At 57.1% G+C, this 228552-nt stretch carries 210 protein-coding genes, 8 pseudogenes and 3 riboswitches (1 of these 221 only partly in view); of the genes and pseudogenes, 99 read left to right on the top strand and 119 right to left on the bottom strand.

Going from position 1 to position 228552, the window contains the following annotated elements:
- Window positions 1-212 precede the first annotated feature (212 nt).
- Both hipB and ABLU95_RS04515 read left to right on the top strand, forming a co-directional pair.
- Window positions 213-479 carry a type II toxin-antitoxin system antitoxin HipB gene (gene hipB / locus ABLU95_RS04510; protein WP_023289667.1) on the top strand — a complete coding sequence of 89 codons (267 nt, stop codon included), beginning with the start codon at window positions 213-215 and terminating at the stop codon, window positions 477-479.
- Window positions 479-1801 (top strand): type II toxin-antitoxin system HipA family toxin, encoded by a 1323-nt coding sequence (locus ABLU95_RS04515; RefSeq protein ID WP_044523012.1) that lies wholly within the window; start codon window positions 479-481, stop codon window positions 1799-1801. Before hipB ends, ABLU95_RS04515 begins: the two co-directional genes overlap by 1 nt.
- Window positions 1802-1817: 16 nt before the next feature.
- On the opposite strand, the gene ABLU95_RS04520 is transcribed toward ABLU95_RS04515, so the two are convergent.
- From ABLU95_RS04520 to ABLU95_RS04535, 4 genes are all read right to left on the bottom strand, one after another.
- Window positions 1818-3110 carry a glycoside hydrolase family 10 protein gene (locus ABLU95_RS04520; protein ID WP_044523014.1) on the bottom strand — a complete coding sequence of 431 codons (1293 nt, stop codon included), beginning with the start codon at window positions 3108-3110 and terminating at the stop codon, window positions 1818-1820.
- A gap of 234 nt (window positions 3111-3344) precedes the next feature.
- Window positions 3345-4127, bottom strand: a complete 783-nt coding sequence (gene map / locus ABLU95_RS04525) for a type I methionyl aminopeptidase (protein WP_218810086.1) — start codon at window positions 4125-4127, stop codon at window positions 3345-3347.
- Entirely contained in the window at window positions 4108-4326 is a 219-nt protein-coding gene (locus ABLU95_RS04530) for a ParD-like family protein (RefSeq protein WP_002904808.1), read from the bottom strand. Before ABLU95_RS04530 ends, map begins: the two co-directional genes overlap by 20 nt.
- Window positions 4327-4617: 291 nt before the next feature.
- A complete protein-coding gene (locus ABLU95_RS04535; RefSeq protein WP_004205912.1) occupies window positions 4618-4866 on the bottom strand; it encodes a hypothetical protein in 249 nt (82 codons plus the stop codon).
- 297 nt (window positions 4867-5163) lie between these two features.
- On the opposite strand from ABLU95_RS04535, the gene ABLU95_RS04540 reads away from it, so the two are divergent.
- Window positions 5164-6819, top strand: coding sequence for an EAL domain-containing protein (locus ABLU95_RS04540; RefSeq protein ID WP_348878906.1), 1656 nt, complete (start codon window positions 5164-5166; stop codon window positions 6817-6819).
- Window positions 6820-6852: 33 nt separating this feature from the next.
- On the opposite strand, the gene ABLU95_RS04545 is transcribed toward ABLU95_RS04540, so the two are convergent.
- From ABLU95_RS04545 to ABLU95_RS04565, 5 genes are all read right to left on the bottom strand, one after another.
- Window positions 6853-7788 (bottom strand): alpha/beta hydrolase-fold protein, encoded by a 936-nt coding sequence (locus ABLU95_RS04545; protein WP_065882406.1) that lies wholly within the window; start codon window positions 7786-7788, stop codon window positions 6853-6855.
- A gap of 187 nt (window positions 7789-7975) precedes the next feature.
- Window positions 7976-8419 (bottom strand): PTS sugar transporter subunit IIA, encoded by a 444-nt coding sequence (locus ABLU95_RS04550; RefSeq protein ID WP_032452832.1) that lies wholly within the window; start codon window positions 8417-8419, stop codon window positions 7976-7978.
- Window positions 8409-9854, bottom strand: coding sequence for a sugar porter family MFS transporter (locus tag ABLU95_RS04555; protein WP_102004482.1), 1446 nt, complete (start codon window positions 9852-9854; stop codon window positions 8409-8411). Before ABLU95_RS04555 ends, ABLU95_RS04550 begins: the two co-directional genes overlap by 11 nt.
- 723 nt (window positions 9855-10577) lie before the next feature.
- Window positions 10578-11906: a 6-phospho-alpha-glucosidase gene (locus ABLU95_RS04560; protein ID WP_065882411.1), complete on the bottom strand. Its 1329-nt coding sequence runs from the start codon at window positions 11904-11906 to the stop codon at window positions 10578-10580.
- 11 nt (window positions 11907-11917) lie between these two features.
- Complete coding sequence (locus tag ABLU95_RS04565) at window positions 11918-13456, bottom strand: PTS transporter subunit EIIC (protein WP_065882413.1); 1539 nt, start codon at window positions 13454-13456, stop codon at window positions 11918-11920.
- A 267-nt stretch (window positions 13457-13723) separates the two neighbouring features.
- On the opposite strand from ABLU95_RS04565, the gene ABLU95_RS04570 reads away from it, so the two are divergent.
- On the top strand, window positions 13724-14422 hold the full coding sequence (locus tag ABLU95_RS04570) for a UTRA domain-containing protein (protein ID WP_004205898.1): 699 nt from the start codon (window positions 13724-13726) through the stop codon (window positions 14420-14422).
- Here ABLU95_RS04570 and ABLU95_RS04575 read toward each other — a convergent pair.
- Window positions 14419-15171, bottom strand: a complete 753-nt coding sequence (locus ABLU95_RS04575; protein WP_289553894.1) for a sulfite exporter TauE/SafE family protein — start codon at window positions 15169-15171, stop codon at window positions 14419-14421. The genes ABLU95_RS04570 and ABLU95_RS04575 overlap by 4 nt on opposite strands.
- Before the next feature lie 111 nt (window positions 15172-15282).
- Here ABLU95_RS04575 and ABLU95_RS04580 point away from each other — a divergent pair, with 111 nt between their 5' ends.
- Window positions 15283-16167, top strand: coding sequence for a LysR substrate-binding domain-containing protein (locus tag ABLU95_RS04580; RefSeq protein ID WP_348878909.1), 885 nt, complete (start codon window positions 15283-15285; stop codon window positions 16165-16167).
- Between the two features lie 130 nt (window positions 16168-16297).
- Window positions 16298-17173, top strand: coding sequence for an NAD(P)-dependent oxidoreductase (locus ABLU95_RS04585; RefSeq protein WP_044523052.1), 876 nt, complete (start codon window positions 16298-16300; stop codon window positions 17171-17173).
- A 52-nt stretch (window positions 17174-17225) separates the two neighbouring features.
- Here the strand turns inward: ABLU95_RS04585 and ABLU95_RS04590 are convergent, their stop codons facing one another.
- From ABLU95_RS04590 to ABLU95_RS04610, 5 genes are all read right to left on the bottom strand, one after another.
- The gene (locus ABLU95_RS04590; protein WP_348879034.1) at window positions 17226-18656 is read right to left on the bottom strand and encodes an alpha/beta hydrolase; all 1431 of its coding nucleotides are present in this window, start codon (window positions 18654-18656) and stop codon (window positions 17226-17228) included.
- A gap of 217 nt (window positions 18657-18873) precedes the next feature.
- Entirely contained in the window at window positions 18874-21948 is a 3075-nt protein-coding gene (locus tag ABLU95_RS04595; RefSeq protein WP_348878911.1) for an efflux RND transporter permease subunit, read from the bottom strand.
- The gene (locus tag ABLU95_RS04600) at window positions 21945-23093 is read right to left on the bottom strand and encodes an efflux RND transporter periplasmic adaptor subunit (RefSeq protein WP_086076281.1); all 1149 of its coding nucleotides are present in this window, start codon (window positions 23091-23093) and stop codon (window positions 21945-21947) included. The genes ABLU95_RS04595 and ABLU95_RS04600 overlap by 4 nt, the downstream gene beginning before the upstream one ends.
- A gap of 78 nt (window positions 23094-23171) precedes the next feature.
- On the bottom strand, window positions 23172-24368 hold the full coding sequence (locus ABLU95_RS04605; RefSeq protein WP_348874509.1) for an ATP-binding protein: 1197 nt from the start codon (window positions 24366-24368) through the stop codon (window positions 23172-23174).
- Window positions 24365-25060 (bottom strand): response regulator, encoded by a 696-nt coding sequence (locus tag ABLU95_RS04610; protein ID WP_064154609.1) that lies wholly within the window; start codon window positions 25058-25060, stop codon window positions 24365-24367. Before ABLU95_RS04610 ends, ABLU95_RS04605 begins: the two co-directional genes overlap by 4 nt.
- Window positions 25061-25184: 124 nt before the next feature.
- On the opposite strand from ABLU95_RS04610, the gene ABLU95_RS04615 reads away from it, so the two are divergent.
- The gene (locus ABLU95_RS04615; RefSeq protein ID WP_065882435.1) at window positions 25185-25970 is read left to right on the top strand and encodes a MipA/OmpV family protein; all 786 of its coding nucleotides are present in this window, start codon (window positions 25185-25187) and stop codon (window positions 25968-25970) included.
- A gap of 467 nt (window positions 25971-26437) precedes the next feature.
- Here the strand turns inward: ABLU95_RS04615 and ABLU95_RS04620 are convergent, their stop codons facing one another.
- Window positions 26438-27355: an AraC family transcriptional regulator gene (locus tag ABLU95_RS04620; RefSeq protein WP_348874508.1), complete on the bottom strand. Its 918-nt coding sequence runs from the start codon at window positions 27353-27355 to the stop codon at window positions 26438-26440.
- A gap of 374 nt (window positions 27356-27729) precedes the next feature.
- On the opposite strand from ABLU95_RS04620, the gene ABLU95_RS04625 reads away from it, so the two are divergent.
- The 3 genes from ABLU95_RS04625 to ABLU95_RS04635 all read left to right on the top strand — a co-directional run bounded on the left by ABLU95_RS04625 (window position 27730) and on the right by ABLU95_RS04635 (window position 31071).
- Window positions 27730-28827, top strand: a complete 1098-nt coding sequence (locus ABLU95_RS04625; protein ID WP_032691186.1) for an alpha/beta hydrolase — start codon at window positions 27730-27732, stop codon at window positions 28825-28827.
- An 80-nt stretch (window positions 28828-28907) separates the two neighbouring features.
- Window positions 28908-29279, top strand: a complete 372-nt coding sequence (locus tag ABLU95_RS04630) for a DUF2255 family protein (RefSeq protein ID WP_348874507.1) — start codon at window positions 28908-28910, stop codon at window positions 29277-29279.
- Between the two features lie 391 nt (window positions 29280-29670).
- Window positions 29671-31071 carry an ISNCY family transposase gene (locus ABLU95_RS04635; protein ID WP_065883942.1) on the top strand — a complete coding sequence of 467 codons (1401 nt, stop codon included), beginning with the start codon at window positions 29671-29673 and terminating at the stop codon, window positions 31069-31071.
- A 116-nt stretch (window positions 31072-31187) separates the two neighbouring features.
- On the opposite strand, the gene ABLU95_RS04640 is transcribed toward ABLU95_RS04635, so the two are convergent.
- The 5 genes from ABLU95_RS04640 to ABLU95_RS04660 all read right to left on the bottom strand — a co-directional run bounded on the left by ABLU95_RS04640 (window position 31188) and on the right by ABLU95_RS04660 (window position 36288).
- Window positions 31188-31565 (bottom strand): aspartate/glutamate racemase family protein, encoded by a 378-nt coding sequence (locus tag ABLU95_RS04640; RefSeq protein ID WP_074442694.1) that lies wholly within the window; start codon window positions 31563-31565, stop codon window positions 31188-31190.
- Between the two features lie 134 nt (window positions 31566-31699).
- Complete coding sequence (locus ABLU95_RS04645; RefSeq protein ID WP_240513450.1) at window positions 31700-33142, bottom strand: glycoside hydrolase family 1 protein; 1443 nt, start codon at window positions 33140-33142, stop codon at window positions 31700-31702.
- A gap of 14 nt (window positions 33143-33156) precedes the next feature.
- The gene (locus ABLU95_RS04650) at window positions 33157-34494 is read right to left on the bottom strand and encodes a PTS transporter subunit EIIC (protein ID WP_065883975.1); all 1338 of its coding nucleotides are present in this window, start codon (window positions 34492-34494) and stop codon (window positions 33157-33159) included.
- 101 nt (window positions 34495-34595) lie between these two features.
- Window positions 34596-35342: a transcriptional regulator, RpiR family protein gene (locus ABLU95_RS04655; RefSeq protein WP_087849382.1), complete on the bottom strand. Its 747-nt coding sequence runs from the start codon at window positions 35340-35342 to the stop codon at window positions 34596-34598.
- Window positions 35323-36288, bottom strand: coding sequence for a C4-dicarboxylate transporter (locus ABLU95_RS04660; RefSeq protein WP_223176242.1), 966 nt, complete (start codon window positions 36286-36288; stop codon window positions 35323-35325). The genes ABLU95_RS04655 and ABLU95_RS04660 overlap by 20 nt, the downstream gene beginning before the upstream one ends.
- 53 nt (window positions 36289-36341) lie before the next feature.
- Between ABLU95_RS04660 and ABLU95_RS04665 the strand changes: the two genes are divergently transcribed.
- Window positions 36342-37844 (top strand): PLP-dependent aminotransferase family protein, encoded by a 1503-nt coding sequence (locus ABLU95_RS04665; RefSeq protein WP_080844606.1) that lies wholly within the window; start codon window positions 36342-36344, stop codon window positions 37842-37844.
- Between the two features lie 143 nt (window positions 37845-37987).
- On the opposite strand, the pseudogene ABLU95_RS04670 reads toward ABLU95_RS04665, so the two are convergent.
- Both ABLU95_RS04670 and ABLU95_RS04675 read right to left on the bottom strand, forming a co-directional pair.
- Window positions 37988-38122 (bottom strand): annotated as a pseudogene (locus ABLU95_RS04670) (IS30 family transposase); the annotation flags it as partial.
- A gap of 204 nt (window positions 38123-38326) precedes the next feature.
- Window positions 38327-38434: pseudogene (locus ABLU95_RS04675) on the bottom strand (hypothetical protein); the annotation flags it as partial.
- Here ABLU95_RS04675 and ABLU95_RS04680 point away from each other — a divergent pair.
- Window positions 38387-38878: pseudogene (locus tag ABLU95_RS04680) on the top strand (ISNCY family transposase); the annotation flags it as partial. The pseudogenes ABLU95_RS04675 and ABLU95_RS04680 overlap by 48 nt on opposite strands.
- Window positions 38879-38939: 61 nt before the next feature.
- Here the strand turns inward: ABLU95_RS04680 and ABLU95_RS04685 are convergent.
- The 4 genes from ABLU95_RS04685 to pgtC form a co-directional block, all read right to left on the bottom strand.
- On the bottom strand, window positions 38940-39278 hold the full coding sequence (locus ABLU95_RS04685; RefSeq protein ID WP_241515999.1) for a hypothetical protein: 339 nt from the start codon (window positions 39276-39278) through the stop codon (window positions 38940-38942).
- Window positions 39279-39497: 219 nt separating this feature from the next.
- Window positions 39498-40748, bottom strand: coding sequence for a sigma-54 dependent transcriptional regulator (locus tag ABLU95_RS04690; protein ID WP_348878917.1), 1251 nt, complete (start codon window positions 40746-40748; stop codon window positions 39498-39500).
- Window positions 40738-42747 carry a two-component system sensor histidine kinase PgtB gene (gene pgtB / locus ABLU95_RS04695; RefSeq protein WP_064154606.1) on the bottom strand — a complete coding sequence of 670 codons (2010 nt, stop codon included), beginning with the start codon at window positions 42745-42747 and terminating at the stop codon, window positions 40738-40740. Before pgtB ends, ABLU95_RS04690 begins: the two co-directional genes overlap by 11 nt.
- Window positions 42744-43964 carry a phosphoglycerate transport regulator PgtC gene (gene pgtC, locus ABLU95_RS04700; RefSeq protein ID WP_348879037.1) on the bottom strand — a complete coding sequence of 407 codons (1221 nt, stop codon included), beginning with the start codon at window positions 43962-43964 and terminating at the stop codon, window positions 42744-42746. Before pgtC ends, pgtB begins: the two co-directional genes overlap by 4 nt.
- Before the next feature lie 406 nt (window positions 43965-44370).
- Between pgtC and pgtP the strand changes: the two genes are divergently transcribed.
- Entirely contained in the window at window positions 44371-45762 is a 1392-nt protein-coding gene (gene pgtP, locus ABLU95_RS04705) for a phosphoglycerate transporter PgtP (RefSeq protein WP_044523233.1), read from the top strand.
- Window positions 45763-45906: 144 nt separating this feature from the next.
- Here the strand turns inward: pgtP and lysM are convergent, their stop codons facing one another.
- The 3 genes from lysM to ABLU95_RS04720 form a co-directional block, all read right to left on the bottom strand.
- Window positions 45907-46356 carry a peptidoglycan-binding protein LysM gene (gene lysM / locus ABLU95_RS04710; protein ID WP_348878919.1) on the bottom strand — a complete coding sequence of 150 codons (450 nt, stop codon included), beginning with the start codon at window positions 46354-46356 and terminating at the stop codon, window positions 45907-45909.
- Between the two features lie 359 nt (window positions 46357-46715).
- The gene (locus ABLU95_RS04715) at window positions 46716-47360 is read right to left on the bottom strand and encodes a TenA family protein (protein ID WP_348878920.1); all 645 of its coding nucleotides are present in this window, start codon (window positions 47358-47360) and stop codon (window positions 46716-46718) included.
- A complete protein-coding gene (locus ABLU95_RS04720; RefSeq protein ID WP_023289705.1) occupies window positions 47360-48205 on the bottom strand; it encodes a BtpA/SgcQ family protein in 846 nt (281 codons plus the stop codon). Before ABLU95_RS04720 ends, ABLU95_RS04715 begins: the two co-directional genes overlap by 1 nt.
- 26 nt (window positions 48206-48231) lie before the next feature.
- Between ABLU95_RS04720 and ABLU95_RS04725 the strand changes: the two genes are divergently transcribed.
- The gene (locus tag ABLU95_RS04725) at window positions 48232-49104 is read left to right on the top strand and encodes a PfkB family carbohydrate kinase (RefSeq protein WP_348878922.1); all 873 of its coding nucleotides are present in this window, start codon (window positions 48232-48234) and stop codon (window positions 49102-49104) included.
- Window position 49105: 1 nt separating this feature from the next.
- Here ABLU95_RS04725 and ABLU95_RS04730 read toward each other — a convergent pair whose 3' ends face one another.
- A complete protein-coding gene (locus tag ABLU95_RS04730) occupies window positions 49106-50059 on the bottom strand; it encodes a substrate-binding domain-containing protein (RefSeq protein ID WP_348878924.1) in 954 nt (317 codons plus the stop codon).
- A gap of 345 nt (window positions 50060-50404) precedes the next feature.
- On the opposite strand from ABLU95_RS04730, the gene ABLU95_RS04735 reads away from it, so the two are divergent.
- From ABLU95_RS04735 to ABLU95_RS04765, 7 genes are all read left to right on the top strand, one after another.
- A complete protein-coding gene (locus tag ABLU95_RS04735) occupies window positions 50405-51427 on the top strand; it encodes a LacI family DNA-binding transcriptional regulator (RefSeq protein WP_032428845.1) in 1023 nt (340 codons plus the stop codon).
- A 380-nt stretch (window positions 51428-51807) separates the two neighbouring features.
- Window positions 51808-52554, top strand: coding sequence for an ATP-binding cassette domain-containing protein (locus tag ABLU95_RS04740; protein ID WP_162923944.1), 747 nt, complete (start codon window positions 51808-51810; stop codon window positions 52552-52554).
- Window positions 52555-52572: 18 nt separating this feature from the next.
- Window positions 52573-53574 carry an ABC transporter permease gene (locus ABLU95_RS04745; protein WP_023289710.1) on the top strand — a complete coding sequence of 334 codons (1002 nt, stop codon included), beginning with the start codon at window positions 52573-52575 and terminating at the stop codon, window positions 53572-53574.
- Between the two features lie 3 nt (window positions 53575-53577).
- Window positions 53578-54657: a phosphotriesterase-related protein gene (locus ABLU95_RS04750; RefSeq protein WP_044523249.1), complete on the top strand. Its 1080-nt coding sequence runs from the start codon at window positions 53578-53580 to the stop codon at window positions 54655-54657.
- Between the two features lie 14 nt (window positions 54658-54671).
- Window positions 54672-55427: a glutamine amidotransferase gene (locus ABLU95_RS04755; RefSeq protein WP_023289712.1), complete on the top strand. Its 756-nt coding sequence runs from the start codon at window positions 54672-54674 to the stop codon at window positions 55425-55427.
- Window positions 55427-56539: a M20 family metallopeptidase gene (locus tag ABLU95_RS04760; protein ID WP_261902440.1), complete on the top strand. Its 1113-nt coding sequence runs from the start codon at window positions 55427-55429 to the stop codon at window positions 56537-56539. Before ABLU95_RS04755 ends, ABLU95_RS04760 begins: the two co-directional genes overlap by 1 nt.
- Window positions 56540-56681: 142 nt before the next feature.
- On the top strand, window positions 56682-57110 hold the full coding sequence (locus ABLU95_RS04765) for a cell envelope integrity TolA C-terminal domain-containing protein (protein WP_087827220.1): 429 nt from the start codon (window positions 56682-56684) through the stop codon (window positions 57108-57110).
- Window positions 57111-57297: 187 nt separating this feature from the next.
- On the opposite strand, the gene ABLU95_RS04770 is transcribed toward ABLU95_RS04765, so the two are convergent.
- Window positions 57298-58203 carry a LysR family transcriptional regulator gene (locus tag ABLU95_RS04770; protein WP_277475450.1) on the bottom strand — a complete coding sequence of 302 codons (906 nt, stop codon included), beginning with the start codon at window positions 58201-58203 and terminating at the stop codon, window positions 57298-57300.
- Between the two features lie 103 nt (window positions 58204-58306).
- Between ABLU95_RS04770 and ABLU95_RS04775 the strand changes: the two genes are divergently transcribed.
- Complete coding sequence (locus ABLU95_RS04775) at window positions 58307-59515, top strand: MFS transporter (RefSeq protein WP_348878928.1); 1209 nt, start codon at window positions 58307-58309, stop codon at window positions 59513-59515.
- Window positions 59516-59616: 101 nt separating this feature from the next.
- Here the strand turns inward: ABLU95_RS04775 and ABLU95_RS04780 are convergent, their stop codons facing one another.
- Window positions 59617-60246 (bottom strand): helix-turn-helix domain-containing protein, encoded by a 630-nt coding sequence (locus ABLU95_RS04780; RefSeq protein WP_032452873.1) that lies wholly within the window; start codon window positions 60244-60246, stop codon window positions 59617-59619.
- A gap of 66 nt (window positions 60247-60312) precedes the next feature.
- Window positions 60313-60972 (bottom strand): winged helix-turn-helix transcriptional regulator, encoded by a 660-nt coding sequence (locus ABLU95_RS04785; protein WP_032452874.1) that lies wholly within the window; start codon window positions 60970-60972, stop codon window positions 60313-60315.
- 438 nt (window positions 60973-61410) lie between these two features.
- Here ABLU95_RS04785 and ABLU95_RS04790 point away from each other — a divergent pair, with 438 nt between their 5' ends.
- The 6 genes from ABLU95_RS04790 to ABLU95_RS04815 all read left to right on the top strand — a co-directional run bounded on the left by ABLU95_RS04790 (window position 61411) and on the right by ABLU95_RS04815 (window position 67559).
- Window positions 61411-61941 (top strand): fimbrial protein, encoded by a 531-nt coding sequence (locus tag ABLU95_RS04790; protein WP_023289719.1) that lies wholly within the window; start codon window positions 61411-61413, stop codon window positions 61939-61941.
- A gap of 57 nt (window positions 61942-61998) precedes the next feature.
- The gene (locus ABLU95_RS04795) at window positions 61999-62676 is read left to right on the top strand and encodes a molecular chaperone (protein ID WP_348878930.1); all 678 of its coding nucleotides are present in this window, start codon (window positions 61999-62001) and stop codon (window positions 62674-62676) included.
- Between the two features lie 28 nt (window positions 62677-62704).
- Complete coding sequence (locus tag ABLU95_RS04800; RefSeq protein ID WP_348878932.1) at window positions 62705-65239, top strand: fimbria/pilus outer membrane usher protein; 2535 nt, start codon at window positions 62705-62707, stop codon at window positions 65237-65239.
- A complete protein-coding gene (locus ABLU95_RS04805; RefSeq protein WP_257394955.1) occupies window positions 65223-66281 on the top strand; it encodes a fimbrial protein in 1059 nt (352 codons plus the stop codon). The genes ABLU95_RS04800 and ABLU95_RS04805 overlap by 17 nt, the downstream gene beginning before the upstream one ends.
- A gap of 10 nt (window positions 66282-66291) precedes the next feature.
- Window positions 66292-66804, top strand: coding sequence for a fimbrial protein (locus ABLU95_RS04810; protein WP_032452877.1), 513 nt, complete (start codon window positions 66292-66294; stop codon window positions 66802-66804).
- Between the two features lie 131 nt (window positions 66805-66935).
- Entirely contained in the window at window positions 66936-67559 is a 624-nt protein-coding gene (locus tag ABLU95_RS04815) for a LuxR C-terminal-related transcriptional regulator (protein WP_348878934.1), read from the top strand.
- A gap of 254 nt (window positions 67560-67813) precedes the next feature.
- Here ABLU95_RS04815 and ABLU95_RS04820 read toward each other — a convergent pair whose 3' ends face one another.
- Together ABLU95_RS04820 and ABLU95_RS04825 are read right to left on the bottom strand one after the other, a co-directional pair.
- Window positions 67814-69004 carry an outer membrane protein transport protein gene (locus ABLU95_RS04820; RefSeq protein ID WP_132135795.1) on the bottom strand — a complete coding sequence of 397 codons (1191 nt, stop codon included), beginning with the start codon at window positions 69002-69004 and terminating at the stop codon, window positions 67814-67816.
- 60 nt (window positions 69005-69064) lie between these two features.
- Window positions 69065-70690: a mechanosensitive ion channel domain-containing protein gene (locus ABLU95_RS04825; RefSeq protein WP_348878936.1), complete on the bottom strand. Its 1626-nt coding sequence runs from the start codon at window positions 70688-70690 to the stop codon at window positions 69065-69067.
- 620 nt (window positions 70691-71310) lie between these two features.
- On the opposite strand from ABLU95_RS04825, the gene ABLU95_RS04830 reads away from it, so the two are divergent.
- The 9 genes from ABLU95_RS04830 (at window position 71311) to ABLU95_RS04870 (ending at window position 81128) form a co-directional block, all read left to right on the top strand.
- Window positions 71311-72900, top strand: a complete 1590-nt coding sequence (locus tag ABLU95_RS04830) for an arylsulfatase (protein ID WP_049014088.1) — start codon at window positions 71311-71313, stop codon at window positions 72898-72900.
- Between the two features lie 96 nt (window positions 72901-72996).
- A complete protein-coding gene (locus ABLU95_RS04835) occupies window positions 72997-74292 on the top strand; it encodes an anaerobic sulfatase maturase (RefSeq protein WP_032452881.1) in 1296 nt (431 codons plus the stop codon).
- Window positions 74289-75293: a MoxR family ATPase gene (locus ABLU95_RS04840; RefSeq protein ID WP_032452882.1), complete on the top strand. Its 1005-nt coding sequence runs from the start codon at window positions 74289-74291 to the stop codon at window positions 75291-75293. The genes ABLU95_RS04835 and ABLU95_RS04840 overlap by 4 nt, the downstream gene beginning before the upstream one ends.
- Complete coding sequence (locus tag ABLU95_RS04845) at window positions 75293-76198, top strand: DUF58 domain-containing protein (protein WP_049014086.1); 906 nt, start codon at window positions 75293-75295, stop codon at window positions 76196-76198. The genes ABLU95_RS04840 and ABLU95_RS04845 overlap by 1 nt, the downstream gene beginning before the upstream one ends.
- A complete protein-coding gene (locus ABLU95_RS04850) occupies window positions 76199-76639 on the top strand; it encodes a DUF4381 domain-containing protein (protein ID WP_348878939.1) in 441 nt (146 codons plus the stop codon).
- Window positions 76632-77609 carry a VWA domain-containing protein gene (locus ABLU95_RS04855; RefSeq protein WP_110237702.1) on the top strand — a complete coding sequence of 326 codons (978 nt, stop codon included), beginning with the start codon at window positions 76632-76634 and terminating at the stop codon, window positions 77607-77609. The genes ABLU95_RS04850 and ABLU95_RS04855 overlap by 8 nt, the downstream gene beginning before the upstream one ends.
- Window positions 77606-79120, top strand: coding sequence for a tetratricopeptide repeat protein (locus ABLU95_RS04860; protein ID WP_243805716.1), 1515 nt, complete (start codon window positions 77606-77608; stop codon window positions 79118-79120). Before ABLU95_RS04855 ends, ABLU95_RS04860 begins: the two co-directional genes overlap by 4 nt.
- Window positions 79117-80130, top strand: coding sequence for a BatD family protein (locus ABLU95_RS04865; RefSeq protein WP_072420173.1), 1014 nt, complete (start codon window positions 79117-79119; stop codon window positions 80128-80130). The genes ABLU95_RS04860 and ABLU95_RS04865 overlap by 4 nt, the downstream gene beginning before the upstream one ends.
- Complete coding sequence (locus ABLU95_RS04870) at window positions 80127-81128, top strand: HAD family hydrolase (protein WP_241515984.1); 1002 nt, start codon at window positions 80127-80129, stop codon at window positions 81126-81128. Before ABLU95_RS04865 ends, ABLU95_RS04870 begins: the two co-directional genes overlap by 4 nt.
- A 60-nt stretch (window positions 81129-81188) precedes the next feature.
- Here ABLU95_RS04870 and ABLU95_RS04875 read toward each other — a convergent pair whose 3' ends face one another.
- The 8 genes from ABLU95_RS04875 to ABLU95_RS04910 form a co-directional block, all read right to left on the bottom strand.
- Window positions 81189-81809, bottom strand: coding sequence for a LysE family translocator (locus ABLU95_RS04875; protein ID WP_023289726.1), 621 nt, complete (start codon window positions 81807-81809; stop codon window positions 81189-81191).
- Between the two features lie 187 nt (window positions 81810-81996).
- Window positions 81997-83103 carry a PTS fructose transporter subunit IIC gene (locus tag ABLU95_RS04880; protein WP_044523279.1) on the bottom strand — a complete coding sequence of 369 codons (1107 nt, stop codon included), beginning with the start codon at window positions 83101-83103 and terminating at the stop codon, window positions 81997-81999.
- A 42-nt stretch (window positions 83104-83145) separates the two neighbouring features.
- Window positions 83146-83457, bottom strand: a complete 312-nt coding sequence (locus ABLU95_RS04885) for a fructose PTS transporter subunit IIB (RefSeq protein WP_004179922.1) — start codon at window positions 83455-83457, stop codon at window positions 83146-83148.
- Between the two features lie 55 nt (window positions 83458-83512).
- Window positions 83513-83983, bottom strand: coding sequence for a PTS sugar transporter subunit IIA (locus ABLU95_RS04890; RefSeq protein ID WP_044523281.1), 471 nt, complete (start codon window positions 83981-83983; stop codon window positions 83513-83515).
- A gap of 125 nt (window positions 83984-84108) precedes the next feature.
- Window positions 84109-84789 carry a D-allulose 6-phosphate 3-epimerase gene (alsE, locus tag ABLU95_RS04895; RefSeq protein ID WP_087848825.1) on the bottom strand — a complete coding sequence of 227 codons (681 nt, stop codon included), beginning with the start codon at window positions 84787-84789 and terminating at the stop codon, window positions 84109-84111.
- 23 nt (window positions 84790-84812) lie between these two features.
- Complete coding sequence (locus tag ABLU95_RS04900) at window positions 84813-86075, bottom strand: PTS ascorbate transporter subunit IIC (protein WP_348878942.1); 1263 nt, start codon at window positions 86073-86075, stop codon at window positions 84813-84815.
- Window positions 86076-86105: 30 nt separating this feature from the next.
- Complete coding sequence (locus ABLU95_RS04905; RefSeq protein ID WP_080901595.1) at window positions 86106-86372, bottom strand: PTS sugar transporter subunit IIB; 267 nt, start codon at window positions 86370-86372, stop codon at window positions 86106-86108.
- An 11-nt stretch (window positions 86373-86383) separates the two neighbouring features.
- Window positions 86384-86821, bottom strand: coding sequence for a PTS sugar transporter subunit IIA (locus ABLU95_RS04910; protein ID WP_060590605.1), 438 nt, complete (start codon window positions 86819-86821; stop codon window positions 86384-86386).
- A 217-nt stretch (window positions 86822-87038) separates the two neighbouring features.
- On the opposite strand from ABLU95_RS04910, the gene ABLU95_RS04915 reads away from it, so the two are divergent.
- The gene (locus ABLU95_RS04915) at window positions 87039-88091 is read left to right on the top strand and encodes a LacI family DNA-binding transcriptional regulator (RefSeq protein ID WP_087848829.1); all 1053 of its coding nucleotides are present in this window, start codon (window positions 87039-87041) and stop codon (window positions 88089-88091) included.
- A gap of 435 nt (window positions 88092-88526) precedes the next feature.
- On the opposite strand, the gene atzF is transcribed toward ABLU95_RS04915, so the two are convergent.
- The 7 genes from atzF to ABLU95_RS04950 all read right to left on the bottom strand — a co-directional run bounded on the left by atzF (window position 88527) and on the right by ABLU95_RS04950 (window position 98142).
- Window positions 88527-90323, bottom strand: coding sequence for an allophanate hydrolase (atzF, locus tag ABLU95_RS04920; RefSeq protein WP_241515982.1), 1797 nt, complete (start codon window positions 90321-90323; stop codon window positions 88527-88529).
- Entirely contained in the window at window positions 90320-93925 is a 3606-nt protein-coding gene (uca, locus tag ABLU95_RS04925; protein ID WP_348878944.1) for an urea carboxylase, read from the bottom strand. The genes atzF and uca overlap by 4 nt, the downstream gene beginning before the upstream one ends.
- Before the next feature lie 166 nt (window positions 93926-94091).
- Window positions 94092-94727: an urea amidolyase associated protein UAAP2 gene (locus ABLU95_RS04930; protein ID WP_023289733.1), complete on the bottom strand. Its 636-nt coding sequence runs from the start codon at window positions 94725-94727 to the stop codon at window positions 94092-94094.
- A gap of 10 nt (window positions 94728-94737) precedes the next feature.
- Window positions 94738-95466: an urea amidolyase associated protein UAAP1 gene (locus tag ABLU95_RS04935; protein WP_032454968.1), complete on the bottom strand. Its 729-nt coding sequence runs from the start codon at window positions 95464-95466 to the stop codon at window positions 94738-94740.
- 4 nt (window positions 95467-95470) lie between these two features.
- Window positions 95471-96247 carry an ABC transporter ATP-binding protein gene (locus ABLU95_RS04940; protein ID WP_044523302.1) on the bottom strand — a complete coding sequence of 259 codons (777 nt, stop codon included), beginning with the start codon at window positions 96245-96247 and terminating at the stop codon, window positions 95471-95473.
- Complete coding sequence (locus ABLU95_RS04945) at window positions 96244-97059, bottom strand: ABC transporter permease (protein WP_023289736.1); 816 nt, start codon at window positions 97057-97059, stop codon at window positions 96244-96246. The genes ABLU95_RS04940 and ABLU95_RS04945 overlap by 4 nt, the downstream gene beginning before the upstream one ends.
- Before the next feature lie 24 nt (window positions 97060-97083).
- Complete coding sequence (locus tag ABLU95_RS04950; protein WP_032452903.1) at window positions 97084-98142, bottom strand: putative urea ABC transporter substrate-binding protein; 1059 nt, start codon at window positions 98140-98142, stop codon at window positions 97084-97086.
- Between the two features lie 56 nt (window positions 98143-98198).
- A riboswitch (guanidine-I (ykkC/yxkD leader) is annotated at window positions 98199-98297 on the bottom strand.
- 539 nt (window positions 98298-98836) lie between these two features.
- Here ABLU95_RS04950 and ABLU95_RS04955 point away from each other — a divergent pair.
- Both ABLU95_RS04955 and ABLU95_RS04960 read left to right on the top strand, forming a co-directional pair.
- The gene (locus ABLU95_RS04955; RefSeq protein ID WP_241515980.1) at window positions 98837-99187 is read left to right on the top strand and encodes a hypothetical protein; all 351 of its coding nucleotides are present in this window, start codon (window positions 98837-98839) and stop codon (window positions 99185-99187) included.
- 45 nt (window positions 99188-99232) lie between these two features.
- Window positions 99233-99457: a hypothetical protein gene (locus tag ABLU95_RS04960; protein WP_326182785.1), complete on the top strand. Its 225-nt coding sequence runs from the start codon at window positions 99233-99235 to the stop codon at window positions 99455-99457.
- Window positions 99458-99685: 228 nt separating this feature from the next.
- On the opposite strand, the gene ABLU95_RS04965 is transcribed toward ABLU95_RS04960, so the two are convergent.
- Complete coding sequence (locus ABLU95_RS04965; protein ID WP_241515978.1) at window positions 99686-100117, bottom strand: DUF4354 family protein; 432 nt, start codon at window positions 100115-100117, stop codon at window positions 99686-99688.
- A 710-nt stretch (window positions 100118-100827) separates the two neighbouring features.
- Between ABLU95_RS04965 and oxlT the strand changes: the two genes are divergently transcribed.
- The gene (oxlT, locus tag ABLU95_RS04970; RefSeq protein WP_050534108.1) at window positions 100828-102084 is read left to right on the top strand and encodes an oxalate/formate MFS antiporter; all 1257 of its coding nucleotides are present in this window, start codon (window positions 100828-100830) and stop codon (window positions 102082-102084) included.
- A gap of 37 nt (window positions 102085-102121) precedes the next feature.
- On the opposite strand, the gene ABLU95_RS04975 is transcribed toward oxlT, so the two are convergent.
- The 3 genes from ABLU95_RS04975 to ABLU95_RS04985 are packed head-to-tail and all read right to left on the bottom strand — an operon-like array spanning window position 102122 to window position 103433.
- The gene (locus ABLU95_RS04975; RefSeq protein ID WP_226327492.1) at window positions 102122-102694 is read right to left on the bottom strand and encodes a GNAT family protein; all 573 of its coding nucleotides are present in this window, start codon (window positions 102692-102694) and stop codon (window positions 102122-102124) included.
- 24 nt (window positions 102695-102718) lie between these two features.
- Window positions 102719-102910: a hypothetical protein gene (locus tag ABLU95_RS04980; RefSeq protein WP_227524074.1), complete on the bottom strand. Its 192-nt coding sequence runs from the start codon at window positions 102908-102910 to the stop codon at window positions 102719-102721.
- Window positions 102822-103433, bottom strand: coding sequence for an HAD-IB family phosphatase (locus ABLU95_RS04985; RefSeq protein ID WP_348878946.1), 612 nt, complete (start codon window positions 103431-103433; stop codon window positions 102822-102824). The genes ABLU95_RS04980 and ABLU95_RS04985 overlap by 89 nt, the downstream gene beginning before the upstream one ends.
- Here ABLU95_RS04985 and ABLU95_RS04990 point away from each other — a divergent pair.
- Complete coding sequence (locus ABLU95_RS04990) at window positions 103411-103989, top strand: TetR/AcrR family transcriptional regulator (RefSeq protein ID WP_023289743.1); 579 nt, start codon at window positions 103411-103413, stop codon at window positions 103987-103989. The two genes, ABLU95_RS04985 and ABLU95_RS04990, sit on opposite strands and share 23 nt — an antisense overlap.
- Here ABLU95_RS04990 and ABLU95_RS04995 read toward each other — a convergent pair.
- Window positions 103965-105063, bottom strand: a pseudogene (locus ABLU95_RS04995) (iron-containing redox enzyme family protein). The gene ABLU95_RS04990 and the pseudogene ABLU95_RS04995 overlap by 25 nt on opposite strands.
- A 202-nt stretch (window positions 105064-105265) precedes the next feature.
- On the opposite strand from ABLU95_RS04995, the gene ABLU95_RS05000 reads away from it, so the two are divergent.
- Window positions 105266-106180: a DMT family transporter gene (locus tag ABLU95_RS05000; RefSeq protein ID WP_241515977.1), complete on the top strand. Its 915-nt coding sequence runs from the start codon at window positions 105266-105268 to the stop codon at window positions 106178-106180.
- A 39-nt stretch (window positions 106181-106219) separates the two neighbouring features.
- On the opposite strand, the gene ABLU95_RS05005 is transcribed toward ABLU95_RS05000, so the two are convergent.
- Window positions 106220-107452: an MFS transporter gene (locus tag ABLU95_RS05005; protein WP_023289746.1), complete on the bottom strand. Its 1233-nt coding sequence runs from the start codon at window positions 107450-107452 to the stop codon at window positions 106220-106222.
- 275 nt (window positions 107453-107727) lie between these two features.
- Between ABLU95_RS05005 and ABLU95_RS05010 the strand changes: the two genes are divergently transcribed.
- Both ABLU95_RS05010 and ABLU95_RS05015 read left to right on the top strand, forming a co-directional pair.
- Window positions 107728-109335: an FAD-NAD(P)-binding protein gene (locus tag ABLU95_RS05010; protein WP_241515976.1), complete on the top strand. Its 1608-nt coding sequence runs from the start codon at window positions 107728-107730 to the stop codon at window positions 109333-109335.
- 107 nt (window positions 109336-109442) lie between these two features.
- A complete protein-coding gene (locus ABLU95_RS05015) occupies window positions 109443-110543 on the top strand; it encodes an NADH:flavin oxidoreductase/NADH oxidase (RefSeq protein ID WP_023289748.1) in 1101 nt (366 codons plus the stop codon).
- 228 nt (window positions 110544-110771) lie between these two features.
- Here the strand turns inward: ABLU95_RS05015 and ABLU95_RS05020 are convergent, their stop codons facing one another.
- From ABLU95_RS05020 to hpxU, 9 genes and pseudogenes are all read right to left on the bottom strand, one after another.
- Window positions 110772-111260 (bottom strand): hypothetical protein, encoded by a 489-nt coding sequence (locus ABLU95_RS05020; protein ID WP_032452914.1) that lies wholly within the window; start codon window positions 111258-111260, stop codon window positions 110772-110774.
- Between the two features lie 88 nt (window positions 111261-111348).
- Window positions 111349-111501 (bottom strand): annotated as a pseudogene (locus tag ABLU95_RS05025) (LysR family transcriptional regulator); the annotation flags it as partial.
- Between the two features lie 63 nt (window positions 111502-111564).
- A complete protein-coding gene (gene hpxK, locus ABLU95_RS05030; protein ID WP_241515974.1) occupies window positions 111565-112824 on the bottom strand; it encodes an allantoate amidohydrolase in 1260 nt (419 codons plus the stop codon).
- Window positions 112821-114062: an alanine--glyoxylate aminotransferase family protein gene (locus ABLU95_RS05035; RefSeq protein ID WP_023289753.1), complete on the bottom strand. Its 1242-nt coding sequence runs from the start codon at window positions 114060-114062 to the stop codon at window positions 112821-112823. The genes hpxK and ABLU95_RS05035 overlap by 4 nt, the downstream gene beginning before the upstream one ends.
- 15 nt (window positions 114063-114077) lie before the next feature.
- The gene (locus tag ABLU95_RS05040) at window positions 114078-114815 is read right to left on the bottom strand and encodes an amino acid ABC transporter ATP-binding protein (RefSeq protein WP_241515973.1); all 738 of its coding nucleotides are present in this window, start codon (window positions 114813-114815) and stop codon (window positions 114078-114080) included.
- Window positions 114796-115452, bottom strand: a complete 657-nt coding sequence (locus tag ABLU95_RS05045; RefSeq protein ID WP_241516012.1) for an amino acid ABC transporter permease — start codon at window positions 115450-115452, stop codon at window positions 114796-114798. The genes ABLU95_RS05040 and ABLU95_RS05045 overlap by 20 nt, the downstream gene beginning before the upstream one ends.
- Window positions 115452-116117, bottom strand: coding sequence for an amino acid ABC transporter permease (locus ABLU95_RS05050; protein ID WP_025712445.1), 666 nt, complete (start codon window positions 116115-116117; stop codon window positions 115452-115454). The genes ABLU95_RS05045 and ABLU95_RS05050 overlap by 1 nt, the downstream gene beginning before the upstream one ends.
- 9 nt (window positions 116118-116126) lie before the next feature.
- Complete coding sequence (locus ABLU95_RS05055; protein WP_241515972.1) at window positions 116127-116912, bottom strand: transporter substrate-binding domain-containing protein; 786 nt, start codon at window positions 116910-116912, stop codon at window positions 116127-116129.
- A 214-nt stretch (window positions 116913-117126) separates the two neighbouring features.
- Window positions 117127-117966, bottom strand: a complete 840-nt coding sequence (hpxU, locus tag ABLU95_RS05060; protein WP_023289756.1) for a MurR/RpiR family transcriptional regulator HpxU — start codon at window positions 117964-117966, stop codon at window positions 117127-117129.
- A gap of 179 nt (window positions 117967-118145) precedes the next feature.
- Between hpxU and hpxW the strand changes: the two genes are divergently transcribed.
- Genes hpxW through hpxZ form a run of 4 tightly spaced genes read left to right on the top strand, consistent with a single transcriptional unit; the run spans window position 118146 to window position 121705 of the window.
- Window positions 118146-119732 carry an oxamate amidohydrolase gene (hpxW, locus tag ABLU95_RS05065; protein ID WP_348878948.1) on the top strand — a complete coding sequence of 529 codons (1587 nt, stop codon included), beginning with the start codon at window positions 118146-118148 and terminating at the stop codon, window positions 119730-119732.
- A 10-nt stretch (window positions 119733-119742) separates the two neighbouring features.
- Window positions 119743-119928 carry an oxalurate catabolism protein HpxX gene (gene hpxX / locus ABLU95_RS05070; protein WP_023289758.1) on the top strand — a complete coding sequence of 62 codons (186 nt, stop codon included), beginning with the start codon at window positions 119743-119745 and terminating at the stop codon, window positions 119926-119928.
- Complete coding sequence (locus tag ABLU95_RS05075; RefSeq protein ID WP_044523349.1) at window positions 119925-121322, top strand: AtzE family amidohydrolase; 1398 nt, start codon at window positions 119925-119927, stop codon at window positions 121320-121322. Before hpxX ends, ABLU95_RS05075 begins: the two co-directional genes overlap by 4 nt.
- Complete coding sequence (gene hpxZ / locus ABLU95_RS05080; RefSeq protein WP_065883687.1) at window positions 121319-121705, top strand: oxalurate catabolism protein HpxZ; 387 nt, start codon at window positions 121319-121321, stop codon at window positions 121703-121705. The genes ABLU95_RS05075 and hpxZ overlap by 4 nt, the downstream gene beginning before the upstream one ends.
- A gap of 172 nt (window positions 121706-121877) precedes the next feature.
- Here hpxZ and asd read toward each other — a convergent pair whose 3' ends face one another.
- Complete coding sequence (gene asd, locus ABLU95_RS05085) at window positions 121878-122996, bottom strand: aspartate-semialdehyde dehydrogenase (RefSeq protein WP_241515971.1); 1119 nt, start codon at window positions 122994-122996, stop codon at window positions 121878-121880.
- A gap of 323 nt (window positions 122997-123319) precedes the next feature.
- Here asd and ABLU95_RS05090 point away from each other — a divergent pair, with 323 nt between their 5' ends.
- From ABLU95_RS05090 to fabF, 3 genes and pseudogenes are all read left to right on the top strand, one after another.
- Window positions 123320-123877, top strand: a complete 558-nt coding sequence (locus ABLU95_RS05090) for a helix-turn-helix domain-containing protein (RefSeq protein WP_049014063.1) — start codon at window positions 123320-123322, stop codon at window positions 123875-123877.
- A gap of 41 nt (window positions 123878-123918) precedes the next feature.
- Window positions 123919-124094, top strand: a pseudogene (locus tag ABLU95_RS05095) (EmrB/QacA family drug resistance transporter); the annotation flags it as partial.
- 19 nt (window positions 124095-124113) lie between these two features.
- Window positions 124114-125388: a beta-ketoacyl-ACP synthase II gene (gene fabF, locus ABLU95_RS05100; RefSeq protein WP_218810966.1), complete on the top strand. Its 1275-nt coding sequence runs from the start codon at window positions 124114-124116 to the stop codon at window positions 125386-125388.
- A 266-nt stretch (window positions 125389-125654) separates the two neighbouring features.
- On the opposite strand, the gene ABLU95_RS05105 is transcribed toward fabF, so the two are convergent.
- Entirely contained in the window at window positions 125655-126146 is a 492-nt protein-coding gene (locus ABLU95_RS05105) for a DMT family transporter (RefSeq protein ID WP_241515970.1), read from the bottom strand.
- 9 nt (window positions 126147-126155) lie between these two features.
- On the bottom strand, window positions 126156-126590 hold the full coding sequence (locus ABLU95_RS05110) for a DMT family transporter (protein WP_065883727.1): 435 nt from the start codon (window positions 126588-126590) through the stop codon (window positions 126156-126158).
- Window positions 126591-126689: 99 nt separating this feature from the next.
- Between ABLU95_RS05110 and ABLU95_RS05115 the strand changes: the two genes are divergently transcribed.
- Window positions 126690-127625, top strand: a complete 936-nt coding sequence (locus tag ABLU95_RS05115) for a LysR family transcriptional regulator (protein WP_241515969.1) — start codon at window positions 126690-126692, stop codon at window positions 127623-127625.
- A 251-nt stretch (window positions 127626-127876) separates the two neighbouring features.
- The gene (locus ABLU95_RS05120) at window positions 127877-128233 is read left to right on the top strand and encodes an ASCH domain-containing protein (RefSeq protein WP_181940618.1); all 357 of its coding nucleotides are present in this window, start codon (window positions 127877-127879) and stop codon (window positions 128231-128233) included.
- A 609-nt stretch (window positions 128234-128842) separates the two neighbouring features.
- Here the strand turns inward: ABLU95_RS05120 and ABLU95_RS05125 are convergent.
- Entirely contained in the window at window positions 128843-129643 is an 801-nt protein-coding gene (locus ABLU95_RS05125; protein WP_218810965.1) for a helix-turn-helix transcriptional regulator, read from the bottom strand.
- A gap of 92 nt (window positions 129644-129735) precedes the next feature.
- Between ABLU95_RS05125 and ABLU95_RS05130 the strand changes: the two genes are divergently transcribed.
- Entirely contained in the window at window positions 129736-130461 is a 726-nt protein-coding gene (locus ABLU95_RS05130) for a type 1 glutamine amidotransferase (protein WP_348878952.1), read from the top strand.
- Window positions 130462-130593: 132 nt separating this feature from the next.
- On the opposite strand, the pseudogene ABLU95_RS05135 reads toward ABLU95_RS05130, so the two are convergent.
- From ABLU95_RS05135 to ABLU95_RS05150, 4 genes and pseudogenes are all read right to left on the bottom strand, one after another.
- Window positions 130594-130864 (bottom strand): annotated as a pseudogene (locus ABLU95_RS05135) (LysE family translocator); the annotation flags it as partial.
- The gene (locus tag ABLU95_RS05140) at window positions 130861-131481 is read right to left on the bottom strand and encodes a histidine phosphatase family protein (RefSeq protein ID WP_086075865.1); all 621 of its coding nucleotides are present in this window, start codon (window positions 131479-131481) and stop codon (window positions 130861-130863) included. The gene ABLU95_RS05140 and the pseudogene ABLU95_RS05135, both read right to left, overlap by 4 nt.
- Before the next feature lie 143 nt (window positions 131482-131624).
- Complete coding sequence (locus ABLU95_RS05145) at window positions 131625-131849, bottom strand: hypothetical protein (protein WP_086075864.1); 225 nt, start codon at window positions 131847-131849, stop codon at window positions 131625-131627.
- Window positions 131850-132053: 204 nt separating this feature from the next.
- A complete protein-coding gene (locus ABLU95_RS05150; RefSeq protein ID WP_086075863.1) occupies window positions 132054-132821 on the bottom strand; it encodes a helix-turn-helix transcriptional regulator in 768 nt (255 codons plus the stop codon).
- A gap of 109 nt (window positions 132822-132930) precedes the next feature.
- Between ABLU95_RS05150 and ABLU95_RS05155 the strand changes: the two genes are divergently transcribed.
- On the top strand, window positions 132931-133722 hold the full coding sequence (locus ABLU95_RS05155; RefSeq protein ID WP_032452938.1) for a sulfite exporter TauE/SafE family protein: 792 nt from the start codon (window positions 132931-132933) through the stop codon (window positions 133720-133722).
- A gap of 87 nt (window positions 133723-133809) precedes the next feature.
- Here ABLU95_RS05155 and puuE read toward each other — a convergent pair whose 3' ends face one another.
- The 3 genes and pseudogenes from puuE to ABLU95_RS05170 form a co-directional block, all read right to left on the bottom strand.
- Entirely contained in the window at window positions 133810-134709 is a 900-nt protein-coding gene (puuE, locus tag ABLU95_RS05160; protein ID WP_223171644.1) for an allantoinase PuuE, read from the bottom strand.
- Window positions 134633-135498, bottom strand: a pseudogene (gene hpxA, locus ABLU95_RS05165) (allantoin racemase). Before hpxA ends, puuE begins: the two are co-directional and overlap by 77 nt.
- The gene (locus tag ABLU95_RS05170) at window positions 135498-136214 is read right to left on the bottom strand and encodes a GntR family transcriptional regulator (protein ID WP_002905523.1); all 717 of its coding nucleotides are present in this window, start codon (window positions 136212-136214) and stop codon (window positions 135498-135500) included. Before ABLU95_RS05170 ends, hpxA begins: the two are co-directional and overlap by 1 nt.
- Before the next feature lie 145 nt (window positions 136215-136359).
- Between ABLU95_RS05170 and ABLU95_RS05175 the strand changes: the two genes are divergently transcribed.
- Together ABLU95_RS05175 and guaD are read left to right on the top strand one after the other, a co-directional pair.
- Window positions 136360-137856 carry an NCS1 family nucleobase:cation symporter-1 gene (locus tag ABLU95_RS05175; RefSeq protein ID WP_087848804.1) on the top strand — a complete coding sequence of 499 codons (1497 nt, stop codon included), beginning with the start codon at window positions 136360-136362 and terminating at the stop codon, window positions 137854-137856.
- Window positions 137857-137957: 101 nt separating this feature from the next.
- Window positions 137958-139268 (top strand): guanine deaminase, encoded by a 1311-nt coding sequence (gene guaD, locus ABLU95_RS05180; RefSeq protein ID WP_087848803.1) that lies wholly within the window; start codon window positions 137958-137960, stop codon window positions 139266-139268.
- A 54-nt stretch (window positions 139269-139322) separates the two neighbouring features.
- Here the strand turns inward: guaD and ABLU95_RS05185 are convergent, their stop codons facing one another.
- Entirely contained in the window at window positions 139323-140264 is a 942-nt protein-coding gene (locus ABLU95_RS05185) for a hypothetical protein (RefSeq protein WP_023289776.1), read from the bottom strand.
- A gap of 89 nt (window positions 140265-140353) precedes the next feature.
- A complete protein-coding gene (locus ABLU95_RS05190; protein ID WP_032452941.1) occupies window positions 140354-141610 on the bottom strand; it encodes a sensor domain-containing diguanylate cyclase in 1257 nt (418 codons plus the stop codon).
- A 396-nt stretch (window positions 141611-142006) separates the two neighbouring features.
- Here ABLU95_RS05190 and ABLU95_RS05195 point away from each other — a divergent pair, with 396 nt between their 5' ends.
- The 3 genes from ABLU95_RS05195 (at window position 142007) to ABLU95_RS05205 (ending at window position 145346) form a co-directional block, all read left to right on the top strand.
- Window positions 142007-143047 carry a LacI family DNA-binding transcriptional regulator gene (locus ABLU95_RS05195; protein WP_262962649.1) on the top strand — a complete coding sequence of 347 codons (1041 nt, stop codon included), beginning with the start codon at window positions 142007-142009 and terminating at the stop codon, window positions 143045-143047.
- A gap of 190 nt (window positions 143048-143237) precedes the next feature.
- Window positions 143238-144161: a TIM barrel protein gene (locus tag ABLU95_RS05200; RefSeq protein ID WP_348878955.1), complete on the top strand. Its 924-nt coding sequence runs from the start codon at window positions 143238-143240 to the stop codon at window positions 144159-144161.
- Between the two features lie 12 nt (window positions 144162-144173).
- Window positions 144174-145346 carry a Gfo/Idh/MocA family oxidoreductase gene (locus ABLU95_RS05205; RefSeq protein WP_348878957.1) on the top strand — a complete coding sequence of 391 codons (1173 nt, stop codon included), beginning with the start codon at window positions 144174-144176 and terminating at the stop codon, window positions 145344-145346.
- 36 nt (window positions 145347-145382) lie between these two features.
- On the opposite strand, the gene ABLU95_RS05210 is transcribed toward ABLU95_RS05205, so the two are convergent.
- From ABLU95_RS05210 to ABLU95_RS05220, 3 genes are all read right to left on the bottom strand, one after another.
- The gene (locus tag ABLU95_RS05210) at window positions 145383-146495 is read right to left on the bottom strand and encodes a DUF4056 domain-containing protein (protein ID WP_101996539.1); all 1113 of its coding nucleotides are present in this window, start codon (window positions 146493-146495) and stop codon (window positions 145383-145385) included.
- Window positions 146496-146560: 65 nt separating this feature from the next.
- Window positions 146561-147505, bottom strand: a complete 945-nt coding sequence (locus ABLU95_RS05215; RefSeq protein ID WP_065883655.1) for a hypothetical protein — start codon at window positions 147503-147505, stop codon at window positions 146561-146563.
- Window positions 147506-147523: 18 nt separating this feature from the next.
- The gene (locus tag ABLU95_RS05220) at window positions 147524-148645 is read right to left on the bottom strand and encodes a BamA/TamA family outer membrane protein (protein WP_117137062.1); all 1122 of its coding nucleotides are present in this window, start codon (window positions 148643-148645) and stop codon (window positions 147524-147526) included.
- 220 nt (window positions 148646-148865) lie between these two features.
- Window positions 148866-148967, top strand: a riboswitch (TPP riboswitch).
- 68 nt (window positions 148968-149035) lie between these two features.
- On the opposite strand from ABLU95_RS05220, the gene tenA reads away from it, so the two are divergent.
- From tenA to ABLU95_RS05255, 7 genes are all read left to right on the top strand, one after another.
- Complete coding sequence (gene tenA, locus ABLU95_RS05225) at window positions 149036-149731, top strand: thiaminase II (protein ID WP_065883654.1); 696 nt, start codon at window positions 149036-149038, stop codon at window positions 149729-149731.
- Entirely contained in the window at window positions 149728-150456 is a 729-nt protein-coding gene (locus ABLU95_RS05230) for an ABC transporter ATP-binding protein (protein WP_348878959.1), read from the top strand. Before tenA ends, ABLU95_RS05230 begins: the two co-directional genes overlap by 4 nt.
- Window positions 150453-151193, top strand: a complete 741-nt coding sequence (locus ABLU95_RS05235; RefSeq protein ID WP_032452953.1) for an ABC transporter permease — start codon at window positions 150453-150455, stop codon at window positions 151191-151193. The genes ABLU95_RS05230 and ABLU95_RS05235 overlap by 4 nt, the downstream gene beginning before the upstream one ends.
- A gap of 24 nt (window positions 151194-151217) precedes the next feature.
- On the top strand, window positions 151218-152153 hold the full coding sequence (locus ABLU95_RS05240; RefSeq protein ID WP_261902412.1) for an ABC transporter substrate-binding protein: 936 nt from the start codon (window positions 151218-151220) through the stop codon (window positions 152151-152153).
- A gap of 306 nt (window positions 152154-152459) precedes the next feature.
- Window positions 152460-153845, top strand: coding sequence for a diaminobutyrate--2-oxoglutarate transaminase (locus ABLU95_RS05245; protein ID WP_072096675.1), 1386 nt, complete (start codon window positions 152460-152462; stop codon window positions 153843-153845).
- 9 nt (window positions 153846-153854) lie between these two features.
- Window positions 153855-155336, top strand: coding sequence for an aspartate aminotransferase family protein (locus tag ABLU95_RS05250; protein ID WP_176377340.1), 1482 nt, complete (start codon window positions 153855-153857; stop codon window positions 155334-155336).
- Window positions 155337-155539: 203 nt separating this feature from the next.
- Window positions 155540-156433: a LysR substrate-binding domain-containing protein gene (locus ABLU95_RS05255; protein WP_241516010.1), complete on the top strand. Its 894-nt coding sequence runs from the start codon at window positions 155540-155542 to the stop codon at window positions 156431-156433.
- A 448-nt stretch (window positions 156434-156881) separates the two neighbouring features.
- Here the strand turns inward: ABLU95_RS05255 and ABLU95_RS05260 are convergent, their stop codons facing one another.
- The 4 genes from ABLU95_RS05260 to ABLU95_RS05275 all read right to left on the bottom strand — a co-directional run bounded on the left by ABLU95_RS05260 (window position 156882) and on the right by ABLU95_RS05275 (window position 161334).
- The gene (locus ABLU95_RS05260; protein WP_117145400.1) at window positions 156882-158072 is read right to left on the bottom strand and encodes a cytochrome c biogenesis protein CcdA; all 1191 of its coding nucleotides are present in this window, start codon (window positions 158070-158072) and stop codon (window positions 156882-156884) included.
- Between the two features lie 102 nt (window positions 158073-158174).
- On the bottom strand, window positions 158175-159518 hold the full coding sequence (locus tag ABLU95_RS05265) for an ATP-binding protein (RefSeq protein WP_050534070.1): 1344 nt from the start codon (window positions 159516-159518) through the stop codon (window positions 158175-158177).
- Entirely contained in the window at window positions 159515-160255 is a 741-nt protein-coding gene (locus ABLU95_RS05270) for a response regulator (RefSeq protein ID WP_017900551.1), read from the bottom strand. Before ABLU95_RS05270 ends, ABLU95_RS05265 begins: the two co-directional genes overlap by 4 nt.
- Before the next feature lie 86 nt (window positions 160256-160341).
- The gene (locus tag ABLU95_RS05275; RefSeq protein WP_023289793.1) at window positions 160342-161334 is read right to left on the bottom strand and encodes an alpha/beta hydrolase; all 993 of its coding nucleotides are present in this window, start codon (window positions 161332-161334) and stop codon (window positions 160342-160344) included.
- Between the two features lie 242 nt (window positions 161335-161576).
- On the opposite strand from ABLU95_RS05275, the gene ABLU95_RS05280 reads away from it, so the two are divergent.
- The 7 genes from ABLU95_RS05280 to pqqF all read left to right on the top strand — a co-directional run bounded on the left by ABLU95_RS05280 (window position 161577) and on the right by pqqF (window position 168229).
- The gene (locus ABLU95_RS05280; RefSeq protein ID WP_348878961.1) at window positions 161577-162554 is read left to right on the top strand and encodes a dipeptidase; all 978 of its coding nucleotides are present in this window, start codon (window positions 161577-161579) and stop codon (window positions 162552-162554) included.
- Window positions 162555-162732: 178 nt separating this feature from the next.
- Window positions 162733-162804: a pyrroloquinoline quinone precursor peptide PqqA gene (pqqA, locus tag ABLU95_RS05285; RefSeq protein WP_002905689.1), complete on the top strand. Its 72-nt coding sequence runs from the start codon at window positions 162733-162735 to the stop codon at window positions 162802-162804.
- 54 nt (window positions 162805-162858) lie between these two features.
- Entirely contained in the window at window positions 162859-163785 is a 927-nt protein-coding gene (gene pqqB / locus ABLU95_RS05290) for a pyrroloquinoline quinone biosynthesis protein PqqB (protein ID WP_348878963.1), read from the top strand.
- Window positions 163779-164534 (top strand): pyrroloquinoline-quinone synthase PqqC, encoded by a 756-nt coding sequence (pqqC, locus tag ABLU95_RS05295; RefSeq protein WP_023289796.1) that lies wholly within the window; start codon window positions 163779-163781, stop codon window positions 164532-164534. The genes pqqB and pqqC overlap by 7 nt, the downstream gene beginning before the upstream one ends.
- A 2-nt stretch (window positions 164535-164536) precedes the next feature.
- Entirely contained in the window at window positions 164537-164815 is a 279-nt protein-coding gene (gene pqqD / locus ABLU95_RS05300) for a pyrroloquinoline quinone biosynthesis peptide chaperone PqqD (RefSeq protein ID WP_348878965.1), read from the top strand.
- Window positions 164802-165944, top strand: a complete 1143-nt coding sequence (gene pqqE / locus ABLU95_RS05305) for a pyrroloquinoline quinone biosynthesis protein PqqE (protein ID WP_087777050.1) — start codon at window positions 164802-164804, stop codon at window positions 165942-165944. The genes pqqD and pqqE overlap by 14 nt, the downstream gene beginning before the upstream one ends.
- On the top strand, window positions 165944-168229 hold the full coding sequence (gene pqqF / locus ABLU95_RS05310; protein WP_348878966.1) for a pyrroloquinoline quinone biosynthesis protein PqqF: 2286 nt from the start codon (window positions 165944-165946) through the stop codon (window positions 168227-168229). The genes pqqE and pqqF overlap by 1 nt, the downstream gene beginning before the upstream one ends.
- Here the strand turns inward: pqqF and ABLU95_RS05315 are convergent.
- The 3 genes from ABLU95_RS05315 to ABLU95_RS05325 form a co-directional block, all read right to left on the bottom strand.
- The gene (locus ABLU95_RS05315) at window positions 168226-168963 is read right to left on the bottom strand and encodes a glutamine amidotransferase (protein ID WP_023289800.1); all 738 of its coding nucleotides are present in this window, start codon (window positions 168961-168963) and stop codon (window positions 168226-168228) included. The two genes, pqqF and ABLU95_RS05315, sit on opposite strands and share 4 nt — an antisense overlap.
- 109 nt (window positions 168964-169072) lie before the next feature.
- Complete coding sequence (gene mrdA / locus ABLU95_RS05320) at window positions 169073-170983, bottom strand: penicillin-binding protein 2 (RefSeq protein WP_032452966.1); 1911 nt, start codon at window positions 170981-170983, stop codon at window positions 169073-169075.
- A gap of 221 nt (window positions 170984-171204) precedes the next feature.
- Window positions 171205-171837 (bottom strand): LysE family translocator, encoded by a 633-nt coding sequence (locus ABLU95_RS05325; RefSeq protein ID WP_023289802.1) that lies wholly within the window; start codon window positions 171835-171837, stop codon window positions 171205-171207.
- A gap of 17 nt (window positions 171838-171854) precedes the next feature.
- Window positions 171855-171934: riboswitch (ZMP/ZTP riboswitch) on the bottom strand.
- 343 nt (window positions 171935-172277) lie between these two features.
- Between ABLU95_RS05325 and katG the strand changes: the two genes are divergently transcribed.
- The gene (gene katG / locus ABLU95_RS05330) at window positions 172278-174455 is read left to right on the top strand and encodes a catalase/peroxidase HPI (protein WP_044523422.1); all 2178 of its coding nucleotides are present in this window, start codon (window positions 172278-172280) and stop codon (window positions 174453-174455) included.
- A 33-nt stretch (window positions 174456-174488) separates the two neighbouring features.
- Here katG and zapE read toward each other — a convergent pair whose 3' ends face one another.
- Both zapE and ABLU95_RS05340 read right to left on the bottom strand, forming a co-directional pair.
- Complete coding sequence (gene zapE, locus ABLU95_RS05335) at window positions 174489-175550, bottom strand: cell division protein ZapE (protein ID WP_348878970.1); 1062 nt, start codon at window positions 175548-175550, stop codon at window positions 174489-174491.
- 96 nt (window positions 175551-175646) lie between these two features.
- The gene (locus ABLU95_RS05340) at window positions 175647-176327 is read right to left on the bottom strand and encodes an MgtC family protein (protein WP_032452970.1); all 681 of its coding nucleotides are present in this window, start codon (window positions 176325-176327) and stop codon (window positions 175647-175649) included.
- A 590-nt stretch (window positions 176328-176917) separates the two neighbouring features.
- Between ABLU95_RS05340 and ABLU95_RS05345 the strand changes: the two genes are divergently transcribed.
- Window positions 176918-178324 carry an MFS transporter gene (locus tag ABLU95_RS05345; protein ID WP_348878972.1) on the top strand — a complete coding sequence of 469 codons (1407 nt, stop codon included), beginning with the start codon at window positions 176918-176920 and terminating at the stop codon, window positions 178322-178324.
- A gap of 36 nt (window positions 178325-178360) precedes the next feature.
- Here the strand turns inward: ABLU95_RS05345 and ABLU95_RS05350 are convergent, their stop codons facing one another.
- The 11 genes from ABLU95_RS05350 to ABLU95_RS05400 all read right to left on the bottom strand — a co-directional run bounded on the left by ABLU95_RS05350 (window position 178361) and on the right by ABLU95_RS05400 (window position 192547).
- The gene (locus ABLU95_RS05350; protein ID WP_180265899.1) at window positions 178361-178678 is read right to left on the bottom strand and encodes a PTS lactose/cellobiose transporter subunit IIA; all 318 of its coding nucleotides are present in this window, start codon (window positions 178676-178678) and stop codon (window positions 178361-178363) included.
- Between the two features lie 9 nt (window positions 178679-178687).
- Complete coding sequence (locus ABLU95_RS05355) at window positions 178688-179011, bottom strand: PTS sugar transporter subunit IIB (protein WP_023289808.1); 324 nt, start codon at window positions 179009-179011, stop codon at window positions 178688-178690.
- 25 nt (window positions 179012-179036) lie between these two features.
- Window positions 179037-180002: an alpha/beta hydrolase gene (locus tag ABLU95_RS05360; protein ID WP_348878973.1), complete on the bottom strand. Its 966-nt coding sequence runs from the start codon at window positions 180000-180002 to the stop codon at window positions 179037-179039.
- 32 nt (window positions 180003-180034) lie between these two features.
- Window positions 180035-181318 (bottom strand): carbohydrate porin, encoded by a 1284-nt coding sequence (locus tag ABLU95_RS05365; RefSeq protein WP_152842721.1) that lies wholly within the window; start codon window positions 181316-181318, stop codon window positions 180035-180037.
- A gap of 186 nt (window positions 181319-181504) precedes the next feature.
- Window positions 181505-182449, bottom strand: coding sequence for a helix-turn-helix domain-containing protein (locus ABLU95_RS05370; RefSeq protein WP_032452973.1), 945 nt, complete (start codon window positions 182447-182449; stop codon window positions 181505-181507).
- Between the two features lie 42 nt (window positions 182450-182491).
- Window positions 182492-185104 (bottom strand): family 78 glycoside hydrolase catalytic domain, encoded by a 2613-nt coding sequence (locus ABLU95_RS05375; protein WP_348879041.1) that lies wholly within the window; start codon window positions 185102-185104, stop codon window positions 182492-182494.
- A 50-nt stretch (window positions 185105-185154) separates the two neighbouring features.
- The gene (locus ABLU95_RS05380) at window positions 185155-186390 is read right to left on the bottom strand and encodes a PTS transporter subunit EIIC (RefSeq protein ID WP_348879042.1); all 1236 of its coding nucleotides are present in this window, start codon (window positions 186388-186390) and stop codon (window positions 185155-185157) included.
- Window positions 186391-186795: 405 nt separating this feature from the next.
- Complete coding sequence (locus tag ABLU95_RS05385) at window positions 186796-187677, bottom strand: LysR family transcriptional regulator (protein WP_049013677.1); 882 nt, start codon at window positions 187675-187677, stop codon at window positions 186796-186798.
- A gap of 146 nt (window positions 187678-187823) precedes the next feature.
- Window positions 187824-190124: an FdhF/YdeP family oxidoreductase gene (locus ABLU95_RS05390; RefSeq protein WP_110237740.1), complete on the bottom strand. Its 2301-nt coding sequence runs from the start codon at window positions 190122-190124 to the stop codon at window positions 187824-187826.
- Window positions 190125-190444: 320 nt separating this feature from the next.
- Window positions 190445-191362, bottom strand: a complete 918-nt coding sequence (locus tag ABLU95_RS05395) for a bestrophin family ion channel (protein WP_032452977.1) — start codon at window positions 191360-191362, stop codon at window positions 190445-190447.
- Window positions 191363-191605: 243 nt separating this feature from the next.
- Entirely contained in the window at window positions 191606-192547 is a 942-nt protein-coding gene (locus ABLU95_RS05400) for a cation diffusion facilitator family transporter (protein WP_348878976.1), read from the bottom strand.
- 221 nt (window positions 192548-192768) lie between these two features.
- On the opposite strand from ABLU95_RS05400, the gene ABLU95_RS05405 reads away from it, so the two are divergent.
- Window positions 192769-193455 (top strand): ABC transporter substrate-binding protein, encoded by a 687-nt coding sequence (locus ABLU95_RS05405; protein ID WP_086075893.1) that lies wholly within the window; start codon window positions 192769-192771, stop codon window positions 193453-193455.
- 1 nt (window position 193456) lies between these two features.
- Here ABLU95_RS05405 and ABLU95_RS05410 read toward each other — a convergent pair whose 3' ends face one another.
- The 4 genes from ABLU95_RS05410 to ABLU95_RS05425 form a co-directional block, all read right to left on the bottom strand.
- Entirely contained in the window at window positions 193457-194326 is an 870-nt protein-coding gene (locus tag ABLU95_RS05410) for an oxygenase MpaB family protein (protein WP_023289819.1), read from the bottom strand.
- A gap of 113 nt (window positions 194327-194439) precedes the next feature.
- Complete coding sequence (locus tag ABLU95_RS05415) at window positions 194440-194871, bottom strand: OsmC family protein (RefSeq protein WP_004202630.1); 432 nt, start codon at window positions 194869-194871, stop codon at window positions 194440-194442.
- A gap of 113 nt (window positions 194872-194984) precedes the next feature.
- Window positions 194985-195131 carry a hypothetical protein gene (locus tag ABLU95_RS05420; RefSeq protein WP_065881663.1) on the bottom strand — a complete coding sequence of 49 codons (147 nt, stop codon included), beginning with the start codon at window positions 195129-195131 and terminating at the stop codon, window positions 194985-194987.
- A gap of 15 nt (window positions 195132-195146) precedes the next feature.
- The gene (locus ABLU95_RS05425) at window positions 195147-195551 is read right to left on the bottom strand and encodes a YdeI family stress tolerance OB fold protein (RefSeq protein WP_004202632.1); all 405 of its coding nucleotides are present in this window, start codon (window positions 195549-195551) and stop codon (window positions 195147-195149) included.
- Window positions 195552-195696: 145 nt separating this feature from the next.
- On the opposite strand from ABLU95_RS05425, the gene ABLU95_RS05430 reads away from it, so the two are divergent.
- From ABLU95_RS05430 to ABLU95_RS05440, 3 genes are all read left to right on the top strand, one after another.
- Window positions 195697-196200 carry a hypothetical protein gene (locus ABLU95_RS05430; protein ID WP_087777026.1) on the top strand — a complete coding sequence of 168 codons (504 nt, stop codon included), beginning with the start codon at window positions 195697-195699 and terminating at the stop codon, window positions 196198-196200.
- A gap of 8 nt (window positions 196201-196208) precedes the next feature.
- A complete protein-coding gene (locus tag ABLU95_RS05435; protein WP_023289822.1) occupies window positions 196209-196655 on the top strand; it encodes a YetF domain-containing protein in 447 nt (148 codons plus the stop codon).
- Between the two features lie 320 nt (window positions 196656-196975).
- Window positions 196976-197971, top strand: coding sequence for an SDR family oxidoreductase (locus ABLU95_RS05440; RefSeq protein ID WP_348878979.1), 996 nt, complete (start codon window positions 196976-196978; stop codon window positions 197969-197971).
- On the opposite strand, the gene ABLU95_RS05445 is transcribed toward ABLU95_RS05440, so the two are convergent.
- The 5 genes from ABLU95_RS05445 to ABLU95_RS05465 all read right to left on the bottom strand — a co-directional run bounded on the left by ABLU95_RS05445 (window position 197968) and on the right by ABLU95_RS05465 (window position 201100).
- Complete coding sequence (locus ABLU95_RS05445; RefSeq protein WP_348875405.1) at window positions 197968-199593, bottom strand: alpha-amylase family protein; 1626 nt, start codon at window positions 199591-199593, stop codon at window positions 197968-197970. The two genes, ABLU95_RS05440 and ABLU95_RS05445, sit on opposite strands and share 4 nt — an antisense overlap.
- A gap of 39 nt (window positions 199594-199632) precedes the next feature.
- A complete protein-coding gene (locus ABLU95_RS05450) occupies window positions 199633-199806 on the bottom strand; it encodes a hypothetical protein (RefSeq protein ID WP_277475700.1) in 174 nt (57 codons plus the stop codon).
- A 16-nt stretch (window positions 199807-199822) separates the two neighbouring features.
- A complete protein-coding gene (locus ABLU95_RS05455) occupies window positions 199823-200329 on the bottom strand; it encodes a ferritin-like domain-containing protein (RefSeq protein WP_087848779.1) in 507 nt (168 codons plus the stop codon).
- A 23-nt stretch (window positions 200330-200352) separates the two neighbouring features.
- Complete coding sequence (locus ABLU95_RS05460; RefSeq protein ID WP_004202641.1) at window positions 200353-200568, bottom strand: hypothetical protein; 216 nt, start codon at window positions 200566-200568, stop codon at window positions 200353-200355.
- 346 nt (window positions 200569-200914) lie between these two features.
- Window positions 200915-201100, bottom strand: a complete 186-nt coding sequence (locus ABLU95_RS05465) for a general stress protein (RefSeq protein ID WP_008804757.1) — start codon at window positions 201098-201100, stop codon at window positions 200915-200917.
- A 654-nt stretch (window positions 201101-201754) separates the two neighbouring features.
- Here ABLU95_RS05465 and ABLU95_RS05470 point away from each other — a divergent pair.
- A complete protein-coding gene (locus ABLU95_RS05470) occupies window positions 201755-202669 on the top strand; it encodes an SDR family oxidoreductase (protein ID WP_348878981.1) in 915 nt (304 codons plus the stop codon).
- A 189-nt stretch (window positions 202670-202858) separates the two neighbouring features.
- Window positions 202859-203104 carry a YmjA family protein gene (locus tag ABLU95_RS05475; RefSeq protein WP_004202643.1) on the top strand — a complete coding sequence of 82 codons (246 nt, stop codon included), beginning with the start codon at window positions 202859-202861 and terminating at the stop codon, window positions 203102-203104.
- Window positions 203105-203171: 67 nt separating this feature from the next.
- Here ABLU95_RS05475 and ABLU95_RS05480 read toward each other — a convergent pair whose 3' ends face one another.
- Complete coding sequence (locus ABLU95_RS05480; RefSeq protein ID WP_049013668.1) at window positions 203172-204065, bottom strand: LysR family transcriptional regulator; 894 nt, start codon at window positions 204063-204065, stop codon at window positions 203172-203174.
- A gap of 114 nt (window positions 204066-204179) precedes the next feature.
- On the opposite strand from ABLU95_RS05480, the gene ABLU95_RS05485 reads away from it, so the two are divergent.
- Window positions 204180-205031, top strand: coding sequence for a Vmh family MBL fold metallo-hydrolase (locus ABLU95_RS05485; RefSeq protein ID WP_064157951.1), 852 nt, complete (start codon window positions 204180-204182; stop codon window positions 205029-205031).
- Window positions 205032-205208: 177 nt separating this feature from the next.
- Complete coding sequence (sra, locus tag ABLU95_RS05490) at window positions 205209-205349, top strand: stationary-phase-induced ribosome-associated protein (protein WP_012541615.1); 141 nt, start codon at window positions 205209-205211, stop codon at window positions 205347-205349.
- On the opposite strand, the gene ABLU95_RS05495 is transcribed toward sra, so the two are convergent.
- Entirely contained in the window at window positions 205346-205453 is a 108-nt protein-coding gene (locus ABLU95_RS05495) for a hypothetical protein (RefSeq protein WP_032425875.1), read from the bottom strand. The genes sra and ABLU95_RS05495 overlap by 4 nt on opposite strands.
- Before the next feature lie 78 nt (window positions 205454-205531).
- On the opposite strand from ABLU95_RS05495, the gene ABLU95_RS05500 reads away from it, so the two are divergent.
- Window positions 205532-207229 (top strand): NAD-dependent malic enzyme, encoded by a 1698-nt coding sequence (locus ABLU95_RS05500; protein ID WP_180265891.1) that lies wholly within the window; start codon window positions 205532-205534, stop codon window positions 207227-207229.
- 522 nt (window positions 207230-207751) lie between these two features.
- A complete protein-coding gene (locus ABLU95_RS05505) occupies window positions 207752-209464 on the top strand; it encodes an ABC-F family ATP-binding cassette domain-containing protein (RefSeq protein ID WP_348878984.1) in 1713 nt (570 codons plus the stop codon).
- 35 nt (window positions 209465-209499) lie between these two features.
- Here the strand turns inward: ABLU95_RS05505 and ABLU95_RS05510 are convergent, their stop codons facing one another.
- Window positions 209500-210453 (bottom strand): helix-turn-helix domain-containing GNAT family N-acetyltransferase, encoded by a 954-nt coding sequence (locus ABLU95_RS05510; protein ID WP_348878986.1) that lies wholly within the window; start codon window positions 210451-210453, stop codon window positions 209500-209502.
- Window positions 210454-210596: 143 nt separating this feature from the next.
- Complete coding sequence (locus tag ABLU95_RS05515) at window positions 210597-211196, bottom strand: inorganic diphosphatase (protein WP_023289834.1); 600 nt, start codon at window positions 211194-211196, stop codon at window positions 210597-210599.
- A gap of 253 nt (window positions 211197-211449) precedes the next feature.
- Between ABLU95_RS05515 and adhP the strand changes: the two genes are divergently transcribed.
- The 7 genes from adhP (at window position 211450) to ABLU95_RS05550 (ending at window position 219754) form a co-directional block, all read left to right on the top strand.
- Entirely contained in the window at window positions 211450-212460 is a 1011-nt protein-coding gene (gene adhP / locus ABLU95_RS05520; protein WP_065881651.1) for an alcohol dehydrogenase AdhP, read from the top strand.
- 171 nt (window positions 212461-212631) lie between these two features.
- On the top strand, window positions 212632-214254 hold the full coding sequence (locus ABLU95_RS05525) for a TIGR04028 family ABC transporter substrate-binding protein (RefSeq protein ID WP_032452998.1): 1623 nt from the start codon (window positions 212632-212634) through the stop codon (window positions 214252-214254).
- 10 nt (window positions 214255-214264) lie between these two features.
- Complete coding sequence (locus ABLU95_RS05530; RefSeq protein WP_023289836.1) at window positions 214265-215209, top strand: ABC transporter permease; 945 nt, start codon at window positions 214265-214267, stop codon at window positions 215207-215209.
- Window positions 215206-216054, top strand: coding sequence for an ABC transporter permease (locus ABLU95_RS05535; RefSeq protein ID WP_348878989.1), 849 nt, complete (start codon window positions 215206-215208; stop codon window positions 216052-216054). Before ABLU95_RS05530 ends, ABLU95_RS05535 begins: the two co-directional genes overlap by 4 nt.
- Complete coding sequence (locus tag ABLU95_RS05540) at window positions 216051-217667, top strand: ABC transporter ATP-binding protein (RefSeq protein WP_348878990.1); 1617 nt, start codon at window positions 216051-216053, stop codon at window positions 217665-217667. The genes ABLU95_RS05535 and ABLU95_RS05540 overlap by 4 nt, the downstream gene beginning before the upstream one ends.
- Window positions 217667-218653 (top strand): putative FMN-dependent luciferase-like monooxygenase, encoded by a 987-nt coding sequence (locus ABLU95_RS05545; protein WP_348878991.1) that lies wholly within the window; start codon window positions 217667-217669, stop codon window positions 218651-218653. The genes ABLU95_RS05540 and ABLU95_RS05545 overlap by 1 nt, the downstream gene beginning before the upstream one ends.
- Before the next feature lie 9 nt (window positions 218654-218662).
- The gene (locus ABLU95_RS05550) at window positions 218663-219754 is read left to right on the top strand and encodes an alkylhydroperoxidase domain protein (RefSeq protein WP_343519041.1); all 1092 of its coding nucleotides are present in this window, start codon (window positions 218663-218665) and stop codon (window positions 219752-219754) included.
- Between the two features lie 6 nt (window positions 219755-219760).
- Here ABLU95_RS05550 and araJ read toward each other — a convergent pair whose 3' ends face one another.
- The gene (gene araJ, locus ABLU95_RS05555) at window positions 219761-220915 is read right to left on the bottom strand and encodes an MFS transporter AraJ (RefSeq protein ID WP_023289841.1); all 1155 of its coding nucleotides are present in this window, start codon (window positions 220913-220915) and stop codon (window positions 219761-219763) included.
- Window positions 220916-221193: 278 nt separating this feature from the next.
- On the opposite strand from araJ, the gene ABLU95_RS05560 reads away from it, so the two are divergent.
- The 4 genes from ABLU95_RS05560 to ABLU95_RS05575 all read left to right on the top strand — a co-directional run bounded on the left by ABLU95_RS05560 (window position 221194) and on the right by ABLU95_RS05575 (window position 223175).
- On the top strand, window positions 221194-221631 hold the full coding sequence (locus ABLU95_RS05560; RefSeq protein WP_348878993.1) for a VOC family protein: 438 nt from the start codon (window positions 221194-221196) through the stop codon (window positions 221629-221631).
- Between the two features lie 86 nt (window positions 221632-221717).
- Entirely contained in the window at window positions 221718-222536 is an 819-nt protein-coding gene (gene ppk2, locus ABLU95_RS05565) for a polyphosphate kinase 2 (protein ID WP_023289843.1), read from the top strand.
- 178 nt (window positions 222537-222714) lie between these two features.
- Window positions 222715-222903 carry a hypothetical protein gene (locus tag ABLU95_RS05570; RefSeq protein WP_050533435.1) on the top strand — a complete coding sequence of 63 codons (189 nt, stop codon included), beginning with the start codon at window positions 222715-222717 and terminating at the stop codon, window positions 222901-222903.
- On the top strand, window positions 222903-223175 hold the full coding sequence (locus ABLU95_RS05575; protein WP_226327374.1) for a CcdB family protein: 273 nt from the start codon (window positions 222903-222905) through the stop codon (window positions 223173-223175). The genes ABLU95_RS05570 and ABLU95_RS05575 overlap by 1 nt, the downstream gene beginning before the upstream one ends.
- A gap of 95 nt (window positions 223176-223270) precedes the next feature.
- Here ABLU95_RS05575 and fdnI read toward each other — a convergent pair whose 3' ends face one another.
- From fdnI to fdnG, 3 genes are read right to left on the bottom strand one after another with little or no spacing between them, the layout of a single operon-like run.
- Entirely contained in the window at window positions 223271-223927 is a 657-nt protein-coding gene (fdnI, locus tag ABLU95_RS05580) for a formate dehydrogenase-N subunit gamma (RefSeq protein ID WP_023289846.1), read from the bottom strand.
- Entirely contained in the window at window positions 223920-224804 is an 885-nt protein-coding gene (gene fdxH, locus ABLU95_RS05585) for a formate dehydrogenase subunit beta (RefSeq protein WP_348878994.1), read from the bottom strand. The genes fdnI and fdxH overlap by 8 nt, the downstream gene beginning before the upstream one ends.
- Window positions 224805-224815: 11 nt before the next feature.
- Complete coding sequence (gene fdnG / locus ABLU95_RS05590; protein WP_348878995.1) at window positions 224816-227863, bottom strand: formate dehydrogenase-N subunit alpha; 3048 nt, start codon at window positions 227861-227863, stop codon at window positions 224816-224818.
- Between the two features lie 225 nt (window positions 227864-228088).
- Between fdnG and yddG the strand changes: the two genes are divergently transcribed.
- A protein-coding gene (gene yddG / locus ABLU95_RS05595) for an aromatic amino acid DMT transporter YddG (protein ID WP_032453011.1) crosses the window boundary here: on the top strand, window positions 228089-228552 show its 5' portion. It continues 415 nt past the right edge of the window; 464 of the gene's 879 nt are visible here — the first part of the coding sequence; it begins with the start codon at window positions 228089-228091; its stop codon lies beyond the right edge, outside the window.

The raw sequence follows: 228552 nt of genomic DNA on the forward strand, positions 1-228552 counted from the left end.
CGGAGCGAGGAGAGACTGCCCGTAGGCCCGGTAAGGCGCAGCCGCCACCGGGCATGTAAAGGTGTCTCCGGCCACCATTGTTCCTGTTTTATCCCCACACAAGGATAATTATACTCCTATCCCCACCAGGGGATAACCTTGACATTATCCCCTGTAGGGTATAAAAGCAGATTTATCCCGATAGGGGGATAAACAATGGTGAGGAACAAGCGATGCATTCCCCTCAGATATACAGTCCCGTTCAGCTGGCCAATTACCTGAAACTGCTGCGCCAGCAAAATCACTGGACTCAGGAGGCGCTGGCCAGCCGGATCGGCATTAAACAGGCGACGCTGTCCAATTTTGAAAATCACCCGGACAAAACCACCTTGACCACCCTGTTCAAGATCCTCCAGTCGCTGGGGGTGGTGATGACCCTGAACGCCAAACCGGCCGAGACGGCGACGGCCCCCGATAACACCACGGATCTGGACTGGTAATGGCGACGCTCACCACCTGGATGAACAATGTGCGCGTGGGAACCTTAACCCGCCAGGCCAACGGGGCGCACAGTTTCCGCTATGATGACGAGTGGCTGCGCAGCCCGCGCGCCAGGCCGCTCTCCCTCTCGCTGCCGCTGCAGTATGGCAATATCACCGCCGACGCGGTGTATCACTATTTTGATAACCTGCTGCCCGACAGCCCACAGGTCCGCGACCGGATCGTCAGGCGCTATCAGGCGCGCTCGAAACAGCCGTTCGATCTGCTGGCCGAGGTCGGCCGGGATAGCGTAGGGGCGGTGACTCTGCTGCCGCCGGGGGAAGAGGCGCATCTTGCAGCGTTGCGCTGGCAGACGCTGGATGAGGCGCAACTGACCGCGTTGCTGACCGCCTACCAGTCGGATATTCCGCTCGGGATGGTGACCGGCCAGGACGATTTTCGTATCTCGGTGGCCGGCGCTCAGGAGAAAACCGCGCTGCTGCGAATGGGCGAGCACTGGTGTATTCCGCAGGGCACCACCCCGACCACCCATATCATTAAACTGCCCATTGGCGAGATAAAACAGCCCAATGCGACGCTGGATCTGCGTGAAAGCGTGGATAACGAATATCTGTGCCTGGCGCTGGCCAGGGCGTTGGGCCTGGCGGTGCCGGAGGCGGAGATTATCACCACCCCGCGGATCCGTGCGCTGGCGGTGACCCGCTTCGACCGGCGCTGGGCGCAGGAGGGGCGCGTGCTGCTGCGGCTGCCGCAAGAGGATCTGTGTCAGGCATTCGGCATCCCGTCGTCGATGAAATACGAGTCTGACGGCGGGCCGGGTATCGCCGCGATCATGACCTTTCTGCTGGGCTCCAGTGAAGCCCTGAAAGATCGCTATGACTTTATGAAGTTCATGGTGTTCCAGTGGCTGACCGGGGCAACGGACGGGCATGCGAAGAATTTCTCGCTCTTTCTACTGCCCGGCGGCAGCTACCGGCTCACGCCGTTCTACGACATTATTTCGGCATTTCCGGTGCTGGGAGGGACGGGACTGCATCTGCGCGACCTGAAGCTGTCGATGGGGCTCAACGCCACCCGAGGGCGGAAAACGGAGATTAACGCCATCTATCCGCGTCATTTTCTGGCGACCGCCAAAGCGGTTAACTTTCCCCGGGATCAGATGCTGGCGATCCTTGACGAGTTTGCCGACCGCGTGCCACAGGCCATCGAAAGCGCCCGCCGGACACTGCCGGCGGACTTTTCCGCCCACGTCTGGCGGGCGATCACGGAGAACATGCTGAAACTGCACGCCCGCCTGCAGCAAGGGCTGCAGGCGCGATAGCGAAGCCGAGTGGCGGTTAGCTCTGCGGCTGCCCCCAGCGGCTGCGCAGGTAGTTAACCGCCTGGCGGGTCTGCGGCTGATTGAGGTTGTTTTCGCGGAACAGGATGGTGCCCTGGATCTGCGGCAGGGACTCATTGAGATCGAGCTGCTTTTTCAGCTCCGGCACGCCGCCATCCACCGTCCAGTCAGGCTCATTTTTGGACGGCTCACCCACCTTATACAGCGCCACGCCAATATACAGCCGGGTATGGGTGGGCTTAACCACCTCGGCCCACCAGTTGGCCAGCACATCATAGCGCGCCGCATCGCGGGCAAATGGCCAGTAGATCTGCGGGGCGATGTAGTCGAGCAGTCCCTGCTGCACCCAGCTGCGGGTATCGGCATAGGATTCATCATAGGCGGCCGCGCCACGGGTATCAGACCCCGCTGGATCGTGGGAGCGGTTGCGCCACACCCCGGCCGGGCTTACGCCAAACTCGACGTTCGGATTGAGTTTTTTAATGGTCGCGGAGACCTGGGCAATAAGCTGTTGAGTGTTATGCCGCCGCCAGTCGCCCTTCGAGGCATAGCCCTGCCCGTAACGGCGGAAGGTCTCGTTGTCGTTAAGCGGGGACGCGGCGGTTTCGGTGTAGAAATAGTCATCGAACTGCACGCCGTCAATCGGGTAGTTCTGCACCACTTCAGCGACGATGCTGGTGATCCAGTCACGCGCTTCGGGAATACCCGGGTCGAGAACAAAGCGATCGCTGGCGGTGCGGATCCAGTTACGGTGCAGGACAAACACGCTGGCCGGTACCTGAGTGAGGGTGTTATTCAGCTCGGCAATAGTCGACGGTTTGGTGTTGACCGAGACGCGGTAAGGGTTAAACCACGCGTGAACCTTCATGCCGCGCTTGTGCGCTTCATCCAGCATAAACTGCAGCGGATCGTAGCCGGGATATTCGCCGATTTTGCCGGTCAGCATATCGGACCACGGCAGAATATCCGACCGCCAGAGCGCCGTACCGTCCGGTTTCACCTGGAAAAAGACGGTGTTGATCCCCAGGCGCTGCAGATTATCGAGTTTGGCGATCAGCGCCAGCTTCTGTTGCGTGATGCGGCTTTCCGGCGTACTGGCAATAATCGACCCGACCGGCGGCCAGTCAAGGCGCGAGACGGTGGTCAGCCAGACGCCGCGTACCGGCTCCCGGTGCGTCTGACCGGCTTTAACGGCCGCGCTCTTCGGCGGCGTGACGAGGGATTTCGGGGCCTTACTGGTGCAGCTGAACAGCATGCCGGCAGCGATGAGCGCCGCGCCTGCCAGCGCCACTTTGCTGGCTAAGGGGAATCGACGAGAATGGCTGATGATGAACTCCCGTGTAATCAGATCGTCGCGTGTAGGCGCTATTCTCTTACGATTCGCCGGTCAGAGCAATTCCTTGTTCGGACTGCGGCCATCAAGAGAGAGGCGTCAGTCGGACTGCCCCGCCAGAAGGTACCTCAGCATTCCCGGCCCCGGGCAGGATTATCCGTTATGGGCGCCTCGGCAAAGCGAACAGGTAACTCAGCGGATCCGCGACTGCTCGTCGTCGCGCAGCGTCAGTATCTCAAAACCGTTGGCGGTCACCGCCACGGTGTGCTCCCACTGCGCGGAGAGTTTTTTATCGCGGGTGACCACCGTCCAGCCATCCTTTTTGGTCTTGATACGACTGTCGCCCTGGTTCACCATCGGTTCAATAGTGAATACCATGCCTTCCTGCAGCACGGCGCCTTCCCCGGGCCTGCCGTAGTGCAGCACCTGCGGCTCTTCATGCATTTCCTGACCGACGCCGTGACCGCAGTATTCTCTGACCACGCTGTAGCCATGGTCCTCGACCCAGCGCTGAATGGCATGGCCGATGTCGCCCAGCGTCGCGCCAGGTTTCACCACCTCAATGCCTTTCCACATCGCTTCATAGGTGGTTTTTACCAGCCGGCGCGCCAGCGGGGAAACGTCGCCTATCAGGTACATCTTACTGGAGTCAGCGATCATGCCCGCTTTCTCGAGGGTAATATCGACGTTAACGATCATCCCGGAGCGCAGATGCTCGGTCGCCTTTGGGATGCCATGGCAGACCACGTCGTTAATCGAGGTGTTCAACACATAGGGAAAGTCGTATTGCCCCTTGCTGGCCGGGCGAGCGTGCAGCTGGTTGACGATAAAATCTTCCACTCGATCGTTGATTTCCATCGTCGTCACGCCGGGAACGATAAAGGTATCCAGCATGGCAAACACCGATGCCAGCAGCTGGCCGGCATGACGCTGGCGCGCGAGCTCATCGGCGGTTTTAATGATTATTGATGGCATTGATCACCTCCAGCAGACGGTCAGAGCCGGATTTCAGCATCAGCAGTTTGATCTGCTGGTGGTTAAGCTCGGGGTAGAGTTCGCTCATCATGCCCAGACGGATCCAGTATTCCGCCTGCGCATTGACGGAGCGGGACATGGCTTTGCTGGCATCACGAATGTCATCGTGCAGCAGATCGGAGATTTTGACGATTCCCATAACAAAAACCCATATATGATTCGTATATGTATCGTATACCATCCAGCGCGGATTGTCCCTGGCATTTTGTGGCCTGGGTGGCGAACACCATGCAAAAAAGCCCGACCGGCGGGCTTATTTTTCAGCATGTGTTCAGGTTAAAAATTCGCGCTGTTTACCATGGCGAAAATTACCCATTAGGTTATCAGTATGCGGAATGAAAATAACATGATGGCGACGCATCAATATATTTTATGCAGGTGTTAATTTTGCGTATGAATATTCTCCCGTCAGGCCGGGAATCCGGGGGATTTACAGCGCGTCAGTGAGTTTATCCACCACCACTTTACCCGCATTATCAAACTGCGTAATGCGGAAGCTGTCGCTCCAGGAGCGGCGGGTGGTGAAGCGGTCAAACAGGGATACCCGACCTTTACGCTGGCCATCTTTACTTAAAATAACCCATTCGGTCACCGAAGAATAATGCTGACTATTGTCATGACGACTCTGTTGTTCAACCAGGCGATCTTCTTTTTCCACTTTTAAATAATCACGCAACATATTTAACCTCCATAGAAAGTATTATTAACATTACTCCTTTTATTTATTCTTTCAATCAAACTTTTTAATCAATAAAAGTAACTATTAGTGGGCGACCTAAGTGTGAAAATCGCCGAGTTTGTCACTCCCGAAGATGGCCAGGTCCACTACGCTTAACAGGCGTGTGCGCCGCGCGGTCGGCGCATGCCCGGGCCGGAAAGGCGACCATAAAACACCTTAACCTTGTATTCATTATGGGCGTGATTCTGTTATATCTAATGCGTTTTGCCACGACCGAGCCACAGAGAGCGCTGTACCATGAGTAACGATCACCTGACGGACATTGCCTATCGCCACTTTATTGAAAGTGTTAAAGATTATGCCATCTATATGTTGAGCGCCGACGGGACGGTCATCAGCTGGAACGAGGGCGCCCGCCGGGCAAAAGGATACCTGAGCGACGAGATCGTCGGTCGCTACTTCGGTCTCTTCTATAGCGAAGCCGAACAGCTCTCCGGGGTGCCGGCAAAAAATTTGCAAATTGCCCTGCGTAGCGGCCAGTTTGAAGGCGAAGGCTGGCGGTATCGTAAAGATGGCTCCCGGTTCTGGGCGCATGTCATGATCGATGCCATCCGCGATGAACACCATAACCTGCTGGGCTTTGCCAAAATTACCCGCGACATCAGCGAACAGAAGGCGATCAATGACCGCATCGCGTGGATGGCGCGCTACGATGCGCTGACCGGTTTACCCAATCGTGTGGAGTTCTTTGAGCGGGTGGAAAAGCTGATCACCGGTAATGACGCCCGCCGCTTTGCCGTTTTCACCATCGATTTAGATAAGTTTAAAGAGATTAACGATCTGCAGGGCCATCTTATTGGCGATCAGCTGCTGCAGCGCGTGGCAGGCGCCGTGCTGAAAACGCTGCAGAAGGAGGAGATGGTCGCCCGCTTCGGCGGCGATGAGTTTGTGGCCGTCAAACCTTTTGCCGATGAAAGCGAAGTGGACGCCTTTGCCACCCGTCTCTGGCACTGCTTCAGCGGTAAGCAGACGTTTGCCGCGACGGAAGTGATCCTCTCCGCCAGCATAGGTATCTCCGTCTACCCGGAGGACGGGACGGATATTAATACGGTACTGAGCAATTCCGATCTGGCCATGTATCGGGCAAAGAGCAGTCTCGACCACAAGATTTGCTGGTACGAACGTGAGATGGACGACAAGACGCGGCAGCGGAATATGATGGCCGCCGACATCCGCCGCGGTATTCAGGCGGGGGAGTTTTCGCTTCACTATCAGGCGATCCGCCACATTAAAGATCGTCGCATCACCGGTTATGAAGCGCTGTTGCGCTGGCAGCATCCGCAGCTGGGGGCTATCCCGCCAGAGGTGTTTATTCCCATCGCTGAAGAGAGTGGCGCTATTGTGCCATTAGGCTACTGGGTACTGGAGCAGGTGTGCAGCGAATCACTGGATAATCGGCTGAATAAAAAAATCTCAGTCAATATCTCACCGGTACAGTTGCGTCACCGCAGCTTTATCGAAAAAGTCCGCGAGATCCTGATGCGAACCGCTTATCCGGTTAGCCTGCTGGAATTTGAAGTGACGGAGACGGCGTTTATCATCAATAAACAGCTGGCGTTCAGCGTGCTGCATCATCTGCAAAAGATGGGCATCAGTATTGCGCTGGATGATTTCGGCACCGGTTACTCCTCTCTGAGCATGCTGCGCGATTTTCATTTCGACGTCATCAAGCTCGACCGTAGCTTTATGCAGGATGTGGAGAGTAATCCTCAGGTTCGCTCGTTCGTGCGGGCGATTATCTCGCTGGGCAACTCAATCAATACCCCGCTTATCGCCGAAGGGGTAGAAACCGAGGGGCAACGGCAGATCCTCGAAGAAGAGGGATGCGACGAAATGCAGGGCTTTCTGTTCGGCGAGCCGGTCGATGTTAAACATCTGCCACGGCAGAATTAACGCACCCGCCGTTGGCTGGTGGGCGCGGGATCGTTACTGATGCGCTAACGTAGGCTGCCCGGAAAGGTGTAGCAGCGCCGCGCGCAGGGAGACCTCGAACATCTGACCGTGCGTCAGGCCAGGGTAGCGCCAGAATTGCACCGTCAGACCGTTGCTGGCCAGCTGCTGCTGGGTCTGACGCAGTACGCCCAGGGAGGCTTCATGCCCGGAGGGCTCGCCAGCGGCTTTTCCGTCGCCTTCCAGCAGATACAGTGACGTCCCGATAAACGCGGTGGCATCAAGGGTCTGGGTGTCCTTCAGGGGAGACGTCTGCGCCTGGCCAAGCGACGGGCTGGCAGAATAGTAAATCCTGAAAAGGGAGTGGTTTCGCCACGCGTCGAGTACAAACAGACCGCCGTAAGAGTGGCCCCAGATAGCGCGCTGGCGGGGATCGATTTCCAGGTTAGCTTCTGTTAGCGGAACCATCGTTTCGCTCAGCAGCTGACGAAACAGATAGTTGCCCCCGGTTTTTCGCGGCGGCAGCGCGGTTTTCCCGGGGCGAGGTTCATGCGTCTTCAGCGGCGGAGTGTAATCCCAGGCCCGGGCGGCGGTATCGAAGGGCAGCGCCGTCTGGTAACCAATAGCGACGATGACCGGCGGGGAACCGGCGGAGAGCTGTTGCAGAAACGCGTCGTTGAGTTTATCCATCACCGCGTTGCCGTCCAGCATATACAGCACCGGGTAACCGGCGGCCGGCGGCGCTTTATCCGGCACCGCGGTCCACACCCGGTAATGGCGTTCGCCATCGGCAGAGTCGTACTGGCGCTGGGTAAAATGATAGAAAGCTGACCCTTTATCCGCAATATTCGGTCCCAGCGGCTGCAGATCCGGCCGGGCGAAACTGCCGCTGCTGTAAAATAGCGCGCCTATCGCCAGCGTCAGCAATCCGTGCGTCTGCCGCGCTGTGATGATCCCTGAATCCTGCTTCACCTCGTCTGTCCTCCTGTTCTCTGTCATCTGGCTTTTTGCCTGGGCTGACACGTTAGCATAGCTTCATTGATAATGGTTCTCATTTCTTTTTATGCGCGCAGTAGCAGGTGGCATGCCGCTGAGGCTGGTGGCGGATTCAGACCAATAAATAGAGGGGCCGGGGGCAGCGCCCCGGCCGGTGGCGCACTTAATGGGGCAGTGCGTTATGCTGGAGGATCTTCAGGAAGTCATTTTTGTCAGAGATTAATGACAGCGCATTCGCGATCAGCTCATCGCTGAATATCGAGGCAATTTCTTTGAGCACGTCAATATGCTCTTTCTCTTTCGCAATCACGCCAATGGCAATAAACATCACGTTGCCGCGATCCCAGATAACGCCATCAGGAAACTGAAAGATCTCAATCCCGGTTTTAAGGATGATATCCGTCGCTGATTTCGGCAGATGCGGCAGGGTGATGCCATTGCCCAAAAAAGTGGAAACCTGATGTTCACGCTCCAGCAGAAAGTGAACGCACTCCTGATTGACATAGCCTTTGGCTTTACACTCCGCGCCAATCATGGCGATGACTTCCGCTTTATTACTGGCCTTGCAGCCGATGTGCAGATTATCCAGCGTGATGTTATCGATCATAGCCAACCTCCCTGGTGAGACGAGTGGATTTTTTATCCTCATGATTCGCTGACAGCTCTGCTTCTAACTGCTCCAGCGATTTATTGGAGGTCTCCGGCAGGGCGAACACCACGAACAGAATCGCCAAATAGTTGATGGCCGCGAAGATGAAGAAGACCGGCCCCAGGCCCAGTTTCGCCTGCAGCAGCGGGAACAGGTAGCTGACTACCGCGTTCATGATCCACATGAAAAATACCGAGATCCCCATCGACAGTCCGCGGAATTTCAGCGGGAACAGTTCGGCTAATACCACCCAGGTGATAAAGCCCATCGAGCCCTGCATCACGCCGACGAACAGCGCGCCCAGCAGCCAGATAGCGGTGGCTTTCAGATCGCCCACCAGGGTGTAGTCGACCGCGGCGATAATCAGATGCAGCGTGGCCATAATGGCGAAGCCGTAGATGATGATCGTCTTACGTTTGAAGCGGTCGACAAGGAACAGCACGCCAACCAGCATACCGCCGACGGAGAAGACACCGTTCAGCACGTTACAGATCAGCGAGGTACGCTCTGAGAAGCCGGCGGTACTCAGGATTTCCGTACCGTAATACATAATGACGTTCACCCCGGTGGTTTGCTGCAGTGCGGCCCAGGTAATGCCCACCAGCAAAATTTTGAGGATCCATGGCGTTTTGAGGATAGTGGTGAAGGTGTTCTGAGTGCTGTACTTATTGCCGGCTTCAATTTTGATCAGGGTGGAGATGTCGTCATACTCTTTCTGTGCGCGTTCCGCCGGGCGGATCTGTTTGAGAATATGCAGCGCTTCTTCGTGGCGGTTTTTGCTGATCAGCCAGCGCGGACTTTCCGGCGCGCGCCACATACCAACAAACAGGCAGATAGCGGGGATCGCCTGCACTAACAGCATATAGCGCCAGACGTCCGGCAGATGGCCCCAGATGATGCCAATGATCGCGTTAATGGCAAACGCCGCCAGCTGGCCGATAACGATGGCGACTTCATTCAGGCCGGTCAACTTGCCGCGCATCTCGGTGGGCGCCACTTCAGAAATAAAGGTCGGAGCGGTAACCGAGGCGCCGCCGACGGCGTACCCCAGCAGGGCGCGGGCAATCAGCAGGGTGGTGATATCGGGAGCCGCGGCGGAAAGCAGGGCGCCGATGAGAAAGATAAAGGAGAGGAAGAGTAAGTATTTGCGCCGGCCGAAGTAGTCGGCAAACTTGCCGCCAAACACGCTGCCCAGCGCGGCGCCGACCAGCAGGACGCTCATCACCAGCCCTTCGGTGGTCGGGGTCAGCGCCATGTACTGCTTCAGTGAGGAAAAGGCACCGTTGATAACGCCAGTGTCGTAACCGAAAAGCAGGCCGCCGAAGGTGGCCACTAAGGTGATCTGATGAAGTCGTTTTCTCTGTTGCTGGTTCAGGTTTGTTATAAATGACATGGTAGTCCCTTTATTTTGTTGAACGACACAAGATAAAAATACATCTCCCCAGTCAGGATTTATCACGCCTGTGTTGTCGTATCTAACTGAATTAAATGATTTTCTTCTTTGTGTAATTGCTCAGCACATGGCAGGGTACGCTAAGCAATGGCGGTCAAAGAGGTTTACGGCTTGGTGGTGATATGGATGTTGTCGATATCCGTTCTCCTTTTCGGGGTTAGCGGTCTTCAGTGCGTCGGCAGGACAGCGCCCTGGTGTGGCATGTTGCTGTCGTTCCGGCGATTTACTGTGATAAGAATATGGCACAAAGAAATGGAACGAGCATGCTACAAGATCACATTATGAAAATTTAATTTCAAATCAGTGTTGCAGGAAGGTAAATACATGAAGCCAATCACAATGGCATGCAGCGCGATATCCCCATGAAAAGGGGGTTAATTTTGCGATTGAGTAATAATGATGTTGTTTTCAGTGGGTTAATGTAACTCAAAGAATACAACGCAGATCACATTTTTACGCCATAATATCGAAGAATAGAATTTATATTTCATTACTCCGATCAGGGAAAAGCGTGGCTGGCGACTCTGGGTCGTCGGTCTGGAGGGGGGAGCGCAGGCCATCGACGCGTCTGTGCGGAGGGAGGTTATGGGGCAGGCATCGCGGGACGGGTGCCGCTGATAACCCTGCGGAGAGAAGGTCTCCCGGCAGGGTTGCGGCAAAAAATCAGTGCAGCGCGGGCCAGTAACCTTCGTTGGCGACGATCAGCTCATCGAGGATCGCTTTCGCCACCGCGGCGCTGGGCACCGTTTTCGACAGGGTGATGGCCTGCCACAGTTTCTGGTAGCTGCCCTCGATCCAGGCGTCAACCACCAGCTTCTCCACCGCCACCTGCTGCTCCATCAACCCTTTCTGGAACGAAGGGATTTTTCCCATCGCCAGCGGTTCCGGGCCGTTGACGCCCACCAGGCAGGGGACTTCCACCATCGCCGTTTCGTCAAAGTTGGCGATCGCCCCGTTGTTCTCCACGATCAACAGCATCCGCTCCTGGGTGTTAAAGGCGATGGCGCAGGCGAGGTCGACGATGAAAGTGGCATGGGCCCCGGCGTGGAAATGCGCGCCTTCCGCTGTGCCGCGACGGGTGATCTCCCGGGCCATATCGAAGACCTCTTTTTCACGCCCGGCCATCACCTCGTTGGCCCGCGTAAAGTCCGGGTCAGAGTGCGCCACCTCGTAGTCAGGGTAGAGGTAGTATTTCAGGTAAGTGTTAGGCAGGGTCAGGGGATCAAGGGCAAACACATCCTTCACCTTTTTAAAGGTCTCGATCCAGCTCGGCGCCTTATGCTGAAAATCCTCTTTTGGGCTACTGTAACCCTGCTCCGCCACGTGACGCTTCAGCGCCGGCATCAGATCGTTACCGGCTTTATCGGTGATGCTGGTCCACCAGCCAAAATGATTCAGGCCGTAGTAGCGGACGTTCAGTGCCTTGCGGGACGGCAGACCGAGGATGTCGGCAAACAGCCCCTCAATGGCCACCGGCATATCGCAGATGTTGATAATGCGCGCGTCGGGACGCAGGCGACGGGTCGCTTCCGCGACGATGGCCGCCGGGTTGGAGTAGTTGAGCATCCACGCCCCCGGGGCGTACTGCTGCATATAATCGACCAGCTCCAGTACGCCGGCAATCGAGCGCATACCGTAGGCGATCCCCCCCGGCCCACAGGTTTCCTGGCCCGGCACGCCATATTTCAGCGGGATCTTTTCATCCTTTTCCCGCATCTCATACAGGCCAACGCGAATATGCGCCATCACAAAATCAACGTCGGTGAAGGCCGCCTGCGGATCGGTGGTATAGCTGAACTTCACCTGCGGGAAGCGTTCAGCCACCAGAATGGCGCAGGCGTCGCCGATGGTCTTCTGACGCTCGTAATGGTTATCGTACAGACGGATCTCCCGCAGGGGAAAGCGCGCCATATTTTCCAGCAGCATCATGACAATCCCTGGCGTATAGGTACTCCCGCCGCCGGCAATCGTGACCACAAAGTTATCTTTCATTTACCACCTCGTTATTCAGTTACACCCAGACTGGCGTTGACCGCCGTTCGAATTTTGTTAACCCCCAGGCCATAGATCACCTGGACATGATTGCCTTTAATCAGCACGCTGTTCCCGCCGCTCTCTTTCAACAGCGTCTGCTGGATGAGCGCGGGGTCGCGCACATCGACCCGCAGACGGGTAAAACAGTTTTCCACCGTACAAACATTCTCTTTACCGCCCAGCCCCGCAATCACCAGCGCGCCTTTGTCAGACTCGCCATGCGCCTGATCCATCTGTGGGGAAGACGCCGCATCGGCAGCGGCTTCGCGCCCCGGGGTAAGCATTCGCAGGCGGGTAATGCAGAAGGTGCCGACCAGGTACATGGTGGCGGTTTCCAGCAGGCCGAGCAGGACAAATACCGGCCAGCGCGTCACGCTGGCGCCGGCGGGCAGGTTATAGACGACAAAATCGATAAGACCGTTAGTGGCGCATACCCGCACGTGAAGCAGCCAGGCCAGCATCTGGAAGAAACCGTCCAGCAGGGAGTAGATAAGCCACAGCAGCGGGGCGGTGAAGATAAAGAGAAACTCAAACGGTTCGGTGATCCCCACCAGCACTGAGGTGACAATTAAGGGGATCAGCGTGACTTTGAGTCGCTGTTTATTCTCCGGTTTCGCCGTGCGGTAGAAGGCGAGCGCCATACCGGCGGTGCCAAAAATCTTCACCATCCCATAGGTTAAAAAGCGGGCGGAATCACTGAGCGCGTCAACGGGATGACGGGCGATTTCGGCGAGGAAAATAGGCTTGGCGCCAATGACGGTCTGGCCATCAATCAGCAGCTGACCGCCGATAGAGGTAAAGACGAACGGCGACCAGATCAGATGATGCAGCCCGGTGGGGATCAGGAACCGGTTGAGAAAGCCGTACAGGAAGACCCCGATGGCGCCAAACGATTTCATAAAGCCGGTCAGCGCCGAGATGCCCAGCTCCACCACCGGCCAGAGATAGACGGTGGCGATAGCAAACAGGCCCACCAGCGGCAGCATCACGATCAGCACCAGCTTGCTGTTGCCGTAGATCGACAGCGCGCCGCGAAATTCGATGCCGACCACGCGATTGTGAACAAAGGCGACAGCGCAGCCAAGGATAATACCGAGGAACACGCCCATATCGATGACCTGAAAACCGAAGATATAGGTTTGTCCGCTGCCATACAGTTGCGCGTTGGTGGCCCCGGTCGCCAGGCGATGGGTCAGGGTCAGCCAGCTGTTGTTCGCCGCCAGGTAGACCAGCCAGGTCATGGCCGCCACGAAAGCGGCTTCGGCTTTGCGGGTTTTCGCCAGACCGCTTGCCAGCCCGAGGCAGAACAGAAACCCGAGATTGTTCATCAGCGCCCAGAGCATGCTGGAGACGAATTTCCCTAACAAATAGATCCCGCTGCTTTCCTCCACCCACAGCCGGTTGGTGGTCATGCTGAACAGGGCGATCAACAGGCCGATAGCCGGCAGATACAGCACCGGCCCGATCATCGCCTTGGAAAAGTCCTGAAGCTTTTTCACGCCAATCATGGTTGTCCTCTCGTCTTCATAGCCTGCTGTCATCACCTGATCAATAGGCTTATCAGACTAGGAGCAGACCACCGGGATCCCGAGCAGGAAAATGGCCATCTGTGACGAAAGTCATATATATTGTTGCAGGAGAGATATATAAATATAGCCATTTTTATAGATGAGTTAACGTCTTATTTTTCGCATAAAAGTTAAATTTTATCTATAAATACAATGCGTTATTTGTGGTTTCTTTCTACGCCCTCCATCTTACCAAGACATCTAAAAGTGATTTATAAAAAGATTGCCACCGAACTGAAGGCCCGTATCAACAGCGACGACTACGCCGTCGGGGATATGCTGCCCAGCGAAAAAGCGCTGGCTGCGGAGCTGCAGGTCTCAGTGATGACGCTGCGCAAAGCGCTGGCGCTACTGGAGGAGGAAAAGCTGATCGCCCGACGGCACGGCAGCGGAACCTGCATTGTGCGTAAGAGTAACTATCATGGCGGCGAGCTGGAGGGGTTTAACTACCAGATGCAGGTGGTGGGGGTCACCAACTACCGTAATAAGGTCATTGAGTTCACGTTGCTTGACGCCCCGCCGGCCATTGCCCAGCAGTTAAAGATCCAGCCGGGAGAGAAAGTCTACTACGTCAGGCGGCTGCGCCTGATTGATGAGGTCCCGATCCTGGTGGAGAACAGCTACATTCCGTACGCCGCTTTTCCGTGGCTCAGCGTGGGTAACCTTGAGCAGTCTAAGTTCAACTATTTCAAAAAAGAGTGCCATATCACCATTATCGAGAGCCACCGCAGCTATACGCCGGTGCTGGCGACCCGCGAGCAGGCGGAGCTGCTGCAGGTGGCGCCTAACAGCCTCCTGCTACGGGTGCAGTCTGTCAGCTACGCCCAGAACCGGGCGATCGTTGATTTCTCAGAGATCTACCAGAACACCAGTAAATACAATGTGAAGCACATTACCCGCCGCTAGGCCGATCCCCCCAGCAGCCCCCGGAGGACAAGTTCCAGCCCCAGCGCCAGCAGGAACAACAGAAAGCCCTGACGAAAGCGCTGCGGGCTGAGACGCGAGCGGATCCGCTGTCCCAGCCACATGCCGAGCAGCGCGGGCGCCAGCGCCAGCGCCGACAGCAGCAGCGACTCTGCGCGCCAGCCAGCGTGCAGAGAGAGGCCGGCCGCCATCGCCAGAGTGGACAGGGTGAACGACAGTCCCAGGGCCTGGACCAGCTCGTCGCGACGAAAGCCCAGCGCCTGCAGCCAGGGCACCGCCGGAATAACAAATACCCCGGTCGCCCCGGTGATCAGTCCGGTCAGTCCGCCCATCAGCGGCGACAGGCGCTTTTCCACGCGGGCGGAAACCTGCACCGCCGGACCACGGAGCGCGTATCCGGCATAAGCTATCAGCACGACGCCCAGCGCCAGCGCCGACCACCGCGGGTTCAGGTGTATGAGCAGTGACGACCCTGCCAGCGTGCCGATAATCATCCCGGTCATCATTAACCAGAGGCGACGCACAATCTGCGCCAGCGCGGGGCCTGCCAGCAGTTGCCAGAGATTGGTTAACAGCGAGGGGAGCACCAGCAGGGCCGCCGCGGCCGGTGGCGGCATCAGCAGGCCAAGCAGGCCCATCGCCACGGTGGGCAGTCCCATGCCGGTCACCCCTTTGACCAGCCCGGCGGCGATAAAGATCAGCAGTAAACAGAGAGTGTGAAGATCAAACATCATGGCTCACTTATCGGCTCAGAGAAGGCCATTGAAACAGCTGGTCGCCGGGTGGACAATGCGGTATGTTGCCCGCAGGCTACGGTAAAACCGAAGGGAAAGGAGGGCGTTATGCGACTGGATCTCGCCGATCTGCGACTGTTTATCGCCATCGTGGATAGCGGCAGCATTACCGGCGGGGCGGCGGCGGCCCATCTGGCGCTGGCCTCCGCCAGCGAAAGGCTGCGCAAAATGGAGGCGGAGGTCGGTGTGCCGCTGCTGCACCGTCATGCCCGGGGGGTGACAACGACCGAGGCCGGGGAGGTACTGGCGCGCCATGCTCGTCCGTTGTTAGAGCAGCAGCGGCGTCTGCGCCAGGCGATGCACGCCTTCGCCCGCGGTCAGCAGGGCACGCTGCGCCTGTTTGCCAATACCTCGGCGATGTCGGCTTTTCTGCCGGGCAAGCTCGCCGCGTGGATGGCCGCGCATCCCGGGATACAGATCGAGACCGAAGAGCGCACCAGCGCGGATATTGTCAGCAGCATTCTGGCTGGCGTGGCGCAGGCCGGGGTGGTGTCCGATGCGGTCGACCCCGGGCCGTTGCGCCTGGAGCCCGTCGCGGAGGATCCCCTGGTGCTGATCGTGCCGCCGGCCCATGCCTTGAGTGACGCCGCCGAGGTGGCTTTCGCAACGATCATCCATGAGCCGCTGGTCGCGCTCTATCAGACCAGCGCGCTGCAGCAGCATATCGAAGAGCAGGCCGCCGGAGTCGGCCAGGCGCTGAACGTCCGCATCAGGATGAGCCATTTTGAAGGGCTTTGCGAGATGGTGGCTCACGGCGCCGGCGCGGCGATCCTGCCGCGCGTTATTGCTGAACGCTACCTGCCGCGCTACCGGTTCGCCGTTATCACATTGCAGGATCGCTGGGCGCTGCGTCGGCTGTGCCTGTGCTATCAGGATGACGAACGCCTGTCGCTAGCGATACGCCGCTTGCTGGAGTGGCTCCGCCAGCCCTGAGCCGCGATAAATGTGGCTATCATATAGTGACAGTGTCACTTTATATGGCGGTTATTGCTACTGACATCCGTGCCAGAGATGCGATAGTAGACGTCCGCCATTTATTAACACGCGAATCAGGACAGACAAGATGAGTACATTACCAAAAGTCGCGGTGCTGGGACTCGGCGCCATGGGACACGCTTTTGCCAGCAATCTGCTGAAGAAGGGCTTTACCGTCGCGGGCTGGAACCGTTCGCCAGCGCGCGGCGAGGATTTACAGGCGCAGGGATTATCCCTGCACGCCACGCCGCAGCAGGCGGTGGCCGATGCCGAGGTGATCATCAGTATGCTCGCCGATGGTCAGGCTACCCTGCAGGTACTGGCGCAAATAGCGCCTGCCTGTCAGCCGCAGGCGATCTATTGCCAGATGGGCACCATCGGCCTGGCGGAGACCCAGGAGGCTATCGCTTTGTTGCGGGAGCGTCAGCCGGCGATGACCTTCGTCGATGCCCCGGTTTCAGGGACCAAAGCCCCGGCGGAGAAGGCGCAGATCCTGGTGCTCGCCAGCGGAGATCGTGAAAAGTGTGGCCCGGCGGAACAGGTATTTGCCGCTATCTCACGTGGGACGCAGTGGTTTGGCGAGGCGGGCAACAGCCAGAAAATGAAGCTGGTCCTCAATGCCTGGCTGATTGCGATGATGCAGGGCATCGCGGAAAGCGCACAGCTGGCGAAGACGCTGGGCTTTACCCCCGACCAGCTGTGGAGCGCCCTGGAGGGCGGCCCGCTGGCGGCGCCGTATGTCAAAGTCAAACTGGACGCCATCGCCAATGAGCAATTCGCGCCGCAGATGCAGCTGGCGCATGCGCTGAAAGATGCCCGGCTGGCCTTGTCCCTGTCCGAGCCGCACACCATGCCGGGACTGGATAACATCGCCGAACTGTGGCAGCAGGCGGCGGATGCGGGATTTGCCGGGCAGGATCTGTCCTCGATATATCAGTGGCTGTCGACGTCGGCGAAAGCATAGTGTAGCGCCCTCAGGAAAAAGTGGCCTCGGCGGCCACTTATCCACAGGGGAGTTATTTTCCGGAGAGCGCCGGGCGAGTGTCGATCCCTTCGTCAATGCGTTTGATCATATAGGGAAAGAACGGATTGGAAGACTGGCGCATCAGCGAGTCCAGACCCACAACCAGCACAGAACGCTCGCCGCGAGCTGCAAACGTGCCAAGGCTGATCCCGTATTGATTCAGCGGATGGGGATAGCGCCCGTACAGCGAATCGCTCAAGGGGAAGGGGAGCGCGACATGAGAAAGAGAGTAGACGTCCGGTAAATAGTGCATTCCCTGCAGCTTTTCCACCGTGGTGTCTATTTTCCCGGCGCGGGTGGTGCGAATTTCCATCTCTGTACTGGCGGAATTGGCGTTAGTGATGATCGTGGTTTGATAAGCCCGCGGCGCCGCGGGCAGCAACCGCGCCAGCGCGGTGTAAGACGTCCGGCGTAATAATGAATTAAACCTGACCGCATGATTTAAATCGAACAGGACAATTTCACTGCCATTATCCGGTAAGCGGTTATACAGCACCGTCACGATCGCCCGCGTACTGACCGTTGAATCCACAACGGACTGAAAGGTCAATACCGGCGGTAAGCTGTTAAGCCTATGATTTCTCGAATCCGTCACTATCTGCTTTTGCAGCGCTTTGGTCAGCAGAAACGACTGACGGGCGGCATTCGTCGGAAAGGAGTTATATTTGAACGGATTAAACTCAGGCATGATGTTTAACCATGCGGCTTTCGAGAAGGCGGGAAGAAACGCGGGCCAGCCCGCGAGGCCGGAAAAGCGCGCGAAGCGGGTAATACCGATCATCGGAGAAATCAGGATCACCCGCTGGGGTTTTGCCAGTCCGGCATTATCCAGCGCGTCCAGCGAATACTTCATTGCCAGCGCGCCGCCGTTGGAAAATCCGACGATATGCAGGGGCGCATCATGACCCGTCAGTCGTTTCGCTTCTCTCACCGCCAGGCGCGTGGCGGCCAGCCAGTCCTGCCAGTCCACGTCGGTCAGCCCGGCGGGTACCGTCCCGTGGCCCGGTAACCTGATACCGATGGCGACATAACCCTGTTGCCGGTAATTTTCGGCGATATGCCGCAGACTGTAGGGTGTATCCGTCAGACCATGCAGCAACACCACAGCGCCTTTCGGTTTGCCATCCGGCATCATAATGTATGACCGATTCCAGTTGGTGGGAAACGAGTCCGGATAAATGGGGCTGTGACTGTAGTAACGATTCAGTTCGGTTTGCTGTTCAGCGTCCAGCTTATCGGTAACCTGGCGTTTTACCTCACTAAAGAGCGCATTCTCTTTGTTGAGGTAATCGTTCCAGTCAGCATTGTCGATTTCATCCGCGCCCATTTCATGCGGAACCCAGGTATGCCAGAGCTGCAGTTCGGGCCCGCGCTGTATGTCATAAACGCGTAGTCCCAGAGCGCCAACAATCAACAGCAGCATGGACAACACGATACGTTTTAACCAGGTTACCCATTTCAACGCGTGGCTTCCTTTCTTAATGACCTGTTTTCTGAGTATAAATAATCATAGTCAGGGAAGGTTTACTTTTTATTAGGTTTCCTGTTACCCAAGCGTTGCAGCAGCAGGTGAGCAAGTTCTTTATCTTGCAGCGAATAACCTGGCAGAACCCTGAGACGAGGATACGACGGCACGCCACTCATTTTTCATGAATCTCGCCGGAGGAAGTCATTCTCAGCTGTAGCAACAGGCTAAACGATGCAGGTAAAACGGTCAGTGTAACCAGCGTGGCAACCAGTAGTCCCCCGATAATCGCATAGGCCATCGGTCCCCAGAATACCTGATGAGAAATGGGGATCATTCCCAGAATGGCTGCACAGGCAGTCAGGCAGATGGGGCGCGCACGATGCTCTGCGGCCGCAATAATGGCGGCATCGCTTGCCATCCCCTGAGTAAGATTGCTGTCCACCTCGCTAATCAGTATGACGGCGTTACGAATGATCATGCCAGCGAGCGCAATCACGCCAAGCAGAGCGACAAATCCCATTGGTGTTCCGCCAGGTAACATAGCCAGCACGATACCCGGTAAACCAAACGGGGCCATCAGTATAGCCAACACAATACGGGAATAGTTGCGCAACTGGAGCATCAACAGCAAGAGCATGATGACCAGTGTCACCGGTAGAACCGCATAGACCGAACTATTACCTTTTTCAGATTCAGCAACCGCGCCCCCTTCTTCAATGCTGTAGCCTTCAGGCAGTTCCGCGCGCAACCTGTCTACCGCTGGTCGCAACGCTGCGGATACTGCTTCGGCGCGAAGTCCCGGGGCGAGGTCAGTTTGCACGGTGATGAAAGGCAAACGCTGTCGACGCCAGATAACCGGATCATCCACGCCCCAGACTGGCGTGGCAAAGGCGCTGAGGGGGATTTGTTTACCGTCATTCCCCTGAATAGTCAGCGAAAAGAAGGTGGCGAGGTTAAGACGCTCATTGTCCCTGGCCCGGAGCACCACATCGACAAGACGGTCATTATCGCGAACCGACGTGACTATACTGCCGGACCAGACGGTATTGAGCATCCGGGCCAGACTTTCTGACGACACGCCCGCAGCCCGGGCGGCGGTCTGATTGACCTTGAGGGTAATGACTCTCTCCGGTTCGCCTGCCGTCTGATTAACCTCGCGGGAGGAGGGTGACCGGCCAATGACTTCGCTCAGGCGGTTCGCGATCGACCTGACCTTCAGATAATCTGGCCCACTCACCCGGTATTTGACTGGCCAGCCGACGGGGGGCCCAAGTTCCAGGGGCGATACGCGAGTGATGATGTCGCTAAAGCGCGTAGCCAGTATCCTGTTTAACTGTCGATGAAGACGATCCCGCGCTTTAAGATCTTTAGCCACCACCACCATCTGGGCGATATTTTCATTTGCCAGAAGCACATCCATAGGCAGGTAAAAACGGATCGCTCCCGACCCAACGTATGTCGAAAATCGCTCAACGTTGCGGTTGCCTGCCAGGGCCTTCTCCAGCTGTTCAGCCCTATTTTGCGTTTCCGACTGCGAGGCATTGGCCGGTAGCGTCAGGCTGACCAGCAATTCAGGCCTGTCGGAGGTGGGGAAAAACTCCCCCTGCATAAAGGTTGTTCCGTAAACGGACAGACCAAGCGCAATGAGAGCAATACACACGGTGGCGAAGCGGTAACGTAACGCCTTGCGCAGTAGCCACTGGTATCCGCGGGCCATCCGTCCAGGACCTTTCGACTTCTGTCTGATGTTGTCAGATAACAGCCACGTCCCGGTTAACGGTGAAAACAGGATCGCGACAACCCATGAGCACAGCAGGGCGATGAGCACCACGGCAAACAGGGAAAAGCAATATTGACCGGCGCTGGACGCAGCAAATCCCACGGGAATAAACCCGGCAATCATCACAAGGGTGCCCGTCAGCATCGGAAATGCGGTCGTTTTAAAAGCCCGGGTAGCCGCCTGCCGGCGGGAATCCCCGGCTTCCAGACCAGAGACCATGGTTTCCACGGTGATCATGGCGTCATCGACGAGCAGACCCAGCGCGATAATCAATGCGCCGAGAGAAATACGTTGCAGACCTATTCCTGCCAGCATCATTCCCGTAAAGGTCATGGCCAGAACCAGTGGGATGGCCGCAGCCACGACCAGCCCAGCTCGTAAACCCAGCGAGACAAACGAAACGGCCAGGACGATCGCCACGGCTTCGATAAGCACCCGGATAAACCCGCTTACGGCATCGCTGACCACCGCTGATTGATCGGCAACCTTGACCATCTCAATACCGTGCGGCAGCGTGACGCTGATGGCATGCATTTTGGCATTCAGCGCGGCGCCGAAACGCAGCATATTACCCGTCGGCGCCATCGAGATAGCCAGCCCGATGGCGGGTTTGCCGTTGACCCGGTAAACCGGCTGGGGAGGCTCGGCGTTTTCCCGGCTAACGGTGGCAATATCCGTCAGAGGAAGGTAACGATCGTTAATACGCAGCGTGACGGCACGTAAGCTCGCTTCAGAAGTCAGTTCCCCGCTGACCTTTATCGCCATATTTTCCTGTCCGGTGCGGATCATACCTGCCGGGACAATCGCATTTTGTGCTCTGAGGGCATCCGCTACCTGCTGGATGTTCAACCCCATACCTGCCAGACGCGCCGGGGAAAAAGAGAGAACTATCTGTTCCTGCTGCTCACCCAGCAGGCTGGTTTTTCCGATATCCGGTAACGACATGAGTTCCCGGCGAATGGTCTCAACACGGCCCCGGACCTCCCGCAGGGTATAGCCCTCAGGTATAAATCCATAAATCGTACCGAACGTGTCATCAAATTCGTCGTCGACGGCGGGGCCCTGAACGCCTTCTGGCAACGATGGGGCAATGTCCTGCATTTTCTTACGTACCTGATACCAGATATCCGGCACCTTTTCCGGCGGGGTATCGTCACGGAGATTGACATAAATAACGGATCTTCCGGCTCGGGTTTCACTTTCGAGATAATCAAGCCAGGGGGTTTCCTGCAGCTTTTTTTCCAGCGTATCGGTCAGCAGTCGGGTGGTATCCGTCACGGATGCCCCGGGCCATTGCGCAGAAACAACGGCCGTTTTAATCGTAAACGCCGGATCTTCGTTACGTGGCAGCTTCTCATAACAGAACGCGCCCATAGCCATGATCAGCAGCATGAAGAAACTGACCATCTGTTGATTATTTAGCGCCCAGGCGGACAGGTTAAATTTCTCATTCAATACGGGTTTCATGATTCGCGCTCCCCGGCAATCACCGGCTCGCCGGAGCGTAATTTACTCACGCCGGCGGTAATCACCCGGTCGCCTGGTTCAAGGCCGCCGGAGATAATAACCGCGGTGGCGGTATAGTATACTGGCACCACCACGCGAAGCTGTGCCTGCGACTGCGGATTAATCACATAAACCGCCGGTTTGTCGCCGACGCGGCTCAGCGCTGAAGCGGGAAGGGCGTATCCATGCGGGCCGGTTGCGGGTAACGTGACGGTAACGCTGGCGCCCAGCGCCATCGCCAGCGGTGGGTTTTGTAGGGTAGCCCTGACGCGCCACGTGCGGGTCTGAGGATTGGCCTGCGGGCTAATATCTCTTACCGCGGCGGACGCTTGCACCGACGGGTCGCTGAGGAGAGAAACTCGCAAGCCAGCATGCTCCTGTGGCGGGATCGCCTCGGGTTTAGCGATATCAAACACCACATCGCGGGCTTCACCGGTCGCCAGCGTCAACACCGACTGACCACCACTGACCACCTGACCCGCAGAGGCGCTGACTTCGGTGATCACGCCGCTTTGCGGCGCCATCAGACGCGTCCAGCCAAGGCTTTCGCGGGCATTACGCAACGCGGACTCGCTGTTTTTTAAACGCGCGCGGGCGACAAGCCAATCTGCGCGGGCGGTATCGAGCTGCGTGCGGGCAATCGCGCCAGTAGGCATGAGCTTTTGCATTCGGTTGACGTTAAGTGCAGCAACCTGAGCAGCGGCTTTGGCTCCTTCATAGTCAGCCTGTGCGCCATCGAGCTGATTCTGATTGGTTGTATTTTCAAGCGTGGCCAGCAGTTGCCCTGCATTGACCCGATCGCCAATATCGACGCTACGCGTCACTATCCGGCCGCTGGTACGAAAGCTCAGAATCGTTTCATCGTGCGCATGGATCTCTCCGGTTCTTTCCAGGGCGGGAAGGGTTTGCGCTGAGCCAACAACAACGTAGCGCACCGTTCGCACAGGATCAGTCGTATTACCCTGGTTGTCCCCGCATCCGGGCAGCAGAAAAATCACCACCGAAAGAAGGGTCAGGGGAAGAAAGTGCAGCCAGGAAAGGGTGCGCGCCACGTCGTACAAATGGTGCAGACTGTGGCGGAGGGAGAGTAAAAATTCATCTGACATAACGCCGCTCCATAAAGGTTATGGCGTTATTAAATGCGCGCTTAGTCGAGAAAGATTCGACGTTTTGTCAAGGTATTATCAAGAGCGGCTATTTTCCATCTCAGACGACGTCCAGGGTAACAAAATGCTGACTGCGAGTCCGCCGGTTTCAGGTAACGACGCGCTGATACTGCCTCCATGAGCCTGACAGATCGCGCTAGCGATGGATAAGCCGAGACCGCTGCCGCCGGAGTGGCGGGCACGCGACTGCTCCTCCCGGCTAAAACGGTTGAACATTTCCGGCAGGAACCGGGGGGATACCCCCGGGCCGTCATCGCGAAATTCGAGGTAATATTGCCCGCTGGCGTAGTGCAGCGTGACATCAAGATGGCCGCCATCACGCCCGTAACGGAGGGCATTTTCCATAAGGATAGTAAACACCTGGCCCATACGGAACGTATCGCCTTTGAAGGGACACGCCTGAGAATGATGAAGCCTGATGGTAAAACGATGTGCATCAGCCTGGGGCATGATCCATGTCGCCCGTTCCTTAAGCAGCTCATCCAGACGAAAGGGTTCGTTTTCCAGAACCAGATTCCCGGCATCAGACAGTGAGAGCAGATGAAGTTCATCGGTCAGGCGATTCAGGTGCTGAAGCTGTTTCATTACCATTGCCAGTTGTTCCGGGCTGGCATCAAACACGCCATCCAGCATGCCCTGCAAACGTCCGATAGCGGCAGTCAGTGGGGAGCGAAGCTCATGCGCCATGGCCACATGAGAGGTACGTAACTCTTTTTCATAGCGGGCCAGTTTCCCCGTCATGGTATTAAAGTCACTGGCAAAGCTGACCATTTCAGCCGGCGCATTCCTGATGAGCTCTGCCTGGCGGCCAAATTGCCCTTCGGCGACGTCCTTTGCCGCATCACGCAACCGGCTGAACTGCAGCGCCAGTGGCCTGGCATATCTCAACCCCATCACCACAATAAAAGGGATCATGACCAGGACCAGTAACGCCACGGTGACCCAGTCTGCCGAGGCGATGGAGGGTGTTGAATAACTCAACCCCCACCAGGTATCGACGATTTGATGGAAGCGCGCCGGGTCCGCCTGCGGGTTCTGGCTGAGCGCAAGAAACTCTTGTCGGACCGATGCCGGCATTCTGCTCATGATCCAGTAATTCTGCACCGCATAACGTAGCCACATACAGGTCGCTATGACAATTACGCTTCCGATGGCCAGCGCTAATATACGTGCGCAAATCCAGCGCCACAGGGAGGAATAGCGGGTTTTTGTCATGGTTGTCTGAACCTGTAGCCTACGCCGCGAACGTTAACCAGCACGCCGGAAATACCCGCCGCTTCGAGTTTTTTACGCAGGTTATAAATATGGGTATCCACCACACGCTCCAGGGCTTCACTTTCCGGCAAACAGTGCTCCAGTAAATGCTGGCGGGAAAAAGGTCGTGAAGGAGAGCGCATAAGCGTGGTCAGTAGTGAAAATTCGGTTGGGGTCAGATCCAACGTCCGCGGTGTGGTGTCCCCGTCGATAATGCTCGCCACGATGGCCGTAACATCCACTTCAAGTGATTGCCAGCGAAGGATCTCTTCCTTTGTTTCCGTTTTATTGCTGCGACGCAATACCGCCTGCACCCGGGCCACAACTTCTCCCGGATGGTAAGGCTTAACAACATAATCATCAGCGCCATAGCGCAGAGCGCCAATACGATCGGGAGTATCTCCCATGGCGGTGACCATGATCACCGGAACATCATTTTTACGACGCAGGCCAGCCAGGACTTCGGTGCCGTTAAGCCCCGGAAGCATCACATCCAGCAGGATCAGATCGGGTTTCCACCGGTGCGCCATATCCAGCCCGGAAAGTCCATCTCCGGTAATGACGACATCGTAATTTTCACGGCGTAAGTAGGCTTCGAGCACGCCAGCCGCATCGGCGTCATCTTCAATAATCAGCACTCTTCTGGACAACATCCGTTCACCTTGACCGATTCTTAACACTATCCCGACGATTCATTGATTTTGCCAAATCATACTGCGCCAACATTTTGTGGCAGCTCCTGCCTCAGGAGAAACCAGCATCCGTGAGGAGAACAGTATGATAGCGATAAAAAAAGCCCTGTATATGACCGTACCGCTTTTGACGGCCATCACATCCTGTGTACAGGCAAATGATGACGCCTCTTCCGGCTCTTTCACTATCGGGCTGGGAGGACGCTACGCTCCGCGATACTCAGGTTCAGACAAGCAGGTATGGCAGGTGGTTCCGGTGCTTCAGGGTCGTAACGGCGCTTTCTTTATTGATACGCAGAAAGGGGTAGGGTATGACCTGCAGAACGCCAGCGGCTGGTACGTCGAACATACGCTGGGATACGATCTGGGAAGGAGGGATAAAAACGCCAGCTGGCGGGCAGGGGCAAATAATCTGAAAGGGATGGGAGACATTGACGTCTCACTGAATACGGCCCTTGCCGTTGGCTGGCAGGCGCTTTCGTGGCTCAGTGTTGAAGGAAAAGCGACGCTGCCTTTAACGGACAGCCAGGGGGTAAGCTACCAGGCATCCTTGACGTTGCTCCCTGTACAAACTGACCAGGACACGGTCGCTTTTCAGACGGCGGCCCTGTTTGGCGACAACCGTTACCTGAATACCTGGTATGGGGTGGATCCGCAGCAGAGCCAGCGCTCAGGTTATAGCCGCTATTCAGCACCGGGGGGATTTTATGGCATAGACAACAGTCTGACCTGGAGTCACCAGTTTGATGCCCACTGGGGCACGCTCCTGAGCGCTGACTATACCTGGCTTGGGGAGCATGCCAATCAAAGCCCGATCGTGTTACGACGTAACGAGGCGGCACTGACAGCAGCAGTGACATGGACATTTTAGGGCGGAGAAAGTGCGGCGTGCGGTTTGCCGGGAACGGTTAAAATTGAGTGAGTCGGCATTATCTGGCAGATAGGCAACCAGAAGCGAAACATGTTGTTAACCGCGCCGGAAGACCTGGTGCGGTCCTCGTGTCGCCGACGTACGTTCGGTTATTGATCCCAACGACGATCGAGAGCGACGCAAACGTGCCGGAGGAGTTTTATGAACAACGCCATAGCTGTTCCGTCGGGAAGTTTTTGGACACGTCGTTCGTCGGCATGAGAATACCGAATCCACCAATAACAACACCAATCCGCTTTGTAAGGTTATCATCTTTATTACTCCAGCCGTCATCAACTGTCACCCGCCCTTGCTGAAGTTGTCTCGATATTACGCTACCGTAATGCCTCTTAGCTTTATTTCGAAGCGGCCACTCCGGGCGGAAGTAATATAATTCACTACCGATTTCACTTGTGGCTGTGGAGAATTTATTGAAGCTTACCAGCTGACTTTCTCAGCACAGTAATATCCCTCTTGGGTGATTCCCCGAACATCCGCGTATATTCCCGGCTGAAATGGGATAAGCTTTCGTAACCGACAGCATAGGCTGCTGTGGTGACATCATAATGTTCATTCAGCATCAGTCGCCTGGCTTCATTGAGGCGTAGCCATTTCTGATACCGGAGCGGGCTCATTCCCGCAAGCTGCCTGAAGTGTTGGTGAAAAGAGGGCGTGCTCATTTGCACCCGACTTGCCAGTTCCTCTACGCGTAAGGATGACGCAATATTGGTTTTTAACCAGTCGATAGCTTTACCGATACGGTAGCCATGGCCGTCTACTGCTGCAATCTGTCTGAGATGATCGGACTGATCGCTCATCAAAAGCCGGTAATGTATCTCTCTTTGAATCAGCGGCCCGAGGACAGGAATGGCTTCAGGCTCGTCAAGCAAAGTAAGCAGACGGCAGAAAGGTTCCAGCAAAACATCAGTAACCGTTCCTATACCGACACCCGTTCCCGCGTCTCGTTTTTTGACCGGCGGCAGGCTTCCCTGGGCAATTAATTCCATCAGCACGCGCTGGTCAAGTTTATAGGCCATGCCGACGCAGGGCCGGGATGTCGAAGCCTGTAAAACCTCCGAGCTGGCTGGCAGGTCAAGGGAGGTGATCAGGAATTTATCCGCATTGTATTCGTAAGGATCACCACCAACCCACATGATCTTCGCGCCATCGGCCACCAGAACGATACTGGGAGGGACCAGGCAGCTCACTGGAGGAGCGGGTTCGTTTCGGCGGAACAATTCGAGTCCTTCTACCGCTGTTGGGAAATCACCGGTGCCCGGAGTGCGCTGAGCAATTTCACGGGAAAGCACGCCGAGTAGTTTTTCAACCGTCTTGTCAGAAATCATTCTGTAATACCTCACGTTTATTGCGGCTTTTGACGTTAACAACTTAGCAGCGATGAAAATTGAAATATACGCTTTAAATTCAGTTTCAGAGGATCAGGCAAATAATGCAGAGTATTTTAATAACAACTTTCATGTAAGGCACTCAAAATAACAACACTGAAATGAAGCTGTGACCTGTCAGTCAGCTTTCACAGCGAGCCAATTTAAACCGTTCAGGTTAAAGCCATTTTTAACTGCCAGACAGGTTATCCGGAGGAGACATACGTGAAAGAGTTTACTTTCTACAACCGCACCCGAATCGAATTCGGTTCCGGAAAAGAGAGTTGCATCTGAAATACTCATGCATGCTGTCTGAAACTATCCCTCAACATCCAATGAAAGGTTTTAATATCATGACGCTAAAATCTTCAACGCGCTTTTTTAATGGCGCACTCCTCGCCGGAGCGATGGCTCTGATTTCAACAGAAGCTGCGGTCGCCCAGCCGGCACCAGGCACAGCAGATTCTTCAGTCCGTCTGGTTCAGACGTGGGATAAAACTTTCCCAAGGAGCGAAAAAGTGGATCATCAAAAAGTCACTTTTAAAAATCGTTACGGTATTACGCTGGCCGCAGATGTGTATCTTCCTAAAGATCGCGGGAACAAGAAGCTTGCTGCGCTTGTCATTTCCGGCCCGTTTGGCGCGGTAAAGGAACAGGCCTCAGGTCTCTATGCTCAGACTTTGGCAGAGCGCGGATTCGTGACGCTGGCATTTGATCCATCTTATACCGGTGAAAGCAGTGGTGAACCCCGCAATATTGCTTCCCCTGATATCAATACCGAAGACTTTATGGCCGCAGTCGATTTTATTGGGCTGCAACCTTATGTGGATCGTGAACGTATCGGTGTCATCGGTATTTGCGGCATGGGGGGGATTGCCCTGAACGCTGTTGCCGTAGATAAACGCGTAAAAGCGGTCGTTGCCAGCACCATGTACGATATGAGCCGCGTAATGTCGAAAGGCTACAATGACAGCGTAACGCCGGAGCAACGCGAGCAGGCGCTGGAGAAGATGAGTCTTCAGCGCTGGGAAGATGCGGCAAACGGCAAGCCTGCATACCAGCCAGCCTATAATAAACTGAAGGGCGGGGAAGCACAGTTCCTCGTGGACTATGCGGACTATTACATGACTAAACGCGGTTATCATCCACGAGCCGTCAACTCTGGCAATTCATGGTCGGTGACAACGCCGATGGCCTTCATGAATTTCCCGCTCATGACCTATATCAAGGAAATTTCTCCGCGTCCGATCCTGTTCATCCATGGCGAAAAAGCGCATTCGCTTTACTTCTCTAAAACGGCTTATGAAGCGGCAAATCAACCAAAAGAGCTTCTGATTGTTAAAGATGCCACACATGTCGATTTATATGATCGTATGGATAAGATCCCGTTCGATAACATCACTGCATTTTTTAACAAAAATCTTAATAAGTAAGCCATAGCACCGTCCGGTGCTTTCAGATGCAGTGTCTGTGCGACAAACGACAGACACTGCTCTTGAAAGAGGAGAAGTTTATGTTCTGGAACCCTGAATTATTAACAAGAATAGATGCGGCCGACGACCTGAAAATCGCTCCGTATCATCCCGATATGAATACGACCGGTACGCCGACGTGGATTTGGGAAGTGAAGGTGGAGAACAGACTTTTCGTCCGAGCCTATAGTGGTACCAGTTCAAAATGGTATCAGGCTGCATTGTCCCAGCAGGCGGGTAAGATACTGGCTATTGGACAAGAGTTCGATGTACTGTTCGCAAAACCATCAGACCCTGAGCTTGAAAGTAAAATTGATCAGGCTTACCAGAAAAAGTACTCCAGTAGCAGCTATGTTTCAGCAATGACAGGGACACGCGCCAGAGCGGCCACGATTGAGATTTTACCTTCGTAATTTCATGTCAAAGTGATACTGGGTGTTCTGTGAAACAAAATCTGCCTGTGTAGCTTTAATTTCCCTGAAACTGGAGGCAAGTAGGAAACATACATAACCGCCAGTTTCTGGTCCGTTGAAAGTTCATCTTCAGGAAGCATTGTCCATTAAGGTAGGAGTTTAAATATTGATGATAGGGCGAACATGTACTATGAACATAACGCAAGAAAAGGGATGTCAGTCATAAATAAGTACCGTGTTGATTTGTTAAGAGGCCGCTGTCAAATATGAAGTTATTGGGCATTACATGCATTTAACATAATATACATTATGCGCACTTTGATTATAGTGGCTGAGTTGTAAGGTCTGCTCCTGGATAAGTGACACGTGGATTCACCATGGAGGGATTCTGATAACGTCTCATGCAGCGGACGTTTTCACTTTGGATGAAGTTAACCGACTCAAAATCATTCAGGACGTTGTCGACCGGCGACTGACCACGCAGATGGCCGCGCAGCGCCTGGGAATTTCCGATCGCCAGTGCCGACGCCTTCTGTCGCGTTACCGTGAATCAGGCCCGCTTGGTATGGCTAACCGCCGTCGCGGAAAACCCAGCAATAACCAGTTGCCTGATGGTCTTGCCCGGTACGCACTCAGTATTATCCGCGAGCGCTATACCGACTTCGGGCCGACGCTGGCGTGCGAGAAACTCGCAGAGCTGCACGATGTTCACCTGTCCAAAGAGACCGTCCGTTCACTCATGGTCAAAGCCGGTCTCTGGATCCCACGCAAACAACGTGCGCCGAAAATTCAGCAACCACGCTATCGCCGGGCCTGCTGCGGCGAACTGATCCAGATTGATGGCTGCGACCATCACTGGTTCGAGAACCGTGCGCCCGCCTGTACCGCACTGGTCTACGTCGACGATGCGACGAGTCGCCTGATGCAGCTTCGTTTCGTGAAATCGGAATCGACCTTCACGTATTTTGAGGCCACCCGGGGCTATCTGGAAAAGCATGGTAAACCACTGGCATTGTACAGTGACAAAGCCAGCGTCTTCAGAATCAACAATAAAAATGCCACCGGCGGCGATGGTTACACCCAGTTTGGCCGTGCGATGCACGAACTGAGCATCCAGACTATCTGCGCCAATACCAGCTCCGCCAAAGGCCGTGTGGAACGTGCCCATCTGACGCTTCAGGATCGCCTCGTAAAGGAGCTCAGGCTCAGGGGCATCTCTTCAATGGATTCAGCTAATGATTATGCCGATGAATTTATGGCCGATTACAACCGACGTTTTGCTAAAGCGCCCCGGCATGACTTTGATGTGCATCGACCACTTGAAACTGACGATGACCTGGCAGCATTTTTCACATGGAGGGAGCCGCGCCGTGTGTCAAAATCCCTGACAGTGCAATATGACAAAGTGCTCTATCTGATTGAAGATAATGAGTTAAGCCGCAGGGCTATCGGAAAATATATTGAGGTCTGGCATTACCCGGATGGTCGTAAAGAGCTCCGCCTTAATGGCGCTGTTCTTCCCTACTCCACCTATGATCGCCTTCAGGAAATAGACCAGGGCGCTATCGTGGACAACAAGCGCCTCGGGCGGACACTTGAGTTTATTAAGCTGGTTCAGGGCAAACGCGACGATAACCGTTCGCAAGCTCTCCCTGCCGGAGATGGCCCTTCCCGGCGGCGCAGAAAACCGACAGAGAAGAAATCCCAGCGTTCCCTGAATGGTGACGATATGCTGGAAGCATTGAAGACATTACAGTCCCGTTCTGAGGAAATTTTCGGTACAAGGAAATGACATGGATCTGATGGCAGACATAAGCCCGCCCCTTATAGAACTTTCCAATGCCTTCAGAATCAAACGCCATATGAATACTTATTCCGTAATAGTTGTTGGAAGAAATAATCACATAATTAAGTAGAAAGACTACTTACTTCTGCATGGATTCCAAGCAGCCTGTAAAGTGACTCCTTCATCCGGATTGTATTACCAGTGGTGTAAAAGCGGTATTTCTCCTGGCCGCGCTCTTCAGGCCAGTTGCAGCTATTCAACATTGAGGCCGCATGGCTGATAACCGCAGGGGCGGGATCATGTATTGTCACTTCTGCTGGAACAATCTGTTCAATGAGATAGCGGAGGAAGGGATAATGTGTACATCCGAGAACGATTTGGTCCACTCCGGCATCAATCAGAGGCTGAACAACGCGGTTAACCATTTTACGCACTTCAAATAGGGCATGAGGATGCCCCTCTACAGCATCAACCCAGCCTTCAGGTGTTACAGCGTACACGTCAACCCGGATAATTATACTCCTTTAAAATGCTGAAGATAACATCAGCGTCTATGCATCTGCATGCCCTGATAATCGTTATAAATGAAGGGCTGCGTCAGAGAATGTGAAGTCCTCAGTGCAGCCCTGGTACATTATTCCTCGACTGATTTACCGTTGGTCGCAATGAGTTTCTGATACCAGTAGTAGCTTTTCTTGCAGAAACGCCTGCCGTCACCACGCCCCAGATCGTCAAGATTGACGTAAACCAGGCCATAACGTTTTGACATCTGGTTTGACGAGCAGCTGATGATGTCGATCGGAGACCACATATAGTAGCCCAGCACTTCCACGCCATCGGCAATGGCTTCACCGACAGAGCGGATATGATCCCTGAAGAAGGCGATACGGTAATCATCCTCTACGGTTTCGTTAACCAGCTCGTCAAAGCAGCCAATACCGTTCTCGGTGATCATGATAGGCTTTTGCCAGCGATCCCAGAAGAAATTCAGCACATAGCGAAGCCCTACCGGGTCAATTGCCCAGCCCCAGGGGGTCTGCGATAAAAGCGGGTTACGCTTGTTATTCCCCCTGAACTGGTGCGCAATCTCAGCATTGCTTACATAGGTGGTGTAATAAGAAAACGTCATGAAATCTGCCGTATTCTTCAGGAGAGCTTTATCCTCATCCGTGATGCTGAGAACGATGTTTTTCTCTTTGAAGAACCGTTTGATATAGCCGGGATATTCACCACGCAGAAGCACATCCGCGAAGTAGATTTCATACTGGTTTTTCTGCCATGTGGCAAAGTTGTCTTCCGGACTTGTCGTTTCAGGGTAGGCAAAATCGGTATACAGCATCATGCCGATCTTAATATCTCCGCCCAGGGAGGCAGCATATTTTTTTACCATGGCCGAAGCCAACAGTTCGTGGTGAACGCCCTGATATTTATCCTGTTCCAGATAGGTGCCTTCGTCCTCGAAAATGCCCAGATGATTGAAGGACTCGTAGCGAATGAGGTTAATCTGGTTAAAAGGGATCCAGTACTTAACGCGATCGTGATAGCGATCGAGGCAAGTGCGGGCAAAGTTAAAATAAAAATCGATTAACTGACGGTTCTTCCAGCCATTATAATTCAGCGCGAGGTTCAGGGGCATCTCATAATGGGCGAGCGTAATCATCGGCTCCATGCCATTTTTGATGATTTCGTCTATCAGCTCATCGTAAAATTTCAGGCCCGCTTCGTTAGGTGCCGTGTTATCCCCGTCAGGAAAAATACGCGCCCAGCTGATTGAGGTACGGAAGGTCTTCAGACCGGCGGCCTTGAGCAGCGCCAGATCTTCACGGAAGGTGTGGTAAAAATCGATACCCGTTCTTTTAGGAAACACGCCGTCTTTATCATCCTGTGCCTGAACAGCATAGTCCCGGGTGAGCTCGATATTATACATCTTGCGCATGTCTTCATTGAAAACATATTCATTGATATCGGCAACGCTGATACCTTTACCATCAAGATTCCAGGCCCCCTCAGCCTGGTTGGCCGCGATAGCGCCGCCCCAGAGGAAGTTCTCAGGAAAATTCAGTGTTTCGTTACTCATGTTCTCTCCCATTTTTAAGACCGGCTCTTGTAACCAAAAATAACCGGTAAAACTGCGCCAGTAATTAAAGTGGCGAATAGACCCACGCTGTAAATCAGCATGTTACTTGCGGTCGGGATGGAAAGCAGACTCGCAAAAACAAGGTTATTAATCGTGATGTTATAGCCACCCACAATTCCTCCGCCTACCGCACCGGCAATAATGATGTAATAAATCGTGCGGCGGTTAGGGATGATGAGGCCGTATAAGATAGGCTCAGTCACACCGCTGATTAATGAAGGGAAGAAGGCACTGCTGGCAAGCTGACGCGTACCTGCATCACGCGTTCTGATAAGGATCCCGAGTGCCACGCCCATCTGAGCGATGGCTGACATACCGCCAATGGCATAGATAGGGTCACCGCCATGGGCAATGTTTGAAAAGACTACCGGAATAATGGCCCAGTGCAGCCCAAACAGGACGATAAAGGAATAGGCTGCCCCGATGATCATCCCGGCCACAAGACTGTTCACGCCAATGATGTAAACGATGGCTGATGCCAGATAATCACCGAGGTACTTGCCGAAGGGGCCAAGTAAAAACATGGTGAGCGGAACCACAATCACGACGCATAACAACGGCACCATAAACAGCTGTACTGAATCCCACAACCTGGCCTTCAGGAAGCGCTCCAGCGCGGCAGCAACCGGTACGGCAAAGAATACCGGAAAGATGCTGTAGCCGTATTCCATAACCACAAGCGGCAGGCCGATGATATTCAGCGTCTGCCCTGCCAGACTGGTAAATTCGGGATACAGTAATGACGCGCCGATGATCGCGCCTGTTAGCTCACTGGATTTAAGCTTCCTGGCGATGGTAAAACCAAGTAGCACTGGCATGAAATAAAACGGCACATTAGCGATAAATGACAGCAGGGTTAGCGTACTGTTTCCCGTCAGAGAAGGCAGGCTCAGCAACAATGTGGTGAAAGCACGTAGCAGACCTGCGGCGGCGAGAATACCGATCAAAGGCAGGAAGCTGCCTGAAATGAATGCGAAGATACGGCTGATGAAAGATTCCCGGTTTGCTGCCGTCCCGGAAGAGGACAGCGCGCTGTTCTGACCACCGGTTTCAAGCACGCCATGCAGGGCACTGTATACTGCCCCTACCTTGTTGCCGATAATGAGCTGGCACTGTCCGCTGGCCTGCACGACTGAGAGGACCAGCGGGTTCGCTTTAAGGGCATCCTTGTTAATCTTGTCATAATCGAAGAGATTAAAACGTAAGCGCGTAGCGCAGTGGTAATAATCCTTAATATTTTCACGGCCACCTAAATTGTCAATGATAGACAATATCTGCTGTTGTTCAGACATTTGCGGGACTCTCTTGATGTAGGGTATAACCTGAAAATATCCGTGAACAGGCTGTAAATCAAAAACTATCATTTTCCTGTTTTGGAAAATAACTTTGTGAGCTAAATCACGTTCTGTACGATATTAAAAACAATACTTTCAAGGTATTTATGAGAAAAATAGTTTGCGTATAACATTTGAGGGTAATTATTAAGTTCGATGGAATGGGCTGGTTTATTATTCAGGATTGCTGGCACGCTTCCTGAAATAAGGCATAATTGCGACTTTTCAGACACGTTATTTATATACTGGCATGAGTTTATCCATTGTCCTGTCAGGGTAAGAATAAAAACGCAGTCAACCTGTCGCAGAATGGTTTTGATCAGTTCGTTGTTTGAACGCTCGACCAGATAAACCTTCCGGTTGCTGCTGCTGATGCTTTCCCTCATGACATTTGCAATATTGAAAAGAAATGAGTTAGACAGAATAATGACGGAACGACTGTTATTAATGACCTCTGCCATTTTTCTGCACTCTTCATAAGGTATATATTTATATATTTCCTCGATGACCTCTTTTTCAGTCATTCCTTTTATACCCTGATGCGTCAACCGATAGGGAGCTATGTCATTTTTTAATTCCTGGAACGAGCCGTATCCCAGTTCCCTGACGAATTTGGTGATGCTCGAAGGCGTCGTATTACAGTACGACGCCAGCTCTTCGATTTTCACATACGGAAATTCTTCGATTTTAGCAATTACCGCCATCGCAATGGCGGTAAAGACGTTTCGCTTACCGGCATAAAAAAGATATTCAGATACTCTCACATAAAGAGGACTGTAAAATACGCTATCCGGAGTGTTTTGCATGCCTGCCCCAACAGAGAGTTAACAGTGATTGCCTGACGGTCATAACAATAATGGAGCATACTACAAAGGTCGCGAATGTCAGTGCCGCCAGTGCAAGCGTGTGGTTCAGTGTGGTCATGGATGCCGCGTCAACCCTTATAAGGGCAGATGCCAGTGCCGTTGACGGGAAGGTAAATCCCCACCAGATCCGCCCAAACGTATCCGGGATCATTCTTCGCCACAGGCTGATGAGCACAATGGCAAAGAAAAGTGCGGTCCAGGCCATGAATTCAATTACGTCATTCATACCGCCATAAATACAGTACAGTCCGACGGCGATGACCGCAGGCGCTGAAACCATAATAGCCAGGCCGGGCATGGCCTTCTGCGGGGTAACAGGACGAACAAACACGATACGCCAGAGGATAAGCGGCATAAAAAGCGCCCAGCAGAGCAGAGCTGAAAACAGCAGCATCTTACTGAGGCCCGGAAACCCCAGATCCACGCCCGCGAAAGCCGGAGAGGCGTTGCCCACCATAGGTATAAGCCATACCGGGCTGATTTCATGCGTATCGAGCTGATCGATAAGCCAGCGGCGGAATGTACACGTGAGGAAAAAAATCTGGGCGGCGACGGCCGCTATCCAGAGCACCTTCGCCAGCAGGATACTGTAAGGTAGCAGTCCCATTGCGAGCAGAAAACCTGAAATTGTGGCAGCACAAAAAAAGTTCTTACTGGCACGTGAATGCCATTCTGCAAGGATAATCTGACGGCAAAAAACCAGCCGCAGAAGTTGGATACCGGTCAGTACTAAAAATACCGCTAATCCTGTCGCAAGGAATACTTCACCAGGCAACGCGGACACGTCGTAGGTTTTTGCTGCGGCCCGCCATACCAGGCCCAGGCCGGTTATCCCCATCACCGAGGAATAGAGATCGAAGCTGACAGTTTGAAATTTTTCGGACACCGTATATCTCACTTTTAATTTCCGGGCAAAATTACTGCGCCCAGGACAGATGCATGCTAAATTTCCGCTATATTGGTCCTGTGCCATTACTGTTTAAAGGTCCAATTCAGGTAAATAATTGGACCACAGGGGTTTGTGTGATTGAAATTCACCTCAGCCGCAGCGCGACGGCTCTTCCGCTTTACCAACAGATTGAGCAGCAAATCAGCTGGCAGATCATCAAGGGTCAACTGAATTATGGCGAGTACCTGCCCCCCTCCCGGGAGCTGGCCCGGCAGCTGAGAGTATCCCGGGGAAGCGTTGTCCGGGCTTATGAAGCGCTTTGCATGAAAGAGTACTGTCACAGCCATACGGGAAGAGGAACGATGGTGATTTACCGGGAAAAGCCGGATGCGTCACCGCCTGGTCCGGTTGCGGCTGCCCCCTCCCCGATCGCCTACGCGAGCGATAAATTTCTTCCCGGGGGCTTATCCCTGCTTCCCAGCCATGCCAGCACGGCTCATCTTCCGGTCGGTGAGTTCCGGCAGGCTTTCAACCGCGTGCTGCGTTATCCTGACAGGCTTAATCAGTTTGGCGAGAGCGCCGGGAATCTGGAGCTACGTCAACTAATCTGTGACCAAATCCTTCCTTCCCGGGGGATCTCAGCCAGTCCCCAGGAAGTGCTGATTGTCCCCGGTTCACAGTATGGAAGTCTGCTTCTGGCCATGACGGTACGCCAGGAGAGAACATGTTTTCATTTTGGCGAGCCGGGCTACCTGGAGTTTGCCCGTAATTTTTCGCGTTTCGGCTACAATCTACAGTCACACAGGATGGATCCTGAGGGAATCGATCTATCCGACTTTCGGCCAACGGCGAAGGATATTCTTTATCTGATGCCGGAACATCATTTTCCGCAATGCATCACGTTGTCGGATAGCAGACGAAGCGAAATAATTCATTTGGCAAGTCAGAAGAAGATACTTTTGCTGGAAGATGATTATGACAGTGAATTTTACTTCGACAAAGTTCCCCGCCCTGCCCTCCGTTCAACCGCAGCCTCAGAACAGGTCGTATATATGGGTACCTTTTCCAAAGTACTTTTCAATAACGTTCGGCTCGGATATCTGGTTGCAGACAGCCATCTAATACAACAGATGGCTGCTCTACACTGGAGTCTGTCACGCGGTACAAGCGGGCTTGTGCAACAATGGGTAGCTGAATTGCTGAAAAGTGGAACATATGCGAGACATTTGCGAAGAATGCGAACGGTATACCGGCATAAACGAGATGACATGGTGGCTCTGGTACGGAAATACCTGCCGGACGCACAATTCAGCGTCCCGCCAGGTGGCCTGCAACTTTACGTCAAATTCAGCGAGCCTGAAAAAGCCATCTGGGTTTATGACTGGCTTTCCGGAAACAATATTCAGGTTGCTGATACAGGAAACTACACGTTAGATACTGACGCGACGTCTGATTTTATCGTATTAGGGTTCGCGAATACTGATGTGAATGAATGCGAGACGGTTCTTGAAAGGCTGAGTCACGCACTGTATTCAGGCCTCGACAGGATCTGATTTCGCGGTATGACTATTTTACGTTTCATCAACGATCCTATGATCTTCCTTGTTACCAGAGTGACACCGGTAACATTCACTATATCATTGTGGCCACTGTCTGTAGTGGTTTAGTTAATTTGGTCACCTGAGTTGAGGTGTTATCCAAAAGTCTGGCGGAAAGTGGGCAAGATAGAAGAATGATATCTGTCGAACATTCTGGCGATATCATGTAGGTCATCAACTTGCTTATATCTGTCCCAAATAATCGTTTTCGTAATGCGCGTTTTTCGTTTCATGGCAACGTCCCCCTTGATTAAGGATAGCGTGCATCGACCCGTTAAACTCACAGCACTAAGCGGACATTTTGACTTTGCCCTGCCCCGGACATCTGAACTTAGCTTTGACATAGATTATGGTGGCTGAGTTGTAAAGCCTGCTCCTGGATAAGTGACACGTGGATTCACCATGGAGGGATTCTGATGACGGCTCATGCAGCGGACGTTTTCACTTTGGACGAAGTTAACCGACTCAAAATTATTCAGGACGTTGTCGACCGGCGTCTGACCACTCAGATGGCCACACAGCGCCTGAGTATATCTGATCGCCAGTACCGACGCCTTCTGTTGCACTGCCGTGAATCAGGCTCGCCAGATATCGCTAACCGCCATTGTTGAAATCTCAGCAATAACCAGCTGCCAGATGACCTTGCACAGTACGCGCTCAATATTATCCGCGAGCGCTATACCGACTTTGGGTCGACGCTGGCGTGTGAGAAACTCGCAGAACTGCATGATGTTCATCTGTCCAAAGAGACTGTCCGTTCACTCATGGTTAAAGCCGGTCTCTGGATCCCCCGCAAACAACGTGCGCCGAAAATTCAGCAGTCACGTTATCTTCGGGCCTGCTGCGGCGAACTGATCCAGATTGATGGTTGCGACCACCACTGGTTCGAGAACCGTGCGCCCGCGTGTACCGCGCTGGTCTATGTCGACGATGCGACGAGCCGCCTGATGCAGTTTCGTTTCGTTAAATCGGAATCGACCTTCACCTATTCATGCCACTTTAAAATGATGGCGTGGAGATCGCTCTGTGGTCCTTACGCCTGATGTCACCTTATATTGATTGAAGCGTCGCAAGCGCCGAAAGCAGGATACCGATAACGACCGGATAAAAAGCGCAGGAAATCAGGAATTCAGCTACCTTATGACCTTCACTTTGTATATGAATAGTTCTTCCTATACTTATCAGAGAGGCAAAAAAACCGATCGTCGCCACAACGGCGATGAAAGTCAGAATGCAATACAGCGTTAACCCGCCAGCCTCTCTTTTCTCAAGGCAACCAAACATCGCCAGCGCCTGCAACAGGCTTAATGCGATCGCCCCGGAGCAGCTTTCACAGACCCTTCCATAGATACCAAACACTTCCCAGGCACGTTCGCTAATGCGCTTCACTCAGAATTCCTTCTATAAAATAAAAAAAATAACAGGCGCTTAAGTTTTTACCTCTTCACCTTTGCAAATCTATATAAAAAATCCATTTAAAAAATGGTGTCCTCTTTTTTCAGGTATTCATAAGGGTTCACCCTTCCCTGCCCCTTTAGCGTAAAAACATCGTTATTTTCCGGCGCAGGAACCATTCAGGATATTATTAACCATCGTCTGGCGCCATGCCTAAACCCCTTTGTAGTGCTCTTTACTCAGGCCATACTTCTTCATTCTGAGATAGAGTTTTTTACGCGGTATCAGCAGATACTCCGCCACCTCATTGATACGTCCCTGGTGGATATTCAGCGCTTCAGTGATAATCTGCCGCTCGACCTCCTCAACCCGCCGATCCAGCGGCGTCGGTTCGCCGACGAGCATCAGCGGATTCACCGTTTCCGCGAGCGGTAATACCCCCACCGCAAACAGCTCGGCGGCGTTCGCCAGTTCGCGAACGTTATTTGGCCACACCCGCCGCATCATCCCCTTCAACAGACCGGCATCCACCTCAGGGACGGGATGATTCAGCCGTTGACAGGTTTTTTGCAAATAGTGATGAAACAGCGGCTCGATATCATCAGGTCGCTTTGACAGAGGCTGGCAGCCAATTTGCGTCATCGCGAAGCAGTAATAGAGTTCCGCCACTATCTGGCTGCTGGCGGCCAGCTCCACCAGCGAAGCATTACCGATACCAATCAGGCGAAAAGGCCGTTTCTCATGACTCTGCAGCTGTACCAGATGATGCTGTTGCCCGTGAGACAGATGCTCCAGGTGGCTTAGGACCAGCGTCCCGCCCTGGGCTTGCGCGATCAGTTCATTCAGCGTGTGGGCGTTAGCCGTATTGAGTTCGCAGGAGATAAACGGACCTTCGGCGTGACGCCCTAACTGGTGCAGGTAACGCGCGCCGGTCATCCGGCCGGTTCCCGGCTCGCCGTAAAGCCATACCGCAATATCCGTCTCTGCCAGCTGCTGAAGGCGCTGGCGATACCGATCCGTCCATTGGCTGCGGCCAATAAGCTCAACCTGTAATTTTTGCTGACAATACTGGCGACGGGCGATCACCGATTGCCTCTGACGCAGCGCGGCATCCACCAGCGTGAGCAGCTTGCCCGGATCGATCGGCTTTTGCAGGAAATCCCAGGCCCCTTTTTTCACCGCCTCCACCGCCATCGGCACATCGCCGTGACCGGTGATAAGCAGAATCGGCAGCAGATCGTCATCCTGATGAAACAATGTCATTAAATCGATTCCGGAGCAGCCGGGCATGCAGACATCGCTTAAAACAATGCCGGGCCAGTCCTTCGGCACCCGCTCCCGCGCATCAAAAGGATTATTACAGGCACTGACCTGATACCCCGCTTGCTCAAGCAGCTGCGTATAGGCATCCAGCACATCGGCATCATCATCAATCAGCAGAATCGAACAGTGATTACTCAACATCTTTTACATCCGTCAAATTGAATTCCAGCACCACGCAGGCACTGCGCGTAAACGTCGACGCCAGGCGCAACGCCCCTTCCATTTGCGTCATCAGCGAAACACTTATCGAAAGCCCTATTCCCAGCCCCACGGCTTTGCTGGTAGTGAACGGTTTTAACAGCGAAGGGAGTAAGGCCGCAGGCCAGCCGGGGCCGTTATCGGCAATCAACACGCACAGCCTTTCGCCCTGGATGTGCCAGCTCACGGTGATTTGCGCTGCGTGCGGGCAAGCATCAAGGGCATTTGACAGCACGTTCACCAGCACCTGATGAACACGCACTTCGTCTCCCAGGATCCAGACGGCGTCATCCGGTATCAGCAGCGTCCCCTGCTGAGGTTTATGGCGCATCGCCAGCAGTTCCCATGCCACGGTAAAGGTCTGGCGCAAATCGACCGGGTGCAGCGGCGTTTCCAGTTCTGCGCGGCGGGTAAACTGGCGCAGGGAGCGGATAATCGCGTCAATGCGGTTGATCAACCCTTCCGCTTTGCTTAACGTCGTCCGCGCCTGCTCCGTCTGTCCCTGCTCGATCGCCCTTCCTGCGGTAAAAAGATACATCGACAGCGCATTCAACGGCTGATTAATCTCATGCGCCAGGGTAGTCATTGTCTGCCCCACCACCGCCAGTTTAGCGGTCTGGATCAGCTCGTCCTGAGTGGCACGCAGATCGGCCTCAATCGCTTTCCTCTCGCCTATCTCCTGTTCAAGCTGCTGTTTTTGCGCATTAAGCTGACCGAGGGTATGGCGAAGCAAACCGGCAATACGTCCCAGCTCGTCGCGCCCGTAAACCGGAATGGTCGCCTCGGTCTGGCCCAGACCAATCTGCACCACCGCCTGATTCAGCGCGGTAAAGCGTTTCACCAGCCGCGAGCGAATAAAATAATGATTCAACCCCCACGCCAGCAGCAGCGCCAGCAGCGTCGCCACCAGGATTAGCCCGCCGCTGACCCGGACAATCTGCCCCATACGCTGATTAAACATCTGCATCTGCTGGTGACTGCTGCCAAGCTGGGCTTCCAGCAGCGTTCTGAAGCGTCCCAGCGTCGCTTCTCTGGCCCGGCTGGCTTCCACGAGCGCTTTTTGCGCGGTAACGTAGTCCCGCATAGTGTCCGGCATCTTATTTTTCACCATGCCAATTTCCAGCAGCTCATCGATCGTTTGTCGCAGGGTAATGGTGCTCGGCCAGTCATCCAGCGCACGAATATTTTCATCCGACGTTTTCTTCAGGTTTTCAAGATAGCGGATATGCGTCTCCACCAGCATACCGTCATCATTACCGGATTTCAGTTCATTGAGCCTGTCGCGCAGGTCGTCAACGATCTGATTTTCAATACGAGCCAGGGTATAGACCTGCTGTTGTTCATTCTGTACTTCCCGGGAGCGTTTCAGGTACTGTGCCGCATCCCCCTGTCGGGCTTCAATCTGATCGAGCAGCGTTCCCTGTTGCCAGGTAAAATCCTGCACCAGCGAATTCAGCTCAGTGGTGAAATCATCGTGCAGCCAGTCGATCCGCGCCGAAAGCTCTCCCACCTTTTCACGAACCAGAAACATGTTGTAGAGCACGCGATCCAGTTCCGCCAGCAGCGCGCGGCTGTCCTGCAATATCACCGCCAGCTGCTGCCGTTCTGCCGGCGACAACCCCTGGCTCAGCCGCTCTATTTTATCCAGATGCTGGATAATCTGGTTGCGCAGCTGCAGCCGTACCGTGGTATTCGGCGCCAGCAGAAATTCATTGAGCTGATCGACCACCAGGTTGAGATTACCTTCAATCAGAAAAGCCGAATGGATGCGCGGAAAATACTCATCCAGCGAATAGCGGATCTGCGAACTTTGCTCATGCCATGAATAGAGGCTGACGCTGCTGACAATCAGCGTCAGCAGCGCCCCCATCAGAAAAGCCCCGCGTAGGCTGCTACTGATACTGATTTGCCGCAGACGTTGCAGCATGGACCTGCCCATCATTTCAGTTCTTCCAGTTTATTAATCGCCTGCCGCTGATTGTTGAGAAACCAGAGCTGCCACGCCATCATCTGCTGTTCCGCGAAGCTCTTATTGTCGAACTGAGCCAGCCAGGCTTCATCCTCGCTGCTCGCCGGATCGACCGGCACACGGGTCAGCAACGCGCGAATCTCGGGCAGCGGACGCTTGAGACGGGCCTCCGCGCTATGCAGTGCTCGCCAGGCATCTTTTAGCTGGGCAAGACGAAAGCTGATCGCCGTATCGAACATCCGTTGCACCAGACGCTGGCGTTTGAGGATCAGCCGATAGTTCAATGGCGGTTGATTCATCAGCACCGCCTGCTGCGCCGCCCGCGGATTGCCCGCCGCCAGCGGCGTTACCGGGTATTTCCCGGTATTGGCATCGGCGAGGATCGCCTGGCCCTCCGGGCTTAACAGATAGCGAATAAACCGCCGCGCCTCGCTGGCGTGCTGACTGTTTTTAAGCACCGCGACATAGGTCGGCGAAACCGCCGACTGCGGGAAATAGGTAAAAGCCAGGTGCGGATCGTTCAGCAGCAGATTGGCGTAGTTATCAATCACCGGACCGGCCACGCCCAGGCCGCTTTTAATCTTATCCGCCACCCCAAAGCTGCGGGATGAAATGGTCACGAGGTTTCCCGCACTCGTCAACAGCGTTTCCCATCCTTTAATCCAGCCCTTTTGTTGCAGCAGCGACTCCACCATCAGATGGTTGGTATCCGAACGCGACGGACTGCTCATCAGCAGCGCCCCCTGATAGCGGGGATCAGTCAGGTCATCCCAGTCCGCTGGCGCAGGCAGATGCCGTGTCATCAGCGCCGGGCGATTAATCAGCAAACCGAACCCGGAAATCGCTACGGCCACGGAGGTGGAGCGAATGGATTCCGGCACCAGTTGTTGGCTGACTGCCGGCGCACCGCTGAACAGTGCCAGCTTTTTATGCTCCTGAAGATGCTGCAGCAGCATCGGCGACGAGGTCAGGATCAGATCGACATTTTCGGCATTTGCCGTGTCTAGCAGCTGTTCCAGCGAGGCGCTGGTGCGGTTGAGCGTCCTGATCGTCACTGACCCCGGCTCTTTCTGCCAGCGATCGATAATCCACTCGGTGGCGCTGGGAGAAAATGTCGTCGCCATCACCAGCTCATTGCTTTGCGCCGCACAGGGTCTCAGCCAGGCGGTCAGCAGCATCAGCGCGAGCATTTTGCTCACTATCCAGCCCCGACGAAGAGACATGTTTGTGATCCCGTTCATAAATATTGAAATACCGAAAAAATTACGTTGAGACAAAACTTACCCGTTTATGACAGCTGGCGAATTAATCACCGCGAGCGGAAAAATAGCCAAACGGGCGCCCGGGAATATCGCTAAAGATTACCAGATAATGATTGGGTAATTTGTTAGAGTCCGCACAAGCCGGACATAAAATCAGCGCAACATTAATTCCGCAGGCTCTCGCTCATTCAATATGAGTCAAAAGCAACCTATCAATTCATTATTTTGAGTCAGTTTTGACTCATTTCGACGATTTGTATTTTACGGCCGCTTATTTCACCCTTCAGGCCGAATGCTCCTGATGTTCACATCAATATAAAATACAGGTGACGACATGTTATCATTATTAAAAAAAGGGCCGTCGGCGAATACAGTTCCTGCTGAGAAAATTCAGGCAACGTATGGTCGATACCGTATGCAGGCGCTGCTAAGCGTATTTCTGGGATATCTGGCGTACTATATCGTGCGCAATAACTTCACCTTATCCACGCCCTATCTGAAAGAGCAGTTAGATCTTAGCGCCACGCAGATCGGTTTGCTCAGCAGCTGTATGCTCATCGCGTACGGGATCAGTAAAGGCGTGATGAGCAGCCTCGCGGATAAAGCCAGCCCGAAAGTGTTTATGGCCTGCGGTCTCGTACTGTGCGCCATCGTCAACGTCGGGTTAGGATTCAGCACCGCATTCTGGGTTTTTGCTGCGCTGGTTGTCCTGAACGGCCTGTTTCAGGGGATGGGGGTCGGCCCCTCTTTTATTACCATCGCTAACTGGTTCCCGCGTCGGGAGCGTGGCCGCGTAGGGGCTTTCTGGAATATTTCCCATAACGTCGGCGGCGGGATTGTCGCCCCGATCGTCGGCGCCGCATTTGCGATTCTCGGTACCGAGCACTGGCAGAGCGCCAGCTACATTGTGCCGGCCTGCGTGGCGGTGGTATTCGCCATCAGCGTACTGGTGCTGGGTAAAGGTTCGCCGCGCGAGGAAGGCCTGCCTTCGCTGGAAGAGATGATGCCGGAAGAAAAAGTGGTGCTGAAGACCAAACACGCCCAGAAAGCGCCGGAGAACATGAGCGCATTCCAGATCTTCTGCACCTACGTCCTGCGTAACAAAAACGCCTGGTATGTCTCCCTTGTGGATGTGTTTGTCTATATGGTGCGTTTCGGCATGATCAGCTGGCTGCCAATCTACCTGCTGACGGTGAAACATTTTTCTAAAGAGCAGATGAGCGTCGCCTTCCTGTTTTTTGAATGGGCGGCGATTCCGTCAACCCTGCTGGCCGGCTGGCTTTCCGATAAGCTGTTCAAAGGCCGCCGGATGCCGTTAGCCATGATCTGCATGGCGCTGATCTTCATCTGTCTGATCGGCTACTGGAAAAGCGAATCACTGCTGATGGTCACGGTATTTGCGGCGATTGTGGGCTGCCTGATTTACGTCCCGCAGTTTCTGGCCTCGGTCCAGACCATGGAGATCGTCCCCAGCTTTGCCGTTGGCTCCGCCGTGGGCCTGCGCGGATTTATGAGCTATATCTTTGGCGCCTCGTTAGGCACCAGCCTGTTCGGCGTGATGGTCGATAAAATGGGCTGGCACGGCGGGTTCTATCTGCTGATGGGCGGGATCGTCTGCTGCATCCTGTTCTGCTATCTTTCTCATCGCGGCGCGCTGGAGCTTGAGCAACAGCGTAAAAACAGCGAGCAGGAAGAGGCCCGGCTGGCGCTGGCTGACGCGCAGTAAGCGCCTGAACCCGGGGAAACAAGAGCCAGCTTGCTGGCTCTTTTGCCGTTGAGAGAGGAATTGATGTCCGCAGCTGCTCCCGACGACGGTATAAAGCAAGTATCCCTGCCATCACTGATGTTACTACTGAGTGGAATGAACGGCCTACTTCGCCGGGATAATCAGCACTTGACCCGGATAGATTTTATCGGGATGCGTCAGCATCGGTTTATTGGCTTCAAAAATACGTTGATAATCATTGGCAGAGCCATACATCGCTTTGGAGATAGCGCTCAGGGTGTCACCGGATTTGACCGTGTAAAAACGACTTTCCGCCCCGCTTTGCGTCACCTTAACGCCGTCACTGACCTGACCTACGCCAGTGACATTCCCGACCGCTACCAGAATTTTTTCCTTATCCTCCTGCGAAGCGACATCGCCAGTGACCTTGGCGGTGCCATCGTCCGCAACATCAATATTGACCTTTTCGGCGCCAGGCAGATTAAGACCATCGATATGTTTTTTCAGTTTATCGGCCCGCTCTTCTTTACTGTCTCCGGAGACGGCGTCCCATATTTTCTCGCCCGCTTCTTTCACAAAACTTAATAATCCCATCTTTCCATACCTCCTCGACTGTTACATGATCACATCATCATCGGACCTGTTGACCCAATGTCAGGGGGGCTGGTTTGCTACCCGCCCTCGCGTCAACTGCCTGAAGCAGCACAAGCCACCATCAAAGTATAATCAATAAGCGTCAAAGTGCAGGATATTTGCCCCGCTACGGCAGGAAAGTCTGTATTCCGGCAAGGCGACACGAAATGGAAGCGGACATAGCCCCCCCAGCCATGCAGAGAAATGATGGCCCCTCGTCGTACAATGGCTGGAGAGGCAATGCCCGGATAAGACGTGGACTACCTGAGCAAGATTTCAGAAGACGCCGCTTCCGGCGCCTCCTGTGATTCACCTCGCGGCTATTCCTCGTATGCAGCGTGATGGAAATCAATTTCCCACTGCAGTACTTCACCGTAAAGCGCCGACAGCGCCTGCTTTTCCTTTTCACTCAGCGCCATGGCGCAACGGTCGAGTTCGTTCTTTAGCCAGAGCGCCTGCTGGTAGAATTCGTCCTCCGCGTGCATTTCCACCCAGCGTCGTAAATCAGCATCGCTCTGTCGATGTTCGCTCGCCCGTCTGCACCAGCGATAGTACATCCACTCCGCACCGAACATCAGGGTCACGATCTGCTCATAACTGCCCTCGCGGGCGGTCCGCAGCATACCGTCGCGAAAACGCCGTACCCCGGGCAAATCATCCGGGTACTCAGCGGGATCGATCTGCCGCGCTGACAACACCTGCTCAAACCACGCGATCTGCGTATCAGCCAGGGCATTCAGCACGCCAATCAGCCAGCGCTGCTGATGAATACCCGGCGCTTTGCTGACCCCGAGGGCAACAATCGCGATGGCCGTCGCGACAAAATTGCCCTCAAACACCAGATAGCGGTTGAAGACGGCTGTCGGCAGTCGATCCTGTTCAATATCAGTGACAAACGGGTGCTGCTGCATCGCCAGCCACGCTGGTTGATGTTCGCGCAGCAGGCGTTCGCTAAACGCTTCCATTAGGCTTCCTCCAGCGCGGCCTGAGCGACCGACATAAAATGCTTCACCCGGGCCAGCTCAACATCGTTCCACCAGACGCCATCGACCTTCATCGTACTGGCCACAATGACCCCCTGGGTCCGCCCGAGGATCTGCCTCACGTTAGCCGGCGTTACCCCTGAGCCCACCAGGAGCGGTAGCGCCGTCGCCGCGCGGATCTCGTCAATTTCCGCCATCGTGGCGCTATCGCCGGTGCGTTGGCCGGTGGCGATCACCGCGTCGGCCTCGAAGAAATCGACATCGCGCGTCAGCTCCTGAATCGAACGATCGGCGACGATGGCATGGCTACCGTGCTTGACATGGCTATCGGCAAAAACGCGAATATGCTCAGCGCGCAGCATACTGCGGTAGCGCAGCGCCTTTGCCGCCGCCCCTTCGATAAATCCTTCGTTGGCGATATAGGCGTTGGCCCACTGGTTGACGCGGACGAAATCGGCGCCGCCCGCCAGCGCGATGGCCATCGCCGGGATCGCCGCGTTAGCCAGGACGTTAATACCCAGCGGGACCGCAAACCGCTCACGAACTTTCTCGGTAATGACCGCCATCAGCGCGGAGGTTTCATGGCCGATGTCCTCAGGTTTGGAAAACGGAATATCGCCGTGGTTTTCAATAATCAGACCATGAACACCGCCTGAAATATAATTTTCAGCATCGCGAAGTGCACGCTCAACAATATCGGAGACTGATTTTCCTCGATATTTAGGCGCGCCAGGAAAAGGATCGCAATGAATAACGCCAATAACGGCTTTGTTTCGTGAAAAAATAGCTTGTATTGCATTGGTTTTTTCTGCTGAGATAGCAACCATCTTATCCATCCTGTTAAGGGAACACTATGCGTGTTTACGTTACCGGTAATATTGCCGTCGATGAAACCTGGTCCATTCCGGATATACCGAAAAAAGGCACTTCCATTCACGGCGTTAAAGTTTCGCAGGATATCGGCGGTAAAGGCGCGAATCAGGCGATTATATTATCCCGCTGTGGAATAGAGACGCGTTTAATTGCCGCCACGGGAAATGACAGCAACGGCGCCTGGATCCGCCAGCAGATAAAAAATGAACCACTGACCTTACTTCCCGACCAACCTTTCAATCAACATAGCGACACCTCGATTATTTTAAATAGCGCTGATGGCGACAATGCCATCATTACCACGACGGCGGCTGCCGACGCCTTCAGCCTTGAGGATATTATTCCGCATATGGCGGATGCCGCCGCCGGCGATATTCTGCTGCAGCAGGGCAATTTCTCCCTCGATAAAACGCGGGCGCTGTTCCGGTACGCCAAAACTCTCGGCATGACCACGGTGTTCAACCCCTCGCCCGTCAATCCTGACTTTTGCCATCTGTGGCCGCTCATCGACATCGCGGTAGTCAATGAATCCGAGGCCGAGCTGCTTCAGCCCTATGGGGTGAAAACCTTAGTGATAACCCAGGGCGCCGCTGGCGCCTGGCTGGTTCAGGCGGAACAGCGCCAGTTTTTTCCCGCCGTGCCCGCCGAAGCGATTGATACGACCGGCGCAGGCGATACGTTCCTCGCCGTCATGCTGGCCTCCGCCCTGCTGCGCGGCGTCGCGCCGGATGACCTGGCGCTGGCGCACGCCAGCCGCGCTGCCGCCATAACCGTTAGCCGCCGGGGAACGCTCAGCGCGTTTCCCGGCAGCCATGAGCTCGCCGCCCTGTTAACCCAGGACGGCGCGCGTTGACCTACTTAAACAGCGGACGGTAAGCATCGACGTTCGCTTTGGTCACCACCGTCGCCGGAACCAGAATGGTTTTCGGCACGGTTTTTCCCGACGTGATGCTGTTCAGCGCATTCAGGGCCTCGGCGCCCATCTTTTCCGGATCCTGCTGCAGGACGGCGGTCACGTAGCCGCCGTCAATACCGGAAATCGCCTTCGCCGTCAGATCCCAGCCAAACACTTTAATGTCCTTCTGGCGCCCCTGGTTTTCTACGGCGGCGATAGCGCCGAGCAGCGCGGGTTCGCCGGTGGCATAGATTGCTGTCAGATCCGGGTTGCCGGTGATCAGGTTTTCCGCCGCGGTCATCGCTTTATCCTGCACGTTCTGCCCGTCGACCACGTTAGCGATGGTAATGTTCGGATTGCTTTTCAGCGTCTCTTCGAACCCTTTCTGCCGCTGGTTCTGGATGGCCGAATTCAGCGCGCCGACAATCCCCACCCTCGCCTTGCCATCCATCTCTTTCTGCACGTAGTCCACAAAATATTTACCAATAATTCTGCCGCCTTCAATATTGTCCACGCCGACCTGGGCCGCCTGTGGTCCGGCCGGCAATACGGCATCAATCGCAATCACCGGAATGTTAGCGGCGGCGGCTTCTTTTACCGCTGGCATAATTCCGTTAATGTCGATAGCGGCGACCAGAATGCCTTTAACGCCTTGCTGAATATAGTTTTCTATCGCGTCGTTTTGCGCCACGGGATTATCGTTAGAATTGAAAATAACTAAATCCTTGCCGCTGGCCTTAGCCGCATCCTGCGCGCCTTTATTCATCAAATTAAAGAACAGCGCCTGCTGATTGATTTGCACCAGCGCATAAGTCGGACCGGCAGCGCTGGCGGCAGAAATAAAACTCATCGATGCCAGCATGGTCGTGGCGACAGCAAGTAAACGCAGTTTTCCGGTGTGAAATAACATCATCAGTATCCTCGTCGGGAATAGTTGATAGCCAGCAGAGTTCCGCGCCGCATGCGAACGCAGAAGGATTGTTTTTTTGGCGGGCAAATATCGTCTATATGGCCAGAACAATCATCGATCGTTCGGCGGATACCTGCTTAATGTCATCCCGGCAACCGGTCCGTGTCGGTGCGCGACTGGAATGACTTAAACGGGTTTGGGAATGACTTCCCGGATGATGCGGTAAACTGCCTATACAATTCTCTGCTGATTAAAATTTGTCAAGCATTTATTTTCGCTTATTACGCACAGAGAAATTGCTGTATCCACCGCGCTTAACTATGTTACAGATAGCCGATTCTGGCAGAGATGGCGCAGGAAATGAGTATAAAACGCGTATTGTTATCTGATGTGGCAAAGCTGGCGGGGCTGTCGAAAGCGACCCTGTCGCGCTATATGAACAACAGTATTGTGCTGCCGCAGGACACCATCGACCGTATCGAAACCGCCATTCGCGAACTGGACTATCGCGGCAATAGCCTGGCGCGCCGTCTGAGCAAAGGCGGCAGCGAGACGCTTGGCCTGGTGCTCCCCGACATTACCAACCCCTTCTTTGCCGAGCTGGCCGACGCTGCCGAAGAGGCCGCTTCTGCCAGCGGCTACAGCCTGGTGTTGTGTATCACCCGCAACAACCCGGAAAAAGAGTGCCAGTTCATCCGCTGGCTGGATACCTGCCAGGTAGACGGCCTGCTGTTCACCACCAACCGCCCCGATAACGGCCTGCTGCGCAAGGAGATCCAGCGTCACGAACGCATTGTCCTGCTGGATGAAGATATTCCCGGGAGTCAGGTTCCAAAAGTGTTTGCCGATAACGTTCAGGGCGGGCGCATCGCCACCGAAAAACTGATCGCCGCTGGGCATCGTCATATCGCTTTCGTCGGCGGCCCGGACAAACTGATGAGCGTCCGTGAGCGCTATCAGGGTTTTTGCACCGCGATGGAGCAAGCCGGCCTGAGCTGGCCGCCCGAATGGGTGATGTACGGCGACTATCAGCGCGAGTTTGGCCAGCAGGCGCTGCGGCACCTCTTCAGCCAACCGGTTCGCCCTACCGCCGTCTTCGCGGCCAGCGACTATCTGGTGCTCGGTCTGCTTGACGGTCTACGCGCCAGCGGGCTCCAGGCGCCGGAGGCGCTTTCGCTAGTCGGCTTCGATGACGCCAATTACGCCGATTTTACCCAGCCGCGGATCTCCACTATCCGCCAGCCCGCCCGGGAACTGGGGCGCACCGCGGTGCACATCATGATGCGCCTGCTAAACGACGATCCGGATATCCCAGCGGAAACCCGCCTGCCGGTTGAATGGATTGGTCGCGACTCGATCAAGATCTGTTAAGCATGTCCCATAATGACGCAAAAGCGCCCGTTTTTGGCGCAAAAAACGATCAATTAACAATTTATTCACTATAATCAGTAAACCGGTTTACCGGATTGCAATCAATAAAACCTATTGAATACATAAGGTTAAGTCACAGGGCTGCTGTGTTGTTCCTGCCCTGGCACGGATGCTGCAATGTTCTTACTGGCGAACAAATATCTTACATAGCGTTTGTCCTGACTGTACTGGCGAGGGCTCTGATCCGCAGGTAAACCGGTTTACTAGATTGTAAACCGTGACGGATAGAGTCTCTCCCGCAGGATGGCGAACATTTTCCCGGCAATAGCGATGGGAGTTATCAGATGCAGCAGCCACAAACTACCCCGCCAAGGGTGGAGATGATCAATATCACTAAGACCTACGGGTCGATACGTTCATTGCGCGGCGTTAACCTCGAGTTGGCCCCGGGCGAAGTGCTGGGTTTAGTGGGCGATAACGGCGCGGGGAAATCCACCCTCACCAAAGTGCTCTCTGGCGCGGTGATCCCCTCCAGCGGCACGATTCGTATCGACGGTGAACAGCAGCAGTTTACCAATCCGGCCGATTCGCGCCGCTGCCATATCGAGATGGTCTATCAGGATCTGTCGCTCTGCGACACGGTCGACGTCGCGGGCAATCTGTTTATGGGCCGTGAGCCGATGAAATCGGTCCTCGGTATTCCCTTTCTCGACGAGGCCAAAATGCACGCCGATGCCAGAGAGATGCTTAAAGGGCTGGGGATCTCTATTCCGGATACCCGCCTGCTGGTGCGAAATCTCTCCGGCGGCCAGCGCCAGGCTATTGCCATCGCCCGCGCGGCGGCCTTTGACCCGAAAGTGCTGATTATGGATGAACCCACCGCCGCGCTGGCCGTCGCGGAGGTCGAAGCGGTTCTGGAACTCATTCGCCGCGTTTCCTCTCGCGGGGTGAGCGTGATTCTGATTACCCACCGCCTGCAGGACCTGTTCCTGGTGTGTGACCGGATCATGGTGATGTATGAAGGTACCAATGTCGCTGACAGACGGGTGGCCGACACCAGCCTGAACGATATCGTTAACCTGATTGTGGGCGAAAAATTCACCGCCCGCTCTGCGGCTGCACATTGAGGTAACAGGATGAGTATCATGAACTTAAGCAGCTCCCGCATGATCCAGCATTCGCTGCCGCGCCGCCTGCTGCATAACCACTCGGGCGTAGTCAGCATCGCGCTCTTTTTCGTCTTCTGCTGCGTGGTGTTTTCGCTGATCACCAGCAACTTTCTCACCGGCACCAACTGGCTGAATATCATCCGTCAGAGCGCCCCGCTGCTGATCGTCGCGACGGCGATGACCCTGGTGATTACCACCGGCGGTATCGATCTGTCGGTGGGCTCTACCCTGGCGCTGGTCGGCGCACTCTCCGCTATCGCCCTGAATAGCTGGGGGCTGCCGTGGCCGGTGGTACTGCTCGGCGGCCTGTTGCTCGGCGGCGTCGTTGGCGCCATCAACGGCTTCTTTATTGCCTATGAAGGGATTCCGGCGTTTATCGTCACCCTCGCCACTCTGGCTGTGGTTCGCGGCATCGCGCTGCTGATCACTCAGGGTTATTCGATTCCGGTTCCGGCTGACAGCCTGTTTACCTTTATCGGACGCGCGTGGGTAGTCGGTATCCCCATGCCCGCGCTGCTCGGCATTCTGATTCTGCTGATCGGGCATATCGTTCTTAATCACATGCGTTTTGGTCGCTACGTGACCGCTATCGGCGCCAACGCTGAAGGCGCGCGACGCAGCGGGATTAACACCAAAGCCGTCACGATGAAGGTCTATATCCTCAGCGGCATGGCCGCCGCGCTGGCGGGAATGATCATTACCGCTCGCCTCGGCAGCGGCTCCTCCAACCAGGGCGAAGGCTTTGAACTGCAGGTTATTGCCGCCGTGGTGCTCGGCAGTACCAGCCTGTTTGGCGGCTTCGGTACCATTATCGGCACGCTGCTGGGCGCGCTGTCGATTGCGGTCATTCAGAACGGGCTGATCCTGTCGCATATTTCGCCGTTTTACACCCAGATAGCTACCGGCACCATTATCCTGCTGGCTATCTGGCTGAACACCCGCATTCTCAACCCCACGCGCTCCGCGGCAAAAGGATAGCTGATGAACGGATCAATTTTTCGTCATCCCTCACCGCTGCCGGTTGGCGTCAGCAGCGGTTACGTGATGACAGTGCTTGGCCCGCTGCCGATTAACGAAATGGGCGTCACCCTGATGCATGAGCATATTCTGCTGGATGCCTCCGGCAAATGGGTGCCGCCCTGCTGCTGTAGCGATCGCCATCTTGCCGAAATGCCGGTGAAAATGGAAAACCTTGGCGAACTGTCGCTGAATCCGTTGATGAGCCGCGATAACTGTCAGCTGTTTGATGTCGACGTTGCGATTGAGGAACTCACTAAATATCGCGCCCTTGGCGGCGAAACCGTGGTCGACCCGACCAATATCGGTATTGGCCGCGATCCGAAAGCGCTGGCGCGCATCGCGCGTCTGACCGGTCTGAACATTATTATGGGCACCGGGCTCTATCTGGAGCCTTCGCACCCCGAGTGGGTAAGGACCAGCAGCGTTGAACAGCTGACCGAACGGCTGATTTACGATCTTGGCGGCGCGGAGGAGAAACCGGAGGTACTCGCCGGGCTTATCGGCGAAATCGGTATCTCCAGCCGTTTTACGCCGGATGAGGAGAAATCCCTGCGCGCTGCGGGTCGGGCCAGCGCCGCGACCGGCGTGCCGATCGAGGTCCATCTGCCGGGCTGGGAGCGGCTGGGTCATCGGGTGCTGGATATTCTCGAGCAGGAAGGCGCCGATTTACGCCATACCGTGCTGTGCCATATGAACCCCAGCTTTGCCGATAAACGCTACCAGCGCGAACTGGCCCAGCGCGGAGCATTTCTCGAATACGACATGATTGGCATGAGCTATTACTACGCCGACGAGTCAGCGCAGTCGCCCTCCGACGAGGAAAACGCCCGCGCGATCCGCGAGTTAATTGACGACGGCTATATCCAGCACATTCTGTTGTCGCAGGATGTCTTCCTGAAAACCATGCTCACCCGCTACGGCGGCCACGGTTACGGCTACATACTCAAGCATTTTGTTCCGCGTCTGCGGCGCCACGGCGTCAGCGGCGAACAGCTTGAAACCTTAATGATTGGAAACCCCCAGCGGGTCTTTGGCGGATAAAAGGAAACGTCATCATGCAGAAAAAAATCTTACTGGTCGGTGAGTCCTGGACCAGCACCTCAACGCACGTTAAAGGCTTCGACCAGTTTGCCACCGCCACCTGGCACACCGGCGCAACGGATTTTCTGGCCGCGCTCGCCGACAGTCCCTATGCCATTACCTATATGCCCGCCCACGCGGCGGCGACAGACTTTCCGCTGACGCTGGAAGCGCTGGAACACTGGGATGCGATCATCCTTTCGGATATCGGCGCCAATACGCTGCTGCTGCATCCGGACACCTGGCTGAAGAGCCGCCGCACCGCCAACCGTCTAACGCTCCTGCATGATTACGTGGCCGGCGGGGGGGCGCTGATGATGATCGGCGGCTATTACAGCTTCCAGGGGATCAACGGCGGCGCGCGCTACCGTAATACCGCGGTGGAGAAAGTGCTGCCGGTTCGCTGCCTGGCCTGGGACGATCGCATTGAAACCCCGGAAGGCTGCTTTGCTGAAGTGGCGGGATCTCACCCCCTGTTTAACGATATTCCGGGCGAATGGCCGTGGCTGCTGGGCTATAACGAGGTTGAAATGCATCCGGAAGGTAAACTGCTGGCGACCGTGGCCGGTACCGATCATCCTCTGCTGGCCATTCGCGAATATCAGCGGGGGCGCTCGCTGGTGTGGACCAGCGACATGTCGGCACACTGGCTGCCGGAAGAGTTTGCCAAATGGCCCGGCTATCGCCAGCTGTGGATTAACTGCCTCGACTGGCTGACGGAACGCCGCTGATGACCGCTACCCTTGAGCTCGCCCGGCAGCTGCTGGGCTTTAACACCATCAACCCGCCGGGCAGCGAAGCCGACTGCATGCGGTTCTTCGCCGACTGGCTTGCCGATAGCGGTTTTGAGGTGTCGCTGTCGTCATTCGGCGAGGGACGCTGCAATCTTATCGCCAGGCTGCCCGGGTCGAAGAGCGGTAAGCCGCTGGCTTTTACCGGACATCTGGATACCGTCCCGCTGGGAAATGCCCGCTGGCAGTACGATCCTTTCGGTGCGCAGATGGAAGACGGGCGTCTTTATGGACGCGGGTCGAGCGATATGAAAGCGGCGATAGCGGCATTTGCCGTCGCCTGCGTTCATCAGCAGCAAACGATTCGCGCCGGGCGCGGCGCACTATTGCTGATCACCGGCGGAGAAGAGACCGGCTGCGACGGCGCGCGGGCGCTGATCGCCTCCGAGACGTTGCCAGAGGTGGGCGCGCTGATCGTCGGTGAGCCCACCGCCAACTACCCGGTTATCGGCCATAAAGGCGCCCTCTGGCTACGCTGCGAAACGCGGGGAAAAACCGCCCACGGCGCGATGCCGGAGCTGGGGATCAATGCTATCTATCTTGCGGCGGATGCGCTGGGTAAGATCCAGCATTTTTCGCCGGGCGCGCCGCATCCCCTGATGAAGCAACCCACCCTCAACGTCGGACGCATAGAGGGCGGACTCAATATTAATTCCGTACCGGACCGCACTCGTTTTGATGTCGATATCCGCAGCGCGCCCAATTTACAGCACGCCGCTATCCGGGAGCGCTTGACGACGCTGCTGGGCGAAAGCGTTACGGTCACCACGCTGGTCGACCTGCCTGCGGTCCTGAGCCGGGAGGATCATGCATGGATTAAGCAGGTTTACCAACGCTGTCAGCCGCTGCACGCTGAGCCGATTACGCCGCGCGTGGTGCCCTACTTTACCGACGCCTCGCTGCTGCTGCCTGCCCTGGGCGACCCGCCCTGTATTATTCTCGGCCCCGGGGAGCCGTCGATGGCTCATCAAACCGACGAGTACTGCCTGCTCAGCCGGCTGGCGGAGGCAGAACGGCTATACGGTGACCTGATCCGCGACTGGATGACCTAACCGTCCGCGACGAAAGCCCAAAATGTGTGACAGCGTCACTTAAAGCGAGCATGATGCATTCAGCGTTTGAATAATCTCGCGGAATAACAGAGGATAACCGCCTCGTACACGAAATGTTTCACCACCAGCAAGGAGGCTTACCATGTCCGTGAAAATCAACGCCGTGCTCGTTTGCACCCTCTCTTTCCTCCTTTCCGCCTGTTCGGGTCATGCTTCTGCGCCGGACAGCGCCGAAGACGCTCAAATATCGGCAGAAGTGGATAAGATACTTCGCGATTATCAAACGGGTGCCGATACGTCACCGCAGGCCAATGCCTCACGCTATCTGGCGCGGATCCAGGCGGCTATCTTCGCTAACATAGACCAGCCGGACTCCTGGCAAGGGCAAAAATGCTCGGTGCGCTTTACCCTGCAACGTGACGGGACGGTGCAGGATCCGACGGTCGAGAACGGCGATCGGCCATTTTGCGCGCAGGTGATGTCCGCGCTTAAAGTTGCCAAAATTCCGCCAGCGCCAGATGAAAAAACCTATCAAACATTCAGCCATGTCGTTCTGGACTTGAAGGCCTGAGCTTGCCCGTAGAAAGCGCCCCGGCCATCGCCAGGGCAATGGCTAAAAAGATAAGCTGACAGCCTGCTTAACAGACGCTTTTTGGCGATCGGCGAGGAATGATTCAATGGTGCTTGAGTCGAGGTGATGAGCGGCAAGAGCGCCGGCTGAACGGGACAGCGCATCCAGGTGCGCTGATGATGGCCTCTTATTCATGACTCAATCTCTGATGCATGAAATCAATAAGCGCTCTTGTCTTTGCCGGCAAATAACGCCGATCGGAATACAGGGCGAACAATTGCAAGGGGGCCGCCGATTGTTCAAATTCAATTTCGATTAACCGGCCATCGTCAATATAGGGCTGGCAGGCTTGTTTCGACAGGATGGCATAACCGACGCCTGAAATGGCCGCTCGCCCTGCCATCTCCCCGCTGTTGACCCGATAACGACCGTTCACTTTAATCGTCTCGAATCCGCCCTTTTTATTCACAAACTGCCAGGGAGCGCCTTTAAGCGCATTTACCGTTGTAATACAGGGCAATTCTTCAAATTGCTGTATACGAGAAGGCGTGCCATAACGCTGGATAATGGAGGGGGCCGCAACGATGGTGCAAGGGATGGTCACCAGATGACGGGCTATGTAGTCACTGTCATCCATCTGACCACGACTCACAATGACAGCGAGATCCAGATCATCGCGCAGGGATTCATAACCAGACAAATTGGTGACGCAACTTATCTCCAGGTCCGGATGCTGACAGGCGAAATCGGCAACAATAGCGCCCAGCAGTGCAGGACCGATTTCATTGGGAATACAGATACGTAGTGGCCCCTTGAATTGCATTTGCCGCAACGTTAATTCGGTTTCAGTTTGCTCAAGCGCTTCCAGTAATGGCTTCGCCCGGGTATAGAGTAGATGCCCCGCCTGAGTGAGTTTCATATGTCGGGTACTGCGTTCAATAAGCTGTAGATTCAGTTTATCTTCTAGCTGAGCAATGCAACGGCTCACATTTGATGCCGGCATTTCAAGGGCTTTCGAAGCCCCCACAAAACTGTCTCTTTCAACTACAGCGATGAAGACTTTCAGCGCATTAAAATCAAGAACTGGCCGCATCAACTATCCCACATATGATAATAATGAGTGCCATTTTTACCATCTAATCGATAAGTTTGATAGCAGTTAAGCTAGGTTATCTTTCATCATCAGGTCGCTTGCTATGCCACGGGTCACCACAACATTTAATCAAAAGGCGCTGATACGGATAGCGCTGGTCATCGCTTTTGTGCAGTTTACTAATGCGCTGGAATATATGATGTTCAGTCCTGTTTTTACATTTATGGCCGCGGATTTCGCTGTTCCCGTCTCCTTCTCAGGCTATGTATCCGGTATGTACACCTCTGGAGCCGTCCTGTCGGGAATTATCGCCTTTTACTGGGTTGACCGTTGCAATAAGAAGCGTTTTCTTATCGCTAATATGGTGCTGCTAGCCATAGCGACACTGTTGACAACATTCATGACCCGTTTTCCTCTTCTTCTTACCTTGCGATTCTTCGCAGGGCTGGTAGGAGGGACGACAATGGGTGTGGGGATCGGTATTTTGATAAACCACACGCCGGCTGACTTGCGCGGAAAAATGTTGGCGACGGTGATTGCGTCATTTTCGCTGGTAAGCGTTGTGGGGATGCCCGCTATATTATTTTTGTGTACTCATTACGGTTGGCATGTCGCGTTGTGGTTAATCAGCACGCTCTGTTTGTTGGCATTGCCATTGATCGTCACTGTCATCCCTCAGGACCCCGTCACTTTCGACACGTCTTACGCGCTGCCCCTCGATGTTGATACTTTACTGTTTGCTTCCGGTAATGCGCTGGTACAGTTTAGTCCAATGCTGATCATTCCTGTTCTGGCGCCATTAATGACGCAGCTGTTGGGGGCTTCTGAAGGCCTGCTGCCCTGGCTGTTCTTCGGCGGGGGACTGGCGGGGTATCTGTCTACAAGAATGACAGGGGCATTAACCTCTCGTTTCTCTGCATTGAGTTTGGCGACCGGGTCAACCCTCGTTTTTATTCTGAGCTTGCTGATACCCTTCCTGGGCTATCCGCATCCGGCGCTGTTTATGACGTTATTTCTCGGGGCAGCTTACAGTCGTCTGGTTTCATCTTCGGCGGTTACGATTCAGTTTCCTGATAACAACCAACGAGCGGGATTCTCTTCATTACAGACGTCCACGATGTATCTGATGACGACTGCCGCATTTTTCCTGTCCGCTTTTCTGTTACCTGACCATCGCATGGCGCTCCAGAATATGGACACGTTGCTGGCGCTATGTGCAATTTCCGCATCAGGATCCCCAATTATTATCATCATTTTGCAAAAGAAACTGGCTAAGCGGACGATCCCGCCCGATCGGTGCCCCACTGGGTAGAACATGGCGCGCCCTGCCCTGGGCATTAAAATTATCATTGACCCTGGTGTGGTCGCTAAATGGAGATGAGGGGCGTTTTTTTTGTCTGACGGTGTCTGAATTTAGTACCTGGCGGGAAGCTTATGGATTTTAATGAGTCTTCCCTCTTCCATTTCGATAAAACCACCCGTTTTTAAATCTGCAAGAATGCGCATGACGCCGCTGCGAGAAAGATGGGTTTTCTCACGGATGTAGAGTTCCGCTGTGACTGCGGCGCGATAACTCTCATCTTCTTCGATTAAATTGAGCAACTGCTGGCGGATCATCTCGTACGCCGTCGGTGCGCCCTGCGGCATCACATTGTTGTAAAGTCGGCCATACACAAACATCAGTTGCTTTGAGAGCAGCCCCCATAACGACTTTTCTTTAATAATGTCATGAACACGAGCGGTGGAGATCTCGCCAATCACGCAGGAGTTGATAGTTTTAATGTAATCATCGAAGTAAATATCCGTCAGATTGGCAAGACCAAACACGGCGGGACTGCGCGCAGTGGACAGCATCATATTATCGTTTCGGCGATAAACCGCTACGGTTCCCTCAAGGATGAGGTAACACATCCCCTGGCCATTCACCTTGAAATCCAGTTGCTCCCCCCTTTCAGTTTTACGTGGCGTGCAATACGGCTGTAAATGCGTCATCAACTCTTGCGCGTAGGGTGAACCTCTGTGAGGTTTTGCTGAAGAGGACATAACCGATAACCTTTAGATTGACCTGTCTGATTATAGCCTGGCTTCCTGTTGCGGGTATCCTCATCGTCAGTATTTTCGAGGCAAATGGTTGATATCAAGAAGTATACCCCGTTCCATGGTGATGTAGTTCCCGGTTCGCAGCTCTGCCAGAATTCGCATAATCCCGCTCCGTGAAAGATAGGTTCGGCTCTTAATATAGGCTGCAGCCGTAATTTGTTGCCGTATCGCATCCGGCTCTTGCATCAGTTCAACAAGCTGAAAGCGGATGATGTCATAAGCCGACATCTGCGAGATTTGTGCGCAATGCTCATACACCCGGGAGGCCGTATAAATCAGGAGTTTCGAAAAATGCTCCCATAGATCCAGTTGCGCCACGATGTGATTAAAACAATCCAGTGACACCCGGGCGATCTCTGACGTCTCCAGCGCTCTCACATAGAGATGCTCTGAGGAAAACTGACTACTGACGCCCAGAATAAAGGGTGATGATTCAGAATTTAAAACAATGCCATCGCCGCGACGGTGCAGCGCGACGCTACCTTGCAATAGTAAAAAACATTGCCGGATATCATCTTTATAATAATGCACGACCTCACCTCTGCCGATCACTACTCTTTCTGCCGCTGGCAACACATGATTTATCAGAGTCTCGATGTGCCGAAATGGTTTTAATTCCAGGGCAATTGATTTGTCCTGGTTTTCCGGGGTGGTTAAGCGCGTGTTCATATGCTGCCTCAATTCCTCTACGGTGATCGCTTTATTGATCGACCCGACGAATTATCTTAAAAATGAAGAAACCGCGAAATATTGGTTTAGGGTCCAAAAGTAGACCGTGCTAAAGATGTACTCTAAGTAATTGATTTTGTGCCTCATCACCTTTGAGTCTAAAAATAGACCGGACCTTAATAAACACAATAAAAAAGGAATGTTACTTATTCGTTAAGTGAGAGTCTACTTATAGACCCACAAATCATTTGAGTTTAAGAAAGTGATTAGATAAATTTTAGCCAGCCAGCAGAACAGTTCATGATCTTACCGTAATTAATTATGGCTGCCATGCTGCACAGTAATAAATAAGGCGCTGGTACAAAAAGAGTGTAACGCTCATCGGCACCCTATTGCCTGAATATAAGTGGCAAACCAAGTTAATAAGGAAACAACGTAATGAAAAAAAGTCTTGTTTTAGTTGCCTTGACCGCAACTGCAGCGCTGTCTATGTCTCACGCTTTTGCTGCCGCTGGCACCGTGAATTTCGTCGGCAATATTCTTGATACTGCCTGTGAAGTCGATGTGGCATCGCAAAACCAGCAGGTCAATCTCGGTAACTTTTATAAAACTGAATTTCCTAACAGTGGCGCAAAAGCGGCTGCAAAGGATTTTAATATCGTGCTTAAAAACTGCCCAACCACAGTGACTTCGACAAAAGTACGCTTTGATGGCACCCCCGATCTGACCAACCCTAACCTGCTGGCTATTGATACCTCAACCTCCAGTGCGGCGTCAGGGGTGGCGATTAACCTGATGACCGCCGATAAAGTCGACCTGCCTTTACACGGTGAGAACAGCTATAACTACACCCTTAGCAGCACCCAGGACAATACGCTGAAATTCTACGCGCAATATATCTCCACCACGGCATCAGTAACGCCGGGTACGGCCAACTCTGTTGCTAACTTCTCCATTGTATATAACTGATTTTCTGTCCAGAAAAGCTGATGGGGTCGATACGGCCCCATGTTCCAGAGGTCTAAAATGAATGTTCTTCGCAGTATCTTGCTTACCACCACGATATTGAGTTTTGGTTTATCCGTTGCTCAGGCCGGTGTCGTTATTGGTGGTACGCGGGTCATTTTTGATGGTAATAAAAAAGAAGCCTCAATTGGCATAAATAATCCTGATAAAACCCCCTACCTGATCCAGTCCTGGATCGAAACTCCGGGTGGCGGTGCCGAAAAGGCGCCTTTCATCATTACGCCGCCGTTATATCGACTGAATAATGGCCAACAAAACGTCGAGCGCATTGTTGCCACCGGATCATTACCTCAGGATAAAGAGAGCTTGTTTTGGCTTAATATAAAAGCCATACCCTCTGCAGCTAAAGTTGACAATACGTTGCAAATTGCCATTAAAACCAGAATCAAGCTCATCTACCGTCCGGCGGCGATGAAAGGCGCATCCCCTGAAGAGCAGGTCGATAAATTACGCTGGCAACGCGTCGGTAATAAGATACAGGTAAACAATCCGACTCGGCATGTCATGAATTTTAACGAAATTTCACTATCAGGTAAAAAATTACCCGATGTCAGTTATGTATTACCCGGTAGCACAGCGACGTTTGATTTACCCTCCGGCGTAACGGGCGGGCCAGTGACATTCAAAATTATCAATGATTATGGCAGTCCCGGGGCAGAACACAAAGCCAGTCTGTAGACCGGCGAAAAGACACTGAGTGGGATTTATGATGATGGCAATGGATTATATAAAAGCACGTTCTCCACGGTTGGCATTATTGATAACCATCGCGCTCTTCGGTAATACGCAAAATAGCTATAGTCGCGATTTTTTTAATCCAGAACTGGTTGAACTGGATAATCCGGGGACAGTAAAAGTCGATCTTTCTGGTTTTGAATCGGGCGCGCAAGCTCCCGGGGATTATCATGTTGATATCGTCCTGGACGATCGGTTAGTTGATACCCGCGATATCAGGTTTGTGTTGCTGAAAGAGCCTGGCGGTGATGACAAATTAGTCCCCTGTTTATCCATTGAGCAATTAGAAAGCTGGGGAGTAAAGACTGGACTTTTTCCCGCGTTAAAAGGCGAAACATCCTGTGCGAACCTGTCCGCGATCCCTCAGGCCAGTACGGATTTCCAGTTTGCCATGCAGCGTCTGGTATTGAGCATTCCGCAAGCGGCACTATCAGCGCATGCGCGCGGAGCGGTGTCGCCGGATCGCTGGGATCAAGGGATTAACGCCGCCCTGCTCAACTACAGTCTGAGTGGGGCCAATAACTGGGCAAAAAATAGCAACAGCAGCACCAGCGATAATCAGTATGCCAACCTGCGTCCTGGCGTGAATATTGGCCCCTGGCGGTTAAGAAATTACACCACCTGGTCGCGCGATTCACAGGGTCACGATGCCTGGAAGACGGTTTATACCTATGCTCAGCGTACGATAATCCCGTTACAGTCGCAGCTCACGCTGGGTGATAGCTCTGCCCCGGCAGATGTCTTCGACAGCATGCCTTTTCGGGGAGGACAACTTGCCTCCGATGATGACATGCTGCCCGACTCCCTCAAGGGCTATGCCCCAGTGGTGCGTGGTATCGCCCGGACCAATGCCCAGGTGATAATTCGCCAGAATGGCTATCAGATATACCAGAGCTTTGTGGCGCCGGGGGTTTTTGAAATCACGGATATGTATCCTACCGGCGGCGCCGGCGATCTTGATGTCACTATTAAAGAGGCTGATGGCAGTGAGCAGCACTTTAGCGTGCCATTTGCCTCCCTTCCCGTATTACAGCGTGAAGGCCGAATAAAATATGCGTTAACGGGCGGCCAATATCGTTCTTACAACGGCAGCGTGGACAAAACGCCCTTTGCTCAGATGAGCGTTATTCTCGGCTTGCCCTATGGCTTTACGTTTTACGGCGGATTACAGGAGTCGAGTAAGTACCAGTCCCTCGCCGCGGGCGTCGGTAAAAACATGGGTGACTTTGGCGCAATCTCCAGCGATATCACCCAGGGCTGGTCCACGCCGCAAAATATGCCGAAATCCAGGGGGCAATCATGGCGGGCTCGATACAGTAAAAATTTTGCCGCAACGGGCACCAACTTCGCGATTGCCGGCTACCGCTATTCGACCAGCGGCTACTATGGCATGCAAGAGGTCCTGGATTCTTACGGTGACAGTCAGGCGCTTCAGGACCGACGCCGCAACCGTGCTGAGCTGACGTTGAGCCAGGGGTTGGGAGACCATCTGGGATCGTTGATGCTGAACGCCGCGCGTGAAGATTACTGGAATTCGGGTAAGGCGATGGAATCATGGAGCGTTGGGTATAACAACTACTGGCACAGTATCAGTTATGGCCTGACCTGGACGCTGAGTAAGAATGGGAGCGCGGGATCATACAGCTCACCCCAGAGCGACGATAAAAACCAGATGCTGGCGCTGAATATCAGCATTCCCCTGGAAAAACTGTTGCCGCAGACATGGGCAAACTATGGCATGAATACCAGCAAGAATAACGGTACGACACACAGCGCTGGGTTAAATGGCGTTGCTTTGCCGAATAATGCGCTCAACTGGAATATTCAACAGGGTTTCGGCACTCACGACGTGGCCTACACCGGCAATATGAATGGTGATTATCGCGGCACCTATGGCGAAATCACAGCCGGGTACAGCTATGACAAAAATACCGATCGTCTGAATTATGGGATTCAGGGAGGTGTGGTTGCGCATGCCAATGGCGTGACGTTTTCTCAGCCCCTGGGTGAAACCAACGTGCTGATTGCCGCCCACGGGGCTGCCGGCGTAGGCATCCAGAATATGACCGGAGCGACAACCGATTATCGCGGATATACGGTTGCCTCTAACTTAATGCCTTATCGCAAAAATGATGTGTCATTAATCACTGAAACATTACCGGCTAACGTTGAGTTAGAGCAAACGGTCAAAACCGTGGTTCCTACGCGTGGCGCGATTGTCAGGGCGAACTATCGGGCAAGCGTAGGCGTTCGCATGTTGATGACCTTGAGCCAGCGAAACGGCCAGTTAGTGCCGTTTGGCGCAATGGCCAGCGTTGAAGGAACAGATCATAACAGTTTTATCGTGGGTGATAGCGGACAGGTCTATTTGACGGGTCTCGATCCCGAGGTAAACCTGACCGTGAAATGGGGAAATCAATCCGCAAACACCTGCAGGGTTCATTACTCGATAAACATGACGAAGCTGAATAACGATGTGATTATCGATAATGCTGTTTGCCGATAACGTTGAAATGAATTTTTATATCAGGTGCATAGGTATGCGACTTTTCCGATCTGCATTATTAATGCTGGCTGTGTTGTTTCCATTGAGTGGCTTCTGTTGTGATTATACTTACATCGGCTCTCCCTATACCGTGGATTATGGCAATATTATCGTTCAGCGCGATGTTCCCGTTGGCCAGGCGATAAGCAATGAGATATATGGCTCTTTAGCACATGCTTATACCTGCGTCACAACCGGCAATGAAGGGTCTAGCTCAGGAATGAAAAGCGCTATTTTACCCTATGTCGCGACGTACGGCGCGCGGCGCGTTTATCAAACCAATGTGCCTGGGGTGGGTATTTCTTTTGGCTTTTACATGAACTCCAAAGCAGGCGCGTCGACATTTAGCGGCACCGATTATATTGACCGCGGTAACGCTTCAATGTCCAGTTGGTCTTCAAACCCAGGCGAGCTGGTTATTCATGATTATCAGCCGGTTATACAATTCTGGAAGATTGGTGATATAACATCTGGCTCAGTAACGGGGCAACTGGCATCGTTTGTCGCCTTTACGATGCAATATCTCGGCGGAGAACAAGCTCCTGAGATCCCCGTCAATGCGGGGGCCGGATCTATTACCCAGGTGGCATGCGCGGTGACAACGTCGAATATGGTATTTGAACTGGGGGACGTTTTGGTCAGCGAGTTTGGTACTGCGGTGGGATCAACTCCCGCTAATGCGCAGAAAACGCAGAATCTCATTCTGGACTGTGATGCCGGTGCCAATATTAACGTCATGCTCTCCGGGGCACAAAATCCAGACGTCAGCGATAATACCGTGCTGGCGTTAACCGGCCAGGGAAGCGCAGGCGTCGCACAGGGGGTTGGCGTGCAGCTGGTTTATAACAATACCCCTCTCATTCTTGGCAATAATCTTGTTCTGAAGAGAACCAATGGCGGCCAGGAGATGTTTCCGTTAACCGCACGCTACTATCAGACCAATACAACGGTAACCACCGGCATCGCCAATGCGTCCGCAACGCTGAGTCTTACCTATCAATAAGGGCTGTTAAATGAAAATCAATAAACTCGTGTTGCTGATGGCATGCGCAATAGTATTGCCTGCGTTGTCGGCAGACAATGTCGATATCAAAGTCACAGGTCGGATTATCGCAGCACCCTGCGTCTTTAACGGGGGGAGTGAAAATATGAATGTTGATCTTGGTAATATCCAGGCAACAAACATGTTCACCCCCGGGTCATCTTCCGATCCGGTTACCTTTAATCTCCTGTTTACCCGCTGTCCGCCGGGTACGCTAAGCGTGACAACCCGTTTTAGCGGAACGCCTGACCCGGAAGCGGGCATGAATTATTACCAAAACAGTGGCACGGCAACCCGTGTAGCCATTGCGATGTCTGATGCTACTACAGGTTTGTTGATGGGCAGCGGATCCAGCATCACGCAAAATATTGCCGCAGACAGAACGGCGACGATTCCGATGAGCGCCATGGTGACCTCAGTGGCGGGAAGGCCGACGCCAGGTTCCATTCATGCCGTTGTCGTTTTGACAATGCAATATAACTGACGGGTTGCTGGCTATAGCGGGTCATAGGCGCGTGAGTCGTCATCCCCTTCAGGAAGCTAACAGGGTAAAAAAGCTGCGTCTATTATTCCCCCAATGCAGCTGCGCTTAATAATTATGTTTCGGTATAGTAAATGGTTAACATTGTAATAAAAGAGTGGGATACCCTCTTTAGGCGTGGACTGACCTTTTTTTTTAATGATTTCTTTTCTCAGCACAACACTAAAGTTAATTTCAGTTTTAACTTTACCTCAGAAAGCGTGAAGGTAGCAGACGTTATTGTGCTGGCATTATGCCCAGGAGAATGTTTTATTTGCCGCCCTGAACTGCGGAGTCGAAAAAAAAGCATTGTGATTGGTATTGTTGATGATGACATGCGTGTCTCAGCGCTACCCTCTTGCTTTCAGGATATTATCTTTCTCTCTCGCCGACATTCCGTGACGCAGTTACGTACAGCAATGCATACCGCCTGGCACCGGCTGCAGCAGACAAATTATCGGCACTCAACCGGGTCATGTTGTGATTGCCAGCTTACCAAACTGTCGCCACAGCAAATCCGCATCATGAGCTATTTAAATGAGGGGATGTCAGTCATGCAAATTGCCGAAGAACTGATGGTGAGTGAGAAAACGGTCTATACGCATAAATATATGGTGATGAGGAAATTTAACTTACATAGCGATTATGAGTTAATGCTCCTGCTCAATAAACTGACAATAAATAGCGACTGGCCCAAGAGCTTTATAAATGTAAATTAATGATAGCTGGCAAGTCACAGAAACAGACCGCCGGGCGTCTTCCCAGCGCCACTTACCATCGCCCCCGGGTCTCAAAAAAAGACCCGAGGGATCGTGGATAACGAGCGCTCAGGATATACAGGCGAATTAATCAAACTGATTCAGGATAAACGCCACACCCACCGTACAAAGGCGGTGATGCCCCTTTACGAGGGCACAAAAAATCATTTGTACATCCCTCCCCGCGCTCACTGAACGGCAAAGACATCAGCCCATTAGAATTGATAACTATAGTTTACATTAGCAAACCATAAATATGGGTGGTTGTAGCTACCGCTATAGATAGCAGGCGACTGAACGTGAGACGATTGCATATGCAAGTAGGAGACGGCGACGCCAATATTGCTCTGCGGTGTAATCTGGTACTGGGCGCCTGTGGCAAAACGCCATTCATCACCCGTCGGTAAGGTCAGCGCTACGTTACTCTGCGAATCGTATACCGTGCTGTCAAAGGCAACACCAGCGTTGAGACGCCATTGTTCGGTAGGACGGTACTGCACGCCTAATGCCGTATGCCAGGAATCCTTCAGACGGCTATTTTTATCCAGTTCCTGCCCCACCACGGCAATTTGTGGGGCGCCAAACTGGCTCCAGTCCTGCCAACCGAGATCGCCCATCACCGACCATCGTTTATTGATATCATGCACCAGGCTCAGCATAATTTGCTGAGGCGCGCGTACCTGCGCTGAGACAGGAAGCTCGTACTCAACGTTGGCTAAATTCGGCAAGCGCGCCTTACCATCAATATCAAAATCGTATTCTGTCTTACTCGTCCATGCTATACCAAGCCGGGTCTGTTCCGTCAGCTGCATCAGCAAGCCAAGACGATACCCTAACGCCCAGTCGTGATCCTTCTGCGTTTCATCAGTATTATCGACGTTACGTGTTAATGACAGGAAGCCATAGTTGATGTTTACAGAGCCGCCCACAGACACTCTATCGCTTAATTTGTAAGCGATTGAAGGGCTGAGTGTCATCGCCACCATGGTGCTTTTCTTGATTAATCTGTCCCCGGCCCACTGACCAAAGTCAATCCCCAGGCCGTAGTTGCCGTAAATGCCGAGGCCAGCATAGAGATCATCATTGATTTTTTGCGCATAGAATGCGCTGGCATTAGGGAAGAAGCGCATAATATCCCCAGGGCTCTTACGTCCGGCGTCATCGTTAAGTGAATAAGATACATCACCGTCCATCGCCTGAACTCCCCCGGTAAACATATGGTCAGGCAAACGAGTCATCCCGGCCGGGTTGGTGACAATCGTTGATGCATCCTGAGCGCGAGCAGCCTGCCCTGCGCCTGCCAGTGCCGTATCTTCTGTGCCAATTTCGTAGAAGTAGAGTGCGCTCGCCTGCGTGGTCTGCGAAATAAGGAGCCCAAAACATACCAGTATCAATTTTTTTTTCATGCGCTATCTGCCAATTTATATTACAAAATGTCCCTCTCTATCAGGAAGGACGGAAATAAGTTACGCACTCACATTTTTACTGCCATCAGGAGGAACCGCCGGGGCTGAATACCAGTTTTCTTTGGCAACAGTGACTGAACCCTCGGGTTGCATAACATAATTCGGGGACATAATCTGTACGTTGAATTCGTTAAATACATCCTGAATATGGCTATAAAGTTCATTGCGAGCTGCGGCTAATGATTGCCCTGCTTTCAGTTGTACCTGTAATTCATAGGCGATATACCAGTCCATTAAACTGAGCTGGCGTACCAGCGGTGGTTGAGCCTGATCGACTGAGCTTGCCCGTTTGGCGGCGAGCTCTAGCATGGCATGAACCTGTCGCCAGGGTGTGTCATAACCAATCGTCACGCTGATGGTCAGGTTGATGCCACCACCGTGAGCATGTGCGCTCAAATTGGTGATTTTTCCACTCACAACCACCGCATTAGGCACCGTGACCACGTAATTTTCTCGGGTAATGATCTTGGTGGCCAACATACCAATTTCACTCACCAGCCCTTCGTTATCGGCCACGCGTATCACATCGCCTTTGCGCAGCGCGCGGGAATAAATCAGTACAAGACCACTCATGGCGTGGTTCATCACCCCGGCGGAACCTAACGTCAACATCAGACCAAAGAAGACGCTGATCCCTTTAAACGCGAGCGAGTTAGCGCCAGGCAAAAAGGGGTACGCTGCTGACAGCGCAAACAGCCATACCACCACAGCGATCAGTTTACGAGTCGCCCCGACCGTTTCCGGATGAATGCCAGGAAGTTGCAAACGTCCTGCTGCCACCTGATTGAGAACCACTTTAAGCAGTTTCAAAATCACAGCGGTTAGCATAAAAATAATCAGCACGATCATCAGGCCCGGCAAGGCAGATACCACAGCAAGCGCTATGCCCTGAAAAGCGCGCACAGACCAATCGCCCAGTGAGGCTCCCCATACGCGTGTCCATGGGAACAGGCTTAATACCCAGCTCAGCCAGACATACAGTGCTATGACGCCCAGCAAGATCATGAATGTGGCATAAAGTCGCGCTTCGATAGCACCGATAAAGCGTCGCCAGCTTTGGGGGATCCAGCTACGATTCTCAATGATACGTCGCCGAAATAGATGTTTTACCCTGCGCCATGAGCGGTATGCACCGTACCAAAGCGCGACTAGCCCAAGCAGACCTCCAACGGCTTTTATGGCGGAAAGCACCAGCCAGCTGCGGTTATACTGGTCGCGCAGAGCGGTTCTCTGCGCCTCCATGCGCGCCATAACCCGCTGCGCGGCCTGATCGAGCGTGAGGTCATCCCCTTCGTCAAGATCACCTTCGGTAAGCAGCATAACTGGCTTACCGTTCATCACGATGAGTTTTCCAGGCTGGTTATAACGGGTAACAGACACCAGTTTGAGAGGTTGGCGAACATCCTCCTCAGTGAAATTCCGCAGCGTATTTCTAATTCGCAATACCCGCTCTTCCGGCGTGGTAAGTCCAAATTTAGCCTGCAGCATGACTATCGGCTGATGAAAGATATATACCGTACGCGCACGCTCTTGCGGCGTCGCCTCCTGTCGTGGCTCTGCGGCATGCGAAATGAAACTTGTTATCGTGAACAAGCTCGCCAGCCAAATGAACAGAATTTGCTTCATTTCCACCCTCAACCCACGAAACATTGTTGTTATTGTTCTGAAAAGTTTTGAACTATTTCTCTTTTACAATTGAGCATAGACTAGCCGTTCGCTTCTGCAATACGCACCAGAAGATATTGTTCGCCTATCTTATATCTCTCCCCCCGCCGACTAACGGATACAACCGACTATTTCGAAGTTGAAGGTGAGTTCACATCAATATTGCCCAAACGATAACATTTTTCACCAGTAATGCATAATTCGTAGTCTATAAAATAATACGATTGATTAATCGATTCAGCATGAATACACTAAACTTTTGCATGAGAATAAGTTAAAGGGATATTCGGATTTTCCTTCCATTTATTTGGCACAACGATGAAACTGATGCTTCGTAACTGACGCGGGATGCCGCAGCGACGCTAATTTATTAATAAACAACATTTACTTTTATATAGTCGCGCTTTTGAATTAATCTGGTATTCCGATGTGTGACAGAGAATTCACTATAACCGCTAGTAATATTTCATTGACGATACTTGATTTTTTCGTCAAACCTATTAATTTTATTACTAAAATTAATGTAAGCGTTTTTACCCGTCTATACTCAACTTGCCATCATAAAGACTGGAGTGTCCCTAATGCAAAAAAGTGTCCCTTTTAGAAGGACCGTGATTGCCAGCATGCTGACGTTAGCGGCTGGCGTGGTTTCCACAGTCCATGCAGCACCCGCAACGACCGCCGCAGAAAATGCCCCGAAACAAGATCCCGCTAAACCAAATATTGTGGTAATTTTTGGCGATGATATCGGCTACTGGAACCTGAGTACCTACAACCAGGGCATGATGGGATATAAAACCCCAAATATCGACAGTATTGCTGCCGAAGGCGCTAAGTTCACCTCTTATTACGCTGAGCAAAGCTCTACCGCAGGACGCTCATCGTTTATTACCGGCCAGATGCCTTTCCGCACCGGGATGAGTAAAGTCGGAATGCCGGGCGCACCTCAGGGTCTGCAAAAAGAAGATCCAACCATTGCGAACATCCTTAAGCAACTGGGCTACGCTACCGGTCAGTTTGGTAAAAACCACCTGGGCGATCGCGATGAATTCCTGCCGACCGCTCACGGCTTTGATGAATTCCTGGGTAACCTTTACCACCTGAATGCCGAAGAAGAGCCAGAAAACTCAGACTATCCGAAAGATCCTGCCTTCCGTAAGGAATTTGGTCCGCGCGGCGTAATTAAGAGTACCGCAGACGGCAAAATTGAAGATACGGGTCCATTAACGGTGAAGCGTATGGGCACCGTGGATGAAGAGACCCTGGCTGCGAATAATGACTTCATGGAGCGCCAGGTTAAGGCCAACAAACCGTTCTTTACCTGGTTCAATACCACCAGGATGCACAATAAAACCCACCTGAAAGATGCCAGCATTGGTGCAACGGGCCTTGGGACCTATGCCGATGGCATGGTGGAACACGATAAAATGATTGGCGAAGTGCTGAAGAAAATTAAAGATCTCGGCATTGAAGACAATACGATCGTCATTTATACCACTGACAACGGCCCCATGACCGCGACCTGGCCAGATGCCGGTATCACACCGTTCCGTGGCGAGAAGAATACGGGCTGGGAAGGCGGTTTCCGCGTCCCTGCGATGATCAAATGGCCAGGTCATATTAAACCAGGCACGCTAATTAATGATATTTTTGCCAGCTACGACTGGTTCCCTACCCTCATTGCCGCAGCGGGTAACCCTAATATCAAACAAGAGCTTTTAAAAGGTTATAAAACGCCATCTATTACTTATAAAGTTCATCTCGACGGCTATAACCAGCTCGACTTCCTGCAGGGCAAAGGCGAGGATCAGCGTAAAGAATTCTTCTACTGGAGCGATGACGGCGATCTGCTGGCTATGCGCTATGGACGCTGGAAAGCGCATTTCATGATTCAGGAGCATACCGGTCTTGATTTGTGGCGTTATCCGTTCACCAAACTGCGTGCGCCAATGATCTTTGATCTCGAAGTTGACCCGCTGGAGAAAGGCAGCGACGGTATGGGATACAACTCCTGGTTCTACGATCGTATGTTCCTGATGGGCGGCGCGCAGAAGTACGCCAAAGAAATGTTGGCCACCTTTAAGGAGTTCCCGCCACGTCAGAAGCCAGGTTCATTCACGATCTCTGATGCTTCGGCAATGCTGGAACAAGGCTCAAATATCAATAAATGATGAAAGCCTGCGGACAGACTGCCCCGGCAGTCTGTTCGTGCTTTGAAGAGCAGTCAATCTGCGCTTTGTTTGTTTTTCTGTTCAGGGGTCTGCTATATGAAGTACAGCACCACACTACCCGTTAAGGCGCTTCCGTCGGCGGAAAAATATGACGGCAAAGGGCCAGAATACAAGCGCCGCTTTCATGTCATGGCTAAACCAACCGGCTCAACCTGCAACCTCGATTGTTCCTACTGTTTTTACCTGCACAAAGAAGAGCTTCTGCATCAGGACAGGCATACCGGAATGAGTGACGAGGTGCTGGAGAATTTCATTCGCCAGTATATTGACGGCCAGGACGGTGACCAGGTGGTATTTTCCTGGCAAGGCGGCGAACCCACGCTGATGGGGTTAGCGTTTTTCCAGAAGGTTGTGAAATTTCAGAAGCAGTACCAGAAGCCCGGACAGCGTGTCGAGAATGATTTACAAACCAATGGCGTGTTGTTAAACGATAAATGGGCTGAATTTCTAAAAGAACATCAATTTCTGGTGGGACTCTCGATTGATGGCCCACGAGAACTGCATGACCGCTATCGCGTGACCCGTAGCGGCAAACCGACATTTGACAAAGTGATGGCGGGCGTTGAGGCCCTGAAGCGTCACGGCGTCCCATTTAACGCGCTGGTAACGGTAAACCGGACCAACGCCCGCTTTCCGCTGGAAGTGTACCGCTTCGTCACCCGCGAACTGGGTGCGACCTATGTACAGTTTAATCCCTGCGTCGAACCTGTTGATTTCAAACAAACCGCGCCGCAATTCTGGCAGGATGACGCCATCCCGCTCACCGGTAGCCGCCGCGCGCGTCCCGGCGACCTCGACTCCATTGTTACCGACTGGTCGGTTGACCCGGAAGACTGGGGCACGTTTCTGATTGCCGTTTTTGAAGAGTGGGTGAATAACGACCTGGGCCGCGTGCAGGTCAATCTGTTTGAAACGGCGGTCGCCCAGACAATGGGAATGCCGGCGCAAATTTGCACCCACTCAGAATTCTGCGGAAAAGGGCTGGCGATTGAGAAAAACGGCGATATTTATTCCTGTGATCACTATGTCTACCCGGAATATCAGATCGGCAACATTGAGCATGCTCAGCTTTCGCATCTGGCTTTCTCCGAACGGCAGAAAGCGTTTGGCATGGGCAAGCGCGACACGCTGCCCAACTACTGTAAAGCCTGCCCTTATCTGAAGCTGTGCTGGGGCGAATGCCCGAAAAACCGCCTGGTGCGCGCACCGGACGGCGAGTTGGGACTGAATTATCTTTGCCCGGGCATTAAGGCCTTTTTCAACTATGCCGAGCCGATCCTGGTGGGCATCGCCACTTTAATTAAACGTGATTTTGCAGGGCTACGCCGATGATAAATCGAGAGAAGTTATTGCAGCTTGAGCAACGCATGAACGAACAGGTTCTCGGTCAGGAAGAACTGGTGCGCATGTTGATCGTCGCCCTGTTGTGCGACGGACACGTGTTGCTTGAAGGTTTACCGGGCCTGGCGAAAACGCGCGCGGTACGCGAACTTGCCCGCCACGTTGAGGGGGATTACCGTCGTATTCAGTTCACGCCTGATCTTCTGCCCTCAGATATTACCGGCAGCGAAATTTATCAGCAAAACGCCACCCGTGAAGAGGATCAGTTCCGCTTCCGTCCCGGCCCGGTGTTCGGCAATATCATCCTCGCCGATGAAATCAACCGCGCCTCGGCCCGCGTGCAGTCCGCGCTGCTCGAAGCCATGGAAGAACGTCACGTCACCGTGGCGGGCAAAAGCTGGCCTTTACCCGGTGTTTTTATGGTTCTGGCCACGCAAAACCCAGTGGATCAGGAAGGTACCTGGCCTCTGCCGGAAGCCCAGCTGGACCGTTTTTTGATGAAGGTACTGGTGCACTATCCGTCAAAAGACAATGAACAGAAAGTGATGCAACTGGTGCGCGCCGAGCAGCAGAAAAAGTATCAACAACTGACGAGTGCCGCATCAGCACAGCCAGAACAGACCGATACGCTCATGCTGAGTCAGCAGGAAATCGCTGAATGCTGGCAGGCGATTTCCGCTATTCACGTCTCCCCGACCGTCGAAAATTATATCGTCAACCTGGTAGACTTAAGTCGTCATCCACAGTCGGTGAGCGATACGCTGGCCGGTTATCTGACGTTTGGCATCAGTCCTCGCGGCACGCTGGCCCTGGAGCGCTGCGGGCGAGCGCAGGCCTGGCTGGAAGGCCGGGACGCGGTGCTGCCCGAAGACATTAAAAAGATCGCCCCAGCGGTATTACGTCATCGTCTGATGCTCAGCTACCAGGCCAGCGCGGATAACTGCACGCCGGACGATGCCGTGCGGATGCTGCTTGATGCCGTGGTGGCATAATGAGTAGCGCCGTTCGCATTGACCGGGAAACGCTGCTGAAGCTCGCCGCAGAGGCGCGAGCCATCGCCAATCCGCCAGGGCAGATCCCGCCTGGCGCGCTTGGGGGTGAACGTACATCACGCCAGCAGGGCCGCGGGCTGAACTTTGACAGCCTGCGTCGTTATCAGCCCGGCGACGACGTCCGGCTGATTGACTGGCAGGCTACTGCCCGCATGCGTACGCCGTGGATCCGACTTTATAACGAAGAAAAAGAGCGCCCCGTCTTTCTGCTGGTTGATCAACGACGGGATATGTTTTTTTCCACGCGCGTTCAGACAAAATCCGTCGCGGCAGCGAAAACTGCCGGATTGCTGGCGTGGCGCAGCTGGCACGACGGCGATCGTTTAGGCGGTATTGTCTTTGGCGATCGGGACTTTTCTCTACGTAAATGCCGCGCGCCAAACGGTACGCTTCCCGCATTTCTCGACGATATTGTGCAGTACAACCACGCCGTGGCGGATAATTATCCGCGGGAAACGCCTGACCCACTTTCGCTGGCCACCATTCTGCGCCACTCTCTGCCGTTAATTCCAACCGGCTGCTGGGTCGCGTTAATCAGCGACTTTCACGATCTGGATAACGAGTGCGATGCGCTGCTGGCAGCCCTGCGCCGTCGAGGGGAAGTGAGTGCATTCGTGATCCTCGACGATCTGCATTTGCGCCTGCCTGCACACGGGCGGCTGGCCGCCCGGTATGAAGGGCAAGAGGCGGCCTTTTCGCTCTCGCCTGCGCTACAGGACGGCATCAAACAAAGCATCACGGCGCGACTCTCAGCCCAGGCGTCTCGTCTCACGCGACTTGGCGTGCAGGTGAAGCAGATTGTCGTCGCCGGGGATCTAGTCAGACAGCTTCAAAAAGAGGTATAGATGCTGGAGAAAGGATTTACGGTACCCGAACTGGCGGAGCCGGTTCTTCCCGATTCACCGTCATGGTTTCCCCTACCGCCGGGATGGTTTTTACTGGGCGGTATCCTGCTCGCCCTGTTGCTCATTTATCTCATCATCCGCATCGCCAGATGGCGGCGAAACCTGTGGCGTCGCCAGGCGCTGGCGGCTCTCGCTCAACCGCAAACGGTAGACAGCTGGCTGCTGCTGATGAAACGTATTTTGCTGGTGCATCAGCCGCGGGAGCAAGTGAGCGGCGCGCTGGATCCTGCCCAATGGTTGCAAAACGTCCCGCTGGATGACGCGTTACGCCAGCACCTGTGCGAACGCTACTGTCAGCCAGAGAACCAGCTCAGTGACGGCGATACCGAACGGCTGCGTATGCAGCTTCGCTCCTGGCTTGAAGGATTACCCCATGTCTGACTTCTTCTCACGTCTGGCGTTCGCCTGGCCGTGGGCCTGGCTGCTACTGATCCTGCCGCTGGCAAGTCGCTTTGTGATGGCCAAAGAGCGCTCGTTGAAAGAGTATGTCCGGGTTCCTTTTTTGCCTGGGCTGATTAATGAACTCCAGCTTAACAACCAACCCGCACATGGCGGGAAGCTATCCACCTGGCTGTTCTGGCTGGTATGGTCGCTGTTGGTCTGCGCCCTCGCCCGCCCGGAATTACTTGCCCCGCCGCAGCATACTGAAAAACCGATGCGCGATATTATGCTGATTCTTGATGTTTCCGGCTCTATGGAGAAAAACGACGTCACGGGCGGTATCACCCGTCTGCAGGCGGTACAAAGCTCCGTTAAAAAATTCGTAGCGGCTCGTAAATCCGATCGTATCGGGCTGGTGATTTTTGCCAACAGCGCCTGGCCCTTCGCGCCCGTCAGTGAGGATAAACAGGCGCTGGAAACCCGTATCAATCAGCTTGCGCCTGGCATGGCGGGACAACAGACGGCGATTGGCGACGCGCTGGGCGTCACGGTGAAACTGCTGGATTCCAGCGGCGATACTGACGCCAGTAAATTAGCCATCCTTTTGACCGATGGTAACGACACCGCGTCACAACTGACCCCTCGCCTCGCCGCTCAGCTGGCGGCCCGTCATCACGTACAGGTTCACACCATCGCCTTTGGCGACGTGAACAGCGACGGCGATGACAAAGTGGATGTCGCTCTTTTACAGGATATAGCTCGCACCACCGGCGGGCGCGCCTGGACGGCAGAGAATAGCGGGGCTTCGCTGGATGCGGTCTGGCAAGAAATTGACGCGATTACGCCAGTGCAGGTAAAAAGCATCGGCTGGTCGTGGCGTATACCGCTTTTTGCCTGGCCGCTTGCCGCCGCACTGCTTCTGTTGCTGACCTTTAATCTGTATCGCGCGTTCAGGGAGAGAGCGGCATGAGTGATTTTCACTTTTTATACCCCTGGCGTTTGCTGCTGCTGATCCCGGCCATCGCGCTGTGGTGGTTACCCTCCGCCGGGCATAGCGCCTGGTCGCGCATCATGGACAAGCCGCTGGCGAAAGCGCTGATCGTCGGGCGGCAGCGCAAGCTCACCCGCGTACTGCCATGGCTGGCGATGCTTGGCCTCATCGCGCTGGCTGGCCCAAGCTGGCAGCGTCAGCTTCCCGCCGCGCTGACGACGGAAAGTAACGTGATGGTGATTTTGCAACAGGATACCGCCATGTTTGCCAGCGATCTGCCTCCCAGCCGCCATCAGAGGATGCAGACCAAAATCCTGTCCCTCATGGAGCGCATGCCGGGTACCCGATTTGGCCTGGTGGTGTATAACTCCGGTGCCTGGCTAACCACCCCGCTCACTGTCGATACGGCGTTTTATTCGCTATTCCTGCATGCGCAAACCCCCGCGTTATTACCGTCTGGCGAGGGTTCCGGACTTCAGCATGCCATCTCACTGGCCATGCATAATATGCCCACCTCCCCGCGCAGCATTATTCTGGTGGCGGATACCCTAAGTGCGGATGACGCCAGATGGCTAGGCACACAAAAGACACCGCTGCAGATCTGGGTGCCGGGAACCGCTCAGGGGGGCGCGCTGCCTGAAAAATATGCCGCCAGTGAAACCGATACGCGACTGAATGTTAAACGCTTCGAGCAGGTGCGAGACGAGGGGATCCCCGTCACGCTGGTGACCACCGATGATGACGATATGCCCGTGATACAGAGCCATATTCAACAAAGTGTCACCGCGCAGAACAATGCCCGGAGTGATTTACACTGGCGTAACGATGGCTGGATGCTGGCGATACCTATGCTCGTCATGCTGTTTATCTGGCGACGCCAGCTCTTTTGCTGGATTTTAATCGCGCCGCTGCTGCTCTGGCAGCCATCCGGCCATGCCGCCTGGCTGGATGCCTGGATAAGCCCCGATGTGCAGGGTCAGCGTGCCTTTGCCGAGGGGGATTATGCCCGCGCGGCCCAGCATTATAGCGACCCGCTCCGGCAAGGTATTGCATGGTATCGGGCGGGCAATTACCCCGCCGCTACCGCCGCGTTCCGCCAGGCGCAACAAACCCCGGAAACCCTGCTATGGACAGGCAATAGTTATGCTCAGCAAAAACAGTGGCAGCAGGCGCTAAACAGCTATGACCGGGCGTTAAGTCTGCGCCCGGACTGGAAGCTGGCCCAGGGGAACCGCGCCAAAATCGCCGCGATCATCATGCAACTGCGGCAAAAAGAACGCGAGAAAAAGTCGGCGCAAGGTGAAGAAGCCGATTACAAACCTGATGAAATTAAGCATGATTTGAAACCCGACGATGGCGTTGAACAAAAGGACATTCAGCCCATTGCTGGAGGGAATCCGCAGGTGAATCAGTGGTACGAAAATCTGACCGTTTCGCCTTCGGGGCTGCTGGAAAGTCTCTACCGGACTCAGTCAGGAGAAGGCCAATGAAACTTATCTGGTTAATTCTGGTGGCGGCGCTTCCCTGTCAGGCAGCCATGACGGTCACGCGCGAGCTGGTCGCTCCCGAACACGTTGTCCCAGGCCAACCGGTGCGCGTGGCGGTGACGTTCTGGACGGATTCATGGTTTAATCCGCCGCCGCAGTGGCCCGGTTTCCCGGTTGAAAATGGCGATATCTCGAGCAAAGCCGAACCCAATCAGCTGCTGACCCGTCACGCCGAGGGAACCAGCTGGAGCGGCGTGCGCATGGAACGCCAGCTCACTGCCTGGGATGCAGGTAAGCTGCGTTTACCGGCTTTTGAAATGACGTTAACCGCCTCCGGACAGGCGCCCGTGACGGTCAAACTACCGGCGCTGGAAACGCAGGTTAACTGGCCGCAAGGAATTGAACAGCCAGACCGTTTCCTGCCCGCTTCAGGTCTCTCGCTCAGCCAGAAGGTCAATATTTACCGTAGTGGTAAAGATAAAACGCTGCGTGCCGGCGACGTTATTGAACGCGTCGTCACCGTCCGAGCCACGGAGGTGATGCCCGCCCAAATCCCACCGCTGCTCTATGCTATCAGCGGCACCCATACCCAGCGTCTGCCGCCTGAAAATCGTCTGCTGACTTCGGGTCGGGGGGATCTTGAAGGCGCGGAACGCGTGGAAACGCTCCGCTATTTGCCTGTTGTTGCGGGGGAAGTCACGCTGCCGCCGATCAAATTGCGGTGGTGGGATACAACCCATCAGCAGTGGCAAACCGCTGAACTCCCCGGCAGCACCTACCGGATTGCCGCTTCGCGCTCGGCCGGTGCGGAATCTTCGTTAAAGGGCGATCGTGGCACGTTGACCCGGCAGAATGCGTTAATGCTCGCAGGCGGCCTCGCGTTACTCATGCTGATGTTTATTTTCCGCCGCACTTTACTGCGTAGCGCGCGTTACTTATCTCACCGTTGGCGCCGATTCTGGCAGCCACTTTCGCTACCGGGACAGACCCCGGATAACAGGAGTTCACGATGAAGCGTACGTTAATCGCTCTGACTTTATTCGCCCTCTGCGGCAACGCAGTGGCAGATCCACTCTCAGCATGGAACGATACGGCAGCCAAGCGCGCCATTGAAGAATGGGTGCAAGGTGCCACCAACCCAGACCGCTCAACGTTTATTCCGGCCGAAAAACGCTACGTCGTATTTGATAATGATGGCACCCTGTGGCCAGAAGCGCCGCTGACGTTTCAGATCCGGTTCGTGCTGGATGAGATCAAACGTCTGGCCCCGCAACACCAGGAGTGGTCTAGCGACGCGTTGGTGCAGGCCGTGCTGAAAGACGATATCAAAACTGTCGCCGCTTCCGGCGAAAAAGGGCTTATTCATCTTTTATCGCTGACGCACAGCGGCATGACGACTGATGACTTTAATCAGCGCGTTGCTAACTGGGTTTCATCGCATAAGGACCCGCGTTTTGGCTGCCAGTACGATCGGATGGGATATCAGCCGATGCGTCAGCTTCTGGAATATCTGCGGGCTAACGGTTTCAAAACCTGGATTGTCTCCGGCGGCGGTATCGATTTTATGCGCGTACTGTCGCAAAAGATGTACGGTATTCCACCTGAACAAGTGATCGGGTCGTTTTCGCTTGGCGAATTCGCGTTATCTGATGAAGGGACAAAAATTACCAAGACAATGTCGGGGGCCTTCAATGACGATGCAGCCAATAAACCCGTGGCGATCCACCTTTTCATGGGCCAGCGCCCTGTCGCGGCATTTGGCAATAGCGATGGCGATCTCGCCATGCTGCAGTACACCGCCGCCAATCCTGACGTCAAATCCTTTGGCCTTCTGGTGCATCATACGGATCCCGTGCGTGAATATGCCTATGATAGTCATCCTCCAGCCAGCGGAAAGCTGGTTGATGGATTAACGCAGGCAAAAGCGCATGGCTGGACCGTCGTTGATATGAAGCAAGACTGGAAAACGGTGTTTGATCCGGCACAGTGTGTGACCCAGCCGGGATCGTAGAGCCTGTACCTCAAGATAGCTGAGCAAAGCGCAAAAACAGGGGCAAAGGCCCCTGTTTTATTACCGGCGGCTCATCGCCAGCTTCGCCGCAAAAAGCAGAAACAGGCAGCCGGTCGTTCGATCCATCCATTTCACTACCGCCGTTTTTTTCAGGATACCGGCGGCATAGCGAGTGGCGGTGATCAGGGTTAACGACCACAGCGTACCAATCAATACATGGATAGTAACCAGGAGAAAGGTCCATGTGATGGGGGAATGCCCCGCCGGGATAAACTGAGGTAAAAACGAAACGTAGAAGACGCCCATTTTGGGATTAAGCACATTTCCCAACATCCCACGCAGAAACCAGTTACTCGTGGCGGTTGCCGCTGCCGGATTGCTGTTAAATTGCTGGCGCGGACGCAGAAGCAGCTGGATGCCCAGCCAACAAAGGTAGCCCGCGCCGCACCATTTCAATAAGGTATAAGCCAGCTCAGAAACCGCCAGCAGCGCGCCCAAACCAAAGGCCACCAGCGCCCCCCAGATAAAGCACCCGAGATCGATACCTAACGCGGCATGCAAGGCTTTGCGCCCGCCTTCAGCAGTCGCCGTGCGCAGTATAAGCGCGGTATCCAAACCTGGCGTCAGGGTAAGCAGAGTGGCAGCGAGGGTGTAAGCCAGAAGTGAATCAGTGACGAGCATTTCCTGTCTCCGAAAGAGACAAGGCTACTGAAGCGTTCACATTTTTGCAACAAGAATGTTCACCCTGCTCCACCTTCACCTGGGCTTCTGCCAGACGCAAAACACAGCCCATAACCAGGAAACAGTCGGCTATGGGCGGGTGTGCAGAAATAGCACAATGCGATTGATAAAATAATATAGAGGTAAGTTAACTCACTTTGATATCATCGAGGTCTATATCCTCTTCTTCGTGATCGTTATTAACAATGACATCGCGCGGTATATCTTTTTTGATGACAGCGTAGACTGTAGCGGTGACCACGATATTCACCAGCAGCGCCATAATGCCGGCCATGGGATGTGACATGGTGGGGATCATCAATACCCCACCAAAAGGCACCGTGGCGTCCGCACCATATACCATGGTCACTGCCCCACCGCACGCGCCGCCGATGGCCGCGGCGGCGATACCGCGGACGATATCGTTCATGACGATCGGGATAGAGCCTTCAACGATATTAACAATCCCCATCGGAACCGCCGATTTTAAGGTTTCCACTTCTTCACTGTTATAGATGTTCTTACGCAGAAGCTTGGCAATGAAAAAAGCCAGGCCGAAACCAATAGGCGTTGCGGTATTAACTAACTGAAGTGCGGTTATCGGCTCATTTATTCCCTGCGCCTGCAGCGTCAGAACGAAGGCAAAGCATGTTTTATTGAGCGGGCCGCCAAAATCAACGATACACAGCGCGCCTATCACTGCGCCCAACACTAAATTCGATGACGTACCCATACTTCTCAGGAAAGACGTAAGCGCTTCCGTAAAGATACCGATAGGCGTACCGATGATATAGACCATAATCAGGCAGCTGATAATGGAAGCAAAAAAGGGCACGATCAACGTCGGCATCAACCCGCGGGCCCAGTCCGGGACCTTCACCTTTTTAATGATCGCCAGCGCGATATAGCCGGCAATGTAGCCCCCGATCATCCCGCCGATAAAGCCAGCGCTGATGGTGTTTGCCGCCAGCCCGACGACAAATCCCGGTGCGATGCCCGGCTTGCCAGCAATCGAGCCGGAAATCCCCACCGCAATGACCACCGGCAACAGCCCAAGCGCCTTAGCGCCCAGAGTGGCCATCGCCTGCCATAAATCAAATTGCCCCGGAGTTAACGTGTCCTGCACTGTTCCACCAAGCCCCATGCCGATAGCAATAATAAACCCTGCGCCACAGACAATGGGGATCAGAAACGAGATAGCGGTCAGCAGATGTCCTTTAGGATTTGCTGCTTGCCATATTTGTTTTAGAGACATAAGTTACGCCCTTAAGTATAGAGTCAGCAGGCCGAAATAAAATTATGAATTGACTATTTCGCTGAGTTTTTCAATCAGCTTATTAGGAGATTTCACTGCCGTTTCTGTGGCGACTTTGACCACTTTCTTACCCGCAAATCGCTCTTCTCCCGTCACTTTAACATCAGCGGCAAGCAGCACAATATCTGCCATGGCAATCTCATCAGCGGTTAACTGATTCTCAATGCCTATGGTCCCTTGTGTCTCTATTTTAACGTTATGACCGGCTTTTTTGGCGGCTGTTTCAATTTTCTTTTGAGCAATATAGGTGTGTGCAATTCCCACCGTACAGGCGGTAACTCCGACGATATTCATCTCGATTCTCCGTGATTTATTTAATAAGGTACAAAAGGATGTTAACAACTATGTATTAAGCATCGGCGCTTTCAGTTTCAGAATTGAAAAGCGCAATGATTTTATGTGGATCAGATTCAACCAGTAACTTAGCAATAATGTCTTCGTCTGCCAGCGATCCGGATACTTGCGCTAACAGGCGAATATGAGTGGCATTTTGATCCACCAGGCAGACCGCAAATAAAATAATACAGCGGACATCGCTACCATCCATTGTCTCCCAGGGGATTTCATGTTGAGTACGACCGATAGCTAATGCGGTTCGGGCCACACCGGAAGATTTACCATGCGGGATCGCAATATGATTTTCAAAACCGGTTGAGCCTTGCTCTTCACGTAACCAAACATCGCGAATAAAGTCCTCCTTATTGGTCACCGCACCATCCTGTACCAGTAACTCGGTGAGTTCTTCTATCACCTCTTCTTTCGTTCTGGCAGTCATTTTTAGCTTGATGTTCTTTACATTAAGTACTGTTGCAATATCCATAATTCACCCGCATTCATATAGAGTGGTCGTTGAATAACAGAACAGGCATCGCTGGCGTGATGCAGTTTTTTAATATTTACTTGAATATACACTGTGGTTCGAAATAAATAATACGCAATAATGAATCAGGCAGCGACGGTTTCACGCTGGAAAATATCGATCATTCTGTCCCATGCCAGGCTGACATCTTCATGAAGAGAAAACAGACCAGATGTACCAACGATAAATACATCCACCCCAGATTCAGCAATCAAACCAAAGGTTTTTTCATTGCAAGAACCATCAATTTCCGTCAGATAATGATAGCCATTATTTTTGCGCATACTGATGAGCTTTCTTATTTTGTTCAGCGACTCAGGTATAAACTTTTGCCCGGCATAGCCAGGGTCAACTGACATGACCGTCACTTTATCCAGCAGGTGCGCATATTCAGCAATGCTTTCAGCCGGCGTCGCCGGGTTCAGCACCACCCCGCATTTTTTTCCCGCATCCTTGATCTGATTCAGCAGGCGGAAAATTTTGTTATTCGCAGTCTCGGGATGGAAGCTAATGATATCGGCTCCTGCGGCGAGACACATTGGGATAATATCTTCCGGGTGGTTCACCATCAGATGGACATCGATGGGAACGGTAGTGATTTTTTTCAGATTCTCAATAAAAAAGGGAGACAGAGTGATATTGCGGACGTAATTGCCATCCATTATATCGACGTGATAAAAATCCGCTTTGTTATTCATTGCTGTGATCTGTTCTTTGAACTGTGTCAAATCCATACACATCAGTGAGGGTGAAAATTTAGCGCCCATAAACCAGCTCCGATAATAAATAGTTAGTTAAACATTGCGATGATATGACCTAAAACGATGCCGACAACGCCAAAGTCTGCATCGCCAAAGGTTGTAGAACCGAGGCCCATATCTCCCATCATTGGCAAAAGGATTGCCGGCAGGAACGAAATGAGCAGGCCATGGGCAAATGCCCCCACCACTGCCCCACGACGTCCGCCGGTGATGTTGCCGTAAACGCCAGCCGTTGCCCCGCAAAAGAAATGAGGCACTAGTCCCGGTACGATGACGCTCAAACCGAACAGCGGGCAGAGGAACATGCTGAGCAGGCCTGCAACAAAGCTTGCGAGAAACCCGACGATAACGGCATTGGGAGCAAAGGGAAACACCGTCGGGCAGTCCAGCGCCGGTTTCGCATCTTTCACTAGTTTGTCTGCAATACCTTTAAACGCTGGCACAATCTCGGCAATCACCATCCGCACACCGGCGAGGATGATATAAACCCCCGCAGCAAAAGTGAGGGACTGAATAATGGCGAAGATAATAAAATTCTGACCGGCACTCAGGGTCTCCTCGACAAAGGTTTTGCCTGCGACGACCACCAGCACCAGGAACAGAATCATCATGGTGAGAGAGATGGCCACCGACGAGTCACGAAGGAAATTGAGTGACTTAGGCACTTTAATTTCTTCAATCGAGGGGCTACCTTTCCCTACGACTTTTCCCACCAGCGCGGAGAGCAGATAACCAATAGAGCCAAAATGGCCGAGAGCCAGAACGTCGGTATTGGTAATTTTTCGGGTAAACGGCTGCAAGATCGCCGGAGAGATCACCATCATCGCGCCGAGAATCACCGCCCCGATGGCCACCACCCAACCACCCGACAAGCCACCTACTGACAAGATCACCGCCAGCATCGCGGCCATATAGAGCGTATGGTGGCCCGTTAAAAAGATGTACTTTAATGGCGTCAAACGCGCCAGGGCGATATTGATCAACATGCCCAGCACCATGATCGTGGCGGTTTCCGTGCCATAATTCTTCTGCGCCAGCGCGGCCATCGCGTCGGTGTTAGGCACCACCCCCTGAATATGAAATGAATGTTCAAATAGTTGGCTAAAAATGGTTAATGTATAGGCAATGATACCGGCGCCAGCCGTTAAAATAACAAAACCCATGATGGTTTTCAGGGTGCCTGAGATAACGTCTGAAATTCCTTTTTTTTGCAACAGCAGACCGATTAGAGAAAACAATCCAACCAGAATCGCCGGTGTCCCTAACACATCGTAAATAAGGAAATGAAGCATATTAAACTCCACGGTTCAGAAAGCCGTTGCTTAAATGTGTTCTGCTAAAATCTCTTTGATTTTATTGTTATCGAGTAAATTACTTAATCCAACAACCTTCGCGGAATGACCAGTTAAATGTTCGGCAATATCGTTGGCGCTCAGAATAAGGTCCGCAGTTTCGCTTTTCGCTGACGTCAGGTCGGTATGTGCGACTTCAACCTCTTTATTCATTTCAGCAAGGATTTTTTTGACATTCATTTCAACGATAAAGCTGCTGCCTAAACCATTGCCACAGACGATGAGTACTTTTTTCATTCTCTTTTCCTTCAGTCAATAACGGCCTGAATTGCCTTAATATCATCGGCTTTTAACAATCGTTCTAGCTTTTGCCGATCGCTAAAGAGTTCTGCCAGTTCACCGATCATCGTGATATGTTCATTCCCGGAACAAGCGCATAGCATAATAACCACGTATACCGGGTCGTTCTCAGTCGAGCCAAATGATATGCCCTCTTTAATATGAAGGAGTGATAATCCATTCCTCAATGCACCTTGCTCGGGGCGGGCATGAGGCATCGCTAATCCTGGGGCTAATAGATAATAAGGCCCAAATTCTTCATGGCTTTTAAAAATCGCCTCAATATAGTGCTCTGCCATATACCCCTGCGCCAGCAAAGGTTCTGCTGAGAGTCGAACGGCATTTTTCCAGTTATCTATTGCGTTAATGACATTAATTTTATCCGGGGTTAACCAGTCTCTAATCATATGCACTCCCGAGGGATTCCATGTGCTGAACTATAAACAGCTAAATAAAATGCAACTGTGATACATCTCTCAAAGTTAGCGCTAACAAGCAAAAATGTTAAAAATCGAGTTACCGCTAACATTTGTTATAATGTGCTTTCCCCTTCGCTGTGGTAAGTTATAATGCGTATCAACGATTTACTTTTGTTACTTATTATTTTTCAAACGGTTGGTGATCCTGGTGAAGAGTCTAGACGCAGACAATAGCCCGAAAGAAAAACGTCGTAAGGGAACTGGGAAGATAACCCTGACCGAAGTGGCTGAGTTTGTCGGCGTGAGCGCCATGACTGTCTCCCGTGCGCTGAGAATGCCTGAAAAAGTCAACCCTGACCTTCGCGATCGTATTGATGCGGCAGTCAGTCAACTCGGCTATGTCCCCAATCTCCAGGCGCGTAATCTGGCGTCGGTCCATTCCGATCTCATTTTGGCCGTCGTCCCCACCTTCTCTTCGCCAGGTTTTTTGCCGGTGTCGGAGGCATTACAAAAAATCCTGACTGAACGCGGCTATACCATGATGTTTATGGAATCTGGTCATGACGGTCAAAACGAACAAAGAACGTTTGAAAAAATGCTCGCCTATAACCCGGCAGCGATTATTCAATTCAATATCGACACCATTGAGAGCTGCACCCAGCTGCTGGCCAATGTTGATGTGCCTATCCTGGAGATTGGCGCGTTAAATACCCAGCCTGTTGGCATGTGCATCGGCGTGGATTACGGTAAGGCAGTGAAACAGATCGTAACCCACCTCGCGGATGCCTCATTAAAAAACATCGCGTTGTTGTGTACCCCAGCCAACAATACGATGTTTCGCCAGCTTCTGAGCGGCTGGAATACGGCAATGTTGGCCCTGAACCGTTCGCCACATCGGGTGGTGACCACGCATTTGCCTTCAACCATCGCCACAGGCGTGAATATTTTCAAGGATATGATGATTACCTGGGGCGATCTGGATGCGCTAATTTGCACTTCGGATGAAATGGCGTGCGGATGCATGATGGCCTGCCACAGCGCCGGGATCAAAGTGCCCAATACCGTAGCCATTGCGAGTTTAGGCGGCGGGGTTTTATCGACAGTCTGTTCCCCTGCCCTGACAACCGTTGAATTTCCCTGGCATGACATTGGGGTGAAGGCGGGAAAAGCGCTTCTCGAGCTGCTAAACGATAAGCCTTGTGAAAAGTTCATAGAAATTCCGTCAGTACTCAAAGTCCGGGCCAGTACCGCGGTATAACCGCCATCCATGGCTTAATCTGGCGGCCCCCCTGCTTATCGCTTCAATTCGTCCTGCCACAGCGGGGATGACGCCAGCTGATGGCATAGCGTGTCGATAAATACCCGGGTCTTGGCGGGAACCAGCGTGCCGGGCGGCATCAGGGCATAAACGCTGACCTTCGCCGCACTGTACCGCCTGGCTAACCATCCACCCCGGCAGCAGTGCGATCCCGGTTGCCCGAATAACCGCCGTCAGCAGCGCTTCACTGATATTGGTGGATTGCCGAACTGTTCTGGCAGCAATTCCGCGAGCCATCAGCGCAATGGACAGCGGAAGCGTTTTATCCCGCCCCCCTCCATCAGTAACCTTCCCCGGCCGTCGCTCGGCGTCCGGGAGGCATCGCCGGATGGTGCAGAAGTGCCCTCTGCGGCGCTACTTCAGAGGGTGTTCCGTTTACCTGGCCAGCCACTGACGCCAGCCGCCCCAGGCGGTGATCTCGGTGGCCGCGCCCAGCCCACCGGCTTCACAGATAAAGCCTGTCACCCAGCGGCCGTCCGCCAGCTCAATCTGTCCCAGCCCCAGCGGCGCGGGGATGGCGGCCAGCAGCGACCCCACCTCAGCGCTGGGGATCGCCCAGACTTCCACCGCTATCGCGGCCCCCTCTGGTTCGTCACGCACCATCGCCGGGCGCTTGCCATCCGGGAGGACATACAACCGATAGCGCGGCGCGCTGTGGGTCGCCTGCAGCAGCCGGCCGCCCCGCGCCAGCAATTGACCGTTCAGCGGCTGGCCGGTCAGGTGGGCGCCGCATACCGCCAGGGCCATCCGATCATGGCCCGCGGGGTGCGCAGGCGGCGGGCTCTCCAGCCGCGCGCCGCCTGCCAGCGGCAGCCGCTCCGCGCGCTGGAAGGCGTCGGCCAGGCTCAGCAAATACTGATCGGTAAAGGCCCGGCCGAACAGCGTGACGCCGGAGGGCAGTCCGTCGGGCATAAACCCGCACGGCACGCTCACCGCCGCATAGTCCAGCAGGTTCATAAAGTTGGTGTAGTAGCCCAGGTCGGCGTTGCGGGCGATGGGCTCCGCCGCCAGCTCGTCCAGCGTTACCGGCCGCGGAAAGGTTGGCGTGAGCACGCAGTCCAGCGTCTCGAGGATGGCATCGCACTGCGCTTTATACTCCTGCAGCTGATACATCGCCTTAAAGGTCGCCGTCGCGTCGATATCAGGCGCTTTCGCCAGCACGTCGCGAATGACCGGCAGCACGGCGTCCGGCTGCTGCTCAATCAACGGGCCAGCCACCGCATAGCGTTCAGCGACCCACGGCCCGTCATACAGCAGGCGGGCGGCGGCGAGAAAAGGCGCAAAATCGATTGCCACGGCTTCCCCACCGAGCGCCGTCAGCCGCTGCACGGCCTGGGCGAACAGCGCTTCGCTGGCGCGGCAGCCGAGGAAGTTAAGCTCCTGCGGGACGCCAAAGCGAAACCCGGCGGACGGCCTGCCGAAGGCCTGACGACTGTTCCACTGGGGATTGCGGCGGCTGTAGCTATCCTGCGGATCGGCCCGGGCAACCAGCGCCAGCAGCTGGCTGGCCTCGTCGGCGGTGGCGCTGAAAAAGGTCACGCAGTCCAGCGTGCGGCAGGCCGGTACCACCCCGGCGGTGGAGATCACCCCTTTCGTCGCTTTCAGGCCCACCAGGTTATTCAGCCCGGCCGGGACGCGACCGCTGCCGGCGGTGTCGGTCCCCAGCGCGAAGCTGGCAACGCCCAGGGCTACCGCCAGCGCCGACCCGGCGCTGGAGCCGCCGGAGGGATAAGCGGGATGGTACGCGTTGCGGCAGCGACCATACGGCGAACGGGTCCCGTTCAGGCCGGTGGCAAACTGATCGAGATTGGTTTTGCCCACCGGCACCGCCCCCAGGGCAATCAGCTGTGCGACAATGGTCGCGCTTTGCGTCGGCCGGTAAGCAAACGCCGGACAGGCGGCAGTGGTGATTATCCCCGCGAGATCGATATTATCTTTGATGGCGAACGGCACCCCGTACAGCGGGAGCGTGTCTGGCGAATGGCCTTCCAGCGCCGCCAGAAACGGCGCCTGCTCCGCTTCGCTCAGGAGATGGATAAACAGATTAAACTCGGGCTCCAGCGCTTGCGCCCGCTGGCGGATCCCCGCCAGCAGCGCGCGCGGGGTGGTGTGGCCGTTACGATAGTTCGCCGCCAGAGTCGCCAGGCGTAAATCAAACGTCTGCTGCATCATGCCTTCTCCTCAATAATCACTGCCACCCGCTGCCCGGCACGCACCGCGCTGCCTGGCTGCACATTGACCTGCTGAACCCTGCCATCGCACGGCGCCAGCAGCGGGATCTCCATTTTCATCGACTCAAGCACCACCAGCACATCGCCGGCGCGTACCTGGCTGCCGGCCGCGGTCTGTACCTGCCACAGATTACCGGATACCGGGCTTTCCACCCCCTGCTCCCCCGGCTGCAGCGGCGCATCGCCCGCCTCTTCTGTCGCGCTCTCCTGGCTGTCGAAATGGGCCTGGCCGCTGGCGATCCAGCGCTCGCGCTCGTCGTTAAACGCCCGCTGCTGATGATCGCGAAATGCGCTAATGCTCTGCGCCTCGCGAGAGAGAAACTGCTGGTACTCCGCCAGCCGCAGCGTGCTGTGCTCGATGCGCAGCGGGTAGCGTCCGAGCGGGAAATCGCGGCGAATAGCCAGCAGTTCTTCCGCCGAGACCGGATAGAAACGCAGTTGGTCGAAAAAGCGCAGCAGCCAGGGCTTGCCGGCAAAATCGGCCACCTCGTGATAGCGATTCCACATCTGCAGGGTGCGGCCGACAAACTGATAGCCGCCCGGACCTTCCATGCCGTAAACGCACAGATACGCTCCGCCGATGCCCACCGAGTTTTCCGCCGTCCAGGTTCGCGCCGGGTTGTATTTGGTGGTGACCAGCCGATGGCGCGGATCAAGGGGCGTGGCCACCGGCGCGCCGAGATAGACATCGCCGAGCCCCATCACCAGATAGCTGGCGTCAAACACCGTTTGCCACACCGCCTGCTCATCCGGGAGATCGTTTATCCGGCGAATAAACTCGAGGTTGCTTGGGCACCAGGGGGCGTCCGGGCGGACGGTGGTCATATATTTGTCGATCGCCTTGCGGCAGGCCGGATCGTCCCAGGAGAGCGGGAGATGCACCACCCGTGTTGGAACCTGCAGATCGTCGCTCATGCAGACCGTGGCCCACTCCCCGCGGACCCATGCCAGCAGCGTATCCAGCGCCAGCGTTTCCGGCTGGAAATGGAGCTGCAGAGAGCGGATCCCCGGCGTGATATCGATGATCCCGTCCCGGGATTGCCCCTCAAGGGCCTGCATCAGGGCATGGATGCGAAAGCGCAGCACCAGATCCAGCTCCGCCTCACCGGCCTCCAGCAGCAGGTGGGTATCGCCGGAGAGGCGCGCCACCAGGCGTTTGTCAGCGTCGCCGCAGGTCATCACCACCGGCGAGGTGAGCGGCACAGGCTGCCAGGCAACGTCCTGCGCCTGCAGGGTCGCCAGCTCTGCGCGACGGCCTGCCGCCAGCCGCCGGGCGGTGGGGACGTCAATCGCCACAAAGCGCACCTTATCCCCCGCCTTAAGCTGGCCCAGCTGCCAGAGATCGGCTTCGATCACCGTGACCGGGCAGACGAAGCCCCCGAGGCTTGGGCCGTCCGGCCCGAGGATCACCGGCATATCGCCGGTAAAATCCACCGCCCCCACCGCGTAGGGGTTGTCGTGAATATTCGACGGATGGAGCCCGGCTTCGCCGCCGCTGTCGCGGGCCCAGACCGGCTTGGGCCCGATCAGGCGCACGCCGGTGCGGCTGGAATTAAAATGCACTTCCCAGTCGGTGGCAAAAAAGGTCGCCATATACGCCGGGGCAAAGAACTCCGGCGCGCCGTGGGGGCCATAAATCACCCGCAGCGTTCGCACTTCCGCAAGCTCAGGGCGCAACTCTGCGGGAAGCGCCGCGCCTTCCATGGTCTCAGCCGGAGGCGCAAGATGCAGCACGTCGCCGGCGCGCAGCGCCCGTCCGCCGTGGCCGCCAAACTGACCGAGGGTAAAGGTGCTTTTACTGCCCAGGTAGTCCGGCACCTGAATGCCGCCGCGCAGGCAGAGATAGCTTCTGACGCCTGGCCCGCTTATCGCCCCCAGCCTGAGGGTCGCCCCCGCCGGAACAGAGAAGACGCCGTCCATCTCCTGGTCGATGCCGTCGAGCGTTACGGGCAGCGGCGCGCCGCAGACCACCGCCTGCACCGCGGTGTTAAATTTCAGCGTGGGTCCGCTAAGGGTGATCTCCAGCGCGGCGTCGCCCTCGGCATTGCCCAGCAGACGATTGCCCAGGCGCAGCGCCCGGTCATCCATCGGGCCTGAGGGCGGTACGCCCACCGCCCAGAACCCCAGACGTCCCGGGTAGTCCTGGACGCTGGTCTGGGTGCCGGCGCTGAGTACCTCCACGGTATCGGCCCGGTAGCGCAGTTGCTCCAGACAGCGGGTCCAGGGTTCCCCGGCGGTGAACGGCGCAAAGCGAAGGATCTGCTGCAGGTACTGGCGGTTTGTTTCGACGCCGTACAGGCGGGTCTCCGCCAGGGCCTGCGCCAGGCCGTCGATCGCCTCATCGCGGCAGGGGCGCCAGACGATAGCTTTCGCCAGCAGCGGGTCAAAAAACGGCGGCACTTCACAGCCGGCCTCGACCCAGCGGTCGATGCGCAGGGTAGCGCCGTCCGCCGGCGGAAACCAGACGTCGGTTAACAGTCCGGGCGAAGGCTGAAACTGACGGCCAGGATCTTCGGCGTAAATTCGCGCCTGAATGGCATGCCCCCGGGGCTGTAGCCCGGCGGACAGCTCGCTCAGCGGCGGTAAATCCCCTGCCGCCAGGGCGATCATCCAGCGCACCAGGTCCACGCCCCACACCTGCTCCGTGACGCCGTGCTCTACCTGCAGCCGGGTATTGACCTCGAGGAAATAGAAGCGCTGCGCCGCGCTGTCGTAGACAAACTCCACCGTCCCGGCGCTGCGGTAGTTCACCGCTTTTCCGAGGGCAATGGCCGCGCTACACAGCGCCTGCGCCATCCCGTCCGGCAGATTTGGCGCCGGCGTCTCTTCAATCACTTTCTGGTTACGCCGCTGCAGCGAGCAGTCGCGCACGCCGAGGGCGATAACCGCCCCCTTCCCGTCGCCGAAGATCTGCACCTCGAGATGCCGGGCGCGTTCGATATATTTTTCGAGAAACACCCCGGCGTCGCTGAAGTTGTTTTGCCCCAGCCGCTGCACCGTGGCAAACGCCTCGCTCAGTTCGCGGGCGTCGCGGCAGACGCGCATGCCAATCCCCCCGCCGCCCGCCGTGCTCTTGAGCATCACCGGGTAGCCCACCGCCTCTGCCGCCCGGCAGGCTTCTTCGCTGTCGGCCAGCAGGTCGCTGCCTTCCAGCAGCGGAACGCCCTCCGCTTTGGCCAGCGCGCGGGCGGTATGCTTCAGGCCGAAGGTTCGCAGCTGTTGCGGGGTCGGGCCAACAAACGCCAGTCCCGCCGCCTCACAGGCCTCGGCGAAGGCGGCGTTTTCCGACAGAAAGCCGTAGCCGGGGTGGATGGCGCGGGCGCCGCTCTGCCGCGCGGCGGCAATGATCTTCTCTACGACTAAATAGGTTTGCGCTGCCGGCCCCTCGCCAAGGCTCAGCGCCTCATCCGCTTCGCGGACGTGCAGACTGCTCAGGTCGGCTTCGGCGTAAACGGCGACGCCCTTCACCTGCATGGCGCGCAGGGTGCGCAGAATGCGGCAGGCAATCGCCCCGCGGTTGGCAATCAGTAAGGTATCAAACATAAGCGGAACTCACAGCGAAGCGGGTCGTCCCGCAACAATTCATCTTCCCCTGAGGTCGTCCCCGGGAGAACCGGCGCTTAAAGGTGGCGCGTCGGCGTGTAGTTCAGGCGGTCGGCGCGAACGGCGAACAGCCGAAAGGCCAGCAAACGCCAGCGCTGCCAGCGGGTCAGTTCCATACCAGCACCTCGGCGGGGGTCGGGTTCCAGCCATTGCAGGGATTGTTGAGCTGCGGGCAGTTGGAGATCAACACCATGGCGTTACACTCCGCGCGCAGTTCCACGTATTTTCCCGCCGCCGAGATGCCATCCGCGAAGGTCAGACCGCCCTCCGGCGTCACCGGCACGTTCATAAAGAAGTTAATGTTGGCGCCGATATCGCGCTTATGCAGACGGCCATCATGCAGACAGGCGCAGAGGAAATTATCCCGGCAGCTGTGCATGTAGCGCTTGTCGAGGGCGTAGCGGACGGTGTTACTCTCCTGGGCGCAGGCGCCGCCGAGGGTATCGTGCCGCCCGCAGGTATCGGCCACGATGGTCATCAGCGGACGACCAAGGTTGGAATAGAGCACGCTGCCGGCGGTGAGGTAGGCGTTACCCTGGCGGCGCAGCGTGCGCTGCGCATCGTAGCGCTCGCGCGGGTTGTCGGCGTTGTAAAACAGGGTATCAATCGCCTGGTTGCCTTCGAGATCGAGCAGACGCAGGGTTTGCCCTTGTTTAACCTCGAACAGCCACGGCTCCCCGGCGGGGATCACATGGCGATAGACGGCCTCTTCCGGACGTCGGTGACTGGTGATAAGGGTCATAAACGCCTCCTTACAGGGCAAAAAGTTGGGTATTGCGGAACGCGCGCAGGTTCTCATCGCGGGTCAGGAGCGCCTGAGTGGCCGCGTCTTCATCGTCGGCCTGATACCAGCTCAGCTGCACCGGACGGGGGGCATACTCTGTGGCCGGATCCTGAGGATGCGGTAGCGCGGTGAGGACCAGCAGGACGTCCATCGGGGCATACAGTTCCACATAGTCCCCGGCGCGGCTGTTGCCGGAGACAAAGTGAAAGCGCCCCTCGTCATCGACGGTCACTTTGCTGAAGAAGTTGACTACCATCAGCAGATCTTCCAGACCGAGATCCCATTTCCCCATCTCCACCAGCAGGTTATCGACGCCGTTGCGGTAGAAGCCATTGCGTAATTCCTGATAGCGTCCGGCGCCATATTTGTCGTGCGTCTCCCCGGCGTTGAGGACCCCGCCGAACGGATCGTGCCAGCCGCAGCTGTCGGCGACGATCCCGGCCAGCACCCGGCCCATATCGGAGTAGAAACAGTGCCCGGCGGTCAGGCGCGCGGTATGCTGTCCTTTGAGGGTATCCGGCAGGTTGAGCCGCTCACTTTTCTCATGAGGATTGAGCATCATCATGCTGACGTTTGCCCCGCCGTCGAGATCGGTCAGGCGCAGGATCTGCCCTTTGCGCAAAATCAGCGAGGTGTGCGCCCCGCCGGGAAGCCGCTCTTCGCGCAGGCTGGGGGTGGAGTGAAACAGTTCAGTCATCAATTTATCTCCTTAATGCGTAAACGTTGGTGTCGCTACCGGCGGCCAGTTGCGCCATCCGCGCTTCATTGAGCGGAATGTCGTAGGTAATACGCGCTCCCCAGGCGTTGGGCGCCTGCGGGTCGATGCGCACTTTGTCGAACACCAGCAGCCTCGTGCCCAGGTTGAAGCCTTCGGCCAGGTCGTGGGTGACCATAAACACCGTCATGCGCGTTTCGCTCCACAGCTGGAGCAGCAGCGCATGCATATCCTTGCGAATGCCGGGATCCAGCGCGCCGAAGGGCTCGTCCAGCAGCAGCACCCGCGGCTGCATTACGAACGCCTGGGCAATGGCCAGCCGCTGCTGCATCCCGCCCGAGAGCTGCGCCGGGTATTTATCCAGGGCGTGTCCCAGGCCCACTTTCTCCAGCATTCGCTGGGCCTGTTGCCGGGCTTCGCGCTTTCTGCCGCCAAACAGGCGCCCCAGCAGCGGGGACGCCGGCAGCTCCAGGCCGATGGCGACGTTATCCAGCACGTTGAGGTGCGGGAAAACCGAATAGCGCTGGAAAACCACGCCGCGACTGCGGTCCGGCTCCGCCGCCAGCGGCTGGCCGTCGAGCAGGATGGCGCCGCGGGTCGGTTGCTCCTGACCGAGCAGCAGACGCAGAAAGGTCGATTTACCGCAGCCGGACGCGCCGACCATTGAGCAAAACTCGCCCTCTTTCACCTGCAGATTAATGCGCTCCAGCACCACGTGGTCGCCGTACTCCTGCCAGATGTTTTTGATGTCGATAAAACTCATCCCCGGCCTCCTTCCGCCCACGGGAAACAGGCTTTGTGCAGCTGACGCAGCGCCAGATCCATCAGCCATGCCAGCAGCGTGATCCAGATGACATACGGAATAATCACATCCATCGCCATATAGCGCCGCACCAGGAAGATGCGATACCCCAGCCCGGCGGTGGCGGAGATGGCCTCGGCGGAGATCAGGAACAGCCATGCCGAGCCCAGCAGCAGGCGCAGAGAAGCTATCAGCCGCGACAGCAGCTGAGGAAGCACCACCCGCAGCACCACCGTCCAGCTATTAGCCCCCAAGGTCTGCGCCTTTATAAACAGCTCCGCCGGGATCTCCCGCGCCCGCTGCTCCAGGTCGCGCGCCAGCATCGGCGTAATGCCGATGACGATCAGCATCACTTTCGACAGCTCATCCAGGCCAAAGACGATAAACAGCACCGGCAGGATCGCCAGCGGCGGGATCATTGACACCACCGTCATCAGCGGCGACAGCGCCGCGCGGTACATCGGGAAGACGCCGGCGGCGATACCGATGCCGAGGCCGATCAGCGACGAGACGGCCAGGCCCGTCAGCAGACGGCTCAGGCTGATCAGCGTGTCGGCCCACAGCAGATACTCGCCGCTGCGTTTGTCCGGGGTGAACGCCATCCGGTCAATGGCCGCCGCCATCTGCGACAGGCCTGGCAGCAACTTGTCCTGCGGATTGGCTTCCAGCCGCACCGCCGATCCCATAAACCAGGCGGCGATCAGCAGCACAAACGGCAGCAGCATCAGCGTCAGGCGCATCCCCTTTTGGGGATATCGGTTAATGTGGCGCATGGCGTGGTCTCCCGGCGGCAATCATTACAGCTGGCCCGCGGCGGCCAGCTTCAGGTAGCTGTCGTCAAAGCGCAGTTTGCGGTTGGCGGCATCGCCGAGCGTGACATTGCCCGGGAAGGTCATGCCGATAAAGTCCGCGCTCTGCGCCCCCTCGCCCAGCAGACCTTTATCGAAGGAGAACTGCGCCACACGCTGCATGGTTTTCGCCAGATCCGGCGAGGCGATAAACGCCAGGGTGTCGGCAGGCGTCCAGAAAAGATGAGTGGTTTTGAGCTGCGCCTGGTAGCCGGCGAGATCGGTACCGGAGTCGGCGGCCATAGCGCTCAGCGCCTGGGTATCGCCGGCCTTCATTTTGGCCATCATTTCAAACCACGCGCCGGTCAGCGCTTTGCCCAGCGCCGGGTTATCTTTCAGGGTCTGGGTATTGACCACCATCATGTCGATAAGCTCGCCCGGCACCTGCGAGGAGCTAAACACTTCGCTGGTTTGCGGGGTCTTTTTGATAACCGACAGCTGTGGATTCCAGGCCACCGCCGCCCGCACGCCGCTGGTGCCAAAGGCCGAGACGATATCGGCATCGGAGGTATTCACCACCTTGACGTCTTTTTCCTGCAGCCCGGCTTTTTCCAGGCCGCGCACCAGCAGATAGTGGGAGACCGACAGCTCCGGGAGATACACCGACATCCCTTTCAGGTCGCTGAGCTTTTTATCCGCCCCTTTCAGAACCACCCCGTCGTTACCATCGGAGTAGCTGCCGGTGATCAGCGCCGTGCTGTCGACACCGCCGGCCGCCGGAATGGTCAGGGCGTCCATATTCGTCATCGTGCAGCCGTCAAACTGCCCGGCGGTGTACTGATTGATGGATTCGATGTAATCGTTGAGCTGAACAATATTGATTTTGATGCCGTACTTGCTGGCCCATTTATCGATGATCTTTTCATTGCTGATGGCGCCCCAGGGCATCCAGCCGGCGTAGATGGTCCAGCAGACGTTGAACTCTTTCTTGACGGCGGCAAAGGACGGGACGCTGGTCAATAGCGTCAGTGACAGGACAAGTGAGCGGAGGAGCGGCGATGTTTTCATGGTGGACCTCTGGTTAGCACGAGAAACGGAGCAGCGCGACACCCAACGGTGCTGCTGTCTCCCGGGCTTTTATCCCGCCGTGTAACCTCGCCGAGGTCGCCAGCTCTCGGACCAGACGTTCACCGCGGTGAACCGGAACCCTAGCCAGCTATTGTGTGATCTAAATTGTCTGTTGCGCTGCTTTCTGCTGATGGTATTGCAAGGGCCATGCCAGGAGCCAGACAGCAGTATTTTCAGTGATTTACCGCCAACTGGCGCATCGCCTCCCAAAAATGGGGAGTAAAAGTGGGGCATTGCATGGCTTTGGTGCAAAGGGAAAGCCCACCGCGTTCTGGCCAACAACCGGCCGGGGGTCATGGGGGATGAATCCTGTAGCTGATTATCATGGCGCGGGGTAAATGTTTGCCATTACGCCGCTTCGACATGGGGGATGTCGCAGGCGCTTCTTCCCTGTCCCGTCGCCAGGGGGGCTCATATTTTTACCGCCTGTTTTACCCGCCTGACGGTAAAGCATTTAAATGTTGAATACATACTAATGCTAAATCGCAGGCTTGTGCGTTTTAACGCACGATGATAATATTGCGCCACGTTAAGTAGAGGGGTGGAATAAATTCACCATTCGTTAACTCAGAATGCCTGGCCTGTTAAATACAAGTTAAAATCACGCCAATGTTATTTAACACAGAGAGGTTCCATGAAAATATTGCTGATGTTGCCCCCCCTTTTTCTGTTAAGTGGTTGTGTGGATCTGGGTGATGTGGGCATACACCCGGAAGAAGGAACCTATTACGTTAATCAGGGAAAAAATCAGGTGATCGATTGCCTTCATAATGCCGCGTCTAAAGCGAATTTATCGCTGGAATATGATGAGACCCTTCCTGAAAACATCGATAAATACAACCTGAGGAATACTGAAAACACGACTGTCGCGTGGGTGGATATCAGTAACTTCAACGGCAGGCAGACTTCGGTAGAATTTTATTATGCGCCGCATGCCCCGGATATACATCGGTCGGTCACTACCATTGCTGAACGGTGTTCATAATGCCCGGATAACCAGAGACAGAGTTAAGCTGACAAGAAACGAATGATGAAAACCTCTCTCCTTTTGCTAATAGCAGTGCTGGTGATTTCTGGCGAGTTACACGCTGATACTGTTTTTTATCAGGATAGCCATTTTGTCAGGCACTCTCTTTTTACAGGCACCGTAAGCAAAGCGAAGCACCATAATAAATTAGCGATGAGTTTTGGCATTTGCCAACTGAGAAAAATCATCAGGAGCGTCACGGATAGCGACGCAAAAAAAGACGCGTAAAGATTGTCCAATAACTGGCCAGTGTATTCCCCTCCTGGCGGACGCGCCTCCCCCGTAAAATGAAATACGAGTGACCTACTTCAGATGAGCGTGGTGCTTGACACGGTTGATGTCTGCCGCGCACGCCCCCTCATCATCCAGATGTTATGTTCATCTCGTAACACCTTACGGACGCTTGGTGTTACGCTAACGTCATATAAGGCAGATCATCCACGCTCGGGATGGGAGTTATTTTGTTAAGCAGTCTTTACCGAAAGCGAGACGGACAAAAGGTATATTCAGTATTTCAGGATCGGCGCTGCTGAAGAACACGTTACCTGTTCGGCTTTCAATGGGTTTGTATTTTTTCAGCATCTCCATTTCAATACCCGTGCTCATAAATGACTTGCCATTTTTATCATACAAAAAGAAGCACATTTTGTTATCTTTGCCAGGTTCAATGCTTTTATCAGAGAAGTTATCAAGCGTAACTTTATAGGTCACCAGATACTTCGCCTCGCCGGTCACGCTATCCCATTCACTTCCGGTGGCCTCCTTTAGGGCAAAAATCTTGACCCCTGAAAAATAAGGATCAGGATTCTTTTTATCAATAGCCTGCACCGTTCCTGAGGCAGCGATGGCTACAGCCAGCGCAACACCTTTGGTAATATAATTATGCATTTTTCACCTCATTCAATTTACTATTAAGTGAACGCTACCATAGAACATGACATTGGTATTATCAATGATATTCTCTGTCATCACTATTTGATGAAAACCCAGTCTGTCATTATATTTAAACTTATAAATCAGTGCGTTGAAAAAATAACTATTAAAATAATTCCAATGTGAATTTAATAAATTGTTAACTGTAACTTATTTTTCACTTATTTCTGCGTCATGTTTAAGCAGGGTTTATCTTCAACTTCATCAGCATGCGATTTAAAGCCGTTCGCACCGACCAGGTTAGCGCCTCCTGTATCTATAGCGTGAATATAATCAGCGATCAGAAACAGGATAAACAGGTGGGTGCCTGTCCCCCGCCTGAATGCCATGCCTCTTTTTCCATTAGACCTACCATCGGCCTTGAGCCAGTCAATAAGTGAAGCGCACAGCGATGACCCATTTGCACCGACTCAGTGCCGCCTGTTCACCATACTGAATCTCATCCCCTCCCACACTTACATGTTAACTGTTTGTATATAAAGCACTATTTTAACTGGCACGTTTAATGCTCTGCGGTTGTATACAGCGATGTTGACAAGATCTCAGGCCAGGAGGCGACAACCCATAGCCACCTGCGGTCGCGACGCCAACGCCTTCTTCTCTCCGTGAAGCCTCCAGGGCGGATGCGTTTCACGGAAACCTGTTAACTGAAAACGGAGAACAACATGACGACACTCAGCGAACCGTTGGTTACCCCGAAATATGGCAAATGGCGCCAGCTGGTGCTGGGCCTGATCTGTATGGCCGCCATCTCCAGTCCGCAATATGTCTGGACGCTGCTGACGAAACCCCTGGCCGCAAAGCTGGGCGTCGGTCTGCCCGAGCTGCAGGTCACCTTCTCGCTGCTGATCATCCTCCAGACCTTCTTTTCGCCCTTTCAGGGGCGGTTAGTGGAGAAATTTGGCCCACGGCGGCTAATTGCTATCGGCACGGTGATGGCGGGGATGAGCTGGGTGCTTTCCGCACAGGTGAATGGCCTGGCGACGCTGTGGCTGGTTTATGGCTGCATGGGCGGCCTTGGAACCGGGATCGTCTACATCGGCGTTGTCGGCCTGATGGTCAAATGGTTTCCGCGGCAGCGGGGGTTCGCCGCCGGCGCGGTGGCGGCGGGCTACGGGATGGGGGCCATCATAACCACCTTCCCCATCTCCCTGTCGCTGACCACCAACGGCCTTGAACACACGATGACGACCTTCGGGGTCCTCTTCGCGCTCGTCGGCTTCCTCGCCAGTCAGGGACTGAAGCTGCCGCCGCCTGCTGTCTCTTTGCCCGTCAGCCAGACGGTGGCGCAGAGCAGCAGATCGTTTACCTCCCGGGAAATGCTGCGCCAACCGCTGTTCTGGCTGATGTTTGCCATGATGGCGATGATGTCGACTTCCGGGCTGATGGTCACTTCGCAGATGGCGGTGTTCGCCGAGGACTTCGGCATTAGCCAGGCGGTGGTGTTTGGCATGGCGGCCCTGCCGCTGGCGTTAACGATAGACCGCTTCACCAACGGTTTAACCCGGCCGCTGTTTGGTTTTATTTCCGACCGCTTCGGCCGCGAGCAAACCATGTTTATCGCCTTTGCGCTGGAGGGGGTGGCGATGACGCTCTGGCTGGCGTGCCGGGAAGATCCGCTGCTGTTTGTCCTGCTTTCCGGGGTGGTGTTCTTTGGCTGGGGGGAAATCTTCTCCCTCTTCCCGTCGACGCTCACCGATACCTTCGGCAGCGAACATGCCGCCAGCAACTATGGCTGGCTGTATATTTCGCAGGGCATCGGGTCAATCTTCGGCGGCCCGCTGGCGGCGCTGCTCTATCAGTACACCCACGGCTGGCATGTGGTTTTCAGCTGCGCCATTGGCCTGGATTTTGTCACCGCCGCCCTCGCGCTGTGGGTGCTAAAACCGTGGCGCGCGCGCTTTATCCGCCAGCATAGCTAACGACAAGCCTGGCAGAAGTGACGGCCAGTCCGTCACTTCACTGATATTCGCTGCGCAGCAGCGCGTACAGATACTCATCACCCCACTGGCCTTTAAAAAAGATATTCTGCCGGTAATGCGCCTCGCGACGAAAGCCCAGCCCTTCCAGGAGTTTGATCGCGGCGGTATTGCGGGTGTCTACCACCGCAATCAGCCGGTGATGGGCCAACGGTTCAAAGAGTAAGGCTATCACCGCCTGTATGGCTTCCCGGGCATACCCCTGATGCTGATACGCCGGGGAAAAGGTCATCCCCAGCTCGGCCTGTCTGCCCTGATCGAAAAAGTGGATCCCCACATCTCCCGCCAGCGCACCGTTGGCCTGGATCTCTACGGCAAGCTGGAACCAACTTTCATCCTCAGCAAAGGCCAGGGAACGCTGTTGTTCATAGAAGGCAGTCGCCTCTGCCATACCGTAATGGCTCCAGCTCTGAAAGCGGGCCACTTCCGGCAGGTTGCGATAGCGGCTGAAAGACGGCAGATCTTCCTTTCTGAACCGGCGCAGCAGCAGCCGGGGCGTGGTCAGGGGTAGCAACATCTCTTCTTCCTGGTGAGTGGGGCAATAGCGCGCCATCTTAACCTGCGCAGCCTGACGCCGCTAGCCGCATGGTGGTGCCTCCTCCCAGCGATAGATTTGAGTGGTGGCCAGCGCCAGCATGGCGAAATCTTCCGGCGTATCGCCGTAAGCGAAGATCGCTTCGTCATCGGTCAGGGCGTAGTTCGCCAGGATACGCGCCTTTTTGGCCAGGCCGCTGCAGTCTCCACCCTGATACTGGACGAAGGTAGACATCCAGCGAGGCTGAGACCACCACCACGGTGTCCCCTCGCGCCTGATGCCAGGCTATACGCTGCATTGCGTTCTCCCGCAGCGTGCGGGGAATAAACGCCAGGCTATGATCGTTCCCACGCTGCAGGATCTCAGGTTGCGATTTCCCGGCAAAAGCATAATGAAACACTTTTTGCCGGATGGCAGAGGCTGAAAGCCAGCCCATTTTCCAGGCGAGAATATAGGGCAACAGCCGCAGTTTGCCCCGACGAATGGCTTTCGCATCGAGGGACTGATAAATGAAAGGGGTAAACGTTTCTTCGTGGGTTATCGTGCCATCGAAGTCAAAAAAGGCAATGTTCTTCTTCATCCTTGTCACCTTATACACCAATACCGGCGCCGCGCGAGGCGCAGCTGATTTACTTTTTGCCCGCCTGGCGGCAAGATCCGGCATAATGCACCGCTGTCGCAGGACGACCGGGTCACCGGCAGTCGTGACAGCGAACCATTCGACAGGAAAACGCATGAAGCCAAAACAAGCGGACATTCTCCGCCACGCCAGCGCGCTGTTTAATCGCGAAGGATATCAGTCGCCCAGCATCGAGCGGATTGCTGAGCATGCCGGCATCTCCAAAATGACCTTCTACCGCTACTATGCTGATAAAGAGGCGCTCATTCTGGCTATCCTCCGGCAGAAAGAGAGCGAGTTTATGCAAGATCTGACGCAGATCACCGCGGATAAAGCCACCGCGCGGGAGAAGTTGTTCGCCGTGTTCGACTACTATCAGTGCTGGTTGACCTGCGAAACGTTCCACGGCTGCATGTTTACCCGCGCGCTGTTTGAATATGGCGCGTCATCGCCGGCGATCCGGGAGCAGTGCTCCCGGTTCAAATCGCGCCTGTGGCAGTTCTTCCGCGATATTCTGACTCGGGTATTAAAACCGGAGCCTGCCGAACGGGTCGCCATGATGATGGTGATGCTCATCGATGGCGCCATCGCCGCCCAGCAGGCCGAGTCCGCCGAATGCCGGGAGATCCCGCCGGGGACGACCGCCTGGAGCGCGGCCAAAGCGCTGATCTACTCAGAAGGCGGTACGCTGTGAGCTCATGCTGCCGTCCAGCGACTGCAGCGCCGCCAGCAGACCATCATAGTAATCGTTGCAGGTTTGCAGGCGCAGCGCGGCGCCAAAGTAGACCTCCTCCATCGCCGCCGGATGTTTTTTGCCAATCGGCACAATCACATTGTTCAGCCAACCGTCCGCATGGCCGATATCGACCGTGATATGTTCGGCATAGTAATGCACGTCGCGATCGCTAAGCCCAATCCGCCGACAGCCCGCCACCAGTTTTTCATACTGTGGCGGGTCGAGCAGTTCGGTCATCGCCATCACCCCCAGCGATTTGTAGTAATGCTGACGATTTACGCCGCCGAGCATAAAGGCGTTATACCCGGCCAGCCCCTGCCACTCGTACAAATGGGCAAAATGATTGTCCGGTAAGGCGATATTCCGCCGCTTCAGTAAATCCTTATACAGATTGACGTGGGTGATCTCAGTGCTGCCCTGGCCTATCTCATCCCACAGATTTTGCGCAATCTCGGCGCGGGTTTCCGGCAACGAGCCCACCAGCCCCATCGCCACCAGATCGAAGAAAAGCAGATTCAGCGCGCTGTCGCTTTTGAAGAAATAGTCGATTTGCGCCGCGGAGGCCTCGCTGGCAAGGAAATCGAACAGCGGATGATGAGACGCCGGGTGCTGCTGGCATAAGGCGCGCAGTTCGTCGACGATATTGCCGGCATTGAGCACCGGCCTCTGGCGGTGGAAACGTTTGCTTTCCGCCCGCAGCCACTCAGACTCAATGTAATTTCGGATCCCGGAGAGCAGCGGATGAAACTGATTGGCAGCCGCCGGCGAGAGCGGGTCGGCAAGCCAGGACTGATAAAGGATGAACAGCGCATGGTGCGCGCGCTTTTTGGCCTGCGGATCGTCAGCGGAGAAGGCGCGGATGCAGGTATTCTCCGTCAGATGCCAGGCTCTGTCAGCGACCAGCGGATTGGCCGTCAGCTTCAGCGACAGCGCGTTGCTGTGCAGAAGCTGGTCAATTAACTCATCCAGCGCCAGCCTGGCCATCACCGCGGTTTGGTCACTACCAATGACCCCATTGTCGGTATTACGCATGAATTTATCCCTGTGAAATGCATGGCGACTATACGGTATAGTACCCCTCACAAAGCGGCAACGTAAATTTCAACCACATTATTAATTCGCTGTTTATTAACGATTTTAAATAAACAGAACAAAAGCCACTAAAATAGTGTTGATATTATAAAAATAATAACGTTACCATTCAGTACAGTGACAAACGACACAAGGAATCACGATGCCCTATCTGTTACTGACGCTGGCCGCCCTGTTCTGGGGTGGGAATTACGTTGTGGGTCACGTGCTGGTTCAGGGCGTGGATCCGATCCTGATGACCGAAGCGCGGTGGGCGTTAACGGCGCTGCTGCTGGGCCTGCTCTACCGCCGGCAGATTGCCGGCAGTCGTCACCTGCTGCGGGAAAACGCCCCGGCAGTGCTGGTGCTCACCCTCTGCGGTCAGGTCAGTTTCCCGCTCACGCTCTATATCGGTCTGCAAACCACCTCCGCCCTCAACGCCGCCATCTATATGTCCGCCACGCCGAGCATGGTGCTGCTGATTAACCGGCTGATTTTTCGCGACCCGGTATCGGCCCGCAACTGGCTGGGGGTGGTCTTCAGCACCCTCGGCGTGATGATCCTCTTACTCCAGGGCAACCCGCTGCATGCCGCCTCGCTGCATACCTTTTCCGTCGGCGATCTGTGGGCGATGGGGTCGGCGCTGAGCTGGGCGCTCTATTGTTCGCTGTTACGTCTCAAGGACCGCCGGATCCCGGCGAATGGCTTTGTCGCCGTCAGCTCGCTGCTCGGCGCCCTGCTCCTGCTGCCGATCGTCGCCTTCTGGCTGATGCGCCACCCGGCGCAGGACTGGGATGCCTGGCGCGAGCCGTTTTTCCTCAGCGGGCTGGCTTATCTGGTGATTTTTCCGTCATGGCTGGCCTATCTGTTCTGGAATAAAGGGATCGCCACCATCGGCGCCACGCGGGGGGAGATTTACACCCACATCATCCCCCTCTCGGGTGGCGTGTTAAGCATCCTCTTCCTGCATACCCAGCCCCATGCCTGGCACCTGTTCAGCGCGCTGTTCATTATGCTGGGGATTGGCATCTGCTCGCTGGAAAAACGCCAGGCGGCGACGGTTCGCCTGCGCGGTTAGCGTGTCTGCCGGGCGCCTGATTACGCCCGGCGTCAGCCCTTAACGGCTGGTGGAGAGCGGCTGGTGACGCGCCGCTCCGGCAGGTTGCGCCACCCGGCCCTCGCGGCCAAAGAAGGTCAGAATGGTAATGACGATCGCCACCGTCCCGGCCACCAGGGCCATCGCCAGGCCGTAGTTATGCCCGTGGTGCTGCGCAATGGAGGCCTGCAGGGTGGCATTCACCGAGGCCAGCAGATTCCCCAACTGATAGACGAAACCGGGCAGCACCGCCCGGGTGTTGGCCGGAACCAGTTCGTTGAGCCAGGTCGGGATCACCCCCCAGGCGCCCTGCACCATAAACTGCATCAGAAACGCCCCGGCCCCCAGCGCCAGCGAGCCGCTGGCGAAAGCCCACAGCGGGATCACCGGCAGCGCCAGCAGAGCGGCGATCATAATCGCTTTGCGCCGGCCAATCTTCTCCGACAGCGAGCCGAAGAACACCCCGCCGATGATTGAGGCGATGTTGTAGCACACCGCGATAATGCTGACCGTTTCCGGCGCAAACCCGTGCTGGACTTTCAAAAATACCGGGTAGAGATCCTGCGTCCCGTGGGAGAAGAAGTTAAAGGCCGCCATCAGCACCACCAGGTACAGGCACAGCTTCCAGTGGCTACGCAGCACCGGCAGCAGAGCCGTGCTCGCTTTACTCTGCCGGGCCGCCAGCCAGACCGGGGACTCCTCGACGCAGAAATAGATAAACGGCAACAGCAGCACCGGGGCGGCGCCAATGACAAACATCCCGCGCCAGCCGAGCTGTGCAAACAGCAGCCCGTAGGCCACGGCCGCCAGCAGATAGCCGAAAGGATACCCCGCCTGGAAGAGACCGGACATCAGGCCGCGCGAGCGGTCAGGGATCGTCTCCATCGCCAGCGACGAAGCCACGCCCCAGATCCCGCCCATCGCCACGCCGTACAGCACCCGCAGCAGAAAAAACAGCATCAACGACGGCGCCGCGGCGGAGAGCAGCTCAAAGGCGGAGAAGAAAACGATATTGAGCATCAGGATCGGTTTGCGGCCAAACTTTTCCGCCGCCCTGCCGAAGATCAATGCGCCGACGGGCCGCACGGCCAGGGTCAGCAGAATCGCCAGGGTGACCTCTTCGAGGTCGACGTGAAAGGAGTGGGCGATATCGCTCAGTAAAAAAACCAACAGGAAAAAGTCGAAAGCATCGAGCGTCCAGCTTAAAAAACTGGCGATCGCCGCATTGCGCTGTCGTGAAGTCCAGCCGTGCATTTTGTCATCCCTATCCCGACGGCGTTGCCGGGAACTTGCGCGGCGTCCGGCAGAGCAGGCTGGTGTCACCGCTTGTGTAAATAGTTTGTATAGAAAGTTGCTCTTTTGTTAATTACACCCCTTTTCCGGCCGTCGGCAAGTTTATTAGCACGCTAATTTGTTTCAAATTGCGTGCGACGGCCCACCGGTTCGCTAATTTTCGACCAGAATTAAGGGCAGGCTGGCTTCAGTGCACTGCCCCGATGCCGTATCCACCCACAGGAAGGGAGAGAATCATGAAGAGAATCGCCATCGTCGGCGCCGGGCCGACGGGGATTTACACCTTGTATGAACTGGTGAAGCGCGGTGAGCCGCTATCGATCGCGCTGTTTGAAAAAGAGGCGCAGGCCGGAGTCGGTATGCCCTACAGCGACGATAATACCGCGGCGCAGATGCTGGCCAATATCGCCAGCATTGAGATCCCCCCTATCGACCTGACCTATCTGCAATGGCTGCAGCAGCAGAGCGATGGCTGGCTGGCGGCGCGCGGTCTTGAACGGCACGCGCTGCATGAGCGCCAGTTTCTGCCGCGGGTCATCCTCGGCGAGTACTACCGCGACCGCTTTCTGTATCTTGTCCAACGGGCCAGAGACGCGGGCTTCGTGGTGAACGTTTGCGAGTCCTGTGAGGTCACGGATATTGCGGTGCAGCCCGTCGGGATCGCCATCCACACCGACAGCGCGGCGCAGCCGGTTATCGTCGATCTGGTGGTGATAGCCACCGGCCATTTGTGGCCTGAAGAAGAACGCGCCAGCCGGCAATACTTCCCCAGCCCGTGGACCGGCCTGATGGAGGCCCGCATCGCCCCCTGTCGGGTCGGGATCCTCGGGACCTCCTTAAGCGCGATTGATGCCGCCGTGGCGGTTGTGGCCCGCCACGGCGTTTTCCATACTGAACACGACAAAACGACCCATTTTTCCCTGCACCCCGGCAGCGAAGCGCTGGAGATCACGCTGATGTCACGCAACGGCGTGCTGCCGGAGGCCGATTTCTACTGCCCAATCCCGTGGGAGCCGCTGGAGATCGCCACCCCTGCCGCCCTTGAGGCGGCCGTCGCTCAGGGCAGCGACGGCCTGCTGGAGCGGGTGTTTCAGCTGATCGTCCAGGAGCTGGAATATGCCGCCCCGGCCTGGTGCCAGGCGATGGGGCTGCGCCAGCTGACGCCTGACAGCATCGCCGACGCCTGGTTTGCCGACCGTCTCACCCATGACCCCTTCCAGTGGGCGCAGCACAATCTACATGAGGTGGAGCGTAATAAGCGCGAGCTCCACACGGTGCCCTGGCGCTATGCCATTCTCCGCCTGCACGAGGCGATTGAAACCGTGGTGCCGCAGCTCAACGACGAGGACAGCCGTCGCTTCCGCCAGGGGCTCGCCCGCGTGTTTATTGATAACTACGCCGCGATCCCGCCGGAGTCCATTCGCCGCCTGCTGGCCCTGCACCGGGCGGGCATTCTGCGAATTGTGGCGCTGGGTGAGGATTACGATCTGCAGCGCGAGTCTGACCGGACGCTGATTGTTCATCATCAGCAGCGCTGTGAATTCGATGTCTTTATCGATGCCCGCGGACAGAAAGCGCTCAAAACCCGGGATCTGCCCTTTCCTTCACTGCGCCAGCAGCTGCTGGCCTGCGGCGACGCTATTCCGGACGTCGGCGATGACTACACGCTGCAGGCGCCCGAGACGCTGCGCGGCCGGGTCGCCTTCGGCGCCCTTCCCTGGCTGATGCACGATCGCCCCTTTGTCCAGGGGCTGACGGCCAGCGCCGAGATTGGCAGCGCAATGGCCCGCGCGGTGTCACAGCAGGCAACCGGCCGGCGGCGCCGTCTCTGGTTTATCGACTAGCGGGACGTTTAAACGCAATATCCGAATAAAGGGGGGCTGGCAGGCGTGCTATAAACAGTAGCTGTTCGCCCCCGAGCAAGACCACGTCTAACATTTACGAGGTACTCATGAGTCATCTTTTTAGCGCGACGCGTATTGGTCAGTTGACGCTGGATAACCGTATCGTTATCGCCCCCATGTGTCAGTACTCTGCCGACGAGGGGAAGGCGACGTCCTGGCACCGGATCCATCTCGGACAGCTGGCGTTCTCCGGCGCCGGCCTGTTAATTCTGGAAGCCACGGCGGTAGAGCCGGCGGGACGTATCTCGCCGGGGGATCTGGGGCTGTGGGATGATGAAACCGAAAACGCCCTGCGCGCCGTGGTGGAGGATATCCGGGCCTGGTCACCGATCCCTCTGGGGATCCAGCTGGGGCATGCCGGGCGCAAGGCCTCCTGCGCGGCCCCCTGGCAGGGTGGCCATCAGCTGGCGCTCAACCAGGGCGGCTGGCAGACCGTCGCCCCCTCCGCGGTGGCGTTTCACGACGGCGATCGCGCCCCGGCCGAGCTGAGCCATGCCGATCTGGCGCGCATCAAAGCGGCCTTTGTCGCCAGCGCATTGCGCGCCCAACGCCTGGGCTTTGAGCTGATTGAGCTGCACGCTGCCCACGGCTATCTGCTGCACCAGTTTCTCTCGCCGCTCAGCAATCAGCGCCGGGACGAGTATGGCGGTTCGCTGGAAAACCGCATGCGCTATCCGCTGGAAGTGTTTAAGGCAATCCGCGAGGCGGTGGGCAACGCCATGGCGGTGGGCGTCAGGTTGTCGGCTACCGACTGGGTCGAAGGCGGCTGGGACGGCGAGCAATCCATTCAGTTCAGTCAGCAGCTGGAAGCGCTGGGCAGCGACTATATCCATGTCTCCAGCGGCGGATTGTCGCCGCAGCAGGCAATCACCGTCGGGCCGGGGTATCAGTTGCCTTTCGCCCGCGACATTCGCGAGCAGGTAGCCATCCCGGTGATTGGCGTGGGACTGATCACCGACCCGCAGCAGGCGGAAGCGGCGCTGGAGAATGGCGATGCCGACCTGATCGCCCTCGCCCGCGCGGTGCTCTACGATCCGCACTGGCCATGGCACGCCGCGGCCAGCCTTGGCGCCCAGGTTCGCGTCCCTTCGCAGTACCTGCGCTCGGAGCCGCACGGCCTGAAAGGCACCCTGCTTCCAAACCGCTGAACCCGGAACGGGCATCAAAAAGGGGTATCGGAAGATACCCCTGAGCAGGATGTTAATGCCGTTCTATGTGCCGGGCGGCGGCAACGCCTTGCCCGGCCTACAATACCCGATCATTGCGCAGCCAACTCGCACCCTTGCAGGCCCGCGCAAGCGCAGCGCCATCGGGCGCGATATCAGGCTCCACGCTCTGTTTTTACGGACGGCGGCTGGCCAGGCAAACACCGCGAGTTACTGCTGGGCGGCCGGTGGCGTAGCGTTCTGTTTATCCTTCGCGATACTGTCCTGAATGGCTTTGGTTTTGCTCGCCGCTTCCGCCGAAAGCTGATTGGCATCGCCGATGGCGTTGTCTTTGATCTGACCCGCCTCTTTGACGATGCGGTCACTTTCCTGCTTTGCGTTCTGCTTCACCGCATCGGCCTGGGCTTTCGCCTGCTCGGCGATGGCATCCGCTTTCTTGTCCGCCTCCGCCTTGATGGCGCTGGCCTGATCCTTCAGGCGATCGGCCTCGGCGTCGGCCTGGCTTTTCAGCGTATCAATTTGCTTATCCGCATCCTGCTTAATCGCCTGGGCTTTGTCCGCCGCGGCATCCTTCATCTGCTCCGCATTATCTTTGGCCTTATCCAGTTTGTTATCTACTTTCGACGCATCGTCGCAGCCAAACAGGGTCAGGCACAGTGCGGAAGCGAGCAGTGTTTTATTCCAGAGTTTCATCAGCATTCCCTTACAGGTTGAGTCATTATCCAGCCTTGTGATTTATTGCTTTAATAGCATTCACATTTTATATATAAACGCTCAGCCAGCAGAGTCAAGCCGGCGGCGTCCGCGCCAGGGTCGCCACCAGCCCCTGCAGCCAGTCGGCAAAGACCCGCACCTTGTGTGAAAGATGCCGGTGCGGATAGAGCAGCGACAGCGGCCGACGCGGCGCCGGGAAGTCCGGCAGAATTTCCACCAGTTGGCCGGGAATGGCGGCCCGCCGGGGTCTGGAATCGCCAGGGCATAATCTGAATGGCAACCGGCGCGATCAGGCGTCGGCCACCTGCTCTACCGCCCGGGAGAACGCGTCGATGGCCAGCCCGACGTCGGCGGTGGTGACCGATTCCGCCGGGTGATGGCTGACGCCCCCCAGGCAGCGCACAAACAGCATGGCCGATGGCCAGCGCTCGGCGATGGCGATGGCGTCATGCCCTGCGCCGCTCGGCAGCGTCAGCGACCGCCCCTGCACTGCCACCACCGCCTCGCTCAGCACCGCCTGCAGCTGGCTGTCGCAGGCGGTGGCGGCGATGCGATAATACTCCTCGGCGCTGAAGCTCAGCTGGCGGCGCCCGGCAATGGCCTGCGCCTCCGCCAGCAGCTCCTCCAGCAGCGCCGCCAGCGGCGCATCCTGCGGGCCGCGAATATCCAGCGTCAGCTGCACCTCGCCCGGTATCACGTTCACCGCGCCCGGCGCACAGCGCAGGGTGCCGACCGTCGCCACCAGATTGCCGCCGCGCTGCCGGGTCAGGCTTTCCACCTGCACCATCCATTCCGCCGCCGCGGCGAGCGCGTCCTTACGATGGAGCATCGGCACCGTGCCGGCATGGCCGGCTTCGCCGGTAAAGCGGCAGTTCAGGCGGCGGGCGCCGTTAATCGCCTCCACTACGCCGAGCGCCAGACCTGCCTGCTCCAGGCACGGCCCCTGCTCGATATGCAGTTCCAGATAGGCGGCGATATCCTGCGGGCGGCGGGCGGCATGGGCGATCCGCGCCGGATCGAGCCCGGCATTCACCAGCGCCTGGGCGACGCTCACCCCGTCGGCATCGCGCTGCGACAGCCAGCTTTCAGGCCAGGTGCCGGTGACGCCGCGGCTGCCAAGCAGGGTGATACCGAAGCGGGTGCCCTCTTCATCGCCAAAACCGACGATCTCGATAGACTTTGCCAGCCGTCGCCCCTGCTGGTGCAGACGCTGCACCACCTCAATCGCCGTCAGCACGCCGAGCATGCCGTCGTAGCGCCCGGCGTTGCGCACGGTGTCAAGATGAGAGCCCAGCAGCACCGCCGGCGCCCCCTCCTGCACGCCTTCATAGCGACCGCAGATGTTGCCGACGCTGTCCTGCCACACCATCATACCGGCGGCCTGCATCCACTGACCCACCAGCTGGTTGGCCTGCAGATGCTCCGGCGACAGATAGACCCGGGTCAGGGCGTCGGCGGTTTCGCTGAGGGCGGCCAGCTGGTCGGCGCGTGCCATTACCCGGCTGGCGGCCGCCTCTCTCTCCGCCTGCTGGCGGACAGTATCACTCATAGGTTGCCCTCGGTGCGGTAGTGATCCCAGGCCGCCTGCATCGCCGCGCCCTGGGTGGTGGTGAACTTGAGGTAGTTCAGCACCGCCTCCAGCGCACTGAGGGTCTGCATCACGCAGTCTTTACGCGCGTTATAGCCCATGGTGCCAATGCGCCAGACTTTACCGTGCAGCGGGCCGAACGAGGTGCCAATCTCAATGCCGAAATCTTCCAGCATCAGCTTACGCACCTGGTCGCCGTTGACCCCGTTGGGGATCACCACCCCCAGCACGTTATTCATTTTGTGCCGCAGGTCGCCAAAGGTCTCAAGACCCATCGCCTGGATCCCTTTCAGCAGCGCATCGCCGTGCAGCTTGTGGCGGGCGATGCCGTTGTCGAGTCCCTCCTGAAGGATCAGGCGCGCGCACTCCCGGGCGGCGAACAGCGCCGAGGTCGCTTCGGTGTGGTGGTTAAGGCGCTCCGGCCCCCAGTAATCCATCACCATCCCGAGATCGAAATAGTTGGAGTAGATCATCTCGTCGACGCCATCGTGGTGGGCGTCGGTGCGGATCCCCTGCTCAATGCAGCGGCGGCGGCGGATCGCCTCTTCCATCCGCGGGCTGAGGGTAATGGGCGAGGTGCCGGAGGGGCCGCCCAGGCACTTCTGCATCCCGGCGGACACCGCGTCCAGCTGCCAGGCGTCGGTTTCCAGCGGGTTGCCGCCGAGCGACGCGGTGGCGTCAGTATAGAACAGCACGTCGTGGCGACGACAAATCTCCCCCAGCTCCGCCAGCGGCTGCAGCATGGTGGTCGAGGTATCGCCCTGCACAGTAAGCAGCAGGCGCGGGCGCACGCGCTTGATCGCGTCCTCAACCTGGTCCGGGGTAAAGACTTCCCCCCACGGCACCTCGATGGTGTGTACCTCTGCCCGGCAACGGCGCGCAATCTCGCACAGCAGGTGGCCAAACCGGCCGAACACTGGCACCAGCACCTTGTCGCCCGGACGGATCGCCGACACCAGGATCGCTTCGATACCGGCGCGGGAGGTGCCGTCCACCAGCATCGTCCAGCGGTTTTCGGTGCGAAATACGCCGCGGTACAGCGCCATCACTTCATTCATATAGTGGGTCATCGCCGGATCGTACTGACCCACCAGCTGGCTCGCCATGGCCCGCAGCACGCGCGGGTCGGCGTTGATCGGCCCCGGGCCCATCAGCAGGCGCTGCGGCGGGTTAATTTGCGAAAACTGAGTGATATCCATCTGCCATTCCTTACGTTAGTTAAGACCGCGCACCGAGGAGATAAACTGTTTCAGTTCGGTTGTCTGCGGACTGGCGAACAGCGTTTTGCTGTCGCCCTGCTCCCAGACGCGCCCCTGATGCATAAACACCACGCGGTCGCCCACTTCGCGGGCAAAATTCATTTCATGGGTGACGAGGATCAGCGTCATGCCTTCCGCCGCCAGCTGCTCCAGCACCTTAAGCACTTCGCCCACCAGTTCCGGGTCGAGCGCCGAGGTAATTTCGTCACAAAGTAAAACCTTTGGCGACATGGCCAGCGCCCGGGCGATGGCCACGCGCTGCTGCTGGCCGCCGGAGAGATTGGCCGGGTAGTAATCCAGACGGTCGCCGAGCCCGACCTTCTCCAGCATCCGCTGCGCCAGCTCGCGGCATTCGGCCTGGGACTTCTTCAGCACCCGCCGCGGAGCCAGCATGACGTTCTCCAGCGCCGTCATGTGCGGAAAGAGATTGAAGTTCTGGAACACCATGCCGATGGAACGGCTGATCTCCCGGGCCTGGGAATCGCGGTCGGTGATGGTCATGCCCCCGAGCTTGATGCTCCCCTCCTGGTACCCCTCCAGGCCATTGATGCAGCGCAGCAGAGTGCTTTTGCCCGAGCCGCTGCGGCCGATGATCGAGATCACTTCCCCCATGTCGATATCCAGATCGACGCCCTTCAGCACATGGTTGTTGCCGTAGTACTTCTGCATCTGATTAATGGTGATGAGAGGCATTGAATTTGTTCTCCAGATAACGGCTGTAGCGGGACAGCGGATAGCACAGAATGAAATAGCCCAGCGCCACCAGGGCAAACACTTTAAACGGCTGGTAAGTGACGTTGGTCAGCATGGTTCCCGCCTTGGTCAGCTCCACAAAGCCAATAATCGAGGCCAGCGCCGTACCTTTGATCACCTGTACGGCGAACCCCACCGTCGGCGCGATGGCGATGCGCAGCGCCTGCGGCGCCACCACCCGGTACAGGGTCTGGCCGAAGCTCAGCCCGAGACAGCGCGAGGCTTCCCACTGGCCTTTCGGCAGCGCGCGAATGCTGCCGAACCAGATATCCAGCAGAAAGGCGCTGGTGTAGAGCGTCAGGGCCACCGACGCCGCGGTCCATGCCGAGACGTCGATGCCGAACAGCGCCACGCCGAAAAATGCCAGAAACAGCTGCATCAGCAGCGGCGTCCCCTGAAACAGTTCGACGTAGCCGCGGATCAGTCGTTTTACCTGCAGTCCGCCGGTCAGGCGCAGCAGCAGCAACGGTAAGGTCACCAGCGCCCCGCCGGTGAACGCGACCAGAGACAGCAGCACCGTCCAGCGACCGGCCAGCAGCAGGTTGCGGATAATGTCCCAGTCGGTAAAGGTGGTCATCATGCCTGCACTCCCAGCCATTTACGTCCCGCCGCCATCAGCAGCTGACGCATCGCTATCGATAACGCTAAGTAGATCCCGGTGGTCACCAGATAGACCTCAAAGCTCAAAAATGTCCGCGACTGGATCAGGTTGGCGGCGAAGGTCAGCTCCTCATAGGAGACCTGCGACACCACCGACGAGCCGAGCATCACGATGATGCACTGGCTGACCAGCGCCGGATAAATCCGCTGCAGCGCCGGGGGCAGCACGACGCGAACGAAGGTTTGCGTCCGGCTGAGTCCGAGCACGCGTCCGGCCTCCCACTGGCCTTTCGGCGTCACCTGAATGCCGGCGCGCACGATCTCGGTGCTGTAGGCCCCAAGGTTCACCACCATCGCCAGCAGCGCCGCTTCGCCGGCGGTCATCTTCAGTCCCAGGTTCGGTAAACCAAAGACGATAAAAAAGAGCTGCACCACGAACGGCGTGTTACGAATGATTTCCACATATCCGCCCCACACCCGGCTGAGGACGCCCGGGCGGCCGCTGCGGATCGCCGCCCCGAGGATGCCGATCGCCAGTCCGCCGATCGTCGCCAGCACCGTCAGCTGCACCGTCACCCACAGGCCGGCCAGCAGCTCCGGCCAGTGCGGCCAGAGCTCAGAAAAATGAAGTTGCTCCGTCATCCACAGACCTTACGCGCCGAGGCTGGCAGGCAGCGGCGCTTTCAGCCACTTCTCAGACAGACCGTTGAGGGTGCCATCCTTAATGCCCTGCTCGATGAGGGTATCCACTTTCGCCTTCAGCGCCGGTTCGTTCTTTTTCAGCCCGATAAAGCACGGCGAGTCCTTCAGCATAAAGCTCGGCACCGGCGCTTTGTTGGCGTTCTGCCGGGCGATGGCCGCCACCACCAGGTTCCCGGTGGCGACATACTGCACCTGACCTGACAGGTAGGCCGACAGGGTGGTGTTATTGTCCTCGTAGCGCTTAATCTGCGCCGCCTGCGGCGCCACGCTGGTCAGCACCATGTCTTCCACCGCCCCGCGGGTCACGCCGACGCTTTTACCGCTCAGCGCGGCCGCGTCCTTCAGCTCCGCCCCTTTCGGGCCAAACACCCCGAGGAAGAACGGCGCGTAGGCGCGGCTGAAGTCGATCACTTTCTCACGCTCAGCGTTTTTGCCGAGGCTGGAGATCACCAGGTCCACCTTATCCGTCTGCAGATACGGCACGCGGTTGGCGCTGGTTACCGGGACCAGCTGCAGCTTGAGCTTCATCGACTTCGCCAGATAGCGCGCCATGTCGATGTCATACCCCTGCGGCTGCAGGTCGGTCCCCACCGAGCCGAATGGCGGAAAATCCTGGGGTACGGCAATGCGGATGACGCCGCGTTTTTCAATATCCTGGAGCTGGTCAGCCTGAGCGGCGGAAACAGACGAAAGGAGACAAGCGGCCCCGGCCAGTGCGATCAACAGTTTCTTCATGATGTTTACCCGTTACGTTAGCATGAAACAAAAGATTCTTTGAATCTGTTTTTGCAACTAATGTGCCAGATACGGTCGATGCGCGGGTTGGCGAGGAATTTAGGCAAAAAGTGAGAACGGACAGGGAGTAAGGAGCAGAAGAGTAAAAATCGACGGCGCCAGAACGCGGAACCAAATGCACCATATTGATGCACAGCACCACGCTGGCGCCCCATCAGCGTTGTTCCAGCTCGTCCAGTTGCTGATAAAGCGTAGCGATATCGTGGATCCGCGGACGACCGCTGTCGAGCGTTTCATGCAGAAAGGCATTGGCCAGCAGATTGATCAAACTGTTGACCGAGGCATAGCTGTCGTAAGCCGAGACGCTGTCCAGCGGCGCGCAGAGCTGCCAGCGGGAGAGCGGGAACAGGCTGTGGGCCTGCGGCTCGCACATTAACAGAACCGGCACCCCGTCGCGCTGCAGCTGCTGCAGCAGCGGGCGTACGATCCGCGGCCGCCGGCGAAACGCCATCATCACCACCAGGTCATCGGCGGTCAGGTCGACCAGCTCTTCGCTGAGGCTCTGCCCCGGCTGGGGCAGCACCAGCACCTGACCGCGAGCCTGCAGCAGCTGCTGGCGCAGGTGCAGCGCCGCCGGATAGGCATTGCGCATGCCAATCACCACAATGCGGCGCGCGGCCACCATCGCCGTCAGCGCCTCGGCGAACTGGTGAGCGTCAAGGGCATTGACCCATTGGGTGAGGTTCGCCATCTCCTGCTTATAATGACGCGCCAGCAGCGTGTTACCCTGCACCGCGTCGCGCTGGTCGGTCAGCGGCATTCCGCTCTGGCGCAGGGTGCGCAGTTCATCGCGCATGTCCTTATATTTGTCATAGCCCAGGCGCTTGAACAGCCGGCTGACGGTGGCTTTCGACACGCCGCTCAGCTGCGCCAGCTCGGCGCTGTTGTAGCTTATCAGGTCATCAAAGTGGTCAAAGATGAAATCCGCCACCCGCTGCTCCTGCGGCGACAGCGAGGCATATTGCCCTTTCAGTCGTTCATCGAGTTGTTGCATAGCGCCCCTGTAACTTTCGTTTCATCATCCATCCCTCATCATACTGTATCTGCTATGCCTTACACATAGCGTGCCAGCGGGAAAATTCCGGTCATTGTTTTTATCAATGAAACGAAACGTTCAGAGATGGAACAGCTTTTGCAGTGTTCTGCGGGTGATTCGTTCAGAAAGGATAATTTATGCACAGTAGCAACGTTTCGACCCACGGCATGGCGGTCGCTCCCCACCACCTCGCCAGCCAGAGCGCGCTGGCCATCCTGCGCGAGGGCGGCAGCGCCATTGAAGCGATGGTGGCTGCCGCCGCGGCCATCGCCGTCGTCTATCCCCACATGAACGGCCTGGGCGGGGATGGTTTCTGGCTGATCGTGCCTCCCGAGGGGGATCCCATCGCCATTGACGCCAGCGGGGCGGCCGGCTCGCTGGCCACCCTCGAGGCCTATGCCGGTCAGCGGCATATCCCCCACCGGGGGCCGCAGGCTGCGCTGACCGTCGCCGGCACCGTCAGCGGCTGGGACGAGGCGCTGCGAATTTCACGGGACTTAACCGGCCGCGCGCTGCCGGTGGCGCGCCTGCTGGCCGATGCTATCGGTTATGCCGAAGACGGCATTCCGGTCACCGCCTCGCAGGCCCATGCCACCGCCAGCAAACTGGAAGAGCTGCGCCACCAGCCGGGCTTCAGCGAAACCTGGCTGGCGGCGGGCGAGCCACCCCGGGCCGGCAGCCGCTTTCGTCAGCCCGCCCTCGCCGGAACCCTGCACATGCTGGCCAGCGACGGTCTCGACAGTTTCTATCGCGGCCCGCTGGCCGAACGTCTCGCCCAGGGGATGGCCGCGCTGGGGATGCCCGTCACCCTCGGCGACCTGCAGGCCCACCGCGCCCGGCGCCCGGCGCCGCTGACGCTCCAGCACCGACAGGGCACGCTGTGGAACCTCGCCCCGCCGACGCAGGGGCTGGTGTCGCTGGCGATCCTCGGCATCACTGACCGTCTGAACATGGCCGACGCCGACGAGGCGCAAACGGTGCATCGCATCGTCGAAGCCACCAAGCGGGCGTTTGCCCTGCGCGATGCGCATATCACCGATCCGCGCCACCTGGATGTCGACGTTCAGCAACTGCTGACTCCGGAGGCGCTGCAGCCGCTGGCCGACAGCATCGACGACGCCAGCGCTTCGCCCTGGGGCGGCGGCAAAGGCCCGGGCGATACCGTCTGGATGGGCGTCGTGGATAACAGCGGCCTGGCGGTGTCATTCATTCAGAGCATCTATCACGAGTTTGGCAGCGGCGTGGTGATCCCGGACACCGGGATCGTCTGGCAAAACCGCGGGGCGGCCTTCAGCCTCGATCCGCAGCATCTTCTGGCGCTGGCGCCAGGCAAACAGCCGTTCCATACCCTCAACCCCGCCGCGGCGCGCCTGAACGATGGCCGGGTGATGGTCTATGGCTCGATGGGCGGCGACGGTCAGCCGCAGACCCAGGCGGCGCTGTTTACCCGCTATATCCTGCAGGGGGCGCCGCTGCAGGAGAGCATCTCCCGGCCGCGCTGGCTGCTGGGCCGCACCTGGGGCCAGTCCTCGGATTCACTGAAGCTGGAGGGACGCTTTGCCCCCGCCTGCATCGCTCGCCTGCGCGAGCTGGGGCACGAGGTGGAAGTGCTGGCCGATTTCAGCGAGGCGATGGGCCACGCCGGGGCCATTGTCCGCCATCCCAACGGCTTGCTTGAAGGGGCTACCGATCCACGCAGCAACGGCGCCGCCGCCGGATACTAAGGAGCAGACCATGACCACACAGCCAGACTGGAGCGAGTATCTGACGCAAATGACCCACCTGTTGCGCCTGGAGCTGGATGCGCCGCGCCGTGAGGAGCTGGAGCGCCAGTTTGCCCGCATCGCCGCCATGGCGCAGCCGCTGATGGACTATCCCCTCGGGCCGCGCGACGACATTGCGGGGGTGTATAAAGCATGACACTTCACCATTTCACCATCGCCGAGATCCAGCGTGCGCTGCACGAGGGCGAACTGAGCGCCCGGGAGATCGCCCGCCAGACGCTGGACGATATCGCCCGCGTAAATCCGCAGATCAACGCCTGGACCGAGGTCACCGCCCAGCGCATGCTGGCGGAGGCCGACAGCATCGACGCCCTGCGCCGGGAAAAACGCCCCCTGCCGCCGCTGGCGGGCATTCCCTACGCGGTGAAAAATCTGTTTGATGTCGCCGGGCACACCACCCTCGCTGGCGCGGAACTGCTGAGCGACCGGCCGCCGGCAGCCAGCGACAGCTGGGCGGTGCGCCAGCTGCATAGCGCCGGCGCCCTGCTCAGCGGGATGCTCAATATGGACGCCTACGCCTACGGCTTCACCACCGAAAACAGCCACTATGGCGCGACGCATAACCCGCACGATCTGTCGCGGATCGCCGGCGGATCTTCCGGCGGTTCGGCCGCGGCGGTGGCGGCCGGGCTGGTCCATTTCAGCCTCGGCAGCGATACCAACGGCTCGATCCGCGTCCCCGCGTCGCTGTGCGGGATCTTTGGCCTGAAACCCACTTTCGGCCGCCTCTCCCGCTCCGGCAGCCATCCGTTTGTCGCCAGTCTGGATCATATTGGTCCCTTTGCCCGCCGGGTGGCCGACCTCGCCGCGGTGTATGACGCCCTGCAGGGGCGCGACCCGGCCGATGACTTTCAGGCCGATAAAGCCAGCGAGCGCACCGGCAACCTGCTGGAGCGCGGGCTGGAGGGTCTGCGCTGCGCGCGGCTGGGGGGCTATTTCACCACCTGGTGCGATGACGACGCCCGGGCGGCCGTGGATCGGGTCGCCCACGCGCTGGGCGCCGACAGCGAGCTGCAGTTCGCGGATGCCGCCCTGGCCCGCTCGGCGGCCTTTATCATCAGCGCCAGCGAAGGCGGCAATCAGTATCTGCCGGATCTTCGCCACTCGCCCGAGCGCTTTGAGCCTCACTCCCGCGAGCGGCTGCTGGCCGGGGCGATGATCCCCTCCGCATGGTATCTGCAGGCCCAGCGCTTCCGCCGCCATGCCCGTCAGGCGATGAAATCCCTGTTCAGTCAGGCCGATGTGCTGATCGCCCCGGCCACCCCATGCAGCGCCACGCCGATTGGCGCCGAGGAGATGGTGATTAACGGCCAGCCGCTGCCGGTGCGCGCCAGCATGGGAATGCTGACGCAGCCGATCTCCTTCCTCGGGCTGCCGGTGGCGACCGTGCCCCTGCGTACCGCCAGCGGCAAGCCGATTGGCCTGCAGCTGATTGCCGCGCCGTTTAACGAACAAGCCTGTCTTCGCGCCGCGCGGGCGCTGGAAGCGATGGGCATTACCGATGCCCGAGTCGCGGAGAGTGCAGCATGATCAATCTGGATAATATAGACCGCCCGGCGATCCTCGCCGAGGTGACGGCGGCGTTTTATCAGTATGAAGAGGCGCTGGTCAGCAATAATATCGAGGCGCTGGATGCGCTGTTCTGGCACGACCCGCGCACCGTGCGGCTGGGGGCCGGTGAGAATCTGTATGGCATCGAGGCGATCCGCGCCTTTCGCGCCGCCCGCCCCGCCGCCGGTCTGGCCCGCGATCTGCGCCATACCACCATCACCACCTTTGGCGCGGACATGGCGGTGTGCAGCACCGAGTTCACCCGCGAAGGCAGCGTCCGCCCTGGACGCCAGCAGCAGACGTGGGTGCGCTTTCCCTATGGCTGGCGGATTGTCGCCGCCCAGGTCAGTCTGATGGACTGAGGGGAACAATACCGATTATGGCCTGGTGGATACCGTCTCCACTGGCCATTCCCGGACCGGTAAAAATGGAGTTATTGACGATGGTCAGGATGTTTGAGGGCTGCTGAATCAGCAGATAGTCCTGCGCTGAAAAGGTCATTTCTGCCGCAGGCCTGTCAGGCAGCAACAGTCATTACACTTTGCCAAGCAGGATATTTAACATACGGCGCAAGGGTTCCGCCGCGCCCCATAACAGCTGATCGCCCACCGTCAACACTGAGTAGATCGGGTCATTATTTAGCGACATTTTCTTGTAGCGGCCAATACCCACCTGCAGCGAACCGCTAATAGCAGCCGGGGTCAGTTTACTGACACTCTCTGGCTTATTATTGGGGATATAGTTTACCCACGGATGGGAATGGGTCACTAACTCTGCGAATTCCGTTTCACTGACCTCACGTTTAAGTTTAAGGGTAATGGCAGCGCTGTGGCAGCGGATCACGCCGACCCGAATACATAAACCATTAACCGGGATGGTGCCGGGCGGAAGGCCGAGTATTTTATTGGTTTCCGCCTCCCCCTTCCATTCTTCGCGGCTATTTCCATCGCCTAAATCGCTGTCGATCCATGGAATAATGCTGCCCATCAGCGGGACGCCAAAATTCTCCACCGGCATGCCGGCGCTATTAATCAGCTCACTCACTTTATTGACTAAAGGCAGCACGGAACCTGATGCCGCCAGTTCATCAGCGGACAAATGCTGGCTGATATACGCGCTTTGCGCGATCAATTCCCGCACCTGCTTAGCGCCCGCCCCGGAGGCAGACTGATAGGTCATGACGCTCATCCATTCGATCAGATCAGCCTTGATCAGCCCGGCCAGCCCCATCAGGCTCAGCGTAATGGAGCAGTTGCCGCCGACAAACAGTTTCACTCCCGCTTTCACCGCACGATCGATATTATCGCGATTGACCGGGTCGAGAATAATGCAGGCGTTTTCATCCATTCGCAGCGCCGAAGCGGCGTCGATCCAGTACCCTTGCCAGCCAGAGTGAATTAACGCCGGATAGATGGCTTTGGTATAATCCCCACCCTGACTGGTTATAATAATATCCATTTCGGCGAGGGCGCTAAGGGAATTTGCATCTTTCAGTCTGTCGCTTTTACCATTAATAACCGGGCCCGCGGCACCCGCACTGGAGGTACTAAAAAAATGCGCTGAAATATCGTCGAAATCATTCTCTTCGATCATTCGCTGCAACAATACTGAGCCAACCATGCCCCGCCAGCCAACAATACCCACCTGCTTCATTTATTTAACCTTAAAAAGTTATGAGAATATTAATTTGCCTTCGCCATACCTTATATCGTATCCCCCAATAAAGGTCATTACCCACCACATCGATTTCTATGATTATTAAAATGTTTCATCTGCCATCAGCGGTTTTTATCTCTTATTACGGTAAAGCAGAAATAAGCAGGCGGCGGAGACTGTCCCGCTTTCAGCATTCAAAGGAAGAAATGACGTAGCGGAACGCCAGCGGCTGCTCCCCTGACAGTTATCAACTGTAACTTGCATTTTGATAGTGACTATGTCAATTTGCTGGCAATAGCCACCTGCTCCCTGGACCGCCCATGAAAAATGAACCGCTTTGCCACGCTCCCTGCCCCATCGCCCGTAGCCTGGGCCGCATCGGCGACAGCTGGAGCATCATGATCCTGCGCGACGCCTTTGCGGGCTTTACCCGCTTCGACGAATTTCAGAAAAGCAGCAACGTCGCGCCCAATATTCTGTCGCGCCGCCTGAAGGCGCTGGTCGACGACGGGCTGCTGGAGAAGGTCTGCTATAGCAGCACGCCGCCGCGCTACGAATACCACCTCACCCCGCGCGGCCGCGATTTTCGCATGGTGCTGCTGGCGCTGGCGGAATGGGGTAATCGCCACTTCGCTCCCGAAGGCCGTCAGATGCAGCTGGTGGAAACCGCCACCCAGCGACGGGTGGAGCCAGTCATGGTGGATAAAGCGACCGGGGAAGAGATTATTCCGGGTAAATACGCCATGGTGCCGGGCCCCGCCGCCTCGCCGCTGATGCAATATCGTCATGAATATCTGCTGCGCAAACGCGAAGGCGATAACGGGCAAAAATTCCAGCCTGAACCCTACAGAGATGCCGGCAATGAATCCGGCCAGTAAGAAAAGCGTCGTCGTTCTGGCGGCCATCTGAATAACGCCAGGATTTTGTTCAGCGCAGCGCGGCAAACTTCGCCACGCGGGGATCTCGCCGGATGCCGCGCTGGCGCTGCGGGAGGCGCGAACCCAGGCATTTTCCGATGCGTTCTACCTCATCATGATGGGTTTTTTGTCTGCCGCGCAGCTGTTTCCCTTGATGAAAAAGCCGCCGGCACACTGATACTACAGGAGAGTTAACTATGGGCGTTTCCGTTAAACGCATTGTCGTCACCGGAATGGGGATTGTCAGCCCGCTGGGCTGCGGCGTACAGCACGTCTGGCAGTCGCTGCTGGCAGGAAAATCAGGGATTACCCGGCTCAGCGAGCAGCTGGTCGCGGATATTCCCTGCAAAGTGGCCGGCCAGGTGCCGTCCATTGACAGCGATCCGCTGCACGGCTTCGACCCGCTGGCGACCATCCCGGCGAAAGAGCGTAAAAAGATGGATCGTTTTATCGAGTTTGCGCTGGTCGCCGCGCGTGAAGCGCTGACTCAGGCCGGTTGGTCGCCGGCATCTGCGGCCGAACAGGAACGCACCGCCACGGTGATCGCCACCGGGATCGGCGGGTTCAGCGAGATCGCCAATGCGGTACATACCACCGATGAGCGCGGGCCGCGTCGCCTCTCCCCGTTCACCATTCCCTCTTTTCTGGCCAACCTGGCCGCCGGGCATGTGTCTATCGCCCACGGTTTCCGGGGCCCCATCGGCGCGCCGGTCACCGCCTGCGCGGCGGGCGCCCAGGCCATTGGCGATGCGGCGCGGATGATCCGCAGCGGCGAGGCGGATATCGCCCTCTGCGGCGGCGCGGAAGCGGCAATACATCGCGTTAGCCTTGCCGGGTTCGCCGCGGCAAGGGCGCTCTCCAGCGCCTCCAGCGACCAGCCGGAAGCCGCTTCCCGCCCCTTTGACCGCGACCGCGATGGATTTGTGATGGGGGAAGGCGCCGGGCTTATCGTGATCGAGTCGCTGGAGCACGCGCTGGCGCGTGGCGCCACGCCGCTGGCCGAGCTGGTGGGCTACGGCACCAGCGCAGATGCTTATCACCTGACCGCCGGCCCGGAAGATGGTAACGGCGCGCGTCGGGCCATGGAAACCGCCCTTCGCCAGGCCGGAGTGACCGCTGAAGAGGTTGACCATATTAACGCCCACGCCACCTCGACCCAGGTCGGCGATAAAGGCGAGCTGGCGGCGATTAAAACGCTGTTTGGCGCCCATCCTGTCGCCATTACCTCGACGAAATCCGCTACCGGCCATCTGTTAGGCGCGGCAGGCGGGATAGAGGCCATCTTCACCATTCAGGCGCTGCGTGATCAGGTGGTGCCGCCGACGCTGAACCTGCATCACCCCGATGAAGAGGCGGCAGGTCTTAACCTGGTGGCGCTGGAGACCCGCCCGCAGAAGATGCGCTATGCGCTGTCGAACGGTTTTGGCTTTGGCGGGGTTAACGCCAGCCTGCTGCTGAAACGCTGGGAATAATCGTCAACTCCCCCGCCGGCGCGGGCTGGCGGGGGAGCTCCACCCGGACACCCTACGCTGTCGCTGGTATCAGTTGTCCACCCTGCTCCTGTGTTCTCTGCTGAAGCTGAAAAATTCGCTACCACCGCTGAAGTCGGGTGAGCGGCCCCTTTCTCTTAACTTAAGGTCAAAAAATGTGAGCCACTGACGCGTTGCTGCGAAAACGGGTGCGTTGGTGTTATGGCGTCCTGTAGACCAAAACCAATGTTAATGACGAAGACCTGAGCTTATGTGTTAGCGTTTTCCTGCTGCCTGGGGGGTGTCGCCGTTGCGGCTTTTGACCTGCTGCTGGCGTAAATAAAGAACAGCGCAATACCCAGGCAGATAATGGCGCCGATTCGGCTCAGCGAGAATGGAATCGCCGCATTGCCCAGCCAACCGAAGTTATCGATCAGCATGCTCATGGTTAACTGGCCAAAAATGACGGCGACCGTAGCCACTGCTGCGCCAATACGCTGGACGGCCAGTACCATAATGACGATATACGGTACGCCAAACATTGCGCCCAGCAGTTGCCATTTAGGCACATCCATCAGCGTCAGGGTGTGTTTGGGTTCGAAGAAGAAGATCAGCAATCCCGTCACCAGCGCGCCGACAGAAAATGTCAGGAACGCGCTTTTGAATACGCCGACCTTGCTGCCCAGCTGGCTATTGATAGCCGCCTGGATACTCAGCATGGCGCCACCGGCGACGGCGAGAAGAATCATGATAGTTGTCATAACGTTCCTTTACCCCTGGGCAACCATAACCAGCGCTGCAATGATAAAAATCAGCGCAATGATACGTTTACTGTCAATTTTCCTGTGCGACGTACCGAGCAGGCCGAAGTGATCAATCATCAGGCTCTTGAACACCTGGCCTGCCAGAATGCCGATCATCGTCATGGCGATGCCGATTGCCGGCGTTACCACGGTGAGGATGATGACGTAGATCGGCCCAAGCACGCCGCCAAGCAGCTGCCACGCAGGTTGCGCAAAGAATGACGGGCTGTTGCGCGGGCTGAAAAAAAGCATCAGCAGAAAGGTCAGCGCCGCACCGACGCCGAATATGCTAAAGGTAGCCCAGAGGTCACCGACCTCCCCACCCAGTGGCCCGAGCAATCCTGCCTCTATGGACAGTCCCATGCCTCCGGCAATGACGATAAAAATCAATATGAGTTGCATAGCAATCATTCTCCCGTAGTTCAGGCGGAGAAGATTACGACTTAACATGGATGAGAAAAATGCCATAATGAGATAAACACCTGTGCAGGATATGCATTAATGAATGAGCTCGGGAACATCAGTATTCGCGCCCTGCTGATTTTTATTGACGTTTATGAGACGCAGAATTTCTCTGTGGTAGCTCGGCGGGAAGGGATATCTGCCTCTCAGGTTTCGCGCATCATCCATCAGATGGAGGATGTGCTCGGGCAGCAGCTTTTTTACCGCAATACCCGGGCGATAATTCCGACGGAAAGCGGCCATCTTTTTATCCGCTATGCGCGAGCCATGACTGGCAGCATGGAGGAGGCGCGGCGGGAACTCAACGAGAGAACCCTTGAGCCTTCCGGAATGGTGCGCATAAACGCACCGGTGTTCTTTGGACAGCGCCATGTCGCCCCCGCTTTACCCGGCCTGACGGCGCGATATCCGAAGCTCAGCATTGAGCTTACCCTGACTGATGATTACATCGATCCGCACCGCGAGCCGGCTGACGTAATTTTCCGCATTGGCGTGCTGACGGATTCCGCATTTCATGCGCGCGTGTTTGGCCAGCAGTTCTATCATCTTGCCGCGTCACCGGATTACATCCGCCGGCACGGCATGTTGGGATCACCCGAAGAGCTGGCGCGGCATAAATGCCTGGTCTATCGCGGTTCGTCAGGACCAAACCAATGGCTGCTGCGCAGGCACGGAGAAGAATGGGTGCACTACCCCGTCTCGCCCCTGATGTCATCGAATAATGCTGAAACTCTGCTGATTGCCGCGCTCGGGGGAATGGGGATTGTGCTGTTTCCTGACTGGCTGATTGGAGACCGGCTGAAGCGCGGCGAGCTTGTCGAACTGCTGCCGGAGCTGGATACGTCCATAAAAACGGAGCCACAGCATATCGCGGCAATCTATCCGAATGCCCGCCACCCTCCTCTGAACGTTCGGGCGATTATCGATTACTACCTGGACGCGTTCGGTTCACCGCTTTACTGGCAGGCTGAATAAGACAGGCGATGTTATTGCTCGTCCTGAAGTTAATTTCCGTTTCTGGCACAGAGCCAACGAGTTAAATGCCCTTGAGGTCCGTTTTGAGCGAAGACCGGACGACGCTATCTAACGAAGGGTATCGCTGATAATGTTGGGACCGCTCAGGTTAAAAAAGGTATAACTTTCTTTTCATTGACGATAACGAAGGAATTTTCATGGTTGAGGTTGAGGAAATAAAAAGGAAATATCCAGGCGCAGGAGCCTGGCAAATGGGTGACAGTCCGGAACTGGCAAGCGAGCTTGCGGAGCTGATTAAAAAAGGGATCAAAACGGCTTCTTGCGGATCTTTTGTCTCTTATCAGCAGGAAGAGTCTGCTCCGAGGATTGGGGATTATAACATTATTCTTGATGGCCAGAATGTTCCAGTTTGCGTGATCAGACTGGTTTCGATGCAGCTGGTGCGTTTTTGTGATGTGACTGAAACGTTCGCCCGCAAAGAGGGTGAAGGCGATTTAAGCCTTGAATACTGGCAGCAAGAGCATCAGCGTTTTTTCATTCGTGAAGGTCATTTTTCTGAGGATATGGAGTTGATCGCAGAAGAGTTTGAAGTGGTTGAGGTGCTGTGAGACAAGGTTAACGGGCTGACGTTTTATCAACAATATTCGATGCTGGCGCGAAGCGGAAAAGCTATCGAGCAAAAGGTCTGCAGTGAGCGAAATGCGAAGTTGGCAATCGCTCTCATTGCTGTGACAGTCGCATCCGTGGCAGGAAAGTAGGCATTGTCACTCAATCTATCCTGGGTACAGGTTCACCAATATAAGTGTGCGTGCAGCAACGGCAAGTCACCTTAACGTCATTTCTCGTAATTGAAGGGTTTACCTGTTGCAGAATTCAACATACAGACCCGGGTAAAAACTGCTTTCGCCTATGCAGACGAAGTCAATACGCATAGCGCGATCTCGTGCATCCTTTCTTTTGTGGGTCAGTAGCCCTTTTCGGACCTGAATTCAATAACGTGTGGCTGTATAAAAAACGGCCATGCTTAAAGGCTGTCTCATTCTGCTCATATAATGGCAGCCTAGTTGAACCGCCCTCCCACAACCATCACTAAATACTGGGATAAATATCATTCTCTTCCCCAGGGATTTTACGGTGATTCTGTTCCTCGCAGATGGCTCCCCGTGCAACATATCCGAACGGCTGCGATGAGCAAAAAACGGATATGGTTTCCCGGTTTAAGGCACAAAATCGCGCGGCGTTGATTCAAGAATGGAACGAAAAGCAGCGGTAAATGCCGCCGGGCATGAGAAACCAAGCTGGTAAGCGACCTGTTTGATTGGAACGCCGTTCGCGAGAAGATCCAACGAAGCGTAAATTCTGGCTCTCTGCTTCCATGTTCGAAAACTAAAGCCTGTATCCTTCATAAACAATCGGGAAAAGGTCCGTTCCGACATGGCCGACATAAAAGCCAGCTCGCTCAGCGATGCTTCCCAGCGCTGATTGACCAGTAGCGATCTGGCCGCGCTAAATAATCGCTCATCATTCGGCATGGGTAGCGCCATCGTTAAAGGTGGCGCCTCGCTGAGAATTTCCAGAAGCAACAACGCTATATTCCGTTGAATCGGTCTGGCGTAGTCCTCACTGAACAGGCCTGCGATAAGTTCTTTGACTAACGGCGTAGCCGTGATCACATGCACCTGTTGACTCTTCGTAAAGCTCATACATTCTGCGATAAGGCTACTGCTGAAATAGATCGCCCTGAGATCGGTTTGTGAAAGCAGATGGTAACTATGGATATGCAGAGGCGGTAGCCATAATGCCCGCTGAGGAGGGATCACCCAACGGTCACTCTCTGTTTGCACCAGCATAACCCCTCTGGTGGCGAAGAGTAGCTGCCCCTCAACATGATGATGGGGAGGATCTACCTCACCACGTTGATAGCTTATCGCAGTACTGGACCAGCCTGTGGCTTCATCATGTCTTGGCGCTTTATCTATACTACCTGGCATTTCAGATTTAGCCCCTGCATTTATCATATCGAAACTGGAACCACCCGGAATAGCGCCTTAGGCAATGGGTGCGTGACTTATCATTCTGATCGTCAAAGATATTACAGGAGCTTAACCTCATGCGTGTACACTTTATCGTACATGAAAGTTTTGAAGCCCCGGGCGTATATGAAACCTGGGCAATAAACCAGGGTCATGATGTAACTTACTCACGCGTCTATGCAGGCGATCGGCTACCTGCTGACGCCGAAGGCATCGATTTTCTTATCGTGATGGGCGGTCCGCAAGATCCGGACACCACGCTTGAAACGTGCCCGCACTTTAATGCTAAAGCGGAACAGGCGCTGATTGCTTGCGCGGTTAAAACCGGTAAGGCGGTGATCGGTATCTGCCTGGGTTCACAGCTGATTGGTGAAGCGCTGGGCGCGCCGTTCTCTCATAGCCCGGAAAAAGAGATTGGTAAATTCCCGATCACATTGACCGAAGACGGCAGGAAGGATGAGATGTTCTCTCACTTTGGGAAAACACTGGCAGTGGGTCACTGGCATAACGACATGCCAGGTTTGACGCCGGAGGCTAAAATTATTGCTTACAGCGAAGGCTGTCCGCGGCAGATCGTTGCCTATTCAGACCGCGTCTTTGGTTTCCAGTGCCACATGGAGCTCACATTGGACGTTGTAGAACTGCTCATCGCCCATTCTGAGAAAGACCTGAGCCGTGCAGAAGACTACCGTTTCGTTGACACGCCTGAAGCGCTCCGGGCCCACGATTACAGGGAAATGAATCAAGCGCTTTTTGGCTTTCTGGATAAGCTGGAAGCACGTTACAACGCCGCTGAAGCATAATGTCATGCCCGGTGAGCTTGCCATCGGGTTGAGATTGACATGTCCGCTCCTTGCACAGAGCGGACGAACCAACTGAGGTTACGTTTCAGTCTGAACGAGAAGCGGACAGCGGGTTTACCGGTTGTGTATACCTTAACGGGCGGATGTCGATACTATGCCGGCCCCGCTAAACATCATGCGGATGACAACGCCTGTACACCGCTCCTGCCATTGGATAACGCCCGGGTGTTCAGGACCGTTTCCAAACGTCCCTGATGCCATCGCGACTAACCATTCCAGCCCGCTTTTGAATACTCCCCAGAACAGGCAATTGCAACCAGACAGGACCCGCGACGGGAACGACAAACTGAGGAAGAACAGCAAACATGAATAGCAGGAATTTGGGGTAAGTCAGACTGTTCAATCCAGGTGACGTAAATGTGTCGCGATCCCCCATCTAAGGGCGGAACACCTTCCATTAACCAGCTCGAAAACGGAGTAACTCGCGTTGGGTTGCGCATACCTGTGAAAATCATCCACAGATCCGCTTGTTAGCATCGCAAGCACGCCCTGAATGACCTGCCCGTGAGACACAAGACATATTGTTCGATGATGATGTTTTTTTTCCAGATTGGATAAAAAATGCATAATTCGCTGCGAAGCATGTGAGAGAGACTCCCCCCCTGGCGGACAATACTCTGCATCAAGGTTGAATAACGCTTCTGCGGCGTCTGGATTATTCTGCAGGAGCTCTACGCTTGTCATGCCCTCAAACTGACCAAAAGCCTGTTCTTTCAGAGCTGGTTCAGCTATCAGTGAACAATAAAAACTCTCCGCCAGGCGCTGTCCCATTTGCCAGGCCCGGCCAAGCGGAGAAGCGTAAACACATTCTGCCCGGTAATCACTCGCTGCAAACGCCGCCAGTAAGGCTGATGTTTGACGCTCCCCCCGAAGCGTCAATGCGCTATCATTGTGTCCCTGAATACTCCCTTTTACATTCCATTCTGTTTCTGCGTGTCGAACCAGTATCACTTGCATCATTGAAAGGTCACGTATGCTGTTGATTGAAATGTTACAAACTAAAAACACCCCGTTTATATGCAGGCAAGTTCTTAGCTCTCGATGAAAAACAGGAACACGTGTCGCTGACAAGGGTTATGTTCAGTCGCCCCTGCCGGCGGCCTCTATCTCAGTAAAACCTGAATCAGCTGTACGAAGATATACACACCCGCTACCACTTGTATGATCCGAAAACCCCATCTGAAATAACGCCATTGATAACGTTCTCTGGCATCAGCCGCTTCAATGGCAGGATCAAAACGTTTTCTTTTCCTGGTTCTGAATGTATCGAATCCCCACAGGATGAGAAGAAAGATGATGATGACTTTTTCAACGATAAGATGGTTCACAAAGAGAGACTCCGGTCTTCTCACGGTTACAGGCAGAATAGAGAAACCGGCTGGAGGCAGCCACCACTAAATGTAGGGGTACCTGAAGACGCAAGCCAGGCATTCCAGGATTGTCTATCTTATGACTGCGTTAACGCATAGCAACGCCATATAAAGTGACATTCATTTCCGCCCCATGCTGCCGGAGTCCCCTTCCCCGAAGCATCAGGCTGGGTGATAAACCGATGGCGGCTGCCCGGTCACGCGGCGGAACATGGTGGCGAAAGAGGACGCATTGTCGTATCCAAGAGATAATGCCACTTCGTTCACCGGTTTCCCTGCTATCAACCATGCCATGGCGCTCACCACACAGGCTCGCTGTCGCCAGGCGGAAAATGACAGGCCCAGCTGCTTCAGGAAATGGCGACGAAAGGTACTAGGACTCATAAACAGCGCTCTGGCCCAGCGCGCCGCAGGATCATGGATAGAGGGGTTAAGCAAGAAAGCCTGACAAAGCGCCAGCAGCGCCGGATGCTGCGGCAACGGAATGTCAAATTCGCGGACCGGCATGGCGGCCAGTTCCAGCAACATCAACTGTATCAGCATGCGATCGCGTGGGCTGTCGTACAACGGTGGTAAATCCACAGCCTCAAGCAGTAGCTGGCGCAACAGCGGCGAGACGCTGATCACTTCGCAACGACGGTGTTTAATGAAAGCGGTCACATAATCTGGCTCAATATATAAGCTACGCGTGGTCACCCCCACAAATCTGACGGCGTGCACAGTTTCAGGAGGGATCCAGACAGCATGTTGCGGAGGAACCACCCATTCTCCGTCCTGAGTGGTGACATACATCAGTCCGGTCGCGCCATACAGTAGCTGTGCGCGACGATGCTGGTGCGGTGGCAGGATAAACCCTTGCGCATAGTCATTACCTAACGCCACCACTTCGCGATCGAGCCGATCGACTTCGTCAATTTTTACGTTGCGCACACCTGCCTCCCTTTGACCGATTTACAAAGGTAATTGAGCGCTACGCAAATGGGAAGCCGTACGCGACCGGTATAAGCTGCTCGCTCATTTTCAGGTCGGGGATACTCTCTTGAATGAGATCGTTATTATTGCGCTGGCTGGCTTTACGACCGGCATTACCACAGTCCTGTTCGGCTTCGGGGGCGGCTTTGTGGTGGTGCCATTTGTCTATCAACTGATGCTTCGGCAGCCGGAACTCACGGGAAACGCCATGCATGTCGCGGTGGCTACCTCAACGGCGGTGATGATATTTAACGCCGGCTGGGTCAGCTATCGAAACTGGCGGGCTGGCAAGCTTGCCGCGCAGACGTTGTTCCCGTTGTTATGGTTTATTGCTATTGGGGCGGTGGTCGGCTCATGTCTGGCAGGGATATTGAGCGAGAAGATCGTTCGCGCGCTGTTTATTCTCTATATGCTGGCAACCATCAGCGATTGTTTGTTGCGCAAAGGTTTTTTCACGGGCAGCGCTCGGCGTCGCCTGTCCCTGCCAGTGGTCACTGGCGGCGGTATGGTTATCGGCATGATTGCCGCATTGCTGGGCGTGGGTGGCAGCGTCATGACGGTGCCCCTGCTACGGCGACACGGGTATGCGATGCAGGAGTGCGTTAGCGCATCCAACCCGCTTTCTTTGCCCGTGGCGCTATGCGGGGCTGTGACCTATGCCGTCATTGGCTGGCACAGCATTCCGCTGAACGGATTTCTTGGGTTTATCAGCCTGAAAATTTTGGTCCTGCTCGTCCTGACCGGCTGGGCCGGGATAATGTTTAGCCGCCGGGCTATCCCTGCAGTACCAGATGTATGGTATGCACGCATCTATGTGCTGCTGTTGTGCCTGGTACTCCTCGCCATGCTTATTCAATAATCAAAATACATCCTGGTGAACCGGTTCAACAGACGCGTTCGGGCGATGCCCTCTCCCTGGGGAGAGGGCCTGGTGAGTGGCAGCAAGCTACCCGCGATACGGATGGACCTCGCGCCAGTGGTCGGCGATCTGCTGCCGGGTGCAGACCCATACCTTGTCGTGCTGCTGGATATAGTCAAGGAAACGCTGCAGCGCGCGGAAACGGCCCGGACGCCCCAGCAGCCGGCAGTGCATCCCCACGGACATCATCTTCGGCGCGGTTTCCCCCTCGGCGTACAGCACGTCAAAGCTGTCTTTCAGGTAGGTATAAAACTGCTCCGCGGTGTTGAACCCCTGGGCGGTGGCAAAGCGCATGTCGTTGGCGTCGAGGGTGTAAGGCACGATCAGGTGCGGTCGGCGGCTGCCGTCGCTGCAGGCCACTTCGCTCCAGAAAGGTAAATCATCGCCGTAATAATCGCTGTCATAGTCAAAGCCGCCGTGCTCCACCACCAGCTGGCGGGTGTTGGGGCTGTCGCGGCCGGTATACCAGCCGGTGGGCGGCTTGCCGAACAGATCGGTCAGCACCTGCACCGCTTTGTGCAGATGCTCGCGCTCCTCGGCGATATCCATGTGCTGATAGTGGATCCAGCGCCAGCCGTGGCTGACCACATCGTAATCCGCGGCCTTGATTGCCGCCACAATCTCCGGATGCCGCGCCAGCGCCATCGCCACGCCGAAGACCGTCAGCGGCAGCCCGCGCTGGCTAAACTCGCGATGGATGCGCCAGAACCCGGCCCGACTGCCGTATTCATAGAGCGAGTCCATCGACATATGGCGCGCCGGGTAGCTGGCGGCGCCGATAATATCGGACAGGAACTGTTCCGAACCCGCATCGCCATGCAGGACGTGGTTCTCAGCGCCTTCCTCATAGTTAAGGACGAACTGCACCGCGATCCGCGCCCCGCCCGGCCAGCGCGCGTGCGGCGGCTGCCCTGCATAACCTCGCAGATCGCGAGGATAGTGTTCCTGGTTCTCAACCATCACCTGCCCCTTTTAAAATGGATTTAACGACTGAAACTGTCCGCTTAACGCTTTTTTCTCCGGGAACGCTAAGTCCCCGTGCTTGCTGGTCGCCAGGCCCAGCGCGACCAGCGACTCGACCATCTTCACCGCCGCGCTGACGCCGTCGATCACCGGCACCCGCAGCTCGCGGGTCAGCTCCTGCGCCAGCGTCGCCATCCCGCCGCAGCCAAGGACAATCGCCCCGCTGCCATCCTCGTTCAGCGCGCGGATGCAGCGCTCACGCACTTTCTCCTGCGCCAGGCCGCTGCCGTCTTCCAGCGCCAGCACCGGTAAATCAATGGCGTGCAGCGCCGCGCAGTGTTGATGAAATCCGTACTGGTGCAGCAAATGGCGGGCGATGATCAGCGTGCGCGGCAGCGTGGTCACAATGGAGAACCGGGTGGCGACCATCGTCGCCATGTGCATCGCCGCTTCCGCAATGCCGATCACCGGCCCCTGAGCCAGCTCGCGCGCCGCCAGCAGCCCCGGGTCGCCGAAGCAGGCGATCACATGCCCATCCACTCCCTGCTCGCGTCCGGCCCTGATCTGCTCCAGCACGCCGACCGCCGCGATGGCTTCGTCAAAGTGGCCCTCTATTGACGGCACGCCGGCGCGGGGACAGACCGCAAGGATCTCGGTGCCCGGCGCGGCGACCGCACGCGCGGCGGCGCCTATCGTTTCGGTCATCGCCAGGCTGGTGTTGGGGTTGATCACTTGTATACAAACGGAAGACATCACGACTCCTTGTGGCCGGCGAACAGCCGGGAAAAATCGGGCAGACTGACGCCATCGCGCTCGAAGCACAGGCTGGCGACAATATGATCAAAATGGTGCATCAGCGCCTCGCTAAGCGGCTGCAGGGCTTTATCCCGCAGCAAACCGACCAGCTGCTGGTGATCGTCACAGCGGCAGCCCTGGCGCCAGGGTGCGCCCCAGGCGGCAATCACTAACGAGGAGCGCTGGCTGAGGCGGGTCACCATCTCGGTGAGTACCGGGTTGCCGGAGATAGCCTGCAGCTGAATATGAAAGTCAGCGGAGTGGCGGATCGCCGCCGGGCCGTCGTGCGCCTCATGGGCCTGCTGTTCACGCTGGATAATGTTCTCCAGCGCCGCCAGATGCGGCGGCTGACAGCGCGCGATCACATCGGGCAGATTAGCGACCTCAAGCAGCGCCCGGGTACGAAAGATCGCCTGGGACTCTTCCACGCTCGGGCTAGTGACGTGTGCACCACGTTTGGGCGTTAACGTGACCAGTTGCACAGCGGCGAGTCGTTGCAGCACCTTTCTGATGCCGGTGCGGCTCACGGCGAATACTTCCGCCAGCGCCTCTTCCGGCAGTTTGCTGCCCGGCGGCAGCTGATGTTCGACGATAGCCGTCATCAGCGCCTGGTAAATGCTTTCGTCCTTATCCTGCAGCGCTGGCGCGGCCTGGAGACGATGTTCATTATTCATTAACCCACTCCGGTTTCACTTATCGATAGCAGATCGTATACATAAAATTTATTTTTTGTATACAATATTCATCATTCTGGCCTGGATCCTGCAATAGCCTCAGCAATCCATATCAAAAGGGTTTTCATTCAGAGGAGCAGGTTTCATGCCACATTCATCCCACACGCAGCAGACGAAGACTCACGAGGCGGCCGCCGGCTACAGTCCGCGGCTATGTAATGACGATCTGGCGCCCACCCGCGACCAGAACTGGAGCTGGTACAATATCTTTTCATTCTGGATGTCGGACGTGCACAGCATGGGCGGCTACGTGGTGGCGGCAAGCTTCTTTACGCTTGGGCTGGCCAGCTGGCAGGTTCTGCTCTGCCTGCTGGTGGGCATCTGTATTGTGCAGCTGTGCGCTAACCTGGTGGCGAAGCCCAGCCAGATGGCCGGGGTGCCTTACGCGGTGATCTGTCGCCAGGCGTTCGGTGTCTTCGGCGCCAATATCCCGGCGGTGATCCGCGGGCTGATCGCCTTCGCCTGGTACGGTATTCAGACCTATCTGGCGGCAAACGCCCTGATGCTGGTCCTGCTCAAGTTCTGGCCCTCCCTTGCCTCGCTGACCGGCAGCAGTTTCCTCGGGCTGTCGACGCTCGGCTGGCTGTGCTTCGCCACCATGTGGCTGCTGCAGGCGATGGTTTTCTGGCACGGCATGAACGCCATCAAGCGTTTTATCGACATCGCCGGTCCGGCGGTCTATGTGGTGATGCTGGCCCTGGCGGGCTGGATTGTATACAAGACCGGTCTCGACGGGATCTCCTTTACCCTCGCCAGCAAATCCCTGAGCGCCGGAGAGCAGACCTGGCAGATGATCACCGCCACGGCCCTGGTCGTCTCCTACTTCTCCGGGCCGCTGCTTAACTTCGGCGACTTTTCCCGCTACGGCAAAAGCATGGGCGAGATCCGCCGCGGCAACCGCTGGGGTCTGCCGTTTAACTTCCTGCTGTTCTCGGTGGTCACCGTGGTGATTGTCTCCGGCACCCAGTCGCTGTTCGGCAAAATGATCACCGACCCGATTGAAACCGTCAGCCGTGTGGGCAACGATCTGGCGGTGGCCATCGGCCTGCTGACCATGATCACCGCCACCATCGGCATCAATATCGTGGCTAACTTTGTCTCGCCGGCCTTCGATTTTTCCAACTGCGCGCCGCAGAAAATCAGCTTCCGCGCCGGCGGGATGATCGCCGCGGTGGGGTCGATACTTCTGACGCCGTGGAACCTGTTTAACTCACCGGAACTGATCCACTATACCCTCGACGTGCTGGGCGCCTTTATTGGCCCGCTGTTTGGCATCCTGATCGCCGACTTCTATTTGATCAAACGCGGCCGGGTGTCGGTAGACGACCTGTTTGACGATACGCCGAAGGGTAAATACTGGTACCGCAACGGCTTTAACCCGAAAGCCATTGCCGCCCTGCTGCCGTCGGTGGGCCTGGGGCTGATTATCAGCTTTATTCCGGCCCTGCACGAAGTGGCGAACTTCAGCTGGTTTATCGGCGTCTTCCTCGGCGCGACCACCTACCGCTGGCTGGCTCGCGACGAGCGTGAAGTAGAGGCGAAAGCCACCTTCCGCTCCGGCGCGGTGGCGCAAAAAGAGTAACCTTCCCCTTCTGCCGCGGCGACTGGCCGCGGCAGGCTGCAAACTGGCACCAATCTTGCTGTTTATCACTATTCCCTGAGCGTTAAGAGAAGGCAGGTTCGATGATGGATTACCAGACCGCGGTGCGCGGTGCATTTTTTGATATCGCCGGCGTGGCGGAGACGCCGGATGAGGTAGCCGCCCAGGCCCGCTATCTCAATGATGGCCTGTTGTTCTTGCAGGACGGGAAAATTGTTACGCTGCTGCCATGGCAGGAGGGTGAAGCCTTTCTGCATCCGCTGAAGGGCTATGTTGACCTGCGGGGTAAGCTGCTGTTGCCGGGGTTCGTCGATGCCCATGTCCACTATCCGCAGACTGAGATGATCGGCGCCTTTGGCGAACAGCTGCTGGAGTGGCTTACCACTTACACCTTCCCGGTGGAGAGCCAGTTTGCCGACGCGGAGTATGCCCAGGAGATAGCGCATTTTTTTGTCAATCAGCTGATTAGCCATGGCACCACCACCGCGCTGGTGTTTTGTACCCTGCATCCGGCCTCGGTGGAGGCGTTGTTCAGCGAAGCGCTGCGCCTCAATATGCGCCTGATCGCCGGTAAAGTGATGATGGATCGCCATGTGCCCGACTATCTGTGCGAAACCGCCGGGGAAAGCTACGAGCAGACCCGGGCGCTGATCCGCCGCTGGCATCAGCGCGGCAGGCTGGGGTATGCCATTACCCCGCGCTTTGCCCCCACCTCGACGCCGGCATTGCTGGAGGCGGTGCAGCGTCTGCGGGCCGAGTTTCCCGATACCTGGCTGCAGACGCATCTCAGTGAAAACCGGGAGGAGATCGCCTGGGTTAAACAGCTGTGGCCGGAGCATGCACGCTATCTGGATGTCTATCATCATTACCAGCTCACCGGCGAACGCAGCGTATTTGCTCACGGGATCCATCTTGATGATGCCGAGTGGCAGTGCCTGCATGACACCGGGTCCGCCGTTGCCTTCTGTCCGACCTCGAATCTGTTCCTCGGCAGCGGGCTGTTCCGCCTGCCCGCCTGCTGGCAGCACCGGGTGCGGATGGGCATCGGCAGCGACGTCGGGGCCGGGACCACCTTCAGCATGCTGCGAACGCTGGGTGAGGCCTACAAGGTAGGACAACTACAGAGCTATCGCCTGCGCGCCAGCGAGGCTTTCTATCACGCCACTCTCGGCGGGGCGCGCGCCCTGCGGCTGGAAGAGAAGATTGGCAATTTTCAGCCGGGCAAAGAGGCCGACTTTGTGGTCATTGACCCGGCGGTCACTCCGCTGCAGCGTCTGCGGATGGGCCGCTGCCATGATATTTATGAGCAGCTGTTCGTACTGATGACCCTGGGCGATGAGCGCAATATCAGCGAGACGTGGGTGAACGGCGAGCGGGTGTGGTGTCAGGATTGATCCTCGCCCTGGCCCTCTTCAAAAGGGAGAAGGCGCTGGCTGGGTTAGCGGCATTCAAAAACTCATCGCCAGGCCGAGGCCATAGCCCGTGGTGTTATTGCCGAACATATAGCGCGCCACCAGCCGGGTGCGGGTGATAAAGACCGGGTATTTACTGCTGTCCAGTTCGAGACCAACCCCCAGGGAGGTCAAACCGGTAAAACCCAGCGCCCCTCGCTGGTCGCCGATAAATTCAGTATGCGCGCCCTCCAGCACGTAGCGCAACGGGTTGCCCAGCAGCGTCCAGTCAGCGATCGGCGCGCGGCGGCGCAGATACAGGCCGAGGTTCTCCGCGCTGGCTTCGCCCTGCACCACCTCGGCGCTGCTGCCGAAACTTTGCAGACGCATATAGGAGTAACGCAGTTCGGCATCAATATCCTGGGTGGCGGAGAAGCGTTCATAATCCAGCATCAGCGCCCCGCCCAGCCCCCAGGCGTTGAAGCGTCCGCCATCAAGAAACTGCAGATCGGCGTTGGTTTTTCGCTCTATGACCCAGCGGCCAAGGCGTACATCGCTGGCCAGGGTGCCGAGCATCACATTGACGATCGGCCGCAGCACCAGGTTACCTCCGAGACTGTCCCGGTGCAGCGAAAAATCCCAGCCGACGCCGCCGGTGGTGGTCAGACTGTTCCATTTGGTCGGCACATTCCGCGTCTGTTGGCCATTGCTGACGACGAATCGCGGGTCGTAACGGCTGTAGCCCATTGTGCCTTCGAGGTAAAGAGGAAACGACTCGCTCAGGGTGGCCCCGCCGCCAAACTGGGTGATGGTCAGGTTGTGTTTATCGTTGCTCCCGGAACCGATGTTGAGATCGCTGGCGGTCACGTCGGGAACCACGGTATAACTCATCAAGGTCAATACCGCATCGGCACGTTGTTTAATCGCGTGCCCGTCCGCCGCCAGCGTCGTCGGCGCAGAAAGAGAGACTACCGACAGCAGAACGAGAAGACGCACCATACGTTGTTTGCCACCTCAAACACAGGCTAATCTTATTACCACCCGTTACAGCAGGCTGGCTCATCCTCAGTATAGTCGGCGAGCGCGAATCAGGCTGCGCCACCGCTATTGCGCAACAGTTCCGCACTGTCAAAAGGCATGCGCGTTACCCGGTTGCGCCCGTCATTTTTCGCCGCGTACAGCGCTTTATCGACGCGGTAAAACAGCTGATCAATCGCTTCGCCATCATGATGCTCGGCGACGCCAATGCTGACGGTGACCGACAGCGTCTGATATTCGCTGACCGCCTGGCGGATCGCCTCCGCCACCATCAGCGCGCGGGCGATCGGCGAATGGGGCAAAAAGAGCAGAAACTCCTCGCCTCCCCAGCGATATATCTTATCTTCACGGTCCACCGAGGTTTCCAGAATGCGGGAGATCACCAGCAGAACTTCATCGCCTTTTTGATGACCGTGAATATCATTAATACTCTTGAAATGATCGATATCGATTAACAACAGACAAAAACCATGGGCGATAAACGACGGCGCGTCGACGAGCCGGTAAAATTCGCGACGATTTAACAGTCCGGTTAAGGGATCGTGGGCGGCGGAAAATTCCAGCTCTTTTTTCAGATGCACTTCTTCAGTGATATCGTGAATGATGCATAACATCAGCCGGATATTATACAGCACCACCGGCCCGGCATAGGTTTGAACATGGCGCAGCGAACCGTCAGCCAGAATATGAGTAAAATTAAGCGGCTTATGCCCGCCGGGCATATTGGCAATATTATTCATAATGGGGATCACATCCCGGCCCAGGGTATTAATTTGCCAGGTATGTTTGGTGCGCATTTCCTCATCGGAATAATGATAAAAGCGCAGCGCGGCAATATTGGCATCGACAATCCGGCCCTCTTTCTGAGGATCGATCAACAGCATCGGTGCGGTATTGGTCATAAAAAAGCGGGCAAAAAAGCCATTGTTCCGCCGCTGGTAGCGGCGGGAGCCGGTATGAATCGACTGATTTTGCGCGAGCAGCTTCACCGCTTCGAATAACAGTAAGGTGCCGCTGTCCTCGGTCTCCACCAGGGTGGTTTTACAATATACCGACTGCAACCCTTTGGCGGTCTGCAGCGTCCAGACTTCAAATATCTCAGTCATGGCGTCGAGATAGCGCAAATAATGCTGCAGCTGCGTTTCCGGGCAGGTGGAATAGATACCGTTGCGCATCTCATTCAGCGACATATCGCCGCTCAGCGTCCGGGAAGCCTGATTGGCATAGACCACACACTCTGTAAAAGGATGGACTACCCAGATCGGGGTGCTTAATACATCAAAAACAGCCAGTTCTTTTAATAACATACAGGCCCCAAACCGACCCACTCCCGGCGCGGAACGGCACATCATTCAGTGCAGCCCTGACGCTGGCATAAAGTGATAGCAAAAATAATCGAGTAACCGTCATTACGCGCGTGCGCGGCAAGTATAGTCGGTTCCTGGCCCAGCGACGCCCACCCGGAGCGACTTTGCGCACGGTTTAACCGACAGAGGAGACACTGCCTTTATTATTAATTTTATTTCAATAGCATAGCAGCAATGCCAGAACGGGTAGTCGCTTTTGATCACAGACTGTGTATACCCGTCACACTTTACGCTGCAGGGGCGCAGGCTTGAGCCGTGGCACGCAGATGGCCGTTGTTCTGCTCAGCGTTACCATGATAGTTTCTATCATAACGCTCATTTTCAATGGTCATCACAGTGAAAAAATCCGCCAGCAAAATCACGCTTACCGACATTGCGCGCGAAGCCAACGTCGGCGTGGCCACCGTCGACCGGGTACTCAACAAACGCGCGGCGGTGAAAGAATCTACCGCGTACCGCGTGCTGGAGGCCGCCCGGCGGCTGGGGTTTACCCTCGAACAGCCGCACTATCGCCTGGCCGCCGGCAAAGCGCCGGTTACCGTCAGGATGGGCTTTATTCTGCTGCAGGAGACCCACTCCTTCTACCTGCCGCTGGCGAGGGCGCTCGCAAGAGAGGCCGCGCCGTGGCTGCCGGCGGGCGAGACGCCGGCGATCCTGCATTTTGCCATTGATGCGGTGGAAGCGATGGCCCAGGCCATTCACCGGCTCAGCGATGAGGTGGAGGTGCTCGGCCTGGTGGCGCTGGATCACCCGCTGATTCGCCATGCGGTGGGCCGGGCCGCCGCCCGCGGCGTTCGCGTATTCACCCTGCTTTCGGATCTGTCGGTTCCCCAGCGCAGCGGCTATATCGGCCTTGATAACCAAAAAGCCGGGCGCACCGCCGCCTGGTTTATCGACCGTTTATGCCGTGGCGAAGGCGAAATAGCCATTATCATTGGCGATAATCGTTTTACCTGTCAGGAAAACTGTGAGATCAGCTTCCGCTCCTGTCTGCGCGAGCAGGGTAAAGGGCAGCAGATCCTTGAGCCGGTTCGCAGCCATGAACGGGCGGATGTCGCCAGAAGCGTAACGGAACAGCTGCTCAGCCAGTACCCGGCCCTGCAGGCGATCTATGCTCCCTGCGGCGGCATTGAAGGGATTGTCGGGGCGCTGCGCGACAGCGGCCGCCAGCAGGCCGTCACCCTGGTCTGCCATGGCCCGCTAAGCGACAGTGAACTGGCGCTGATCGATGGCACCATCGATGTCATTCTCAACCACCGGCTGGATGACTTTGCCGCCGCCACCCTGCGCGCCATGACGGAAGCCGTTTCGCGGCCGCCCAGCGAAGTGATTTCGCACCCTCAGCCTTTCGATATCATCACCAAAGAAAATATGTAAACGCCCGCCCCGTCGCCGACGGGGCGGCCTCACGCCTGGACCACGCCTGGACTCATTTTGATAAATAACTATCAAAAACAACCTCAATACAAATCATGACGGCCATCATAAAATTATCATTCCAACATTGTTGGCTATGAAATTTTCATTCAATACTCAGCGGCATCCCCTGTGATAAAAGGAAGCCGACATGACCTATCCTATCGCCAACGCCCCCTGCAGCTGGGGCGTGGATGACCCGAAAAACCCTGACCTTCCCGCCTGGGCTACCGTGCTGAAGGAGGCGGCGCAGGCCGGCTATCGCAGCATCGAGCTCGGCCCGTGGGGCTACCTGCCCACCGACCCGACCAGCCTGCGCGCGGCGCTGGAACAGCATCAGCTGTCGCTGGTCGCCGGGACGATCTTTGACGATCTGGTGAGCGAAGACCATTATCCCACTCTGGAGGCGCTGACCCATCAAATCTGCCGCAATCTGTCGCAGGCTCCGACCGCCGCCCCCATCCCGGGGCACCCTTTCCAGCCGCCCTATCTGGTGATTATCGACTTCGGCAACCCCGAGCGGGCGCGCTTTGCCGGACGCAGCGCGCTGGCTCCGCGCCTCAATGACGCAGACTGGCAGCGGATGATGGCGCACATTACCGCCCTCAGCACCCTCGCCTGGCGGGAGTACGGCGTGCGGGCGGTTATCCATCCCCACGCCGGGGGCTGCATCGAATTTGCCGATGAAATCGAGCGGCTGGCCAACGCTATCCCGCACGACGTGGCAGGGTTGTGTCTGGATACCGGGCATCTCTACTACGCCGGAATGGATCCGCTCACCTGGCTGGATCGCTATTACGCGCGGCTCGACTACCTGCACTTCAAAGATGTGGATCCGCAGGTTTACCAGCGCGCCGTCGCCGAAGGCATCGACTTTTTCACCGCCTGCGCCGAAGGGGTGATGTGCCCGCTCGGCAGCGGCGCCATTGACTACCCGGCCATTAACGATTTTCTTGCCCGCCGCGGCTATCAGGGCTGGATAACCATTGAACAAGAGCGTGATCCGCGCCATGCCGCAGGCAGCCTGCAGGCGGTCACGGAGAGCCTGCGCTATCTGCGCGGCGTCGGATTCTGACAGGAGAACCCTATGATTAACGGTTTAAGACCGCTCGACCGCACCCTGCGCTGGGGCATGGTCGGCGGCGGCGGCAGCAGCCAAATCGGCTATATTCACCGCTCTGCCGCCCTGCGCGATAACACCTTTGCGCTGCTGGCCGGCGCCTTTGATATTGATGCCGATCGCGGGCGCCAGTTCGGTCAACAGCTGGGGGTCGATCCCGCACGCTGTTACGCCGATTACCAGAGTCTGTTACGCGGCGAGGCTGCCCGCCCGGACGGTATTCAGGCCGTGTCGATTGCCACGCCGAATAACACCCACTATGCCATCTGTCGGGCGGCGCTGGAGGCCGGGCTGCACGTGGTGTGTGAAAAGCCGCTGTGCTTCAGCAGCGAAGAGGCGGACGAACTGGTGGCCCTCAGCCAGCGGCAGCGTAAGATCATCGGCGTGACCTACGGCTATGCCGGCCATCAGATGATCCTGCAGGCCCGGCAGATGATCGCCGACGGACTGCTGGGCGACATTCGTATCGTCAATATGCAGTTTGCTCATGGCTTCCACGCCCTGCCGGTGGAGCAGGAAAACGCCAGTACCCGCTGGCGGGTCGATCCCCGCTTCGTCGGCCCCAGCTATGTGCTGGGGGATCTTGCCACTCACCCGCTGTTTCTGGTCGAAACCATGGCCCCGCAGTTGAAGATCGCCCGGCTGATGTGCGCCAGACAAAGCTTCGTCAAAAGCCGCGCCCCGCTGGAAGATAACGCGCATGTGCTGATGGAGTATGACAACGGCGCCGTCGGCTCGCTGTGGAGCTCCGCCGTTAACTGCGGCTCCATGCACGGGCAAAAGGTGCGCATCGTGGGGGAAAAAGCCAGTCTTGAATGGTGGGATGAACAGCCCAACCAGCTGCGCTACGAGGTGCAGGGCGAACCGGCGCGCGTTCTGGAGCGCGGCATGGGCTATCTTGATCCGCTGGCGCGCCAGGACGATCGCATCGGCGGTGGCCACCCGGAGGGGCTGTTCGACGCCTGGTCGAATCTCTATCGCCGCTTCGCCATCGCCATGGACGCCGCTGACCGGCGTGACGAGGCGCTGTTGGCGGACTTCTGGTATCCGGACGCCCGCGCCGGGGCGTTCGGCGTCCGCTGGGTGGAAAACTGCGTACGCTCTGCCGACAACGGCGCCTGTTGGGTCAACTTCCGCTAATTCGCCGGCTCAGGGCCTCGCCCTGAGCCTTTCTCGCTACTTCTCAATGCGCGCCAGCTGGGTTTTATCGGCCTCGCGGGCGCGATCGGCCAGCCCCTGAAACGCGGCAGCGCCATAGTATTGCTCAGGAACCGGCAGCGCCTGCATATCGTGCCCCGGATAGATCTGCAGCTCGCCGAGGTCGCGCAAGCGGAATCCCCCCACCTGCGCCGGCATGGTCAGGCGATATGGCGGCATGGTTTCGAAAGGGACCGGCGTCGGCAGCCGGTTTTCCTGTAGATCGTAATTACGCTTCAGCACCAGAAACTTATCCGGCACCCGGCGGCGACTGTTCCACCAGTCGCCATCGATCCGCTGGAACATCGCTTCCGTCTCCCCTCGCGTGGCCACCATCAGCCGGGTCAGCGCCTTTTTCAGCGCCGCCTCCATGGCCCGGTTATACGCTTCCACCGACCCGCCGTGGCCGCTAAGGATGACATTAATCGCCAGCCTGGCACCCAGTAAGTTGGAGTAGAGATCCTCCGGCGAAAACGCGGAGATCTCCTCTGAAAACCCGGGCACTGACTGGAAGCCATACCACTGGGCGATCTCATGCCACTGGGCGATTTCGAAGGCCAGATGCCCGGCGAGCCAGGCCGCCAGTTGATAGCGCTGCCTGACCCCCGCCGGCGGCGTAAAGGCATTGAGCTGAACGCGGCGCACCCCCAGCTCTTCGCTGTAGAATATGCGCCCCGCCTGGCCCAGCGTCGGCGAAATGCGATTGAACAGATAAAAGGTGTAATCCGCCGTGTCGCGCACATGGGCAATATCGATAAACCCGCCGCGACGGGTATAGATAAGCCCGTTCTGCTCCTCGCTCAGCCCCAGCAGATTTTTCACCGCGCCGAGCGCGCTGTCGTTGTAATGGTGCTTGCCCAGGGTATCCAGGGTCAGCACGTTACCAATCTGATACACCGGGATCGGAATGCCCACCGCCCGCACGTGCAGGTCGTAGCCAAAGGCGCAGCATGGCCGCAGCGATTCCGGCGGCGACAGCTCGCCCAGGGTGGGCGCAGGATGGATCGCCGTCACGGCGGGCAACACCGGGTCCTGCGCCAGCGCCGGCAGCGCCAGCGCCAGCGCGAATAACAGCCATAAGGCTTTACGCATCAACAGCCTCTCCACAGCAACAAAAGAGCGCGCATCTTACCGGCAGACGGCGCCTGCAGTTTTAGTTAAAAACGGTATTCACCGGAGACAAAGAAGCTGTTGCGGTCGTTAAAACCGAATTCAGTCAGCACGTTAAAGTTTTTGGTGACCTCATACTGGGCGCCAATCAGCATATTCCACGGCGAGGTCAGCTTCTGCTTAACGTCGAATTTGCCCTCGCCGTCTTTATTGACCGCGGCAATAAGGGGCTGCAGCTCTGGCGGCATGTGCAGGTCGGCGAGATCGCCCTTAAACTCCTGCTGCACGTCCTGATACATGCTCCCGACCCACAGGCTGAGATGGGACGGCCCGTCGATCCCCTGAAAACTGAACCGATAGCCGACGCGCGGCGAGACGGTGACCGCCGAAATGCTGCCGTCGAGGATATCGAAGTCAGTGCGGGTGTAGTTAGTATCCACTAACCCAAACCAGTTGCCGTAGCCGCCGGCGAGCGTAAAGCCGGCCCCCCAGGTGGTGCCTTTAAAATCAAGCTTAAAATCAATATCCTGCAACTTCCCGCTCTGATAAAGCTGGTGAACCGCGCCGGCGATGGCCCGATCCAGGCCGCGAAACTGCGATGGGTCTGAATCCACTGAAACCTGGGAGACGGACGACCCGCGGGTATGCCCCACCAGTCCGTATACGTTAAGGAACGGAAAGACCCACATATCCAGGCGCAGGTTTTCGGTTTTGCTCTTCTCGCGGGTGTGTCCGGCATCGATGGCGAACATATCGCTGGGAATGGGATGATTGCCGAGCTTAAGCCCGGAAAAGGTAATACTGTCGACCATGATATCCTGGCGGATATTCATATAGCTCAGGTTGACGCCGTAGGGTAACGGAATGGAATATCCTCTGGCGCGAGCCTCATCGCCCCAGATCGGAAAATAGCTGTCGTTCTCGTCCGGCTCCGCAGCCGACGTGCCCCAGGCCGCTAACAGCAGCGTTAACACCGCGCCGGATGTTCTCATTTTTGTTCTCATGTGTAGTTATAAACCCGAACCGACATTGAAATAGACCGCCTGCTCATGCTCGCTGAACGCCACGTCAATCCCGGTACGCAAACCGTACTGTCGCGCGATCAGGTAACGAAAACCGGCCCCCCATGCCACCTCTGACTGTTCCCATAGCGTTTCCGCCGCGTCCGCCGCGCTCCCGGCGCCAACGAATCCCTGCAGGATCCAGCGCGGAGTGACGGCCCAGGCCAGCTGGGTTTGCGCCGTGGCCACATAGTCGCCCTGATAGCGGTAGCGCGAAATCCCGCGCAGCGCGATGTAAGGACGCGCCATCGGCATCAGGTGCTTATCATGGTGGGTTAAGGACTGATAATTGCCCGCGACCGCCAGGGTCAGCGTCTGGCTGAGCGGAATAAACACCTTCCCGTCCAGCGTAAACGTGTTGTAGTGATAATCGCCCCCGAGCAGCGAACGGAAAAACCGATATTCTCCCTTCAGCGCTAACCCATTCTGAGGATAGAAAATATTATCGGTAGTGTCATATTCCGCCACCACCCCCAGCGCCGAAGAGGTGCTGTTTTGCCCGAGCACCTGCTGCCAGACCCGGTTGACCCGCGGATTATCGAAAGCGACATCCGCCCGGGCATACACCTGGGAGGCCCCGAGGAACACCGGCGTATCGCCCACGCGAAACAGCAACTTTTGCAGCGCGGCGACCCCTTTGGTCTGCGTCTGCACCGGTTTAGCATGGCTGAAGCCGCCGGTATCGCCGGAATAGATATCCAGATTGACGTTAGCGTAGCCGGCTCCCGCCAGGTAACGAATGCGATCATGCCGCCAGGTGTGACGATGGCCGCCGCCAATAAACCAGGTGCCATTCTGCGTGGCGGCCCCGCCGAAAGCGGTGAGCGGCGGAGGAATAAACTGCCCGCCCTCCCGGCTGCCTTTACCGTGTAAAAACAGGCCAAACAGTCCGCCGCCATAGCCAATCGCCGGCTCGGTTATCGCCAGCGGCACCGGCAGAAAACCGTAACGGTTTTCCGCCAGATACTGACTCATGTCGAGCATGCTATCTTCCGCATCGAAGAGATCGGCGGCATCGCCAGGCGGGCACAACAGGAACAGAAGCGCCAGCGCGGACAGCGGGAATTTCATGCTCACTCCAGGGCGTTGGGGCGCGCACGACACACGTGGCGAACAGGATTATTACAACGGAATAATGAAAATATAACGTAACCGGAGAACCCTCACCAACGCGCAGCGGCCTGTTTTTCGGGTATTTTTGTACAAAAAAGAGCTGGCCGTCACAGAAAAACACCTTCGCGCCGCCGGACGGCGCGATGATTGTATTCATAAGGTGAATGTCGTATAACATAGCGCTACCGAGGGGTGTCCCGTGAGGGCTGAGATGGCGCAAGCCGAACCCTTTGAACCTGATCTGGGTCATGCCAGCGAAGGGACGGGTCGGCAATTTTGCCAGCATTACCGCCATTGCCTGTTCACACCCCTGCACGCCCGGATCTCCCCTGCATAAATGGAGGTCCTGTGATTGTTCCCGCGTTTAGCCAAGGTCTTTATGGCCGTTTACGCCAGCTGGCCGCCGCTGACTGGCAGCACTATGTGGCGCACCCTTTCGTCCAGCAGCTTGCCGAAGGCACCCTGGCGAAAAGCGCGTTCCGTCGCTATCTGACCCAGGATTATCTGTTTCTGATCCATTTCGCCCGCAGCTACGCGCTGCTGGTGAGTAAACTGCGCACGCTGCCGGAGATGCGCGCCGCGGCCGCCTCCATGAACGCCATCCTTAACGAAGTGCCGCTGCACGTCGGCTACTGCGCCCAGTGGGGCATTAGCGAACCGGAGATGGCCGCCCAGCCCGAAGCGCCAGAAACCATCAATTACACCCGCTACGTGCTGGATATCGGTCATTCAGGCGACGCGCTGGATCTGCTGGTCGCCCTGATGCCCTGCGTGGCGGGTTACGCCGAAATCGGTCTGGGCCTGCTGCATCACCCCTCCACCCGACTGGAGGATAATCCTTACGCCTCGTGGATCCGTAACTATGGCGATGAAGGCTATCTGCAGGGCGTCAGCGCCGCGCTGGCGCTGCTGGAGACCGTGTGGCAACAGCGCGGAAGCGAGGCCCGCCTCGCCGGGCTGAGCGACATCTTCACCACCGCCACCCGCCTGGAGGCGCAGTTCTGGCAGATGGGGCTCAACGCCGCGGCGGAGTCCCGGGCGTGACGGCGCCAGGTATCGAGGTCCGTAAGCTGAGCCTCCATTTCGGCGACCGCCGCCTGTTCGATAACCTGTCGCTGACGGTCCCCGGCGGCCAGTGGGTGTCGCTGCTCGGCGCCAGCGGGGCCGGTAAAACCAGCCTGCTGCGGGTCATGGCCGGCCTGGCCCCCGCCACCCGCGGGGAAGTGGTCGCCAGCGACGGAAAGCCGATACCCGGCCGCCTGGTGTGGATGGGGCAGAAAGACCTGCTTTACCCCTGGCTGAGCGTTCGGGAGAACGTCGCCCTCGGCGCGCGGCTGCGCGGTGAGAAAGTGGATCACGCCCGGGTCGCCACCCTGCTTGAACAGGTGGGGCTCGCCTCCAGCGCCGACGCCCGGCCGGCGACGCTCTCCGGCGGGATGCGTCAGCGCGCCGCGCTGGCCCGCACCCTGTATGAGGACCGGCCCATCGTGCTGATGGATGAGCCCTTCTCAGCGCTGGACACCCTCACCCGCACGCGTATTCAGACCCTCGCGGCCACTCTGCTGGCGGGGCGCACGGTGGTGCTGATCACCCACGATCCGCTGGAAGCCTGCCGGCTGAGCCACCGTCTGCTGGTCCTCTCGGCCGCCGACGGGGAGATCGACGACAGCCATCACCTCACCGGCGCGCCTCCGCGCGCGCCGGATGCGCCCGAGCTGTTGAACGCCCAGGCGACGCTGCTGCAGCAGCTGATGAGGGCCCACTCATGACTGGACGTCTCTGGCGCGGCGGCATGGTGTTCTGCGGACTGATGCTTCTCTGGGGGCTGGCCAGCCGCAGCGGCATTCCGCACTTTCTTTTACCCTCCCCGGCGGCGGTCGCCGAGGCGCTGTGGGTCAATCGCGCCTATCTCGGCTGGCACACGCTGATTACCCTCAGCGAGATCCTCAGCGGCCTGGCGCTGGGGGTGGCGCTCGGCGTCACGCTGGCGCTGGGCATGATCCTCTCCCCGCGCCTGCAGCGCTGGCTGATGCCGCTGGTGCTCACCAGTCAGGCGATCCCGGTCTTTGCCCTCGCCCCGCTGCTGGTGCTGTGGCTGGGGTTTGGCATGAGCGCCAAAGTGGCGATGGCGGTGCTGGTGATTTTCTTTCCCGTCACGTCCGCCTTCTTTGACGGCTTGCGACGGGTCAACCACGAGTATCTCGATCTGGCGCGCAGCATGAACGCCTCCTTCGGCGCTCAGCTGCGGCATGTCCGCCTGATGGCCGCCCTGCCGGCGCTGGGCTCGGGCCTGCGCATGGCGGCGGCGGTGGCCCCCATCGGCGCCATTATCGGCGAATGGGTCGGCTCCGCCGAGGGGCTGGGCTACGTCATGCTCAATGCCAACGCGCGGCTGCAAACCGATATCTGCTTCGCCGCGCTGTTTATTTTAGTACTGCTGACCCTCTTCCTGTGGCTGGCGGTAGACACCCTGCTGCACCGGCTGATCGACTGGTCGCCGGAATAATCATGAAGTAATAAAGGAAAACAGATGAAAACGTCGCTTTTCGCCGGAGCAACCCTGACGGCGCTGCTCAGCGGTCACGCGCTGGCCAATGAACCGCTCACCCTGGTGCTGGACTGGTATATTAACCCCGACCATGCGCCGATTATGGTGGCCGAGCAGATCGGCGCCTTTAAGGCCCAGGGTCTGGACGTCAAGATTGTCCCCCCGTCGGATCCGGCGCTGCCGCCCCGCATGGTGGCCGCCCGTCAGGCGGACCTGGCCATCACCTACCAGCCGCAGGTGCACTTCTTCGCTGACGAAGGGTTACCGCTGGTGCGCGTGGGCACCCTGATCGGCTCGCCGCTGAACACGGTGATCGCCCTGGATAAGCAGATCAAAACCCCGGCGGATCTGCAAGGCAAGAAGGTGGGTTACTCGGTCAGCGGCATTGAGCAGGCCACCCTGTCGACCATGGCGCAGCATGCGGGGATCGATCCAGCCAGTATCAAGCTGGTCAACGTCAATTTTCAGCTGACCAGCGCTCTGCTGGCGGGCCAGGTGGACGCGGTCATCGGCGGTTATCGTAATATAGAAGCGCAGGAGCTGAAGCTGCAGGGCAACGCCCCGGTGGTGATGAACGTTGAGGATTATGGCGTACCGGCCTATGACGAGCTGGTGATTGTCGCCCACCGCGACGCGATTCATGAGGCGAAAATCCGTAAATTCCTCACCGCCCTGCAGGCCGGGGTCAGCTACCTGCGCGCGCATCCGCAGGAGAGCTGGGAGGCGTTCGCCGCCGCGCATCCGGAGCTGAAGACCGAGCTTAACCATCAGGCGTGGCTGCAAACCGTGCCGCTGTTCGCCGCCGATCCGGCGGCGCTGGATAAAGCGCGCTACGACACTTACGAACAGTTTTTATATAACAATAAGTTGGTGAAAAAAGTTACACCTTTAACAAATTATGCGGTTGAGCTGCATTGACTCTTGCTATCGCTGACGGAAGGCTTTCCGTCAGCGCTTTAACGCAGCGGCAATAAAAATATAGAGACTTTCTCACTAATAATTACACTTTAAAGGGTTATCGTTACTCTGGGTTGTTTTATTATAATTCAGCAGGTTACGTTAATTTTCACCCCGGTAAGAATAACGTCAAAATAACGCAATCAATAAAACGTTGAATGCGGATTTAAAAAGCCATATATTGTGCGCGCTTTATGAATGCCAATTCAATTCCTTACACCAATTATTCAACCAGCGTTCAACCGCAATGCTGGTTGTGGGAGTGATATGATGACGGATAAAGTCCGTATTGATACTTTACGTGCCGATTTATTAGACGCAAACAACGAAACCTTTTTGGCCCGTCAGGCCGAATTCGAATCGAATGTCAGGAGTTACCCGCGTAAGTTACCGCTGGCTATCACTAAAGCTGAAGGCGTGTGGCTGACTGATGCGGATAACAAACAGTACCTGGACTGCCTCGCCGGCGCCGGTACTCTCGCTCTGGGCCACAACCACCCTGATGTATTGCAGAGCATCCAAAGTGTCATTACCAGCGGCTTGCCGTTACATACTCTCGATCTGACTACCCCGTTAAAAGATCGTTTCTCCGAATACCTGCTCTCTTGCCTGCCGGGCGAAGGGAAAGAGTATTGCCTGCAGTTCACCGGTCCTTCCGGCGCTGACGCCGTGGAAGCGGCGCTGAAGCTGGCGAAAAAATACACCGGTCGTACGTCGGTGATCAGCTTCTCCGGCGGCTATCACGGGATGACACACGGCGCGCTGTCGGTCACCGGCAACCTGTCGCCGAAAGCGGCGGTCAACGGCATGATGCCGGAAGTGCAGTTTATGCCTTACCCGCACCTGTACCGCTGCCCGCTGGGCATCGGCGGCGAAGCCGGCGTCAAAGCGCTGACCTACTACTTCGAAAACCTGATCAACGACGTGGAGAGCGGCGTCCGTAAACCGGCGGCCGTGATCCTCGAAGCCGTTCAGGGCGAAGGCGGCGTGAACCCGGCGCCGGTCGAGTGGCTGCAGCGCATCCGCAAAGTGACCGAAGAGCACGGCATTCTGCTGATCGTTGATGAAGTGCAGGCCGGCTTTGCCCGTACCGGTAAATTCTTCGCCTTCGAACACGCCGGTATTCAGCCGGACATCATCGTGATGTCGAAAGCGGTTGGCGGCGGTCTGCCGCTGGCGGTGCTGGGCATTAAAAAGCAGTTCGACGCCTGGGAACCGGGTCACCACACCGGCACCTTCCGCGGCAACCAGCTGGCGATGGCTACCGGCCTGACCACCCTGCGCCACCTGCGCGACAACAACATTGCCGACAAAGTCGCCGCCCAGGGCGAGTGGCTGAAAGGCAAACTGGCGGAGCTGCAGAAGCGCTACCCGGTCATTGGCCACGTTCGCGGTCTCGGTCTGATGATCGGTATCGAAATCGTCAAGCCGAACGACGCGCAGGATCACATGGGCTGCTACCCGGCTGACGGCGAACTCTCTGCCCTGCTGCAGAAGAAATGCTTCGAAGCGGGCCTGATTCTGGAGCGCGGTGGCCGTCACGGTTGCGTGCTGCGCCTGCTGCCGTCCCTGCTGATCAGCGACGCGGAACTGAATGTGTTCCTCGACAAATTTGAACAGGCCCTGCTGGCCGCCGGTGTGAAACCGGTCTGAGTGGAGTCAGTGACCACCATGTCCACATTGAATCCGATTCTTGCTGGTTCGGCGCAGAGCGTTGAGGCCTATCAGCAGGTTATCGAGCAGACCAGTCAGGCCGTTGTGCAGTGGCTGAAGCAACCTGAGATGTATCAGGGGAAAAGCGTTGACGAACTGCGTGAGCGTATCTCCCTTGAATTTAACGAACAGGGGTTGGGTAACCAGGCGGCGATTGATCGTGCGATCGAGTACTTCCTGAAAGACAGCCTGTCGGTGCATCACCCACAGTGCGTGGCGCACCTGCACTGCCCGAGCCTGGTGATTAGCCAGGCGGCGGAAGTGCTGATCAACGCCACCAACCAGAGCATGGACTCCTGGGATCAGAGCCCGTCGGCGACCATCATTGAGATGAAGCTGATCGAGTGGCTGCGCGCCCGGGTCGGCTATCCGGCAGGCGACGCCGGCGTCTTCACCAGCGGCGGCACCCAGAGCAACCTGATGGGCCTGATGTTGGCGCGCGACGCCTTCTTCGCCCGTCAGGGACACTCCATCCAGCAGGATGGACTGCCGGGGGATATCCGCCAGTACAAAGTGCTGTGCTCGGAAAACGCCCACTTCTCGGTGCAGAAGAACATGGCGCTGATGGGTCTCGGCTACCGCTCGGTTACGCTGGTGAAAACCGACGAATTCGCGCGGATGGACGTGGCCGACCTGCAGGCGAAGATTGCGCAGGCGCAGGCTAACGGTGAACAGATCATGGCGATCGTCGCCACCGCCGGGACCACCGACGCGGGGGCTATCGACCCGCTGCGCGACATCGCTGGTATCGCTGCGGAGCATCAGATCTGGCTGCACGTTGACGCGGCCTGGGGCGGCGCGCTGCTGCTGTCTGAGCAGTATCGCGACTATCTTGACGGTCTGGAGCTGGTGGATTCCGTTACCCTGGACTTCCACAAGCAGTTCTTCCAGACCATCAGCTGCGGTGCCTTCCTGCTGAAGGATGCCCGCCATTACGAGCTGATGCGTTATCAGGCGGCCTATCTGAACTCCGAGTTCGATGAAGAACACGGCGTGCCGAACCTGGTCTCCAAATCGCTGCAGACCACCCGCCGCTTCGATGCCCTGAAGCTGTGGATGGGCCTCGAAGCGCTGGGGCAGAAACAGTATGCGGCGATCATCGATCACGGCGTCACCATGGCGAAAAACGTCGCGGAGTACGTGAAGTCGCAGCCGACGCTGGAGTTGGTGATGCAGCCGCAGCTGGCGAGCGTGCTGTTCCGTTCCCGTCCGGCGCAGATGGCGCAGAGCGACGCGGCGGCTATCGCCCTGCTCAACCAGCGCGTCGGCGACGCCCTGCTGGCTTCCGGCCGCGCCAACGTTGGCGTGACCGAGCACAACGGCGTTACCTGCCTGAAGCTGACCCTGCTGAACCCGGTGGTGACGCTGGATGATGTGAAGGTCCTGCTGAGCCTGGTGGAGCGCACCGCTCAGGAGCTGCTGGCGCAATAATCTGCCTGAGCGAGGCGGCGCCTGTCGCCCCGCTCAGCGGCCAGCCCTGCCTGCACTAAGCCGATAAGTTCCCTTATCGGCTTTTTTTATGCCTGCCTGCGCGACTTCTACGCTTCTCGCCGCAGGGTCCGTTGACGCCTGCCCGCCGCGATGCCACAGTAAGGTCCCGATAATGGCAATCGCCAGAATCCAACGTCCCGGTAATAAGGATGATAATGGAGAAACGCTTACCCGGCCTCGATCTCGACGCCCTGCGCAGCTTTGTGACCGGCATGGAGTGCGGCAGCTTCGCCCTGGCGGCGCAGCGTCTGGCGCGCTCCACCTCCGCCGTCAGCGCCCAGCTCAAAAAGCTGGAGAGTCAGTGCGGCGCCGCGCTGGTGGTTAAACAGGGGCGGCACCTGGCACTGACCGCGGAGGGCGAAAAGCTAATGAGCTACGCCAGACGGCTGCTGGCGCTCAATGATGAAACCCTGCGCGCGCTGCAGGGCGAACGGCTCACTGGCGAAATTCACCTTGGCATGCAGGAAGATTTTGGCGAATCGCTGATGCCGGGGATCCTTGGGCAGTTTACCCGCCACCATCCGCAGGTGCGGATCGTCGCCAGGGTGGATCGCAATGGCCCGCTGCGCCAGGCGCTGGCGGAGCAGACGCTGGATCTGGCGCTGCTGTGGCAAACCGAAGATCAGGGCCCCGGGCTGGGCCGCTGCCCGCTGGCGTGGATTGCGCATCCTGACTTTGACGTTCGCGCGCGGCTGGCGTCCGGCGAGCCGCTGCCGCTGGTGATGTTCGACAGCCCGTGCCTGATGCGTTCCCGCGCTATTGCCTGTCTCGATGCCGCAGGGATCCCCTGGCAGGTGGTGTTCGTCAGCCACAGCCTGAGCGGCATCTGGGCGGCGGTGCAGGCCGGCCTGGGGCTGACGGTACGCAGCCGCATCGGCATGCCAGGCAATCTGCGCCCCGCCGGCGGATCACTGCCATCCCCCGGCAACCTAGCCGTCAGTCTGCAACAAACCTCGCGTCAGGAACCCCATTCCGCCGCGGTCACGCTGCTCGGCGAACTGATGTCCGAGGCCCTGCAGGAGTGGGTTGTTCGGTGACAGTGTCACGCCAGTTTCCCTCACCCTAACCCTCTCCCGGAGGGAGAGGGAACCGTTCAGCAGCGTCTGTTAACCCGGCAAACATTTTGTCTCCACCCGCTACGTAACCCGCCTTACCGGGCCTGCACCCGGCACCGTAACCCCCCAGGCCGGGCAAGCGCAGCGCCGCCCGGCAATGGGCATCCAGCACCCTTCCCGTTTCAACGCCCGGTGGCGGCTGCGCCTTACCGGGCCTACACCCGGCTCCGTTACCCCCCAGGCCGGGCAAGCGTAGCGCCGCCCGGCAACAGGCATCCAGCACCCTTCCCGCTTCGATGCCCGGTGGCGGCTGCGCCTTACCGGGCCTACATTCTCCCTGCGCGCTCCTGTAGGCCGGGCAAGCGCAGCGCCGCCCGGCATCAGGTATAAAGGCTGTAGGGATCCGTCCGCCAGACGCCTACGCCACGGGTCAGGCTTTGCTCTCCTGCAGCAGCTGCTGGATCACCTGCTCCTGGCGGGCATAATCCCCTTCGCCGAAGGCGGTATAGCGCAGTTGCCCACGTGCGTCGAAAATGTAATGCGCCGGCCAGTACTGATTGCCGAAGGCATTCCAGATGGCGTACTCATTATCCGCCACCACCGGGTAGGTTATCCGCCAGTCCTTTACCGCCTGGCGCAGCAGCGGCAGCGAACGCTCCCAGGGATATTCCGGAGTATGAACGCCAATCACCACCAGCCCGGCCGCGCGGTATTTGTTCGCCCAGTCGCGCACGTAAGGCAGGGTATGCTGACAGTTGATGCACTCCCGGGTCCAGAAGTCCACCAGCACCACTTTGCCCTTCAGACGCTCCGGGGTTAACGCCGGGCTATTGAGCCATGCGCTGCCCCCCGCCAGCGAAGGCATCGCGCTGCTGGGCTCGGGCGTCGCGATCGGTTGCAGAACCGTTTTCTGCGTTGGCTGTGGCAGACGGGCGGCCAGCCGCTGCTCCAGCGCCTGACTCCAACCTCCCGCGCTTTGCAAATAGCGGTCGCCGCCGCTGGCGATCAGCGCCACCGAGGCCAGCATCGCCACCCCCGCCAGCCGGCGCAGCCGTTCGCCGAACGCCAGCCCGCGACGCAGACGGGCAATCAACGCCGCGCCGCACCACCCGAGCAGGAATAACATCAGCGCCCCGCCGCCGCCGTAGGCTAACAGCAACCCGCCGGTGGTCGCCTGGCCCGGATGCACAAAACCCAGGCTCAGTATCGCCCCCAGTACCGGCCCGGCGCACGGCGCCCACAGCAGACCCACCGCCAGCCCGGCCAGTAGCGAACCGATCCAGCCGCGCTGGCGTGAGCTGGCGTCGTTAAGCTGATTCCCCAGCGCCACCAGGGGTGACGTCAGCCGCTGCGCGACGCGCGGCGAAAGCAGGCTCAGCCCGACAAGAGCGAAGAACGCCAGCGCCAGGCCGCGCCCAGCCAGCGTCAGATTCACGACCCAACCGCTGGCGACCGTCACCAGCCACGACACAGCGCCAAACATCAGCGCCATGCCCGCCAGCATGATCGCCAGTTGCCCCCGGCGGCCCCGGACGCTGGCGAACAGCAGCGGGATCACCGGCAGCGTACAGGGGCTTAGCAGGGTTAACATCCCGCCCAAAAATGCAATGAATATCGACATCGCCTTCTCCTCATTATGCCATCGCTGCCGAAGGTGGCAGCCACAACATTACAGCAAGGGGATGTAGGGCGGATGTGTCGGGAAAGCGGGAGAATTGTCGGTTTAGTTTTCTATCTGCGCCGGAGATACAGCAGGATACAATCCCTGCGCGGCGAGACGCACGCTGGCATCCAGACCGCCCTGCGGGCGATTGGCCAGGCGCAGCGTGCCGTTCATCTGGCTGACCAGCTGCGCGGCGATCGCCAGCCCCAGGCCGGTGCCGCCGGTATCGCGATTGCGCGAGTCCTCCAGGCGATAAAACGGCTGCAGCACCGCCTGCAGCGACGCCTCAGGGATCCCCGGCCCCTCATCCAGCACATGAATGATGATATCCCCGGCGGCGTCGCGGTTGAGGGCGACCGTTACCGTGGCGCCGAATTTCAGCCCGTTATCGATAAGGTTGGTCATCACCCGGCGCAGGGCCTGCGGTGGGATCCACACCACTCCGGCGCGCGCCTCGGGGCAAAACCGCACCGGCCGGCCGACATCGGCATAATCGCAGGCGATGCTGTCGAGAAAGGCGTCAAGGTTCAGCCGCTGGCGCGCCTCCTCCAGCGGCTGCGAGGTGCGAGCGAAGGCGATACCTTCGCGCACCAGGCGGGTCATATTGTCGAGATCCTGCAGCAGTTTGTCGCGCAGTTCAGGCTGGTCGGCCATCTCCACCCGCAGCTTCATCCGGGTGATCGGGGTTTGCAGATCGTGGGAGATGGCGGCGAGGATCCGCGCCCGCTCCTGCAGATGATCGTGGATGCGGGTCTGCATCGCGTTAAACGCGCGGGCGGCACGGCGCACCTCCTCCGGCCCCTGCTCGGCCATGGTTCCCGCCGTGTCGCTGGCCGGCTCAAGCGCATTCACCGCATGGGTAAAGCGAGTGATGGGCTGCAGTACCTGGCGAACCGCGTACCAGGCGCAGGCCAGCAGGAGGACAAACTGAGCGATCAGCACCACCGGCAACCAGCGGGCGATGGGCGGTAGTTTCGGCCACAGGTCGAGGGTTAAGGGGGCGCCATCGTGGAGGGTAATATGGGCCTGGATATGCTGCCGCGGACCGGGGATCGCCACAATACTCACCGGATACTGCGCGCTCAACGCCTCCTGCAGGGAGCGCGCCGCGTCCCGGGCGCGCCAGCTGTCCGGGTAGTCGCCGCGCTCGCCGGCGTCCAGCTGATAGCGGTAGTTGCCGCGCGCCAGCTTCGGCAGCCACTGCGGGCGTTCAGCGGGCGGCAGACGGTCGAGGATCGCCACGCTGGTGGCGACATCCGACGCCAGATTGCCCAGCATCACGCTGCGGGCGCTGCTCATACGCTCATAAAACAGCAGCGACAGGGTTAAGGTATTCGCCAGCAGCAGCGCCAGAAACAGCAGCGCCATCAGCCTCGACTGCAGCGAGGCGGGCCAGAACCTCATTCATGCCTCTCGCGGATGGAGACCGGGACCGACAGCACATAGCCTTCGCTGCGCACCGTCTTAATGTAGGCCGGCTCGCGGGCATCCTCCCGCAGGCGCTGACGCAGCCGGCTCACCAGCAGGTCGATTGACCGCTCAAACAGTTCGGCGTCGCGTCCCTGGGTCAGATTCAGCAGCTGATCGCGGTTCAGCACCCGCTGGGGATGGTCGAGAAACACCCGCAACAGTCGATACTCCGCCCCGCTGAGGGCGACAATCGCCCCGCTGTCGTCCAGCAGATGGCGGGCGGCGGTATCGAGCAGCCAGTCGCCAAACGCGATCAGCCTGCCCGCCTCGGTGATCTGCAGGTTGGGCGGCAGCGCCCGGGTGCGGCGTAAAATGGCTTTGATGCGCGCCAGCAGTTCGCGGGCCACAAAGGGCTTCACCAGATAGTCGTCAGCCCCCATCTCAAGGCCGAGGATCCGGTCGCTGTCGTCGGTGCGGGCGGTGAGCATCAGCACCGGGATATCCTGTTGCGGGTTTGCGCGCAGCTGGCGACAGAGCGTTAAGCCATCCTCCCCCGGCATCATGATATCCAGCACAATCAGGTCGATTTGATGGTTTTTGAGCACCGACCACATGGCTTTGCCGTTCGCCGCGCCGCTGGCGCGGTATCCCGATTTTTCCAGATAGTCGACAATCAGTTCCCGGATGTCGCGGTCGTCATCGACGACCAGGATGTGGTCAATACGCTCCAAAGGCTGCTCCTGCGGCAAAATAGACTCTTCACAAGCATAAGCCGTGTTGCCGGAAGCGCAACGTCGCGCCGCCGGCAAGGCGCGGGTTACAAACGATCAGCGTCCACCACCGCCTGCACAAACGCCGTCGGGTCCTCCTGCGGCGGGTTATGGCCCACCGGCCCCTGCAGATCCCGGTGCTCATATTTACCGGTAAATTTGGCCCGGTAGCTGGCGGGAGCCGGATGCGGCGCGCCGTTATTCGCCCCTTCCAGAGTGATGGTGGGCACCGTAATCGGCGGCAGCGCCGCCAGCCGTTGTTCATAGCTGGCATACTTCGCTTCTCCCTTCTCCAGCCCCAGGCGCCAGCGGTAGTTGCTGATGGTGATCGCCACGTGGTCCGGGTTATCCAGCGCCCGGGCGGTTTTGGCAAAGGTTGCGTCGCTGAATGGCCACTGCGGCGACGCCTGATGCCAGATAAATTTCGCAAAGTCATGGGTGTTCTGCCGGTAACCGGCTTCCCCGCGCGGAGTGGCAAAATAGAACTGATACCACCACGACAGCTCCGCCTGCGGCGGCAGCGGTTTTTCGCCAATCTGCTGACTGCTGATCAGATACCCGCTCACCGAGACCAGGGATTTCACCCGCTGCGGCCACAGCGCGGCGACGATATCCGCCGTGCGCGCCCCCCAGTCAAAGCCGGCCAGATCCGCCTGCCTGATGTTCAGGGCATCCATCAGATGGACAATATCGGCCGCCATCGCCGACGGCTGACCGTTACGCGGCGTGCTGGCGGAGAGGAAACGGGTGGTACCGTAGCCGCGCAGATACGGCACAATCACCCGGTAGCCCTTCTGCGCTAAAGCCGGCGCCACCTGGGCATAGCTCTGAATATCGTAGGGCCAGCCGTGCAGCAGAATCACCGGCTGGCCGTCGCGCGGGCCGATATCCACGTAGCCAATATTCAGATCGCCGGCGTGGATCTGGTGGATCTTGTCGAACGCCCCCGCGTCTTCAGCGGCGCAAACGGCAGCGGACCACAGGGTGGATAACCCCAGCGCCGCGGCGCTGGTATACCGGATCAGGGATAATCTGTTCATCGCTATGTCACCTTTCATCGTCATCAAGAGAGTACGTAACCAGTTAAGCGGAAATTTGTATCCGCCGTGTTCCCGACCGGGGCCGTTTTTATCTCTTCATGTCAGCGATCCGCCGCGGGATACAGTGTGATACATAATCAATGTTGGCAATTGTTGCTGGCTTGTGAATTTCTGCTTGCCCCCGGGCATAAATCCGCTACCGTGACAGCCATTTTTACCACCTGATAACCCAGGAGCCCGCTGTGGCGATTTTTGATGGTCACAATGACCTGCTACTGAATCTCTGGCTGCACCATCGCGAGGATCCGGTGAACGCTTTCTTTGCCGGGATAGAGAGCGGCCACCTCGATTATCCGCGTATTCGCCAGGGCGGTCTGGCCGGCGGCCTGTTCGCCCTCTTTGTACCGCCGCAGGAGTATATCGCCCGCGTGGCGCCCCAGTACGCCAGTCAGGCGTGGGACCCATTAACGATCCTCTGGCAGCAGCTGGCTATCCTCAAGGCGATTTGCGCCCATGACGCCAGCCGCGCGCGGCTGTGCCTGAGCGCGGCGGATATCGAACGCTGCCGTCAGGATAATGCGCTGGCGATGGTGGCGCACATCGAAGGCGCCGGCGGGTTTGACGCCCAGGGCGACGATCTGCAGGCCTTTTATCGCGCCGGGGTGCGCAGCATGGGTCCGTTCTGGAACATCGCCAATCGCTTCGGCTGCGGGGTCACCGGCGCCTTTCCCGGCAGTCCGGACAGCGGGCCGGGTCTTACCGGCGAGGGCATTGCGCTCATCGCCCAGGCCAATGCCCTGAAGATGCAGATCGATGTTTCGCACATGAATGAACAGGCCTTTTGGGATACCGCCCGTCACTCCACCGCCCCGCTGGTGGCCACCCACTCCAATGCCCACGCCCTGTGCCCGCAGCCGCGCAACCTGACCGATCGGCAACTGCGGGCGATCCGCGACAGCGGCGGCGTAGTGGGCGTTAATTTCGGCAACGCCTTCCTGCGCGCCGACGGACGGCGCGATAGCGACACGCCCTTCGCCACCATCATCCGGCATATCGACTATCTTATTAACATAATGGGTGAGGATCATGTGGCCCTTGGCTCGGATTTTGACGGCGTCACCCTGCCGGACGCGCTGGGGGATGTGGCCGGCTTACCGCGGCTTATCAATGCCTTGCGTGACAGCGGCTATGATCAATTGGTGCTGGATAAGCTGCTGTAGCGTAACTGGCTGCGGGTATTAAAAAATGTTTGGCAACAATAGGTTATATTGTAAACATAAAGTTAATTCCTTACAGATTCCGGGTTGATCTCTCTCCCGGTGAAGCGCAATATGCGGCGGCCGTCACAGATCCTGCATTATCCGTGAGGCCTGTCGTCATTTTTAAGAGGAACAAAACATGTGGAAGAAACCTGCTTTTATCGATTTACGTCTCGGTCTGGAAGTGACGCTGTACATTTCTAACCGCTAATCGCCCCGCCCGCCGTTCGCGCGGGCCTCTTTTTTCATTACCCGGTCCGTCTTCATGTTCATTAAAGTCCTCGGTTCCGCCGCCGGCGGCGGTTTCCCGCAATGGAACTGCAACTGCGCCAACTGTCAGGGTCTGCGCGACGGCACGATCCAGGCCAGCGCCCGCACCCAGTCGTCGATCATCGTCAGCGATAACGGTCAAGAGTGGGTGCTGTGCAACGCCTCGCCGGATATCAGCCAGCAGATTGCCCACACGCCCGAGTTAAATAAAGCCGGCGTGCTGCGCGGAACGCATATCGCCGGCATTATTCTCACCGACAGCCAGATCGACCACACTACCGGGTTACTCAGCCTGCGCGAAGGCTGCCCGCATCAGGTGTGGTGCACCCCGGAGGTCCATGAGGATCTCTCCACCGGCTTCCCGGTGTTTACCATGCTGCGCCACTGGAACGGCGGCCTGGTGCATCACCCCATCGCGCCGCAGCAGCCTTTTACCGTTGACGCCTGTCCTGATTTGCGGTTTACCGCGGTGCCTATCGCCAGCAACGCGCCGCCCTATTCGCCGTATCGCGACCGGCCGCTGCCGGGCCATAACGTGGCGCTGTTTATCGAAAACCGCCGCAACGGGCAGACGCTGTTCTACGCTCCGGGGCTCGGTGAGCCGGATGAGTCCATTCTGCCCTGGCTGCAAAAAGCGGACTGTCTGCTGATCGATGGCACCGTCTGGCAGGATGACGAACTGCAGGCCGCCGGCGTCGGGCGCAATACCGGCCGCGATATGGGCCACCTGGCGCTCGGCGATGAGCACGGGATGATGGCCCTGCTGGCCTCCCTGCCGGCAAAACGCAAAATTCTTATTCATATCAATAACACCAACCCGATCCTTAACGAGCACTCTCCCCAGCGTCAGGCGCTGACGCAGCAGGGGATTGAAGTGAGCTGGGACGGGATGGGTATCACCCTTCAGGATATCGCATGCTGATCACCGACACGCTGTCGCCGCAGGCCTTTGAAGCGGCCCTGCGGGCCAAAGGCGCCTTCTACCATATTCACCACCCTTACCACATCGCCATGCATAACGGCGACGCGACCCGCGAGCAAATTCAGGGCTGGGTGGCGAACCGGTTTTATTACCAGACCACTATCCCGCTGAAAGACGCGGCGATCATGGCCAACTGCCCGGACGCGCAGACCCGGCGCAAATGGGTGCAGCGGATTCTCGACCACGATGGCAGCCACGGCGAGGACGGCGGGATTGAAGCCTGGCTGCGGCTGGGGGAAGCGGTCGGTCTGAGTCGCGACGATCTGCTCAGCGAGCGCCACGTGCTGCCCGGCGTGCGCTTCGCGGTGGATGCCTATCTTAACTTCGCCCGTCGCGCCTGCTGGCAGGAGGCGGCCTGCAGCTCCCTGACCGAGCTGTTCGCCCCGCAGATCCATCAGTCGCGCCTCGACAGCTGGCCGCAGCACTATCCGTGGATCAAAGAGGAAGGCTATTTTTACTTCCGCAGCCGTCTGAGCCAGGCTAACCGCGACGTGGAGCATGGCCTGGCGCTGGCGAAGGCCTACTGCGACAGCGCTGAAAAACAGAACCGGATGCTGGAGATCCTGCAGTTTAAGCTCGACATTTTATGGTCGATGCTCGACGCCATGACCATGGCCTATGCCCTGCAGCGCCCGCCCTATCATACGGTCACCGACAAGGCGGCCTGGCACACGACCCGACTGGTGTAACCATGCAAAAAACCTCCATCGTCGCCTTTCGTCGCGGCTACCGCCTGCAGTGGGAAGCCGCCCAGGAGAGCCATGTGATCCTCTATCCGGAGGGAATGGCCAAACTCAATGAGACCGCCGCGGCGATCCTCGAGCTGGTGGACGGCCGGCGCGACGTCGCGGCGATTATCGCCATGCTCAACGACCGCTTCCCGGAAGCCGGGGGCGTTGATAACGACGTCATCGAGTTCCTGGAGATAGCCTGTCAACAGAAGTGGATCACCTGCCGTGAGCCAGCATAAACCCGCCGTCAATCCGCCGCTGTGGCTGCTGGCGGAGCTAACCTATCGCTGCCCGCTGCAGTGCCCCTACTGTTCGAATCCGCTGGACTTCGCCCAACAGGAAAAAGAGCTGACCACCGAACAATGGATCGAGGTCTTTCGCCAGGCGCGGGCGATGGGCAGCGTACAGCTGGGCTTTTCCGGCGGCGAACCGCTGACCCGTAAGGATCTGCCGGAGCTGATCCGCGCCGCGCGCGACCTCGGGTTTTATACCAACCTGATCACCTCCGGGATAGGGCTGACGGAGAGCAAACTCGACGCCTTCAGCGAGGCCGGGCTGGACCATATCCAGATTAGCTTCCAGGCCAGCGATGAAGTGCTCAACGCCGCGCTGGCCGGTAACAAAAAAGCCTTCCAGCAGAAGCTGGCGATGGCCAGAGCGGTGAAAGCGCGCGACTATCCGATGGTGCTCAACTTCGTTCTGCACCGGCACAACATCGATCAGCTGGATAAAATTATCGCGCTGTGCATTGAGCTGGAAGCGGATGACGTTGAGCTAGCCACCTGCCAGTTCTACGGTTGGGCGTTCCTCAATCGCGAGGGGCTACTGCCGACCCGGGAGCAGATCGCCCGCGCCGAGCAGGTGGTCGCCGACTACCGGCAGAAAATGGCCGCCAGCGGCAACCTCACCAACCTGCTGTTTGTCACCCCGGACTATTACGAAGAGCGGCCGAAAGGCTGCATGGGCGGCTGGGGATCGATTTTCCTCAGCGTCACCCCGGAAGGCACCGCCCTGCCTTGCCACAGCGCGCGCCAGCTGCCGGTGGCGTTTCCGTCGGTGCTGGAGCAGAGTCTGGAGTCGATCTGGTATGACTCGTTCGGCTTCAATCGCTACCGCGGGTATGACTGGATGCCGGAGCCGTGCCGCTCCTGTGATGAAAAAGAGAAAGACTTCGGCGGCTGCCGCTGCCAGGCCTTTATGCTGACCGGCAGCGCCGATAACGCCGACCCGGTGTGCAGCAAATCTCCGCATCATCACAAAATCCTCGACGCCCGGCGCGAAGCGGCCTGCAGCGAGATAAAAGTCAGCCAGCTGCAGTTCCGCAACCGGGCCAGCTCGCAGCTGATCTACAAAACCCGGGACCTGTAATGACGCTGGCGACCCGCACCGTCACGCTGCCGGGCGGCCTGCAGGCCACCCTGGTCCATCAGCCGCAGGCCGAACGCGCGGCGGCCCTGGCGCGGGTCGCCGCCGGCAGCCACCACGAACCGTCGCGCTTCCCCGGGCTGGCGCACCTGCTGGAACACCTGTTGTTTTACGGCGGTGAGCGCTACCGGGATGATGACCGGCTGATGGGCTGGGTGCAGCGCCAGGGCGGAAACGTGAATGCCACCACCCTGGCCCGCCATAGCGCGTTTTTTTTCGAGGTCGCCGCCGATGCTCTGGCTGACGGTGTCGCACGTCTACAGGAGATGCTGCAGGCGCCGCGGCTGCTCAGGGAAGATATTCAGCGCGAAGTGGCGGTGATTGACGCCGAGTACCGCCTTATCCAGCAGCATGAGCCGTCGCGCCGGGAAGCCGCCGTTCGTCACGCCGCCAGCGCGCCCGCGGCGTTTCGCCGCTTTCAGGTAGGCAGCGCCGACGCGCTGGAGGGCGATCGCCCTGCACTGCAGTCGGCCTTACGCGATTTTCACCACACCCATTACGTCGCCCGGCGGATGCAGCTCTGGCTGCAGGGGCCGCAGTCGCTGGAGGCGCTCGGCGAACTGGCGGTCCGTTTCGCCGCCGGGTTTGCCGCAGGCGAGGCTCCGCCGCCGGCGGCGCCGCTGTGCCTGGACGAGACCACTGAACTGCAGCTGGCGGTCGACGCCCGGCCCGCCCTGTGGCGCTGTCCGCTGATCGCCTTAAGTGACAACGTCACCTTACTGCGCGAGTTTTTGCTCGATGAAGCCCCCGGCAGCCTGATGGCCGGGCTGCGCCAGCGTGGTCAGGCGCAAGAGGTAGCGCTGAGCTGGCTGTATCAGGATCGGCACCTCGGCTGGCTGGCGCTGGTCTTCGCCAGCGACCAGCCGGAACAGGTCGACCGGCAGATAACCCACTGGCTGCAGGCGCTACAGCGGACGACGCCAGACCAGCAGCAACACTACTATCAGCTGTCCCGGCGCCGTTTTCAGGCGCTGTCGCCCCTCGATCAGCTGCGCCAGCGGGCATTCGGCTTTGCCCCCGGCGCGCCGCCCGCCGGGTTCGCCGATTTTTGCGCCGCCCTGCAGGCCGCCCCTACGGTCAGCCTGGCCTGCCAGACCCTTTCCCCAGGGGAGCCTGTTGCCACCCAGGGCTTTAGCCTGCCGCTCAGCCGCTGGCGCCGCCGCCCGGTCACTGCCCCGGCGCTGAAATTCGCTTTTTATCCGCAAGCCGCTGGCGGCCTCGTGGCCGAAAGCCCGGAGCAAGCCGCGCCGCTGCTCCACCTCCCGTTACCGGGAGAGCCGCCGAGGCTCCTGCTCCGACCGCCCTTCTCCTGCTCGCCAAATCAGGCCGAGGGGCTGGCGCGCGGGGAACAGCTGCGCCCGCTGCTCGCCGCGCTGCGCCACGCCGGGGGCCACGGCGAGTGGCATCGCTTCGACGGCAGCTGGCAGCTGCTCCTGCAGTTGCCAGCTGCCGGCCGGCGGCCGGAGGCTATTCTGCAGGCCATCGTGCGGCAGCTCGCGCTCCCGGCCGACCCGCTGGCCCCGCCGCCGGAGAGTATTGCTATCCATCATCTCATGGCCCAGCTCCCCGAACGGTTGGCCACATCAGAGCATCAGGCTGGTTGGCTGGCGGCCCTGGCCGGCGGCAGCGCGGAGGATGCGCGGTGGGTCGCGCGCCAGCTGAGCCTGCTTACCGTCCCGGTCAACCCGCCGGGCAGCCTCCCCGGCCCCTGCCGGCGCGGCGTCGAACGGCTGGCTTTCCCCGGGGGCGATACGGCGCTGCTGGTCTTTATTCCGCTGCCGGATGGCGCCTCGCTGGCGGCTCTGCGGGTGCTGGCGCAGCGCTGCGAACCGCTCTTCTTCCAGCGCCTGCGGGTAGAGCAGCAGATTGGCTATGTGGTGAGCTGCCGCTATCAGCGCGTCGCCGATCGCGACGGGCTGCTGATGGCGCTCCAGTCCCCGGATCGCCGCGCCGTGGAACTGCTGCGCTGTTGCAAAACCTTTCTGCGCCAGCTGCCGCCGCTGGATGAGGCGGCCTTCAGGCCGCTACAGCAGCGCCTGGCCGCACAGGTCCGCGCCCGGACGCCGCCCGAGGCGCAGGCGCTGGTCGCCCTGCGTCAGAAGTATGCTTTACCGGAGCTGACGGCGCAGGCGGCTGACGCGCTGCGCGTCGAAGCGGTCGTCGACCTGGCCCACGAGATGTCCCGCCGGCGTCGCCGCTGGCGGGTGCTATTCACTGCAGGGGATTAATGGCCGGGTGCATCAGGGGGCAGAAAGGCGCTGACGAAGCGCGTGAGGATTGCCGCGGCCTGCGGGCTCTCCTGCACCTCATCGTATAACCGCTGCGGGTCGATGCCCTCTGCCTGCAGCACCGCCTCCCGGTAGCGGATCAGCGCGCGGGCAATCGGCGCGGTGAATTCCGGGTGAAACTGCGTGGAGACCGCATGCGGCCCGTAGCGCACGATCTGGTGGGGGTCGTGTGCGGACGCGGCCAGCACCGTGGCCCCCTCCGGCAGGCGGGTAATGGTTTGCATATGGCTCAGATGCGCGGGAAAGGCGGCCGGCAGGTCCCGGAGCAGCGGGTCGTCGACACCCCACGGCGATAGCGAAACGGTTTGGCTGCCGCTTTCCCGTCCGGCTGGATGATACGCCACCTCGCCACCCAGGGCATGAGCCATCAGCTGATGGCCATAGCAAACGCCGAACAGCGGCATGCCGATAGCCACCGCCTGACGGATCCAGTCGGCGGTCCGTTCGCTCCACGCCAGGCGGTCGGAAACCATCGCCCAGGAGCCGGTCAGCACCGCCACCGTCTGGCGATCCGGCGCCGGCAGCGGCTCGTCCTCAAACACCCGTACCGCGGTGAGCTGCGCCTGCCATGGCGCCAGCAGCGTGCGGAACCAGCGCGGCAGATCGCCATGCTCCTCGCGGATGGCTGCCGGGGGCGTCCCGGTCTGAACCAGCAATAATCGCTTACGTGTCACCCTTCCTCCTCACTCGTCATGTTCCTTAAAAATACTATGCCGCCGGGAAGATAAGGGGACAAATAACCAATTTCTATGAACGATGCGCCTGCGGAATAAGTCCTGCCGCTTACTGGGCGTCCGCGCTCTCCCGCTGCGGCACGTCGGCGGCCGCCGCCGGCGCCTGCTGCGGGACAAAAATATGGTCCAGGATGGCGCGCGCCGTCGGTCCGGCCACCACCCCGTCCCCGCCGCCGTTCTCCAGGATCAGCGCCATCGCCACCTTCGGATGCTGATAAGGGGCAAACAGGGTATAGAAAATGTGGTCGCGCAGACGCACCGGGATCATTTTGGCGTTATAGGTCTGGTTTTGCTTCAGACTGAACACCTGCGAGGTCCCGGACTTTGCCGCAATCTGATACGGCGCGGTGTGGAACAGTTTGTAGCCGGTGCCGTTGGGCAGATTCGCCATCCCATACATGCCGTTGCGCACAATGCCCCAGTACGGGGATTTCGGATCGCCGACCTGCGGCAGGTTCGCCGGCTGCTGATAACGTTCCACATGATTGCCCTGCTTCATCGAATAGAGCAGATGCGGATCCTGCACCTTGCCGTTGTTCAGCAGCGTGGTGAGCGCTTTCACCATCTGGATGGGGGTGGCGATCCAGTATCCCTGGCCGATGCCGACGGAGATGGTATCCCCCTGATACCAGGGCTTTTTATGCACCCGCTGCTTCCACGCCCGGCTCGGCAGCACCCCGGCATACTCCTCATTGAGATCGATGCCGGTAGACTGGCCGTAGCCGAACTTGCTCAGCCACTCATGGATCCGGTCGATACCCATCTCGAAGGCAACCTGGTAGAAAAAGGTGTCTGCGGACTCTTCAATGGCTTTGGTGACGTTGAGCATGCCGTGGCCGGTTTTCAGCCAGTCGCGATAGCGGCGTTGCGTGCCCGGCAGCGTCCACGTCGGCGCCCCGAAGAAGGTGGTATTCGGCGTGATCACGCCCGCGGAGAGCGCCGAGAGCGCCATATAGGGCTTCACCGTCGAGGCCGGGGGATACAGCCCCTGGGTGACACGGTTGATTAACGGTCGGTCGGGGTTATCCAGCAGCGATTTATAGGCCTGATAGCCGATGCCTTTGACGAACGGGTTAGGATCGTAGCTGGGGCTGGAGACCATCGCCAGTACCCCGCCATCACGAGGATCGACCACCACCACCGCCGCGCGCTGCCCCTTCAGCACCGACTCAATATACTGCTGCAGGTGCAGGTCAAGGGTCAGGTAGAGATTTTTCCCGGCCACCGGCGGTACCTCTTTCAGCAGACGTACCACCCGGCCGTGGTTATCCACCTCCACCTCCTGGTAGCCGGTGGTGCCGTGGAGCGCTTTTTCGTAATAGCCTTCGATCCCCTGCTTGCCGATATTGTGGTCGGCAGCATAGTTCTCCTCTTCACCGTCTTTCGCCAGCCGCTGCAGGTCGCTGTCGTTGATTTTCGACACATAGCCCACCACGTGCGCCAGCTCTGCGCCGTAGGGGTATTCACGCTGCTGGTAGCTCTCCACCGTCACCCCGGGGAAACGGAATTCGTTGACCGCGAAGCGGGCCACCTCCACGTCGCTGAGGTCGGACTTGAGGGTAACCGCTTTATAGCGGCTGCTGTGGTGCATATCGTCGCGGAAACTGGCGATGTCATCCGGCGTCAGGTCGACAATCGGCGTCAGGCTTTGCAGCAGCGCGGCCATATCGGGAATTTTGCTCGGGATCACCTGCAGGCGATACAGGGTAATATTCTGCACCAGCGGAATGCCGTTGCGATCGAATATCAGCCCGCGGCTGGGGGCGATGGGCAGCATTTTGATATCGTTTTGGTTGGAGCGGGTCTGGTAGAAATCGTGCTGCTCCACCTGCAGATGGTAGAGGTTGAAAATCAGCACGCCAAAGCAGACCACCACCAGCAGAAAGGCGATTGCGGCCCGGCGGATAAACAGCATCTCTTCCGCGGAGTGGTCGCGAATTTCATCTCTCAAAAGGGGCATTAGCGGTACATCACCTGGATCACGGGAAAAACCAACGGCGTAACGGCCGGGAAGCATAGCCTTATCGCGGCGTTAGCCCTACTGAAAGGTTGCTAATGATCTGGCAGAAATGTATCAGCATGTTAGAGCGTGGAGAGCCTTGCGCAGTGAGAGAAAGGCATCAGGGCGCGAGGTTGGCCAGCGACAGGTCTCGCTGGCTCCCCTTTCCCCGGTAAACCCGGTTATTTTCTGGCCTCAAAAGCGATCTTAACCGCCATCCCGGCCAGTACCGTCGCCATCAGCCAGCGTTGAAATTGTTGCCAGCCCGGCCGCCGACCAAGAAAAAGCGCCACCTGCCCGGCCAGCAAGATAATCAGGCCATTCACCGCCACGCTGATTAATACCTGGGTACAGCCTAATATTAACGACTGGCTGAGCACGCTGCCGAGTCCGGGGGTGATAAATTGCGGCAGCAGGGACAAATACAGGATGGCAACTTTGGGGTTCGCCAGGCTGGTGATAAATCCCATCAGAAACAGCTTACGCCCACTGTCGGCGGGTAAGTCGCGCACCGCGAATATCGGCCGCCCTCCCGGTTTAATCGCCTGCCACGCCAGATAGAGCAAATAAGCGACCCCGCACAAACGCAATGCATCGTAAGCATAAGGGACCGCGAAAACCAACGCGGTAATGCCGAAAGCGGCACACAACATATAGAAGAAAAAACCCACGGCCACCCCGGCAAGGGAGATAAAGCCAGCGCGTTTTCCCTGGCAAATCGAACGCGAAGTGAGATACATCATATTGGGGCCAGGGGTTAACACTAACCCCAGCGCCACCGCGGCAAAGGCCATTAAAGAAGCTAATTCAGGCATAACTTATCTCCAGATAGCGGTAATGCCCAGGCGCGCGGCGACGTTGACCATGCTCCCCAACAGTATTCTGTCTTTAGCGCCAGTCACATGGTGTCTAAGTATTAGCTTATTCTGCGTCTGCCAACAACCCCTGCGCCGGGCATTCGTTACGCTCGCGCAGCGGAAAACCCTCATCCTTTTCTCATAGTAAAATTGTCATATCTCAAACAATTAGCATTCCTTCTGCCCGTTTGATACAGATCGTTTCCTTTGCCGTCTCGTTACGACTATGGTTAATGATGAGGTTTATTTTTTACCCCTGGATCCGCCAGGGCATATAAGAGGGTGTTTCGCCCTTCGTTGAACGGAATTAGCTATTAAATCCGTAGACTCATTCAAATATCGCTTATTGGTAGCAGTGTATATCGTAACGGCATTCACAAAAGCAAACGGAGCCTGATATGAGCACGTCTAACGACCCATCCAACAACGCATCCGCCGGAAAGTGCCCTTTCCACGCCGAGACGCCCAAGCAGAGCGCCGGCAGCGGCACCGGCAACCGCGACTGGTGGCCTAACCAGCTGCGTGTCGATCTGTTGAACCAGCACTCCAGTCGTTCCAACCCGTTGGGTGAGGATTTTAACTACAGGGAAGAGTTTAAAAAGCTCGATTACTCCGCGCTGAAGGCTGACCTCAGAGCGCTGCTGACCGATTCGCAAGAGTGGTGGCCGGCAGACTGGGGCAGCTATATCGGTCTGTTTATTCGTATGGCCTGGCACGGCGCCGGCACCTACCGCACCGTTGACGGTCGCGGCGGCGCGGGTCGTGGACAGCAGCGCTTTGCGCCGCTGAACTCCTGGCCTGATAACGTCAGCCTCGATAAAGCCCGCCGTCTGCTGTGGCCGGTGAAACAGAAATATGGCCAGAAAATCTCCTGGGCCGACCTTTACATGCTGGCGGGTAACGTGGCGCTGGAAAACGCCGGCTTCCGCACCTTTGGCTTTGGCGCCGGTCGTGAAGATGTCTGGGAACCGGATCTGGACGTCGACTGGGGCGATGAGAAAGAGTGGCTGGCCCACCGTCACCCGGAAAGCCTGGCGAAACAGGCCATCGGCGCCACCGAAATGGGGCTGATCTACGTTAACCCGGAAGGCCCTAACGCCAGCGGCGAGCCGCTGTCCGCCGCGGCGGCCATTCGCGCCACCTTCGGCAATATGGCGATGGACGATGAAGAGATTGTCGCGCTGATCGCCGGCGGCCACACCCTGGGTAAAACCCACGGCGCAGCCGAGACCAGCCACGTCGGCGCCGAGCCGGAAGCCGCCCCGCTGGAAGCTCAGGGTCTGGGCTGGCACTCCAGCTACGGCAGCGGCGCAGGCGCGGATGCCATCACCTCCGGTCTTGAAGTGGTCTGGACGCAGACGCCCACCCAGTGGAGCAACTACTTTTTCGAGAACCTGTTCAAATACGAATGGGTGCAGACCCGCAGCCCGGCGGGCGCTATCCAGTTCGAAGCCAAAGACGCGCCGGAAATTATCCCGGATCCGTTTAACCCGGGTAAAAAGCGCAAACCGACCATGCTGGTCACCGACCTGACCCTGCGCTTCGACCCGGAGTTTGAGAAGATCTCCCGTCGCTTCCTCAACGATCCGCAGGCCTTTAACGAGGCGTTCGCCCGGGCGTGGTTCAAGCTGACCCACCGCGATATGGGGCCGAAATCCCGTTACCTCGGACCGGAAGTACCAAAAGAAGATCTCATTTGGCAGGATCCGCTGCCGGCGGCGACCCATCAGCCGAGCGCGGACGACATCGCCAGCCTGAAAACCGCCATCGCTGGCGCCGGCCTGTCGGTGAGTGAGCTGGTGTCGGTCGCCTGGGCCTCCGCCTCCACCTTCCGCGGCGGTGATAAGCGCGGCGGCGCCAACGGCGCGCGTCTGGCGCTGGCCCCGCAGAAAGACTGGCCGGTCAATGCTATCGCCAGTCGGGTGCTGCCGACCCTGCAGGCGATCCAGCGCGCCTCCGGCAAAGCGTCGCTGGCCGATATCATCGTGCTGGCTGGCGTGGTCGGCGTGGAGCAGGCTGCGGCGGCGGCCGGCGTCAGCGTCAACGTGCCGTTTACTCCAGGCCGCGTCGACGCCCTGCCTGAGCAGACCGACGTCGAGTCGTTTGACCTGCTGCAGCCGCTGGCGGATGGCTTCCGCAACTACCGTCGCATCGAGGGCGGTGTGTCGACGGAAACGCTGCTGATCGATAAAGCGCAGCAGCTGACCTTAACCGCTCCGGAGATGACGGTTCTGGTGGGTGGACTGCGCGTGCTGGGCGCCAACTACGACGGCAGCAAACACGGGGTGTTTACCGACCGCGTCGGCGTGCTCAGCAATGACTTCTTCGTCAACCTGCTGGATATGGCCACCGTCTGGAAAGCGGCCGATGATCGGGCGGAGCTGTTTACCGGCAGCGACCGTAAAACCGGCGAAGCGAAGTACAGCGCCACCCGCGTGGATCTGGTGTTTGGCTCCAACTCGGTCCTGCGCGCGCTGGCGGAAGTCTACGCCTGCGCCGACGGGCAGCAGAAGCTGGTGCATGACTTTGTCGCCGCCTGGACCAAGGTCATGAACCTCGACCGTTTCGACCTGTGATTCCCTCGCCCCGGCACCCGCCGGGGCGTTTTTTTATACCGCCCGCGGCAGCTGTTGCAGGCGGCTCCGCGTTCGCTGAATATCCTCCAGTTCCACCCCGGCCACCAGCGTCTCCAGGTCGCAGCGGGTCACCAGCAGCAGGCGGATCTGCTTTTCATACAGCACATCAATCACGTTGATAAAGCGCTGCTGGGCCGCCGGCCCTACCGTGGCCAGCGGCGGCACCTCGTCCAGCAACCAGACGGCATAACGTTCGCTGAGCGACAGATAGTCCATCACCGCCGTGGCGGCCTGGCAGAGCTGGGCAAAAGAGAAATGGAGCAAGTCGGGTGACGCCGCGGCCGCCTGCAGCGTGCGATAGCCTACCGCCAGCGGAACCGGTTCGGCAGGCAGCGAGGGCAGATCGTACAGCTGACGCTGTTGTTCGCTCGGGTTAACCCATAGCCGCCCGCTGCAGAAGGCGTTATCCTGGCTCAGGTGCCGTTCGCGATAATCCTCCTCGCCGTTAAGCGCGACGACCGCCAGATGGGCGCGGATCAGCGCGATCGACGGTAAAAAGCGATCGTGATACAGCGGATTAGGCAGCAGCATCTCCGGCGGGTAGTTAGAGGTTGCCAGCAGCACGATGCCCCGTTGAAAAAGGTGTTCCAGCAGCGCCTTCATCAGCATGGCGTCGCCGGGGTCGTGAAGATGAAATTCGTCAAAGCACAGCAGGCGGCAGCCGGAGGTCATCTGCATCATCACCGCCTGCAGGCCGGGCGCGCCGGGGGCATTCAGCCGCTGATGCAGTTCGCGGAAGAAGTGATGAAAATGGACCCGACGCCTGGCGGCGAGCGGCAGGCTGGCAAAAAAGTGGTCGAGAATAAAGCTTTTCCCTCGCCCGGTGCGTCCCCAAACGTACAGTCCCTGCGGCGTGCCGGGCGCGGACAACAGCTGCTGGCCCAGGGCGTCGAGGCGGGCGATGAGCGACAGCTGATCGTCGTCCAGCGTCAGACGGGCACGCGCCGCCTGCTCGGCCATCACGCGGGTAAAGCGAAAATCAGCCGTCGTCATAGTCTGGCCAGATCCCGACGGCACACATCCATTATTTAACATTCTTATAACCTCCAGCAGGAGGCCATTCTAGCCGCTTTCCCGCGGGTTGGCGAATCGCGCGGCGAGCGGCCATGTCTGCTGCCCCGCCGCCTGTCTCTACGCTTCTCCGACGCGCCAGTGTACCGAGGTGACGTTCTGCTGGCCGGCCACCTGCGCCATAATCTGCGCCAGCGTTTTGTGATGCTGCTTATGGCTAATCAGCTCCGCGCAAATCTCCAGCTGATCCGCCGTATCTGCCGCCGCCGACTGCAGCCCCTGCAGGGTGAACCTCTGCTGCTGAGCAATATTCAGCAGCAGCTGACGCACGGCCTTTTCATGCTCGCGTAAACAGGTGACGCGCAAGATATAGCGTTTCTCTTCGTCTCCGGCGCCCGGCAAGGCATGAATGCGCTGCGCCGCTTCGCGGAGCAGGATATTAGCGCACAAAATAATCAGCGTCGCCGCCGTCGCGTTCCAGAACTGTCCCAGGCCGCAGAGGACACCGATACCGGCCGAGCACCACAGGGTGGCGGCGGTATTGAGGCCGCGAACGTTCATGCCATCGCGCATGATCACTCCTGCCCCAAGGAAGCCGATACCGGAGACGATCTGCGCCGCAATGCGCCCGGGGCTGTCCGGCGACGCCGACATCGCGCTAAGAATAAACACCGCCGCGCCGGTGGCCACCAGCGCATTGGTCCGCAAGCCGGCCATACGTTGCCGCCACTGTCTTTCCGCGCCGATCAGCGCTCCCAGCAGCATCGCCGCGAGTAAATGTGTCATATAAGGAAATACCATCGCGCCTTCCTCCAGATAACAGAAAGCCAAAAATTATTGATGTCGCGCTCAGCCGCGCCGGGCAATTAGCGGGCGGGTGATGGTGGAGGAAATAAGCTGGTGGGAAACAGAAACATAACGGTGCCTCTCGCGTACGGTCGCGAATCACTACATTAAGGGAGGCAATCCGGTAATCAAAGATTGCTGCCCGCCGGTTCGGCAAGCAGCGAAAACAGTCGCGTTAGCTTGCCGGAGAAAAACAATAAGGATGACTGTCCAACGCATGACTCCTGTATGAAAGTGGGCACATTATAGCCCGGCGTAATAGCGGGTAAAGCGGGAAAACGCCGCCGGTGAGGATTCGTTTACTCTGTCTGGCCCGGACCCTGGGCAGCGCGATAACGCCAGGCGGGGAGCATTGCCGTCCACGGTGATTTACTTCAATTCTTCCCCTGACGTGCGGCGAAAAGCAGCATGAATCTCAACTTTCCGCCTGTACGGCGCGATCTTGCGCTAAAGATTGCCGTTAACGCTGAAGATTAAAAATTTAAAACTATTAACAATCACTTAACATTAGCAGGCAAACCATTCTTCCTGAGGAACACAACACCATGTCTACCACCCAGGTTCTCGGCGAAACGCCCTATGCTTCGCCAGGACAACCGCACGCCAGCTTAACCGGACGCATTGACGCGCTGCCCGCCTCCTTCGGGTTATGGTCGTTTATCACCCTGCTCTCCCTCGGCGGCTTCTTCGAGCTCTATGACTTGTTCCAGACCGGGTACATTAGTGCGGGCCTGCTGGCGGAGGGTATTTTCCACACCGGCGCGGCGGGGATCTTTGGCATCGCCGATCAGGCGGCCTTTGCCTCCGCCACCTTTATGGGGCTGTTTATCGGCGCGAGCCTGCTGGCGCCGCTGGCGGACAAGCTGGGACGCCGGCTGACCTTTATGGTGGCGCTCGCCTGGTACGGCTTTTTCTCGCTGCTGATGGCGACCCAGAGCAGCGCGGAAGGGGTGATCTTCTTCCGCTTTATGGTGGGAATCGGCCTCGGCATTGAGCTGGTGACCATTGACACTTACCTCAGCGAATGGGTCCCTACCCACCTGCGCAATAAAGCCTTCGCCTTTGCCTTCTTTATCCAGTTTCTGTCGGTTCCGGCGGTGGCGCTGATGTCCTGGATATTGGTGCCAACCACCCTCTTCGGCCTCAGCGGCTGGCGCTGGGTGATCATCTTCGGCGCGCTGTTCTCGCTGGCGATCTGGTTTATCCGCAAAAAACTGCCGGAGTCAGCCCGCTGGCTGGAAACCAAAGGGCGGCATGATGAGGCGCATGCGGTGATGTGCGCGATGGAAGCCCGCTGCGGCCTGACGCCGTCGCCGAAGCATGCGCAGGCGGCGGAGAGCGTCGTCAAACGCGGCACCTTCCGCGAAATCTGGGCGCCGCAGTATCGGCAGCGCACCCTGATGCTGATGGTGATGAATTTCTTCCAGGCGATCGGTTTCTTCGGCTTTGGCAACTGGTTGCCGGCATTGCTCTCCGGCCAGGGCGCCAACATTACCCACAGTCTGCTGTACGCCTTCTTTATCACCCTCGCCTATCCGCTGGGCTGCCTGTTCTGCACCCGCTTCGTGCATCGCTTTGAGAACAAGTGGCAGATCGTTCTCTCCGCGCTGATGACCGTCATCTTCGGCACCCTGTTTGCCCTGCAGAACAGTCCGGTTCTGCTGGTGATCTGCGGGTTTATGATCACCTGGTCCAACGCCTGGCTGACCATCAGCTACCACGCCTACCAGGCCGAGGTCTTCCCGACCCATATTCGCGCCCGCGCCGTCGGCTTCTGCTACTCGTTCAGCCGGCTCTCGACCGCGGTGACCAGCATCCTGATCGGCATTATTCTGCAATATGCCGGCACGCCGGGGGTGATTAGCTTTATCGTCGTCAGTATGCTGATGGTAATGCTGTCAGTGGGGATCTTCGGCCCGAGAACCCGGGGCATTCGACTGGAGAATATCTGATGGCTGTCGCCGCCGCACCTCCGGCGGCGACATATCTTACCTGCCGCGATGCTGCAGCTGACGCTGAACCTCAATCAGTTCCGCGATCAACTCCCGTGCAAGCATGGCGGTCATAATATGATCCTGAGCATGTACAAGAATAAGATTAACCGGCACCTTGCCGCAGCCCTCATCCATACCGATAAGCATGGTTTGTACATCATGCGCGCGTTTTGCGGCATCAGCAGCGCCCTCCATCAGGTTATCAACGTCATGCCATGCCCCTTTTCTGGCGGCCTGCAGCGCCTGCATTGCCAGACTGCGGGATTCACCGGCGTTGATGATGAGTTCCATGACGGTTGCTTCCATATCCATACGGTTTCCCTACTTGTTGAGTGAACGTTCATCAAGCAGCGCCAGCGCCGCATCAAGAATTTTATCGCCACGCATCATGCCGTAATCCATGCTATCGATAATGGCGACTTTCTTGCCCACCGCAGTGGCTTTTTTATTAAATTCTTCGAATTTATATTTAATTTGCGGTCCTAAAAGACAGCAATCGTAATTTGGCAACGTGCGGTCAAAATCATCCATTGAAACAGCAATAATATCGACGGCAATCCCTTTCGCCGCGGCCGCTTGCTTCATTTTATTCATTACCATGCTGGTTGACATGCCGGCAGCGCAGCATAAAAATATTTTTTTCATCTTATTGACCTGATCCTATAACGTATTATTGATGCTTACCTTTGAGATTTTTATCTAAAAAATTAATGATAATTTTCGATACTTCAGGCTGATACCACATTAAACCTGCGTGGTCCGCCCCTTGCACCACGTAATGAGTTGACGGTATTTTTTTAGCCACCAGCGCATCGTGTAAAAGCGTTGACTGGCTGGGTGAGACCACATTGTCGGCATCGCCGTTCATTAGCAGAAAAGGCGGCGTTTTTTCCGAAATCCAGGTAATGGGATTAGCCCGTTTGGCCTTTTCGGGATAGGCGGAGATAGCGCCACCACCTTGCCAGGGAATACCATTAACCAGCATCGCCTCAGGAATGGCCGGTGACTGATGCGCTTTTTGAATATCCGCGGAGAAGTCAGCGCCGACTTTCGTCAGATCAGACAGGCCATAGAGATCAACTACCGCCTGCACATCGCTACTTTGATTTGAATACTCTCCCTGATCAAATTCCTTATGGCCACTGGTGGTGCCCACCATGGCGGCTAAATACCCTCCCGCCGACTCGCCCATCACAGCGATATGGTTGGGATCGATGCCTAATTTTTCGGCATTGGCGCGTAGAAATCTGACCGCCGTTTTCGCATCTTCAACCATTCCCGGGAAAGTCACATTGGGTACGACTCGATAGGTAATGCTGGCGACGACGTAACCGGCCCGGGCAATATCCACCCGCTGACCGATAAATTTTGATTTGGGCGCATCGAGAAAGCCGCCGCCGGTAATAAATACTACGGCAGGTAATGGTTTATCAGCATAAGGCTTGAGTAAATCCATCGATAACTGGAGCGGTCGCCCCATGATATTTTGCGTAAATGAATAGGCAATATCAGGCACCATCTCAACGGCCAGAGCGCTGGGTTTAATAATAATCGTTTTGCTGTCTGCTAATGGTGTTTGCGCAAAAGCAGGCGGAATAATAAGCATCATCAGCATAGCAGCGACGTGTTTGTTCATAGGGTAATATCCTGTAGTGATGTAGTAATGTTTTAGAACCAGACTTCCATTCGATACCCGACTCGCCACTCCGAGTCTTTCGGCAATAACGTGACCTCTTTATCCCCGCCTGCGTAGGTGACCGTCAAACTGAGAATTGGCGCAACATACGGTAGGACATCTAGCTGTAGTGCCGGTCCGGCGGCAATTTTGTAGCCGACACCGCTGGCGCCTTCGACGCCATTTTTATTGATTGTGTTATTCACCATGACTTCATACAACATGGAAAGATTTTGGTGATGAATATTTTGCTTAACATTTACGCCGGTAAAGATCCCAGTTTCATTTGCGGAACCATAGATCATGTCCCCACCTGAATAGCCTGTATCAGGTATAAAGGTGGTTCGGTCAGTCGTTTTTTCACGCTTAGTATATTCATAGATGAAAGCCGGCGAGACGGCAAAATCATCAAACAACGTCAAGTTTCCGTCGGTGGAAAAGCGCATTGAAGAATCGCCCTCTTCGCTAAGGACGGTAATACGACTGGTGTTCAAATAAGGAGCGATCACCCCTTTGCCGTACTGTAATTTGACGGTAGATTGTCCCTTTGCCACCCCCCAAAAAGACGGCATGCTGTATTTCGCGGAAAAACTGATTGCTTGCTGCTTGCCGGTACCCAATGGGTCATCAATTTCTTTAACATAGGTCATACCCAGTTCTGTCTGATCGAAACGATAAGCCATATCAACGATGCGCCGCGAGCCCTCTATCGCCTGCGGCGCGGTATCGCTGGACCAGTCGATCTGGTCGGTACCAACGTTTAAATCAAAATTTTTACTGTTATAACCGAGGCCGGAATCAATATGTACTTCTTTGGTATTGTAGGCGAAGATATTAATACGTTGATCGAGGTAACGACGCCCAGCCCATATGTTTGCGCCCTCGGGGAGAAAGGAGAGTCCGCCAAAGCGCCCATAATTCTGTGCCGTTTCTACCGTTTTATCGCCATAACCCACCATTTCATAGGTATAATCAGCCCATTGTTCGGGGGAAACCAGACCCTGCCATTTTTTGGTTATCGCCATGGATGTCCAGTAATCGTGCCAGAAACTGTTTCCTAAATCGCCCATTTTGCCGCGGGGATCCTGATTAGGGCCTGTGGGGTCGGTATGCAACGACATATTTTTTGGCCGATTTAATTCGCTCTGAAAATCTCCCGCGACCATGCCATATCCATTTAATTTAAAGCTGCCGTCGTCGCTGAGATTTGCCGCATGGCAAAAGGTAGCAGGAAGTAAACATGAGATAACGCCTGGAATAATAATTCTGGGGTTCATTCTTCTGACTCCATCAGGTAAGAGATATAAATAAATCAAATTATTATTTTTATTGCTTAACTGATTTTATTTAAAGAATGCCACCTGCGTTATAACCCTGCTTGCCTTTTTATATATCGGTTGTTGCCGATTTTACTTATTACAAAAACATGCAATAGCATGGACAGTGTGAGCCAATTTTACCATTCAGGAGTTCAGGTCACGATACTCCTTAATACTCATATTATATCTCTCTTTAAATACTTTATAACAATGTGAAGCATTTTCATAACCCGTCATATTGATAACGTCAATAATGGAGTGATTAGTATGCTTAAGAAGGTGGATTAAAACATCTATGCGTTTCTCAACCAACAAATCGCTAAAGTTCTTACCGGTGAAGTCTTTTATCAGTTTACTCACCTTATAATTAGGTTGATTTAGACGACAGGAAATCTCCTTCAAGCTGGCTGTTTTGTAATCTGTATCAATGTATCTCAACACGGCCATGGCAAGAGATTCATTGTAACTCCCATTGATATGATAATCGCTGGCTTGTACATTCGACAGTAACTCCGTCATCAACAGTCCCACCAGGAAATTGACGCGAATCTCTTTTAAGGAGTTATTGCTATAGATTTCGCTGATGATCACATGCATAATGCTTTGAATTGCGTCAATTTCTCCCACTTTAAAGTGAATATGTTCTCCATGTTTTTTCCTGCCATTAATTGCTGAAAGAATAAAACGGGAGATGATGTTATTTTCATCAAAAAGGGACATCAACCGCCCGAAAAACTCAGTCTTAATAATAAAATTGATGATAATATCATTCTGCCCTGCGGCTTCAATTTCGTGCCTGGCAAACTGGTTGATAAGCAGGATCTCACCCTTACCCAGGGTGAGATTTTCGTCATTAATCTTCTGATGCATTTTACCCTGATATATATAAATAAGCTCAATAAATCCATGAGAATGCAACGGAATTTTCGTAAATCGGGTCTGCTTTTCAATATGAATGTAATTATCTTTGAAAAACCTTCGCTCCATATGGCTTTTGAATTTATGACACAGTTGATAGTTAGCGCGAAGCAGTTCGAGTTCTCTATCGGTATAAGCTAGTAGCTTTTCATGAATATCATGGTGTAACATAAAAGTACCTAACTGGAGCGAACGTTTGGGTATGCACTATCATTACAATAGTACTTTTATTTCACCTGCATCTGTAATGTCATAAAACTGATGATAGGTATCACAATCTATCGGCGCAGGTAATTGTTTATTAAGTTGATACGCCTTTGGTAATTTAAGGGTGCATTTTTTGAGGTTAAATGGCACTTTGACGACTAATTCAATTCCTTTCTTATAGCGCCGCCAGCGACATTCAATACGCCCTCTGATGGTTTGATGCCAGCAATCCACAAAGTTAATCGTCTCAGTAAAAGATGGACTGATTAAAATAACATCCGCCCCAACCGCCTCCTCAGCGACGGTAATACCACCTAAAGCTTGAAAAAACCAGCTGGTATAGGAACTGAACATCGCGTGATTATTTGAACCATTCAGGTTATCACCAAAAAATTCCTTCAATGTGCTGTCATCATGTTTAAGCATTTTTTTGAATCCGGCTTCGACCCTTAACCATTCAAGGATTAATTCATTATGACCATAGCGGTGAAATATTTCATAGGCGAAACTTTGGCCAAAAATCCCGCAAGTGATAACATTTTGCTCTTTTTTGATGAGATCGATCAGTGCGTTCAATGATTCCTCGACATCATCACACAAATCGAAGTAGATTGCAAAAACATAGCTGGTCTGGCTACGATCGGCAAAACTGCCATCCGCATTCTTATAGAGTGATACAATTTTCTCTCTGAGTTTATTGGCCTTACTAATATATTTTAACCATTTTTCTTTTAACCCAAGATCTTCACATATTTTTGCGATAATTAACAAATGATAATAATAGAAACAAGCACTGGTGAAATGGAGAGCCGGCGAGCCATTTTTGTAATGACGCATATCATGATCGCGGCTTCCCCAGTCACCCAGGCAGCAGGTCACCAGGTCCTCGAAGTTGTGCATTTCCAGTGAAAGGATTTGCTTTTCAAGAAATGGCAGGCTTTCGGCCAGCAGGTTGACATTGCCATAATGTCGATAATGAATAGCAATCAAATAGGGTAATACCAGTTGCCAGCCCAGAGGACCCGCCTCCCCGCCGACTCCATTGGTTTTAATTCCCATAAATGGCGCGGTTTCCGTCACCCCACCACAGGGGCGAATATCATTGATAAAATCAAAAATAGTTTTCTTATAAATAGCGGCAGAGTCAAACTGATACACTTGCGACCGGGCAAGCGCGACGAGATCGCCGCCATAGGCGAAACGTTCACGTGCACAATCCCCGAATACCGAATGAATGTTGTTCAGTTTAGTTCTTTTGGCAACCTCAAAAAGCTTATTAATGTAAGGATCAGAACAATAAAAGCCACCGTTTTCTCTCAGTACAGTATGTACTGAAAGAGCCTGAACATTATTTAATTGTTCGATATTAATACCGCTTATCTGCACATAGCGAAACGAATGACAGGTAAAGGTATTGACAAAATGGTTCTTCCCACTGCGGCATACAAAGGCGTCTTTCTGCTCCGCTCTCGCCGGTGCTCCCATTCCGCCGTCAATGATCACGCCTTCAGCAACCTCTTTGCCAACAAATCCCGCAAGGGTTGAGTCAGTATTCAGTTGGTAGTTTTCATCAACGAGTTCGCTATAGAGCAGTTCGACACGCTGGTTCTCAGACGCGGTAATGGATAAATCGATAAACCCGGTCACGATGGCACCGAAATCAATAATGAATCTCTCTTCGTCTACAACGTGGATATGCTCTGCACCCAGGGATAATGTATGGTTAATTTTTGGAATAAAACTCGAGACCAGACGGCCTTCAGGTCCATTGCTCCGCTCCACATTTTTCCAGTCAGGCATCAGCAAATCAGTCGTGTTGTCTCCACGAAACAAATTCATATCCAGGCGCTCACCCAAATAGATATTGTTAAAGGTATAAGCCCCTTCGCAGTATTGCCAGTCGGCATCGCTACCGAGAGTTATTTCGCGATCTGCAAATTTCATATGGACATCGGCAATGACCTGTGGTTCGCCGATGGTTAATGTCTCTCTAAGATTATATTTACCAAACAATTTAAGCGGCGCAGGATTAAACCAACCATCGGCTAGCTCAACAACCACTTCATTTTTCGGCTTATTGATAAACGGTTTTATACTGTACGTATCGTAATAAATAACTTTAGCGTAATTAGTCCAGTCAGTATTCAGTTCACCGCGGGTTACCTCTTTACCATTGATATACAATTTATAGAAACCAAGTCCGACAATGCTGATATGGGCATCGAGCAGTTCTTCTTCAAGATAAATTGTTTTTCTCATCACCACATTACGTTTACCGCGATAGTAATTATCATCATCGGTGAAGTGATGCCCCCCACTTACCCAACGACCGGAAAATTGACCAAGGTTACTGGTTGTAAAACTATTTTTAAAGAGATTGCTCTCACCATTTTCACCATGAGTAAGAACTTCTATCGTATAAGAAGTAAAGCATTGTAACGATATTGCATCGAGAGTGATAATTGTATCATTACCCTCTCTTGTGATAAGAGATATCTGTTCAACACTCTTATAAACTTTTATCAAAAATGACTTTTGAGGATAATCAGTAGACCAGCACACCATAATCGGCAGATGATCGACAATAATATTTTTCGTTTGGTAATTGATACTTAACATCTTTCCCACCATGGCTAAATTGGCGTTGCTGGCGCATTTTTCTGGGACATTCAAATGATTTTCGTCTGATTTTCTTCCCGGCAAGCGATAAGGTCGGCAGTCTTGAAGAAAAAATACCATCCTGCAAACCGCACAAAAAGTCCTATAAACTGGAAAGCGGCTATTTTCCAACTCCCCTGCATAAAACCAGAAATAATAATCGGCATACCGGCTGGCGTACTGACACCGGCGACGCGCGGCAATATGCCAATGACCGTCAAATACCAGGCAATGCCTAGCATGATGCCATTGATAAAAATATAAGGGATCGCCAGAGTAATATTCATTACCAGCGGCACGCCATAAGCCATCGGTTCACCAATTGTGAAGATGGCCGGTGGCAAGGCGATTTTCCCGAGCGTTTTATAGCGTGCGCTCTTTGCAAAAAAAGCGAGCATAATAGCCAGCGGTAATAAATCTCCAGCAACGCCATAGGTCATAAAGAACGCGAAGCCAGTAATGTTGGGTAATTCTACGCCTGCAGCATATGCAGCAAGCTGCTGGGCATCCATGGCGAACCAGATCGGCGCGACGATACCGAGCGTAATCGCATGACCATGTAGACCAAAAAACCATAGCAATTGTGCGACAACAGCAACAAAGATAACTGACCAAATACCGGATCCGAGGGATGTTAGAGGAACCTGGATTAATTTATAAATAATTTCATGAATGCTACCATAACCAACGCTGGTAATGACTGCGGAAATAATTGTAAATAGCGTCAGGATGGTGATACCAGGGACCAATGAAGAGAACGATTTGGATATAAATTCTGGCACGTTTTCAGGCATTTTGATAATTAACCCTTTGCGGGTTATCACCACAAATATTCGTGTTGAAATTATCGCTACCAGAATGGCGGTAAAAAGACCCATGGGCCCTAACCATTGACCAGGAATTGAAAAGGATTGTCCTAACGGCCCTGTCTCCCCGACATCATAAGGCGTTAGAATAAAGAAAGAGATCATGGAAATCAGGCCTGACATAAAGCCATCAACATCGAAATGCTTCGCTAGCGTATAGGCGACGGAGAAAGCGACAATGACGGCTAAAAAATTATTCGTAAAAGTGATCGGGATGTCGAAGAAGCGAGTTAAATTGTGGTGTAACAAAAAATCCTGATACGGTGCGAAGGGAAAAACTTTAATCAAAGTCGCCACAGAACTCATAATCGTGACAGGCAATATGAGCATCATACCGCTCATAATGGACTTAAGATAAATATTTTGACCAATGCTTTGCATCATCTGCAAAGCCTTTTCTTGTAGAATATGGGTGTGAGATGACATGTAAACAGTCCGTAATGTTATTAGTTTTCAGACATACTGATTTAACAATTCATATGCCGGCATGACATTAATGCATCATAATCTAACCAGGGAGTCAGCCTAATCTATCATTATGGGGTAATACATATCGGTTGTTGTTAACTTAAATGACGGCTGTTGCCGTAGTTAATATTTGTGATGTATATCGCAGGAAGGAGAAAGGATGGTCATTAAAGCTTGTGTCATTTGAACACTGGTGTGAAGCGCCGCACTATCACTTCTACCCATGCCCATGCCCTTGCTCTGCCGGAGCTCTGCTGGCCCCCTCGGGGGACTATGTAGACATGGTTGCTGACTAGCCGCCCGGCCAGTCGCGCCACCTCAGCCAAAAATCCCCTGCGCCTCGGCGAAGCATTTTTCCGCCAGCGTCGAGACCGGCTCCTGCTGGCGCATAATCAGCGCCAACTGCGAATCGACCTGGCTTTCGGCGATGGGCAGGATGTCAAGATTGTCGCTGAGGGCCTCCAGGCCGTTGTTGAGCGGCATGATGGCGCAGCAGATCCCCGCCTGCACCGCCTGGATAATCTGAAACGTCGAATCGCTTTCAAAGACAGACTTCGGCGTTAGCCCTTTGGCCTTAAAGCTGATTTCAATGGATTCCCGGTAGTACATTCCCTTGGTCAGAAAGCCAAGGGGCAGCGTCGCCAGCCTATCCCACCCCGGCGTCCCGTCGCTGAAGTCGAAATGGCGTTTATCGTGCAACAGTCCCATCCGGGTTTGCGGCAGCCGGGCGATCTTAAACAGACGTTCATCCAGATGCTGCAGGTAACAGATCCCCAGGTCCAGCTGGTTGCGGCTGACGCCATCGATAATCTGCTCCGAGGTCATTGACAGCAGGCTGAACTGCAGCGCCGGGTATTTCTCCGCGAGAGGTTTAATCAGCTGCATCGGATTGAGGCTCGCCAGCGGCACCATGCCAACCCGTAGCTGACCGACCATCTGTCCGCGACAAATGGCCGCCTCCGCCGCCAGACCGTCATGGGCGGCAAGCACCGCCCGCGCCCAGGCCAGGATCCGCTCCCCCTCCGGGGTAAAACCCTCGAAGCGCTGGCCGCGCTGGATAAGGGTCAGGTTCAGCTCCTCTTCCAGATTACGAATGCGCATGGAGAGGGTCGGCTGGGTAATATGGCAGGCTGCCGCCGCCTGGCCAAAATGGCGCGTCTGATCGAGCGCGATCAAATATTTGAGTTGCTTAATATCCATTCTTTTTCCCGTTTGAACCCCGCCGTTCACCCCCGGGGCCGCGCACAGGTTACCAGAATGTTAGTTTCATAACCGATAAATTCAAGCGAGGAGACGAGGGGGCGACGGGCGCAGGACGGCGCGACGCCGCCCAACGCCCTCCTTCTTTAACGCACGCCGGACAGCGGGCGGATCTCTTTCGAGCGCAGCGTCAGGCGGACGGGGACCGACTTATAGGAGGGCGTTCCGCTCTCTTCATCCAGATAGTTCAGCGGCACCAGCACGTTGGCTTCCGGATAATAGGCGCCGACGGTGCCGGGCGCGATGCCGTAGGCCACCACCGTGATATCTCTGAGCGTCAGCGAGCTGCCCGGCAGCGCAGTGTGGATATCGACCCGATCGCCATGCTCCAGACCCTGGGCGGCCATATCCTGCTCGTTCATAAACAGCACGTCGCGGCGGCCGAAGACGCCGCGGTAGCGGTCATCCATGGCGTAGATGGTGGTGTTGTACTGGTCGTGGCTGCGCAGGGTCACTAAGCGCATCACCTCCTCGCCCTCCACCACCACGTTCTCATGCACGCCTTTGAAAACCGAGAACATGGCTTTGCCGGTGGCGGTAGGCCAGATGCGCTCGGTCGGCGGCAGCGGCATGCGAAAGCCCCCGGGGTGGCGAATGCGCTGGTTATAATTATCGAACCCCGGAATGGTCTGTTCGATCAGCTCCCGAATACGGTCGTAATCTTCCACCAGATACAGCCAGTCCACTTTGCTGGCCGGCAGAGTGGCCATCGCGAGACCGGCGACAATCGCCGGCTCCGAGCGCAGCGTCGGCGAGGCGGGCTTTAGCTTGCCTGACGAGGCATGCACCATCGACATCGAATCCTCGACGGTGATCGACTGTCGGCCGCTGGCCTGCAGGTCAAGCTCGGTGCGGCCAAGGCACGGCAGAATAAAGGTCTCTTTCGCCGTCAGCAGGTGCGAGCGGTTGAGCTTGGTGCCGACGTGCACGCTGAGCTCAAGGCCGCGCATCGCCGGGAAGGCGCGTTCGTGATCCGGCATCGCCACGGCGAAGTTGCCCCCCAGGCAGATCAGGGCTTTGGCGTCGCCGGCGATCATGGCCTCCAGCGCCTTCACCGCATCGTGACCATGATGCCGCGGCGGCGTGATCCCCATCACCCGCTGCAGGCTGTCGAGGAAGGCCGCGGAAGGTTTTTCGCTGATCCCAACGGTGCGGTTTCCCTGCACGTTAGAGTGGCCGCGCAGCGGACAGATGCCCGCCCCCGGCTTGCCGATATTGCCGCGCATCAGCAGCAGGTCGGCAATCAGCCGGACGTTGGAAGTGCCTTTATTATGCTGAGTGATCCCCATGCCGTAGGTGACGATGGTGGCCCTGGATTTGGCGTAGGCCACGGCGACCTGGGTCAGCGACTCGCGCGTCAGGCCGGACTCCTGCTCAATGTCCTGCCAGCGGGTGGCGTGCAGATCCTCGGCGAAGGCGGCGAACCCCTGGGTATGTTGCGCAATAAACGCGTGGTCGAGTACCTGGCCCTGCTCCTCCTCCAGCTGCAGCAGCGCTTTGGCGATCCCTTTCAGCGCCGCCGCGTCGCCGCCGGCCCGCACCTGGTAGTAGGTCGAGGCGATCGGCGTCGAGCGATACGTCGCCATCTCCATCACGTTTTGCGGGTCGGCAAAACGCTCCAGCGCCCGCTCACGCAGCGGATTAAAAACGATAATCGGCACGCCGCGGCGGGAAAGCTCATGCAGGGTGCCCATCATCCGCGGGTGGTTGGTGCCCGGATTATGGCCGATAGAGATCACCAGCTCGGTCTGGTCAAAATCGTCGAGGGAAACGGTGCCTTTGCCAATGCCGATCGACTGCGGCAGGCCCACGCTGGTGGATTCATGGCACATGTTAGAGCAGTCGGGAAAGTTATTGGTGCCATACTCGCGGGCAAACAGCTGAAACAGCCATGCCGCTTCATTGGAGGCCCGTCCGGAGGTGTAGAATTCAACTTCATCCGGCTGCAGGCCGCGAAGGATCTCGCCGATACGGGCGAAAGCCTCTTCCCACGCCACCGGGCGCAGCGTGTCGCTGGCGCGGTCGTAAACCAAAGGATGGGTTAAGCGGCCATAGCCCTCCAGTTCAAAATCGCTTTTCGCCAGCAGGGAGGTCACGGTGTTAGCCGCGAGGAACGCTGGCGTCACCCGTTTGGTGGTCGCCTCCCAGGTCACAGCTTTGGCGCCGTTTTCGCAAAACTGAAAAGTGGATTTATGCTCTTTATCCGGCCAGGCGCAGCCCGGGCAATCGAAGCCGTCAGGCTGGTTGGTTCGCAGCAGCGTGGCGGGCGCTTCAAAGGCATCCATCTGGGTACGCACGGCGATGGCCGTCGCCTTCAACGCGCCCCACCCGCCTGCCGGACCGTCATAAGGGTGAACACCGGGAACCGCGCGTCTTTTATTGGTCATCTTTTTACTCCTGCTGCTCTGTTCTGGCCGCCGCCAGCGGAAAAAAAGCGTGCGACGACCCCGGCGACGAGGCGTGGTGTGCGCGGCGTCACCTGATAAGAATGCTGTTTCTCAAGGATAGTACGATGGGAAAGCGTAGGTACTGCGTTTGTTAACCGAATAATAACATACACCACAAATCTGTATAATTGATGTTATCTATCGGGTGTTAAATTTAACTTATTTGCAAATTTTGCTTTTATCGCTCCCTCCGCGCGGCGGGTCGCATGGGCGCGGGAAAGTGATGACCGGGCAGCGGAAACTGCCCGGTGCGCAGGGGCTCAGGTCAGGTTGAAGTACCGGTCCGGACGCAGCGTCTCCGGCAGCGGATGTTGACCGGTCATGTCGAGCAGATTGCGCTCAATGGTATTGCACATCGCGTTCAGCGGCAGGTCGTTGGCGGCGGTGCCGAAGGGATCCTCCAGCTCTTCCGCCAGTGAATCCCACGACAAAAAGGTGTAGGAGATAAAGACCGAGACAAACGGCGTCATGTAGTGCAGATCCCCGACCAGGGCGAACGGCAGCAGCGTGCAGAACAGATACACGGTGCGCTGTAGGATCAGGGTATAGGCGAACGGCACCGGGGTGGTGGCCAGCCTTTCGCAGCCGCCCAGCACGTGCGCCAGCTCATCGAGTTTGTTGTCCATCAGCCCATAGGTGATGTCGCTAAGCTTGCCCGCCTCGCGAAGCTGGCCGATTTCGTTGCCGACCAGCAGCAGGATCCGGTTGGTAGGCATTGAGCTGGCGAGGATCTCCGCCACCTGGTCCGCCGGCAGCAACCGCCGCAGGTCAGCCGTCGGATCGGTTTTGCGCAGCTGGTGCTTCAGGCTCCAGCTAAAAGCCACCAGGTAGCTGACAATGCGGCGATGGGCATCGTGTTCGGCCGGCAGGATATTGCGCAACTGGCGCACCAGCGTACGTTCGGCGATAAGCACCGTCCCCCACAGATTGCGCGCCTCGACGAAGCGGCTGTAGCTGGCGCTGTTGCGAAAGCCGAGGAAAATCGCTATCGCGATCCCCAGCAGGCTGAACGGCGCCACCGTTAAGTGGATCCCCCACTGCGCGTACCATTGATAGCTGATAATGGCGATGATGGACATCAGCACATTAAGCAGCAGACGAAAGATGATTTTTGACAGCACGGAGCCGTGCCAGTCAAATAGGCGAAGAAACCAGTGTTGTTCTGGCCGAATGATCATTGTCTGACTTCCTGAATTACCGCTCTGGTTATTATCTCTTAATAAAAAATAGAGAGTATCGATGAACCGATTGGTTTATTTTATCGTTAACTGCAACGGGCAGATCTGCGCCATTATTTAGCGATGGTCATGGCCGGCTCAGTATGAGCCTTATTTATCGTTCGGGCAATCAATGTGCGAGCGGGTGGCGCGAGGAATAATGGCTCAGAGGTTAAATAACCGCTGAGCCAGTCTGTTTTCCGCTTATGACGTCAGGCAGTTTGCCTCCCCCGGCGAACCGGCAACCGCCGCGCTGGGATCGAGATGCACCATCACATTGAGCACCGGATGGTGCGCTATGACCCGCGCCCGCGCCTGCCGGGCAATCTGATGCCCTTCGGCTACCGACAGCTCTCCGGCCACCTCGAGATGGACATCCACCAGCACCAGATCCCCCGCCTTACGGGTTTTCAAATCGTGCAGACCCGCCACGCCCGGCGTGGCCCGCAGCGTGCCGGCGATCGCCCGCTGCGTCTCTTCATCGACGGCGCGGTCCATTAAATCGTGCAGCGCGGTGGCGGCGAAACGATAGCCCATCCGCGTAATCACCAGCCCCACCGCCAGCGCGGCGAGCGGATCGAACCAGGCAAACCCGGCCAGATTACCGATGATCCCCAGCGCCACCACCAGGGATGACGCGGCGTCCGAGCGGGCATGCCAGGCGTTGGCGATGAGCAGCGAGGAGTTCAGCCGCCTGGCGGCCGCCAGCATATAGCGAAACAACCCCTCTTTGACCACCAGCGCCGACAGCGCCATCCACAGCGCCACGCTGTGCACCGGCGCAATCGTCTGCGGTTGCGCGAGATGACCCGCCGCAGACCACAGCATACCGACCCCGACCAGCGCCAGGATCGCGCCGAGGACCAGAGAGGCGCCGTTCTCATAGCGCCAGTGGCCATAATGGTGATCGTGGTCAGAGGGCCGGCGACTCTTTTTATTCGCCACCAGCACAACGCCATCGGCGAGCAGATCGGAAAAAGAGTGCATTCCATCGGCAATTAACCCCTGGGAACCCGAGAATATTCCTACCGCAATCTGCAACGCGGAGAGAAAAATATTGACCACCACGCTAACCAGGGTACTCTTTCGCGCCTGCTCCGAACGCTGATGATATTTATTATCATTTTCAAAATTATGTTGTGTCATTATTTCTCTCCCTCAGTGAGCGGGAAGAATAAACTGACAAGCTGAGTTTATGCTTAACAATATAAAAGCCATTGCCTTGCGGTTTAACGAATTCGCTGCGGTCGTTAATGAATAGATTCTGAAAGTGTGGCCGGAGAGGTACAACCGCGCGCGGATGGACTATCTTATCACTGGCGCCGACAGGTCGGGCCGCCTTCTCTTAGCCACCACAGGAGTCAGCGATGTCAGATATCACACCCTCCCGACTGCGTTTTGCCATTAATCTGGGCAATGCGGTACTGGCCCATCCTGGCGAAAGGGGCGTGCCGACAGGCATTACCCCCGAGCTCAGCCATCGACTGGCGAAGCGCTGGGGCGTCGCCGCCGAGTTCGTCACCTATCCTGCCGCCGGTAAAGTGGTGGCCGACGCCGGCGGCGAACGCTGGGATATTGCCTTTCTGGCCATCGATCCGGCACGGGAGGCGACCCTGCGCTTTACCTCTCCCTATATCACCATCCAGGGAACCGCGCTGGTGAGAGCCGGTTCGCCCTGCCAGAGCGTGGCCGATATGGATCGCCCGGCAACCACGATTAACGTCGGGCAAAACGCCGCCTACGATCTGTGGCTAACCCGCCATCTGCAGCACGCCAGCCTGAATCGTCTCCCCTCCTCGCAGGAGGCCATCGACGCCTTCCTCGCCGGTGAAGGGGATATGGTCGCCGGCATCCGTCAGCCGCTGGAGGCGACAGCGCGCCGCCATCCGGAGGTGCGGGTCCTGGCGGATAATTTTACCGAGATCCAGCAGGCCATCTGCGTCGCCCGGGAAGACGTGGCCCGCTTTAGCGCGGTGAACGACGCGTTGAACGAATGGCGAGCGGACGGTAGCCTGGAGGCGCTGATTGCCCGGCACCTGAGCGAGGCGGGCTGAATCACGCCTCCGCCATCCGGCGCATGGCGCAATGCCAGGCGCCGTTGCGTACCGAGGCGCGCAGCACGCGGGCGATAGCCTGCACCATCAGACGCGTCGTGCGCCGCTGCAGCGGCGTCAGCGACAGTCCCAGCATCTCCTGCGCCCATGGCGGCAGAAGATCGATCCCGGCCCGCATCATCACCTGGCCAACCGGCTGACTCAGGCGACCCGGCAGACGGGTGGTGAGCAGCACCTCAGCCACCTCCCGGGTACGTTCGTCACAGCGCAGCTGCGGGCGCATCGCCTCAAGATAGTCCGCGACCTCATTCGGCGTCCGGGGAATATCCTCGGCCCCCAGCCGGCGAGCGATCTCCGCCGACTCGCGAAAATAGTCCTCCTGGCGCTGGACGCTGACCACCGTGCGCTTATAGCGCAGGTGGGAGGCCATAAAGCGGCTGCACTCGGCGACATGCACCCAGGTCAACAGCGCCGGGTCGCTTGCCTGATACGGCGTGCCGTCCTTGTCCACCCCGGCGATCCGCTGATGGATCCCCTGCACTTTGGCGATCAGCCGCTCCGCGTCGGGGGTGGCGGCGAAGGTGGTGGCGGAGATAAACTGACTGGTGCGGCGCAGGCGGCCAAAGATATCCTCGCGAAAACGGGAGTGGTCCCAGACGCCGGCCAGCGCCAGGGGATGCAGCATCTGCAGCAGCAGCGCGCTAATGCCGCCGCACAACATAGAGGTAAAATCGCCATGCACCTGCCAGATGGCTGATTGCGGACCAAACAGCCCCGGCTCCCCTTTGGGCTGTTCAAAGTCAATCTCTTTTAGCGCCATGCCGGTCAGGCCGAGCACCTGCGCCTCGATCATCCCGCGAATGCCGATCATGATGGAGTCCTTTACGTTTGCGAAAGGACCCAAGATACCACTATTGCGCAGCGGAGGCAGTGGCGGGGAGAGAGAGCGCGGGAACGGTGCCCGCAGAGTGCGGGCACGACAGCTTACGGATTCAGCTGGTAGTCGAGGGTGATATTGGCTTTCAGCACCTGCGATACCGGGCAGCCGGCCTTCGCTTTCTGGATGATCTCATCGAACGCCGCCGGCGCGACGCCCGGCAGGACAATCTGGCTTTGCAGCGCGATGTCGGTTATCGCAAACCCGCCGTCGGTTTTATTGAGGGTGACCACCGCGGTGGTGTCGATGGACGTCGCGGTATAGCCCTCTTCGCTGAGCATCAGCGACAGAGCCATCGAGAAGCAGGCGGCATGCGCGGCGCCGATCAGCTCCTCGGGGTTGGTGCCTTTCACCCCTTCAAAACGGGTGTTAAAGCCGTAGGGCTGCTGGCTCAGCGCCCCGCTCTCCGTCGACACGGTGCCTTTGCCATGCTTGAGATCGCCTTCCCAGTGCGCCAGCCCTTTCTTATGAATCGCCATATTACTCCTCCTGTGATGATGTCGAACAAAAAGTATAGTGCCTGATGCCGAACCTGCGTCTATTCTGCGGCCCGCCACCCCGGCGTTCCCGAAAGTTCCCGTTGCGGGTGACGCTAACGGCCATCGTGAGGATGGTAAGGATCGGTTTTGTCATCCTCGCTATCGTCCCGTTTACGCGGCACTTCGCCCTGTTCGCCCGGCGCCTCGCGCGCAGGGTGCTTCCCGCGCTCCTCGCCATGCGTGTGAGATGTTGTGCTCATACCGGCAAGCCCCCCTTATTTAGGCGACTGTTTGAGCAGGCGATCGATACGCACTACCGGCGGCGTCATTTTGCGATCAAGGCTACCGTTAATACTGACCAGATCGTCAGGCTCTACATGCTGTTCATTAAACGCGGCAACCGGAATAATGGCGGTGATGGTGCCGCTTTTATCGCGAAACTGATAACGGTCATCTCCCTGCCGGGTCAGCAGATTGCCGCGCAGCGAAACCGTGGCGCCGTCGTGCATGGTTTTCGCCTGCTCAACGGTCATGATCCGCCCCTCCTCGACGCCGCGATAGCCGTCATCCAGTTTGTGCGGCGGCGGCGGCGCGGCATCCTGGCTAAAACCGCCCTTATCGTCCGCCTGCGCGACAGCGGCGGCAAACAAACAGGCCATGGCCAAGGCTAATTTTTTCATCATGCCTCCTTGTTTTTGCTGATGAACAGAATAAAGCCTGGCTGAGGCTGGCCATTTTTACAAAGTCAATTGTTCTGATATCGTCTAATATAAGAATGTCCTTATCGTTGCGCTGTTGCCGAAACGAAACGCGGGGAAAATAATAATGATTGAGAATCAAAAGCCTTGTCCCATCGTCGACGAAAATGAACGAGCCCTCCGCTTTGAATATCGCTTCAGGCGCTATGGGATAATTGCACTCAGCCTCATTATCCTTACCGCGTTAAGCGGCCTGTGGTCCTCTGGTTATTTCAGTGAGGCGCACCGGGAAAGCGCCGGAGGTGAATTAATCGTCGATTACCAGCGTTATGCCAGACTGATGAGTGAAACCGAACTGAATATTCAGATCAAACCCACCCAGGAAAATGACACGACGATCAGCTTCGCCGCCACGTTATTAACTCGCTACCAGCTTGGCGATATCCGCCCGCAGCCGGATAAAATGTACAGTGCCGACGGGAAATTATATCTGGTGTATCAGCGGACGACCAGCCGCTTGCCGCTCTCAGTGTGGTTAGCGATTACCCCCAAAACCATAGGCACGCTCTCCCTGCAGGCGGCCGTCAACGATCGCCCTGCCGTCAGCTGGCAGCAGTTTGTCTATCCGTAGGAGTCGCGATGGAAATGGTCCTTAGAGCCGCAGCAATCTATCTGATATTGCTGATTATTTTCAAGATTGCCGGCAGACGAACCCTGATGCAGTTAACGAATTTTGACCTGATATTGCTGCTGATTATCAGCGAAGCTACCCAGCAGGCGATGCTCAGCACAGACTATTCCGTCACCGGTTCGATGCTGACTATCGTCACCCTGGTGAGTATTGATATTTTATTTGGTTATATTAAGAAAAAATTTGCCCAGGCGGAAAATTTCCTTGATGGCACGCCGGTTATCGTGGTGGAAAATGGTGCTGTCATCGATGAGAAAATCAAGCTCGTCAATATTTCTGTCGATGATATCCTGCTGGCGGCCAGGCAGCACCATGGGATTTATGAACTGAAAGCGATCAAATTCGCTATTCTCGAACGTAACGGCCAGATATCCATTATTCCGCAACAGGAATAACACCGGAATAGCTATTTATCGCGCTCCGGTTGTTTATCCCCCGATTCCGGGGCGCGGGTGGCGTCATCCTCTTCTTTTTCAACGCTACGCGTGTTTGATGTCAACATTTTTCCTCCTCGCGGGTTGTCAGGGACCTTACAGATTATAGAACCTCAACGCCTGCTTATGCAGAAACAGGCCAGAGTCATCACGATATGTCGCCTGATTCACACTGCGCTTATTCCAGGATATTTCCCACCTCACTGTTATTATTTGTGCTTAATAATTATTCGTTCCGTGCAGCTTAAATTTACGATAGCGAAAAAATGAATGAGGTCATTATGTCCGTGATGGTTATTACTGGCGGAACCGCCGGGGCAGGAAAAGCCACCGCGCTGCGTTTCGCCCGCGCAGGATATCACGTGGCGCTGATCGCCCGCGATGAAACGGGTCTGCAGGAGACGCAGCAGGCCTGCGAACGGTTTGGCGTCAAAACGCTGACGATTAGCGCCGATGTTGCCGATGCCGGGGCTGTGCAGCGCGCCGCCGCCGAGGTGGAAGCCACCCTCGGTGCCATAGACGTCTGGATCAACAACGCCATGACCACCGTACTGGCGCCCTTTCGTCAGATGAGCGACGACGAATTTCGCCGGGTGACGGAGGTGACCTATCTCGGCTATGTCAACGGCACCCGCGCGGCGCTGGAGGTGATGACGCCCCGGGATCGGGGGGTGATTATTCAGGCTGGATCGGCGCTGGCCTGGCGCTCGATCCCCCTGCAGTCGGCCTATTGCGGAGCCAAAGCGGCCATTCGCGGCTTCACCGATGCCGTGCGCACCGAGCTGATGCATGAGAAAAACCACATCCAGTTGACCATGGTCCAGCTGCCGGGGATGAACACCGCTCAGTTTGGCTGGGCGCGCAACAAAATGGATCAGGCCATGCAGCCGGTACCGCCGGTCTATCAGCCGGAGGTCGCCGCCGAGGCTATCTACAGCGTGATCCAGCGGCCGGTGAACGAGCTGTGGGTGGGGAAAAGCACCATCCAGTCGATCCTCGGCCAGGTCTTCTTCCCTCGTCTGCTCGATCGGCTGATGGTGAAGAAAGCGTGGGAGGGACAGTTTACCGGCCAGCCGAAGCCGGCAGAGCACCAGGACGACCTGTTCACGCCGGTGCGCGGCAATCATCCCGGACACGGCCCTTTTAACGAGGGCGCGCGGCGTAAAGCAGTGACCATCAGCGCCGATCTCCCGGGAAAAGTGGCTGCTGGCGTCGGCGTGGCGGTGGCGACGATGGCCCTGCGCGCGTTGTTCCGCCGACCGGGGAGACGGCGCTAAGCCAGGCTGCGGCTGAACCAGCGGTAGCCATACCCTGAGAGCGCCAGCCGCGCCTCTTCCCCGCCGCGCAGCCCGTCCTGGTAGAACTTATCTTCCAGAATCGGGCTCCAGTAGCCCTCGGCCAGCGGCGGGAGCTGCACCTCTACCGCCTGCTGGCCGCAATTCGCCAGCATCAGCACCTCCCGCGATTCGCTGCGATAGCACAAGGCCAGCACAGCGGCAGGCTTCACCGTAAGGAGGGTAAAAGGGATGGATCCCGGTTCAGTATATTCCGTGCGCGCCAGCACCATATTGCGCACCCGATGCAGTAGCGAGCGGGGGTGGCGCAGCGCCGCTTCGACATTGATCCGCTGGTAGCGAAACCGTCCGCTGGCCACCGGTTTTACCGGCAAATCATCCCGCGCCGCCCGGGAGAAGCCGCCGTTGGGCGCCGCCGACCACTGCATCGGCGTTCGGACCGCGTAGCGCTCCGGTAAGCGCAGATCGTCGCCCATACCAATCTCGTCGCCATAGCGCATCACCGGCACGCCAGGCAGCGCCAGCAGGATAGCATGGGCCAGCGCGATGCGTCGGGTATCGCCACCCAGCATCGGCGCCAGCCGCCGGCGCACGCCGCGCTGGTAAACCGACATCGATTTATCCGGGGCAAAGGTGCGGATAACCTGGCGCTTGTTGCGTTCGCCAATCCCCTCCAGGTCCAGTTCATCATGGTTACGCAGCCAGTTGACGAAGCAGCATCCGTCCGGCGGGGCTACCATCGCCTGCAGCGCCTTCACCACCGGGGTGGCGCGCTGCTGCGCCAGGCTGACATAGAGGTATTTATTAAGCCAGAAATTGAGCACCATCTGCAGCCGATCGCCGCGGCCGAAATAATGGCGATACGCTTCCACCTCCACGTCCACTTCACCCAACAGTATCGCGTCGGGGTTGAGGCGCTGCACGACCTGGCGAAGATGCGTCAGCAGCGGGTAGCCCCGCGCCTCTTCGCCCTTCCCGGCCTGCTTCACCAGATGTGACGCCGCATCGAGGCGAAATCCTGACACCCCGGCCTGCAGCCAGAAGGTGATGATGTTTTCAATTTCGGCGATCACCGGCGGATGAGCGAGATTCAGGTCGGGCTCATGCCGATAAAACATGTGACGATAGTATTGTCCGGCCTGGTCGTCCCAGCTCCAGACGCTCTCCTCGACGCCGGGAAACATGGGCGGATCGTCGTTCTCCGGCGGCCGATCGGCCCAAAGATAGTATGGTCGCCACGGCGAGCGGGGATCGCGTCGCGCCGCCTGAAACCACGGGTGCCGGGCAGAGGTATGCTGGATAACCAGCTCAACGATCACCCGCAGTCCCAGCTCCCGGGCGCGGGCAATCAGCTCAATCACGTCGGCGATGGTCCCGAAGCGGGGATCGGGCTGCAGATGGTCGCTGATATCATAGCCATCATCCTGCAGGGGGGTGAGATAGAAAGGGGTCAGCCAGAGCACCGTCGCCCCCAGACTACGAATGTAGTGCAGCTTTTGGCGGATACCGGCAAGATCGCCAAACCCATCGCCGTTGGCATCGTAAAACAGAGAACTGTCCACCTGATAGATGACCGCTCTGTGAAACCACTCTTCCTGTTGCATCACTATCACCTTGCGTTCTGCCCGCCACTGTCAGCTTCCTCAGCGCGCCCTCCTGTTCCTGACGTCTGCTTTGCCGACAGGCGATACGGGATCATGCTCTGCAGGAGGGGCCCTGTTGGCCACCGCGTCCACCAGCGCCTGCTGCCTGGCGGTTAATTTCAGCGGAACCGCTTTCTCGGTGGCGAGCAGCGCGATGGTGTGGCGCTTAACCATAATTGACTCCGGCGGCTTATTGTCCGGCCTCAACGCCGGGCAGATTGTTATGCATCAGATATTGCCCGGCCAGCGCCGGCAAATGATGCAGCAGCCAGTCAGCCATCCCTCTCTCTTCGGCAAGGATCCCTTCCAGAGTAGGCATCGCGCTATGGTCCCCCACTCGCTTCGCCGCCGTTAATAAAGCGGTATAGCAGGCGACCTCAAAATGGGCAAAAACGTAGGCGGTGATAATCAGTTTAATGAGCTCATCGCCGGGCAGCATGATGCCAATAGTCTGGCCCAGGGCTGCGACCCGGCTCATCGCATCCTTCAGCGCCGAGCGGGAGATATGGTTGCGGGCGATAAGGTCCTGCAGGGCCGACAGTTGCCGACGGGTTTCATAGAGATGTTGTTCAAGGCGGGTCCGTAATTGCGGTTCATTATCGAGGCGTCTGATGGTGGCCATAAGCAGTGACTCGGCCTGTTTTTCCATGGCATGGGCATCGCGAAGCCAGTTATGGTAATTTTCACTATCCGTCATATACACCTCTGATCATTAATTTTTTATTTTGACGGGGAGTCTTCATTCTCTTCCGCCGCCTGGTCAGCTCGCGCTGCGCTATATCCGGATAAATGCCCAACAATATTAGCGTAAATACTGATGAGAATGACCCACAGGACGCTGTCTTTCCACCAGATTAACGAGGGTATCGCCAGACCCACCCACATAACGGCGGCCACAAGATGACAACGCTTAATAAATACCGGCGTCAGTTTCATTTTATTACCTTAGATCTGAACAATATTTAGTAAGCGGATGTGTTGCTGCCCACTCCTGGCATCCGGCGGTTAATACCCGGCTGACAATATCTTCCCTTTCCGCAGCCATAAAAACAGTGCCGTCATTTACTCGCCCTTACCGCTTCGCCGGCACATTGCCGTTGCGGTAAACAGCGCTTAATTATTAAGGTTGCTATAATTTAATTATCCTGCTCCTTTTCTTCCGTTGCGGACAATAGACGATGGGTAAGTGAAAGCGTACGCAAATAAACAGAAACCTGCGGACCGCCTGGCCCACAGGTTTCTGTCCTGACGCCGTCGAAACGGCGTCACGGGTCATCAGTCGCTAGCTGTCGCCGGCTTTACGGCCGCCGCCATGACTGTTCTTACCACCCTTTTTACCGGCTTCGGATGCACGCTCAGGATCATTTTTAAAGTTCCCGCCGCTGTGCTGTCCACCTTTACGCCCGGCTTCGGATGCTTTTTCACGATCTTCTGCAAAATTACCTGAACCGCCTCTATGCTCTGCCATAATGTTCACCTTTGGTTTGATCAATATCGGTTGGTAAATGGAAAATGACCCTGTTACAAATCATCGCCCTCGATGTCTAACACTAGAGGAATACCCGCAGGAGTCAAATTAATTCCGGCCATTAATCAGCGTTACCAATAAATAAATTAACGACAGCGAAGCGGCACTAAAAATTAATCTTTCTGCAACTCCTTCTTCGCTTTGGATTATATGCCCATTATGGTCTGCTCTGCGGACAGCGATCCTCGTTTGTAAACAAATGAAAATAAAGTGATGAATAAATATTTCTTCCACTCCCGGACAGCCACCCTTTCAAAAAATACCACCTAAGAGGCATGGCTTTATTAGCCATGCGTAGCGGTTAACTTAATATTCCCTTTTTCACGACGCGTCTTCCTCTCCGTCTTTAAAAAATTTTTCCCGGGGAGAAAAATAGCCCAGCCACGTTAAATATTGATGGAATAATCCTAATTTAACCCCAGCGATATTAACGCAGCGCTATTCACTTAAATACGCCGGGGATCAGTCGGTTAAGAAATAACAGTACCTCTTTTCCCGGGCATTCACTGGCCCTGGGCGAGTCGCCCGGGGTCTGGCGATAGGGGAACCTGACCTATCCTTACAGCTGGCCCGTTCTGTCTGAAGGAGATGACTATGCAAGATGAAAAACCGCCAATGAAGAAATTACCCACCTCCATGTTGCCAGAAGAGACGGCTCCACGTCCGGAGTTCCCGGAGCAAGAACAAAACCCGCCGGGTCTGGATGCGGAAATGGAGCCGTCACCGGACCATGGGGAAACCAGCTACACCGGCACCGGGCGGCTGGCCGGTAAGAAAGCGCTCATTACCGGCGGTGACTCCGGCATTGGCCGCGCGGTGGCGATCGCCTTTGCCCGCGAAGGGGCCGATGTCGCCATAAGCTATCTGCCGGAAGAGCAAGAGGATGCCGATGAAGTCATCGCCCTGATTAAAGCCGAAGGCCGCACCGCGGTGGCCCTGCCGGGGGATATTCGCTCCGAGTCCTTCTGTCAGTCGCTGGTGACCGATGCGGTGGAACAGCTGGGTGGCCTGAGCATCCTGGTCAATAACGCCGGGCGTCAGCAATATTGTGAGACTCTCGAGGAGCTCACCACCGAAGACTTTGACGCCACCTTTAAAACCAATGTCTACGCGCCGTTCTGGATCACCCGCGCCGCGCTGCCCCATCTCCAGGCCGGGAGCGCGATCATCAACACCACCTCGGTGCAGGCCTATAAACCCAGTCCGATCCTGCTCGATTACGCCCAGACCAAAGCCTGCCTGGCGATCTTCACTAAATCGCTGGCCAAACAGGTGGCAAAACGCGGCATTCGCGTCAACGCCGTGGCGCCAGGCCCTTACTGGACGGTACTGCAGTCCAGCGGCGGTCAGCCGGACGAGAAAGTGAAACAGTTCGGGAAGGACACGCCGATGGGGCGTCCGGGACAGCCGGTCGAGATCGCCCCGCTGTACGTCACCCTGGCATCCGATGCCTGCTCTTATACCTCCGGCCAGGTTTGGTGCTCTGACGGTGGGGACGGGGTAGTCTAAGCCTCCCGGCAGACCGGCGTGCGACATCGCGCGCCGGTTTTACCCTCCGCCCCCGGGGATTGGTATCTGCCCTCTCGCCTCGCCGGCGCGGCGATTTTTCCTCTCCTGCAGCCTACCGGCTGCATGCTATGATACTCGCCCGCCGCTGTGCGCTAACCCCGGCCCTGACGCCAATCCTGAGGACGACAGATGAGTAATGACATCCCCCTGAAATTTTATGACATCGTGGACGAATACGAGACCGAAGCGGCTGCCCCGGTTAAGGATGAGGAACGCGATGCGCTGGCGCGCTATTTTCAGCTGCTGATTGCGCGGTTAACCAATAACGAAGAGATCGACGAAGAAGCGCAGCAGGAGATGGCCCGCGAGGCGGCCATTGACGAGCGCCGTATTGACGATATCGCTAACTTCCTCAATCAGTGGGGCAACGAGTAAGTCTTATCGTCAGCTCACCGGCAGGGCCGCCGCCCGCCGGTGTTGCCGCTGAAGGCGACGCCGCTGCTCAGGCATCGGCGAGCGTTTCCCCCAGACGTCGCTGCAGCGCATCCAGAAACAGCGGCAGCCCATCGGGCTGATAGTCGCGGGAAAGATAGATGCCGTAAACGCTCAGCGCCTTCGGCGTCCAGTCAGGCAGCACCACCTCCAGCGCGCCGCTGGCAATCGCGCCCCGCGCCTCCAGTTCGGGGAGCATCGCGATGCCGCACCCGGCGACCGCCGCCTCCAGCAGCAAGGAAGAGATCCCCGCGCTCAGATTACCGTTCACCGCCACCGACGCCTCCTGCCCCTGCGCATCGCTGAACTGCCAGCGCTGGCCGGCAAAATGGCTGTATAACAGGCAGTTATGCTGTTGCAGATCGTCAAGCGTCGTCAGCGGACCATGCTGGCGGAGCCAGCGCGGCGCAGCGCAGAGTAGCGACCGGCACACGCCGAGACGGCGAGCGATAGCCCCGGCCTCCGGATTATCGGTAATGCGAATGGCCACGTCGATGCGCTCGCCGATCAGGCTGACCGGATGGTTATTGATATCCAGCTCCAGGCGCAACAGCGGATAGCGAGCGAGAAAGTCCGGCAGCAGCGGGGAGATCAGCTGCATCGCGGTAAAATGCGCGCACGCCACCCGCAGCGTGCCGCTGGGGTCGGCCCGCTGGCGCTCGCCGGCGATTTCATCGGCGATCCGCGTCAACCCGCGGGTCTTGAGCAACACCTTCTCCCCCGCCGGGGTCAGCGTCAGCCGCCGGGTTGAGCGATGGATCAGCCGGGCGCCGGCCCAGCTCTCCATCTGTTCCAGATAGCGGCTGACCATCGGGCGCGACATCCCCAGCGCGCGCGCCGCGGCGCTGAGGCTTCCCAGTTCGCAAATCCGCAGATATACCTGCGCCGCAATCACCCTGTCCATCACGCCTCCTTCATCTGCACGATTTATGAAACTCAGCATCTCTTATTTCAGGAATTCTATCAAATAGCGAAATCCGTACAATGCTACGCATTCCCCTGTGACTGAGAATAAATGATGAAATTATCTGCCCTTGCTATTGCCACCGCCCTGTTCAGCGGCGCGGTCTTCGCGGCACCGCTGACGCTGCAGACTTACAACCCTCAGGAGAAAGGTATTTTTGCCGTCAACTCCACCCTCGTTTCCGGCCCGCATGAAGCGGTGCTGTTTGACGCCCAGTTCAGCGTCAAAGACGGCGAAAAGCTGGTGGACATGATCAAGAAAAACGGCAAACCGCTGTCGCGGATTGTGATCACCTCCGGCGATCCTGACTTCTACTTTGGCCTTGAGCCGCTGGTGAAAGCCTTCCCGCAGGCGGAAGTGGTCGCCACGCCGGAAGTGGTTAAACATATTGAAGCCACCAAAGCGGCAAAGCTGGCGTACTGGGGCCCGCAGATGAAAGACGGCGCGCCGACGCAGGTATACGTCCCGCAGGCGCTGAAAGCCAACAGCTTTACCATCGATGGCGAAACAGTGACGATTATGCAGCCGCATGACTACGCGGCGTTCGTTTGGATCCGGGCGAACAAAACGATCCTCGGCGGCACCGGCGTGGCGTGGGGCATGCATCTCTGGACCGCCGACACCCAGACGCCGGCCAGTCGCCAGCAGTGGCGCACTACGCTGGACCAGATGATTGCCCTGCACCCGCAGCAGGTGATCCCGGGGCATTACCTCGGCACGCCGCCGGAGGGTGACAGCGCGGTGCGCTTTACAAAAACCTACCTCCAGCAGTTTGAGCAGGCGCTGAAGACACATAAGGATTCCGCCGGGGTGATCAAGGCCATGGAGACGCAGTGGCCGGGGCTGGCGGAAACCAGCTCGCTGGAGCTTAGCGCCAAAGTTAACACCGGCGAGATGAAGTGGTAATGCCGGCGCTGCGCGAGGGAGACTGTTCTTAATCTGGCGCGCTAAGGTTGCTATTGCCCTGAAAATGGACCACCCTACCTGAGGCCGCATAAAAAACGTGCGGCCAACTTTGGGTTACATTTCATCCGGTCACCACCGGGTTTGCCCTTGAAACCAGAACAGGATAAAGGAGTCAGAATGAAATCGAACCATCAGGCACGTCATCTTCTCGGTCTGAACTACAAGCTTTCCCAGCAGAAAAAAGTGGTGCTGGAAGGCGATGAAGAAACCACCCTCAACCATATCCATGCTACCGGCCGCAAACGCCGCGGTGGTTAATTTTCAGCCTGAGTGATGATAAACAACACCGTCCTGTTGCCAGGATGGTGTTTTTTTATGGCAATTGACGGCTTGTTTACCCGCTTGAAGACCTTCTGCTCTATACTCTGCCCGCTGCTTTTCCACCCGCCCTTCGCTTATCGCCGCGCCGGGACTGTGGACACGATCAAGGAGTTAGTGCGATGCAATTTACCCATAAGAAAAACCGTTCCCTGTACATCCCCTACGCGGGCCCCGTTCTGCTTGAATTCCCTCTGCTCAACAAGGGCAGCGCCTTCAGTATGGAAGAGCGCAGCAGTTTCAACCTGCTTGGCCTGCTGCCGGAAGTGGTTGAAACCATCGAAGAGCAAGCGGAACGCGCCTGGATCCAGTATCAGGGATTCAAAACAGAAATCGACAAACACATTTACCTGCGTAATATCCAGGACACCAACGAGACCCTTTTCTATCGCCTGATTGGCAACCATCTCGAAGAGATGATGCCGGTTATCTATACCCCGACGGTGGGCGCCGCCTGCGAACGTTTCTCCGAGATTTACCGTCGCGCCCGCGGCGTCTTTATCTCCTACCAGAATCGCCATAACCTTGACGACATTCTGCAAAACGTCCCGAACCATAATGTCAAAGTGATTGTGGTGACCGATGGCGAGCGTATCCTCGGCCTCGGCGACCAGGGGATCGGCGGGATGGGGATCCCGATCGGTAAACTGTCGCTGTACACCACCTGCGGCGGCATCAGCCCGGCTTACACCCTGCCCATCGTGCTGGACGTCGGGACAAACAACCAGCAGCTGCTGGACGATCCGCTGTATATGGGCTGGCGTCATCCGCGTATTACCGACGACGAGTACTATCAGTTCGTTGACGATGTGATCCAGGCGATTAAAGCCCGCTGGCCGGACGTGCTGCTGCAGTTTGAAGACTTTGCGCAGAAGAACGCCATGCCGCTGCTCAACCGCTACCGCAATGAGATCTGCTCCTTTAACGACGATATTCAGGGCACCGCGGCGGTCACCGTCGGGACGCTGATCGCCGCCAGCCGCGGCGCCGGCAGCCAGCTGAGCGAACAGAAAATCGTCTTCCTCGGGGCGGGCTCCGCCGGCTGCGGCATCGCCGAGCAAATTATCGCCCAGATCGTCCGCGAAGGACTCAGTGAAGAAGAGGCCCGTCAGCGCGTATTTATGGTTGACCGCTTCGGCTTGTTAACCGACGGCATGCCTAATCTGCTGCCGTTCCAGAACAAGCTGGTGCAGAAGCGTGAACATCTGCAGGACTGGGATACCACTAACGATGTGCTGTCCCTGCTGGACGTGGTGCGCAACGTGAAACCGAACATCCTGATCGGCGTTTCGGGTCAGCCGGGGCTGTTCACGGAAGAGATTATCCGCGAGATGCACAAGCATTGCCCGCGGCCGATCGTGATGCCGCTCTCCAACCCAACGTCACGGGTGGAAGCCACGCCGCAGAATATCCTGAGCTGGACCGACGGCGAGGCGCTGGTCGCCACCGGCAGCCCGTTTGCCCCGGTGACCGTGAAAGGCAAACAGTATCCCATCGCCCAGTGCAACAACTCCTATATCTTCCCGGGCATTGGTCTGGGGGTGATCGCCTCCGGCGCTTCGCGGGTCACCGACGAGATGCTGATGGCCGCCAGCGAAACCCTGGCGAAACACTCGCCGCTGGTGAACAACGGCGAAGGTCCGGTTCTGCCGGAGTTGAAGGATATCCAGACCGTCTCGCGGGCGATTGCCTTCGCGGTCGGTAAGGTGGCTCAGGAGCAGGGCGTGGCGGTGAAAACGTCCGCGGAAGCGCTGCTGCAGTCCATCAGCGATAATTTCTGGCTGCCGGAATATCGTAATTACCGCCGCACCTCAATTTAATCGCGCTCACCGGGCCGCACGATCGGCCCGGTTATTAATAGCGTCCGGATAATATTCCCCGCCACAGATACGCCTTTTTCGCCCATATTCATTTATCGTAAAAATAGAAACCAGATAGCATTTGCCGCGCGCCCTGTGCCACGCAAAATCATGGCCTCTGCCCCCTAGCAGACGATCCGCAGGCAGAAACTGCAGCCGCGCGGGGCGGGACAATCGATATCCGACGCTTCTCCACACCCTGCCAGTTTTGTCACTGGCGCGCTTTTCCTTTCCCCACTACACTGCCATCACCCATTCACTTACTGAATATAAAAGGAGGCCCCCCATGCTGTATTGTGAAATGTTTATTGTTTCACATGCCTTAGGCAATGGCGCCAGCTCAAGCGTTATCGGTATCGTGCTGCGATAACTTTGGCTTGAGCGAAGACCCTTCACAGAATCCCTTCTCTCCGGCTTACCGGGTTATCGTCAGCGAGTTTTGACGAGGCATTTGCATGCCTGTAACTCTTGAGTAAGTTGACTATGAGTACATTACTAACTGCCCATGCGCTCCACGTGGAGACTGCCTTCGGGCCGCTGTTTAATACCCTCTCCTTCACCCTGAAGAAAGGCGACCGTATCGGTCTCATCGGCCATAACGGTTGCGGCAAAAGCACCCTGCTGCAGGTGCTGGACGGCACCCTCGCGCCCACCTCGGGCAGCGTCTCACTCGCCGGTCAGTGTCTGATGGCCCGCGTTGAACAGCATCTGCCGGAGGCGCTGCGTTCGCAGTCGCTGCTGCAGGCGGTGCTGGCCCTGTTACCCGCGGACGCGCGGGAAGCACAGCGCTGGCTGGCCGAACGCCTGCTGGCGCAGATGGGCTTCACGCCGGCGGTGATGGAGCAGCAAACCAGCACCCTGAGCGGCGGACAGCATACGCGCCTGCTGCTGGCCCGGGCGCTGATCCGCCAGCCTGACCTGCTGCTGCTGGATGAGCCCGGCAACCATCTCGATCTGCCCACCCTGCTGTGGCTGGAAAGCTTCCTGCAAACCTGGCAGGGGAGCTTCGTGCTGGTGTCACACGACAACGCTTTACTGGATGCTGTAACTAATGCCAGTTGGATCCTCCGCGACCAGACGCTGCACAGCTTCGCCTTGCCCTGCAGCGCTGCCCGTCAGGCACTGCAGGAGCAGGATGAAAGCGCCGCGTTACGTCATAAGGCGGAGCAAAAAGAGATCGACCGGGTCAGCGCCAGCGCCCGGCGGCTGGCCACCTGGGGGCGGGTGTATGACAACGAAGATCTCGCCCGCAAAGCCAAACAGATGGAGAAGCAGGTCGCCCGCCTGAAAGACGAGCAGACCGAGCTCAGCATCGGCCCGCCGTGGCGCCTGGTGTTGCAGGGGGACGCCCTGCCGGCGGACCGCCTGCTGGAGATGGACAGGCTGCCGGTGGCTCCCGCGCCGGGACTGCCGGCCCTGTTCACCACCGGCGTGGCGCGACTGCGCAGCGGCGATCGCGTGGCCATCATGGGCCGCAACGGCGGCGGGAAATCGTCCTTGCTGCGCCTGCTGTGGCAGCAGATGAACGACGCATCGCCGCTTCCGGGGCTGCGTCTGCACCCCCGGCTTCACCCCGGGTACTACGACCAGACCCTGGCGCAGTTGCCGGACGAGGCCAGCCTGCTCGACGCCCTGACGCCCTTCGCCCCGTCGGCGGACACCCGTAAACGGGCGCTGATCGCCGCCGGGTTTGGCTGGGCGAGGCATGGACAGAAGGTCTGCACCCTCAGCGGCGGCGAGCGGTCGCGGCTGCTGTTCGTCGGCCTGTCGCTGGCGCGCTACAGCCTGCTGCTGCTGGATGAACCCACCAACCATCTGGATATGGAGGGCAAAGCGGCGCTGGCGCAGACGCTCCGCGACTATCCCGGCGGCGTGCTGCTGGTCAGTCATGACCGCCAGCTTATTAGCGAAAGCTGTAACCGCTTCTGGCTGATCGACAGCGCCGGGTTAACGGAGTGGCACAGTCTGGAGGAGGTCTATGCCCGTCTGCAGGCACAGATCCCCACCCTGACGGCGGCCTCCTCATCCCAGGAGCCGTCACTCGCGGCTGATGATGAAGAGGCGCTGCTGACGCGCCTGATAGCCCTGGAGCAATGGCTGGCGGACGATATGGCCCGTAAGCCGAAACATCAAAAGCCCTCGCTACAGACCCAGTGGCGAGAGGAGATCGCCCTGCTGCTTAACCAGCTGGCGTAATCTTCGCGCTCCCCGCCGGCTAAGGCACCACGCCCTTAGCCGGCGTTTCCTGGCCGGGTAAACTGCTGCTCGGTCATCATCTTTCCCCACTGGTCCCCCTGCCATTCGCGGGTTAACGTGAAGCCAAAGGACTCATACAGTTTGCGGGCCGCGTCTAGACCTTTAAACGTCCACAGCTGAACGGCGCTGAACTGACGACTATCGCAGAAAGCCATCGCCTCACTGAGCAGCCGCCTGCCAATGCCGGTTCCCCGGCAGCTGTCATCGAGAATGAACCAGCGCAGATGCGCCTGCTGCTGGCCGAGATCCTCGCCATCGATCGCCACCGAACCGACAATCTTCCCCTCGCGCATCGCCAGCCAGATCTGGTTGACCGGCGAGGAAAGCCGGGTGGCGAATTCCGCGACGCCGCTGGCAACCTTGCCTTCAAAAAAAGCGCCGAAATCATGGTGCCGGGCGTAATACTCCCCGTGCATCTGGGCTATCCGGCCGATCGCCCCCGGCTGATAGCCGGTCACCAGCGAAATTTGCGGCGTCGTTTCCGCAAGCGCAGCATCCCGACACTGCGCCAGCGCCTGAGCATAGGCCGCCAGTCCGCTGGCGACGGTCCGCTGCTGCGTCTCATCGAGATGCGCTAACGCCTCCACCACCCGGCGGGTACCGTAGGCGTTAATCGTTGCCACCGTGTCGTACCCTTTCGCGGTCAGCGCCAGCGATTTAGACCGCGCGTCCTCCGCGCAGGGGCGCTCCTCCAGCTCTCCGGCGGCCAGCAGACGGGCGACCATCCGGCTGACGCTCGATTTTTCCAGCCCGAGCAATGTGACCAGCTGCGCGGCGGTTATCGTCCCCCTGACCGACACCTCCAGCAGGGTATGCACCGCCGAGGGTGAATAGTGGGTGGCGGCCAGCGTGGTGTTCATAAAACCCAGCTCGCGCACCATTAATCGCGAGGCCGTTCGAATTTGTTGGATTAAAGGCGTGTCAGACATAGTGAGGCGTCCAGTGAAGTAGATAGTTGTATAATACAACCATTTACTTCAGGCCGCGTCAAGAGGATAAACTATCCAGCATGGCAAGGTAGCGTATCGGATGATGGCGTGCCGCGGGCGCCGGACTGCGCCCGCGATAAGTATTATTGCGGGTTCTTCGCCTTCCAGGCCTCCCAGGCCGATTTGATCTCCTGCTTCGCGGCGGCCGCATCATTAAAACCGGCCAGCTCGACCTTTTTCCGCCCCTCTGGTAGTTCTTTGTAGACCCGGAAGAAGGCCTCCAGCCGCTGCTGCTCGATTTTCGGCAGATCGGTGATGGTCTGAATGTCGTCATAGGTCGGATCAATTTTACTGGCCGGGACGGCGATGATTTTGTCGTCTTTCTCACCGCCGTCTATCATCTTAAGAACGCCGATCGGCCGCAGCTTAATCAGCGTGCCCGGGGCCATCGGCGCGCGGGTGTAAAACACCACGTCCAGCGGGTCGCCATCCCCGGCCAGCGACTGGGTTAACGAACCGTAGTTCGCCGGGTAAGCCACCGGCATCGACTGAAAGCGGTCGGCGACGATAAACCCCGTTTTAGCGTCGGTTTCATACTTAATGATCCCGCCTGCCGGGATCTCGGTGACCGCGTAAAACTCTTCCGGATTGTTTTCCGGCTGCGGGAATTCCAGCACATTGTGAGCCTGCGCGGCGGCGGAAAAAAGCAGACCGGCGGTGAGGAGCGTTTTGACCAGATGCATTGTTGTATCACTCTGTTGTTATAAGAAATTGATGCGCAAAACAATAGAGTTGGGTGATGAAGAAAACATGACCATTCCGTGACACTATTATTACCTACCAAAATTAGAGGTATTGTCTGAATTTTGTGCTACGACTGTAGCAAAAAACCACATCCTGTACTAAAGCGCCTTGTTTTTTTCTCCATAGCGTCTAATCCTTATTGGGTAATATTGCATTAATAAAATTAATCAATCCCCTCTCAAGGAGACAGGCATGAAGGCAGCTGTTGTTACTCACGACCATCAGGTTAACGTTACGGAAAAAACGCTGCGCCCGCTGGAATACGGCGAAGCGCTGTTGAAAATGGAATGCTGCGGCGTGTGTCATACTGACCTGCACGTGAAAAACGGCGATTTTGGCGATAAAACCGGCGTTATCCTCGGTCATGAAGGGATCGGGGTAGTACAACAAGTCGGCCCTGGCGTCACCTCCCTGAAGCCGGGCGATCGCGCCAGCGTGGCGTGGTTCTTCGAAGGCTGTGGCCACTGCGATTACTGTAACAGCGGCAACGAGACGCTGTGCCGCTCGGTGAAAAACGCTGGCTATACCGTCGACGGCGGCATGGCGGAAGAGTGCATCGTCACCGCCAACTACGCGGTTAAAGTCCCGGACGGCCTCGACTCCGCCGCCGCCAGCAGCATTACCTGCGCTGGGGTCACCACCTACAAAGCCGTTAAGGTCTCCCACATCAAGCCGGGCCAGTGGATCGCTATCTACGGCCTCGGCGGGCTGGGCAACCTGGCGCTGCAGTATGCCAAGAATGTCTTTAACGCCAAAGTGATCGCTATCGACGTCAACGACGGCCAGCTGGAGCTGGCGGCGTCGATGGGCGCTGACCTGACCATCAACTCGCGCAATGAAGATGCGGCGAAAGTGATTCAGGAAAAAACCGGCGGCGCCCACGCTGCGGTGGTGACCGCGGTGGCCAAAGCGGCCTTTAACTCGGCGGTGGATGCCGTTCGCGCCGGCGGCCGCGTGGTGGCGGTAGGCCTGCCGCCAGAGGCGATGAGCCTCGATATTCCACGTCTGGTACTCGACGGTATCGAGGTGGTCGGCTCGCTGGTCGGCACCCGTCAGGATCTGGTGGAAGCGTTCCAGTTCGCCGCCGAAGGCAAAGTGGTGCCGAAAGTCACCCTGCGTCCGCTGGAAGATATCAATGCCATCTTCAAAGAGATGGAGCAAGGTCAGATCCGCGGCCGTATGGTTATCGATCTGCGTAGCTAATCGCCAGCGCCTCTCCCGCCCGGGCGAGGCGCTTCTCCTTTCGCGCTTCCCCTCGCTTCCCGCCGCGTAAAGTAAATGCAATTTCCGCAAATGCTTAGCGCAATTCCTTGGTTCCTTTGTTTTTAGCCGCGCCCGATGATGGCAACACAATAGATAACAAAGGAATTCACCATGCATCGTCATTTTCGCCTGCCCGCGCTGGCCGCGCTGTTTCTCTCCGGCGCCTTTTCCGTCTGGGCCGCCGACACGCCGGTTAAAGGCGGTACCTTGATTTATCTGGAGCAGCAACCGCACACCAATCTCTATCCACCCGCCGGCGGCTTTTATCCCAATGGCGGCATACTCAATCAGATCACCGACAAGCTGACCTGGCAGAACCCGAAAACGCTGGAGATTGAGCCGTGGATCGCCGAAAGCTGGACCAGCAATGCCGATAAAACCGAGTACACTTTCCACCTGCGAAAAGGGGTCACCTTCTCGGATGGCACGCCGCTGGACGCCGCCGCGGTCGCCAAAAACTTCGACACCTATGGGCTGGGGGATAAAGCCCATCGCCTGCCCGTCTCGGAGGTGATCAATAACTACCAGCGCAGCGAAGTGATCGACCCGCTGACGGTGAAATTCTACTTCAACAAGCCGTCGCCGGGCTTCCTGCAGGGGACCGCCACCATCGGCTCCGGCCTGGTCTCCCTCAGCACCCTGCAGCGCAATTTCGAGGAGCTGGGCGATGCCCGGCACATCATCGGCTCCGGTCCCTTCGTGGTGCAGGATGAAAAACCGGGCCGCGAGCTGACGCTGGTGGCGCGCAAGGATTATCAGTGGGGGCCGAAAAACATCGCCCAGCAGGGCCCCGCTAACCTCGACGGCATCACCTATATCGTGACCCCGGAAGACAGCGTGCGCATCGGCGCGCTGCTGGCGGGCCAGGCGGGCTTTATTCGCCAGGTGCAGGCCTACGATGAAAAGCAGGCGACCGATCAGGGATTTACGGTCTACGCCGCGCCTACCCGCGGGGTCAACGACAGCCTCAGCTTCCGCCCGGATAACCCACTGGTCGCCGACCTGCGGGTGCGCCAGGCCCTGCTCCATGCCACCAACGCCCGGCAGGTGGTGGAGACGCTGTTCTCCGCTAACTACCCGCAAGCCACCTCCGTGCTGGCCAGCTCCGCCGCCGGCTATGTCAATCTGAGCGATAAGCTCACCTTCGACCAGGCCAAAGCCCGGCAGTTGCTGGATGAGGCCGGCTGGAAACCCGCCGCCGACGGCATTCGCAGCAAAGACGGGCAGCGGCTGGCGCTGACGGTCTATGAGTCGCTCCCGCAGCCGCAGAATAAAGAAGTGCTGCAGCTGATCGCCCAGCAATGGCGCCAGGTGGGGGTAGCGTTAACGGTCAAAGCCGGGGACGCCGGCAGCCGGACGCTCGACAACCTCGACCCGCAGAAAACCCCGCTCACCGTCTCGGAAGTGGGCCGCGCCGACCCGGATGTAGTGAAAAGCATGTTCTTTCCTAACAACCGTGACGCGCTGCTGCAGAAAGGCGGCTCCAGCGATAAAGTGCAGCACTTCCGCGATGATAAGCTGAACGACCTGCTGACCGGCATCTCCGCGGCGGTGGAGCCGCAGCAGCGCCTGCAGTTAACCGGCGATGCCCAGCGCTATCTGATCGATAACGCCTATGTGATCCCCATTTTCGAAGAGCCGCAGGTGTTCGCCGGCGCGCCGTGGGTGAAAGGCGTCAGCTTCGAAGCCGTCGGGCGTCCGTCGTTCTACGGCGCCTGGCTGGATAAACACTAAGAGGCCGGATATGAGCGCTTATCTTCTGCGACGGTTCGGCCAGGGGCTGCTGGTCCTGTGGGCGGCGTTTACCCTCACCTTTTTCCTGCTGCAGGTGCTGCCGGGGGATGCGGTGCTGATCAAGTTTCAGAACCCGGACCTCGGTCTGAGCCCGGCGCAAATCGCCGACATGCGGCTGGCCTACGGCGCCGACAGCCCGCTGTGGCGCCAGTACCTGCACACGCTGCTGGCGATGCTGCACGGCGACTTTGGCTATTCCCTGCAGGCGGGTCTGGCGGTCAGTAGCCTGATTGCCAGCAACCTGCCGGATACCTTAAGCCTCGCCCTACCGGCCTTCCTGCTGGCCGTGATCCTGGCGTTTGCCCTCGCTTTCGCCTCACGTCTGCCGGGGCTGCGCTGGCTCAGCAACCTCCTGCAGTCGCTGCCGGTGCTGTTTATTTCGCTGCCCACCTTCTGGCTGGGTATCGCCCTGATTCAGCTCTTTTCGTTTCAGCTGCGCTGGATCCCGGTGATCAACCCCGGTCCGCTGGAGGGGCTGATTTTACCGGTTATCGCCGTCGCGCTGCCCATCTCCGCCCCGCTGGCGCAGATCCTGATGCGCAGCATGGATCAGGTGGCGGTTCAGCCCTTCGTCGCGGTCGCCCGCGCCAAGGGAATGAGCGAGACCGGCGTCCTCTGGCGCCATGTGATGGGTAACGCCCTGCTGCCGGCGCTGAATATAGCCGGGCTGCTGCTGGGCGAGCTGATTGCCGGGGCGCTGATCACCGAGACCGTCTTCGGCCGCAGCGGGCTCGGCCAGCTGACCCAGCAGGCGGTGAATAACCAGGATATCGCCGTGCTGCAGGCGGTGGTGATGATTTCGGCTCTCGGTTTCGTCCTGATCAACCTGCTGGTCGACCTGGTCATGCCGCGGCTGGATCCCCGACTCCAATTACAGACCGGAGGTGCGAAATGAGCCTGGTCGACTATGCCATCGCGGTTCGCCGCCGCCCGGAGTGGCGCAAAGTGCGTCTGCAGCCAGGCCTGTGGCTGGCGTGGGCGGTGATGATCACCGCCCTGTTAATGGCCCTTGCCCCACAGTGGTTTACCTCCGCTAACCCGCTGGAAGGGATCCCCGGCGCTCAGCGCCTGGCGCCACAGGCGCACCACTGGCTGGGTACCGACCAGCTGGGCCGCGACCTGTGGACGCGGGTGGTTTACGGCGCGGTACATTCTCTGTCGGCGGCGCTGATCGCCGTCGCCATCGGTCTGGTGGTGGGCACCGCCCTTGGCACCCTCGCCGGGGCGCTGGCCGGCCGCGTGGAATCAACCATCATGCGCCTGGTGGATGTCCTGCTGGCTATCCCTTCCCTGCTGCTGCAGCTGACGGTGATCATTCTGCTGGGTTTTGGCACGGTGAATGCGGCGGTGGCGGTCGGCGTGGCGGCCATCGCCAGCTTCGCGCGCCTGGCGCGGGCGGAGGTGGTGCGCGTGCGCCACAGTGATTACGTCGAGGCGGCCCGGGGCAGCGGCGGCACCTTTCTCGCCATCTTCTGGCGTCATATCCTGCCCAACTCGCTCACCGCGGTACTCGCCTTCGCCACGCTGCAGTTTGGTCAGGCGATGCTGGCGCTGGCCACCCTCAGCTTCCTTGGCTACGGCACCCCGCCGCCGGTCCCGGAGTGGGGATTACTGATCGCCGAAGGTCGTAATTACCTGTCGACCGCCTGGTGGCTGACCACCTTCCCCGGCCTCGCCGTGGTCGCGGTGGTCCTTGCCGCCAATCGTCTTAGCCGCCTGTGGAGTGGAGTACGCCCATGACCGTTCTCTCTGTTGAAGATCTGCGCATCAGCTACCGGTCGCGGGGCGAATGGCGCGAAGTGGTGCATAACGTCAGCTTTTCCATTCAGCGCGGCGAAATGCTGGCCTTCGTCGGTGAATCCGGCTCGGGGAAAACCACAACCGCGCAGGCCATTATCGGCCTGCTGGCGGATAACGCCCGCCGCGACGCCGGGCGGATTATCCTCAATGGCGAAGTGATTAGCGACTGGTCGGCAAAACGCCTGAACCGCCTGCGCGGGGTGAGCATCAGCCTGGTGCCGCAGGACCCCGGCAATTCGCTTAATCCGGTAAAAACCATTGGTCAGCAAGTGGAAGAGATCCTGCGGCTGCATCAGTCCCTTTCCGCCGCCGAACGCCGGCAGCAGGTTCTCAACCTGCTCGCTAAAGTCGGGCTCAGCCACCCGGAACAGCGTTTTGACCAGTACCCGCATCAGCTGTCGGGCGGGATGAAACAGCGGGTGCTGATCGCCATCGCCATCGCCCTGCAGCCGGATCTGATTATTGCCGACGAGCCCACCAGCGCCCTCGACGTTACGGTGCAAAAGCGCATTCTCGATCTGCTCGACATCCTGCGGTGCGAGTCGGGAACCGCCGTGCTGTTTGTCACTCACGATCTGGCGCTGGCCGCCGAACGCGCCGACCGGATCATGGTGTTTCGCCAGGGCGAGATTCAGGAACAGGGTGCCACCGAGGCGATTATCCGGCGTCCGCAGCACCCTTACACCCGCCAGTTGCTCCACGATCTGCAGGACGCGCCGCTGAGGCTGACGGCGGATCGTCACCGTCCGCTGGCCACGCCGGCCATTCGCGTCGAAGGGATCAGCAAACGCTTCTCGCTGGGCAAACAGGCCCTGCAGGCGCTCGACAGCGTCAGCTTTGAGGTCAAACGCGGCTGCACCCATGCGCTGGTGGGCGAATCCGGCTCCGGGAAAACCACCCTGGCGCGGATCCTGCTGGGCTTCGAGCGCGCCGACGCCGGACAGGTGACCATCGACGGTATTGACGCCGGGCATCTCAGCCGGGAGGCGCAGCGTCAGCTGCGGCGCAAAATCCAGTTCGTCTACCAGAACCCCTTTGCTTCGCTCGACCCGCGCCAGACGCTGTTTGCGATTATCGAAGAGCCGTTAAAAAACTTTGAGCGCCTCAGCGCGGCGACGCGTCGCCAGCGTGTGGAGAGCGTCGCCGCCCGGGTGGCGCTGGCCCCGGAGCTACTGTCGCGGACGCCGCGGGAGCTTTCCGGCGGCCAGCGGCAGCGGGTGGCGATTGCCCGGGCACTGATCCTCGAGCCGGCGATACTGGTTCTTGACGAAGCGACCTCGGCGCTCGACGTCACCGTTCAGGCGCAGATCCTCGCCCTGCTGCAGCAGCTACAGCAGCAGCTTGGTCTGAGCTACCTGTTCATTACCCACGATCTGGCGACGGTGAGGCGGATTGCCGACAGCGTCACAGTGCTGCGCGCCGGCCAGGTGGTGGAGCATGGCGACGTTGGGCGCCTGTTCGCCGCCCCGCAGCAGGCCTACACCCGCGAACTGATCGCCGCCATTCCCCAGGTTTCCCCACGCCTGGCACAGGCCCACATGGAGAACGCATAATGCCTAAACGCCTCGGCTTTTTTACCCGTCTGCTCGATCAGGGCTCCGCACAAACGCGCTACCGGCTGGCGGCCGAACAGATCCGCCACGCGGAGCGCGTCGGCTTCGACAGCGCATGGATTGCCCAGCACCATTTTCATGAACAGGAAGGCGGCCTGCCTTCCCCGCTGGTGTTTCTCGCCCACGTGGCGGCGCAGACGGACCGCATTCGCCTCGGCACAGCGATTATCACGTTGCCCATGGAAAATCCGCTGCGCGTCGCCGAAGACGCGGCGGTGCTGGATTTACTCACCGACGGGCGTCTGGAGGTGGGATTTGGTTCCGGCGGCACGCCAACGTCGTTTCTGCCCTTCGGCCTGACCAGCGAGCAGCGCGGGGCGGTGTTTGCCGACCATCTGCACCTGATCCACAGCGCCTGGCGCGGCGACACCCTCAGCCACCCGGACAACCGTCTCTATCCGCCCGCGCCGCAGCTGGCGGCGCGCATCTGGATCGCCACCTTCTCGGTGGAAGGCGCCATCCGCGCCGGTCAGGCGGGGCACGGGCTGATGCTGTCGCGCACGCAGCCCCGGCCGCCCGGTGAGCCGCGCCTGCCGCTGGACGCCATTCAGAACCCGATCGTCGACGCCTACCTGGCGGCGCTGCCGGACGGCGTTGCGCCGCGGATCCTCGCTTCGCGCACCGCCTTCGTCGCCGACAGTCACGCCAACGCCCTGCAGATCGCCGAACCCGGCCTGCGCAAGCAGGCTGCACAGTACCGGGCTGCGGGTCATCTGATAGAAGGTGACAGTGTCACTGACTATCTGCAACAGCTGGATGCCCACGTGGGCGATCCTGAGCATGTTATTGCCTCCGTGGCGCAGGACAGCGTGCTGGCCCGCGCCACCGATGTTTCGTTCCAGGTGCACTCGGTGGAGCCTTCGCACCGGGATACGCTGCGTTCCATTGAGCTGATCGCTCAGCATATTGCCCCCCACATCAGATAAGGAGTCACCATGACGCTGAGTCAGGATATTCTGGCCGAACTGGCGGAGATCGCCGCCGGTTCCCCGCTCGACCAGGCGCGCGCAGTCCGCGATGCCGCTACCCGACATGCGCAGGGAAGTTATGAAGTGCTGTTCAGCCAGCAGGACGCCGATTTTCCCCTCGATGAACGCTTCGCGGTGGCGGCAAAGGTGGCGAAGCTCCATCAGGCGGACGCGCTGGCGGCGCACTATGCCGGCTTCGGCCTGGCCGATCCGACCACGGATCGTCTGGTTCCGGCGCTGGCCTTTGCCCGCCTGCTGACCTTCACCCCCGTCGAAGCGACACCCGGCGCGCTGCAGGTTCTGACAAACGCGGGCTGGAGCCTGCGGGGCATCGTCACCCTGGCGCAGCTGGTGGCCTTTGTCAGCTTCCAGAGCCGCCTGCTGCTGGGTCTGCGGGCGCTCAACCACCAGCCCATCGTCAGCGCCGACACGCCGGTGGTGGCCGGGTACTGGCACACCACCCCGCACGCGCAGAGCGGCAAAGCGGCCCCGGTGCGCTTCACCCGCGAGGAGCTGCACTGGGAACCCTGGCTGGCGGATAAACCGTTGGCGGAATTTAGCGCTGAAGAACAGGCGATTCTGGCCAAATATGGCCATAGCGATTCGCCCTACTTCCGCCTGCTGGCGCGCAACCAGCCGGTGCTGGAGCAGCGGACGCTGACCGATAAAGGCATTTTCTATACCCCGGGGGGATTGCCGCGCGCCGAACGTGAACTGGCCGCCACGGTGGCCAGTAAAATCAACGGCTGTATTTACTGCGCCTCGGTGCATGCCCGCAAAGCGGCGCAGCTGGCGAAGGACGAGACTGCCGTCGACACGCTGCTGGCAGTGACGCCGGGAGAGGATCTGCGCGGCGGGCAGTCGCCGCGCTGGCAGGCGGAAATCGACGCCGCCGCCGCGCTATCGGTGACGCCGCCCGCGCTGAATGCCAGCCATCTGGCAGCGCTTGATGAACAGGGCTTAGATACTCTGGCCCAGCTGGATCTGCTGCAGTCAGCGGCCTTTTTCGCCTGGGCCAACCGGCTGATGCTGACGCTCGGCGAGCCCTGGCGTGAGTAAGCATCGTTAGCAAGCCTGTCGGCGTTGATGGCGGCCGTAGATGAGCAAGGCGCTCATCGCCAGAAACGACAGCGTGGCGGCGGGGAGCGCCACGCTGTTCCAGCCGAAGCCCTGGGCAATCATCATTCCGCCGCAGAAGGCGCCGATGGCGCTCCCGAGGTTAAAGGCGATCTGCCCCCCTGCCGCCCCCAGCATCTCGCCGCCTTTGGCGTTCTGCAGCAACAGGATCTGCAGCGGCGCCGACAGGGCGAACAGCCCGGCACAGCAGAAAAACGCCAGCGTCAGCGAAGCGATTTTATGCTCCCCGAAGGCAAAGATCAGCAGCAGCGTCACAGCGATCGCCCCGTCGGTGATGGCCGCGATGCGCAGCGGACTGTAGCGCCCGGAAATTTTGCCGCTGAACAGGTTGCCGACCACCATGCCCAGCCCCGCCAGCATCATAATCAGCATCATCCGGCTTTCGGCAAAGCCGGAAACGTTGAGCATAAAGGGCTTGATATAGCTGAACCACGCGAACACCCCGGCGTTGCCGAACATGGTGGCGGCAAAAATCAGCCACGGCGCCGGGGAAGCGAGGAAACGGAACTGCTCGCGCAGCCGGGTGGTGGCCCGATCATACAGCGTAGGGACCCAGCAGAAGATGGCCATAAACACCGCGACGTTAAACACCGCGATAAGCGCGAAGGTATAGCGCCAGCTAAAATGATGCCCAAGCCAGGTGCCCCCGGGAACGCCCACCAGGTTAGCCACCGTCATGCCGCCGATCATCCCCGCCACCGCGGCGGTCACCCTCCCCGGCGGCGCGATTTTCGACAGGATGATCGCCCCCACGCCGAAGAAAGCCCCGTGGGGAAACCCGGAAACCAGCCGGCCAAGCGCCAGCATGGCGTAGCTGCTGGAGAAGGTAAACAGGGTATTGCCGAGAATGCACAGGGCGGCGAGAAACAGCATCACCGATTTCAACGAAAACCGACTGGAGAGCAACGCCATGATCGGCGCGCCGATCACCACGCCGAAGGCATACCAGGCAATCATATTGCCGGCGGCGGGGATTGAAATCCCGACATCGCGCGCCATGTCCGGCAGCACGCCCATAATGCCAAATTCCGCCATGCCGAGTCCGAAAGTGCCCAGCGCCAGTGAAAAAATCGTTTTTTTCATACATCTTATAGGGGTATTGAGAGACGGCCGGCATTATTGACCATCCCGCCTCGCCACACCAGCTAAAAACGCCCGACGACAGTATCCTCCATACAACGGCCTGATTCGTTCATGCGCTCGCCAGCGCCGCCGTTGGCGGTCCTGCTGGCGGCAGAGGCGCCTGGCGGTGGATAATTCCCTGTAAAAATTGGTGGGCACGCAGGGACACATTGTGGATTGATCTCAAGTTAACTTGAGGTTGTAAAGTCGAGACATCGTTCACCTCGGGAGAATCATCCATGCAAAATGTTGATGTTGGCTTTACCCATGTCGCCTTTACCGTCCGCTGTCTGGCCAGCAGCATCGATTTTTATACCCGCTACACGGCGATGACCGTTATTCACCAGCGCGAACCCAACCTCCCCTCGGCGCGTAAAGTGGCGTGGCTCAGCGATCGCACCCGACCTTTCGCCCTGGTGCTGGTGCAAAGTGATGGCCCTGCCGACACGCCGCTGGGTCCGTTCGGCCATCTCGGCGTCGCCTGCGCCACCCAGGAGGAGATCGATGAGAAGGTCGCCCAGGCGCGGCGGGAAGGCGTTCTGCGCCGGGAACCGGAGCAGCTGGGCGATCCTGTGGGCTATTTCGCTTTCTTTGCCGACCCGGACGGTAACACCCTGGAGCTGTCATGGGGGCAGCGAGTGGGGCTGGAAGTCATTGCCGCGGGGAACGTCAGCTAGCCCGTCCCGGGCGCGAATATTTTCCACCGCCACGCCAGTGAAGGATTACACTTCAAAGGGATACCTCGGCAACACGGAGCATGGCGATGGGTAATAAGAAAAGCGGTCATCCTGTCGACGCGGCGGTGAAGATCGCCCCGCTCGACAATAAAGCGTACGAGAAGGCGCTGCGCAAGCTCCACGTTGAGCTGGTAAAACTGCAGCGCTGGGTGGTGCATAAAGGGCTGAAGGTGTGCATCGTCTTTGAAGGCCGGGACGGCGCCGGCAAAGGCGGCACGATTAAGGCGATCACCGAGCGCGTCAGTCCGCGGATCTTCCGGGTCGTCGCCTTACCCTCGCCCACCGAACGCGAGAAAAGTCAGCTCTATTTTCAGCGCTATATCAAGCACCTCCCGGCGGCTGGCGAAATCGTGATTTTCGATCGCAGCTGGTATAACCGCGCCGGCGTCGAACGGGTGATGGGCTTTTGTACCCCGGAGGAAGTGCAGAAGTTCCTCGACGGCGCGCCGATGGTGGAGCGCGGCATGGTCGAGTCGGGCATTATCCTGCTCAAGTACTGGCTGGAGGTCTCTCCGCAGGAGCAGGAGCGGCGCCTGCGGGATCGCATCGACGACGGGCGCAAGATCTGGAAGCTCTCGCCGATGGACATCAAGTCTTTCAACCGCTGGGATGAATATACCGCTGCCCGCGACGCCATGTTCGCCGCCACCGACACCGCCTGGGCGCCGTGGTTCGTCGCCCGCTCCGAAGATAAAAAGCGAGTGCGTCTGAATATCATCACCCACCTGCTGTCACAGATCCCCTACGAAGCCTTGCCAGTGGAGCATGTCACGCTGCCGAAGCGCAAAATGGGCAAAATGAAACAGACCAATTTCCCCTTCCGCTTTATTCCGGAGAAGTTCTGATTATTTCCCGCCGCGCTGGTTAATGCCAGCGCCGGGTTTATTACCATAACCATGAATATTTCATGCGGTTGCTTTCCTCTGGAAGTTGTCTCGCAAAATAAAAAACAAATCCGAACCAGGTATTTCTTTTCATCGCACACCGCGTGATAATCAGCTCGCCAACAACAAGGAGCAGATAATGAAACAGAATGCCGTTAACAAGTCACAGAATCGCGATCGCACAACAACGTTTAACCCGCAAAACCAGTCACTTACCATCGTCGATGCGGACAAACGCCGAAAAGACCAGGAATTCATTAAGGCACTGAATGAGTTCACTGCCCGTGCAGGGTTGTTGTCAGAGGATCCTTTTTTCGGAGGGATTTAATGGCGGCACAATTTGATATTTTTCGTAACCCATCATCGAGAACCAATGCGTTTCAACCTTATTTAATGGTAATCCAACATGATTATTTTAATGACCTTGGCACACGTTTAATTGTGCCGCTGAGCTATCATTCTCATTTGACCGGCCATTATCATGCTGCCGCCCCGGTTATTAATATGGAGTTTGAGAAACTGTTCATCAACGCGCCGGCAATCACCAGCGTGGCAAAGCAAAGGCTGGATAAAAAATATTTTTATCTGCAATTTGGCTAAAGAAAGAACGACCGTGATATCAGCGATGGACGCATTAATCACTAACACATAAACCCGCTCCAGCAAAACTGGAGCGGGCCTCCTGGCCAGACGGCTTACTTCATCCCTTCGCGACTCTCTTTGATCGCCTCCAGACGTTCGACATCGCGATACCAGCGCGGGTGATGTTTCTTCGCCCAACGGCGGCTGACCTTGCCTTCAATCATCCCCTTAATCGACCCCTTCACCCAGAACGCCATATACATATGGATAAGGATCGCGTGGATCAGAATAATGGCCGACGTCGCGTGAATTAACAGGCTGTAGCGAATCACCTGAATCGGGAAATAGTGGGCAAACCAGGGACGCCAGATAATCACGCCGGTCACCAGCAGCACAAAAATCATGCTCATGATGGTCCAGAACATCATCTTTTGCCCGGCGTTATATTTACCGACCCGCGCCACTTTATGCTCGTTGCCTTTCAGCACCTCCACAATGCCTTTCAGCCAGGGGATATCCTGTTTATCAGGGATGTTGTGATGGACAAAACGCACGAACATAAACATCAGGGCGATAAAAATCAGCACTCCGAAGAAGGGGTGCAGAATACGCCCCATCTGCGGGGTACCGAAGGTTTCCGTCAGCCACTGCAGGGTCGGGAAGAAAAACGAAATACCCGATAGCGCCACGAGGAAGAAAGCGATCACCACCGTCCAGTGACAGGCACGATCGATAAAGGTCGTGCGTACTATCATCTTCGATTTACTCATCATGCTCCTCCTCGTCGTCGTCAACTTCCTTATTTGGCCCGATACCGATGTAGTGATAGATAAGCCCGGCAAAGGTAGCGATAAAGCCCGCCGCCGACAGCGGCTTCAGGATCCCTTTCCACAGCTCCACCGAGGTATCAATCTTCGGCGCAGCAGGCAGCTTGTGATAAAGCTCGGGCTGGTCGGCATGATGCAGGACGTACATCACATGGGTGCCGCCGACGCCCTGCGGGTTGTAAATCCCGGCCCTGGCATAGCCGCGTTTTTTCAGCTTAGCCACCCGCTCCTCGGCCACCTCCAGCATCTCTTTCTTCGTACCGAAGTGGATCGCGCCGGTCGGACAGGTTTTCACGCACGCCGGTTCCTGACCGACGCTGACCCGGTCCACGCACAGGGTGCATTTATAGACCCGGTTATCCTCTTTATTGAGACGCGGGACGTTAAACGGACACCCGGCAATGCAGTAGCCGCAGCCGATGCAGTTTTCCTGCTGGAAATCGACGATGCCGTTGGCGTACTGAATAATCGCCCCGGCGGACGGGCAGGCCTTCAGGCAGCCCGGCTCTTCGCAGTGCATACAGCCATCCTTACGGATAAGCCACTCCAGTTTGCCGTTCTGTTCGGTCTCGCTAAAGCGCATCACCGTCCAGGATTTAGCGCTGAGATCCGCCGGGTTGTCGTACACCCCGACGCAGTGCCCCAACTCATCGCGGATGTCGTTCCACTCGGAGCAGGCCACCTGGCAGGCTTTACAGCCCACGCAGGAGGAGACATCGATAAGCTTGGCGACTTCCGCCTTATGGTCCCGCGCGCGCGGTGCGGGCGTGATCGGGTTGGTCGCGGAGCGTTTAATAATGTCTTGTGTTTCCATCGCCATTGAATCGCTCCTTACGCTTTCTCGATGTTGACCAGAAACGCCTTGTACTCCGGCGTTTGCGAGTTGGAATCGCCGACGTTCGGCGTCAGGGTGTTAGCGATATAGCCTTTGCGAGCCACGCCTTCAAAACCCCAGTGCAGCGGGATCCCGACGGTCTCCACCTGCTGGCCGTTGACGTTGAGGGTTTGCAGACGGCGCGTCACCACCGCCACCGCGCGAATAAAGCCGCGCTGGCTGCTGACTTTTACCCGGTCGCCGTTGGCGATGCCTTTCGCTTTTGCCAGCCCTTCGCTGATTTCGACAAACTGTTCCGGCTGCGCGATGGAATTGAGCAGCGCATGCTTGGTCCAGGTATGGAAGTGTTCGGTCAGACGATAGGTGGTCCCGACGTACGGGAACTTATCCTTCTTACCTAAGCGAATGGCGTCCTCTTCATACACACGCACCACCGGGCTGGAGACCACCTTCGGGTGCAGCGGGTTAGTGCCAAGCGGGGTTTCCATCGGCTCGTAGTGTTCCGGGAACGGCCCTTCCGCCAGCTTATCCAGTGCGAACAGACGACCCAGCCCCTCCTGCTGCATGATAAACGGCCCGGTGTTGCTCCCCGGCGGCGCGGTATTGAAGTCCGGAATATCATTCCCGACCCACTTGCTGCCGTTCCACTGGATCAGCATCCGCTTCGCATCCCACGGCTTGCCGTTGATGTCGGCTGACGCGCGGTTATAGAGCACCCGGCGATTGAGCGGCCACGCCCAGGCCCAGCCCAGCGTATTGCCCAGACCCGACGGGTCGGCGTTATCGCGGTTCGCCATCTGGTTGCCCTGCTCCGTCCAGCTGCCGCTGTAGATCCAGCAAGACGACGCGGTGGTGCCGTCATCGCGCAACAGCGCAAAGCTGTTCAGTAATTGGCCTTTCTTCGCCACCAGAGCACCGCTGGCATCATACAGGTCCGCCAGCGCGTAGCCGTTGTTTTCTTTGGCAACTTCTTCCGATTCCGGATGGTCCGGTTGTTTGTAGTGCCAGCCCATCTTCAGCAGCGGCTCAGCGCCTGTACCGCCTTCGGTGCGGTACAGTTCGCGCAGACGATGGTAAATCCCGGCCAGGATCTCGCCGTCGTTACGTGCTTCACCTGGGGCATCCTGACCTTTCCAGTGCCACTGCAGCCAGCGGCCAGAGTTAGCGATCGAACCGTCCTCTTCGGCAAAGCAGGTGGACGGCAGGCGGAAGACTTCCGTCTGAATGGCTGCCGGGTCGACATCGTTCGACTCGCCGTGGTTTTGCCAGAAGGTCGAGGTTTCGGTGACCAGCGGGTCGATAACCACCATATACTTCAGCTTGCTCAGGCTGCGAACCACCTTGTTTTTATCCGGGAACGACGCCACCGGGTTAAAGCCCTGGCAGATATAGCCGGTGACGTTGCCGTTATCCATCATGTTGAAGTACTTGATCACGTCGTAAGCCTGGTCCCACTTCGGTAACCACTCAAAGCCCCAGTCGTTCTCTTTTTGCGCCGCCTCGCCGTAGAAGGACTTCATCAGGCTGACAAAGAATTTCGGGTAGTTGCTCCAGTAGTTCACCTGGTCCGGCAGGGTCGCTTTTGGCGTGTTGGCCGCCAGATACGTCTGCAGATCCGGCTGCTTATCAGAAGGCAGCGTCAGGTAGCCCGGCAGGCTGGTGGACAGCAGGCCAAGGTCGGTCAGTCCCTGAATGTTAGAGTGACCGCGCAGGGCATTCACGCCGCCGCCGGCCATGCCCATATTGCCGAGCAGCAGCTGGATCATCGCCATGGTGCGAATGTTCTGCGCGCCGACGGTGTGCTGCGTCCAGCCCAGGGCATACAGGAAAGTGGTGGTGCGATCGGCGGCGCTGGTTGAGGCCAGCACGTCGCACACCTTGAGGAAGTCCGCTTTCGGCGTACCGCAGATGTTTTCGACCACCTCCGGCGTGTAACGGGAAACGTGCTGCTTCAGCAGGTTCCACACGCAGCGCGGATGGCTGAGCGTCTCATCGCGTTTGGCGTAGCCGTTTTCATCGAACTGGTAGTTCCAGGACGATTTATCGTACTGGCGTTTGTCCGCATCATAGCCGCTGAACAGCCCCTCTTCGAAGGCAAAATCATCCCGCACCAGCAGGCTGGCGTTGGTGTAGTGCTTCACGTACTCGGCATTGATTTTGTTATGTTCGATCAGGTACAGCAGGACTCCCGACAGGAAGGTAATGTCGGTACCGGAGCGAATCGGCGCATAGATATCCGCCACCGACGCCGTACGCGTAAAGCGCGGGTCGACAACGATAAGCGTGGCGTCGTTGTTGTTTTTCGCTTCCATCGCCCAGCGGAATCCCACCGGGTGGGCTTCCGCGGCGTTGCCGCCCATCACCACCACGACGTTCGCGTTTTTGATATCCACCCAGTGGTTGGTCATCGCACCGCGACCAAATGTTGGAGCAAGACTTGCTACCGTTGGTCCGTGTCAGACGCGTGCCTGGTTGTCTACCGCCAGCATGCCGAGCGAACGCACAAATTTTTGCGTCAGCATGCCGGTTTCATTACTTGCTGCCGAAGCGCACAGCATGCCGGTGGAAAGCCAGCGGTTAACCGTCACGCCCTGTTCGTTCTTTTCCATAAAGTTGGCGTCGCGGTCGGCTTTCATCAGCCGGGCGATGCGGCTGAAGGCTTCATCCCAGGAGAGTCGCTGCCATTTATCAGATCCCGGCGCGCGGTATTCCGGGTAGCGCAGGCGGTTGTCACTGTGGACATAGTCCAGCAGGCCGGCGCCTTTCGGGCATAACGCGCCGCGGCTCACCGGATGGTCCGGATCCCCTTCAATATGGTAAATCGCTTCTTTGGCGTTTTTCGCGCCGTCGCCGAGGCTATACATTAATAGCCCGCAGCCAACGGAGCAGTAAGTGCAGGTGTTGCGGATCTCTTTCGCACGCAGCAATTTGTAGTTGCGTGCCTGAGCCAGCGCCATTTTGGGGGCAAAGCCCAGGGCGGCAGCTGTGGTTCCGGCCATACCGCCTGCGCAGATCTTAAAGAACTTTCTGCGGCTGACGTCCATTGCATTCCTCCATGCAGGATGTTGATTCATCGCGCGGAGGAAACTAACAGCAAAATCCCAGGAAAATTTGCGTCAAATCAAGGAGCAAAACCAACGCCCCCTTAATCGCCAGCCGCGGCCGTTTTCACTAATCCCTAGGGATTACCCATGGCGGAAAATTTCGCCCCGCGGCGGTAAAAAGATGATATATATGCCGGCTGCATTTGCGTAACCCTCAGGATAAGCATGGAGAAAAAGAGAGCCACGACCATCGGCTTCGCCGCCATTATTTTATGGAGCACCATGGTCGGATTGATTCGCGGCGTCAGCGAAGGACTGGGACCGGTCGGCGGCGCGGCGATGATTTACAGCCTCAGCGGCCTGCTGCTGATTTTTACCGTCGGTTTCCCTAACCTGCGCCAGATCCCGCGCCGCTATCTGCTGGCCGGCAGCGCGCTGTTCGTCAGCTATGAAATCTGCCTCGCGCTATCCCTGGGCTATGCCGCCAGCCGTCAGCAGGCCATTGAAGTGGGGATGGTCAATTACCTGTGGCCCAGCCTGACCATCCTGTTCGCCATCCTGTTTAATGGTCAGAAAAGCAGCTGGCTGGTGATCCCCGGTTTGCTTCTCGCCCTGCTTGGCGTCGGCTGGGTGTTGGGGGGTGAGCACGGCCTGCAGCTGGACGAGATTATCAGCAACGTCATCTCCAG

It is taken from the genome of Klebsiella sp. GG_Kp146 (assembly GCF_040061975.1).
GTDB classification, from domain to species: Bacteria; Pseudomonadota; Gammaproteobacteria; order Enterobacterales; family Enterobacteriaceae; genus Klebsiella; species Klebsiella quasipneumoniae.

Excerpts from the sequence above, each read along its gene's own strand:
- pqqD (WP_348878965.1), top strand. The coding sequence starts at position 164,537 with ATGCAAAAAACCTCCATCGTCGCCTTTCGTCGCGGCTACCGCCTGCAG.
- sra (WP_012541615.1), top strand. The coding sequence starts at position 205,209 with ATGAAATCGAACCATCAGGCACGTCATCTTCTCGGTCTGAACTACAAG.
- ABLU95_RS04585 (WP_044523052.1), top strand. The coding sequence starts at position 16,298 with ATGAGTACATTACCAAAAGTCGCGGTGCTGGGACTCGGCGCCATGGGA.
- ABLU95_RS04615 (WP_065882435.1), top strand. The coding sequence starts at position 25,185 with ATGATAGCGATAAAAAAAGCCCTGTATATGACCGTACCGCTTTTGACG.
- ABLU95_RS05560 (WP_348878993.1), top strand. The coding sequence starts at position 221,194 with ATGCAAAATGTTGATGTTGGCTTTACCCATGTCGCCTTTACCGTCCGC.
- ABLU95_RS05125 (WP_218810965.1), bottom strand. The coding sequence starts at position 129,643 with ATGATAAATGCAGGGGCTAAATCTGAAATGCCAGGTAGTATAGATAAA.
- ABLU95_RS05215 (WP_065883655.1), bottom strand. The coding sequence starts at position 147,505 with ATGAGAACATCCGGCGCGGTGTTAACGCTGCTGTTAGCGGCCTGGGGC.
- ABLU95_RS05345 (WP_348878972.1), top strand. The coding sequence starts at position 176,918 with ATGTCTACCACCCAGGTTCTCGGCGAAACGCCCTATGCTTCGCCAGGA.
- ABLU95_RS05505 (WP_348878984.1), top strand. The coding sequence starts at position 207,752 with ATGAGTACATTACTAACTGCCCATGCGCTCCACGTGGAGACTGCCTTC.
- ABLU95_RS05020 (WP_032452914.1), bottom strand. The coding sequence starts at position 111,260 with ATGCTGATGAAACTCTGGAATAAAACACTGCTCGCTTCCGCACTGTGC.
- ABLU95_RS05575 (WP_226327374.1), top strand. The coding sequence starts at position 222,903 with ATGGCGGCACAATTTGATATTTTTCGTAACCCATCATCGAGAACCAAT.
- ABLU95_RS05435 (WP_023289822.1), top strand. The coding sequence starts at position 196,209 with ATGGAAATGGTCCTTAGAGCCGCAGCAATCTATCTGATATTGCTGATT.
- ABLU95_RS04840 (WP_032452882.1), top strand. The coding sequence starts at position 74,289 with ATGATAAATCGAGAGAAGTTATTGCAGCTTGAGCAACGCATGAACGAA.
- ABLU95_RS05465 (WP_008804757.1), bottom strand. The coding sequence starts at position 201,100 with ATGGCAGAGCATAGAGGCGGTTCAGGTAATTTTGCAGAAGATCGTGAA.
- ABLU95_RS04850 (WP_348878939.1), top strand. The coding sequence starts at position 76,199 with ATGCTGGAGAAAGGATTTACGGTACCCGAACTGGCGGAGCCGGTTCTT.
- ABLU95_RS04775 (WP_348878928.1), top strand. The coding sequence starts at position 58,307 with ATGCCACGGGTCACCACAACATTTAATCAAAAGGCGCTGATACGGATA.
- ABLU95_RS04725 (WP_348878922.1), top strand. The coding sequence starts at position 48,232 with ATGCGTGTTTACGTTACCGGTAATATTGCCGTCGATGAAACCTGGTCC.
- katG (WP_044523422.1), top strand. The coding sequence starts at position 172,278 with ATGAGCACGTCTAACGACCCATCCAACAACGCATCCGCCGGAAAGTGC.
- ABLU95_RS04565 (WP_065882413.1), bottom strand. The coding sequence starts at position 13,456 with ATGATTGGCGTGAAAAAGCTTCAGGACTTTTCCAAGGCGATGATCGGG.
- ABLU95_RS05005 (WP_023289746.1), bottom strand. The coding sequence starts at position 107,452 with ATGCACGGCTGGACTTCACGACAGCGCAATGCGGCGATCGCCAGTTTT.
- ABLU95_RS05210 (WP_101996539.1), bottom strand. The coding sequence starts at position 146,495 with ATGCGTAAAGCCTTATGGCTGTTATTCGCGCTGGCGCTGGCGCTGCCG.
- ABLU95_RS04595 (WP_348878911.1), bottom strand. The coding sequence starts at position 21,948 with ATGAAACCCGTATTGAATGAGAAATTTAACCTGTCCGCCTGGGCGCTA.
- ABLU95_RS04600 (WP_086076281.1), bottom strand. The coding sequence starts at position 23,093 with ATGTCAGATGAATTTTTACTCTCCCTCCGCCACAGTCTGCACCATTTG.
- ABLU95_RS05130 (WP_348878952.1), top strand. The coding sequence starts at position 129,736 with ATGCGTGTACACTTTATCGTACATGAAAGTTTTGAAGCCCCGGGCGTA.
- ABLU95_RS04855 (WP_110237702.1), top strand. The coding sequence starts at position 76,632 with ATGTCTGACTTCTTCTCACGTCTGGCGTTCGCCTGGCCGTGGGCCTGG.
- ABLU95_RS04745 (WP_023289710.1), top strand. The coding sequence starts at position 52,573 with ATGAACTTAAGCAGCTCCCGCATGATCCAGCATTCGCTGCCGCGCCGC.
- ABLU95_RS04730 (WP_348878924.1), bottom strand. The coding sequence starts at position 50,059 with ATGATGTTATTTCACACCGGAAAACTGCGTTTACTTGCTGTCGCCACG.
- ABLU95_RS05015 (WP_023289748.1), top strand. The coding sequence starts at position 109,443 with ATGAGTCATCTTTTTAGCGCGACGCGTATTGGTCAGTTGACGCTGGAT.
- ABLU95_RS05440 (WP_348878979.1), top strand. The coding sequence starts at position 196,976 with ATGTCCGTGATGGTTATTACTGGCGGAACCGCCGGGGCAGGAAAAGCC.
- ABLU95_RS05260 (WP_117145400.1), bottom strand. The coding sequence starts at position 158,072 with ATGTCGATATTCATTGCATTTTTGGGCGGGATGTTAACCCTGCTAAGC.
- ABLU95_RS05445 (WP_348875405.1), bottom strand. The coding sequence starts at position 199,593 with ATGCAACAGGAAGAGTGGTTTCACAGAGCGGTCATCTATCAGGTGGAC.
- ABLU95_RS05545 (WP_348878991.1), top strand. The coding sequence starts at position 217,667 with ATGCCTAAACGCCTCGGCTTTTTTACCCGTCTGCTCGATCAGGGCTCC.
- ABLU95_RS04870 (WP_241515984.1), top strand. The coding sequence starts at position 80,127 with ATGAAGCGTACGTTAATCGCTCTGACTTTATTCGCCCTCTGCGGCAAC.
- ABLU95_RS05035 (WP_023289753.1), bottom strand. The coding sequence starts at position 114,062 with ATGGATATCACTCAGTTTTCGCAAATTAACCCGCCGCAGCGCCTGCTG.
- ABLU95_RS04845 (WP_049014086.1), top strand. The coding sequence starts at position 75,293 with ATGAGTAGCGCCGTTCGCATTGACCGGGAAACGCTGCTGAAGCTCGCC.
- pgtC (WP_348879037.1), bottom strand. The coding sequence starts at position 43,964 with ATGCTCGCGCTGATGCTGCTGACCGCCTGGCTGAGACCCTGTGCGGCG.
- ABLU95_RS04655 (WP_087849382.1), bottom strand. The coding sequence starts at position 35,342 with ATGCAAAACACTCCGGATAGCGTATTTTACAGTCCTCTTTATGTGAGA.
- mrdA (WP_032452966.1), bottom strand. The coding sequence starts at position 170,983 with ATGCCCCTTTTGAGAGATGAAATTCGCGACCACTCCGCGGAAGAGATG.
- lysM (WP_348878919.1), bottom strand. The coding sequence starts at position 46,356 with ATGGGATTATTAAGTTTTGTGAAAGAAGCGGGCGAGAAAATATGGGAC.
- ABLU95_RS05010 (WP_241515976.1), top strand. The coding sequence starts at position 107,728 with ATGAAGAGAATCGCCATCGTCGGCGCCGGGCCGACGGGGATTTACACC.
- ABLU95_RS05000 (WP_241515977.1), top strand. The coding sequence starts at position 105,266 with ATGCCCTATCTGTTACTGACGCTGGCCGCCCTGTTCTGGGGTGGGAAT.
- ABLU95_RS04805 (WP_257394955.1), top strand. The coding sequence starts at position 65,223 with ATGCTGTTTGCCGATAACGTTGAAATGAATTTTTATATCAGGTGCATA.
- ABLU95_RS04750 (WP_044523249.1), top strand. The coding sequence starts at position 53,578 with ATGAACGGATCAATTTTTCGTCATCCCTCACCGCTGCCGGTTGGCGTC.
- ABLU95_RS04835 (WP_032452881.1), top strand. The coding sequence starts at position 72,997 with ATGAAGTACAGCACCACACTACCCGTTAAGGCGCTTCCGTCGGCGGAA.
- ABLU95_RS05245 (WP_072096675.1), top strand. The coding sequence starts at position 152,460 with ATGATGACGGATAAAGTCCGTATTGATACTTTACGTGCCGATTTATTA.
- ABLU95_RS05455 (WP_087848779.1), bottom strand. The coding sequence starts at position 200,329 with ATGACGGATAGTGAAAATTACCATAACTGGCTTCGCGATGCCCATGCC.
- ABLU95_RS04735 (WP_032428845.1), top strand. The coding sequence starts at position 50,405 with ATGGCGCAGGAAATGAGTATAAAACGCGTATTGTTATCTGATGTGGCA.
- ABLU95_RS04630 (WP_348874507.1), top strand. The coding sequence starts at position 28,908 with ATGTTCTGGAACCCTGAATTATTAACAAGAATAGATGCGGCCGACGAC.
- ABLU95_RS05570 (WP_050533435.1), top strand. The coding sequence starts at position 222,715 with ATGAAACAGAATGCCGTTAACAAGTCACAGAATCGCGATCGCACAACA.
- ABLU95_RS04960 (WP_326182785.1), top strand. The coding sequence starts at position 99,233 with ATGAAAACCTCTCTCCTTTTGCTAATAGCAGTGCTGGTGATTTCTGGC.
- ABLU95_RS04765 (WP_087827220.1), top strand. The coding sequence starts at position 56,682 with ATGTCCGTGAAAATCAACGCCGTGCTCGTTTGCACCCTCTCTTTCCTC.
- ABLU95_RS04515 (WP_044523012.1), top strand. The coding sequence starts at position 479 with ATGGCGACGCTCACCACCTGGATGAACAATGTGCGCGTGGGAACCTTA.
- ABLU95_RS04755 (WP_023289712.1), top strand. The coding sequence starts at position 54,672 with ATGCAGAAAAAAATCTTACTGGTCGGTGAGTCCTGGACCAGCACCTCA.
- ABLU95_RS04625 (WP_032691186.1), top strand. The coding sequence starts at position 27,730 with ATGAAAGGTTTTAATATCATGACGCTAAAATCTTCAACGCGCTTTTTT.
- pqqB (WP_348878963.1), top strand. The coding sequence starts at position 162,859 with ATGTTCATTAAAGTCCTCGGTTCCGCCGCCGGCGGCGGTTTCCCGCAA.
- ABLU95_RS04795 (WP_348878930.1), top strand. The coding sequence starts at position 61,999 with ATGAATGTTCTTCGCAGTATCTTGCTTACCACCACGATATTGAGTTTT.
- ABLU95_RS05265 (WP_050534070.1), bottom strand. The coding sequence starts at position 159,518 with ATGAGGTTCTGGCCCGCCTCGCTGCAGTCGAGGCTGATGGCGCTGCTG.
- fabF (WP_218810966.1), top strand. The coding sequence starts at position 124,114 with ATGGGCGTTTCCGTTAAACGCATTGTCGTCACCGGAATGGGGATTGTC.
- hpxZ (WP_065883687.1), top strand. The coding sequence starts at position 121,319 with ATGATCAATCTGGATAATATAGACCGCCCGGCGATCCTCGCCGAGGTG.
- ABLU95_RS05190 (WP_032452941.1), bottom strand. The coding sequence starts at position 141,610 with ATGTTATTAAAAGAACTGGCTGTTTTTGATGTATTAAGCACCCCGATC.
- ABLU95_RS04550 (WP_032452832.1), bottom strand. The coding sequence starts at position 8,419 with ATGATCGATAACATCACGCTGGATAATCTGCACATCGGCTGCAAGGCC.
- ABLU95_RS05425 (WP_004202632.1), bottom strand. The coding sequence starts at position 195,551 with ATGAAAAAATTAGCCTTGGCCATGGCCTGTTTGTTTGCCGCCGCTGTC.
- ABLU95_RS05380 (WP_348879042.1), bottom strand. The coding sequence starts at position 186,390 with ATGCAAAGCATTGGTCAAAATATTTATCTTAAGTCCATTATGAGCGGT.
- hpxU (WP_023289756.1), bottom strand. The coding sequence starts at position 117,966 with ATGCAACAACTCGATGAACGACTGAAAGGGCAATATGCCTCGCTGTCG.
- adhP (WP_065881651.1), top strand. The coding sequence starts at position 211,450 with ATGAAGGCAGCTGTTGTTACTCACGACCATCAGGTTAACGTTACGGAA.
- ABLU95_RS05525 (WP_032452998.1), top strand. The coding sequence starts at position 212,632 with ATGCATCGTCATTTTCGCCTGCCCGCGCTGGCCGCGCTGTTTCTCTCC.
- ABLU95_RS05390 (WP_110237740.1), bottom strand. The coding sequence starts at position 190,124 with ATGACCAATAAAAGACGCGCGGTTCCCGGTGTTCACCCTTATGACGGT.
- ABLU95_RS05410 (WP_023289819.1), bottom strand. The coding sequence starts at position 194,326 with ATGATCGGCATTCGCGGGATGATCGAGGCGCAGGTGCTCGGCCTGACC.
- ABLU95_RS04690 (WP_348878917.1), bottom strand. The coding sequence starts at position 40,748 with ATGTTGAGTAATCACTGTTCGATTCTGCTGATTGATGATGATGCCGAT.
- ABLU95_RS04905 (WP_080901595.1), bottom strand. The coding sequence starts at position 86,372 with ATGAAAAAAGTACTCATCGTCTGTGGCAATGGTTTAGGCAGCAGCTTT.
- ABLU95_RS04715 (WP_348878920.1), bottom strand. The coding sequence starts at position 47,360 with ATGGAAGCGTTTAGCGAACGCCTGCTGCGCGAACATCAACCAGCGTGG.
- ABLU95_RS05375 (WP_348879041.1), bottom strand. The coding sequence starts at position 185,104 with ATGTTAAGTATCAATTACCAAACGAAAAATATTATTGTCGATCATCTG.
- ABLU95_RS05405 (WP_086075893.1), top strand. The coding sequence starts at position 192,769 with ATGTCAGATATCACACCCTCCCGACTGCGTTTTGCCATTAATCTGGGC.
- ABLU95_RS05040 (WP_241515973.1), bottom strand. The coding sequence starts at position 114,815 with ATGCCTCTCATCACCATTAATCAGATGCAGAAGTACTACGGCAACAAC.
- ABLU95_RS05550 (WP_343519041.1), top strand. The coding sequence starts at position 218,663 with ATGACGCTGAGTCAGGATATTCTGGCCGAACTGGCGGAGATCGCCGCC.
- pqqF (WP_348878966.1), top strand. The coding sequence starts at position 165,944 with ATGACGCTGGCGACCCGCACCGTCACGCTGCCGGGCGGCCTGCAGGCC.
- ABLU95_RS04865 (WP_072420173.1), top strand. The coding sequence starts at position 79,117 with ATGAAACTTATCTGGTTAATTCTGGTGGCGGCGCTTCCCTGTCAGGCA.
- ABLU95_RS04590 (WP_348879034.1), bottom strand. The coding sequence starts at position 18,656 with ATGCTGCTGTTGATTGTTGGCGCTCTGGGACTACGCGTTTATGACATA.
- ABLU95_RS04885 (WP_004179922.1), bottom strand. The coding sequence starts at position 83,457 with ATGAATATCGTCGGAGTTACCGCCTGTACGGTGGGAATTGCACACACC.
- ABLU95_RS05420 (WP_065881663.1), bottom strand. The coding sequence starts at position 195,131 with ATGAGCACAACATCTCACACGCATGGCGAGGAGCGCGGGAAGCACCCT.
- pqqC (WP_023289796.1), top strand. The coding sequence starts at position 163,779 with ATGCTGATCACCGACACGCTGTCGCCGCAGGCCTTTGAAGCGGCCCTG.
- ABLU95_RS04720 (WP_023289705.1), bottom strand. The coding sequence starts at position 48,205 with ATGGTTGCTATCTCAGCAGAAAAAACCAATGCAATACAAGCTATTTTT.
- ABLU95_RS04980 (WP_227524074.1), bottom strand. The coding sequence starts at position 102,910 with ATGTCTACCTTCGTCCAGTATCAGGGTGGAGACTGCAGCGGCCTGGCC.
- ABLU95_RS04620 (WP_348874508.1), bottom strand. The coding sequence starts at position 27,355 with ATGATTTCTGACAAGACGGTTGAAAAACTACTCGGCGTGCTTTCCCGT.
- ABLU95_RS04900 (WP_348878942.1), bottom strand. The coding sequence starts at position 86,075 with ATGCTTCATTTCCTTATTTACGATGTGTTAGGGACACCGGCGATTCTG.
- ABLU95_RS04770 (WP_277475450.1), bottom strand. The coding sequence starts at position 58,203 with ATGCGGCCAGTTCTTGATTTTAATGCGCTGAAAGTCTTCATCGCTGTA.
- hipB (WP_023289667.1), top strand. The coding sequence starts at position 213 with ATGCATTCCCCTCAGATATACAGTCCCGTTCAGCTGGCCAATTACCTG.
- ABLU95_RS05500 (WP_180265891.1), top strand. The coding sequence starts at position 205,532 with ATGCAATTTACCCATAAGAAAAACCGTTCCCTGTACATCCCCTACGCG.
- asd (WP_241515971.1), bottom strand. The coding sequence starts at position 122,996 with ATGAAGCAGGTGGGTATTGTTGGCTGGCGGGGCATGGTTGGCTCAGTA.
- ABLU95_RS05360 (WP_348878973.1), bottom strand. The coding sequence starts at position 180,002 with ATGAACAAACACGTCGCTGCTATGCTGATGATGCTTATTATTCCGCCT.
- ABLU95_RS05470 (WP_348878981.1), top strand. The coding sequence starts at position 201,755 with ATGCAAGATGAAAAACCGCCAATGAAGAAATTACCCACCTCCATGTTG.
- ABLU95_RS05510 (WP_348878986.1), bottom strand. The coding sequence starts at position 210,453 with ATGTCTGACACGCCTTTAATCCAACAAATTCGAACGGCCTCGCGATTA.
- ABLU95_RS05480 (WP_049013668.1), bottom strand. The coding sequence starts at position 204,065 with ATGGACAGGGTGATTGCGGCGCAGGTATATCTGCGGATTTGCGAACTG.
- ABLU95_RS04580 (WP_348878909.1), top strand. The coding sequence starts at position 15,283 with ATGCGACTGGATCTCGCCGATCTGCGACTGTTTATCGCCATCGTGGAT.
- ABLU95_RS05055 (WP_241515972.1), bottom strand. The coding sequence starts at position 116,912 with ATGAAGAAACTGTTGATCGCACTGGCCGGGGCCGCTTGTCTCCTTTCG.
- ABLU95_RS04560 (WP_065882411.1), bottom strand. The coding sequence starts at position 11,906 with ATGAAAGATAACTTTGTGGTCACGATTGCCGGCGGCGGGAGTACCTAT.
- ABLU95_RS04650 (WP_065883975.1), bottom strand. The coding sequence starts at position 34,494 with ATGTCTGAACAACAGCAGATATTGTCTATCATTGACAATTTAGGTGGC.
- ABLU95_RS05115 (WP_241515969.1), top strand. The coding sequence starts at position 126,690 with ATGAATGAGCTCGGGAACATCAGTATTCGCGCCCTGCTGATTTTTATT.
- ABLU95_RS05275 (WP_023289793.1), bottom strand. The coding sequence starts at position 161,334 with ATGAACAGATTATCCCTGATCCGGTATACCAGCGCCGCGGCGCTGGGG.
- ABLU95_RS04825 (WP_348878936.1), bottom strand. The coding sequence starts at position 70,690 with ATGAAGCAAATTCTGTTCATTTGGCTGGCGAGCTTGTTCACGATAACA.
- ABLU95_RS05140 (WP_086075865.1), bottom strand. The coding sequence starts at position 131,481 with ATGATGCAAGTGATACTGGTTCGACACGCAGAAACAGAATGGAATGTA.
- ABLU95_RS04530 (WP_002904808.1), bottom strand. The coding sequence starts at position 4,326 with ATGGGAATCGTCAAAATCTCCGATCTGCTGCACGATGACATTCGTGAT.
- ABLU95_RS04610 (WP_064154609.1), bottom strand. The coding sequence starts at position 25,060 with ATGTTGTCCAGAAGAGTGCTGATTATTGAAGATGACGCCGATGCGGCT.
- atzF (WP_241515982.1), bottom strand. The coding sequence starts at position 90,323 with ATGATGCAGCAGACGTTTGATTTACGCCTGGCGACTCTGGCGGCGAAC.
- ABLU95_RS04785 (WP_032452874.1), bottom strand. The coding sequence starts at position 60,972 with ATGAACACGCGCTTAACCACCCCGGAAAACCAGGACAAATCAATTGCC.
- ABLU95_RS05395 (WP_032452977.1), bottom strand. The coding sequence starts at position 191,362 with ATGATCATTCGGCCAGAACAACACTGGTTTCTTCGCCTATTTGACTGG.
- zapE (WP_348878970.1), bottom strand. The coding sequence starts at position 175,550 with ATGTTAAATAATGGATGTGTGCCGTCGGGATCTGGCCAGACTATGACG.
- ABLU95_RS04555 (WP_102004482.1), bottom strand. The coding sequence starts at position 9,854 with ATGTCATTTATAACAAACCTGAACCAGCAACAGAGAAAACGACTTCAT.
- ABLU95_RS05175 (WP_087848804.1), top strand. The coding sequence starts at position 136,360 with ATGCCACATTCATCCCACACGCAGCAGACGAAGACTCACGAGGCGGCC.
- ABLU95_RS04760 (WP_261902440.1), top strand. The coding sequence starts at position 55,427 with ATGACCGCTACCCTTGAGCTCGCCCGGCAGCTGCTGGGCTTTAACACC.
- map (WP_218810086.1), bottom strand. The coding sequence starts at position 4,127 with ATGCCATCAATAATCATTAAAACCGCCGATGAGCTCGCGCGCCAGCGT.
- pgtB (WP_064154606.1), bottom strand. The coding sequence starts at position 42,747 with ATGATGGGCAGGTCCATGCTGCAACGTCTGCGGCAAATCAGTATCAGT.
- ABLU95_RS04985 (WP_348878946.1), bottom strand. The coding sequence starts at position 103,433 with ATGTCCGCTTGTTTTGGCTTCATGCGTTTTCCTGTCGAATGGTTCGCT.
- ABLU95_RS05350 (WP_180265899.1), bottom strand. The coding sequence starts at position 178,678 with ATGGATATGGAAGCAACCGTCATGGAACTCATCATCAACGCCGGTGAA.
- ABLU95_RS05485 (WP_064157951.1), top strand. The coding sequence starts at position 204,180 with ATGAAATTATCTGCCCTTGCTATTGCCACCGCCCTGTTCAGCGGCGCG.
- ABLU95_RS05340 (WP_032452970.1), bottom strand. The coding sequence starts at position 176,327 with ATGGTATTTCCTTATATGACACATTTACTCGCGGCGATGCTGCTGGGA.
- ABLU95_RS05460 (WP_004202641.1), bottom strand. The coding sequence starts at position 200,568 with ATGAAACTGACGCCGGTATTTATTAAGCGTTGTCATCTTGTGGCCGCC.
- ABLU95_RS04535 (WP_004205912.1), bottom strand. The coding sequence starts at position 4,866 with ATGTTGCGTGATTATTTAAAAGTGGAAAAAGAAGATCGCCTGGTTGAA.
- ABLU95_RS04665 (WP_080844606.1), top strand. The coding sequence starts at position 36,342 with ATGCTAAATTTCCGCTATATTGGTCCTGTGCCATTACTGTTTAAAGGT.
- ABLU95_RS04860 (WP_243805716.1), top strand. The coding sequence starts at position 77,606 with ATGAGTGATTTTCACTTTTTATACCCCTGGCGTTTGCTGCTGCTGATC.
- ABLU95_RS05235 (WP_032452953.1), top strand. The coding sequence starts at position 150,453 with ATGACTGGACGTCTCTGGCGCGGCGGCATGGTGTTCTGCGGACTGATG.
- hpxX (WP_023289758.1), top strand. The coding sequence starts at position 119,743 with ATGACCACACAGCCAGACTGGAGCGAGTATCTGACGCAAATGACCCAC.
- ABLU95_RS05370 (WP_032452973.1), bottom strand. The coding sequence starts at position 182,449 with ATGTTACACCATGATATTCATGAAAAGCTACTAGCTTATACCGATAGA.
- ABLU95_RS05385 (WP_049013677.1), bottom strand. The coding sequence starts at position 187,677 with ATGGATATTAAGCAACTCAAATATTTGATCGCGCTCGATCAGACGCGC.
- pgtP (WP_044523233.1), top strand. The coding sequence starts at position 44,371 with ATGTTATCATTATTAAAAAAAGGGCCGTCGGCGAATACAGTTCCTGCT.
- ABLU95_RS04990 (WP_023289743.1), top strand. The coding sequence starts at position 103,411 with ATGAAGCCAAAACAAGCGGACATTCTCCGCCACGCCAGCGCGCTGTTT.
- ABLU95_RS05090 (WP_049014063.1), top strand. The coding sequence starts at position 123,320 with ATGAAAAATGAACCGCTTTGCCACGCTCCCTGCCCCATCGCCCGTAGC.
- ABLU95_RS05050 (WP_025712445.1), bottom strand. The coding sequence starts at position 116,117 with ATGACGGAGCAACTTCATTTTTCTGAGCTCTGGCCGCACTGGCCGGAG.
- ABLU95_RS05430 (WP_087777026.1), top strand. The coding sequence starts at position 195,697 with ATGATTGAGAATCAAAAGCCTTGTCCCATCGTCGACGAAAATGAACGA.
- araJ (WP_023289841.1), bottom strand. The coding sequence starts at position 220,915 with ATGAAAAAAACGATTTTTTCACTGGCGCTGGGCACTTTCGGACTCGGC.
- ABLU95_RS05355 (WP_023289808.1), bottom strand. The coding sequence starts at position 179,011 with ATGAAAAAAATATTTTTATGCTGCGCTGCCGGCATGTCAACCAGCATG.
- ABLU95_RS04890 (WP_044523281.1), bottom strand. The coding sequence starts at position 83,983 with ATGGATATTGCAACAGTACTTAATGTAAAGAACATCAAGCTAAAAATG.
- ABLU95_RS05450 (WP_277475700.1), bottom strand. The coding sequence starts at position 199,806 with ATGGTTAAGCGCCACACCATCGCGCTGCTCGCCACCGAGAAAGCGGTT.
- ABLU95_RS04950 (WP_032452903.1), bottom strand. The coding sequence starts at position 98,142 with ATGAAAACATCGCCGCTCCTCCGCTCACTTGTCCTGTCACTGACGCTA.
- ABLU95_RS05400 (WP_348878976.1), bottom strand. The coding sequence starts at position 192,547 with ATGACACAACATAATTTTGAAAATGATAATAAATATCATCAGCGTTCG.
- hpxK (WP_241515974.1), bottom strand. The coding sequence starts at position 112,824 with ATGAGTGATACTGTCCGCCAGCAGGCGGAGAGAGAGGCGGCCGCCAGC.
- guaD (WP_087848803.1), top strand. The coding sequence starts at position 137,958 with ATGATGGATTACCAGACCGCGGTGCGCGGTGCATTTTTTGATATCGCC.
- ABLU95_RS05205 (WP_348878957.1), top strand. The coding sequence starts at position 144,174 with ATGATTAACGGTTTAAGACCGCTCGACCGCACCCTGCGCTGGGGCATG.
- ABLU95_RS04575 (WP_289553894.1), bottom strand. The coding sequence starts at position 15,171 with ATGTTTGATCTTCACACTCTCTGTTTACTGCTGATCTTTATCGCCGCC.
- ABLU95_RS04830 (WP_049014088.1), top strand. The coding sequence starts at position 71,311 with ATGCAAAAAAGTGTCCCTTTTAGAAGGACCGTGATTGCCAGCATGCTG.
- ABLU95_RS05185 (WP_023289776.1), bottom strand. The coding sequence starts at position 140,264 with ATGGTGCGTCTTCTCGTTCTGCTGTCGGTAGTCTCTCTTTCTGCGCCG.
- ABLU95_RS05120 (WP_181940618.1), top strand. The coding sequence starts at position 127,877 with ATGGGTGACAGTCCGGAACTGGCAAGCGAGCTTGCGGAGCTGATTAAA.
- ABLU95_RS04875 (WP_023289726.1), bottom strand. The coding sequence starts at position 81,809 with ATGCTCGTCACTGATTCACTTCTGGCTTACACCCTCGCTGCCACTCTG.
- ABLU95_RS04955 (WP_241515980.1), top strand. The coding sequence starts at position 98,837 with ATGAAAATATTGCTGATGTTGCCCCCCCTTTTTCTGTTAAGTGGTTGT.
- ABLU95_RS05220 (WP_117137062.1), bottom strand. The coding sequence starts at position 148,645 with ATGAAATTCCCGCTGTCCGCGCTGGCGCTTCTGTTCCTGTTGTGCCCG.
- ABLU95_RS05475 (WP_004202643.1), top strand. The coding sequence starts at position 202,859 with ATGAGTAATGACATCCCCCTGAAATTTTATGACATCGTGGACGAATAC.
- ABLU95_RS04810 (WP_032452877.1), top strand. The coding sequence starts at position 66,292 with ATGAAAATCAATAAACTCGTGTTGCTGATGGCATGCGCAATAGTATTG.
- ABLU95_RS04940 (WP_044523302.1), bottom strand. The coding sequence starts at position 96,247 with ATGAGTTTTATCGACATCAAAAACATCTGGCAGGAGTACGGCGACCAC.
- ABLU95_RS04930 (WP_023289733.1), bottom strand. The coding sequence starts at position 94,727 with ATGACCCTTATCACCAGTCACCGACGTCCGGAAGAGGCCGTCTATCGC.
- ABLU95_RS05075 (WP_044523349.1), top strand. The coding sequence starts at position 119,925 with ATGACACTTCACCATTTCACCATCGCCGAGATCCAGCGTGCGCTGCAC.
- fdxH (WP_348878994.1), bottom strand. The coding sequence starts at position 224,804 with ATGGCGATGGAAACACAAGACATTATTAAACGCTCCGCGACCAACCCG.
- ABLU95_RS04780 (WP_032452873.1), bottom strand. The coding sequence starts at position 60,246 with ATGTCCTCTTCAGCAAAACCTCACAGAGGTTCACCCTACGCGCAAGAG.
- ABLU95_RS04540 (WP_348878906.1), top strand. The coding sequence starts at position 5,164 with ATGAGTAACGATCACCTGACGGACATTGCCTATCGCCACTTTATTGAA.
- ABLU95_RS04975 (WP_226327492.1), bottom strand. The coding sequence starts at position 102,694 with ATGGCGCGCTATTGCCCCACTCACCAGGAAGAAGAGATGTTGCTACCC.
- ABLU95_RS05540 (WP_348878990.1), top strand. The coding sequence starts at position 216,051 with ATGACCGTTCTCTCTGTTGAAGATCTGCGCATCAGCTACCGGTCGCGG.
- ppk2 (WP_023289843.1), top strand. The coding sequence starts at position 221,718 with ATGGGTAATAAGAAAAGCGGTCATCCTGTCGACGCGGCGGTGAAGATC.
- oxlT (WP_050534108.1), top strand. The coding sequence starts at position 100,828 with ATGACGACACTCAGCGAACCGTTGGTTACCCCGAAATATGGCAAATGG.
- hpxW (WP_348878948.1), top strand. The coding sequence starts at position 118,146 with ATGCACAGTAGCAACGTTTCGACCCACGGCATGGCGGTCGCTCCCCAC.
- alsE (WP_087848825.1), bottom strand. The coding sequence starts at position 84,789 with ATGGGCGCTAAATTTTCACCCTCACTGATGTGTATGGATTTGACACAG.
- ABLU95_RS04645 (WP_240513450.1), bottom strand. The coding sequence starts at position 33,142 with ATGAGTAACGAAACACTGAATTTTCCTGAGAACTTCCTCTGGGGCGGC.
- ABLU95_RS04935 (WP_032454968.1), bottom strand. The coding sequence starts at position 95,466 with ATGACTGAACTGTTTCACTCCACCCCCAGCCTGCGCGAAGAGCGGCTT.
- ABLU95_RS05105 (WP_241515970.1), bottom strand. The coding sequence starts at position 126,146 with ATGACAACTATCATGATTCTTCTCGCCGTCGCCGGTGGCGCCATGCTG.
- ABLU95_RS04880 (WP_044523279.1), bottom strand. The coding sequence starts at position 83,103 with ATGTCTCTAAAACAAATATGGCAAGCAGCAAATCCTAAAGGACATCTG.
- ABLU95_RS05045 (WP_241516012.1), bottom strand. The coding sequence starts at position 115,452 with ATGACCACCTTTACCGACTGGGACATTATCCGCAACCTGCTGCTGGCC.
- fdnI (WP_023289846.1), bottom strand. The coding sequence starts at position 223,927 with ATGAGTAAATCGAAGATGATAGTACGCACGACCTTTATCGATCGTGCC.
- ABLU95_RS04740 (WP_162923944.1), top strand. The coding sequence starts at position 51,808 with ATGATCAATATCACTAAGACCTACGGGTCGATACGTTCATTGCGCGGC.
- ABLU95_RS04800 (WP_348878932.1), top strand. The coding sequence starts at position 62,705 with ATGATGATGGCAATGGATTATATAAAAGCACGTTCTCCACGGTTGGCA.
- ABLU95_RS05110 (WP_065883727.1), bottom strand. The coding sequence starts at position 126,590 with ATGCAACTCATATTGATTTTTATCGTCATTGCCGGAGGCATGGGACTG.
- ABLU95_RS05365 (WP_152842721.1), bottom strand. The coding sequence starts at position 181,318 with ATGAACCCCAGAATTATTATTCCAGGCGTTATCTCATGTTTACTTCCT.
- ABLU95_RS05515 (WP_023289834.1), bottom strand. The coding sequence starts at position 211,196 with ATGCATCTGGTCAAAACGCTCCTCACCGCCGGTCTGCTTTTTTCCGCC.
- ABLU95_RS04820 (WP_132135795.1), bottom strand. The coding sequence starts at position 69,004 with ATGAAAAAAAAATTGATACTGGTATGTTTTGGGCTCCTTATTTCGCAG.
- ABLU95_RS05535 (WP_348878989.1), top strand. The coding sequence starts at position 215,206 with ATGAGCCTGGTCGACTATGCCATCGCGGTTCGCCGCCGCCCGGAGTGG.
- ABLU95_RS05530 (WP_023289836.1), top strand. The coding sequence starts at position 214,265 with ATGAGCGCTTATCTTCTGCGACGGTTCGGCCAGGGGCTGCTGGTCCTG.
- ABLU95_RS05170 (WP_002905523.1), bottom strand. The coding sequence starts at position 136,214 with ATGAATAATGAACATCGTCTCCAGGCCGCGCCAGCGCTGCAGGATAAG.
- ABLU95_RS05325 (WP_023289802.1), bottom strand. The coding sequence starts at position 171,837 with ATGCCTGAATTAGCTTCTTTAATGGCCTTTGCCGCGGTGGCGCTGGGG.
- ABLU95_RS04815 (WP_348878934.1), top strand. The coding sequence starts at position 66,936 with ATGGTTAACATTGTAATAAAAGAGTGGGATACCCTCTTTAGGCGTGGA.
- ABLU95_RS05240 (WP_261902412.1), top strand. The coding sequence starts at position 151,218 with ATGAAAACGTCGCTTTTCGCCGGAGCAACCCTGACGGCGCTGCTCAGC.
- ABLU95_RS05200 (WP_348878955.1), top strand. The coding sequence starts at position 143,238 with ATGACCTATCCTATCGCCAACGCCCCCTGCAGCTGGGGCGTGGATGAC.
- ABLU95_RS04945 (WP_023289736.1), bottom strand. The coding sequence starts at position 97,059 with ATGCGCCACATTAACCGATATCCCCAAAAGGGGATGCGCCTGACGCTG.
- ABLU95_RS04790 (WP_023289719.1), top strand. The coding sequence starts at position 61,411 with ATGAAAAAAAGTCTTGTTTTAGTTGCCTTGACCGCAACTGCAGCGCTG.
- ABLU95_RS04965 (WP_241515978.1), bottom strand. The coding sequence starts at position 100,117 with ATGCATAATTATATTACCAAAGGTGTTGCGCTGGCTGTAGCCATCGCT.
- uca (WP_348878944.1), bottom strand. The coding sequence starts at position 93,925 with ATGTTTGATACCTTACTGATTGCCAACCGCGGGGCGATTGCCTGCCGC.
- ABLU95_RS04605 (WP_348874509.1), bottom strand. The coding sequence starts at position 24,368 with ATGACAAAAACCCGCTATTCCTCCCTGTGGCGCTGGATTTGCGCACGT.
- ABLU95_RS05415 (WP_004202630.1), bottom strand. The coding sequence starts at position 194,871 with ATGGCGATTCATAAGAAAGGGCTGGCGCACTGGGAAGGCGATCTCAAG.
- ABLU95_RS04910 (WP_060590605.1), bottom strand. The coding sequence starts at position 86,821 with ATGATTAGAGACTGGTTAACCCCGGATAAAATTAATGTCATTAACGCA.